The organism is Streptomyces sp. NPDC027185, from assembly GCF_055567035.1.
On record NZ_JBVHRF010000004.1, the window covers coordinates 333,394 to 564,079 of the forward strand.

At 73.0% G+C, this 230,686-nt stretch carries 187 protein-coding genes and 8 tRNA genes (2 of these 195 running past the window's edge); 61 read left to right on the forward strand and 134 right to left on the reverse strand.

Annotation, left to right across the window (positions count from 1 at the left end):
* From aroB to rpsD, 10 genes are all read right to left on the reverse strand, one after another.
* Positions 1-44, reverse strand: the 5' end (the start) of a protein-coding gene (gene aroB, locus ACZ4M8_RS15100; protein ID WP_467607138.1) for a 3-dehydroquinate synthase. Its footprint begins 1,048 nt before the window's first position; the window shows 44 of its 1,092 coding nt (coding positions 1-44); it begins with the start codon at positions 42-44; the stop codon falls past the left edge of the window.
* Positions 41-595 (reverse strand): shikimate kinase, encoded by a 555-nt coding sequence (locus tag ACZ4M8_RS15105; RefSeq protein ID WP_467607141.1) that lies wholly within the window; start codon positions 593-595, stop codon positions 41-43. The genes aroB and ACZ4M8_RS15105 overlap by 4 nt, the downstream gene beginning before the upstream one ends.
* Positions 592-1,776 (reverse strand): chorismate synthase, encoded by a 1,185-nt coding sequence (aroC, locus tag ACZ4M8_RS15110; RefSeq protein WP_467607143.1) that lies wholly within the window; start codon positions 1,774-1,776, stop codon positions 592-594. Before aroC ends, ACZ4M8_RS15105 begins: the two co-directional genes overlap by 4 nt.
* Positions 1,777-1,888: 112 nt before the next feature.
* Positions 1,889-2,734, reverse strand: a complete 846-nt coding sequence (locus ACZ4M8_RS15115; protein WP_467607145.1) for a shikimate dehydrogenase — start codon at positions 2,732-2,734, stop codon at positions 1,889-1,891.
* On the reverse strand, positions 2,727-4,589 hold the full coding sequence (mltG, locus tag ACZ4M8_RS15120) for an endolytic transglycosylase MltG (protein WP_467607146.1): 1,863 nt from the start codon (positions 4,587-4,589) through the stop codon (positions 2,727-2,729). Before mltG ends, ACZ4M8_RS15115 begins: the two co-directional genes overlap by 8 nt.
* 119 nt (positions 4,590-4,708) lie before the next feature.
* Positions 4,709-5,173, reverse strand: a complete 465-nt coding sequence (gene ruvX, locus ACZ4M8_RS15125) for a Holliday junction resolvase RuvX (protein WP_399097286.1) — start codon at positions 5,171-5,173, stop codon at positions 4,709-4,711.
* A gap of 14 nt (positions 5,174-5,187) precedes the next feature.
* Complete coding sequence (gene alaS, locus ACZ4M8_RS15130; RefSeq protein ID WP_467607148.1) at positions 5,188-7,857, reverse strand: alanine--tRNA ligase; 2,670 nt, start codon at positions 7,855-7,857, stop codon at positions 5,188-5,190.
* A complete protein-coding gene (locus ACZ4M8_RS15135) occupies positions 7,857-8,204 on the reverse strand; it encodes a DUF6167 family protein (RefSeq protein ID WP_450956239.1) in 348 nt (115 codons plus the stop codon). Before ACZ4M8_RS15135 ends, alaS begins: the two co-directional genes overlap by 1 nt.
* 8 nt (positions 8,205-8,212) lie before the next feature.
* A complete protein-coding gene (locus ACZ4M8_RS15140; RefSeq protein ID WP_399093811.1) occupies positions 8,213-8,647 on the reverse strand; it encodes a DUF948 domain-containing protein in 435 nt (144 codons plus the stop codon).
* A gap of 288 nt (positions 8,648-8,935) precedes the next feature.
* Positions 8,936-9,547, reverse strand: coding sequence for a 30S ribosomal protein S4 (gene rpsD, locus ACZ4M8_RS15145; protein ID WP_136744570.1), 612 nt, complete (start codon positions 9,545-9,547; stop codon positions 8,936-8,938).
* 182 nt (positions 9,548-9,729) lie between these two features.
* Here rpsD and ACZ4M8_RS15150 point away from each other — a divergent pair, with 182 nt between their 5' ends.
* Positions 9,730-10,485, forward strand: a complete 756-nt coding sequence (locus ACZ4M8_RS15150) for a DUF2470 domain-containing protein (protein ID WP_467608028.1) — start codon at positions 9,730-9,732, stop codon at positions 10,483-10,485.
* Positions 10,486-10,544: 59 nt separating this feature from the next.
* On the opposite strand, the gene ACZ4M8_RS15155 is transcribed toward ACZ4M8_RS15150, so the two are convergent.
* The 4 genes from ACZ4M8_RS15155 to ACZ4M8_RS15170 form a co-directional block, all read right to left on the reverse strand.
* Positions 10,545-11,957 carry a replication-associated recombination protein A gene (locus ACZ4M8_RS15155; RefSeq protein ID WP_467607151.1) on the reverse strand — a complete coding sequence of 471 codons (1,413 nt, stop codon included), beginning with the start codon at positions 11,955-11,957 and terminating at the stop codon, positions 10,545-10,547.
* Between the two features lie 91 nt (positions 11,958-12,048).
* Positions 12,049-12,690, reverse strand: a complete 642-nt coding sequence (locus ACZ4M8_RS15160) for a vitamin K epoxide reductase family protein (protein WP_467607153.1) — start codon at positions 12,688-12,690, stop codon at positions 12,049-12,051.
* Between the two features lie 396 nt (positions 12,691-13,086).
* Complete coding sequence (hisS, locus tag ACZ4M8_RS15165) at positions 13,087-14,349, reverse strand: histidine--tRNA ligase (protein ID WP_467607155.1); 1,263 nt, start codon at positions 14,347-14,349, stop codon at positions 13,087-13,089.
* Between the two features lie 11 nt (positions 14,350-14,360).
* Positions 14,361-15,074, reverse strand: coding sequence for an MBL fold metallo-hydrolase (locus ACZ4M8_RS15170; protein ID WP_467607157.1), 714 nt, complete (start codon positions 15,072-15,074; stop codon positions 14,361-14,363).
* Between the two features lie 220 nt (positions 15,075-15,294).
* On the opposite strand from ACZ4M8_RS15170, the gene ACZ4M8_RS15175 reads away from it, so the two are divergent.
* On the forward strand, positions 15,295-16,116 hold the full coding sequence (locus ACZ4M8_RS15175) for a peptidylprolyl isomerase (protein ID WP_467607160.1): 822 nt from the start codon (positions 15,295-15,297) through the stop codon (positions 16,114-16,116).
* Positions 16,117-16,364: 248 nt separating this feature from the next.
* Positions 16,365-17,594, forward strand: a complete 1,230-nt coding sequence (locus tag ACZ4M8_RS15180) for a DUF349 domain-containing protein (protein WP_467607161.1) — start codon at positions 16,365-16,367, stop codon at positions 17,592-17,594.
* A 96-nt stretch (positions 17,595-17,690) separates the two neighbouring features.
* Here ACZ4M8_RS15180 and ACZ4M8_RS15185 read toward each other — a convergent pair whose 3' ends face one another.
* The 15 genes from ACZ4M8_RS15185 to pgsA all read right to left on the reverse strand — a co-directional run bounded on the left by ACZ4M8_RS15185 (position 17,691) and on the right by pgsA (position 33,188).
* Positions 17,691-20,330 (reverse strand): RelA/SpoT family protein, encoded by a 2,640-nt coding sequence (locus ACZ4M8_RS15185; protein ID WP_467607163.1) that lies wholly within the window; start codon positions 20,328-20,330, stop codon positions 17,691-17,693.
* 185 nt (positions 20,331-20,515) lie between these two features.
* Positions 20,516-21,064 (reverse strand): adenine phosphoribosyltransferase, encoded by a 549-nt coding sequence (locus tag ACZ4M8_RS15190; RefSeq protein WP_467607164.1) that lies wholly within the window; start codon positions 21,062-21,064, stop codon positions 20,516-20,518.
* Positions 21,061-22,188, reverse strand: coding sequence for a protein translocase subunit SecF (gene secF / locus ACZ4M8_RS15195; protein WP_467607167.1), 1,128 nt, complete (start codon positions 22,186-22,188; stop codon positions 21,061-21,063). The genes ACZ4M8_RS15190 and secF overlap by 4 nt, the downstream gene beginning before the upstream one ends.
* Position 22,189: 1 nt before the next feature.
* Complete coding sequence (gene secD / locus ACZ4M8_RS15200) at positions 22,190-23,965, reverse strand: protein translocase subunit SecD (protein WP_467607169.1); 1,776 nt, start codon at positions 23,963-23,965, stop codon at positions 22,190-22,192.
* Positions 23,966-24,111: 146 nt separating this feature from the next.
* A complete protein-coding gene (gene yajC, locus ACZ4M8_RS15205) occupies positions 24,112-24,639 on the reverse strand; it encodes a preprotein translocase subunit YajC (RefSeq protein ID WP_467607171.1) in 528 nt (175 codons plus the stop codon).
* Positions 24,640-24,802: 163 nt separating this feature from the next.
* Positions 24,803-25,891 carry a Holliday junction branch migration DNA helicase RuvB gene (gene ruvB / locus ACZ4M8_RS15210; protein ID WP_467607173.1) on the reverse strand — a complete coding sequence of 363 codons (1,089 nt, stop codon included), beginning with the start codon at positions 25,889-25,891 and terminating at the stop codon, positions 24,803-24,805.
* 91 nt (positions 25,892-25,982) lie between these two features.
* Positions 25,983-26,597 (reverse strand): Holliday junction branch migration protein RuvA, encoded by a 615-nt coding sequence (gene ruvA, locus ACZ4M8_RS15215; protein WP_467607175.1) that lies wholly within the window; start codon positions 26,595-26,597, stop codon positions 25,983-25,985.
* Positions 26,594-27,169, reverse strand: a complete 576-nt coding sequence (gene ruvC, locus ACZ4M8_RS15220; RefSeq protein ID WP_467607177.1) for a crossover junction endodeoxyribonuclease RuvC — start codon at positions 27,167-27,169, stop codon at positions 26,594-26,596. Before ruvC ends, ruvA begins: the two co-directional genes overlap by 4 nt.
* A 197-nt stretch (positions 27,170-27,366) precedes the next feature.
* On the reverse strand, positions 27,367-28,119 hold the full coding sequence (locus ACZ4M8_RS15225) for a YebC/PmpR family DNA-binding transcriptional regulator (RefSeq protein ID WP_467607179.1): 753 nt from the start codon (positions 28,117-28,119) through the stop codon (positions 27,367-27,369).
* Between the two features lie 61 nt (positions 28,120-28,180).
* A complete protein-coding gene (gene pdxT, locus ACZ4M8_RS15230; protein WP_467607182.1) occupies positions 28,181-28,771 on the reverse strand; it encodes a pyridoxal 5'-phosphate synthase glutaminase subunit PdxT in 591 nt (196 codons plus the stop codon).
* 8 nt (positions 28,772-28,779) lie between these two features.
* The gene (gene pdxS / locus ACZ4M8_RS15235) at positions 28,780-29,691 is read right to left on the reverse strand and encodes a pyridoxal 5'-phosphate synthase lyase subunit PdxS (protein WP_030278507.1); all 912 of its coding nucleotides are present in this window, start codon (positions 29,689-29,691) and stop codon (positions 28,780-28,782) included.
* A 109-nt stretch (positions 29,692-29,800) separates the two neighbouring features.
* Complete coding sequence (locus tag ACZ4M8_RS15240) at positions 29,801-30,346, reverse strand: LemA family protein (RefSeq protein ID WP_467607185.1); 546 nt, start codon at positions 30,344-30,346, stop codon at positions 29,801-29,803.
* Positions 30,347-30,424: 78 nt separating this feature from the next.
* Positions 30,425-31,609, reverse strand: coding sequence for a glycosyltransferase family 4 protein (locus ACZ4M8_RS15245; protein ID WP_467607187.1), 1,185 nt, complete (start codon positions 31,607-31,609; stop codon positions 30,425-30,427).
* The gene (locus tag ACZ4M8_RS15250) at positions 31,606-32,535 is read right to left on the reverse strand and encodes a phosphatidylinositol mannoside acyltransferase (RefSeq protein ID WP_467607189.1); all 930 of its coding nucleotides are present in this window, start codon (positions 32,533-32,535) and stop codon (positions 31,606-31,608) included. The genes ACZ4M8_RS15245 and ACZ4M8_RS15250 overlap by 4 nt, the downstream gene beginning before the upstream one ends.
* A complete protein-coding gene (gene pgsA, locus ACZ4M8_RS15255) occupies positions 32,532-33,188 on the reverse strand; it encodes a phosphatidylinositol phosphate synthase (RefSeq protein WP_467607192.1) in 657 nt (218 codons plus the stop codon). Before pgsA ends, ACZ4M8_RS15250 begins: the two co-directional genes overlap by 4 nt.
* A gap of 216 nt (positions 33,189-33,404) precedes the next feature.
* Between pgsA and ACZ4M8_RS15260 the strand changes: the two genes are divergently transcribed.
* Positions 33,405-35,588: an elongation factor G-like protein EF-G2 gene (locus tag ACZ4M8_RS15260; protein ID WP_467607194.1), complete on the forward strand. Its 2,184-nt coding sequence runs from the start codon at positions 33,405-33,407 to the stop codon at positions 35,586-35,588.
* Between the two features lie 121 nt (positions 35,589-35,709).
* Entirely contained in the window at positions 35,710-37,386 is a 1,677-nt protein-coding gene (locus tag ACZ4M8_RS15265; protein ID WP_467608030.1) for a hypothetical protein, read from the forward strand.
* Between the two features lie 139 nt (positions 37,387-37,525).
* Here ACZ4M8_RS15265 and ACZ4M8_RS15270 read toward each other — a convergent pair whose 3' ends face one another.
* The 3 genes from ACZ4M8_RS15270 to ACZ4M8_RS15280 all read right to left on the reverse strand — a co-directional run bounded on the left by ACZ4M8_RS15270 (position 37,526) and on the right by ACZ4M8_RS15280 (position 40,161).
* The gene (locus tag ACZ4M8_RS15270) at positions 37,526-38,722 is read right to left on the reverse strand and encodes a YncE family protein (RefSeq protein WP_467607196.1); all 1,197 of its coding nucleotides are present in this window, start codon (positions 38,720-38,722) and stop codon (positions 37,526-37,528) included.
* A complete protein-coding gene (locus tag ACZ4M8_RS15275; RefSeq protein ID WP_467608033.1) occupies positions 38,722-39,474 on the reverse strand; it encodes a polysaccharide deacetylase family protein in 753 nt (250 codons plus the stop codon). Before ACZ4M8_RS15275 ends, ACZ4M8_RS15270 begins: the two co-directional genes overlap by 1 nt.
* A gap of 129 nt (positions 39,475-39,603) precedes the next feature.
* Positions 39,604-40,161 carry an HIT family protein gene (locus tag ACZ4M8_RS15280; protein WP_467607197.1) on the reverse strand — a complete coding sequence of 186 codons (558 nt, stop codon included), beginning with the start codon at positions 40,159-40,161 and terminating at the stop codon, positions 39,604-39,606.
* Between the two features lie 67 nt (positions 40,162-40,228).
* On the opposite strand from ACZ4M8_RS15280, the gene ACZ4M8_RS15285 reads away from it, so the two are divergent.
* The gene (locus tag ACZ4M8_RS15285) at positions 40,229-40,870 is read left to right on the forward strand and encodes a potassium channel family protein (protein ID WP_467607199.1); all 642 of its coding nucleotides are present in this window, start codon (positions 40,229-40,231) and stop codon (positions 40,868-40,870) included.
* A gap of 69 nt (positions 40,871-40,939) precedes the next feature.
* On the opposite strand, the gene thrS is transcribed toward ACZ4M8_RS15285, so the two are convergent.
* A complete protein-coding gene (thrS, locus tag ACZ4M8_RS15290) occupies positions 40,940-42,919 on the reverse strand; it encodes a threonine--tRNA ligase (protein WP_467607200.1) in 1,980 nt (659 codons plus the stop codon).
* A 263-nt stretch (positions 42,920-43,182) separates the two neighbouring features.
* Complete coding sequence (locus tag ACZ4M8_RS15295) at positions 43,183-44,325, reverse strand: hypothetical protein (RefSeq protein ID WP_467607203.1); 1,143 nt, start codon at positions 44,323-44,325, stop codon at positions 43,183-43,185.
* A gap of 432 nt (positions 44,326-44,757) precedes the next feature.
* On the opposite strand from ACZ4M8_RS15295, the gene ACZ4M8_RS15300 reads away from it, so the two are divergent.
* Positions 44,758-45,507, forward strand: a complete 750-nt coding sequence (locus tag ACZ4M8_RS15300; RefSeq protein WP_467608034.1) for a 3'-5' exonuclease family protein — start codon at positions 44,758-44,760, stop codon at positions 45,505-45,507.
* A 101-nt stretch (positions 45,508-45,608) separates the two neighbouring features.
* On the opposite strand, the gene ACZ4M8_RS15305 is transcribed toward ACZ4M8_RS15300, so the two are convergent.
* The 3 genes from ACZ4M8_RS15305 to ACZ4M8_RS15315 form a co-directional block, all read right to left on the reverse strand.
* Positions 45,609-45,680: transfer RNA gene (locus ACZ4M8_RS15305), tRNA-Val, on the reverse strand.
* Positions 45,681-45,796: 116 nt separating this feature from the next.
* Positions 45,797-46,258 (reverse strand): SRPBCC family protein, encoded by a 462-nt coding sequence (locus tag ACZ4M8_RS15310; protein ID WP_467607205.1) that lies wholly within the window; start codon positions 46,256-46,258, stop codon positions 45,797-45,799.
* An 85-nt stretch (positions 46,259-46,343) separates the two neighbouring features.
* Positions 46,344-46,415, reverse strand: a tRNA-Val gene (locus ACZ4M8_RS15315).
* Between the two features lie 633 nt (positions 46,416-47,048).
* Here ACZ4M8_RS15315 and ACZ4M8_RS15320 point away from each other — a divergent pair.
* Positions 47,049-47,462, forward strand: a complete 414-nt coding sequence (locus tag ACZ4M8_RS15320; protein ID WP_003959770.1) for an SsgA family sporulation/cell division regulator — start codon at positions 47,049-47,051, stop codon at positions 47,460-47,462.
* 226 nt (positions 47,463-47,688) lie between these two features.
* Complete coding sequence (locus ACZ4M8_RS15325; protein WP_467607207.1) at positions 47,689-48,249, forward strand: CGNR zinc finger domain-containing protein; 561 nt, start codon at positions 47,689-47,691, stop codon at positions 48,247-48,249.
* A gap of 24 nt (positions 48,250-48,273) precedes the next feature.
* On the opposite strand, the gene ACZ4M8_RS15330 is transcribed toward ACZ4M8_RS15325, so the two are convergent.
* A complete protein-coding gene (locus tag ACZ4M8_RS15330) occupies positions 48,274-48,429 on the reverse strand; it encodes a hypothetical protein (RefSeq protein ID WP_399093725.1) in 156 nt (51 codons plus the stop codon).
* Between the two features lie 68 nt (positions 48,430-48,497).
* Entirely contained in the window at positions 48,498-48,941 is a 444-nt protein-coding gene (locus ACZ4M8_RS15335; RefSeq protein WP_467607210.1) for a hypothetical protein, read from the reverse strand.
* Positions 48,942-49,114: 173 nt separating this feature from the next.
* Here ACZ4M8_RS15335 and ACZ4M8_RS15340 point away from each other — a divergent pair, with 173 nt between their 5' ends.
* On the forward strand, positions 49,115-49,636 hold the full coding sequence (locus tag ACZ4M8_RS15340) for a DsbA family protein (protein ID WP_467607213.1): 522 nt from the start codon (positions 49,115-49,117) through the stop codon (positions 49,634-49,636).
* 50 nt (positions 49,637-49,686) lie between these two features.
* Here ACZ4M8_RS15340 and ACZ4M8_RS15345 read toward each other — a convergent pair whose 3' ends face one another.
* The 3 genes from ACZ4M8_RS15345 to ACZ4M8_RS15355 are packed head-to-tail and all read right to left on the reverse strand — an operon-like array spanning position 49,687 to position 52,443.
* Complete coding sequence (locus tag ACZ4M8_RS15345) at positions 49,687-50,517, reverse strand: GNAT family N-acetyltransferase (RefSeq protein WP_467607215.1); 831 nt, start codon at positions 50,515-50,517, stop codon at positions 49,687-49,689.
* A 34-nt stretch (positions 50,518-50,551) separates the two neighbouring features.
* A complete protein-coding gene (locus ACZ4M8_RS15350) occupies positions 50,552-51,376 on the reverse strand; it encodes an aminotransferase class IV (RefSeq protein WP_467607218.1) in 825 nt (274 codons plus the stop codon).
* On the reverse strand, positions 51,373-52,443 hold the full coding sequence (locus ACZ4M8_RS15355; protein ID WP_467607219.1) for a chorismate-binding protein: 1,071 nt from the start codon (positions 52,441-52,443) through the stop codon (positions 51,373-51,375). Before ACZ4M8_RS15355 ends, ACZ4M8_RS15350 begins: the two co-directional genes overlap by 4 nt.
* Before the next feature lie 177 nt (positions 52,444-52,620).
* Between ACZ4M8_RS15355 and ACZ4M8_RS15360 the strand changes: the two genes are divergently transcribed.
* The 5 genes from ACZ4M8_RS15360 to ACZ4M8_RS15380 all read left to right on the forward strand — a co-directional run bounded on the left by ACZ4M8_RS15360 (position 52,621) and on the right by ACZ4M8_RS15380 (position 53,084).
* Positions 52,621-52,693: transfer RNA gene (locus tag ACZ4M8_RS15360), tRNA-Gly, on the forward strand.
* Positions 52,694-52,728: 35 nt separating this feature from the next.
* A tRNA-Cys gene (locus ACZ4M8_RS15365) sits at positions 52,729-52,802 on the forward strand.
* A gap of 1 nt (position 52,803) precedes the next feature.
* Positions 52,804-52,875 (forward strand) — tRNA-Val (locus tag ACZ4M8_RS15370).
* A 25-nt stretch (positions 52,876-52,900) separates the two neighbouring features.
* Positions 52,901-52,972 (forward strand) — tRNA-Val (locus tag ACZ4M8_RS15375).
* 40 nt (positions 52,973-53,012) lie between these two features.
* A tRNA-Val gene (locus ACZ4M8_RS15380) sits at positions 53,013-53,084 on the forward strand.
* 266 nt (positions 53,085-53,350) lie between these two features.
* Here ACZ4M8_RS15380 and ACZ4M8_RS15385 read toward each other — a convergent pair.
* Complete coding sequence (locus tag ACZ4M8_RS15385; protein ID WP_467607221.1) at positions 53,351-53,560, reverse strand: hypothetical protein; 210 nt, start codon at positions 53,558-53,560, stop codon at positions 53,351-53,353.
* A gap of 661 nt (positions 53,561-54,221) precedes the next feature.
* On the opposite strand from ACZ4M8_RS15385, the gene ACZ4M8_RS15390 reads away from it, so the two are divergent.
* Entirely contained in the window at positions 54,222-55,589 is a 1,368-nt protein-coding gene (locus tag ACZ4M8_RS15390; RefSeq protein ID WP_467607223.1) for a serine/threonine-protein kinase, read from the forward strand.
* Positions 55,590-55,789: 200 nt separating this feature from the next.
* Here the strand turns inward: ACZ4M8_RS15390 and ACZ4M8_RS15395 are convergent, their stop codons facing one another.
* The 8 genes from ACZ4M8_RS15395 to ACZ4M8_RS15430 form a co-directional block, all read right to left on the reverse strand.
* The gene (locus ACZ4M8_RS15395; RefSeq protein WP_467607224.1) at positions 55,790-56,617 is read right to left on the reverse strand and encodes a TrmH family RNA methyltransferase; all 828 of its coding nucleotides are present in this window, start codon (positions 56,615-56,617) and stop codon (positions 55,790-55,792) included.
* A 52-nt stretch (positions 56,618-56,669) separates the two neighbouring features.
* Positions 56,670-57,899 (reverse strand): uroporphyrinogen-III C-methyltransferase, encoded by a 1,230-nt coding sequence (gene cobA, locus ACZ4M8_RS15400; protein ID WP_467607225.1) that lies wholly within the window; start codon positions 57,897-57,899, stop codon positions 56,670-56,672.
* 306 nt (positions 57,900-58,205) lie between these two features.
* Complete coding sequence (gene cobT, locus ACZ4M8_RS15405; protein WP_467607228.1) at positions 58,206-62,537, reverse strand: nicotinate-nucleotide--dimethylbenzimidazole phosphoribosyltransferase; 4,332 nt, start codon at positions 62,535-62,537, stop codon at positions 58,206-58,208.
* Positions 62,538-62,786: 249 nt separating this feature from the next.
* On the reverse strand, positions 62,787-64,013 hold the full coding sequence (cbiE, locus tag ACZ4M8_RS15410; protein ID WP_467607230.1) for a precorrin-6y C5,15-methyltransferase (decarboxylating) subunit CbiE: 1,227 nt from the start codon (positions 64,011-64,013) through the stop codon (positions 62,787-62,789).
* Positions 64,014-64,242: 229 nt separating this feature from the next.
* Positions 64,243-64,875: a GNAT family N-acetyltransferase gene (locus tag ACZ4M8_RS15415; protein WP_467607233.1), complete on the reverse strand. Its 633-nt coding sequence runs from the start codon at positions 64,873-64,875 to the stop codon at positions 64,243-64,245.
* 176 nt (positions 64,876-65,051) lie between these two features.
* Positions 65,052-65,906, reverse strand: a complete 855-nt coding sequence (locus ACZ4M8_RS15420; protein ID WP_467607236.1) for a MetQ/NlpA family ABC transporter substrate-binding protein — start codon at positions 65,904-65,906, stop codon at positions 65,052-65,054.
* A 76-nt stretch (positions 65,907-65,982) separates the two neighbouring features.
* Entirely contained in the window at positions 65,983-66,732 is a 750-nt protein-coding gene (locus ACZ4M8_RS15425; protein WP_467607239.1) for a methionine ABC transporter permease, read from the reverse strand.
* On the reverse strand, positions 66,729-67,802 hold the full coding sequence (locus ACZ4M8_RS15430; protein WP_467607241.1) for a methionine ABC transporter ATP-binding protein: 1,074 nt from the start codon (positions 67,800-67,802) through the stop codon (positions 66,729-66,731). Before ACZ4M8_RS15430 ends, ACZ4M8_RS15425 begins: the two co-directional genes overlap by 4 nt.
* A 756-nt stretch (positions 67,803-68,558) precedes the next feature.
* Between ACZ4M8_RS15430 and ACZ4M8_RS15435 the strand changes: the two genes are divergently transcribed.
* Together ACZ4M8_RS15435 and ACZ4M8_RS15440 are read left to right on the forward strand one after the other, a co-directional pair.
* Positions 68,559-68,927 carry a hypothetical protein gene (locus tag ACZ4M8_RS15435; protein WP_467607244.1) on the forward strand — a complete coding sequence of 123 codons (369 nt, stop codon included), beginning with the start codon at positions 68,559-68,561 and terminating at the stop codon, positions 68,925-68,927.
* The gene (locus tag ACZ4M8_RS15440; protein WP_467607246.1) at positions 68,920-69,360 is read left to right on the forward strand and encodes a hypothetical protein; all 441 of its coding nucleotides are present in this window, start codon (positions 68,920-68,922) and stop codon (positions 69,358-69,360) included. The genes ACZ4M8_RS15435 and ACZ4M8_RS15440 overlap by 8 nt, the downstream gene beginning before the upstream one ends.
* 59 nt (positions 69,361-69,419) lie before the next feature.
* On the opposite strand, the gene ACZ4M8_RS15445 is transcribed toward ACZ4M8_RS15440, so the two are convergent.
* Entirely contained in the window at positions 69,420-69,911 is a 492-nt protein-coding gene (locus ACZ4M8_RS15445; RefSeq protein WP_467607249.1) for a GNAT family N-acetyltransferase, read from the reverse strand.
* Positions 69,912-70,251: 340 nt separating this feature from the next.
* Positions 70,252-71,427: a glycerophosphodiester phosphodiesterase gene (locus ACZ4M8_RS15450; protein ID WP_467607252.1), complete on the reverse strand. Its 1,176-nt coding sequence runs from the start codon at positions 71,425-71,427 to the stop codon at positions 70,252-70,254.
* Between the two features lie 265 nt (positions 71,428-71,692).
* Here ACZ4M8_RS15450 and ACZ4M8_RS15455 point away from each other — a divergent pair, with 265 nt between their 5' ends.
* The gene (locus tag ACZ4M8_RS15455) at positions 71,693-72,361 is read left to right on the forward strand and encodes a lysophospholipid acyltransferase family protein (RefSeq protein ID WP_399093666.1); all 669 of its coding nucleotides are present in this window, start codon (positions 71,693-71,695) and stop codon (positions 72,359-72,361) included.
* Between the two features lie 64 nt (positions 72,362-72,425).
* Here ACZ4M8_RS15455 and ACZ4M8_RS15460 read toward each other — a convergent pair whose 3' ends face one another.
* From ACZ4M8_RS15460 to ACZ4M8_RS15485, 6 genes are all read right to left on the reverse strand, one after another.
* The gene (locus tag ACZ4M8_RS15460; protein WP_467607254.1) at positions 72,426-74,390 is read right to left on the reverse strand and encodes a bifunctional metallophosphatase/5'-nucleotidase; all 1,965 of its coding nucleotides are present in this window, start codon (positions 74,388-74,390) and stop codon (positions 72,426-72,428) included.
* Positions 74,391-74,779: 389 nt separating this feature from the next.
* Positions 74,780-75,352, reverse strand: coding sequence for a dihydrofolate reductase family protein (locus ACZ4M8_RS15465; protein ID WP_467607257.1), 573 nt, complete (start codon positions 75,350-75,352; stop codon positions 74,780-74,782).
* A 177-nt stretch (positions 75,353-75,529) separates the two neighbouring features.
* Positions 75,530-77,116: an MFS transporter gene (locus tag ACZ4M8_RS15470; RefSeq protein WP_467607259.1), complete on the reverse strand. Its 1,587-nt coding sequence runs from the start codon at positions 77,114-77,116 to the stop codon at positions 75,530-75,532.
* Positions 77,113-77,664, reverse strand: a complete 552-nt coding sequence (locus tag ACZ4M8_RS15475; protein WP_467607262.1) for a TetR/AcrR family transcriptional regulator — start codon at positions 77,662-77,664, stop codon at positions 77,113-77,115. The genes ACZ4M8_RS15470 and ACZ4M8_RS15475 overlap by 4 nt, the downstream gene beginning before the upstream one ends.
* A gap of 138 nt (positions 77,665-77,802) precedes the next feature.
* Positions 77,803-79,230 carry an argininosuccinate lyase gene (gene argH, locus ACZ4M8_RS15480; protein WP_467607265.1) on the reverse strand — a complete coding sequence of 476 codons (1,428 nt, stop codon included), beginning with the start codon at positions 79,228-79,230 and terminating at the stop codon, positions 77,803-77,805.
* A 227-nt stretch (positions 79,231-79,457) separates the two neighbouring features.
* Positions 79,458-79,850 carry a DUF488 domain-containing protein gene (locus ACZ4M8_RS15485; RefSeq protein ID WP_467607268.1) on the reverse strand — a complete coding sequence of 131 codons (393 nt, stop codon included), beginning with the start codon at positions 79,848-79,850 and terminating at the stop codon, positions 79,458-79,460.
* Between the two features lie 166 nt (positions 79,851-80,016).
* Between ACZ4M8_RS15485 and ACZ4M8_RS15490 the strand changes: the two genes are divergently transcribed.
* A tRNA-Pro gene (locus tag ACZ4M8_RS15490) sits at positions 80,017-80,090 on the forward strand.
* A 115-nt stretch (positions 80,091-80,205) separates the two neighbouring features.
* Here the strand turns inward: ACZ4M8_RS15490 and secD (ACZ4M8_RS15495) are convergent.
* From secD (ACZ4M8_RS15495) to ACZ4M8_RS15505, 3 genes are all read right to left on the reverse strand, one after another.
* Positions 80,206-82,752, reverse strand: coding sequence for a protein translocase subunit SecD (gene secD, locus ACZ4M8_RS15495; RefSeq protein WP_467607271.1), 2,547 nt, complete (start codon positions 82,750-82,752; stop codon positions 80,206-80,208).
* A 1,043-nt stretch (positions 82,753-83,795) separates the two neighbouring features.
* Positions 83,796-84,464, reverse strand: coding sequence for a response regulator (locus ACZ4M8_RS15500; protein ID WP_467607274.1), 669 nt, complete (start codon positions 84,462-84,464; stop codon positions 83,796-83,798).
* Complete coding sequence (locus tag ACZ4M8_RS15505; protein WP_467608035.1) at positions 84,461-85,423, reverse strand: HAMP domain-containing sensor histidine kinase; 963 nt, start codon at positions 85,421-85,423, stop codon at positions 84,461-84,463. The genes ACZ4M8_RS15500 and ACZ4M8_RS15505 overlap by 4 nt, the downstream gene beginning before the upstream one ends.
* A gap of 429 nt (positions 85,424-85,852) precedes the next feature.
* On the opposite strand from ACZ4M8_RS15505, the gene ACZ4M8_RS15510 reads away from it, so the two are divergent.
* A complete protein-coding gene (locus ACZ4M8_RS15510) occupies positions 85,853-86,179 on the forward strand; it encodes a TraR/DksA family transcriptional regulator (protein ID WP_467607277.1) in 327 nt (108 codons plus the stop codon).
* Positions 86,180-86,270: 91 nt separating this feature from the next.
* On the opposite strand, the gene ACZ4M8_RS15515 is transcribed toward ACZ4M8_RS15510, so the two are convergent.
* The 5 genes from ACZ4M8_RS15515 to argC all read right to left on the reverse strand — a co-directional run bounded on the left by ACZ4M8_RS15515 (position 86,271) and on the right by argC (position 91,306).
* Positions 86,271-86,816 carry an arginine repressor gene (locus ACZ4M8_RS15515; protein WP_399093637.1) on the reverse strand — a complete coding sequence of 182 codons (546 nt, stop codon included), beginning with the start codon at positions 86,814-86,816 and terminating at the stop codon, positions 86,271-86,273.
* Positions 86,817-86,823: 7 nt separating this feature from the next.
* The gene (locus tag ACZ4M8_RS15520) at positions 86,824-88,041 is read right to left on the reverse strand and encodes an acetylornithine transaminase (protein ID WP_467607279.1); all 1,218 of its coding nucleotides are present in this window, start codon (positions 88,039-88,041) and stop codon (positions 86,824-86,826) included.
* On the reverse strand, positions 88,038-88,964 hold the full coding sequence (argB, locus tag ACZ4M8_RS15525; protein WP_467607281.1) for an acetylglutamate kinase: 927 nt from the start codon (positions 88,962-88,964) through the stop codon (positions 88,038-88,040). Before argB ends, ACZ4M8_RS15520 begins: the two co-directional genes overlap by 4 nt.
* Positions 88,965-89,022: 58 nt before the next feature.
* Positions 89,023-90,201, reverse strand: a complete 1,179-nt coding sequence (gene argJ / locus ACZ4M8_RS15530) for a bifunctional glutamate N-acetyltransferase/amino-acid acetyltransferase ArgJ (protein ID WP_467607284.1) — start codon at positions 90,199-90,201, stop codon at positions 89,023-89,025.
* A gap of 76 nt (positions 90,202-90,277) precedes the next feature.
* Entirely contained in the window at positions 90,278-91,306 is a 1,029-nt protein-coding gene (gene argC / locus ACZ4M8_RS15535) for an N-acetyl-gamma-glutamyl-phosphate reductase (RefSeq protein ID WP_467607287.1), read from the reverse strand.
* 269 nt (positions 91,307-91,575) lie between these two features.
* On the opposite strand from argC, the gene ACZ4M8_RS15540 reads away from it, so the two are divergent.
* Together ACZ4M8_RS15540 and ACZ4M8_RS15545 are read left to right on the forward strand one after the other, a co-directional pair.
* Complete coding sequence (locus ACZ4M8_RS15540; RefSeq protein WP_467607290.1) at positions 91,576-92,028, forward strand: AQJ64_40280 family protein; 453 nt, start codon at positions 91,576-91,578, stop codon at positions 92,026-92,028.
* Between the two features lie 172 nt (positions 92,029-92,200).
* Positions 92,201-92,824: a DUF7691 family protein gene (locus ACZ4M8_RS15545; protein ID WP_467607292.1), complete on the forward strand. Its 624-nt coding sequence runs from the start codon at positions 92,201-92,203 to the stop codon at positions 92,822-92,824.
* 114 nt (positions 92,825-92,938) lie between these two features.
* On the opposite strand, the gene ACZ4M8_RS15550 is transcribed toward ACZ4M8_RS15545, so the two are convergent.
* Complete coding sequence (locus ACZ4M8_RS15550; RefSeq protein WP_467607295.1) at positions 92,939-93,274, reverse strand: DUF4333 domain-containing protein; 336 nt, start codon at positions 93,272-93,274, stop codon at positions 92,939-92,941.
* 519 nt (positions 93,275-93,793) lie between these two features.
* Between ACZ4M8_RS15550 and ACZ4M8_RS15555 the strand changes: the two genes are divergently transcribed.
* Together ACZ4M8_RS15555 and ACZ4M8_RS15560 are read left to right on the forward strand one after the other, a co-directional pair.
* A complete protein-coding gene (locus ACZ4M8_RS15555) occupies positions 93,794-94,558 on the forward strand; it encodes a class I SAM-dependent methyltransferase (RefSeq protein WP_467607298.1) in 765 nt (254 codons plus the stop codon).
* A 518-nt stretch (positions 94,559-95,076) separates the two neighbouring features.
* On the forward strand, positions 95,077-96,282 hold the full coding sequence (locus ACZ4M8_RS15560; RefSeq protein ID WP_467607301.1) for a S8 family serine peptidase: 1,206 nt from the start codon (positions 95,077-95,079) through the stop codon (positions 96,280-96,282).
* 42 nt (positions 96,283-96,324) lie between these two features.
* On the opposite strand, the gene ACZ4M8_RS15565 is transcribed toward ACZ4M8_RS15560, so the two are convergent.
* Together ACZ4M8_RS15565 and eccCa are read right to left on the reverse strand one after the other, a co-directional pair.
* Positions 96,325-97,473: a glycosyltransferase gene (locus ACZ4M8_RS15565; RefSeq protein ID WP_467607304.1), complete on the reverse strand. Its 1,149-nt coding sequence runs from the start codon at positions 97,471-97,473 to the stop codon at positions 96,325-96,327.
* Between the two features lie 214 nt (positions 97,474-97,687).
* Positions 97,688-101,584, reverse strand: coding sequence for a type VII secretion protein EccCa (eccCa, locus tag ACZ4M8_RS15570; RefSeq protein ID WP_467607307.1), 3,897 nt, complete (start codon positions 101,582-101,584; stop codon positions 97,688-97,690).
* Positions 101,585-102,123: 539 nt separating this feature from the next.
* Between eccCa and eccD the strand changes: the two genes are divergently transcribed.
* From eccD to ACZ4M8_RS15625, 11 genes are all read left to right on the forward strand, one after another.
* Positions 102,124-103,518 (forward strand): type VII secretion integral membrane protein EccD, encoded by a 1,395-nt coding sequence (eccD, locus tag ACZ4M8_RS15575; protein ID WP_467607310.1) that lies wholly within the window; start codon positions 102,124-102,126, stop codon positions 103,516-103,518.
* Positions 103,519-103,669: 151 nt separating this feature from the next.
* Positions 103,670-105,190 carry a type VII secretion protein EccB gene (gene eccB, locus ACZ4M8_RS15580; protein ID WP_467607313.1) on the forward strand — a complete coding sequence of 507 codons (1,521 nt, stop codon included), beginning with the start codon at positions 103,670-103,672 and terminating at the stop codon, positions 105,188-105,190.
* A gap of 105 nt (positions 105,191-105,295) precedes the next feature.
* Positions 105,296-105,619, forward strand: coding sequence for a WXG100 family type VII secretion target (locus ACZ4M8_RS15585; RefSeq protein WP_467607316.1), 324 nt, complete (start codon positions 105,296-105,298; stop codon positions 105,617-105,619).
* Between the two features lie 81 nt (positions 105,620-105,700).
* Positions 105,701-106,027, forward strand: coding sequence for a WXG100 family type VII secretion target (locus ACZ4M8_RS15590; RefSeq protein ID WP_467607319.1), 327 nt, complete (start codon positions 105,701-105,703; stop codon positions 106,025-106,027).
* Between the two features lie 157 nt (positions 106,028-106,184).
* Positions 106,185-106,694, forward strand: a complete 510-nt coding sequence (locus ACZ4M8_RS15595) for a hypothetical protein (protein ID WP_467607321.1) — start codon at positions 106,185-106,187, stop codon at positions 106,692-106,694.
* 74 nt (positions 106,695-106,768) lie between these two features.
* Positions 106,769-108,895: a WXG100 family type VII secretion target gene (locus ACZ4M8_RS15600; protein WP_467607324.1), complete on the forward strand. Its 2,127-nt coding sequence runs from the start codon at positions 106,769-106,771 to the stop codon at positions 108,893-108,895.
* Complete coding sequence (locus ACZ4M8_RS15605) at positions 108,852-109,151, forward strand: YbaB/EbfC family nucleoid-associated protein (protein WP_467607326.1); 300 nt, start codon at positions 108,852-108,854, stop codon at positions 109,149-109,151. Before ACZ4M8_RS15600 ends, ACZ4M8_RS15605 begins: the two co-directional genes overlap by 44 nt.
* Before the next feature lie 118 nt (positions 109,152-109,269).
* Complete coding sequence (locus tag ACZ4M8_RS15610) at positions 109,270-109,602, forward strand: hypothetical protein (RefSeq protein WP_467607329.1); 333 nt, start codon at positions 109,270-109,272, stop codon at positions 109,600-109,602.
* Positions 109,599-124,226 carry a WXG100-like domain-containing protein gene (locus ACZ4M8_RS15615; protein ID WP_467607331.1) on the forward strand — a complete coding sequence of 4,876 codons (14,628 nt, stop codon included), beginning with the start codon at positions 109,599-109,601 and terminating at the stop codon, positions 124,224-124,226. The genes ACZ4M8_RS15610 and ACZ4M8_RS15615 overlap by 4 nt, the downstream gene beginning before the upstream one ends.
* 97 nt (positions 124,227-124,323) lie before the next feature.
* Positions 124,324-125,853: a hypothetical protein gene (locus ACZ4M8_RS15620; protein ID WP_467607333.1), complete on the forward strand. Its 1,530-nt coding sequence runs from the start codon at positions 124,324-124,326 to the stop codon at positions 125,851-125,853.
* 55 nt (positions 125,854-125,908) lie between these two features.
* Complete coding sequence (locus ACZ4M8_RS15625) at positions 125,909-129,406, forward strand: right-handed parallel beta-helix repeat-containing protein (RefSeq protein ID WP_467607335.1); 3,498 nt, start codon at positions 125,909-125,911, stop codon at positions 129,404-129,406.
* 91 nt (positions 129,407-129,497) lie between these two features.
* Here the strand turns inward: ACZ4M8_RS15625 and ACZ4M8_RS15630 are convergent, their stop codons facing one another.
* The 4 genes from ACZ4M8_RS15630 to ACZ4M8_RS15645 form a co-directional block, all read right to left on the reverse strand.
* Positions 129,498-129,689 carry a DUF1059 domain-containing protein gene (locus ACZ4M8_RS15630; RefSeq protein WP_467607338.1) on the reverse strand — a complete coding sequence of 64 codons (192 nt, stop codon included), beginning with the start codon at positions 129,687-129,689 and terminating at the stop codon, positions 129,498-129,500.
* A gap of 88 nt (positions 129,690-129,777) precedes the next feature.
* Positions 129,778-130,926 carry a hypothetical protein gene (locus ACZ4M8_RS15635; RefSeq protein ID WP_467607341.1) on the reverse strand — a complete coding sequence of 383 codons (1,149 nt, stop codon included), beginning with the start codon at positions 130,924-130,926 and terminating at the stop codon, positions 129,778-129,780.
* Between the two features lie 91 nt (positions 130,927-131,017).
* The gene (locus ACZ4M8_RS15640; RefSeq protein WP_467607343.1) at positions 131,018-131,524 is read right to left on the reverse strand and encodes a GNAT family N-acetyltransferase; all 507 of its coding nucleotides are present in this window, start codon (positions 131,522-131,524) and stop codon (positions 131,018-131,020) included.
* Between the two features lie 63 nt (positions 131,525-131,587).
* Positions 131,588-133,051, reverse strand: a complete 1,464-nt coding sequence (locus tag ACZ4M8_RS15645; RefSeq protein WP_467607346.1) for an aminotransferase-like domain-containing protein — start codon at positions 133,049-133,051, stop codon at positions 131,588-131,590.
* Positions 133,052-133,418: 367 nt separating this feature from the next.
* Between ACZ4M8_RS15645 and ACZ4M8_RS15650 the strand changes: the two genes are divergently transcribed.
* Together ACZ4M8_RS15650 and ACZ4M8_RS15655 are read left to right on the forward strand one after the other, a co-directional pair.
* Positions 133,419-134,408 carry a DMT family transporter gene (locus tag ACZ4M8_RS15650; RefSeq protein WP_467608037.1) on the forward strand — a complete coding sequence of 330 codons (990 nt, stop codon included), beginning with the start codon at positions 133,419-133,421 and terminating at the stop codon, positions 134,406-134,408.
* 412 nt (positions 134,409-134,820) lie between these two features.
* Complete coding sequence (locus ACZ4M8_RS15655; protein ID WP_399093549.1) at positions 134,821-135,021, forward strand: DUF1918 domain-containing protein; 201 nt, start codon at positions 134,821-134,823, stop codon at positions 135,019-135,021.
* 118 nt (positions 135,022-135,139) lie between these two features.
* Here the strand turns inward: ACZ4M8_RS15655 and ACZ4M8_RS15660 are convergent, their stop codons facing one another.
* Complete coding sequence (locus tag ACZ4M8_RS15660; protein ID WP_467607348.1) at positions 135,140-136,378, reverse strand: glycoside hydrolase family 10-like protein; 1,239 nt, start codon at positions 136,376-136,378, stop codon at positions 135,140-135,142.
* A 163-nt stretch (positions 136,379-136,541) separates the two neighbouring features.
* Between ACZ4M8_RS15660 and ACZ4M8_RS15665 the strand changes: the two genes are divergently transcribed.
* Positions 136,542-137,411 (forward strand): 3-hydroxybutyryl-CoA dehydrogenase, encoded by an 870-nt coding sequence (locus ACZ4M8_RS15665; RefSeq protein WP_399093543.1) that lies wholly within the window; start codon positions 136,542-136,544, stop codon positions 137,409-137,411.
* A 257-nt stretch (positions 137,412-137,668) separates the two neighbouring features.
* Positions 137,669-137,926 (forward strand): hypothetical protein, encoded by a 258-nt coding sequence (locus tag ACZ4M8_RS15670; protein WP_399093525.1) that lies wholly within the window; start codon positions 137,669-137,671, stop codon positions 137,924-137,926.
* A 126-nt stretch (positions 137,927-138,052) separates the two neighbouring features.
* Here ACZ4M8_RS15670 and ACZ4M8_RS15675 read toward each other — a convergent pair whose 3' ends face one another.
* The 12 genes from ACZ4M8_RS15675 to ACZ4M8_RS15730 all read right to left on the reverse strand — a co-directional run bounded on the left by ACZ4M8_RS15675 (position 138,053) and on the right by ACZ4M8_RS15730 (position 150,860).
* Positions 138,053-138,583: an NUDIX domain-containing protein gene (locus ACZ4M8_RS15675; RefSeq protein WP_467607350.1), complete on the reverse strand. Its 531-nt coding sequence runs from the start codon at positions 138,581-138,583 to the stop codon at positions 138,053-138,055.
* Between the two features lie 57 nt (positions 138,584-138,640).
* On the reverse strand, positions 138,641-139,978 hold the full coding sequence (locus ACZ4M8_RS15680; RefSeq protein ID WP_467607353.1) for a transcriptional regulator: 1,338 nt from the start codon (positions 139,976-139,978) through the stop codon (positions 138,641-138,643).
* Between the two features lie 122 nt (positions 139,979-140,100).
* Complete coding sequence (locus ACZ4M8_RS15685) at positions 140,101-141,378, reverse strand: PP2C family protein-serine/threonine phosphatase (RefSeq protein ID WP_467607354.1); 1,278 nt, start codon at positions 141,376-141,378, stop codon at positions 140,101-140,103.
* 456 nt (positions 141,379-141,834) lie between these two features.
* Entirely contained in the window at positions 141,835-144,360 is a 2,526-nt protein-coding gene (gene pheT / locus ACZ4M8_RS15690) for a phenylalanine--tRNA ligase subunit beta (RefSeq protein ID WP_467607357.1), read from the reverse strand.
* Position 144,361: 1 nt separating this feature from the next.
* Entirely contained in the window at positions 144,362-145,486 is a 1,125-nt protein-coding gene (pheS, locus tag ACZ4M8_RS15695) for a phenylalanine--tRNA ligase subunit alpha (protein ID WP_391641801.1), read from the reverse strand.
* A gap of 182 nt (positions 145,487-145,668) precedes the next feature.
* The gene (locus tag ACZ4M8_RS15700; protein WP_467607359.1) at positions 145,669-146,784 is read right to left on the reverse strand and encodes a sensor histidine kinase; all 1,116 of its coding nucleotides are present in this window, start codon (positions 146,782-146,784) and stop codon (positions 145,669-145,671) included.
* A gap of 85 nt (positions 146,785-146,869) precedes the next feature.
* On the reverse strand, positions 146,870-147,724 hold the full coding sequence (locus tag ACZ4M8_RS15705; RefSeq protein WP_467607361.1) for a TrmH family RNA methyltransferase: 855 nt from the start codon (positions 147,722-147,724) through the stop codon (positions 146,870-146,872).
* 117 nt (positions 147,725-147,841) lie between these two features.
* Positions 147,842-148,225, reverse strand: coding sequence for a 50S ribosomal protein L20 (rplT, locus tag ACZ4M8_RS15710; RefSeq protein WP_143942134.1), 384 nt, complete (start codon positions 148,223-148,225; stop codon positions 147,842-147,844).
* Positions 148,226-148,323: 98 nt separating this feature from the next.
* Complete coding sequence (rpmI, locus tag ACZ4M8_RS15715; RefSeq protein WP_040254989.1) at positions 148,324-148,518, reverse strand: 50S ribosomal protein L35; 195 nt, start codon at positions 148,516-148,518, stop codon at positions 148,324-148,326.
* A 117-nt stretch (positions 148,519-148,635) separates the two neighbouring features.
* Positions 148,636-149,337 carry a translation initiation factor IF-3 gene (gene infC / locus ACZ4M8_RS15720; protein WP_467607364.1) on the reverse strand — a complete coding sequence of 234 codons (702 nt, stop codon included), beginning with the start codon at positions 149,335-149,337 and terminating at the stop codon, positions 148,636-148,638.
* A 294-nt stretch (positions 149,338-149,631) separates the two neighbouring features.
* Complete coding sequence (locus ACZ4M8_RS15725) at positions 149,632-150,114, reverse strand: nitroreductase family deazaflavin-dependent oxidoreductase (RefSeq protein WP_467607366.1); 483 nt, start codon at positions 150,112-150,114, stop codon at positions 149,632-149,634.
* Positions 150,115-150,224: 110 nt separating this feature from the next.
* Positions 150,225-150,860, reverse strand: coding sequence for a TetR/AcrR family transcriptional regulator (locus tag ACZ4M8_RS15730; RefSeq protein ID WP_467607369.1), 636 nt, complete (start codon positions 150,858-150,860; stop codon positions 150,225-150,227).
* Between the two features lie 192 nt (positions 150,861-151,052).
* Here ACZ4M8_RS15730 and ACZ4M8_RS15735 point away from each other — a divergent pair, with 192 nt between their 5' ends.
* Positions 151,053-151,433, forward strand: coding sequence for a DUF1844 domain-containing protein (locus tag ACZ4M8_RS15735; protein WP_467607372.1), 381 nt, complete (start codon positions 151,053-151,055; stop codon positions 151,431-151,433).
* An 87-nt stretch (positions 151,434-151,520) separates the two neighbouring features.
* On the opposite strand, the gene ACZ4M8_RS15740 is transcribed toward ACZ4M8_RS15735, so the two are convergent.
* Together ACZ4M8_RS15740 and ACZ4M8_RS15745 are read right to left on the reverse strand one after the other, a co-directional pair.
* A complete protein-coding gene (locus ACZ4M8_RS15740; RefSeq protein ID WP_467607373.1) occupies positions 151,521-152,258 on the reverse strand; it encodes an MIP family channel protein in 738 nt (245 codons plus the stop codon).
* A 114-nt stretch (positions 152,259-152,372) separates the two neighbouring features.
* Positions 152,373-153,107: an SseB family protein gene (locus ACZ4M8_RS15745; RefSeq protein ID WP_467607376.1), complete on the reverse strand. Its 735-nt coding sequence runs from the start codon at positions 153,105-153,107 to the stop codon at positions 152,373-152,375.
* A 167-nt stretch (positions 153,108-153,274) separates the two neighbouring features.
* On the opposite strand from ACZ4M8_RS15745, the gene ACZ4M8_RS15750 reads away from it, so the two are divergent.
* Positions 153,275-153,715, forward strand: a complete 441-nt coding sequence (locus ACZ4M8_RS15750) for a PPOX class F420-dependent oxidoreductase (protein ID WP_467607379.1) — start codon at positions 153,275-153,277, stop codon at positions 153,713-153,715.
* A gap of 100 nt (positions 153,716-153,815) precedes the next feature.
* Here the strand turns inward: ACZ4M8_RS15750 and ACZ4M8_RS15755 are convergent, their stop codons facing one another.
* From ACZ4M8_RS15755 to ACZ4M8_RS15765, 3 genes are all read right to left on the reverse strand, one after another.
* The gene (locus ACZ4M8_RS15755; RefSeq protein ID WP_467607382.1) at positions 153,816-154,337 is read right to left on the reverse strand and encodes a cupin domain-containing protein; all 522 of its coding nucleotides are present in this window, start codon (positions 154,335-154,337) and stop codon (positions 153,816-153,818) included.
* Positions 154,338-154,483: 146 nt separating this feature from the next.
* Positions 154,484-155,668 carry a type VII secretion-associated serine protease mycosin gene (gene mycP / locus ACZ4M8_RS15760; protein ID WP_467607385.1) on the reverse strand — a complete coding sequence of 395 codons (1,185 nt, stop codon included), beginning with the start codon at positions 155,666-155,668 and terminating at the stop codon, positions 154,484-154,486.
* Positions 155,665-158,493 (reverse strand): hypothetical protein, encoded by a 2,829-nt coding sequence (locus ACZ4M8_RS15765; RefSeq protein WP_467607387.1) that lies wholly within the window; start codon positions 158,491-158,493, stop codon positions 155,665-155,667. Before ACZ4M8_RS15765 ends, mycP begins: the two co-directional genes overlap by 4 nt.
* 202 nt (positions 158,494-158,695) lie before the next feature.
* On the opposite strand from ACZ4M8_RS15765, the gene ACZ4M8_RS15770 reads away from it, so the two are divergent.
* The gene (locus ACZ4M8_RS15770; RefSeq protein WP_467607390.1) at positions 158,696-159,913 is read left to right on the forward strand and encodes an amino acid deaminase/aldolase; all 1,218 of its coding nucleotides are present in this window, start codon (positions 158,696-158,698) and stop codon (positions 159,911-159,913) included.
* 375 nt (positions 159,914-160,288) lie between these two features.
* On the opposite strand, the gene ACZ4M8_RS15775 is transcribed toward ACZ4M8_RS15770, so the two are convergent.
* From ACZ4M8_RS15775 to ACZ4M8_RS15790, 4 genes are all read right to left on the reverse strand, one after another.
* Positions 160,289-161,584 carry an HAD family hydrolase gene (locus ACZ4M8_RS15775; RefSeq protein WP_467607393.1) on the reverse strand — a complete coding sequence of 432 codons (1,296 nt, stop codon included), beginning with the start codon at positions 161,582-161,584 and terminating at the stop codon, positions 160,289-160,291.
* 94 nt (positions 161,585-161,678) lie between these two features.
* On the reverse strand, positions 161,679-162,479 hold the full coding sequence (locus tag ACZ4M8_RS15780) for a 3-oxoacyl-ACP reductase (protein ID WP_467607395.1): 801 nt from the start codon (positions 162,477-162,479) through the stop codon (positions 161,679-161,681).
* A 2-nt stretch (positions 162,480-162,481) separates the two neighbouring features.
* Positions 162,482-163,846, reverse strand: coding sequence for an aldehyde dehydrogenase family protein (locus ACZ4M8_RS15785; protein ID WP_467607397.1), 1,365 nt, complete (start codon positions 163,844-163,846; stop codon positions 162,482-162,484).
* A gap of 9 nt (positions 163,847-163,855) precedes the next feature.
* On the reverse strand, positions 163,856-165,223 hold the full coding sequence (locus tag ACZ4M8_RS15790; RefSeq protein ID WP_467607400.1) for a glutamine synthetase family protein: 1,368 nt from the start codon (positions 165,221-165,223) through the stop codon (positions 163,856-163,858).
* 95 nt (positions 165,224-165,318) lie between these two features.
* Here ACZ4M8_RS15790 and ACZ4M8_RS15795 point away from each other — a divergent pair, with 95 nt between their 5' ends.
* The 3 genes from ACZ4M8_RS15795 to ACZ4M8_RS15805 all read left to right on the forward strand — a co-directional run bounded on the left by ACZ4M8_RS15795 (position 165,319) and on the right by ACZ4M8_RS15805 (position 168,694).
* Positions 165,319-166,050, forward strand: a complete 732-nt coding sequence (locus ACZ4M8_RS15795) for a FadR/GntR family transcriptional regulator (protein ID WP_467607403.1) — start codon at positions 165,319-165,321, stop codon at positions 166,048-166,050.
* A 415-nt stretch (positions 166,051-166,465) separates the two neighbouring features.
* Positions 166,466-167,935: an ethanolamine permease gene (gene eat, locus ACZ4M8_RS15800; RefSeq protein WP_467607405.1), complete on the forward strand. Its 1,470-nt coding sequence runs from the start codon at positions 166,466-166,468 to the stop codon at positions 167,933-167,935.
* A gap of 51 nt (positions 167,936-167,986) precedes the next feature.
* The gene (locus ACZ4M8_RS15805) at positions 167,987-168,694 is read left to right on the forward strand and encodes a gamma-glutamyl-gamma-aminobutyrate hydrolase family protein (RefSeq protein WP_467607407.1); all 708 of its coding nucleotides are present in this window, start codon (positions 167,987-167,989) and stop codon (positions 168,692-168,694) included.
* Positions 168,695-168,838: 144 nt separating this feature from the next.
* Here the strand turns inward: ACZ4M8_RS15805 and ACZ4M8_RS15810 are convergent, their stop codons facing one another.
* Positions 168,839-171,448, reverse strand: coding sequence for an ABC transporter permease/substrate binding protein (locus tag ACZ4M8_RS15810; RefSeq protein WP_467607410.1), 2,610 nt, complete (start codon positions 171,446-171,448; stop codon positions 168,839-168,841).
* A complete protein-coding gene (locus ACZ4M8_RS15815) occupies positions 171,441-172,625 on the reverse strand; it encodes a quaternary amine ABC transporter ATP-binding protein (protein WP_467607411.1) in 1,185 nt (394 codons plus the stop codon). Before ACZ4M8_RS15815 ends, ACZ4M8_RS15810 begins: the two co-directional genes overlap by 8 nt.
* A 246-nt stretch (positions 172,626-172,871) precedes the next feature.
* Here ACZ4M8_RS15815 and ACZ4M8_RS15820 point away from each other — a divergent pair, with 246 nt between their 5' ends.
* Complete coding sequence (locus ACZ4M8_RS15820; RefSeq protein ID WP_467608039.1) at positions 172,872-173,786, forward strand: 5'-3' exonuclease; 915 nt, start codon at positions 172,872-172,874, stop codon at positions 173,784-173,786.
* Between the two features lie 53 nt (positions 173,787-173,839).
* Positions 173,840-174,691: a siderophore-interacting protein gene (locus ACZ4M8_RS15825; RefSeq protein ID WP_467607413.1), complete on the forward strand. Its 852-nt coding sequence runs from the start codon at positions 173,840-173,842 to the stop codon at positions 174,689-174,691.
* Positions 174,692-174,959: 268 nt separating this feature from the next.
* On the opposite strand, the gene ACZ4M8_RS15830 is transcribed toward ACZ4M8_RS15825, so the two are convergent.
* On the reverse strand, positions 174,960-175,589 hold the full coding sequence (locus ACZ4M8_RS15830) for a MerR family transcriptional regulator (protein WP_467607416.1): 630 nt from the start codon (positions 175,587-175,589) through the stop codon (positions 174,960-174,962).
* Between the two features lie 147 nt (positions 175,590-175,736).
* Between ACZ4M8_RS15830 and ACZ4M8_RS15835 the strand changes: the two genes are divergently transcribed.
* Together ACZ4M8_RS15835 and ACZ4M8_RS15840 are read left to right on the forward strand one after the other, a co-directional pair.
* Entirely contained in the window at positions 175,737-176,687 is a 951-nt protein-coding gene (locus tag ACZ4M8_RS15835; protein WP_467607418.1) for a hypothetical protein, read from the forward strand.
* Positions 176,688-176,916: 229 nt separating this feature from the next.
* Positions 176,917-177,318 carry an abscisic acid-deficient protein Aba4 family protein gene (locus ACZ4M8_RS15840; protein ID WP_467607421.1) on the forward strand — a complete coding sequence of 134 codons (402 nt, stop codon included), beginning with the start codon at positions 176,917-176,919 and terminating at the stop codon, positions 177,316-177,318.
* An 86-nt stretch (positions 177,319-177,404) separates the two neighbouring features.
* On the opposite strand, the gene ACZ4M8_RS15845 is transcribed toward ACZ4M8_RS15840, so the two are convergent.
* The 11 genes from ACZ4M8_RS15845 to ACZ4M8_RS15895 all read right to left on the reverse strand — a co-directional run bounded on the left by ACZ4M8_RS15845 (position 177,405) and on the right by ACZ4M8_RS15895 (position 188,757).
* A complete protein-coding gene (locus ACZ4M8_RS15845; protein WP_467608042.1) occupies positions 177,405-180,221 on the reverse strand; it encodes a DEAD/DEAH box helicase in 2,817 nt (938 codons plus the stop codon).
* A 181-nt stretch (positions 180,222-180,402) separates the two neighbouring features.
* Complete coding sequence (tatC, locus tag ACZ4M8_RS15850) at positions 180,403-181,317, reverse strand: twin-arginine translocase subunit TatC (RefSeq protein ID WP_467608044.1); 915 nt, start codon at positions 181,315-181,317, stop codon at positions 180,403-180,405.
* A 120-nt stretch (positions 181,318-181,437) separates the two neighbouring features.
* Positions 181,438-181,719, reverse strand: a complete 282-nt coding sequence (gene tatA, locus ACZ4M8_RS15855) for a Sec-independent protein translocase subunit TatA (protein WP_467607423.1) — start codon at positions 181,717-181,719, stop codon at positions 181,438-181,440.
* Positions 181,720-181,922: 203 nt separating this feature from the next.
* Positions 181,923-182,153 carry a hypothetical protein gene (locus ACZ4M8_RS15860; protein WP_467607426.1) on the reverse strand — a complete coding sequence of 77 codons (231 nt, stop codon included), beginning with the start codon at positions 182,151-182,153 and terminating at the stop codon, positions 181,923-181,925.
* Between the two features lie 50 nt (positions 182,154-182,203).
* Positions 182,204-182,461: a hypothetical protein gene (locus ACZ4M8_RS15865; RefSeq protein WP_467607428.1), complete on the reverse strand. Its 258-nt coding sequence runs from the start codon at positions 182,459-182,461 to the stop codon at positions 182,204-182,206.
* Positions 182,462-182,497: 36 nt separating this feature from the next.
* Positions 182,498-183,448 (reverse strand): helix-turn-helix transcriptional regulator, encoded by a 951-nt coding sequence (locus ACZ4M8_RS15870; protein ID WP_467607430.1) that lies wholly within the window; start codon positions 183,446-183,448, stop codon positions 182,498-182,500.
* A 16-nt stretch (positions 183,449-183,464) separates the two neighbouring features.
* Positions 183,465-184,448, reverse strand: a complete 984-nt coding sequence (locus tag ACZ4M8_RS15875) for a helix-turn-helix transcriptional regulator (RefSeq protein WP_467607432.1) — start codon at positions 184,446-184,448, stop codon at positions 183,465-183,467.
* A 112-nt stretch (positions 184,449-184,560) separates the two neighbouring features.
* A complete protein-coding gene (locus ACZ4M8_RS15880; RefSeq protein WP_467607435.1) occupies positions 184,561-184,935 on the reverse strand; it encodes an FKBP-type peptidyl-prolyl cis-trans isomerase in 375 nt (124 codons plus the stop codon).
* A gap of 57 nt (positions 184,936-184,992) precedes the next feature.
* On the reverse strand, positions 184,993-185,994 hold the full coding sequence (locus ACZ4M8_RS15885; RefSeq protein ID WP_467607436.1) for an FKBP-type peptidyl-prolyl cis-trans isomerase: 1,002 nt from the start codon (positions 185,992-185,994) through the stop codon (positions 184,993-184,995).
* Between the two features lie 132 nt (positions 185,995-186,126).
* The gene (pafA, locus tag ACZ4M8_RS15890; protein WP_467607438.1) at positions 186,127-187,488 is read right to left on the reverse strand and encodes a Pup--protein ligase; all 1,362 of its coding nucleotides are present in this window, start codon (positions 187,486-187,488) and stop codon (positions 186,127-186,129) included.
* A gap of 9 nt (positions 187,489-187,497) precedes the next feature.
* Complete coding sequence (locus ACZ4M8_RS15895; protein WP_467607441.1) at positions 187,498-188,757, reverse strand: MFS transporter; 1,260 nt, start codon at positions 188,755-188,757, stop codon at positions 187,498-187,500.
* Positions 188,758-188,876: 119 nt separating this feature from the next.
* Between ACZ4M8_RS15895 and ACZ4M8_RS15900 the strand changes: the two genes are divergently transcribed.
* Positions 188,877-189,935, forward strand: a complete 1,059-nt coding sequence (locus ACZ4M8_RS15900) for a LacI family DNA-binding transcriptional regulator (RefSeq protein ID WP_467607444.1) — start codon at positions 188,877-188,879, stop codon at positions 189,933-189,935.
* A gap of 162 nt (positions 189,936-190,097) precedes the next feature.
* Here the strand turns inward: ACZ4M8_RS15900 and prcA are convergent, their stop codons facing one another.
* From prcA to arc, 5 genes are all read right to left on the reverse strand, one after another.
* Positions 190,098-190,922, reverse strand: coding sequence for a proteasome subunit alpha (gene prcA, locus ACZ4M8_RS15905; protein WP_467607446.1), 825 nt, complete (start codon positions 190,920-190,922; stop codon positions 190,098-190,100).
* 66 nt (positions 190,923-190,988) lie between these two features.
* Positions 190,989-191,834 carry a proteasome subunit beta gene (gene prcB / locus ACZ4M8_RS15910; RefSeq protein WP_467607449.1) on the reverse strand — a complete coding sequence of 282 codons (846 nt, stop codon included), beginning with the start codon at positions 191,832-191,834 and terminating at the stop codon, positions 190,989-190,991.
* Positions 191,835-192,125: 291 nt separating this feature from the next.
* Positions 192,126-192,344 (reverse strand): ubiquitin-like protein Pup, encoded by a 219-nt coding sequence (locus ACZ4M8_RS15915; protein ID WP_345093104.1) that lies wholly within the window; start codon positions 192,342-192,344, stop codon positions 192,126-192,128.
* Between the two features lie 169 nt (positions 192,345-192,513).
* Complete coding sequence (dop, locus tag ACZ4M8_RS15920) at positions 192,514-194,025, reverse strand: depupylase/deamidase Dop (RefSeq protein ID WP_467607452.1); 1,512 nt, start codon at positions 194,023-194,025, stop codon at positions 192,514-192,516.
* A 265-nt stretch (positions 194,026-194,290) separates the two neighbouring features.
* The gene (gene arc, locus ACZ4M8_RS15925; protein ID WP_467607454.1) at positions 194,291-196,057 is read right to left on the reverse strand and encodes a proteasome ATPase; all 1,767 of its coding nucleotides are present in this window, start codon (positions 196,055-196,057) and stop codon (positions 194,291-194,293) included.
* Between the two features lie 252 nt (positions 196,058-196,309).
* Between arc and ACZ4M8_RS15930 the strand changes: the two genes are divergently transcribed.
* Positions 196,310-196,606 carry a ferredoxin gene (locus ACZ4M8_RS15930; protein ID WP_399093397.1) on the forward strand — a complete coding sequence of 99 codons (297 nt, stop codon included), beginning with the start codon at positions 196,310-196,312 and terminating at the stop codon, positions 196,604-196,606.
* Positions 196,607-196,751: 145 nt separating this feature from the next.
* On the opposite strand, the gene ACZ4M8_RS15935 is transcribed toward ACZ4M8_RS15930, so the two are convergent.
* From ACZ4M8_RS15935 to ACZ4M8_RS15945, 3 genes are all read right to left on the reverse strand, one after another.
* Positions 196,752-197,327 (reverse strand): hypothetical protein, encoded by a 576-nt coding sequence (locus ACZ4M8_RS15935; protein WP_467607457.1) that lies wholly within the window; start codon positions 197,325-197,327, stop codon positions 196,752-196,754.
* A 192-nt stretch (positions 197,328-197,519) separates the two neighbouring features.
* A complete protein-coding gene (locus ACZ4M8_RS15940) occupies positions 197,520-198,455 on the reverse strand; it encodes a tRNA (adenine-N1)-methyltransferase (protein ID WP_467607460.1) in 936 nt (311 codons plus the stop codon).
* Positions 198,456-198,545: 90 nt separating this feature from the next.
* Entirely contained in the window at positions 198,546-199,844 is a 1,299-nt protein-coding gene (locus tag ACZ4M8_RS15945) for a site-2 protease family protein (protein WP_467607463.1), read from the reverse strand.
* Between the two features lie 191 nt (positions 199,845-200,035).
* On the opposite strand from ACZ4M8_RS15945, the gene ACZ4M8_RS15950 reads away from it, so the two are divergent.
* Positions 200,036-201,076 (forward strand): RecB family exonuclease, encoded by a 1,041-nt coding sequence (locus ACZ4M8_RS15950; RefSeq protein WP_467607465.1) that lies wholly within the window; start codon positions 200,036-200,038, stop codon positions 201,074-201,076.
* A gap of 43 nt (positions 201,077-201,119) precedes the next feature.
* Entirely contained in the window at positions 201,120-201,791 is a 672-nt protein-coding gene (locus tag ACZ4M8_RS15955; protein ID WP_399093382.1) for a response regulator, read from the forward strand.
* Positions 201,792-201,882: 91 nt separating this feature from the next.
* Here the strand turns inward: ACZ4M8_RS15955 and ACZ4M8_RS15960 are convergent, their stop codons facing one another.
* The 3 genes from ACZ4M8_RS15960 to metH form a co-directional block, all read right to left on the reverse strand.
* Positions 201,883-203,487, reverse strand: a complete 1,605-nt coding sequence (locus tag ACZ4M8_RS15960) for an ABC transporter substrate-binding protein (protein WP_467607468.1) — start codon at positions 203,485-203,487, stop codon at positions 201,883-201,885.
* 374 nt (positions 203,488-203,861) lie between these two features.
* Entirely contained in the window at positions 203,862-204,563 is a 702-nt protein-coding gene (locus ACZ4M8_RS15965) for an HAD family hydrolase (protein WP_467607470.1), read from the reverse strand.
* A gap of 171 nt (positions 204,564-204,734) precedes the next feature.
* Positions 204,735-208,253 carry a methionine synthase gene (gene metH / locus ACZ4M8_RS15970; protein ID WP_467607472.1) on the reverse strand — a complete coding sequence of 1,173 codons (3,519 nt, stop codon included), beginning with the start codon at positions 208,251-208,253 and terminating at the stop codon, positions 204,735-204,737.
* Between the two features lie 239 nt (positions 208,254-208,492).
* Between metH and ACZ4M8_RS15975 the strand changes: the two genes are divergently transcribed.
* The 5 genes from ACZ4M8_RS15975 (at position 208,493) to ACZ4M8_RS15995 (ending at position 214,357) form a co-directional block, all read left to right on the forward strand.
* On the forward strand, positions 208,493-209,257 hold the full coding sequence (locus tag ACZ4M8_RS15975) for an IclR family transcriptional regulator (RefSeq protein WP_467607474.1): 765 nt from the start codon (positions 208,493-208,495) through the stop codon (positions 209,255-209,257).
* A gap of 226 nt (positions 209,258-209,483) precedes the next feature.
* Entirely contained in the window at positions 209,484-210,272 is a 789-nt protein-coding gene (locus ACZ4M8_RS15980; RefSeq protein WP_467607476.1) for an MIP/aquaporin family protein, read from the forward strand.
* A gap of 49 nt (positions 210,273-210,321) precedes the next feature.
* Positions 210,322-211,872 (forward strand): glycerol kinase GlpK, encoded by a 1,551-nt coding sequence (gene glpK, locus ACZ4M8_RS15985; protein WP_467607479.1) that lies wholly within the window; start codon positions 210,322-210,324, stop codon positions 211,870-211,872.
* Between the two features lie 4 nt (positions 211,873-211,876).
* Positions 211,877-213,481, forward strand: a complete 1,605-nt coding sequence (locus ACZ4M8_RS15990; RefSeq protein ID WP_467607481.1) for a glycerol-3-phosphate dehydrogenase/oxidase — start codon at positions 211,877-211,879, stop codon at positions 213,479-213,481.
* Positions 213,482-213,685: 204 nt separating this feature from the next.
* Entirely contained in the window at positions 213,686-214,357 is a 672-nt protein-coding gene (locus ACZ4M8_RS15995; protein ID WP_467607484.1) for a FadR/GntR family transcriptional regulator, read from the forward strand.
* A gap of 174 nt (positions 214,358-214,531) precedes the next feature.
* Here ACZ4M8_RS15995 and ACZ4M8_RS16000 read toward each other — a convergent pair whose 3' ends face one another.
* The 7 genes from ACZ4M8_RS16000 to ACZ4M8_RS16030 all read right to left on the reverse strand — a co-directional run bounded on the left by ACZ4M8_RS16000 (position 214,532) and on the right by ACZ4M8_RS16030 (position 222,628).
* Positions 214,532-215,380, reverse strand: coding sequence for an amidohydrolase family protein (locus tag ACZ4M8_RS16000; protein ID WP_467607487.1), 849 nt, complete (start codon positions 215,378-215,380; stop codon positions 214,532-214,534).
* Between the two features lie 108 nt (positions 215,381-215,488).
* On the reverse strand, positions 215,489-216,493 hold the full coding sequence (locus ACZ4M8_RS16005) for an aldo/keto reductase (RefSeq protein WP_467607490.1): 1,005 nt from the start codon (positions 216,491-216,493) through the stop codon (positions 215,489-215,491).
* Positions 216,494-216,509: 16 nt separating this feature from the next.
* Positions 216,510-217,544, reverse strand: coding sequence for an ABC transporter permease (locus tag ACZ4M8_RS16010; protein WP_467607493.1), 1,035 nt, complete (start codon positions 217,542-217,544; stop codon positions 216,510-216,512).
* Complete coding sequence (locus tag ACZ4M8_RS16015) at positions 217,541-219,448, reverse strand: sugar ABC transporter ATP-binding protein (protein WP_467607495.1); 1,908 nt, start codon at positions 219,446-219,448, stop codon at positions 217,541-217,543. Before ACZ4M8_RS16015 ends, ACZ4M8_RS16010 begins: the two co-directional genes overlap by 4 nt.
* Positions 219,445-220,470: a sugar ABC transporter substrate-binding protein gene (locus ACZ4M8_RS16020; RefSeq protein WP_467607497.1), complete on the reverse strand. Its 1,026-nt coding sequence runs from the start codon at positions 220,468-220,470 to the stop codon at positions 219,445-219,447. The genes ACZ4M8_RS16015 and ACZ4M8_RS16020 overlap by 4 nt, the downstream gene beginning before the upstream one ends.
* A gap of 38 nt (positions 220,471-220,508) precedes the next feature.
* Positions 220,509-221,291: an SDR family NAD(P)-dependent oxidoreductase gene (locus tag ACZ4M8_RS16025; protein WP_467607499.1), complete on the reverse strand. Its 783-nt coding sequence runs from the start codon at positions 221,289-221,291 to the stop codon at positions 220,509-220,511.
* On the reverse strand, positions 221,288-222,628 hold the full coding sequence (locus tag ACZ4M8_RS16030; protein WP_467607501.1) for an enolase C-terminal domain-like protein: 1,341 nt from the start codon (positions 222,626-222,628) through the stop codon (positions 221,288-221,290). The genes ACZ4M8_RS16025 and ACZ4M8_RS16030 overlap by 4 nt, the downstream gene beginning before the upstream one ends.
* Positions 222,629-222,913: 285 nt before the next feature.
* On the opposite strand from ACZ4M8_RS16030, the gene ACZ4M8_RS16035 reads away from it, so the two are divergent.
* On the forward strand, positions 222,914-223,870 hold the full coding sequence (locus ACZ4M8_RS16035) for a PAC2 family protein (RefSeq protein ID WP_467607504.1): 957 nt from the start codon (positions 222,914-222,916) through the stop codon (positions 223,868-223,870).
* Positions 223,871-224,082: 212 nt separating this feature from the next.
* Here ACZ4M8_RS16035 and mshC read toward each other — a convergent pair whose 3' ends face one another.
* The 4 genes from mshC to ACZ4M8_RS16055 all read right to left on the reverse strand — a co-directional run bounded on the left by mshC (position 224,083) and on the right by ACZ4M8_RS16055 (position 227,806).
* A complete protein-coding gene (gene mshC, locus ACZ4M8_RS16040; protein WP_467607507.1) occupies positions 224,083-225,312 on the reverse strand; it encodes a cysteine--1-D-myo-inosityl 2-amino-2-deoxy-alpha-D-glucopyranoside ligase in 1,230 nt (409 codons plus the stop codon).
* Between the two features lie 149 nt (positions 225,313-225,461).
* On the reverse strand, positions 225,462-226,373 hold the full coding sequence (locus ACZ4M8_RS16045; protein WP_467607510.1) for an SCO1664 family protein: 912 nt from the start codon (positions 226,371-226,373) through the stop codon (positions 225,462-225,464).
* A gap of 5 nt (positions 226,374-226,378) precedes the next feature.
* Positions 226,379-226,969, reverse strand: a complete 591-nt coding sequence (locus ACZ4M8_RS16050; RefSeq protein ID WP_399093331.1) for a DUF3090 domain-containing protein — start codon at positions 226,967-226,969, stop codon at positions 226,379-226,381.
* Between the two features lie 138 nt (positions 226,970-227,107).
* Positions 227,108-227,806, reverse strand: coding sequence for a histidine phosphatase family protein (locus ACZ4M8_RS16055; protein WP_467607512.1), 699 nt, complete (start codon positions 227,804-227,806; stop codon positions 227,108-227,110).
* A gap of 47 nt (positions 227,807-227,853) precedes the next feature.
* On the opposite strand from ACZ4M8_RS16055, the gene corA reads away from it, so the two are divergent.
* Positions 227,854-228,849, forward strand: coding sequence for a magnesium/cobalt transporter CorA (corA, locus tag ACZ4M8_RS16060; RefSeq protein WP_467607515.1), 996 nt, complete (start codon positions 227,854-227,856; stop codon positions 228,847-228,849).
* 32 nt (positions 228,850-228,881) lie between these two features.
* Here the strand turns inward: corA and ACZ4M8_RS16065 are convergent, their stop codons facing one another.
* On the reverse strand, positions 228,882-229,661 hold the full coding sequence (locus ACZ4M8_RS16065; RefSeq protein ID WP_467607517.1) for a ferritin-like domain-containing protein: 780 nt from the start codon (positions 229,659-229,661) through the stop codon (positions 228,882-228,884).
* Positions 229,662-229,889: 228 nt separating this feature from the next.
* A protein-coding gene (locus tag ACZ4M8_RS16070; RefSeq protein ID WP_467607520.1) for an LLM class F420-dependent oxidoreductase crosses the window boundary here: on the reverse strand, positions 229,890-230,686 show its 3' portion. Its footprint extends 253 nt past the window's final position; only the last 797 of its 1,050 coding nucleotides appear in the window; the start codon falls outside the window, past its right edge; it ends in the stop codon at positions 229,890-229,892.

A 230,686-nucleotide genomic window follows, 5' to 3' on the forward strand; every position in this document is an offset into this window, starting at 1 on the left:
CCCGCCGTACCGCCGACGTGGATACGGGTGGCCTGCTCCGTCATTCCTCTTCCTTCCTGCGGGCGGCGCGCGGGTCCTCGCCCGCGGCCGGCCCGGACTCCAGTGCGTCGAGGACCGCCGCGGCGACGTCCTCGGGGGTACGGCCGCCGGTGGTGACCACGGCGGACGCGACCTCGGTGTACAGGGGGCGGCGGGCCTCCATCAGCTCGCGCCAGCGCCGGCGCGGGTTGACCGCGAGCAGCGGCCGCGGCGCGTCCAGCCCGACCCGCTTGACCGCGTCGGCCAGCTCGACGTCCAGGAAGACGACCGGCAGCCCGCGCAGCAGCGCCCGCGTCGCGTCGTCCATGACCGCGCCGCCTCCGAGGGAGAGCACCCCGGGGTGCTCGGCGACGGCGGTACGGACCGCCTGCCGCTCCAGCTCGCGGAAGTGCGGCTCGCCCTCGTCGACGAAGATGTCCGCGATCGGCTTCCCGGCCGCCGCGACGATGTCGGCGTCGGTGTCGCGGTAGCCGACCCCGAGCCGCTCGGCGAGGAGCGCGCCCACGGTCGACTTGCCCGCGCCGGGCGGGCCGACGAGGACGGCGCGCGGCGTCACTTGATCGCCAGGTTGTCGAGGTAGCCCTGGACGTTGCGGCGGGTCTCCGGCACGCTGTCGCCGCCGAACTTCTCGACCACCGCGTCCGCCAGGACCAGCGCCACCATCGCCTCGGCGACGATGCCGGCGGCCGGTACGGCGCAGACGTCCGAGCGCTGGTGGTGCGCCTTGGTGGCCTCGCCGGTGGTGACGTCGACCGTCGCCAGCGCCCGCGGCACCGTCGCGATCGGCTTCATCGCGGCGCGCACCCGCAGCAGCTCGCCGGTGGTCAGACCGCCCTCGGTGCCGCCGGAGCGGCCGCTGGAGCGGCGGATGCCGTCCTCGGTGGCGACGATCTCGTCGTGCGCCTTGGAGCCGGGGACCCGCGCCAGGTCGAAGCCGTCGCCGACCTCGACGCCCTTGATCGCCTGGATGCCCATGAGCGCACCGGCGAGCCGGGCGTCCAGCCGCCGGTCCCAGTGGACGTGCGAGCCGAGGCCGACGGGCACGCCGTACGCCAGGACCTCGACGACGCCGCCGAGGGTGTCGCCGTCCTTGTGGGCCTGATCGATCTCGGCGACCATCGCCTTGCTCGCGTCCGCGTCCAGGCAGCGCACCGGGTCCGCGTCCAGCTTCCCGACATCGGCGGGGGTGGGGACGACGCCGTACGGGGCCTTCGCGGCGGCCAGCTCGACGACGTGGCTGACGATCTCGATGCCGGCGGCCTCCTTGAGGAAGGAGCGGGCCACCGCGCCGAGCGCGACGCGGGCCGCGGTCTCCCGGGCCGAGGCACGCTCCAGGACCGGGCGGGCCTCGTCGAAGCCGTACTTCTGCATACCGGCGAGGTCGGCGTGGCCGGGGCGGGGCCGGGTCAGCGGGGCGTTACGGGCCAGTTCGGCCAGCTCCGCCTCGTCCACCGGGTCGGCCGCCATGACCTGCTCCCACTTGGGCCACTCGGTGTTGCCGACCATCACGGCGACGGGCGAGCCGAGCGACCGGCCGTGGCGGACGCCGCCGAGGAAGGTGACCTCGTCCCGCTCGAACTTCATCCGGGCACCACGGCCGTAGCCGAGCCGACGCCTGGCCAGCGCGTCCGCCACCAGATCGGTGGTGATCGGGACGCCGGCCGGGAGGCCCTCCAGTGTCGCCACAAGTGCGGGGCCGTGCGACTCCCCCGCCGTCAGCCAACGCAACCTGCTCAACGGTCCTCCTCTGAAATGCTTACCGCGCCTACGGTCTCCCCCGATCTTCCCACGCCACGGCGGACGAACCGTTCCGCGTCCAGGGAACGGACCAGGTGGACGGAAGCGGCCGTCAGCGGGCGGCGAGGGCCCGCTCACCCGCCGCGCGCATCGCGGCCAGCGGCGCCGGGGCCCGCCCGGTCATCAACTCGACCTGGAGGACGGCCTGGTGCACCAGCAGGTCGAGACCGCCGACGACCGCACCGCCACGGGCCGACCAGGCGGCCGCCAGCGCGGTGGGCCAGGGCTCGTACAGCACGTCGAAGAGGGTGCCGGGCGCCTCCGGGACGGCGGTGGCGAGCGCGTCCGTGGTGCCCGCCGGGGTGGTGGCGACGACCAGCGGCGCGTGGAGCGCCTCGGCCGCCTCCTCCCAGGGCGCGGTGGTGACCGCGACGCCCAGGCGCTCGCCCCAGCCGCGCATCTCGGCGGCGCGCGGCGCGCTGCGGACGTACGCGGTGACCTCGCCGTCGCAGAGCTGGGCGAGCGCGGCGAGCGCCGAGGAGGCGGTGGCACCGGCGCCGAGGACGGCGGCGCGCTCGACCCGGGTCACCCCGCGCTCGCGCAGCGCCGCGATCATGCCGGGGATGTCGGTGTTGTCGCCGGTGCGGCGCCCGTCGTCGGTGAGGACGACGGTGTTGACGGCTTCCACGGAGGCGGCGGTGGCGCTGATCCCGTCCAGCAGCGGGATGATCGCGCGCTTGAGCGGCATGGTCAGCGAGAGCCCGGCCCAGCTCGCATCGAGCTTCTCCACGAAGGCGGGCAGCGCCGTCTCGTCGACGTCGAAGCGGCCGTACTCCCAGCCGTCCAGGCCCAGTTCGCGGTAGGCGGCGCGGTGCAGGACCGGCGAGAGGGAGTGGGCGATCGGCGATCCCAGGACCGCTGCCTGCTTGGTGTCCGTCACTGCCTTGTCCTCAGCCATTCTGCTTCCGCGCCCGCTGCCGTTCGTTGAACTGCTGCACGAGCTTGTTGTGGTCGGTGAGATTCGTGGTGAAGTCGGTCTTCTTGCCGTCGACGGAGATGAAGAAGAGCCACTTCGCGGAATTGTCCGGGTCGATCGCCGCCTTCAGCGCGTCGGCACCAGGATTTCCGATCGGACCGGGCGGCAGACCCCGGTAGAAATAGGTGTTGTAGGGATCGTTGTAATTCCTGATCTCGCCGATCCCGATATTGATCTTGCTCTGGTTCTTCAGATAGTTGTACGTCGAGTCGAATTCGAGCTTCTGGTTGGTGGCGTAGTTGTCCGGTTCGAGCCGGTTGTAGATGACGGCGGCCATCTTGCGGAAGTCCTCGTGGGTGATGCCTTCCGCCTGCGTCAGGCTGGCCACGGTCAGCAACTGGAGCGGCGAGTCGAGGTGGTACTTCTCCGCCTTCGCCGCCAGGTCGTAGCGCTTGTACTCCTGGTCGGCCCGCGCCACCATCTGTTTCAGCACGTCGGTGGGGGTGGCCTGACCGCTCACGTTGTACGTCGAGGGGTAGAGGAACCCTTCCAGCGGGTCCTTGATCTTCTCGGAGTCATCGGCCCAGGAAGGCAGTCCGAGGCTCTTGAGATTCTTCTCGGCGGCGGCCTTCGTGGTGCCGGACCTCACTCGGAGCTTCTTGTCTATGAGGTCGTACACCGCACCGGCCCGCAGCCCCTCCTGGACGGTCAGGCCGTTACGGCTCTTCGGGTCCAGCATCAGCTCGACGGCGGCCGCCGCCGACATGTGGCGGCGCATCGAATAACTGCCGGGCTGGAGCGCGGAACCCTTCGGATTCTCCTTCGCCGCGGCGGTGAAGGCATCGACGCTCTTGACGACACCTTCCTTTTTGAGAATCTGGCCCATTTGCTGGAGGGGGGCGCCGTCCGGGATCTCCACCTGGAGTGCGCCGGCGCCCTCGCCCTCGAAGTCCGGAGGGCTGGCGATACGGCTCTCGTAGAACTGGTAGCCGAAATAGCCGACCGTGCCGACGCCGGTGGCTATCACCGCGGCGATGAGGAACCGGGCGCAGCCGCCCCGGCGCTTCGTCTCCTTTCCGCGGCCCTCGTGGCCGGAGCGGTCGGTGGCCGGGCGCGCGTCCTCGTCGTCCGCCTCCGGCCCGTCGCCCGCCGGGTCGTCGGCGAAGAACGCGTGGCCGTCGCCGGGCTCACGCCCGCCGCCGGTTTGCCAGTCGTCCTCCGGCCCGTCCACGGGCGCCGCCTGCGGCGCCGGAGCCCGGTCCTGGTCGTGGGGCGGGTACGGCTGCGGGTCCTGCTGGTGGTGCGGGTCGCCGTAGGCCGGATCCTGCGGGTACTGCGGCTCGTACGGGTACCGCTCGTCCTGCGGATACCGCTGGTCGTGCGGGTACTGCCCGTCGTGCGGGTACTGCGGCTCCTGGGGGTGGTGGCCCGGCTGCCCGGCGTACCCCTGGTCCTGCGGGTACGGGGTTTCCTGGGGATACCGCTGGTCGTGCGGGTACGGGGGCCCGTACGGTCCCGGGTCGTACGGCTGGTGGCCCGGGTTCTGCGCGTACCCCTGCGGCTCCGGTGCGGACGGGTAGCCGGCGGGGGCGGCGTACGGGTCGGGGTAGGGATCCGTGAGCGGATCGTGCGGCGCCCGGGTGCCGTACGGGTCGTACGGCACCCCGCCGTGCGGGGTGCCGTACCGGCCGTCGTCGTACTGCGGAGCGGCCGTAGCGGTGTCCCGGCCGCCCCACGGGGAGCCCTGCGCGTGCCCTCCGTAGGACCCCTGGTCTCCGTAGAGCGGGTCCTCGGGGTGCCACGGTTCGGAGCGGTGGCCCCGGCCATACTCGGTCATCGATCCCCTTGAGCCGAGAGGCGGGCGCGCTCCTGTCCGGCGCTGAGTGGTACCGACCCGCCTCTACCTGCGCGGCTCGTCTACGCCGCGTCGCATCGCGGAACGTTACCGTACTGGCATCAGATGACCACTCGGATGCATTCTCCCGGAGCCCGGCCCGAGGTCCGTTCCGTCTCCAGCGCGCTCTGCAGGATCACCACCGCGGCCGCCTGATCAACGACCGAGCGGCCCTTCTTGCTGCGCACCCCGGAGGCCCGCAGCCCTTGTGCGGCGGTCACCGTGGACATACGTTCGTCCACCAACCGCACCTCGATCGGGGCGATGTTTTCGGCCAGCACCTGGGCGAACGCCCGGACCTTGGCCGCGGCGGGCCCCTCTGAGCCATTCAGGGAACGCGGGAGCCCGACGACGACCTCCAGCGGCTCGTACTCCTCGACGATCGCCTTGAGACGACGGTGCGCCGCCGGGACGTCCCGTCCGGGGACCGTCTCGACAGGTGTGGCGAGCACCCCATCGGGGTCGCACGAAGCGACCCCGATGCGGGCGTCCCCGACGTCCACGGCGATCCGCCGACCGCGTCGAATCTCACTCACTGCGCTCAGGCCACCTCGGCGACGAGCCGCTCGACGGCTTCCAGCGCCTCGGGCACGGCCGCGGCGTTCTGGCCGCCGCCCTGGGCGACGTCCGGCTTGCCGCCACCACCGCCGCCGAGCGTCTTGGCCGCCGTACGGACCAGGTCACCGGCCTTGATGCCGCGCTCACGGGCGGCCTCGTTGGTGGCGATGACCGTGACCGGGCGGCCGCCCGCGACCGAGAACAGCGCCACGACGGCGGGGCGGTCACCGGGGATCCGGCCGCGGACGTCCAGGACGAGCTTGCGCAGGTCGTCGGCGGAGGTGCCCTCGGGGACCTGGGCGGCGGCCAGGGCCACCCCGCGGACGTCCTTGGCGCCGGAGGCGAGACCAGCGGCGGCCTGGAGGACCTTCTCCGCGCGGTACTTCTCGATCTCCTTCTCGGCGTCCTTCAGCTTGGCCAGCACCCCGGAGATCTTCTCGGGCAGCTCGTCCGGACGGCCCTTGACCAGCTCCGTCAGCTGCGAGACGACCGTGTGCTCCCGGGCGAGGAACTTGTACGCGTCGACACCGACGAGGGCCTCGACCCGGCGGACACCGGAGCCGATCGACGACTCGCCCAGCAGCTTCACCAGTCCCAGCTGGGCGGTGTTGTGGACGTGGGTGCCGCCGCACAGCTCCTTGGAGAAGTCACCGATCGTCACGACGCGCACCCGGTCACCGTACTTCTCGCCGAACTCCGCGATGGCGCCCTGCTTCTTGGCGTCCTCCATGCTCATGACCTCGGCGTGCACGTCCAGCTCGCGCGAGAGCACCTCGTTGATCTTCTGCTCGACGTCGGTGAGGACGGCGCCGGGCACGGCCGCCGGGGAGCCGAAGTCGAAGCGGAAGCGGCCCGGGGAGTTCTCCGAACCGGCCTGGGCGGCGGTCGGCCCGAGGGCGTCGCGCAGCGCCTGGTGGGTGAGGTGGGTGGCGCTGTGGGCGCGGGCGATGGCCCGGCGGCGGGTCACGTCGATCGCGGCGTACGCGCCGGAGCCGACCACGACCTCACCGACCTGGACGACGCCCTTGTGGACGACGACGCCGGGGACCGGCTTCTGGACGTCGCGGACCTCGACGACGGCGCCGGAGTCCAGCTTGATCCGGCCGGTGTCGGCGAGCTGACCGCCGCCCTCGGCGTAGAAGGGGGTGCGGTCCAGGACGATCTCGACCTCGTCACCCTCGTGGGCGGCGGGCGCCGAGACGCCATTGACCAGCAGGCCGACGACGGTGGACTCACCCTCGGTGGCGCGGTAGCCGGTGAACTCGGTGGCGCCGGAGGCGTCGGCGACGGCGCGGTAGGCGGAGAGGTCGGCGTGGCCGTGCTTCTTGGCCTGGGCGTCGGCCTTGGCGCGCTCCCGCTGCTCCTTCATCAGGCGGCGGAAGCCGTCCTCGTCCACGGACAGGCCCTGCTCGGCGGCCATCTCCAGGGTGAGGTCGATCGGGAAGCCCCAGGTGTCGTGGAGCAGGAACGCCTTGTCGCCGGGGAGGACCGTACCGCCTGCGGCCTTGGTGTCGGTGACGGCGGTGTCGAGGATGTTGGTGCCGGCCTTCAGCGTCTTGAGGAAGGCGGCCTCCTCGGCGAGGGCGACGGTCTCGATGCGGCGGCGGTCCTCCAGCAGCTCCGGGTACTGCTGGCCCATCGTCTTGATGACGGTGTCCAGCAGCTCGGCGACGACCGGGCCGGTGGCGCCGAGCAGCCGCATGTTGCGGATGGCGCGGCGCATGATGCGGCGCAGGACGTAGCCGCGGCCCTCGTTGCCCGGGGTGACGCCGTCACCGATGAGCATCGTGGAGGTACGCATGTGGTCGGCGACGACGCGGAGCGAGACGTCGGTGTCGTCGGCGGCGCCGTAGCGCACGCCGGTCAGCTCGGTGGCCTTGTCGATGACGACGCGCAGGGTGTCGGTCTCGTACATGTTGCGGACGCCCTGGAGGATCATCGCCAGGCGTTCCAGGCCGAGGCCGGTGTCGATGTTCTTGCTGGGCAGCTCGCCGAGGATCTCGAAGTCCTCCTTGCCGATGCCCGCGCCCCGCTCGTACTGCATGAAGACGAGGTTCCAGATCTCGACGTACCGCTCGTCGTTGACGGCCGGGCCGCCCTCGACGCCGAACTCCGGGCCGCGGTCGTAGTTGATCTCGGAGCACGGTCCGCACGGGCCGGGGACACCCATGGACCAGTAGTTCTCCTTCTTGCCCAGGCGCTGGATGCGCTCCTTGGGCACGCCGACGACCTCGTGCCAGATGCGCTCGGCCTCGTCGTCGTCGAGGTAGACGGTGATCCAGAGCTTCTCGGGCTCCAGGCCGTAGCCGCCGTCCTCCTGGGAGCTGGTCAGCAGCTCCCAGGCGTTCTTGATGGCGCCTTCCTTGAAGTAGTCGCCGAAGGAGAAGTTGCCGCACATCTGGAAGAACGTGCCGTGCCGGGTGGTCTTGCCGACCTCTTCGATGTCGGGCGTGCGCACGCACTTCTGCACGCTGGTGGCGCGCGGCCACGGCGGCTTGACCTCACCGAGGAAGTACGGCTTGAAGGGCACCATGCCCGCGGGGACCAGCAGCAGCGTCGGGTCGTCCGCGATGAGCGACGCCGACGGCACGACGGTGTGCCCGCGCTCCTCGAAGAAGCGCAGCCAGCGGCGGCGGATTTCTGCCGACTCCATCAGTGGTCCTCATTTCCAGTCGGTCCGGCGATCCCGGACGGTCCGGTCGCTCTCGTGGTGGGGTGGGGCGTTTCGAGCACCGCGCGGGGGCGCGATACGGGCAGTTCCCGGACGTCACCGGGTGCGGTCAGGCCCAGCGCTTCGTGCAACTGTTCCTCACGGTCCGCCATTCCCGTACGGACGTCCAGCGCGAAGCGGCGCAGCCGGTGGCCGGTCTCGACGGCCTTGTCCGCGGCCTGCGCGGCGAGACTGTCGGGCTGCAGGCTGCGCAGCTTGCGGTTGACCTTGGTGGTGGCCCAGACGCCGGCGGCGGCGCCGGTGGTGAACCAGAATGCGCGGCGGAACATCGCGGTGATCAGTCCTTGGAGCGGCGGTTGCGGCGCCCGCCGCGGCGGGCGCCGGGGAGGGTACGGCCAACGACGACGGTGGGCTCGGGCCGCGGTGCGCCCTTCTTCCCGATCGCGCGGCGTACGCCGTAGCCGAAGGCGGCGACCTTGACCAGCGGTCCGCCGAAGGCGGAGGAGACGGTCGAGGAGAGCGCGGAGGCGTTGGCGGTGACCTCCTGGACGTCGGAGGCGATGGCGTCGACGCGGGCGAGCTGGGTGTGGGCCGAGCGGACCGTCGCGGACGCGTCGGCGAGCAGCGGAACGGCCTGGTCCGAGACCTCGGCCACCATCTTCGTCGTCGCCTTGAGCGTCTGTGCGAGCCTCACCAGCACGAGGGCGAGGAACGACACGAGGATCGCCCAGAAGACGGCGACCAGGATCCCCGCCACCTCTCCACCGGTCACGCTGGCACCACTCTCCGACACTCTCCGAACTGGCCATTCCGTCTGATCCGCCCCGGCCCCGTGCGGTGCGAACGGCACCTCGACCTTATCGCGCCGTGACGGCCCGTCCGACCGGATTACGGGGCGGCCGGCGGGGCCCGGAGGCAGGCGAGTGGCCGATTGTACGGGCCGGGCGACGGGCCCCCCGCGAGCGGCCCGTACGCCGCGCGGCCCGGGGAACGGCAGCGGCCCGCCGCCCCGCGCGAGCGGGGAACGGCGGGCCGGGTGATGCCGGTGGCTACGCCTGGATCAGCGGGCGTAGTACTCGACGACGAGCTGCTCGTCGCAGATCACCGGGATCTCCTTGCGGTTGGGGTCCCGGTCGAGGCGGAACGCCAGCGCCTGGAGGTTGACCTCCAGGTAGCGGGGGGTCTCGCCGTCGGGGGCGTAGCCGCCCTCGCGCGCCACCTGGAAGGGGTGCTTCTCGCGGCTGCGCTCGCGGACCATCACGACGTCGCCGGGGCGGACGCGGAAGGAGGGCTTGTCGACCTTGCGGTCGTTCACGGCGATGTGGCCGTGGACGACCATCTGGCGCGCCTGGTAGATCGTGCGGGCGATGCCCGAACGCAGGACGAGCGCGTCCAGACGGCGCTCAAGCTCGACGATGAGGGCCTCGCCCGTCTTGCCTTCGACCTTCCGAGCGCGGTCGTAGGCACGCGCCATCTGGCGCTCGCTGATGTCGTACTGCGCACGCAGGCGCTGCTTCTCCAGCAGACGGACCTTGTAGTCACTGCTCTGCTTGCGGCCACGGCCGTGCTCGCCGGGCGGGTAGGGACGGGCCTCGAAGTACTTGACGGCCTTCGGCGTCAGGGCGATGCCGAGCGCGCGGGACTTCTTGACCTTGGGACGCGACTGGTTCACGTGGAACGGACCTCCGTGTAAGTTAGGTGAGGCTTACCTTAGCGCGAGGAGAACGCATGTTTCGACCTGGGATCCCCCTGCCCGGCGCCGCTCAGGGCACCGAGGCGGGTCAGCCGCGTCCCGTGGAAGACGCCCGGCCATCGGCGGCCGAGCGCGTACGCACCCTCGTCGAATCCAATGGTATGGGGTCGCTGAGCATTCCCGGAGTCGAGGACCCCGACCCCAGCGGGCTCTCGGCACCGGTCTGCCGGACCGTGACCCCCGAGGGAGACGTGCTGTTGCTGGCTCCTGGCGACTCCGCGGCCGCCCGCGCCGCCGCGTACGCCCAGGACGACGACCTGGCAGCCGTGATGGAGATCACCGATGTCGCCCCCGTTTCGGTACCCCACCGCGTCCGCGGCCGCGCCTGGGTGGCGGGCTGGCTCACCCCCGTACGCAACGACGACCGGGCCCGCTGCGCGAAGCTGCTCGCCGAACGGCATCCCGTCGGTGAGCTGCTCGGCATCGGCGAGGCGCTCCAGCCGCAGGCGGCGCCCGGGATCCCCGGACGGGCCGCCTGGATGATGCTGCGCCTGGAGGTCGGCGAGTGCGTGGTGGACGACCTGTGGGGCGCGGAGAGCGCCGAGCCCGACGAGTTCGCGGCCGCCGCGCCCGATCCGCTCGTCGCCCACGAGGCCGAACTGCTCCAGCATCTGCACACCGCGCACGGCTCACAGGTCCGCGGGTTGTGCGGGCTGCTCGGGGCGCGGAGCGCCGGGATGTGCGGCGCCCGGGAGGAGGCCACGCCGGTGGCCCTGGACCGCTTCGGGCTGCGGGTCCGCTTCGTCGGCGAGGGGCGGCCGCCGTTCGACGCCCGCTTCGACTTCCCCGAACCCGTCCGCGACGTCGCCGAGCTGCGGCGCGCGATGCACACACTCTTCGAAGCCGCGCAGGAGTGACGGCGGGCCGCGCCTCGGGGTGATCGCGGCCCGCGTGCGTCCCGGGCGGCCTTTCGGCCTCAGCTCTCCGTCGCGCCGCCGTGCAGCCGGGCCCGGACCCGGTCGGCCACCTCGGCGTAGCGGGCCTCGGCGCCGTGCCGGGTCGGGGTGTAGTACCGCTTGCCGTGCACCGCGTCGGGGGCGTACTGCTGGGCCGCGATACCGCCGGGCAGGTCGTGCGGGTACTGGTACCCCTTGCCGTGGCCCAGCTTCTCGGCGCCCTTGTAGTGGCTGTCGCGCAGATGCGGCGGGACGGGACCGGCCTGACCTGCGCGGACGTCGGCCAGCGCGGCGTCTATCGCCATGTACGCGGCATTGGACTTGGGGGCCAGGGCGAGCGCGATGGTGGCCTGGCTCAGCGTGATCCGGGCCTCGGGGAAGCCGATCATGGCGACCGCCTGCGCCGCGGCCACCGCCGTCTGCAGCGCGGAGGGATCGGCCAGCCCGATGTCCTCGCTCGCCGAGATCATCAGCCGCCGGGCGATGAACCGCGGGTCCTCCCCCGCCTCGATCATGCGCGCCAGATAGTGCAGCGCGGCATCGACGTCGGAGCCCCGGATGGACTTGATCAACGCGCTGGCGACGTCGTAGTGCTGATCGCCGTCCCGGTCGTACTTGACCGCGGCGCGGTCGACGGACTCCTCCAGGGTCCGGAGGGTGATCTCCGGCTCGCCCTTGGCCAGCGCCGCGCCCGCGCCCGCCTCCAGCGCCGTCAGCGCGCGCCGGGCGTCCCCGCCGGCGATCCGCAGCAGATGGGCCTCGGTGTCCTCGGGCAGCGTCACCGCGCCGCCCAGCCCGCGCTCCGCGGTGAGCGCCCTGCGCAGCAGCCCCCGCAGGTCATCGTCGGTCAGCGGCTCCAGGGTGAGCAGCAGCGAACGGGAGAGCAGCGGGGAGATCACCGAGAAGTACGGATTCTCGGTGGTGGCGGCGATCAGGGTGACCCAGCGGTTCTCCACCGCGGGGAGCAGGGAGTCCTGCTGGGCCTTGCTGAAGCGGTGGATCTCGTCGAGGAAGAGGACGGTCTCCTTGCTGAAGCCGCCCGAGGCGCGGCGCGCGCCGTCGATGACCGCCCGCACCTCCTTGACGCCCGCGGTGATCGCCGACAGCTCCACGAACCGCTTGTTGGTCGCCTGGCTGACGACGTAGGCGAGGGTGGTCTTGCCGATCCCGGGCGGTCCCCAGAGAAAAACCGAGGACGGACCGGCAGGCCCGCCCGCCCGTCGCCCGCCACCGCCCTTGCCGGAGGGCCCTTCGGGCCCGCCCCCTTCGTCGTCCCCCACCAGCCGCCGCAGCGGCGAGCCGGGCTTGAGCAGATGCTGCTGGCCCACGACCTCGTCGAGGGTGCGCGGACGCATCCGTACGGCGAGGGGGGACCCGGCCGGGTCCTTCTCCTGACGGTCTTCGGCTGCGGCGGTGAACAGGTCGGGCTCCACGCTCACGAGCCTATGCCACCCCACTGACAACGCCGCCCGGCCGCCGGTCCACACAAGGACCGGCGGCCGGGCGGAAGGGGACGCGGGGGCGTCAGAGCAGCGACGACCAGTACGACCACCAGCGGGTCAGGATCAGCAGCGCGATCACGCCGTACCACAGGACCGGGACGACCCAGTGGAACTCCAACACCGCGCCGCGGAGCCCGGCGGGGAGCGGGATGATGCCGTGCTTGATGTTGTGGACGGTGGTGTACCAGAACATCAGGATCGTGACGCACCAGGTGAGCGTGCACCACAGGCAGAGGGCGTTGATCTCGTAGAGCGTCTGCGTCATCAGCCACATGCAGAAGACGGCGCCCAGCAGGGAGCCGACGTTGAGGCCGATCCAGTAGAAGCGGCGGTAGCGGGCGCCCGCCAGGAGGCCCACGCCGATCGCGACGACCACGGGGAAGGCGATCAGCCCGGCCATCGGGTTCGGGAAGCCGAAGACGCTCGCCTGGGCGCTCTGCATCACGCTGCCGCACGAGATGATCGGGTTGAAGCTGCAGGCAGGCTTGAAGTTCGGGTCCTTCAGCAGCTCGATCTCGTCGCTCATGATGACCCACGACGCCAGGACGCCGAGCGCGCCGGTGATCATCAGGAGCCAGGCGAGCCCGCGGCCCGAGCCGATGGTGCCGCGATCACTTCCGCGGTCGTCGTCGGTGGACACGTCGTCAAGCGCTGTCGTCGTCATATCGCGAGTTCCGTCGATCCCTTGTGGGGTGGGGTGGAAGAGCGGGCCCGCGGGCAGCGGCCGCCTGAACATTCTGCCCCAACCGCGGCCCGTGCCACCGTTCGACGGACATAAAGACGAACGCCTCCGGGGGCACGCCGGACCGTCCTCGCGGGCCGCCGCACCGCCCCGCCACCGCCGCGAACAGCGCCGTCGCCGTCTCCCGGGCCCGCTTCCCGCCACGGGTGCCGGGCCGGACCAGCCGGGAGGATGAACGGCCGGGCGCCGCCTTGACGCGGGCCCCGGGTCCGGGGAGCAGGGCCGCGTCCCCCGGCACGGAAACGGCCGGCGGGGCCGGGCCCGAGCCACCCGAAGGTGTCCGCCCCGGCCCCGCCGGCCCCGTACCGCTTCGGGATATCAGCCCAGCGTGCGCCGGACCTCGGTGACCACCGCGTCCAGCGGGACGGCGGTCTGCTCGCCGCTCTCCAGGTTCTTCAACTGGACGACGCCCTCGGCCAGATCGCGCTCACCGGCGACCAGCGCCAGCCGGGCGCCGGAGCGGTTGGCCGACTTCATGGCGTTCTTCAGGCCCTTGCCGCCGAAGGCGAAGTCCGTCGCGATCCCGGCCCTGCGCAACTCGGTGACCCGCGCGAACAGCACCCGGCGGGCCTCCTCGCCCAACGGGACCGCGTAGACGGCGGTGGCCGCCGGGATGTCGAGCGTGACGCCCTCCGCCTCCAGCGCCAGCACCGTACGGTCGACGCCCAGCGCCCAGCCGACGGACGGCAGCGCCGGGCCGCCGATCATCTCGGACAGGCCGTCGTACCGGCCGCCGCCGCCCACCGCGGACTGCGAGCCGAGGCCGTCGTGGACGAACTCGAAGGTGGTGCGGGTGTAGTAGTCGAGCCCGCGCACCAGGTTGGCGTCGTCCTCGAAGGTGACGCCCGCCGCGGTCAGCAGCTCCCGGACCTGCTCGTGGTACGCCTTGCACGCCTCGCAGAGGTAGTCACGGAGCGCGGGGGCGCCGGTGAGCTGCTTGCGGACGGACTCCCGCTTGTCGTCGAGGACCCGCAGCGGGTTGATGTCGACGCGGCGGCGGGTGTCGTCGTCCAGGTCGAGGCCGCGCAGGAAGTCCTGGAGGGCGGCGCGGTAGACCGGGCGGCACTCCTTGTCGCCGAGCGAGTTGAGCAGGATGCGGAAGTTCCGCAGGCCCAGCGAGCGGTACGCCTGGTCGGCGAGGATGATCAGCTCCGCGTCGAGCGCCGGGTCCTCCGCGCCGATGGCCTCCGCGCCGACCTGCGAGAAGTGGCGGTAGCGGCCCTTCTGCGGACGCTCGTAGCGGTAGTACGAACCGGAGTACCAGAGCTTGACGGGGAGGTTGCCGCCCTTGTGGAGATTGGCCTCCAGGGCCGCGCGCAGCACGGACGCGGTGCCCTCGGGGCGCAGGGCGAGCCTGTCGCCGCCCTTGGTCTCGAAGGCGTACATCTCCTTGGTCACGATGTCGGTGGACTCACCGACACCGCGGGCGAACAGCTCGACGTTCTCGAAGCCGGGCGTCTCGATGTAGCCGTAGCCGGAGTTGCGCAGCGGCGCGGAGATCGCCTCGCGGACCGCGAGGTAGGTCGCGGAATTGGGGGGAAGCAGGTCGTACGTGCCCTTGGGGGCCTGAAAGGTGCTCACGGAAGCTCTCGTCACATTCCTCGTCGCGGAGGGGCGGTGGTGCCCGCTCCGAGGCCGTCGGCCAGCTCCCGCAGGAAGGGGTTGCCGGCGCGCTCGCGGCCGATGGTGGTCTGGGGGCCGTGGCCGGACAGGACGACGGTCGAGTCCTCCAGCGGCAGGCACACGCGTGCCAGCGACCGCAGGATCTCGGCGTGGTCGCCGCCCGGCAGGTCGGTGCGTCCGATGGAGCCGGCGAACAGCAGGTCGCCCGAGAAGAGGACCGGCGGGATGTCGGCCTGCTCGGGCATCCGGAAGGTCACCGACCCCTTGGTATGGCCCGGCGCGTGCGCGACGGAGAACTCCATCCCGGCCAGCTGAAGGGTGCTGCCGTCCGCCAGCTCCTTGACGTCGTCCGGCTCGCCGACCGTCAGCTCGCCCATGAGCGGGGCGCCGATGGCGCGGCCGAGACCCTTCTCCGGGTCGCTCATCATGAAGCGGTCCTCGGGGTGGATCCAGGCGGGCACGTCGTGCGCGCCGCACACCGGGACGACCGAGGCGACGTGGTCGATGTGGCCGTGGGTGAGGACGACGGCGACGGGCTTGAGCCGGTGCTTGGCGACCGCCTCCTCGACGCCCTGTGCGGCGCGGTGGCCCGGGTCGATGATCACGCACTCCTCGCCGGCGGCGGGGGCGACCAGATAGCAGTTGGTCCCCCAGGCCCCGGCGGGGAACCCGGCAATCAGCACGTTCGTCCTTAAAGGTCGTGGGGTCGGGCGCCTCGCGCAGGCGGCCGCTCCCGGAACAACTCGGCAGCTCCAGAGCCTACCGGCGCACCTGTGGCGGCGGCGAACCCGTATACGGTACGGCCACGGCCGGTGGCCCGGGGCGCCGCGACACCCAGGGGCATCGCCCGGCCGTGGCCCGAGCGACCGAGCGCGGCACGCAGTGCAGGACAGGAGACGACCGGTGGTCAGCAGCGATCAGCGACGGCGGCAGCTCGCCAGGGAGAAGTACGCGCGCCAGCAGCAGCGCCGGGCCGAGGCCCGGCAGAAGGCGAAGCGCCGCAACGTCATCATCGCGGGCGTCCTGGCCGTGGTCGTCGCCGCGGGCGGTGCCGCGTACGCCACCGCCGGGCTGGCCGGCGGGGACCGCGACGACGCCGCGGCGGCCGGACCGACGCAGCCGGCCGATCCGTGCGCCCGCCCCGAGAAGGGCGCGCCGTCGAAGAAGACGTGGAAGAAGGAGCCGGAGATGTCCGTGGACACCTCCGCGACGTACACCGCGAAGCTGCGGACCACCTGCGGGGAGATCGATCTCCAGCTGGACGCCGCGAAGGCGCCGCACACGGTGAACTCCTTCGCCTTCCTCGCGAAGCAGGGCTACTTCGACCACAGCCGCTGCCACCGGCTCGTGGACTCCGGGATCTACGTCCTGCAGTGCGGCGACCCGACGGCCACCGGCAGCGGCACCCCCGGCTACACGCTCCCGGACGAGAACCTGAAGGACCCCCGGCTGAAGGGTGACGTCTACCCGGCGGGCACGGTCGCGATGGCCAACCGCTACGACGGCAAGGACGAGAAGACCCGGAACACCGGCGGCAGCCAGTTCTTCCTCGTCTACCAGGACAGCAAACTGCCGCCGAACTACACGCCGTTCGGGCGGATCACCGGCGGCACCGACGTTCTGAAGAAGATCGCCGCCGCCGGTTCCTCGCCCGATCAGGAGACCGGCAACACCGTGCCGAACGCCACCGTGGTCATCAACCGCGCGACGGTCACCGCCTCCTGAGCGGGGATCCGGGACGTCCGCCGAGGTCGGCGGAGGTCCGGGCCGGTGGAATTCGGTCGTGCTGGATGCGGACAGCCGACCGCCGGGTCGCCTAGATTGGCGTATGTGGAGGGTGCCTGCTCCGACGGCCGGCCCCTCTCCCGCAAGACAGCCCGTCGGACCGGCCGGGGCACAGCCTCGGCGGACAGAAACTGTGGACGACGCCGGGGGGGCCGCACGCCCCGTCGGTGTCATGTGGAGGAGGCGCTGTGAGCAGCGACCCATGGGGCCGCGTCGATGAGACGGGGACCGTGTACGTGCGTACCGCCGACGGCGAGCAGGTCGTCGGATCGTGGCAGGCGGGAACCCCCGAGGAGGCTCTCGCCTACTTCGAGCGCAAGTACGAGGGCCTGGTCGTCGAGATCGGCCTCCTGGAGCGCCGGGTCAAGACCACCGACCTGTCGTCGAAGGACGCGACGGCCGCGATCGACCATCTGCGCCAGCAGGTCGACGAGCACCACGCGGTGGGTGATCTGGACGCGCTGAGGAAGCGGCTCGACGCGCTGGTCGCCACCGTCGACTCGCGGCGCGAGGAGCGCAAGGCGCAGAAGGCGAAGCAGAGCGACGAGGCCCGCCAGGCCAAGGAGAAGCTGGTCGCCGAGGCCGAGGAGCTGGCCGCCAGCGAGCAGTGGCGGGCGGCGGGTGAGCGGCTGCGCGCCCTGGTCGACACCTGGAAGGGCCTGCCGCGCCTGGACCGCAGGACGGACGACGAGCTGTGGCACCGCTTCTCGCACGCCCGCTCGGCGTTCTCCAAGCGGCGCAAGGCGCACTTCGCGTCGCTGGACGCGCAGCGCGAGGAGTCCCGCAAGGTCAAGGAGAAGCTGGTCGCCGAGGCGCAGGCGCTGTCGAACTCGACGGACTGGGGGGCGACCGCCGCCCGGTACCGCGAGCTGATGGCGGAGTGGAAGGCCGCGGGCCGCGCCCAGCGCGAGCACGAGGACGACCTGTGGAACCGCTTCCGCGGTGCGCAGGACGTCTTCTTCCAGGCGCGCGGTGAGGTCTTCGCGGAGCGGGACGCCGAGCAGCGGGAGAACCTGACCCGCAAGGAGGAGCTGGCCGCCGAGGCGGAGAAGCTGCTGCCGGTCACCGACCTCAAGGCGGCGCGGGCCGCGTTCCGTTCGGTCAACGAGCGGTGGGAGGCCATCGGGCACGTCCCGCGCGACGCCCGCCCGAAGATCGAGGGCCGGATGCACGCCGTCGAGCGGGCCATCCAGGAGGCCGAGGAGGCCGAGTGGCGGCGGACGAACCCGGAGGCACGGGCCCGTGCCGCGGGTCTGACCGGTCAGCTCCAGGACGCCGTCGACAAGCTGGAGAAGCAGATCGAGACGGCGCGCGCGGCCGGTAACACCGCCAAGGCCGACAAGCTCGGCCGGGAGCTGGCGGGCCGCAAGGCGCTGCTCGACCAGGCGCTGAAGGGCCTGGAGGAGTTCGGCGGCTGAGCCCCGGAACACGCGAGAACCCCCGCTCGGACCTTCGGGTCCGGGCGGGGGTTCTCCCGTATCGGGGGTTCTCCCGTATCGGGGCCGGTACCGCCCTCAGGGCCGCCGTGCCGACGTCACCCGGTAGACGTCGTAGACGCCCTCCACGCCGCGGACCGCCTTCAGGACGTGGCCCAGGTGCTTGGGGTCGCCCATCTCGAAGGTGAAACGGGAGGTCGCGACGCGGTCGCGGGAGGTCTGGACGGCCGCGGAGAGGATGTTGACGTGCTGGTCGGACAGGACGCGGGTGACGTCCGACAGCAGCCGGGAGCGGTCCAGCGCCTCGACCTGGATGGCGACGAGGAAGACGGAGGACTGGGTGGGCGCCCACTCGACCTCCAGGATCCGCTCGGGCTGCCGGGAGAGGGAGTCGACGTTGACGCAGTCGGCGCGGTGAACCGATACGCCACTGCCGCGGGTGACGAACCCGATGATCGGGTCCCCCGGCACCGGGGTGCAGCAGCGCGCCAGCTTCACCCAGACGTCGTCGACGCCCTTGACCACCACGCCCGGGTCGGCGCTGGAGCGCCGCTTGGAGCGGCGGATCGGGGTGGACTCGGCGATGTCCTCGGTCGCCTCGTCCTGGCCGCCGAGCGCCTGCACCAGCTTCTGCACGACGCTCTGCGCGGTGACATGGCCCTCGCCGATCGCCGCGTACAGCGACGAGATGTCCGGGTAGCGCATCTCGTGCGCCAGGGTGACCAGCGAGTCGCCGGTCAGGATGCGCTGGATCGGGAGGTTCTGCTTGCGCATCGCGCGGGCGATGGCGTCCTTGCCCTGCTCGATCGCCTCGTCGCGGCGCTCCTTGGAGAACCACGCGCGGATCTTGTTGCGGGCGCGCGGGGACTTGACGAAGCCCAGCCAGTCCCGCGAGGGCCCGGCGCCGGGCGCCTTGGAGGTGAAGACCTCCACCAGATCGCCGTTGTCCAGCGTCGATTCGAGCGGGACGAGCCGCCCGTTGACACGGGCTCCTATCGTGCGGTGGCCGACCTCGGTGTGGACGGCGTACGCGAAGTCGACGGGGGTGGCGCCGGCGGGCAGCGCTATCACGTCGCCCTTCGGGGTGAAGACGAAGACCTCGTTGCGGGAGAGGTCGAAGCGGAGCGATTCCAGGAACTCGCCCGGGTCCTCGGTCTCCTTCTGCCAGTCGAGCAGCTGCCGCAGCCAGGCCATGTCGTTGACGGTGTCGCCCTTGCCGCCCGCGCCCTTGGGGACGTCGGTGCGGACCTTGGAGGCACCGGCGACGGCCTCCTGCTTGTACTTCCAGTGCGCGGCGATGCCGTACTCGGCGCGGCGGTGCATGTCGAAGGTGCGGATCTGCAGTTCGACGGGCTTGCCCGCCGGGCCGATGACCGTCGTGTGCAGCGACTGGTACATGTTGAACTTCGGCATCGCGATGTAGTCCTTGAACCGGCCGGGGACCGGGTTCCATCGCGCGTGGACGGTGCCGAGCGCCGCGTAGCAGTCGCGGACGGTGTCCACGAGGACGCGGATGCCGACCAGGTCGTAGATCTCCGCGAAGTCCCGGCCGCGGACGATCATCTTCTGGTAGACGCTGTAGTAGTGCTTGGGGCGGCCGGTGACGGTGGCCTTGATGCGGGCGGCGCGCAGATCGGCCTGGACCTCGTCGGTCACTATGGCCAGGTACTCGTCGCGCTTGGGGGCCCGCTCGGCGACGAGGCGGACGATCTCGTCGTACATCTTGGGGTAGAGGATCGCGAAGGCGAGGTCCTCCAGCTCCCACTTGATGGTGTTCATGCCCAGCCGGTGCGCCAGCGGGGCGTAGATCTCCAGCGTCTCGCGGGCCTTCTTCTCCTGCTTCTCCCGCTTGAGGTAGCGCATGGTGCGCATGTTGTGCAGGCGGTCGGCGAGCTTGATGACGAGGACGCGCGGATCCTTGGCCATCGCGACGACCATCTTGCGGACCGTCTCGGCCTGCGCCGCCTCACCGAACTTCACGCGGTCGAGCTTGGTGACGCCGTCGACGAGCAGCGCGACCTGGTCGCCGAAGTCCCGGCGCAGGGTGTCGAGGCCGTACTCGGTGTCCTCGACGGTGTCGTGCAGCAGCCCGGCCATCAGCGTGGCCGGGTCCATGCCCAACTCGGCGAGGATCGTCGTCACCGCGAGCGGATGCGTGATGTACGGATCGCCGCTCTTGCGCTTCTGGCCGCGGTGCCAGCGCTCGGCGACCTGGTAGGCCCGCTCGATCTGCCGGAGCGTGGCCGCCTCGATCTTGGGATCGTTGCTCCGCACGACGCGCAGCAGCGGCTCCAGGACCGGGTTGTACGGGCTGGAGCGCTGTACGCCGAGGCGGGCGAGGCGGGCGCGGACCCGGCTGGAGGAGCCGGAGCGTCCGGCGGGCGCGGGCGGCGCCGGCTTGGCGACCGGGGCCGGCCGGTCGGCCTTGGCGGGCGGGCCCGGCTTCGGCTCGGGGGCCGGCGGCCGGGGCGTGGCCGGTTCGGGGTCTTGCGGACGGGCGGCGGAGCCGGCGGACGGCTCCGGACCGGTGGCGTCCGGCCGTCCCGCACCGCCGGCGGTCGGGCCGGGCCGGGGCGCGGCTGCGTCGCGGGGAGCCTCCCGGGGTTCGGGCTGCGCGCCCGCGGGGCCTGCGGCCCGCGGCTTCGGCTCGGCCCCCGGCGCGTCGGGGGATCCCGCCGGACGCGGCCGGGGGGAGAGCGGCTGGGCCTCGTCTGGCAAGAGCACTCCTCAAGTGGTTCCGGACCACAAGGCCACGATCGCGCCACGACCGGGCCGGGGTGCCATCGTATCGGCCTGGCCGCCGGTCCACTCCTGCGGCCGTGACGGCGGACACAACGACGGCGCCGGGGCGCCCGGGGAGGTGTCCCCCGAGTGCCCCGGCGCCGTGCTGCGGGCGGCCGGAATCAGACCGTGACCAGGGCCTCCAGCGGAGCGCCCTGCAGTGTGGGCGCCAGCCGCTCGCGCCCCGCCAGGAAACCCAGCTCCAGCAGGACCGCCAGGCCCGCGACCTCGGCGCCCGCGCGCCGCACCAGCTGGAGGGAGGCGTCGGCGGTACCGCCGGTGGCCAGGACGTCGTCGATGACCAGGACCCGGTCGCCCGGCTCCAGCGCGTCGGCGTGGATCTCGATCTCGGCCGTGCCGTACTCCAGGTCGTACGTCTGGCCGAGGGTGGCGCCGGGCAGCTTGCCGGCCTTGCGGACCGGGACGAAACCGACGCCGGCGCGGACGGCGGCGGGGGCGGCCAGTATGAAGCCGCGCGCCTCCAGCCCGGCGATCTTGTCCGCGCGGTGGCGTACGCACAGCTCGGCGAGGGCGTCGGTGAGCGCCCCGAACGCGGACGCGTCCGCCAGCAGCGGGGTGATGTCCTTGAACATCACGCCCGGCTGCGGATAGTCGGGCACGTCGGTGATCCGGCTGAGCAGCAGCTCGCGCAGGGCGGCGGGGTCGCTCATCGGCGCTTGCCCGACGGGCGGCCGCGTCCGCGGTTGCGGGCGGCGGGCTGCGTACGGGGAGCGACCAGACCGGCGGCCGCCTCGTCACCCTCCGGCGCGGGTCCGTCCAGCCCCTCGCCGTCCTCGGGCCGCGGGCGCTCGGCCTCCTTGGCGGCGGCCGCGGCGCGCTTGGCCTTGACCCGCTTGGCCAGCGCCTTCATCTCCGGCTCGGTGTTCTTCAGGTCGGCGACCAGCGGGGTCGCGATGAAGATCGAGGAGTACGCACCGGCGGCGAGACCGACGAAGAGGGCGAGCGAGATGTCGTTGAGCATCCCCGCGCCCAGCACACCGCCGCCGACGAACAGCAGACCGGCGACCGGCAGCAGCGCGACGACCGTGGTGTTGATGGAGCGGACCAGTGTGCCGTTGATGGAGCGGTTGGCGACCTCGCTGTAGGTGAAGCGGGTCTGCTTGGTGATGTCCTTGGACGCTTCCTTGAGGCTGTCGAAGACGACGACCGTGTCGTAGAGGGAGTATCCGAGGATGGTGAGCAGACCGATCACCGTGCCCGGGGTGACCTCGAAGCCGATCAGGGCGTAGACGCCGACCGTGATCGTCAGGTCGTGGATCAGCGCGATCAGGGCGGCCAGCGCCATCCGCCACTCGAAGGCGATGGCGAGGTAGATGACCACCAGCACCATGAAGATGCCCAGGCCCAGCCACGCCTTGTTGGCGATCTCCTCGCCCCAGCTCGGGCCGACGAGCTGGGTGTTGATGTCCTTGACCGGGACCTTCAGGTCCTCGGCCAGCTTCTCCTGGACCGGGACCGCCTGCTTGGTGTCCAGACCGCTGATCTGGATACGCAGGGAGCCACCGCCGAGCTTCTGCACCACGGCCTGCTGACCGCCGGAGGCGGACTCGGCCAGGTGCTGGGCCTCGGAGGAGGAGACGGAGGTCTTCGGGGTGGTGAGAACCGCACCACCGGAGAACTCGATGCCCATGTTCAGTCCGCGCACCACCAGGCCGGCGAGGGCGACGACGGTGATGAGGACCGAGATGCCGTACCAGATCTTCCGCTTGCCGATGAAGTCGTAGCCGACCTCACCGCGGTAGAGCCGGGCGCCGAGGTTGCCGAGCTTGGACATCTCACGCCTCCTTCGTCTGGGTGGGGGCGGCGGGACGACGGCGGCGCAGCGGGGGCCGGGCGCCCAGACGCTGGGGGTCGAGGCCGGACCAGGGATGGCCGTCGGCGAAGAACTTGCGGCGGGCCAGCAGCGTCATCAGCGGCTTGGTGAAGAAGAACACCACGACGACGTCGAGGAGCGTGGTCAGACCGAGGGTGAACGCGAAGCCCTGGACCTTGCCGACGGTGACGATGAAGAGCACCGCGGCGGCCAGGAACGACACGAAGTCGGAGACCAGGATCGTGCGGCGGGCGCGCGGCCAGCCCCGCTCGACGGCCGGTCGCAGGGAGCGGCCCTCGCGGATCTCGTCCCGGATGCGTTCGAAGTAGACGATGAACGAGTCGGCGGTGATACCGATGGCGACGATGGCGCCGCAGACCGCCGGGAGGTTCAGCGCGAAGCCGATGGTCGGGCCGAGCAGCGTCATGATCGTGTACGTCAGGACCGCTGAGACCCCGAGGCTGGCCAGCGCGACCAGCGCCAAGCCCCGGTAGTAGGCGACGAGGTAGACGACGACGAGGGCGAGGCCGATCGCACCGGCGATCAGACCGGCGTGCAGCTGCTCACCGCCGAGCGCCGCGGTGACCGTCGTCTCGTCGGCGATCTTGAAGGAGAGCGGCAGGGCGCCGTACGACAGCATGTTGCCGAGGTCCTCGGCGGTCTGCTGGGTGAAGCCGCCGGAGATGGTGGCGCTGCCGCCGTTGAGCCGCTGGCTGACGCGCGGGTCGGAGACGACCGCGCCGTCCAGGACGATCGCGAACTGGTTCTGCGGCTGGACCTTGGTGGCCAGCTGGCCGGTGATGTCCGCGAACTTCTTGCCGCCGTCGGAGGTGAAGTCCATCTGGACGATCCAGCCCTGGCCGGTCTGGCCGTCGAAGACCGCCTTGGCGTCCTTGACGTCGGTGCCCTCGACGCCGACGGGACCCAGCACGTACTTCTGCGTGCCGTCGTCCTTGCAGGCCACGACGGGGTCGCTGGGCTTGGTGCCGGCCGCCCGCTCGCCGGCCAGCGCGCGGTTCTGCTTGGTGGAGCAGTCCAGGGCGGCGAGCTGCTTCTGGAGCGCCGCCGGGATACCGGTCTCACCCGGGACGGGCGGCGTCGCGGGCGTCTGGGGCTTCTGCGAGGGGGAGCCGCCCGGCGTGGGGTCCTTCTTCAGGGCGTCCGTGACGGCGCGGCCCTGCGTGGTGGCGCTCGCGGTGGGCGTCGGTGCGCCGCCCTTGCCGTCCGTGGCCTTGCCGTCCTTGGCGTCGCCGCCGGACTTGCCGTCCTTGCCGCCCGGCTTGGTCCCCGCCGAGGGGGTGCCGGCGGGCTGCTCGGGGGTCTTGCCGCCGGCGGTGGTGGTGAGCACCGGGCGGAAGCCGAGCTGGGCGGTGGTGCCGACCTGCTGGCGGGACTGCTTCGCGTCCGTCCCCTTGGGGATGTTCACGATGATGTGGTTGGTGCCCTGGGTCTGGACCTCGGACTCGGTCACACCCAGTCCGTTGACGCGCCGCTCCATGATGTCCGCGGCGGTCTTCATGTTGGTCTCGTTGATCGCGTTGGGCTTGCCCGGCTGGTTCTGGGCCTGGAGCGTGAAGCTGGTGCCGCCCGCCAGGTCGATTCCCAGCCGGGGCGTCAGCGTGCCGGAGGCGAACATGCCTCCGACCAGCGCCACCATGGCGATCAGGATGAGGACCAGGGTGCGCCCCGGCTTGCCCTGGCCGGCCGGCGCCCTGCGGCCCTTCTTCGGTGCTGCCACCTTCTCGTTTCTCCCTGTCCAACCGCCCGGCGGGGAGTCTCTGCCGAGCGGCCACGAAGTGTTGTGGGGACGTGCCCCCGCCGGAGCCTAGACGGTCACGGAACCGCGGCGCCCGCAGCGGACGCGTCGCGGTTCCGTGGGGCGGGCTACTTCGCGTCGGCGTCGCCGGACTTCTTCTCCGCGGCGGACGCGTCCTTCTCGGACGTGGCGGCCGGGGCCTCGTCGGCGGACTTCTCGTCGGACTTCTCACCGGCCGCGGGCTCGGCGTCGGCCGCGGCGGCGTCCTTGCCGGGGCCGGTCCCCTTGCCGAGGTCGATCTTGTCGGACTTCTCACCCGAAACGGTGGCGTCGTCGCCGGTCAGCGAGGAGATGTCGTCGGGCACGACCGGGTCGGCACCGTCGATGATGCGGTTGTACTCCTCGTCGGCGAGGACCGCGCCGATGGCGTTCTTGGCGTAGACGGCGTGCACGCCGGGCGCGACCTCCAGGAGAACCGTCTCGTCGTGAATCTCCTTGACGGTCGCGTACATGCCCCCGATCGTCCGGACACCGGTGCCCGGCTGCATCTCGTTACGCATCTGCGCGGCCGCCTGCTGCTTCTTCTTGGCCGAGCGGGTCATCAGGAACATGGCCCCGATGAGGATGATGAAGGGGAAGAAAGTCATGAAACTCACGGGACGGAAATCCTTCGCACGACCGCTGAGCCGCGGTCTCATATAGCGGGGGTGGAAAGCCGGCCCCTACGGGACGGCATCGGCGGAGTCTAAGTCAGTCCGCACCAGTGGAACAACGCACAACATCGCACCGCAGTTCCTGGCCCGGCCACGTCCCGCGCCGTCACGCCCCGAACAGTCCCTGCTGGCCCGGCGCCCCCGATTGCTGCTGGGGCGGGACCAGACCGAGGTGGGCCCAGGCCGCGGGTGTGGCGATCCGGCCCCGGGGGGTGCGTGCCAGCAGCCCCTCGCGGACCAGGAACGGTTCGGCGACCTCCTCGACGGTCTCGCGCTCCTCCCCCACCGCCACCGCGAGGGTGGACAGGCCGACGGGGCCGCCGCCGAACAGTTTCAGCAGGGCGGTGAGGACGCCGCGGTCGAGGCGGTCCAGACCGCGGGCGTCGACCTCGTAGACATCGAGGGCGCGTGCGGCGGTGGCGCGGGTGATCACGCCGTCCGCCTTGACCTGGGCGTAGTCGCGGACGCGGCGCAGCAGGCGGTTGGCGATACGGGGGGTGCCGCGCGAGCGGCCGGCGATCTCGGCGGCGCCCTCGGTGTCGATCTCGACGTCGAGGAGCCCGGCGGAGCGGTGCAGGACGCGCTCCAGCTCCGGCGGGGCGTAGAACTCCATGTGGCCGGTGAAGCCGAAGCGGTCGCGGAGCGGGGGCGGCAGCAGACCGGCCCGGGTGGTGGCGCCGACCAGGGTGAACGGCGGGAGGTCGAGGGGGATGGCGGTGGCGCCGGGGCCCTTGCCGACGACGACGTCGACGCGGAAGTCCTCCATCGCCATGTAGAGCATCTCCTCGGCGGGGCGGGACATCCGGTGGATCTCGTCGAGGAAGAGGACCTCGCCCTCCTGGAGGGAGGAGAGGATCGCCGCGAGGTCACCGGCGTGCTGGATGGCGGGACCGGAGGTGATGCGGATCGGGGCGCCCATCTCGGCGGCGATGATCATCGAGAGGGTGGTCTTGCCGAGGCCGGGGGCGCCGGAGAGCAGGACGTGGTCGGCGGTGGCGCCACGGGCGCGGGCGGCGCGCAGCACCAGGTCGAGCTGTTCGCGCACCCGCTCCTGGCCGACGAACTCCCCGAGGTCCTTGGGGCGCAGCGCGGCCTCGACCGCGGTGTCCTCGCCGTCGGCGGCGGCGCCGACCAGCCGGTCGGCGGCCGGGGCCGGGTCGGTTGCGGCGGACGGTGCGGTGTCGTCCCAGTTCACTGCGGAATGCCTCGCGGGGTCGGGGCGGCGGGGCCGCCGGGGGTGGTGCGTTGCGGTTCAGGGCGCCGGGCGGGCGCGGGGCCCGCGGCGCTCAGCGGGTGCGGTTGAGGGTCTGCAGCGCCGCCTTGAGGAGCTGCGGGATCTGCGGGGTGCCGCCCTCGGCGACGGCGGCGTCGGCCTGCGGGGTGACGGCGGCGACCGCCTCGTCGGCCTCGCGGGTGGCGTAGCCGAGGCCGATCAGCGCGGCGTGCAGCTGATCGCTCCAGCCGGCGGTGACGGGCGCGGGGGCGCCGCCGGTGCCGAGCGGCGCGCCGAGGCGGTCCTTCAGCTCCAGCAGCAGTTTCTGGGCGCCCTTCTTGCCGATGCCGGGGACGGCGGTGAGGGCCTTCTCGTCGGCGGTGGCCACCGCGCGGCGCAGGGCGTCGGGGGAGTGCACGGCGAGCATGGCCTGGGCCAGGCGGGGGCCGACGCCGCTGGCGGTCTGGAGCAGTTCGAAGGTGGCCCGCTCGTCGTCGTCGGCGAAGCCGTAGAGGGTCAGGGAGTCCTCGCGGACGACGAGGGAGGTGGCGAGCCGGGCGGGCTTGCCGATGCGCAGGCCGGAGAGGGTGTCGGGGGTGCACTGGACGGCCATGCCGACGCCGCCGACCTCGACGACGGCGGTGTCCGGTCCGAGGGCCGCGACCGGCCCGGAGACGAAGGCGATCATCGGATGCCCTTCTGAGGTGCGGCCCGGCGGACGCCGGGGGTACGGGCGGAGGGTGCGGCGCGGCGGGCCGCGGCGTGGGCCTGCTGGAGGCGGCCGGCGGCGGGGGCGCGCCAGATGTGGCATATGGCCAGCGCGAGGGCGTCGGCGGCGTCGGCCGGCTTCGGCGGGGCGTCGAGCCGCAGCAGCCGCGTCACCATCGCGCCGACCTGCTCCTTCCCGGCCCGGCCCGAGCCGGTGACCGCGGCCTTGACCTCGCTGGGGGTGTGCAGGGCGACCGGCAGGCCGCGGCGGGCGGCGCAGAGCATGGCGACCGCGCTGGCCTGGGCGGTGCCCATGACCGTACGGACGTTGTGCTGGCTGAACACCCGCTCCACGGCGACGTACTGGGGGCGGTGCTCATCCAGCCACTGCTCGATGCCGCGCTCGACGAGGACGAGGCGGTCGGCGATGTCGGCGTCGGCCGGGGTGCGGATCACGCCGACGCCGGCCATGGTCAGCGGGCGGCCGACGGCGCCGTCCACGACGCCGACGCCGCAGCGGGTGAGCCCGGGGTCCACGCCCAGTACGCGCACGATGGCCTCTCCTCGGTCGTCCGGCGGGCCGGACGCGGGGAGCGCCGGCCTGTTCGTGCAGGCTATCGGCTGCCACTGACAACGCGTCGGGTCAGGGCCGGGCGCCGCGGACGGGCCGTGCGCGGCGGCGGTCAGCCGAAGCGGCCCGCCGGTTCGCACCGGCGGGCCGCTGTCGGTCGTACGGGAGGAACGCCCCGTCAGGCGTCGATCTTGGCCATCGTCTCGTCGGAGACGTCGAAGTTGGCGAAGACGTTCTGCACGTCGTCGCTGTCCTCCAGCGCGTCGACCAGCTTGAAGATCTTGCGCGCGCCCTCCTCGTCCAGCTCGACCTGCATGGTCGGGACGAAGTTGGCGTCGGCCGAGTCGTAGTCGATGCCGGCCTCCTGGAGGGCGGTGCGGACCGCCACCAGGTCGGTCGCCTCGCTGAGGACCTCGAAGCTCTCGCCGAGGTCGTTGACCTCCTCGGCGCCCGCGTCCAGGACCGCGCCGAGGACGTCGTCCTCGGTCAGCTCGCCCTTGGGGACGATGACGACGCCCTTGCGGTTGAAGAGGTAGGAGACCGAACCCGGGTCGGCCATCGAGCCGCCGTTACGGGTCATCGCGACGCGGACGTCCGAGGCGGCGCGGTTGCGGTTGTCGGTGAGGCACTCGATGAGCACCGCGACACCGTTGGGGCCGTAACCCTCGTACATGATCGTCTCGTAGTCGGCGCCACCGGCTTCGAGACCCGCGCCGCGCTTGAGGGCGGAGTCGATGTTCTTGTTGGGAACCGACTGCTTCTTGGCCTTCTGGATGGCGTCGAAGAGGGTCGGGTTGCCGTCCGGGTCGGCGCCGCCGGTCCGGGCCGCGACCTCGATGTTCTTGATCAGCTTCGCGAAGAGCTTGCCGCGCTTGGCATCGATCACGGCCTTCTTGTGCTTCGTCGTAGCCCATTTAGAGTGGCCGGACATCCGCCTGTCTCCTTCGCGTAACCCATTGAGAAACCAACGCACCGATCCTACCGGGAGCGTGTCAGGCCGCCGTACGCACCATGTCCACGAAGAAGGCGTGCACGCGGTGGTCGCCGGTCAGCTCCGGGTGGAACGACGTGGCGAGGACGTTACCCTGCCGGACGGCCACCGTGTGTCCGTCGTACCTCGCGAGGACGTCGGCGGCGGCGCCGGTGGACTCGACCCAGGGCGCGCGGATGAAGACGCCGTGGACCGGTCCGCCGGGGATGCCCGTCATGTCGATGTCCGCCTCGAAGGACTCGTTCTGCCGCCCGAAGGCGTTACGGCGGACGATCATGTCGATCCCGCCGAACGTCTCCTGGTCCGCGCGGGCGTCCAGGAGCTTGTCGGCGACCATGATCATGCCGGCGCAGGTGCCGTAGACCGGGCGGCCGGAGCGGACGAAGTCGCGCAGCGGCTCCAGCATGCCGAAGACGACGGCGAGCTTGGACATCGTGGTGGACTCGCCGCCGGGGATGACGAGTCCGTCGAGACCGTCCAGTTCCTCGGGGCGGCGTACCGGCCGGGCCAGGGCGTCCGCCGCGGCGAGCGCCACCAGGTGCTCGCGGACGTCGCCCTGGAGGGCCAGGACTCCGATGGTGGGGGTGGTCATCTCCGTACTCACCAGCCGCGGTTGGCGTACCGCTCGGCCTCGGGCAGGGTGTCGCAGTTGATGCCGACCATGGCCTCGCCGAGGTTGCGGGAGACGTCCGCGACGACCTTCGGGTCGTCGTAGAAGGTGGTGGCCTTCACGATGGCGGCGGCGCGCTTGGCCGGGTCGCCGGACTTGAAGATGCCGGAACCGACGAAGACGCCCTCGGCGCCGAGCTGGCGCATCAGCGCGGCGTCGGCGGGGGTGGCCACGCCACCGGCGGAGAAGAGGACGACGGGCAGCTTGCCCAGCTCCGCGACCTCCTTGACCAGCTCGAACGGGGCGCGCAGCTCCTTGGCGGCGGCGTACAGCTCGTTGTTGTCGCAGCCGCGCAGCTTGGCGATCTCGCCCTTGATCTGGCGGAGGTGGCGGACTGCCTCGACGACGTTGCCGGTGCCGGCCTCGCCCTTGGAGCGGATCATGGCCGCGCCCTCGGCGATCCGGCGCAGGGCCTCGCCGAGGTTGGTGGCGCCGCAGACGAAGGGGGTGGTGAAGGCCCACTTGTCGGAGTGGTTGACCTCGTCGGCGGGGGTGAGGACCTCGGACTCGTCGATGTAGTCGACGCCGAGGGACTGCAGGACCTGCGCCTCGACGAAGTGGCCGATGCGGGACTTGGCCATGACGGGGATGGAGACGGCGTCGATGATGCCGTCGATCATGTCCGGGTCGGACATCCGGGCGACGCCGCCGTCCTTGCGGATGTCGGCGGGCACCCGCTCCAGGGCCATGACGGCGACGGCACCGGCGTCCTCGGCGATCTTCGCCTCTTCCGGGGTGACGACGTCCATGATCACGCCGCCCTTGAGCTGCTCGGCCATGCCGCGCTTGACGCGGGCGGTTCCGGTCTCGGGGGTCTGGGGCGTGGTGGGCGTGCTGGACACGGGGGACCTCACTCTGTGCGGGTGGATTCGCTGCTTCACCCACACAACCGCTGGTGAGGGGGGTGCGGAAAGGGCCAATTGGCAGCCGGTGGCTCGTGGCGGCCGGATGTCAGGCGGTGGTGTGCGGATCCCCGAGGACGGCGGGCGGCTCGTCGTCCATCTCGAAGGCGAGGGGGAACGGCGCGTGCCCGGCGAGACGGAGGTAGCGCACGAGGCGGTGGCGGCGGACCGCGCGGGCGGCCCGTACCGCGTCGTTGTGGAAGCGGCGGGCCATGGGGACGCGGCGGACGGCGGCGGTCAGCTCGGCGAGGGTCTGCTCACCGCCGGGCGCCTCGCGGACCGCGTCGGCCTGCTCCCGCTCGCCGAGGGTGGCGCGCAGCGCCTGGGACAGTTCGCTCTCGGCGACCTCCCGGCCGTCCTCCGGCGCCTGCCGGGCGGTGTGCGCCGCCTGGTAGAGGACGATCGAGGCGGCGGGGTCGAGGACGCCGGAGGTGCCGATCTCCTGGGCGACCGAGGCGCGCCGCAGCAGTTGCGCGTCGAGGGCGGCGCGCGCCGCGTCGATGCGGGCGTGCAGCCGGTCGAGGCGGCCGGCGGTCCAGCTCAGGTAGATGCCGATGAGGACGGCGGCGGCCGCGATCCAGATGAAGGTGGTCACGCGGCGTCACCCTACCGGCCCGGACGGCGGGCCCCCGGGGCGCGGGCGGCCCCGGGGATCACGGGCCGTAGCGGCCGGTCAGTCCCGGGCTGCCCGTCCGGCGCGCTCGTCGGCGGCGACGGAGCGGCCCGGCTCCGCGCCCTCGGTGACCGTCTCGTACACCGCGAGGATGTCGGCGCCGACGGTGGACCAGTCGAAGCGCCGGACGTGCCGGGAGCCGCGGTCGCGCAGTTCGGCGCGGCGGGCGGGGTCGCGCAGCAGGCGGACGGCGGCGGCGGCGAGGGCGTCGGCGTCCTCGTTGGCGAAGAGTTCCCCGGCCTCGCCCTGGTCGAGGACCTGGGCGAACGCGTCGAGGTCGCTGGCGAGGACGGGCGCGCCGGCGGACAGCGCCTCGACGAGGATGATGCCGAAGGACTCGCCGCCGGTGTTCGGTGCCACGTACAGATCGACGCTGCGCAGCAGGCGGGCCTTGTCCTCGTCGCTGACCATGCCGAGGAACTCGACGTGCGGGCGGAGCTCGGGCGCCAGCGCGGCGACCGCCTCCTCCTCGTCGCCGCGTCCGGCGACCAGCAGCCGGGCGTCGGGGACGGCGTCGAGGATCGCGGGCAGTGCGCGCATCAGGACGGGCAGGCCCTTGCGGGGTTCGTCGATCCGGCCGATGAAGCCGAGGGTGGCGCCGGGCCGCCCGCCGTCTCCGCCGGGCCCGGACCGCCAGGCGTCCTTCGGTTCGGCGCGGGCGAAGAAGTCGACGTCCACGCCGTTGGGGATGACCACCGCGTCGCCGCCGAGGTGCTCGACGAGGGTGCGGCGGGCGTACTCGCTGACCGCGATGCGCGCGCTGATCTTCTCCAGCGCGGGCTGGAGGATCGGGTACGCGGCGATCATCGCCCGGGAGCGCGGGTTGGAGGTGTGGAACGTCGCGACGATCGGGCCGCGCGCCGCCCAGCAGGAGAGCAGGCCGAGGGAGGGCGAGGCCGGTTCGTGGATGTGGATGACGTCGAAGGCGCCGTGCTGGAGCCAGCGGCGGACCCGGGCGGCGGAGAGGAAGCCGAAGTTCAGCCGGGCGACGGAGCCGTTGTAGGGCACCGGCACCGCGCGGCCCGCGGAGACGACGTACGGCGGCAGCGGCGTGCCGTCGTCGGCGGGGGCGAGGACGGAGACGTGGTGGCCGCGGGAGAGGAGGTGTTCGGCGAGGTCGCGGATGTGGAACTGGACGCCGCCGGGGACGTCCCAGGCGTAGGGGCAGACGATGCCGATTCTCACGGCTTCTCCGTTCCGCGGGCCGCGTCGCGCGGCTCCAGGTCGTCGAGCCAGAGGCGTTGCAGCATGTGCCAGTCCTCGGGGTGGGCGGCGATGCCGGAGGCGAAGGCGTCGGCGAGCGCCTGGGTCATGGCCGCGGCCTTCTCGGCGCGGGTGCCCTCCGCCGGGACCTCGATCTCGGGGTGGATACGGCCGCGCATGACCGGCGTGCGGTCGTACCAGAGGGTGACGGGCAGCAGCACCGCGCCGGTGCGCGCGGCGAGCATCGCGGGGCCCGCGGGCATCTTGGCGGGGTGGCCGAAGAAGTCGACCTCGACGCCGGAGCTGGAGAGGTCGCGGTCGGCGACGAGGCAGACCAGACCGCCGTCGCGCAGCCGCCGGGCGAGCGTGCCGAAGGCGGCGGCGCCGGTGTGCGGCAGCACCTCCATGCCCAGGCCCTCGCGGTAGGCGACGAACCGGTCGTAGAGCGACTCCGGCTTGAGGCGTTCGGCGACGGTGGTGAAGGGGACGCCGAGCGCGGTGGTGACCCAGACGCCCGCCAGGTCGTAGTTGCCCATGTGCGGCAGGGCGAGGATGACGCCGCGCTCGCCCGCCAGCGCGTCCTTGAGGCGGTCGACGTCCTGCGCGGTGAAGCCCGTCGTTATGCGCTCGGGGCTCCAGGCGGGCAGCCGGAAGGACTCCATCCAGTACCGCATGTACGAGCGCATCCCGGCGCGGGACAGCTCGGTCAGCCGCTGCGGGGAGGCGTCCGGGACGACGCGGGCGAGGTTGGCCTCCAGGCGCAGTACGCCCTTGCCGCGGCGGCGCCAGGCGGCGTCGGCGAGGGTCCGGCCCAGACGGACCGCCACGCCTTCGGGCAGCTTCTTGACCGTGCTCCAGCCGAGGCCGTAGAGGGCGTCGGTGAGACGGTCGGTGTCGAGGCGGCTCATACGCCGTTCCCCGCGCGGGAGGCGGCGTCCGCCTCGGCCGATTCCCGGCGGACCGTCACCACGCGCTGGGCGAGGGTGACGGCGCTGCCGACGGCGACGACCCACAGGGCGATCGGCAGCAGGATCTCCACACCGGGCACCCCGAAGGCGTGCAGTCCGGACAGCCCGCAGGCGACGAGCGAGATGACCAGCCGCTCGGCCCGCTCGACCAGCCCGTTGACGTTCACCGGCAGCCCGATGGCCTCACCGCGCGCCTTGGTGTACGACACGACCTGGCCGCTGGCGAGGCAGAAGATCGCCATCGCGCAGAGCAGCATGCTGTCGCCGCCGCCCGCGTACCAGAGGGCGAGCCCGCCGAAGATCGCGGAGTCGGCGACCCGGTCGAGGGTGGAGTCCAGGAAGGCGCCCCAGCGGCTGGAGCGCCCCAGCTGGCGGGCCATGTTGCCGTCGACCAGGTCGGAGAAGACGAACAGGGTGATGACGACGGTGCCCCAGAAGAACTCACCGCGCGGATAGAAGACCAGGGCGCCGGCCACCACGCCCCCCGTGCCGACGAGGGTGACCGCGTCCGGGCTGACGCCGAGGCGGATGAGCAGGGCGGCGAACGGCGTGAGAACACGCGTGAAGAACGCACGCGCGTACTTGTTCAGCATGGCCTTCCCGGAGGTCGATACGGGCCGTGCGGTCAAGGGGCCACCGGCTGGCCCATCGTAGCCAGGCGCTCCCCGGGCACCGCGCACCCACCACGGCGCCCGGGAACAACCGGTGACCGGCGCGGACGGCCACTCCCCCGCCGCTCCCTGTGGACGGGCCCCCACCGCGGTGGAAAGCTCGAATCACCGCAAAGGTGACGACCTGGAGGCGAGGGCATGAACGAGAAGCCGGGCACGGACCCCGGGGCCGCCGCCGGCCCCGCCGCCGTCCGCAACGTGGTGCTGGCCGGCCCCGGCGGCGCGGGCAAGACCACCCTCGTGGAGGCGCTGGCCGTCACCGCCGGCGCCACCGGACGCGCCGGGCGGGTGGAGGACGGCGACACCCTCTCCGACCAGGACCCGATCGAGCAGCGGCACCAGCGCTCGGTCCAGCTGTCGCTGATCCCCCTGGAGTGGCGCGGCTGCCGGATCAACCTGCTGGACACCCCCGGATACGCCGACTTCGTCGGGGAGCTGCGGGCCGGGCTGCGGGCGGCGGACGCGGCCCTCTTCACCCTCTCCGCCGCGGAGGACGTGACCGGGCCGGTCCGCGCGCTCTGGGCGGAGTGCGCGGCGGTCGGCATGCCGCGGGCGCTGGTCCTCACCCACCTCGACGCCGCCCGCGCCGATGTCGCCACCGTCCTGCGCGGCTGCGGTGAGGCCCTGGGCGACGGCGATCCGGACGCGGTGCTCCCGCTGTACCTGCCGCTGTACGGCGCGGCGGGCGCGGACGGCCGGGCGCCGGTGACCGGGCTGCTCGGTCTGCTGACGCGCCGGGTCGCGGAGTACGGGCCGGACGGCCGCACCGAGCGGGAGCCGGCCGGCGCGGAGCCGGCACTGCTGGACGAGGCGCGCGGCCGGCTCATCGAGGGGATCATCGCCGAGAGCGAGGACGAGACGCTGATGGACCGCTATCTGGGCGGCGCGGAGCTGGACCTGGCCTCGCTCACCGCCGACCTGGAGACGGCGGTCGCCCGCGGCACCTTCCACCCGGTACTCATCGCGGCACCGGCCACCGCCACCGCCCGCCAGGGTCTGGGCACCGTGGAGCTGCTGGACCTGATCGTGCGGGGCTTCCCCGCGCCAGGCGAGCGGCCGGCCCCGGAGGTCACCACGCCGGACGGCGCACCGCGCCCGGCACCACCCTGCGATCCGTCCGCCCCGCTGGCCGCCGAGGTCGTGCGGACCACCTCCGATCCGTACGTCGGGCGGCTGTCGCTGGTGCGCGTCTTCTCCGGCACACTGCGGCCGGACGAGCCGGTGCACGTCTCGGGGCACGGCCTGACCGACCGCGGCCACGCCGACCACGACGTGCAGGAACGGGTGGGCGCGCTGTCCGTACCGTCCGGGAAGCAGCAGCGGCCGCTGGCGCAGGCGGTCGCCGGGGAGTTGGCGTACGTCGCGAAGCTCACCCGCGCGGAGACCGGCGACACCCTGTCGTCGTGCCGGGAGCCGCTGCTGATGGCGCCGTGGGCGATGCCCGATCCGCAGCTGCCGGTCGCCGTCGAGGCACACGGCAAGGCGGACGAGGACAAGCTCTCGCACGGTCTGGCGCGGCTGGTCGCGGAGGATCCGACGATGCGCCTGGAGCAGCATCCGCACACCGGCCAGGTGGTGTTGTGGTGCATGGGCGAGGCGCACGCGGAGGTCGCGCTGGAGCGGCTGCGGACCCGGTACGGCGTCCGGGTCGACACCGTCGCGTACCGCGTACCGCTGCGGGAGACGTTCGGCGGCGCGGCGTCCGGGCGGGGACGGCAGGTCAAACAGTCCGGCGGGCACGGGCAGTTCGCGATCTGCGAGATCGACGTGGAGCCGCTGCCCGCGGGCTCCGGCGTCGAGTTCACGGACCGGGTGGTCGGCGGCGCGGTGCCGCGGCAGTTCATCGCGTCGGTGGAGAAAGGGGTACGCGCCCAGGCGGCACAGGGGGTGGCCGCCGGGTACCCGCTCGTCGACGTCCGCGTCACGCTGCGGGACGGCAAGGCGCACTCGGTGGACTCCTCGGACGCCGCGTTCCAGGCAGCCGGCGCGCTGGCGCTGCGCGACGCGGCCGGTCAGACACGGATCGAGCTGCTCGAACCGGTCGCGGAGGTCGCGGTGTTGATTCCGGACGAGTTCGTCGGGGCGGTGATGAGCGATCTGTCCGGGCGGCGCGGCCGGGTGGTCGGCACCGAGCAGGAGGAGACGGGCGACCGCACCTGGGTACGGGCCGAGGTGCCGGAGGCGGAGATCGCCCGCTACGCCGTCGATCTGCGTTCGCTCACCCACGGCACCGGCCGCTTCACCCGGACCCCTCTGCGCCACGAACCGATGCCCCCGCACCTGGCGGCGGCCGTACGGGACGGGCGGGAAAACGGCGCATAGTCAACGATTGACGGGCCGTTGGAGCGGTCAACTCCCTTGGGCCCGGCCCCGCCTGTACGCTGAGCGGACGGGCTCGGCAGGTGTGCCAGGAGCGGTGGACGGGTAAAGAGCCGCGGCAGTGATGGTGCGGCGTTGGGGGCGGGCAGTGGCAGCAGACGGCTTCGACTTCAGTCCTGGGGCGCAGGTGCCGCTCCTGGGAGGCGCGGGGCAGACCGCGGCGACCCAGGCGTTGGCCTCGGCGGCGTACCGGGACAGTCCGCTGGCCGACATCTCCAAGGCCGATTCGGAATCCGGCGCCTCCGAGATCAAGAAACCCAAGCTCTCGCTCTTCGAGCCGAACCTCGGCGAGGCGTTCTCCCGGGCCATCCAGACACGGATGCTCGGCGGCGGCCGCAAGGCGCTCATCCAGTCCTTCGGCACCGAGCCGCAGGTCGTCGTCGAGCACTGTCTGGCGGCCACCCGCATCCGCAAGCAGCGCGACGCCAAGCTGACGGTGCTCATGCTGCTGTGCGGGCTGGCGTTCCTGCCCGGTGTGCTGGTGTGGCTGGGCGGCTTCCAGCTCAAGAAGTACCTCGCCAAGGACGGCAAGACCTCCGTCGGCGGTTCGGCGCTGCTCGGCGTCCTCGCGCTGGCGTCGGTGCTGTTGCTGATCAAGCTGCCCACGACGGGCTTCTGGCCGCTGTACGCCCGCGCCATGGTCGTCGTCCCGGTGATCGGCTGGTGGTTCGCCAAGCAGATCTGCGAGCGGACGGCGGTGCTGCTGCGTGAGGCGTGGCAGGGGCTGCTGGACGGCGGCGGGGTCGGCGCGAAGATCCCCGAGGCGGTGCCGGGCGATCCGGGCGAGATCGCGGCCGAGACGCTGCGGCACAACCTCGCCAAGCTCACCGCCGAGCAGCGCAGCAACGTCGTCTTCTACGCCGGTCCGCGCGGCATCCTCGGGATGGGGACGCGGTGGGGCAGCTGGCATCTGGCCGAGGAGCTGAAGCCGGCGAAGGAGGGCACGGAGATCCACCCGTTCCGCAGTTGGGACGTGGTCCGGGCGATCCACGACAAGCTGCGGATGCTGGAGCGCAGCCCGCTGCACACCGGCGGGTTCCAGCAGGCGCCGCAGGTCAACCACTGGATCGTCGCGCCGGTCGGCGAGAAGGCCAAGGAGGTCAGCCGCCCGGACGGCACCGACACCGACGCCTTCCAGATCCGTGGCCACGAGGTCGAGCGGATCTGCAACGAGCAGCAGTTCGGCAGCGGCAACCGCCACTACCTGGGCGTCCAGTTCGTCCTGTGGGACGGTCAGTTGGTGCTGACGCTGCTGATCACCGTCACGGTGCTGCACGAGACGCTGCGGATCGAGGTCACCGGTCACGCCCTGGGCCCGGTCAACTCCCTGTTCACCAGCAAGCCGTCGCCCAAGACCAAAGAGGTCGCGAAGGTCATCAAGTTCTGGGAGACCCGCAAGCAGACGCTGCCGCTGATCGATCCGGCCGAGGTCGTACGGCTCGCCGCCCGCGCGCCGCTGACGTGGTTCCCGCCGGTGCTGGACTTCCTCGGCGGGAAGCTGTCGCTGCCCGAGCCGTTCGGGCTGCGGCACGTCTGGGCGGACAAGCCGTGGCGGCACCGCTTCATGGCCGATGACGCGCTGCGCGCCGCCACCCCCGTCCTGCGCGCGGTCCACACCGCCGCGCTGGGGGTGCTGAAGGAGAACGGCGTGGACACCGAGCGCTTCGAGGGCCGTTCGCTCTTCCTCAGCGGCGCGGTCCAGGGCGTCGAGCCGCGGAAGGCCGACGAGTACACCGCGTAGCGCCTCCCCGCTCCCCCGCCTCTCCGACTCCCGTACGGGCCCGCCCCGTACGGGAGTCGGCCGTTCTGCGGGGCAGTGGTACGGGCCCGCCGTACGGCGTCAGTGGTACGGGGTACGCCGTACGGGCCCGCCGTGAGGGTCAGCGGAAGATGCCGGTGTGGCCGAGGGAGTAGCGGCCGGGCTGCGGGTAGACCGCGAGACCGTGCGGGCCGTTGCCGACGGGGATCTTCGCCAGGGTCTTCCCCGTACGGGTGTCGAGGGCGTAGACCTCCGAGTTGTAGCGGCCGGAGAGCCAGAGGGTCTTGCCGTCGGCGGAGACGCCGCCCATGTCGGGGCTGCCGCCGCCGCGGATGTGCCACTTCCCGGTGAGGCGGCCGGTGGCGAAGTCCAGCAGCGAGATGGTGCCCTCGCCGCGGTTGGAGATGTACATCCGCTTCGAGTCGCGGCTGACGTAGAGACCGTGGGCGCCCTTGCCGGTGGGCAGCAGTTCCGGCCGGGTGAAGCGGTCGCCGTCGAGGACCCACACCCCGTCGGACGTCATATCGGCGATGTACCAGGTCTTCCCGTCCGGGGAGATTTTGACGTCCTGCGGCATCGCGCCGTGCCGCGGCAGTTTCTGCCGGCCGGTCACCGCCATCTTCGCGGTGTCGACCTTGAGCAGTTCGCCGGAGAACTCGCAGGAGACGATGAAGTACCGGCCGTCGGCGGAGAAGTCGGCGTGGTTGACCCCGGCGCAGGTCACCGGCACGGTCTTGCGGACCTTCATGGTGTGCGGATCACGGAAGACCAGCTGTTTGTCCATGGACGCCATGACGATCGCGTACTTGCCGTCGGGCGTGAAGTAGAGGTTGTACGGATCGTGCACCGCGACGGTCTTCCCCGCCTTGCCGGTGCGCGGGTCGATCGGGGTGAGGCTGTTGCCGCGGTCGTTGTTGACCCAGAGCGTCTTGAGGTCCCAGGACGGTACGACGTGCTGCGGTTGTACGCCCACCGGCATGGTCCGCACGACCTTGTAGGTCCGCGGGTCGATGACGCTGACCGTGTTGGAGATCGTGTTGGGCACGTACACCATCGACGGGAAGTCCTTGACCTGCGGGGCGAGCTTGCCGGGCCGGTCCGCGGCGTAGAGGTCGCGCGGGTCGAGCGGCGGCGGCATGCCGGGCAGTCCGGGGCGGGCGGCCGACGCCGGGGACGGGCTCGCGGGGCGCGGGGTGTGCGGGGCGCGGGCGGTGGTGTCGCCGCCGGTGCCGCAGCCGGCGGCGAGCAGCGCGCAGGCGGCGGCCAGCAGTGCGGCCTTCCCCGGGGCGCGGCGGCGGGCGGGGGTCCGGTCAGCCATCAGGTCACCAGCTCCGTAGTCGTCACCGCGCGCAGACCGCGCCGGTGCAGGCCGTCGAGGATCGGGGGCAGCGCGCCGACGGTGCCGGGGTGCCCGAGGTGGAGGCTGACGACCGAGCCGGGCCGGACCCCGTCCAGCACCGTGCGCTGGACGGCGGAGGCGCCGGGGTCGTCGGCGTCGAGGGAGTCGAGGTCGTACGAGAGGACGTGCGGGTAGCCGGCGCGGCGGGCCAGGCGGATGACCCGGTCGGTGGCGTACTGCGTCCGCGAGGGGCGGAACCAGCTGCCGATGGTGCCGGTCAGCGCCCGCAACCGGTCGGCGCAGCCGGTGATCTCGGCGTACGCCTCGTCCTCCGGCATCGCGCAGATGGTGCGGTGGTGGAGGGTGTGGTTGCCCAGTTCGTGGCCGCCGTCGAGGATGCGGCGGGCCATCGCGGGCTGTTCGTCGAGCCAGACGCCGACGGCCAGCACGGTGAGGCGGGCGCCGGCCCGTTCGGCCTCGCGGAGCAGTGCGGTGGCGGTCCCCGGATCGCCCTGGCCGTGGAAGGTGAGCGCGACCGCGTCGCCCCGCCGGGGGCCGTGGGCGATCTGTGCGGGCAGGCCCGGTGCGCGGGTGGGCGGCCGGGCGGCGTGCGCCGGGTGGGGCGAGGCCGGGCGCGCGGTGGCCGGGACGGTGGCGCGGGGTGCCGCGGCGCCGCGCGTGCAGGCGGTGGCGGTCGCCCCGGCGGCGACCGCGGCGGCCACGCATAGCACGGAACGGCGGTCCGGTGAAGTCACCACTCCATTACAGAGCGGAACGGTCCGGAAGGAGGCGTTTTGTTCGGCTCTTCGGAGGAGCGGCGCGCCCCGGGACGGCGTACGGGCCCCGGGGCGGCGGCGCCGTTACGCGGGCCAGGCGTCCGCGAGCATCCGCCGGGTGTCGGCGAGGAGCTGCGGCAGGACCTTGGTGTGGCCGACCACCGGCATGAAGTTGGTGTCGCCTCCCCAGCGCGGGACGACGTGCTGGTGGAGGTGGGCGGCGATGCCCGCACCGGCCACCGCGCCCTGGTTCATCCCGATGTTGAAGCCGTGCGCGCCGGACGCGGTGCGCAGTGCGGTCATCGCGTGCTTGGTCAGCTCCGCCAGCTCCGCGGTCTCCGCGCCGTCCAGCTCGGTGTAGTCCGCGACGTGCCGGAACGGCACCACCATCAGATGCCCGCCGTTGTACGGGTAGAGGTTCAGCACCGCGTAAACGTGCCGGCCTCGGGCGACGACCAGGCCGTCCTCGTCGGACTTGGCGGGGATCGCGCAGAACGGACAGCCGTCGTCGGCCCCCGGACCGCTCGGCTTGTTCTCCCCCTGGATGTACGCCATCCGGTGGGGCGTCCACAGGCGCTGGAAGGCGTCCTGCGTCCCGACTCCGATCTGCTGCTCCGGCTCGCTCGTCATACCGGCCAGCATATGGCGTCGGCCGTCCGCGGCGTGTCGCCGGGGCGCACCGCATCGCGCGCTCCCCGATGCTGGGCCGATGGACCGGAACGACCGTCTGGCGGCGTGGGAGAAGCGCGCCGATCCCTGGCTCCTCGCCGCCTCCCTGCTCTTCCTGCTCGCGTACGCGGTGCGGGTCCTGACGCCCGGCCTGTCGCCCGGCGCGCGGGACGTCTGGTCCGCGGTGACCGCGGTGACCTGGGGCTGTTTCGTGGCGGAGTATCTGACGCGGCTGGCCCTCAGCCCCGACCGGCGGCGCTTCGCGCGGACCCGGTGGCTCGATCTGCTGGTGGTGTTCCTGCCGCTGCTGCGCCCGCTGCGGCTGGTCGAGGCGCACGACCGGCAGCGGCTGCGCCACCGGCGGCCGCGGTTGCCGCTGGAGGTCCGGGTGATGGCGTACGCCGGGCTGTCCGCGCTGCTGCTGGGGTTCGCCGCGGCGCTGGCCGTGCTGCACGACGAGCGGACGGCGCCCGGGAGCAGCATCCGCTCCCTCGGGGACGCGACGTGGTGGGCGGTGGCGGCGCTGACGACGACGGGGTACGGCGATGTGACACCGGTCACCACGCGCGGGCGCTTCGTCGCCGCCGGGCTGATGTGCTCCGGGGTGGCGCTGGTCGGCGCGGTGGTCGGTGCGTTCTCCTCCTGGCTGGTACGGCGCTTCCGGCAGGACGGTGAGGAATAGGCGCGGGGGACGCGCCGGGCCCCGGCGAGCGGCTGCTCACCGGGGCCCGGACGGCCGGTCCGTGCGGACTCACACCTGGATACGGCGCTCCACCGCGTCCACGATCTCGGCGATCGCCTCGGCGCGCGGGATGCCGTTCTTCTGCGAGCCGTCGCGGTAGCGGAAGGAGACCGCGCCATTGGCGACGTCCTCGTCACCGGCGATGACCATGAAGGGCACCTTGCTCTTCTGGGCGTTGCGGATCTTCTTCTGCATCCGGTCCGACGACGCGTCGACGTCGATCCGCAGCCCCCGCTCGCGCGCCTCGGCGGCGAACTCCTGGAGATACGGGACGTGGGTGTCGCCGATCGGGATGCCGGTGGCCTGGACGGGGGCCAGCCACACCGGGAAGGCGCCCGCGTAGTGCTCCAGGAGCACGCCGAAGAACCGCTCGATGGAGCCGAACAGCGCGCGGTGGATCATGACGGGCTGCTGCTTGGAGCCGTCCGCCGCGGTGTACTCCAGGTTGAACCGCTTGGGCTGGTTGAAGTCCACCTGGATCGTCGACATCTGCCAGGACCGGCCGATGGCGTCCTTCGCCTGCACGGAGATCTTCGGGCCGTAGTACGCGGCGCCGCCCGGGTCGGGGACGAGCGGCAGGCCCTGCTTCTCGGCCGCCAGCCGCAGCGCCTCGGTGGCCTCGGCCCAGTCCTCGTCGGTGCCGATGAACTTGTCGGAGTCGTCACGGGTGGACAGCTCCAGCTCGAACTCGGTCAGGCCGTAGTCGCGCAGCAGGTCCAGTACGAAGGTGAGGAGCGTGTCCAGCTCCTCGGGCATCTGGTCCTTGGTGCAGTAGATGTGCGAGTCGTCCTGGGTGAAGCCGCGCGAGCGGGTCAGGCCGTGCACGACGCCGGACTTCTCGTAGCGGTAGACCGTGCCGAACTCGAAGAGGCGCAGGGGCAGTTCGCGGTAGGAGCGGCCGCGCGACTTGAAGATGAGGTTGTGCATCGGGCAGTTCATCGCCTTGAGGCGGTAGTTCTGCTCGTCGAACTCGATGGCCGGGAACATGCCCTCCGCGTAGTGCGGGAGGTGCCCCGAGATCTCGAAGAGCTTCTCCTTCGAGAGGTGCGGGGTGTTCACGAACTCGTAGCCGGAGACCTCGTGGCGCTTGCGGGAGTAGGTCTCCATCTCCTTGCGGATGACACCGCCCTTGGGGTGGAACACCGCGAGGCCCGGCCCCAGCTCCTCCGGGAAGGAGAAGAGGTCCAGCTCCGCGCCGAGCTTGCGGTGGTCGCGCTTCTCGGCCTCGGCGAGGAACTCCAGGTGGGCCTTGAGCTCGTCCTTGGTCGGCCAGGCGGTGCCGTAGATCCGCTGGAGCTGCTTGTTCTTCTCGCTGCCGCGCCAGTAGGCGGCGGCCGAGCGCATCAGCTTGAAGGCCGGGATGACGCGGGTGCTGGGCAGGTGCGGACCGCGGCAGAGGTCCTTCCAGCACAGCTCGCCGGTCTTGGCGTCGAGGTTGTCGTAGATGGTCAGCTCGCCGCCGCCCACCTCGGCGTCGGCGCCCTCGGCGGCCTCGGCGGCGTTGCCCTTGAGGCCGATCAGCTCCAGCTTGTACGGCTCGTCGGCCAGCTCGGCGCGGGCGTCCTCGTCGGTGGTGACCCGGCGCGCGAACTTCTGGCCGCGCTTCTGGATCTCCTGCATCTTCTTCTCGATGCGCTTGAGGTCGTCCGGCTGGAACGGGGTCTCGACGTCGAAGTCGTAGTAGAAGCCGTCCTTGATGGGCGGGCCGATGCCGAGCTTGGCCTCGGGGAACAGCTCCTGCACGGCCTGCGCCATCACGTGCGCGGTGGAGTGCCGCAGGATGTTCAGGCCGTCCTCGGAGGTGATCTCGACGGGCTCGACACTCTCGCCGTCGGCCACCTCGTACGCCAGGTCCTTCAGCTCCCCGGCCACCCGCGCGGCGACGACGGCGCGCTCGCCCTGGAAGAGGTCGGCGGCCGTAGTGCCCGTGGTCACCACGCGTTCTTCCCGCTCGGAATCGCGTTGGACGGTCACACGGACGTCTGACACCGGTCTCTCCTGTCATGTCTGCTGCGCGTCAGCGATTGCTGCGCAGCCAAATCGTACCGACCCCCCAGCCCGGACCGCGAAACGGTTTGCCGGGGCCCGTGCGCTCCGCCGGGGACGGGGCCGCGGGCGCCTTCGGGAGCGGCGGCCGCCGGGGGGCTCGGCCCGGGGTACGCCGGTACGCCACGAGGCTCACGGGCCGGGGAGTCGGCCCGTGGGCGAAGACACCCGGGGCGCGCCGGTGGCCGGGCCGGGCACCGGCGGTCTCACGGGGCCTCCGTTTCCCTCTCCACCACCGGTACCGGCACCACACCGCGCGCCCCCGTGATCCGCCGGAACCCCCCGCGGCTCTCCAGCCGCCCGCTGATCCGGACCGGTACGTCCATCAGATGGGCCTGGCCCGCGACCCGGTAGTCATCGTCGCCGAGCGCGGCACGCACCTGCTCCACGTCCGCCCCGGAGAACACCCGCAACCGCACCACGCCCCCGCCGGGCCGCTCCCGGTGGAGCCGCACCACCACGCCGGTCACCCGGACCGGCAGCGACGGCTCACCCCGTACGTACCGCTGGGCGGCGTCCGCCAGCGCCGGAAGGTCGCCGGGGGTGAACTCCACCGGGCCGGGGCGGACCGGGCAGCCGGGCGGCGGGCCCGCGCCGGGCGACCAGTCCACCGTGATCCGGATGCCGCCGCCCTCGTGGACCAGCGCGATCAGCGCCTGCACCAGCTCATGGCAGACACCGGACACCACCGCCGCGTCGAACGCCTCGTCGCCCCCGGTGGCGTGCCGGTGGTCGGTGGCCTCGCGGGCGGCGCGCAGCGCCCGGTACAGGGTGATCACCGGCTCCCGGCCGGCCGACACCGGCAGGAACGCGGCGACCCGGCGGCCCTCCGGCGCCGGTCCGATCAGCGCCTTGGCCAGGAAACGTTCGGCGTGAGCGCGGTAGCGGGAGCCGTAGTACCCGGCGCGGGCGCAGCCGGCCAGCGCCGCGGCGGTCAGCGTGGCGCGCGCCGCGCCGCGCAACTGCTCCTGCGCCACCCACCGCGCCACCACCGACCCCTCCCCCGGCGTCAGCCGCTCCCAGCGCACCTCGTCGCTGAGCGCCGCCATCCCCAGCAGCACCTCGCGTGCGTACGGCGCCGGGCTGACGCTCAAGGTGGCCAGCGCCTCGGCGAGCAACTCGGCGCACTCGGGGAAGCGCCGGTCCTGCGGCACCAGCAGTCCGGCGCCACCCCCCGGCGGGGACCAGCGCGCGTACCGCCCGCCGGGGCCACCCGTACGGTGCCAGCCGTGCCGGGCCAGCAGCGCGCCGAGGATCGCGGGGTCGAGGGCCGCCGGATCGGGCAGCGGGATACCGGCGCCCGGCAGCTGCGGGCCCGGCGCGGCGGATTCGTCGGTCGGCCGGTGCATCACGGTCTCCCTCCCGGACCGGACCGGGGCCCGGCCCTCGAAGAGCCGCGGCCGGTCACCGGGGCCGGCCGGTCGTCCGGTGGAGCGGCAGGGGCAGCCGGGCCCGCCCGGGGTAGGCGGCGGGGCGGAGGCGGTGCGCGGGGACGGCGGCCGCCCGAGCCGCCGGTGTACGGCCGTGCCGGGTACGGGCGGACCTCGCGGGAGAGTTCCGCTCCGGCGTCGCCGGTCCCGTGCCCCATCCTCTTGGTTTGTCTCCCCGCCAAGTGACCCGCAAACAAAAGCGGTTCGGTAACACCATGAGGCGGGTATCACCTGCTCGGGCCGAGGGCCGTAGCGCCGCCCCCGGTGGCTCGGCGCACGGGCGCGGGCCGGGAGCGACCGGGCGCCGGCGTGCGCCCGCGCCGTGATGTCGGAGTGCGAGGAGGGGCGATGGTGCCGAGTTGGTACGACGGTCCGCTGGCGGCGTTCGGCGTCGGGACGAGCGGGGAGGATCCCGAGAACGACCGGCTCATCGCGGCGGCGCTGGCCGTCCAGGAGACCCCGGGCGCCTCCCCCGCGCTCACCCGCTGGCTGATCAGCCCCGGTGTGGAGGTCTCCGGCGCAGCGGCGGCGGCACACGGCCTGACCGCCGGGCACCTCGCGCGCCGCGGCCGCTGGCCGGCTCCCGCCGTGGACGAGATCGCCCGCGCCCTGACCTCGCAGGCGGCGTCCGGCCGTCCGGTGGCCGTACTGAACGCCCCGTTCACCCTCACGCTCCTGGACCGCGAGGCGACACGCCACCGCGCCACCTCCCTGACCGCCTACCTGGGCACGCACCCGCTGCACGTCCTCGACCCGCTGGTCCTCGACACCCACCTGGACCGCTACCGCAAGGGCCCGAGCACCCTGACCGACCTCCGCGCGCACTACGACATCAAGGCGTCCGACAGCGACCGCAACGGCTTCGGGCGCACCGCCGAGGACACCCTCGCCGTCCTGGAGCTCACCCGCACCCTGGGCCGCCGCTTCGCCGGCCGCCTCGCCCGCCTGCGCCCGGACGAACTCCACGCGCTCCAGGCGACGTGGTACGAGGCCCAGGTGCGCGAACGGCAGACGTGGTTCCCGGGCGGCACAGGCACCCGGACCGACGCGCGGTGGCCGATGCGGACACCGGCACCGGCCACCGCGCCCCCGGAAGGCTGAGGTCACGCGCCACCGTCCGGGACGGCACGGGCAGTTCGGGAATCACCGGCGCAACGCAAAGATCCGGGCCGTCTGTTGACGGCCCGGATCTTCTGTTCCGGTGGGCGATACTGGGTTCGAACCAGTGACCTCTTCGGTGTGAACGAAGCGCTCTCCCACTGAGCTAATCGCCCGGATGTCGGCGGGGTTTCCCTCGCGAACGACGTGAACAATACAGGCCGCCGCGGGTTTCCAACAAATTCCCTCCCGCGCCCCGCCCCTTTTCTCCGGGCGCCGCCACCTCACACGGTCAGCGGGCCAGCCAGGCCATCAGCCCCCGCCGCCCGGAGCGCATCATCAAGGCGTGGTTGAGCACGAACAGCGGCCGTCCGGGCAGCGCCAGCCGCCGCAGCAGCGGTTTGCGCACCTCGACCTCCTGCTCGAAGACGACACGTGTCCCGCTGCCGCGCGCCGTGACCGTCCAGCGCACCCACCCCTCCAGATCCCCGTGGAGCGTCACCTCCAGCATCCCGGCACGCGGATCCCGCGCCCCCTCACCGGCGACGACATCCAGGTCGTACGGGAGGAACGAGCGGAAGCGCGCGGTACCACCCTGCTCACCGGGGCGGTCGACGGCGCGCACCTCGGGCCACCACAGCGGATAGCTCTCGACGCGTTCGAGGACGGCGTAGACCACGGCGGGCGGGGCGGCGGGCAGCTGCCACACGCTGCGGAAGCGGTAGCGGTGGAGGGCGCGCGGCCAGGAGAGCATGGGTTCAGTGTGCCGTCCCGGGGAGGGCGGAACCCAACAACCGCGAAGGTCCGGAGGCTTGAAGCCTCCGGACCTTCGGCCGGGGTGGGCGATACTGGGTTCGAACCAGTGACCTCTTCGGTGTGAACGAAGCGCTCTCCCACTGAGCTAATCGCCCGGCGCACGGCACACATTACCCCACGTCGACGGGCCCCTGTGACCACACAGGCCCCTGCCGCCACAGGTCACCACCGCTCGCGCCGCTCCGCGAGCCCACGGCGTCGCGAGCGGGACACCGGCCCGTACGGCCCATACGTCCCGAACGCCCCGCAGGCCCGGCGGTGACCGTTCGCCGGCCGGAGCCAGGACCGGGGCCGGGCGGCTGTGCGATCACGCCGCCGATGATCACCGCGAGGTGGCCGGCGACGACCACGTCGGTGCCGCGTCGACGCTCGCGGCGTGCCAGGCACGCGAGGTACGACGACGAGGCCGCCGCCGACGACTCACGGCCGGAGCCGGGGACGGCGGCGGGAGCGAGGGCGGTGCGGCGGCGGTCCGCGGGGCGCCGCACCGGAGACAGCAGCGGCGCCCTCGCCGGACACTTCCTCACTCTCCGTATCCGCATCGGCGACGTGCCGGAGCGTCCCGTCCCTCCGGATGACCACGGGGGACGATCTTTCAATCCGCCATCAGAGCTACCCGAAGCCACCCAAAACGCTCAGAGGGGTTTACAACGGCACCGTAGGTGGCATGTCGATTTCGCCGACGTGCGAATCCCCGAGCGCACACTGAGCGAAAGGCCCTGGCGCTTATGAACACCACGGTCAGCTGCGAGCTGCACCTGCGCCTCGTTGTGTCGAGCGAGTCCTCACTGCCTGTACCGGCGGGCCTGCGGTATGACACGGCCGATCCTTATGCCGTGCATGCCACCTTCCACACCGGAGCCGAGGAGACCGTCGAGTGGGTTTTCGCCCGCGATCTCCTCGCCGAGGGCCTGCACCGGCCCACCGGCACCGGCGACGTCCGCGTCTGGCCGTCCCGGAGCCACGGACAGGGCGTGGTCTGCATCGCCCTGAGTTCCCCGGAAGGCGAGGCCCTCCTGGAGGCCCCCGCACGGGCCCTCGAATCGTTCCTCAAAAGAACCGACGCCGCGGTACCTCCCGGTACCGAGCATCGGCACTTCGACCTCGACACGGAGCTCTCCCACATCCTCGCGGAGAGCTGAGACGCACCACAGCCACCCACCGCAACCAACCCGCACCCGTCCGCGGCGTCCGACTCGGGGAGACGCCGCGGGACCGACAAGTTCATACGGCACACTCCGGCGCCGGCGCCGCGGACCCACCGCGGCGACGGCGCCGGCGCGTGGGTGACACGCTAGAGTCGGCGACCATTCCGCAAGGACCCGGGAGCGGTGAACGGGCCGCTCCACCCTGCCTGGGAGCGAAACCGTGATGATCACCCACGACACCCGGTGCGCCCTGGACGCGGTCGTCGACCTGCTGAACACCGCCCCGGCGGGACCGGGCAGCCCGGACACCCTGGCCGATCCGGCCGCCCTGCGGGAGTTCACCGCACGGCACGCCATCAGCGGCGTCGACACCCTCGGCGACGCCGATCTGACCGCCGTACGCACCCTGCGCGCCCGCTTCGCGGAGGTGTTCGCCGCTCCCGACGACCGCAACGCCGCCGAACTGCTGAACGCGCTGATCGCCTCGGCGGGCACCACCCCGCAGCTGACGGACCACGACGGCTACGACTGGCACGTCCACTACTTCGCGCCCGGCGCCTCCGTCGCCCACCATCTGGCGGCCGACTGCGGTATGGCGCTGGCGTTCCTGGTGGTGGCGGGTGAGCGGGAGCGGCTGCGGCGCTGCGAGGCGCCGGACTGCCGCCACGCCTTCGTCGATCTCTCCCGGAACCGCTCCCGGCGCTACTGCTCCAGCCGGACCTGCGGCAACCGGCTGCACGTCGCCGCCTACCGGGCGCGGCAGCGGGAGGCGGCGGACTGAGGCACACCGGCCACGTCCCCGCCCTCACTGGAGGAACAGGTCGTGGACGGCGCCCATCAGCAGCAGCAGGCCGATGAAGGCGAGGAAGAGCATCAGGGGCGGCTGGGACAGCGCGAAAAGACATCCGCGCGGTTCGGGGGCCGGGGCTTCGTCCCGGGCCAGGGCGCACTCATCGTTCATTTCGCGACGATCATGGCGCAGCCGATCGGTCGCGAATGCCCAATTAACCCCTCAGGGGCGGGAGTTCATCAAATCCCGTGTTTTTTGAGGATCGCTTCGATGTCCGAGAAGTCATCCTCAGGGGCGGCCGTCCTCCCCTTGCCCGCGCCTGTGGGCCCGGAGCCCGTACGGCCGGAGCCGAGGGAGGGTGCGGTGGCTCCCGGGGCGACCGCGGACCGGCGGGCGGCACGGCGCTCCTTGCGGCTGCCGGCGCCGCCCCGGCGGCGCTCCACGGCGCGGCCGATCACGAACAGCACGGCCGAGACCGCCAGCAGGCCGAACCCGGCCCAGACCATCGGCTTGAGGACCAGCCCGGTGAGCCAGTCGATGATGCCGGTCATCGCCAGGCCGACCGGGATGAGGGCGAACGCCGCGATGCGCGTCGCGGCGAGGAAACGCTTGCGGTAGGCCGTCAGCGCGGCGACGGCCAGACCCGCCGCCGACACCGCGGCGCATACGGTCGATGTCAGCATCGGGTCCTCCTGCCCTGGGTGGGAGGGAGCGCGCCCTGCGTCCCCTTCTCCATCCTGCCCTGCCCGGCGGCCCGGGGGCCATGCCCGGCGGCGATGATCAGGGAGACCTCCGGGTCGGTCTCCTCCCGAGGTCCCTGTGCCCCTGCCGCCCGGCGGGCTGGAAGACTGGCCCCATGAACGACTCCCCCGCCACCGGCACCCCGTCCGCCACCCCCGTCGTGCTGGACGTCTGGTGCGAGCTGCAGTGCCCGGACTGTCACGCCGCCCAGGAGGACCTGCGGGCCCTGCGCGAGCGCTACGGCGACCGGCTGGAGATCCGGCTGCGGCACTTCCCGCTGGAGAAGCACAAGTACGCCTACGCCGCGGCGCAGGCGGCCGAGGAAGCCGCCGAGCAGGGCAAGGGCCGCGAGTTCGCCGAGGCGGTGCTGGCCCGTACCGAGGAGCTGGGCCGCTCCGGCGAACGGCTGCTGCTGGAGGTCGCGGACGCCCTGGGGCTGGACTCCGACGAGGTGGACACCGCGCTGATCGACGGCCGCCATCTGCTGATCGTCGACGCCGACCACGCCGAGGGCAAGGCGATCGGTGTGCGGGGCACCCCGACGTACGTCATCGGCGGGGAGCTGCTGGACGGCAGTGCGAGCCAGGAAGGGCTGCGCGCCCGGATCGAGGAGATCGCGGACCGGCTGCTCGGCTAGGGGCTCCGGGGCCCCTCGCGGTCCGTGCCAGCAGAACCCCGGGGCGCGGCTCAGAGCAGCGGTTTGGCCAGCAGGAACCCGGTGGGGCGGTAGCCGCAGGCCGTGGCGAGGCCGCGGGCGGCGGTGTCGTCCGTGCGGACGGTCAGGCCGATGAGGGGCGCCCCGGCGGCCAGGCACTCCCGCTCCGCGACCCCCAGCAGGACCCGGCCGTGGCCGTGGCCGCGGTGTTCCGGGACCACGAAGACGTCGAGGACGCGGCCACCCGGCAGGTCCGGCGGCCGCAGGTCGGTCCAGACGTGGCCGACGCCGGTGCCGCCCGCCACGAGGGTCCGTAGCGCGTGGTGCGGGGTGGCGGCGCCCTCCACCAGGAAGGCATGGTGCTCGGCCTCCGCCGCCTGCGTAGCTTCTTGCGAGGTCAGGCCCGGTGCGGCGAGCAGCCGGGCGCGGTCCGCGACGGCGGTGGCGCGCCAGTCCGGGTAGGCGGCGGCCGTCAGCGGACGGTCCTCGGCCCCGGGCGGCAGCGGCGGCGCCCCGACGATCACCTTGGCGAGGTGCCGGGCGCGTTCGGTGTACCCCAGGGCCGCCGCGAGGCGCAGTGCGGCCTGCGCGCCCGCGGGGACGGTCAGCGCGATACGGCGGCAGCCCCAGCCGCGCAGCACCTCCTCGGCGGCGAGCGCGGCGACGGTGGCCCGGCCGCGGCGGCGGTCGGCGGCGTCCACCTCCAACGCCTCGATGAGACCGGTGGCGGGCCCAGTGAGCGGGTCGGTGGTGAGGCGGACGCCGCCCACCCGCCGGCTGTTGTCGCAGATGTCGTAGCGGCGGGCGCGGTGGCCCGCGCCGCTTCGGTCCTCCGGTCCCGCGGGACGCAGCGTGGTGGTCACACGGGGCTTCTACCCGCCGCCGCGGCCCCTCATCTCACCGCGGGTCGAAGTCGGCGGCGGCGCCCGCGTCGAAGGCGCGCATCGCGGCGCGCGTCACCGGGCCCGGCGCGTCGCCGAGTTGCCGGCCGTCGATCCGCGTCACCGCCTGGACGTCGCGGAGCGTGGAGGTCAGAAAGATCTCCTCGGCGCTCTCCAGGACGTCCAGCGGCAGATCGGTCTCCTTGGCGCCCGCCCAGGCGATGGTGAGGGCGCGGGTGATGCCCGCCAGGCAGCCGGAGGCCAGGGTCGGGGTGTGCAGTTCGCCGTCGAGGACGACGAAGACGTTGGAGCCGGTGCCCTCGCAGAGCGCGCCGACGGTGTTGGCGAACAGCGCCTCGGAGGCGCCGCGCTCCCGGGCGCGGGCGAGCGCGACGACGTTCTCGCCGTACGAGGTGGTCTTCAGCCCGGTGAGCGCACCGCGTTCGTTCCGTACCCAGGGGACGGTGACGGCGGCGGTGGTGTCGGGGCGGCGGGTCGCCTCGCCGAGGGCGACGACCAAGGTGGCGGGGGCGTCGCCGCGGTCGGAGCCGAGGGGGGATTCGCCGCCGGTGTAGGTGATCCGCAGGCGGCCGAGCGGCACCGGGTGGGCGTCGAGGACGGCGGCGCAGCCGCGGCGTACCTCGTCGAGGTCCGGTTCGGGCAGCCCCAGGCCGCGGGCGGAGTACGCCAGCCGCTCCAGGTGGCGGGTGAGGGCGAAGGCCCGGCCGCCCTCGGCCTTGACGGTCTCGAAGACACCGTCGCCGACCGTCAGACCGTGGTCGAAGACGGACACCCGGGCGCCGCCGGCCTCCCGCAGTTCGCCGTCCAGCCAGATCTTCATCGCCCTGTCCTTCCGTTCACTCCGTGCTCGCCCGACGCTACCGCGAGCAGCCGGCGCGCCTTCAGCTCGGTCTCCGCCCACTCCCGCTCGGGGTCGGAGTCCCAGATGATCCCGGCGCCCGCGCCGAACCGCAGCTCGGGCCCGCCCCTCCCGGCACGGTCGATCCAGAAGGTACGGATGCCGACGGCCAGCTCCCCGGTGCCGCGGTCGGCGTCGACCCAGCCGACGCCGCCGCAGTACGGGCCGCGGGGCGCCGTCTCCAGCTCGCCGATGATCCGCAGCGCGCTCTCCTTGGGCGCGCCGGTGACCGAGCCGGGCGGGAAGGTGGCGGTGAGCAGGTCGGCCCAGGCGCCCTTGAGGCGGTGCTCCGCGATCTCACCGCGGACGGTGGAGACGAGGTGGACGAGGCCGGGGTGCTCCTCGACGGCGCAGAGCGCGGGGACGGTGACACTGCCGGTGGCGCAGACCCGGCCGAGATCGTTGCGGACCAGGTCGACGATCATCACGTTCTCCGCGCGGTCCTTGCCCGTCAGATCGGCGGCGATGCGTCCGGTCCCCTTGATGGGGCCGGAGTCGACGGTGCGCCCGTCGCGGCGCAGGTACAGCTCGGGCGAGGCGGTGGCGACCTCGACGCCGTACGCCGGGAGCCGGACCGTGCCCGCGTACGGCGCGGGGTTGCCGAGGGCCAGGACGGCGGTGAGCGCGTCGATGTCGCTGCGGTCCGGATCGGGCAGCGGTGCGCTCAGCACGCGGCAGAGGTTCACCTGATAGACGTCCCCCGTCCCTATGTACGCACGTATGCGGCGCACCCCGTCCATGTAGGCGGCGCGGTCCAGGGAGGTGCGCCAGGCCCCGGGGGCGGGCCCGTGCCAGGCGCGGGGGTCGGGGGCGTCGGCCGGGGTCGCGGGCCGGACGTCGGCGAAGCGGGCGCAGATCACCTCCCCCTCGAACCCGGCCACCACCGCCCACCAGCCCGTGGAATCCAGGGCTGCGGGGTCGGTGGTGACGTCGCGGAGATCGGTGGCGATGAGGCCGCCGAAGCGGGCCACGGGAGGGAGGTCGTGCACGTCAGCGAGTCTAGGTCGCGGGCCCGTCCGGCGCCGTGGGCGAGCCGGACGCGTGGCACCTGCGCAAACGCGTTTTTGTGCTGGCCCGGGAATCCGCTAGAGTTCAACACGTCGCCGGGAAGCGCAAGCGCCCCGGAGGCCCGGTAGCTTCCCGGACACGGTCCGGGAGAGTCACCTGCGGACGTAGCTCAGTTGGTAGAGCACCACCTTGCCAAGGTGGATGTCGCGAGTTCGAGTCTCGTCGTCCGCTCGAAGTGGGGGATCTTCCCGAACCCCTACGCTCCAGGTGGAGTGGCCGAGAGGCGAGGCAACGGCCTGCAAAGCCGTCTACACGGGTTCAAATCCCGTCTCCACCTCCAAGGACGATTAGCTCAGCGGGAGAGCGCTTCCCTGACACGGAAGAGGTCACTGGTTCAATCCCAGTATCGTCCACTGCCCGGTAAGATCGACGGGCCCCGCGCGATTAGCTCAGCGGGAGAGCGCTTCCCTGACACGGAAGAGGTCACTGGTTCAATCCCAGTATCGCGCACGCAGTATCCATGGGGGATTTCGGTTCACCATGATCCCGAGGACGATTAGCTCAGCGGGAGAGCGCTTCCCTGACACGGAAGAGGTCACTGGTTCAATCCCAGTATCGTCCACAGAGAAGAACGAAGGGCCGAAGCGGCGTCAGCTGCTCCGGCCCTTCGGCGTTGCCGGAGTTTTTCGGTGCCGCTCATCCGCCGTACGGGAGCGGGGAGTTGGCGTACCGAGGCGGCGTCACGGAGATTTCCCCGGCCGGAGAACCCGGTGGCCGGGCATCTCCCCAGATGCCCGGCCACTCGTGCCGTCCGCGCCACCCCCGTCCCCACGGGGCTGGGCCGCGCTTCCCCCGTCCCGGGCCGCTCTCCCGGGACCGGGGCGCCGTTCAGCGCCCCAGCGTCACGGCCACGGACGACGCCTGCGTCATGACGGCTTCCCAGCCGCCGAAGACCACACCGAGCAGGAGCGCGAGCGGCAGCGCCATGGCGACCGCGAGCAACGGATGACGGGTGCCCGAAGCGCGGCGGGCGGTGGGCGGGACGACGCGTTCACGCCACCGTGCCCACGATGCCGTGCGCCCCTGGGGGTCCGTCATCCCGGCTCCTGTCGTGTGGTGGTGGCGGCGGGCGTGGAATCTCGGGGGACGAGCTACGGCGCCCGCCGCTCGGGCTCCACACTAGGCACCCTGGCCGGTTCCGTGCGTCAGCCCCTCGTACCGGTGAACGGCCTACGGGAGGAGGAGGGCGGGGCGGGGGACGTACTCCGCTGGTTGCAGAACGGGCTCAGGGTGTCCCTGAGGCGGGCGGGGCTCCGGGGCTGCGGGGAGGGCGAGTTGTCCGGGCTCGGGGTGGCGGGCGCATCCCGGTCGCGGGCGGACGGATACCCCAACGGGTGACTTCTCTCACTCCCGGGGCGGCGAGGGCCGCCCGGCGGCGGCCGGGGCGGCGCGGATTCCGCCCGGTCCGCCGCAACTTGGGCGCGGTGGCGTCGTTCCCCGGCGTACGCCACGGCCGCCGCGCGGAGGGGTCACGGCGGGTCAATGTCCCTGCTGGAGGCGGAGGTTGAGGAGCGAGGCGGGCAAGGGTGGGTGGGCGGCCGGAAATCGCCCTGTGGTGCGGGGGTGCCGGCGGTGACGGTGGTGCCCTCAAGGGGCTCGTGCGCGGCCTCTCAGCGCGCCGGGCCGTCAATCCGTAAGCTGTGCCACGTCAGACGGTTGGCACGGAGTGGGTCTTGCCCACCGCAGGTAGGGGACGGACATGGCGATGATGCGGCTCCGGCGCGAGGACCCGCGTGTCGTCGGGACGTTCCGGCTGCACCGGCGGCTCGGTGCGGGCGGGATGGGCGTCGTCTACCTCGGTTCGGACAAACGCGGGCAGCGGGTGGCGCTGAAGGTGATCCGCCCGGATCTCGCGGAGGACCAGGAGTTCCGTTCGCGGTTCGCGCGGGAGGTGTCGGCCGCCCGGCGGATCCGGGGCGGCTGCACGGCGCGGCTGGTCGCCGCCGATCTGGACGCGGACCGCCCGTGGTTCGCCACCCAGTACGTACCCGGCCCGTCGCTGCACGACAAGGTGAACGAGGAGGGGCCGCTCGATCCCGCGCAGGTCGCGTCGATCGGGGCGGCGCTGTCCGAGGGGCTGCTCGCCGTCCATGACGCGGGCGTGGTCCACCGTGATCTGAAACCGTCCAACATCCTGCTGTCCCCCAAGGGGCCGCGGATCATCGACTTCGGGATCGCCTGGGCGACCGGTGCCAGCACGCTGACACACGTCGGGACGGCTGTCGGTTCGCCCGGTTTCCTCGCGCCCGAGCAGGTGCGGGGCGCCGCGGTGGCCCCGGCGACGGACATCTTCGCGCTGGGCGCCACCCTCGCGTACGCCTGTACCGCCGACTCCCCCTTCGGGCAGGGCAGTTCGGAGGTGATGCTCTACCGCGTGGTGCACGAGGAGGCGCAGCTCGCCGGGGTGCCGGACGCGTTGGCGCCGCTGCTGGCGGCCTGTCTGGCGAAGGATCCGGCGGACCGGCCCAGCACGTTGTCACTGTCGTTGCGGCTGAAGGAGATCGCCGCCCGTGAGGCGCACGGGCTGTCGGGAGTGCCGCGGGACGGTGCCCTCGGGGGCGCGGCGGCCGGTCCCGCCCGGGATGCCCGGCGTCCCGGTGAGCGGCCCACCGGGCGGCGCGCCGATGCCTACGCGCGTCAACGCACCGAGCGGGGTGCGCCCAGGACGCCCGCGCCGCGTCCGGCGACCGGGGGGACGCCCCGGCCGCCGCAGCGGGACGCGGGGGCGCGGGGCGCCGGGCCCGTCCCGTCCCCGGGGCGCCGGCAGAGTGGTGCACGGCCGGCGGGGAAGGTGCCCGCGGCGCGGCCCGGCGGGGGCCGCAGGACGCCGTCGCGGCCGACCGCGGGCGGGCGTCGGCCGGGGCCCGACCGGCGGTTGATGCGGCAGCGGATTCTGGTGTTCGTGACGGTGACGCTGCTGGTCGCGCTGGGTATCGCGGCGGCGCAGGGCTGCCAGGGGCCGACCCGTGGGCTGGGCGAGCGGCCCGTACCCGCCGGGTCGGGCGTCGTGGCGGCGCCAGGGTCGTCCGGCGGGGGCGGCGGTTCTGCCGGAGGCGCGGGGAGCTGAGCGCGGTGCGCGTCGGCATGCGGCCGGCGGAACGCGGCCGTACGTCCGGGGCCGGGCTCCGGGGCGCGGCTGACGTGTTTCCGGGGCCGGCTCCAAGAGGTCGGCTGACGTGTTCCGGTGTCACCCGGCCCGCGGTGGTGCGGGATGCCCCTCCGGGCCGGGTGGCTCCGCCGTCCCGGCGGCCGGGGGCCGTCCCGCGGTCAGGGGCGGGTCGCGTAGAAGGCCACCGCTGATGCCGCGGCGACGTTGAGGGAGTCCACGCCTGCGGCCATCGGGATGCGGACCCATTCGTCGGCCGCGCGCAGCGCCTCGACCGAGAGGCCGTCGCCTTCGGTGCCGAGCATGAGCGCCAGCTTCTCGTGGCCGCGGGCGGCCAGTTCGTCGATGGTGATCGACTTCTCGGCGAGGCAGAGGGCGGCCGTCACGAACCCTTCCCGGCGGAAGAGTTCGATCTCCGCCGGCCAGGAGGACAGCCGGGTCCAGGGGACGTGGAAGACCGCACCCATCGACACCTTCACCGACCGCCGGTAGAAGGGGTCGGCGCAGCGGGGCGTGAGGAAGACGGCGTCGACGCCGAGGGCCGCCGCGTTGCGGAAGGCGGCACCCAGGTTGGCGTGGTCGACGATGTCCTCGAAGAGGGCGATGCGCCGTACGGGCGCCACGCCGTCGCGGCCGGCCGTGGCGAGCAGCGTCGCTGTGTCCGGGAGCGGTTCGCGCTGCATGGAGGCGAGTGCGCCGCGGTGGACGTGGTAGCCGGTGACCTGCTCGGCCAGCTCGGGGCTGACCGCGTAGACCGGTGCCGGGACCTCGTCGATGACGTCGCGCATGACGTCGATCCACTTGGCGGAGAGCAGCATCGAGCGCATCTGGTAGCCGGCGTGCCGGGCGCGGCGGATGACCTTCTCGCCCTCGGCGATGAACAGGCCCTCGGCGGGCTCCCGGCGGCGGCGCAGTGCGACGTCGGTCAGGCCGGTGTAGTCGTGCAGCCGGGGGTCGTCGGGGTCGTCGACGGTGATGATTTCTGCCACGGGGAGATAGTGCCTTGTCGGTGTCGAGGAGCCAATGCCGGATGCGCGAAGGCTACTCGGGGGTACCGCCGACGGCGACGACGTCCCCGATGACGAGGACCGCCGGGGGCCGCACCCCCTCGGCGGTGACCCGCTCGCCGAGGGTGGCGAGGGTGGCGTCGACACGGCGCTGCGCGGCGGTGGTGCCCTCCTGGACGACGGCGGCGGGGGTGTCGCCGGAGCGGCCGTGGGCGATGAGGGTGGCGGCGATGGCGGCGCTGTTGGCGACGCCCATCAGGACGACGAGGGTGCCGCGCAGCCGGGCGAGGGCGGGCCAGTCGACGAGGGAGCGCGGGTCGTCGGGGGCGACGTGGCCGCTGACGACGGTGAACTCGTGGGCGACGCCGCGGTGGGTGACGGGGATACCGGCGGCGCCGGGCACCGAGATGGTGCTGGAGATGCCGGGCACGACGGTGCAGGGGATGCCCGCCTCGGCGAGCGCCTGGGCCTCCTCCATGCCGCGGCCGAAGACGAAGGGGTCGCCGCCCTTGAGCCGGACGACGGCCTTGCCCGCCCTGGCGTGGTCGATGAGGGCCTGGTTGATGGCCTCCTGCGCCATGAACCGGCCGTAGGGGATCTTCGCCGCGTCGATGATCTCGACGTGCGGCGGGAGTTCGGCGAGGAGGTCGCGGGGGCCGAGGCGGTCGGCGATGACGACGTCCGCCTCGGCGAGGAGCCGGCGGCCGCGCACGGTGATCAGGTCCGGGTCGCCGGGTCCGCCGCCGACGAGGGCGACGCCCTTGGTGCGGGCCCGGTGGTGCGGGGCGGCGAGGGAGCCGTCACGCAGTCCCTCGACGACGGCGTCGCGGACGGCGGCGGAGCGGCGCGGGTCGCGGCCGGTGAGGACGGCGACGGTGACGCCTTCGCTGTGGCCGGTGGCCGGGGTCCAGGCGGTGGCGGCCTCGGCGTCGTCGGAGCGTACGGCCCAGACGCGGCGTTCCTCGGCCTCGCGGGAGGCGGCGGCGTTGGCCTCGGGGTCGTCGGTGGAGATCAGCGCGTACCAGGCGCCGTCGAGGTCGCCGGGGCGGTAGCGGCGGCGCTCCCAGCGCAGCTCGCCGGTGTCGGCCATCGCCTCGACGGAGGGGGTGGCGGACGGCGAGACGAGCAGGACGTCGGCGCCGGCGGCGAGGAGGGCGGGCAGCCGGCGCTGGGCGACCTGGCCGGCGCCGAGGACGACGACGCGGCGGCCCGACAGGCGCAGGCCGACGGGGTAGGCGGCGTGTTCGGCGGCGTGCTCGGCCATGGGTACGGCTCCTTGTGCGGATGGGCGGCTGCGGCGGGGACGGGCCGCTGCGGCGGTGGAACGGCGGGGAGGCGTCCGGGGCGCCGCCGGGACCGGCCCCGGTGACGGGTGACGGCCCGGCTCCCAGCCTATAGGGGCGAGGTGGCCTGCTCCGGGGGCCGGGAGGGGCGGGGGCGCGGCCGGCGGGGAGGTCCGGCCGCGGGCGTCACCGGCGGCCGGTGCCCGGGGACGCGGACCGGTGCCTCGAAGGGCGGGCCCGGCGTCCCGTGGTGGGCGAGGCGCCGGACCCGTGAGCGGGTGCCCGGGTCACTCCTTCTCGGTCACGCCCGCGGTGTCGAAGGTGGCGACCTCGTGCATGGCGCGGGCGGCGCTCTGCACCAGCGGCAGGGCGAGCAGGGCTCCGGTGCCCTCGCCGAGCCGCAGATCGAGGTCGACCAGCGGGCGCAGGCCGAGCTTGGTGAGCGCGGCGACATGGCCCGGTTCGGCGCTGCGGTGCCCGGCGATGCAGGCGGCCAGCGCCTCGGGGGCGATGGCGTGCGCGACGAGGGCGGCGGCGCCGGCGCTGACACCGTCGAGGATCACCGGTGTCCGCAGGGACGCGCCGCCGAGGATCAGTCCGACGAGGGCGGCGTGCTCCAGTCCGCCGACCGCGGCGAGGACGCCGATCGGGTCGGCCGGGTCGGGTCGGTGCAGCTCCAGCGCACGGCGGACGACATCGACCTTGCGGGCGTGCGTCTCGTCGTTGATGCCGGTGCCCCGGCCGGTGATCTCAGCGGGGTCGGTGCCGGTGTAGACACTGATCAAGGCGGCCGACGCGGTGGTGTTGGCGATGCCCATCTCGCCGGTGAGCAGCGCCTTGTTGCCGGCCGCGACGAGGTCCCTGGCGGTCTCGATTCCGGCTTCGACGGCCTTGAGCACGTCCTCCTGGGACATCGCGGGCCCGGCGGTGAAGTCGTCGGTACCGGCACGGACCTTACGGGGCAGCAGCCCGGGGGCGGCGGGCAGTTCGGCGGCGACGCCGACGTCCACGACGCACACCTCGGCGCCGACCTGGGTGGCGAAGGCGTTGCAGACCGCGCCGCCGCCCAGGAAGTTGGCGACCATCTGGCCGGTGACCTCCTGGGGCCAGGGGGTCACGCCCTGGGCGTGCACACCGTGGTCGCCCGCGAAGATCGCGACGGCGGCGGGCTCCGGGATCGGCGGCGGGCACTTGCGGGAGAGCCCGCACAGCTGCGCGGAGATGATCTCCAGCATGCCCAGCGCCCCGGCGGGCTTGGTCATCCGCTTCTGCCGCTCCCACGCCTCGCCGAGCGCCTTGGCGTCGAGCGGACGGATGCCGTGCAGCGTCTCGCGGAGCAGGTCGTGCGGGTCCTCACCGGGCAGGGCGCGGCGGCCGTAGGTCTCCTCGTGGACGACCCAGGACAGCGGGCGGCGCTCGGCCCAGCCCGCCTGCATCAGCTCCGGCTCCTCGGGGAACTCGTCGACGTAGCCGACGCAGAGGTACGCGACGACCTCCAGGTGCTCGGGCAGACCCAGTTCGGTGACCATCTGCCGCTCGTCGAAGAAGCTGACCCAGCCGACGCCGAGGCCCTCGGCGCGGGCGGCGAGCCAGAGGTTCTCGACGGCGAGCGCGGAGGAGTACGGCGCCATCTGCGGCTGGGTGTGGCGGCCGAGGGTATGACGCCCACCGCGGGTCGGGTCGGCGGTGACGACGATGTTGACCGGGGTGTCGAGGATGGCCTCGATCTTCAGCTCACGGAACTGCTTGGCCCGGCCCTTCGGCAGCGACTCGGCGTACGCCTTGCGCTGGTCGGTGGCGAGCTGATGCATCCGCTCGCGGGTCTCCGGAGAGCGGATCACGACGAAGTCCCACGGCTGGGAGTGCCCGACGCTGGGCGCGGTGTGCGCCGCCTCCAGGACGCGCAGCAGCACGTCGTTGGGGATCGGGTCCGGGCGGAAGCCGTTGCGGATGTCGCGGCGCTCGCGCATGACGCGGTGGACGGCGGCCCGTTCGGAGTCGTCGTAACCGGGCGCCGGGGGCTGCGCGGGTGCGGTGGCCTCCGGCCCGGGGGCGTCGGTGGCCGCCGCGGCGTCCTGGGGGGAGGCGGGCGCCGGGTGCTCCGGGCCGTTCGCCTCGCCGTCGGCCGGCGCCTCGCCGGGCGCGGCGGTCGCCTCGGCGGCGGGCTGCTCCGGAGCTGCGGGCGTCGGCGCGGGGACCGCCTCCGGGTGGGCCGCGGCCTCCGGGGCGCCCTGGGGCGCGGTGTCCTGGGCCGCCCCGGGCCCGTCCTGGGAGTGCGGTACGGCTTCGGGGGCGGCCGGGGGGACGGTCTGCGGCCAGCCCGCGATGGGGGTGCCGGCGGCCGGCGTCGCGGTGGCGGGCAGCGGCGCGGGCACGGGCCCGCCGGGCACGGCCGACACGGACGCGTACGGGCCCGGGGCGGGCTCCACCGGGGCCGCCTGCGGGTGGGCGGGGGCTTCGGCGGACTCGGGGACGGTGGCGTCGGCTGCGGGTCCGGCCTCGGCGGGGCCGGCCTCGGCGGGGCCGACCTCGGCGGGGCCGACCTCGGCGGGCGTCCCGGCATCGGTGGCGGGCGAGGCGTCGGCGGCGGCCTCGGCGTCGGTCGCGGGACGCGCCTCGGCGGCGGACTCCGGTCCGGTCGGTGTCTCCGGCTGCGGGGCGGCGCCCACGGGCTGCTCCTGGGCGGGCTGCTCCTGCGGGGCGTCCTGGAGCACGTCGGGGCCGGGCTGCGGACCGGCACCGTCGGCGGGCTCCGGGACGACGGCACCGGACGTGGCCGGGTCCGCCACCGCGTCCACCACGGGACCGGCGGCGGACGTGTCGGCCGGGGCCTCGGTCGCGGCGCCCTGGGCCTCGGTCGCGGCTTCGGGCTGCCCCTCGGCGCCGGGCGCCTCGGGCCGGGCGCCGGCCTCGGCCGCCCGAGCGGCCTCCTCCTGGGCAACGTCCTGCGCACCGGCCGCGGGAACGGCGGCCTCGGCGACGACGGTCCCGACGGCCTGCTCCCGGTCACCGGAGTCGGCCTGGTCATCGGAGTCGGCCTGCTCACCGGGCTCGGAGGCGACGGCCCCGGCCGCGGCGTCCGCACCCTCCGCTCCGGCCTCCGCGCCCTCGGCGCTCTCCGCGCCATCAGCGGTCTCCGCACCCTCGGCGGGCACGGCCTCCGAAGGCGCCTCACCCTCGACGGCCTCGGCTCCCCCGGCGGCGGGTACCTGCCCCGCACCGGGCTCCGGCTCGGACGGGGCGGCCTCGGCCTCTCCCGCGCCCTGCGGCTCCGGGGGCACCTGCCCCGGCCGGGCCCCGGCGTCCTCCGCCACGGCCTCCTCGGTCACGGCGGCGCCCGCCTCACCGGACGCGTCCCCCGGCGTCCCCTCGGACGCCTCGGGGGCCGTCGCCGCGGCCCCGTCCGCGCCCTCCGGCGCGGCGGACTCCGGCCCGGCGGCGACCGGAACGGTCCCGTCCACGGCCTCGGCCACCGGTACGGAAGCTCCGGCACCGTCCTGGGCACCCGGCGCACCGGCCTCCGCGGCGCCCTCGGCCGGCACATCGGCGCCCGCCTCGGCGGGCTGCGGCTCCACGCCGGGAACCGGCTGCTCCGCCTCCGCGGCGGCGGGCTGCACGAGACCGTCGGCGTTCGGCGGGACGGAAACCGGGGCGGCGCCCTCCGGCTGGGAGGTCTGCTCCTGAACCGGCTGCTCCTGCGGGACGTTCTGCGACACGGCGGCCGGGACGGCGTCCTCGGGGCCCTGCTGCGGTGCCCGGCCGCCCTCGGCGGCGGGCCCGTGCTGCGCGGACGGCTCCGCCTGGGCCGGTACGTCGCCCTGAGCCTGTGCCTCCGGGGTGCCGGGCGCCACGGCTTCGGCGGCCGACGGATCGGTCGCGGGCTGCGGGACCTGGGCGGCGCCGGGCTGCTGCGGAGCGGCCACCGGGTGGGCACCGGGCTGCGCGCCGTCCGGCGCGACCGGGACCGCGACCGCCTGGGCCGACGCCTCGCCCCACGGTGCGACCTGCGGCGGGATCTCGCCGAGCTGCGGGCCGGGCAGCGGCGCGGCGCCGGACGCGTCGTACGCGGCGGGCTGCGCCGGGGCCTGGAGCTGCGGGCCGGACTCCGCGGCGGGCGGTTCACCGGGCACCTGGCCGGGCGCCGCGGCGTACGCCTGGGGATCCTGCTGCGGAGCGGTCTCGGACTGCGGGGCGCCCGCGGTGGGGACGTCGAGGTATTCGGGGCCGACGGTGGGCGGACCGGACTGCCGGACCGGCATCGGCTGCGGCGGAGCCGCCGGGCCACGGTCGGCGAGGGAGCGGACGACGCCACCGGTGGCGTCCGGCACCGGCGGGCCCATGTGCAGCGGGCGCCGCGCGGGCTGCGGCTGCGGGGCGGCGGGACGGGGCTGACGGTCCGCCTGCTCGGTCCAGGCGCCCTGGGCGGCCGGCATCAGCAGCAGATCGTCGTCGTCGACCACCACACCGGGTCCGCCGGGGTAGCCGTACGCGTCGGTCCGCGCCGCGCCGGACTGTTCGGGAGCACCGGGGCCGGCAGGGGAGGCGGGCGCCGGCTGCCCGGCCTGCTCGCCCGCGTGCTCCGGCTGTCCCTCGCCCAGGACCTGGCCGGTGTCGGTCATGCGTACCCCTCGCCCATCGGTAAGTGCTTCTTCCACCGCTCGTGCGGCGCGCGGCCGGGGCACGCCCTCCGCCCGGTGGCGGATATGAGCGGGCACGCCTCACGGCACCTCCGCCCTCCGAGCGTCGTAGCCGGTAATCCGGATATCCAGCCAAAACCGTGGCATTTACCGGATATTGACGTACGAAGCCGAACGCGGAACGGCGGCGCAACGATCCGCCAGCCTACCCCGCGCCGGTGACGGGCCAGGTCACGGGTGAGGAACGCGATATCCACCGAGGAGGAAGACGACGGAGCGTTCGCGTTCGACCCAGGCGGAGGTGTCCAGATCGACCGATTGGAGCAGTGCGCACTCGACGTCGTAGCCGCCGTCGGCGAGGACGCGGCCGAGCGCCTCGGCCTCGTCGCGGGTCGAGGCGTGGGTGACGATCCGCTCCGGGCGGCGGGCCGCGCAGGCCGCGACGACCGGCACTCCCCCGCCGCCGATCCGGATCACGTCCGGCTCCGGCAGGTCCTCCAGCGCCTGCGGGGCGCGGCCGTGGACGACCTGGAGCTGGACGCCGTAGCGGCGGGCGACCGCGGTGGTGCGGCCGCAGGCGTCCGGGTCGGCGTCGACGGCGATGACGGCGGCACCGAACCGCGCCGCCTCCACCGCCGCGGCACCGCTGCCGCAGCCGATGTCCCACACCAGGTCGCCCAGCCGGGGGCCGAGCCGGGCGAGTTGGGCGGTGCGCAGCTGCACCGCCTCGCCCTCGCCCAGCACCCCGCCGTACGCGCCCGGCGGCAGCCCCCAGCCGCGCGGGCCGACCGGATGGCCCACGTCCTGGCCGGCGATCCAGCCGCTGGGGCGGTCCCCGGCGTCGTCGGCGCGCGCGGGGGAGCCGATGACGATGACGACGTTGGGGTCACGCCAGTCGTGGTCGGCGGCCCGGTCGGAGGTGAGGACGGTGACGCGTTCGCGGTCGGTGCCGAGCGCCTCGCAGATGACGAACGTCCGGTGCACGTCGCCCAGGAGCAGGGCGAGTTCGGCGGGGCCCGCGCCGGGGGCGGTGAGGACCGCGACCTTGGGGTGGGCACGGCAGACGTTGACGGCGCGGCGCAGGTCACGGCCGTGGGCGACGACGATCTGGGCGTCGTCCCAGGGCATCCCGGCGCGGGCGAAGGCGGCGGCGACGGCGGAGACCGCCGGGACGACCTCGACCTCCAGGCCGTACTGGGGAGCGCGCAGGGTGCGGACGACGCCGAAGAAGCCGGGGTCGCCGTCGGCGAGGACGACGGCGGTGCCGCGGTGCCGGGCGATGCGGCGGGCGGCGAGCGGGACGCTGCCGAGGCGGACGCGTTCGGCGGCGGGCGGGACCTCGGGGAGGGCGAGATGGTGCGCCGCGCCGGCCACCAGGGTCGCGGCGCCCAGCGCGGAGCGGGCGGCGGCGGTGAGCGGCGAGCCGTCCCATCCGATGACCGTGACCCGGTCGGCCATGCTTCGTCAGTCTCCTGTCGCGGGTGGTGGGGGCGGGATACGGAGCCGCCGCGTCGCAGGTGGGCGCGGGAGTGGCACCGCGAGACTACCTCCGGCGGGGCCGGGCCGCGGACCGGGACGGCGGGGCACGCCACCCGGCCGCGCCCCGCGCCGTGGCCCGCGCGCACCGGGCGCGGCCGTCCGTGGCCGGATCCGGCGGCGGTCCGGGGAGCGGGGCCGTGGCGTCCGGTCAGTTCCATCCCGGATAGGCGAAGCCGTTGGCGTCGACCTTCCGGGTGGGCACGTCGAGGTCCTCGGGGAGGAGGCTCCAGAGGATGAGGTCGGTGCGGATGTCGGCCCAGCCGCCGTCCTCGGTGCGGGTGCGGGCGATGAAGGCGTTGCGCAGCACGCCCTCGCTGATGCAGCCGATCTTCTGGGCGACCTGCTGGGAGGCGGTGTTGCCGGCCGCGGTACGCAGCTCCAGCCGCTCGAACCGCTGGTCGCCGAAGAGCCACCGGGCGACCGCGAGGGCGGCCTCGCAGGCGTAGCCCTCGCCGCGGGCCCAGGGGGCGATGACGTAGGAGAGTTCGCTGGAGCGGATCCGCCAGCTGGTGTTGCCGAGTTGGACGATGCCGACGAGGCGCTGGGTGAGGAATTCGGTGACGGCGAGGTCGATGCCGCGGCCGGAGGTGCGTTCGCCGGGTGCGCGGCGGGTGACCCAGTGGCGGGCGCGGTCCTCGGTGTAGGGCTGCGGTATTCCGGTCCAGGCGGTGACGAGTTCGTCGTTCATCATCTCGGCGAGGGCGGGGATGTCGTCCTCGTCCAAGGGGCGCAGCACCAACCGGTCCGTGCTGATGGAGATATCCGGAAAGGTGGGGTTCATGCCGCTGCTCCAACGCTGTCGACCGTAGGGCTCCGGGGAGTTACGGGTCGTTTTCGATCACTTGTCGACCTTCGTGAGTGCACCAGCATGCAGCATTCCGGCGCGGATGCGCCAAGCACGGCGGCCCGTGCGCAGCGCGGGGCTGGGCACGGGCCGCCGGCGGCGTCCGGGCGGGGTCAGCTCTTGGGCTTGCCGAAGGAGGGCAGCGCGGAGCCGTCGGTGTAGGTCTTCTCGATGTACTTCTTCACCGCGTCGGTGTTGAGGAGCTTGGCGAGCTTCTTCACGCGCGGGTCGTCCTCGTTGCCCTTCTTGACGGCGAGGAAGTTGGCGTACGGGTTGCCCTGGACCGGCTCGATGGCGAGCGCGTCCTTGGACGGCTTGAGCTTGGCGGGGATGGCGTAGTTGCCGTTGATCGCCGCGGCGTCGTAGTCCGGGAGGGAGGAGGGCAGCGTCTCGGCCTTGGCCTCCTGGAACTTCAGGCCCTTGGCGTCCTTGACGTCGTTGAGACCGGGGTTGTCGGCGTTGTCGTCCTTGAGGGTGATCAGGCCCTTGGACGCGAGGAGCTTGAGGGCGCGGCCCTGGTTGCTGGGGTCGTTGGGCAGGCCGATGACGCTGCCGGAGCCCAGCTCGGAGAGCTTGGTGTGCTTCTTGGAGTACAGGCCCATCGGCTCCAGGTGGACGTTGACCACCGGGACGATGTGGCCGCCCTCCTTCTTGTTGTACTCGTCGAGGTACTCCTTGTGCTGGAAGTAGTTGGCGTCCAGCTCCCCGTTCTCGGTGGCGGGGTTGACGAGCGTGTAGTCCTCGAAGGTGCGGACGTTGAGCTTCAGTCCCTCCTTCGCGGCCAGGTTCTTCTTGACGAAGTCGAGGATCTGGCCCTGCGGGACGGAGGTGGCGCCGACCGTGAGGGGCGCGTTGACGTCGCCCTTCTTGGTGGTCTCCGGGTCGGAGGGGGCGCTGCACGCGCCGAGCCCGAGGGTGAGGGCGGCGGCGGCCGCGACCGCCCCGGTGAGCTTGATGACGTTACGCACGAAGAGTGCCTTTCTCATGGGTCCCGCACGACGCGCGGGGCTTCGGCCGTCCGGCAAAGGGTCCGGACCGGGGGAATCACAGAAGGTGGGCGTTGTTCCGGTCGATCCGCTCGCTCGCCTTGCGCGGGCGGGGCAGGCGCAGCCCCCGGCGGGGGGCGTCGGCGCGCGAGGAGCGGCGGGACAGGGCGCGTACCGCGAGGTCGCCGATGAGCTGGACGGCGGTGACGATCACGATGATCAGGACCACCGTGACGATCATGAAGCGGGTGTCGAAGCGCTGCTGGCCGTAGGTGATGGCCACGCTGCCCAGACCGCCCGCGCCGAGGGCGCCGGCCATCGCGGAGTAGCTGATGACGGTGATGACGGTGTTGGTCAGACCGGCCACGAGCGAGGGCATCGCCTGCGGCAGCAGGACCTTGAAGACGATGGTCCAGGTGCCACCGCCCATCGACTGGACGGCCTCGATCAGTCCGCCGTCCACCTCGCGTACCGCGGTCTCCACCAGGCGGGCGAAGAACGGGATGGCGCCGATGGCGAGCGGGACGACCGCGGCGCTGGGGCCGATGGAGGTGCCGATCACGAAGCGGGTGAACGGGATCAGGGCGATCATCAGGATGATGAAGGGCAGCGACCGCCCGATGTTCACCACGATGCTGATGACCTTGTTGACGGCGGCGTTGCTGAGCTGGCCGCCGCGTTCGGTGAGGACCAGCAGGACGCCGAGCGGCAGTCCGCCGACGACCGCCCAGACGGTCGCCCACCACACCATGAAGAAGGTGTCGAGGCACGCGTTGTACAGCAGCGGCTGCATGTCGTTCCAGCTCACTTGGCGGCGTCCTTCCGGAGCGTGGTGGCGGGCGCGGTGGCTGCGGCGGGGGCGTCGGCGATGTCCGCGATGTCCGCGACATCGACCTGGAGTCCTTGTTCGCGGAGGAAGCCGATGGGGACGACGTTCTCCTCGAAGGGGCCGGGCAGTTCGATCCGCATCCGGCCGATCTGCTTGCCGCCGACGGTGTCCATCGCGGCGCCGAGGATCGAGATGTCGACGTTGTAGGTGCGCGACAGCTCGGAGATGACCGGGCGGGTGGCGGCGGAGCCGTGGAAGGTGACGTCGACGACGGTGCGGCCCGCCCCGGAGGGTTCGCCGCCCACGGGGAAGAGTTCACGGGCGAGTTCGGAGCCGGGGGTGGCGAGGAGCCCTGCGACGGTGCCGGACTCGATGACGCGGCCGCCCTTCATCAGCGCGGCGGAGTCGCAGATCGTCTTGACGACGTCCATCTCGTGGGTGATGAGGACGATGGTCAGGCCGAGCTGCCGGTTGAGGTCGCGCAGCAGCTGGAGGATGGAGCGGGTGGTCTCCGGGTCCAGGGCGCTGGTCGCCTCGTCGGAGAGGAGGACCTTGGGGTCGCCGGCCAGGGCGCGGGCGATACCGACGCGCTGCTTCTGGCCGCCGGAGAGCTGCGCCGGGTACGCCTTGGCCTTGTCGGCGAGGCCCACCAGGTCGAGGAGTTCGAGCGCCTTGCGGGAGCGTTCGCGGCGGTCGGCCTTGAGGATTTCCAGCGGCAGTTCGACGTTGTCCTGGACGGTGCGCGAGGACAGCAGGTTGAAGTGCTGGAAGACCATGCCGATGTGGCTGCGGGCGGCGCGCAGGGCGGCGCCCGCCCGTTCCTTGCGTCCGGCGAGTGCGGTCAGGTCGGTCCCGGCGACGGTGACCGTGCCGGAGGTGGGCCGCTCCAGGAGGTTGAGGCAGCGGATCAGGGTGGACTTGCCGGCGCCGCTCTGGCCGAGGACGCCGTAGACCTCACCCTCGCGGACGTGCAGGTCGACGCCGTCCAGCGCGGTGACTTCGCGGTCTCCTGAGCGGTAGACCTTGGTCAGGCCCGTTGTGGTGATCACAGGGAATTCCGTCACTGTCGAGTGCCCGGCGGCTGACCGCCGGACACGGGGCATTCTTTCGCGGCATGGGAAACCGGGGACCTGAAAGACGCCGAAGAGCGGGCTTCGGGCTCCGGTGACGCGGGGTGGCCGGTTCCGTGGGGACGGACACTTTCGGCTCATGGCAGCAGGTCTCGCTTCGGGGCGCGAGGCTCAGGCGGGGGCCCTCAGCGGTCACACATTCGACACATGCAACGAGCACCGGGCGTCGTCATCGCCTCGGTCGCAGGGGTGCGGCTGCTCGTCGTGGTCATGGCGGCAAGTAAACCAGACAAGCGTCTTAGCCGAGCCACTGTGTCCGAATAGCGGACATCGGATGTCGGAGCGTGGACGGCCCCCGAGCGGGCGCGCCCGCCCCGCCGCTCCGCTCCCCGCCCGCGCGGCCTGCGCGAACGCGCGCGCACGGGCCCGCGTGGGCGATTCGTCCGCACGGTACGGATCGGACGCGTGTGGCCAACGCCACGGCGGGTCCCGCGGACGTACGGCGGGAGGGCCGGTCCCGGCCGTCCGGGAGCCGGGAGCGGCGGCCCCGGAACGGGCCATGTCCGGCCCGCGCCCCGCTCCCCCGCCACCGGACCGCACGCCGCCGCGCCCGCCCGGCGCCGCCCCTCCCCGTCGCCGCGCCGGGCCCGGGGGCGATCGTCCGGTACGGGCCGATTAGCATCGCCTCATGCCCCACAACCCCACGGTGCGCCGCCGTGCCGCGCGGAGGTCCCGGTGATCGACGCCCTGACGATCGCGGTCGGTGTGACCGCTCTCGCCCTGGCCGCCTGGTGCGGTTTCGCCGCGTACCGCGACGAGCCGACGAAGGACTGGCACTTCATCGGTATGGCCGTCGTCTCCCTCCTCGGGATCGTGCAACTCGTCGTCGGCCTCGTGCAGTTGGCGGGCGGGCACTCCCCCGCCAAGGGCACCGCGCTCTTCCTCGCCTATCTGATCGGCGCGGCGGCGTGTGTACCGGGCACCGGCTTCATGTCGCTGTCGGAGCGCACCCGCTGGGGCTCGGCCACCGTCGCGGCGGGCGCCGTGGTGCTGGCCGTGCTGGAGGTCCGGCTTTTCGACATCTGGGGAGGCAGCCATGGCTGAGTCCGCGAAGACCGCCGCGCAGGACACCGCCGCGGTGGACGGCCGCCGCTCGCTGGGCACCGGCCCCGGGCGGCTGCTGGTCGCGCTCTACGGCATCTTCACCGTGGCCGCCGCGTCCCGTTCGCTGTACCAGCTGATCGCGCAGTTCCACGTGGCGCCGCTGGCCTACTCGCTCTCCGCCGTCTCCGCGGTGGTCTACGGCTTCATCACCTTCTCGCTGGTGCGCGGCGGTGAGGGCGCCCGCCGGGCGGCGCTGGTCTGCTGTGCGCTGGAGCTGCTGGGCGTCCTCGGCGTCGGCACCTGGACGCTGGCCGATCCGGCCGCCTTCCCCGACGCCACGGTCTGGTCGGACTACGGCATGGGCTACCTCTTCATCCCGATCATCCTGCCGGTGACCGGTCTGCTCTGGCTGCGGCGGTCGCGTACGGCCTGACCTGCGGGTACGGCCGTGCCGCGGGGCCTTGAGGGGTGCGGCCCCGCGGCGCGTGGCCGCTAGGCGCCGGTGGCGTACGCCGGCTTCTCCAGCGTGACGCGGCCCAGCCGGCGGCCGGTCTCCTCGGTGGCGACGGGGGCGTAGCCGTGGCTGCGGTAGAGGCGCAGCCCGCCGTCGCCGCGGTGGCCAGCGAGGAGGCGGTAGCGGGTGGCGGCGCGTTCGGCGCTCAGGCGCGCCTCGACGGCGGCGAGCAACCGGCCGCCGAGCCCGTGCCGTTGCAGCCGCGGATGGACGATGAGCTTGCCGATACGGGCGGTGCCGTCGGCGTCGACGGTGCCGCGGGCCGAGCCGACCACCTCGTCCCCGAGGCGGGCGACGACCACACAGCCGGTGGCGAGTTCCTCCCGGAGCCCGGCCAGGGTCTGGGTGAGCGGTTCGATGCCGTAGTCGTCGTACAGCGCCGCTTCGGGCTGGTAGCAGAGGTACTGGAGTTTGAGGATCTGCTCGGCGTCCTGGTCGGTCGCCGCAGAGATGGTCACGCTCGTGCCCATGCGCGTCTGCCTCCCCTTCTCGGTTCGCGGTGTCCGGACGCCATGAGGGTGACGGCGGCGCCCGGAACGGTGGCCCTGACCGGCGGCGCCCGGCAGACGCCACCGCTCCGGCGTGGCCGCCGCCGGTGCTCTCCGGGACTCCCCGGAAAGTACCGGCGGCAATCGCGCCGTGAGGGCCTGTCACCTCACACTCCCGCCACCGCGCGGAGGCGGGGCGGACGGGTGGGGCGACAGGCCCTGGCATTCTGCGGGCCCGGCACCGCCACCGGAACGGAACCGCCCACCGCTGTGACATTCCCGACGCCGCCCGCCCCGGGGAGCGGGGCGGGCGGCGGCCGGATCAGGCCCGGCGGAACTCCTCGGCCACCAGCAGCGCGGTGTCCGGGTTGTCGGAGAACATCCCGTCGAGACCGGCCGCCAGGCAGGCCCGGAAGTAGCCGCGGGCGTCGCCGTAGGCGTCCGGGTCGGTGCCGCGGCGGAAGTCGGTCGGCAGGAAGGTGTTCTCGTTACGGCCGGTGTAGGGGTGCAGGACCAGACCGGCGGCGTGCGCGTCCTTGACGAGCGGGGTGGGCGGGCCGGACCGCCCGTCCGCGTCCCGGGGGATGATCTGGTCCAGCGCCGGGCCGATGCCCTGGGCGAAGCCGGCGATCCAGCGCAGCCCCTCGGGCTTGATCAGGTCGGCGACGGTGCGCGGGTCACCGGACTCGACGAAGTCCCACGGCCGGGTGTCGGGCGCGTCCAGCAGGACGACCTTGGGGCAGTCCACCAGCTTGCCCAGCCGCTGGATGCTGTCCGGCTCGAACGACTGGAGGAAGTTCGCCGAGGTGCGGCGGTGGCGTCCGTACGCGCGCAGCGCCTTGGCGAGCCGCTCCTCCAGACCGAGGCCCAGCTTGCGGAAGTAGGTGGGGTGCTTGGTCTCGATGTGGAGCCAGACACGGCGGCCCCGGCGGCGGCCCTCGCGGTCGGCCCAGCGCAGCACCTCGTCGAAGGTGGGCACCTCCCACACGCCGTCGTAGAGCGTGTTGTGCTGGCGGGTCTGCGGGATGCGCTCCTTGGCGCGGAGGGTCTTCAGTTCGGCGAGGGTGAAGTCCTCGGTGAACCAGCCGGTGAGCTTGACCCCGTCGACGGTCTTGGTGGTCTTGCGGTCGGCGAACTCGGGGTGCGCGGAGACGTCGGTGGTCGCCGTGATGTCGTTCTCGTGGCGGCAGACGAGGTGGCCGTCCTTGGTGGGGACGAGGTCCTGCTCGATGACGTCGGCGCCCATGTCCAGGGCGAGTTGGTAGGAGCCGAGGGTGTGCTCCGGGCGGTAGCCGCTGGCGCCGCGGTGGCCGACGATCAGCGGGACGGGCAGTTCACCGCCGTGGCCCCGGCGGCCGGTCGCCGCCGCGGTCGTCGTGGCCCCGGCGCGGTCCGCCGCCCCGGCCGGCCCTGCGGCGCCGAGCACCGCCGCGCTCGCGCCGAGGGCCGCGGCGGCCCCCAGAATCCTGCGCCGTCCCGGCTGCTGCCCCTGGTGCATCCCCGCTCCTTGCTCTCGTTCGTGTGATCAGCCGCCCCGGCGCCGTGGGGTGATCGCCGGGCGGCCGGTCGATCGTATGCACGACCGGGGGTGTTCGGGGAGACGTGCGGAGGATTCCGGGAGAACATGGCGCAGACGGGGGCCAACTGCGCATGGCGACCGGATGAACCCGGTGTGCGACCGTAGGTGACTCGCGAGTATCGTCCTGTAGCCGCAGCTCCGTCGTTCCCCTGTCACCGCCGACCCGTCACGCCCGGAGGGCCCGTTGTCCCGCATTCTGCTGAAGGCGATTCTCGGATTCGTCATGCGTGTCCTGTACCGCCCCACGGTCGAGGGCGTGGAGCGCATCCCGGAGACCGGCCCGGTGATCCTGGCCGGCAATCACGTCACGTTCATCGACTCGCTGTTCCTGAGCCTGGTCGTGAAGCGGCCGGTGTACTTCATCGGCAAGGACGCGTACGTCACCGGCAAGGGGCTCAAGGGCCGGGCGATGGCGTGGTTCTTCCGCAGCTCCGGGATGATCCCGGTGGACCGCGACGGCGGGCGCGGCGGGGTCGCCGCGCTGATGACCGGCCGCCGGGTCCTGGAGCAGGGCCACGCGTTCGGCATCTACCCGGAGGGCACCCGCTCCCCCGACGGCCGTCTCTACCGCGGCCGTACCGGCATCGCCCGGCTGACGCTGATGACCGGCGCGCCCGTCGTCCCGTTCGCGATGATCGGCACGGACAAGGTGCAGCCCGGCGGCAAGGGCGTGCCGCGCATCGCCAAGGTGACGGTCCGCTTCGGTGAGCCGCTGGACTTCTCCCGCTACGACGGTATGGACCGCGACCGCTACGTCCTGCGGGCCGTCACCGACGAGGTGATGAGCGACGTGATGGAGCTGTCCGGCCAGGAGTACGTGGACGTGTACGCGACGAAGGCGCGCGCCGCCTGACCCACGGACCGCACGACGGGCCGCATCCCCGGTGGGGGGTGCGGCCCGTCGCCGTGTGCGCGGGTCAGCAGGGGACGCGGTAGCCGCCGCGCTGTCCCTCCGGGCCGCCGGTGCGGGCGGTGCGCAGGGCCGCCTCGGGGCGCGGTACCTCGGTGCCGTCGGCCAGGAGCGGCCGGGGGCTTTCGGTGACGGTGCCGGTGCGGGCGCCGGGCGCGGTGGCGTTCTTCACCCGGACCCGGTCGGTGGCGGCGGGGGTGAGCCGCTCGCGCTGCCGGACGAAGGCGACGAAGCTCTCGAAGTCGCGGGTGTGGCGCACCGGTTCGGTGAAGCCGAGGAAGGCGCTGAAGCCGTCCTGGTTGATGAGGGTGTACGAGGGCGCGGCGAGCCGGTAGGTGCGCTTCTCGTCGAGGGGCCTGCCGTCGATGAGGACCTCGGCCGGGTCGACGCGTTTGCCGACCGGGCCGGTGGCGTCGAAGGTGTAGCGGACGTTGCCGGAGACGGCGAGCGGCGCGAAGCCGAGGGTGCCGCCGGAGGCCGGGGCCCACTGTTCCTCCAGGGCGTCGTGGAGCTGACGCCCGGTGACGGTGACGGTCATGATCGGGTCGCCGAAGCCGACGGCGTTCCAGGCGTCGCCGAAGGTGACGGTGCCGTCGCCTTCGGCGTCGCGGATCAGGTCGGCGGCGATGATCGCCTGGCCCTGGCGGGGCGCGACGGCGATGAGGGCGAGGTCGGCGGGGGTGTTGGCGGGGCCGCCCGGGTCGGCCATCGGGTCCAGGGGCTGCTGTCCGGCCCACAGCGCCCAGTCGGCGACGAGGTTGCCCATGGTGGACTCCCCGGTGCTCTTGCGGGTGCGGGTGAAGGACGCGGTCTGGGTGGCGAGCGGGGTGGCGGCGCGGCGGGTGCCGTATCCGGCCCAGTAGTCGGCGATCTCCCGGAGGACGGGGTCGGGGGTGATGTCGCGGGTGTTGGGGTGGTTGGTCGTGGTGGTCAGTTCGCGGACGACCTCGCCGGTGGTGCGGTCGAGCCGGAGGGTGATCTCGTTGATCAGCTGGCCGTAGCAGCCCGCCTCGACGAACGGGCGGGGGCGGCCCGACGGGTCGGGCAGCATCATCGAGAAGGCGCAGTGCCAGTGTCCGGTGACGATGGCGTCGATGTCCGGCGAGACGCGCAGGGCGAGTTCGTAGGCGGGCCCCGAGGGGTTGGTGCCGCTGTTGAAGTCGGAGCCGGCGACGGCGCCGTCGTGCATGCTCAGGACGAGGGCGTGGACACCTTTGGCCTTGAGTTCGGCGGCGCAGCGGTTGGCGGTCTCCAGCTCGTCGAGGGTGCGCAGTCCGGGCTGGTAGGAGCCGGGGAACGACTCGGTGCCGACGGCGGTGAGGTGGATGAAGCCGATCGGCAGCGTACGGCCGCCGCCCGCGTCGACGTGCACGATGTTGTACGGCGGCAGGACGGTCTTCCCGGTGTCGGCGTGGGTGACGTTGGCGCTGTAGTAGGGGAAGTCGGCGCCCTTGAAGCGGGTGCCGGTGGAGTCCTTGAAGGCGTCGTCGCGGCCCACGACCGGGTAGGGCTGGCCACCGGCCATGTGGGTGGTGAGGTACCGGGCCGATTTGTCGAACTCGTGGTTCCCGGCGGACGCGAAGTCCAGGCCCATGGCGTTGAGCGCCTCGATGGTGGGCTCGTCGGCAAGGGAGGCGGTGTCGAACTCCCAGCCGGAGAAGAGGTCCCCGGGGGCGAAGAAGACGGAGTTGGTGTGCCCGGCGCGCAGCGCGGCGAGGTGGGCGGCCATGTAGGGGACGCCGCCGACGGTGTATCTGCGGCCGCCCGCGCCGGTGATGACGGAGTATCCGCCGGGCGCGGCCTGGAGGTAGCCGTGCAGGTCGGTGATGTTGAGGAGCTGGACGTCGACGTACTCGGTGGCGGTGGCCGCGTCGCGGGCGTGGCCGGTGGCGTAGGTGGGCGTGGCGAGGGCGCCGGTGGTGGCCAGCGCTCCGGCCGCGGTGAGGAAGGAACGTCGTCCGATCTCGCGCACTGCGTCACTCTCCTGGGAGTCCCGGGCGGATGGGAACGGACGGAGAGTCAAGCGGGCGGGGCGGGCGCGCCGATCTCCGCGACGCGACGCGGACGTGAACGGGCGGCGGACATCGGCTTGCCGGCCACCGGTACGCCCGGCGCGCCGTGGCGATCATGGGGGCGGCCCGCCCGCGCCCCGCCCCCGACACGCCCCGCCGCCCCCCGCCACGTCCCCCGTCCGCACCCAAACCGGACGGCCGGGAAAGTACGGGGCGGGACGCGGGGCAGCGGACCGTACGGGCGTGAGCTCAGGGCGTACGGGGTTCGGCCCCCGGCGGGCCTACGGGAGCGGGAGCGCGGCCTTTTTCCGAGCGGTGCGGCGGGGGGCCGGGCGGTGCGGGAGCCGGGTCAGCGGACGACGTCGAACACGTTCTTCTGCACGCCGTTGGCGTACGCCTCGTGCTCGACCAGCTTCAGCTTCTGGGCGTCCTTGTCCGTGGCGCTGAACAGGCGCTTGCCCGCGCCGAGCAGCAGCGGGAAGACGAGCAGGTGGTACCGGTCGATCAGGCCGGCGTCCGAGAGGCTCCGGTTCAAGGAGGCGCTGCCGTGGACGATGACCGGGCCGCCCTCGGTCTCCTTCAGGGCGGCGACATCGTCGAGTGAGCGCAGGATCGTCGTCTCGCCCCAGTTCGTCACCAGGTCGTCCTCGGTGAGGGTGGTGGAGACGACGTACTTCGGCATCACCTTGTAGTCGGCGAAGTCCGCCATGTCCGGCCACACCGGGCTGAACGCCTGGTAGCTGACCCGGCCCAGCAGAATCGCCGCGGCTTCCTTCTGCTCGCGGCCCTTGATGCCGAACGCCTCGGGGAGGAACTCGATGTCGTTGACGGTCCAGCCGGAGTTCCGGTAGCCGGGCTCGCCGCCCGGGGCCTCCACGACGCCGTCGAGCGAGATGAAGGCCGTGCTGATCAAGGTGCGCATCCAGGGTTCCTCGGTGTCTCATGTCCGGTTGCCGCCGGGTCGGATCGGGAGACGCCTCGGCCCCCGCCTTCACGTGCGGCGATTCAACCACGGCCCGTGAGTGGTGATCGTGGAGGTGTTCATCGGTCCGTGCCCGGCCGGCGAGCCCCGCGCACCCGCGCCGTCAGGAGAGGCGTCCTAGGCCGCCGCCCCCGTCCCCCGCTGTTCCTCGGCGGACGGCTTCTCCGGGCTGTCGCCGAGCTTCTGACCGCGCAGCAGGAACCACGCGACGACCGAGGCGGTCAGCAGCAGCGCGGCGCCGACGCCCGCCGCGACGTCCAGGCCCTCGACGAAGGCGTCCTGCGCGGAGCGCAGCAGCGCGGCGGACTGATCCGCCGGCAGGGTCCGCGCCGCCTCGACCGCGCCGCCCAGCGACTCATGGGCCGCGGCGGACGCGTCACCCGCCACGCCCGCCGGTGCGGGGAAGCCGCGGTAGATGCCGGTGACGATGGAGCCGAGCAGGGCGATGCCGAGGGCCGCGCCCAGTTCGTACGCCGTCTCGGAGACCGCGGAGGCGGCGCCCGCCTCCTCCTTGGGGACGCTGGAGAGGATGACGTCGGCGGTGACGGTGAAGGCGAAGCCGGCGCCGATGCCGACGACGAAGAGGATCGTGGTCAGCGCGAAGGTGCTGGTGTCGGCGTGCAGGGAGACGCAGCCGGCCAGTGCGAGGCCGACGACGGCGAGCCCGCCCGCCACCACGACGCGGACGGAGAGCCGCCGGGCGATGTACCCCGCGGCCAGGCCCGCGCCCACCGCGCCGACCGCCGCGGGCAGTTCGACCAGTCCGGCGTTGAGCGGCGGCCGCAACTGCACCATCTGGAGGAACTGCGACAGGAAGAAGACCAGTCCGGACAGGCCGAGGATGGTCAGCAGGTCGGCGAGGACCGCGCCGGAGAAGCCCCGGTGGTGGAAGAGCTTCATGTTCAGCAGCGGCGAGTCGAGGGTGTACTGGCGGCGGACGAACACCACCAGCGCGGCGACGCCGACGACCGCGGCCACCGCGATGTCCCAGCGGAAGCCGTGCGCCGCCGCCTCCTTGATCGCGTAGACCACGGCGACGATGCCGACGAGCGAGAGCCCGACGCTCGGCAGGTCCCAGGGGCCCGGTTCGGGGTTGCGCGACTCGGGGATGACCCGGGCGCCGACGATCACGAGGAGGGCCATCACCGGCAGGTTGATCAGGAAGACCGAACCCCACCAGAAGTGGCCCAGCAGGAAGCCGCCGAGGACCGGGCCGACGGCGGTGCCCGCCGAGGCCATCGCGCCCCAGATGCCGACCGCGAGGCTGCGCTCGCGGGGGTCGTGGAAGAGGTTGCGGATCAGCGCGAGGGTGGACGGCATCAGCGTCGCCCCGGCCACACCCAGCAGCGCCCGCGCCCCGATCATCATCTCCGGGCTGGTCGCGTACGCGCAGAGCGCCGACATCGCGCCGAACACCACGGAGCCGATGAGCAGCAGTTTCTTCCGCCCGATGCGGTCGCCGAGGCTGCCCATGGAGACCAGCAGACCGGCGATGACGAACGAGTAGATGTCGCCGATCCACAGCAGTTGGGTGCCGGACGGCCGCAGGTCCTCGCTGAGATAGGGGGTGGCCAGGCCGAGCACCGTGGCGTCGACGCCGACCAGCAGCACCGCGAGCACGAGGACGGCGAGCGCCAGCCAGCGTCCCGGGCGGGGATGGTCCTCGTGGGCGGAGCCGGGGCCCGCCGCTGTGCTCTCGGTCATTTCTCCATGCTCCGTCGTGCGCCGCCGAGCAGCAGCTCGGCGATCGAGCGGTTGAGGTCGTTCCGGGCCACCCGCCCGTCGTGGACGGCCCAGGCACCGGCGCCGATCAGGCCGTAGAGCGCCTCGGTCAGCCACGCCGGGCTGAGGTCGATACGGAAGTCGCCCTCCTCCTGGCCGCGGCGGAACAGCGCGTGGATCCGGGCGTCGAGGCGGGCCCAGCCCTCGTTGATCTCCCCGTCCTCGAAGAGCTGGTTCTCGGTGAAGAGGAAGGCGAGGACGCCGGCGACCGGTTCGGCCTCGGCGATGAGGCGCCGGAGCGCTTCGGGGGCGGCGTCCTCGTCGAGCCGGGCGGCGTCCAGGGCGCGGGCGAGCTGGTCGATGCCCTGCGCCTCCAGTGCGCGGATCAGGGCGTCGCGCCCGGCGAAGTGCCGGTGCAAGGTGGCGCGGCCGATGCCGGCGGCGCGGGCGATCTCGTCCATGGAGGACGTCGGCCGCCGGGCGAGCAGCGCCGCGGCGGCGGTGAGTACATGGGAACGGTCCACAGCCATGAGACACAGCCTAGTCGAATGAGACATGAACGTCTCATTCAAGCGTCCGGGGTCCCGTACGGCTCATCGGGTCACCGGTACGCCGACGGCGGCCCTCCCCCCGCGGGAAGGGCCGCCGTCGGTACGTACGGGGGCGGGTCAGCGCTCGGCCGCGGCCCACTTCTGCTGGAGCGCGAGGTCGGACTTGACCTCGGCGAGCTGGACGGCGACGGCGGACGGCGCGGTGCCGCCGCGACCGCTGCGCGAGGCGAGCGCGCCGGGGACGTTGAGGACGGTGCGGACCTCGGGGGTCAGCTCGGGGGAGATCTTCGCGAACTGCTCGTCCGTCAGCTCGTCCAGCTCCTTGCCCTCGGCCTCGGCGACCTTCACGCACTCACCGGCGACCTCGTGCGCCACCCGGAACGGCACACCCTGCTTGACCAGCCACTCCGCGATGTCGGTGGCGAGCGAGAACCCGGCCGGGGCCAGCTCCTCCATCCGCTCGCGGTTGACGGTGAGCGTCGCCATCATGCCGGTGAACGCCGGGAGCAGCACCTCCAGTTGGTCGCAGGAGTCGAAGACCGGCTCCTTGTCCTCCTGGAGGTCACGGTTGTACGCCAGCGGCAGCGCCTTGAGCGTGGCCAGCAGGCCCGTGAGGTTGCCGATGAGGCGGCCGGACTTGCCGCGCGCCAGCTCCGCGATGTCCGGGTTCTTCTTCTGCGGCATGATCGACGAGCCGGTGGAGAAGGCGTCGTGGAGGGTGACGAAGGAGAACTCCTTCGTGTTCCACACGATGATCTCCTCGGCGATCCGGGAGAGGTTCACGCCGATCATCGCGGTGATGAAGGCGAACTCCGCGACGAAGTCCCGCGAGGCGGTGCCGTCGATGGAGTTCCCGGCGCTGCCGCGCTCGAAGCCGAGGTCGGCGGCGACCGCCTCCGGGTCGAGCCCGAGCGAGGAGCCCGCCAGCGCGCCCGATCCGTACGGCGAGACGGCGGTCCGGGTGTCCCACTGCCGCAGCCGCTCGGCGTCCCGCGAGAGCGACTGGACGTGGGCCAGGACGTGGTGGGCGAAGAGCACCGGCTGGGCGTGCTGGAGGTGGGTGCGGCCCGGCATGGCGACGTCCGGGTGCGCCTCGGCGAGGCCGATCAGCGCGCCCTGGAGGTCGGCGATCAGCCCGCCGATGATCCGGGCGTGGTCGCGCAGGTACATCCGGAAGAGCGTGGCGACCTGGTCGTTGCGGGAGCGTCCGGCCCGCAGCTTGCCGCCGAGGTCGGCGCCGAGCCGCTCCAGCAGCCCGCGCTCCAGGGCGGTGTGCACGTCCTCGTCGGCGACGGTGCCGGTGAACGAGCCGTCGGCGACGTCCGCCTCCAGCTGGTCGAGCCCGGCGAGCATGCGCTCCAGCTCGTCGGCGGTGAGCAGTCCCGCCGTGTGCAGCACGCGGGCGTGGGCACGGGAGCCGGCGATGTCGTAGGGGGCCAGCCGCCAGTCGAAGTGGACGGACGCGGAAAGCTGGGCCAGCGCCTCGGCGGGACCGTCGGCGAACCGTCCGCCCCAGAGCCGGACGTCACCGCTGTTGCTGCTCACTGCTGCTCCTCGGAGGTGGTGAGGTACCACCGCCCGCCCGCGCGGGGCGGTCGGGCGGCCGTCGTACGAAGGTCAGGAAGGTAACGAGCCGGAGTGGGCGGACGACCCGGCCTTGCGACCCCTACGCTCGTGAGCATAAGTATGCAGTCGACTGCATGGTTCGTCAATGTGGTGGGGGCGGGCGCGCCGGCGGCGGTACGGGCGCCGGCTCCGGGACGGCCCGGGTGTCAGTCGGCGTCGCGCAGCTCCTCCAGCAGGACCTGCACATGGCAGTGCGGTAGGTCTTTCGTGGCGGTCAGCAGCGTCACGGGGCCCTCGCCGACGAGTTCCCGCAGGTGATCCAGTGCCTCGCCCGCCGCCGCGTCCCGCGCCAGCTCCTCGCGGTAGCGGTCGGCGAACTCCGCGAACCGCTCGGGATCGTGCCCGTACCAGTGGCGCAGGTCCGTCGAGGGGGCGACGTCCTTGCACCATTCGGTCAGGTCGGCGTGCTCCTTGGACAGGCCCCGCGGCCAGAGCCGGTCGACCAGCACCCGTGCGCCGTCGGACGGCTCCGGCTCCTCGTAGACCCGGCGGACACGCAGGCCGTCGGCGGACGCCCGGCCGGAAGAATTTGTGGCCATACCTCATCGAAACACGCCTGGCGCCGCGCCGCCGGTGCAGCCGCCCGCCCCCGCTCCGGCACCGCCGGGGGAGCGCTCCGGGACCCCGCTTTTGGTCTCCGGGCACCGGACAGGGTATTTTTCTTCTGCACGCCCCGACCGGGACTCTTCCGGTCGGTTCATGCACCGGGACGTGGCGCAGCTTGGTAGCGCACTTGACTGGGGGTCAAGGGGTCGCAGGTTCAAATCCTGTCGTCCCGACGGTGCGAAGGCCCGTCGGCCGGAGAGAAATCTCCAGGTCGGCGGGTTTTCCCGTATGCGGACGCGCCCGGCCGGGCGGTGTCCCGGCCGGGCGGTCCGGGACACCGCCTCCGGGTCAGACCCGGGCGCCCGTGTCGTGGCGTGGCCGCTCGCCCGCCGGGCGGCGGGAGCGGGCGGTGCGCGGGCGGGCGGGGTGCGGCGGCGGGGCGCCGTTCACCTTCTCCAGCGCGAGGGCCAGCGGCAGCGCCGTGAACATCGACGAGTACGTGCCGACGCCGATGCCGATGAGCAGGGCCACCGCGAAGTCGGTCAGGGAGTCGCCTGCGAGGGCGGCGAGCGCGGCGAGGATGAAGACCGCGCCGATGCCGGTGTTGACCGTCCGCGGCACGGTCTGGAGCAGCGCCCGGCCCGCGACCGTCCGCAGCGGCGCCGCGCGGTCGGCGGCCCACAGTTCCCGGACCCGGTCGAAGACCACGACGGAGTCGTTGACGGAGTAGCCGATGACGGTCAGCAGTGCGGCGAGGAAGACGCCGTCGACCGGCCGGCCGAGCCAGGCGAAGGCGCCGACCAGCACCACCACGTCGTGGGCGAGGGCGGCGACCGCGGCGAGTGCGAAGGTCCAGCGGAAGCGGAGGGCGAGGTAGAGCAGCTGCCCGGCCAGCGCCACGCCGAGGGCGACCAGCGCGCCGCGGCGCAGTTCGGCGCCGAGGCTCGGACCGATCTGCTCGTCCCGTACCTTCTCCGCGCCGCCGCCGAGACCGGCGACGACGTCGGTGATCCGCTTGCCGTCGGTGGCGGAGAGCGGCTCGGTGCGGACGGTCAGCTCCTCGGTGCCCGAGGTGTGGACCACCGCGCGCGGGAAGCCCGCGTCGCTCAGGGCGTCCCGGGCGCGTTCGGCGTCCACGGGGGCGCCGGTCGTGTACTCGATCATCCGGCCGCCGGTGAACTCCACGCCGAGGTCGACGCCGCGTACGACGATGCCGGTGGCGGCCAGGGCGAGTGCGAGGGCGGTCAGCAGCGGCCGGCGGCGGCGGTGGCGCAGCGGGTCGGGGGCGCGCCGTTCGAGCCAGGTGCGGACGCGGCCGGGGCGGGCCAGACCGGTCAGGTGCGGGCGGCGGGCCACCGGCCGCCGGGAGAGGGTGAGTTCGGCCAGGACGCGGGTGATCAGCAGCGCGCTCACCATGGAGGCGAGGACGCCGATGCACAGGGTCACGGCGAAGCCGCGGACCGGGCCGGAGGCGAAGGCGAAGAGCAGGCCCGCGGCGAGCAGGGTGGTGAGGTTGGAGTCGGCGATGGCGCTGAAGGCGTGCCGGAAGCCGGCGGTGAGCGCGGCGCGGGGGCTGCGGCGGGGCGCGCCGCCCCGGGGCCGGCCGCCCGCCGCGTACTCCTCGCGGGCCCGTTCGAAGACCAGCACGTTGGCGTCGACGGCCATGCCGATGGCGAGGACGAAACCGGCGAGCCCGGGGAGGGTGAGTGTCGCGCCGACGGCGAGCAGCGCGGCGTACGAGAGCAGCGCGTAGCAGGCGAGGGCGGTGGCGGCGAGGGCGCCGAGGAGGCGGTAGACGACGGCGAGGAAGACCGCGGTCAGAGCCGTGCCGAGGAGCGCGGCGCGGGCGCTTGCACCGAGGGCTTCGGCGCCGAGGGTCGGACCGACGGTGCGTTGTTCGACGGTCTCGACGGGGACGGGGAGGGCGCCGCCGTTGAGCAGGAGGGCGAGTTCCTTGGCGGATTCCTGGTCGAAGCCGCCGGTGATCCGGGTGGCGCCGCCGGTGATCCCGGCCTTACAGGCGACGGACGGATCGACCTGCGGCGACGAGATGATTTTGTCGTCGAGGACGATGGCGGCGCGGCGGGCCGGATCACCCGGGGGCGCGCACGCCGCCTCGGCGGTGAGCGCCGCCCAGCCGCGCTCCCCCGATCCGCGCAGGTCGAGGGCGATGTGCCAGCCCGCCCCCTGCTCCGCGTCGAACCGGGCCGCGGCGCTCTCCACCCCGGCACCGGTCAGCGCGGGCGGACCGAGCCGCAACCGGGTGCCGGACTCGTCGGGCAGGACCACGGGGGCGGAGTCCTGCCCGGAGCCCTTCGCGGGCCCGGTGTCCTTCGCGGGCCCGGTGTCCGTCGCGGGCGCCTTGTCGGGGTTCTTGCCGGCGTCCTTTCCCGGAGTCTTCGGCTGCGTGCCGGGACCGGCAGGGGCGCTGTCCGTTCCTGCCGGGGTCGTGCCGGGCAGCGAGGCGGTCCGGCCGGGGCCGGTGGCCGAGGTGGCTTCGTCCGGTCCGTTCCTGCCGGGGGCCGGGGAGTCGGCGGGGGCGGCGGTGCCGAGGACGGGGTGGACGGTGAGTTGGGCGGTGCGTCCGAGGACGCCGGCCGCGTGGGCGGGGTCCTGGACGCCGGGGAGTTCGACGACGATGCGGTGATCGCCGGAGCGGGCGAGGGTCGGTTCGGCGACGCCGAGGGCGTCCACCCGGCGGCGCAGTACCTCCAGTGTGCGGTCGGTGGCGTCCCGGTCGGCCGTGGCCGACGGGGAGTCACGGGTCTCCAGCACGAGCTGCGTACCGCCCCGCAGATCGAGACCGAGCCGGACGGGTTGCGTCACGGCGAGAAAGGCGGACAGGGCGAGCAGGGCGCACGCGAGCAGCGCGCGCACCCTGGTGGCGCGGGTCATGATGCCTCCAACAGGCATACCGCGTCCGGGCGTTGCCGGACGCGGCGGAATGCGACAGGACGTCGGTCAACCGCCGGAGGAGGGCGGGGCGCGGGCCGGAGGCCGCGCGGCGGACCCGGGCGCGCCGTCAGCGGCGGCCCGGATCCGTGGCGGACGCGGCCCCGTGTACGGCGGTACGGAAAGGAAGCCGGCGGGCGGCGTGCCCGCGGGCGGGTGGTACGTCTGCTCGGGCCCGGCCCCCGGCCCCGGACGCAGCACGGGGGCCGGCTGCCGGAGCGCGGGACCAGGCCGGTGGCCCCGAACGGAGGCGGCCCCGGAACGCGGGGGCACAGGGACGGCCGCCGGGGGCGCGGAGGCGTACGGGACGGCATGGGCGCGCGGCCCCGAGGCGGCACCCGGGGGCGGGGGAACGGAAGGGGCAGCGGGAATGCGCGGCTGTGGGACGGCACCGGCCCCGCGCACCGCGCCCGGCCCGGAGGCGGCTCCCCCGGCGGACGCGGGACCCGGCGCGGGCCCGCCACCCGGCGCGTACGCGGCATGCGCCGGGCGGGCGGCTTCCGCCGCGGAGGACGGCGGCGACGTCCCCCGCTCCCCCGCGGGCGGCGGGAGCACGCCCAGGAGCAGGGCGGTGAGCAGCACAAGGACGCGGAGGGCGGGGCCGGGCAGCATCCGGAGGGCGGGGGTGCGCGGGGTGCGGGATGCGGAGGTGCGCGGGGCACGGAGGGCAGGCGTACGCGCGACGCGGGCGCCCGCCGCTGCCCGTCCGGCGCCCCCTGCCCCTGCGGCAGGCGTACGCGCGACGCGGGCGCCCGGGTGCCCCGGTCGCCGTTCGTCGTGCCGCGCCATGCCGTCCCTCCCCCGCCGTTCGTCCCGGCCGGTCCGTTCGTTCCCGCTGCTCCGGGCGTTCCAGCCAGCCTGTTCGTTCCAGCCGTTCCACTTGTTCCAGCCGGTCCGTTCGTTCCAGCCGTTCCAGCCGTTCCACTCGTCCCGCTCGTTCCAGCCGTTCGTTCCGGCCGCCGGCCGTTCCGGGCCCGGCGCTGTCCCTACGGTTCGATCAGGCCCGTGCGGATGGCGTAGCGGGTGAGTTCGAGGCGGTCGCGCATGCCGAGTTTGTGGAGCATGTTGGCGCGGTGGCGGTCGACGGTCTTGACGCTGATGACGAGGGTGGCGGCGATCTCCTTGGAGGAGTGGCCCTCGGCGACGAGTTTGAGGACCTCCTCCTCGCGGGCGGTGAGGATGCGCTCCGGCACGCCGTCGCCCTGGCGGACGCGGTCGAGGTAGTGGCGGATCAGGGCGGTGACCGCGCCGGGGTAGAGGAAGGGCTCACCGCGCATCGCGGCGCGGCACGCCTCGACGAGGTCCCGGTCGGCGACGGATTTCAGCACGTAGCCGGAGGCGCCCGCCTTCAGCGCCTCGAAGAAGTACTGCTCGTTGTCGTACATCGTCAGCATCAGCAGCCGGGTGCCGGGGAGTGCGGCGGAGAGTTCGCGGGCCGCCTGGAGGCCGGTCATCCGGGGCATCGCGACGTCCAGGACGACCAGGTCGGGGCGGTGTTCGCGGGCCAGCGCGAGGGCTTCGGCGCCGTCCCCCGCCTCGGCGACGACCTCCAGGTCCGTCTCGCCGTCCAGGATCAGCCGGACGCCGCGCCGTACGAGGGCGTGGTCGTCGGCGAGCAGGATGCGGACGGGGCCGGGCGCGGTGCGGGCGGTCATGCGGCTTCTTTCCCTCCGCCGGGCAGCGGAACGGTCAGCCGGACGGTGAGGCCCCCGGTGGGCGCGGGTCCGATGTCGAGGCCCGCCTCGATGAACAGGGCGCGCTCGCGCATCCCGCGCAGCCCGGCGCCCTCACGCGCCCGGCCCATGCCGCGGCCGTCGTCGCGGACCTCCAGCACCACCGCCCCGGGTTCCTGACGCAAGGTCAGGTCGACGGTGCGGGCGTCGGCGTGCCGGGCGGTGTTGGTCAGCGCCTCCTGGGCGACGCGGTAGACCACCAGCTCGGCGGCGGCGCCCAGATGCGGCGCGGCGCTGTCGCAGCGGCAGCGCACGGTGAGCCCGGTGTGGGTGGCGTAGTCGGTGGCGAGGGCGGTGAGCGCGCTGGTCAGGCCCAGGTCGTCGAGGACGCCGGGGCGCAGCCGGCGGGCGATGCGGCGGACCTCGTCCAGGGACTGACGGGTGGTCTCCTGGGCGTGGTGCAGTTCGCCGCGCAGCTGTTCCGGGGCGCGGTCGGCGGCGCGTTTCAGCTCCAGGAGCACCGCGGTCATGCTCTGGCCCACCTCGTCGTGGAGCTCCCGGGCGATACGGCGGCGCTCGGACTCCTGGGCGGAGAGGGCGCGGGCGGTACTGGCGGCACGTTCGGACTCCAGCCGGTCCAGCATCTCGTTGAAGGTGCGCAGCAGGACGGCGACCGGGCCGCGGCCGTCGACGGGCAGCCGGTGGCCGGGGCGCAGCAGGTCAACGGTGACCATCCGCTGGGTGAGCCGGTCGAGCGGAGCCAGACCGATGCGGAGCAGCGCCGCGTTGGCGACCAGCATGACGACGAGACCGCCGACGAGCACCACCGCCTCGGTCAGCCCCACCGGTACCGAAACGGTCACCGGCGCCCACAGCAGCAACGCGGTGGCCGCTCCCAGCACCACCGCGTTGAGCCCGAAGATCCGCCAGAACAGCGACACCGCGCACCACACCTCCTTGATCCGGCTCACTCTCCCATCCGCCGTGACCACGGGGGCGCCCGGGTCGGCGCCCAGCCTGCCGCCCCCGGGCGGCGCCGTCGATCGGGTGCGCGGCCCATCCGGAGGTGCGGATACAGCCCCGGCGCACCCGGAGATGGGTGGTGTCACCCATGTACGGGGCGGGCGGCGGCGGTCAGGGTGGTACCGGGAGCAACGGCGCCATGCCCGCCGGGCGGTGCGTCGCCGCGGCGGGCGGCGCGGGCGCTCCCGGCCGGGCGGTGACCGCCGCCCGCCGTCCCGTCACCCGCCCGCCCCGGTACGCAGCCGGTGGCGTACCGGAGGCGGCGGTGGCCACGTCCCGGCCCGGTCCCGTGTCCGGGCCGGGGCACGTCCGCCGTCCCCGTGGCGCAGCGAAAGGAACCGTCCACGATGTCGCCTGATGCGGCCCGCGCCGAGACCCCCGCCGACCGGAACGGTGCCGACGACACCCGCCGGCGCCTGGCGCACGAGCGTGACGCCCGGCTGGCGCAGCTCACGGCCATCGAGGGCGGGGCGCCGCCCGGCACCGACGCGCTGCTGACCTCGCAGACCGCCGCGATCCGCCAGGTCCTCGCGGAGATCGAGCAGGCCGAGGCGCGGCTGGACGCGGGTACGTACGGCGTCTGTGTGCGGTGCGCCGAGCCGGTGCCCGCCGAGCGGCTGGAGATCCTGCCGTACGCCCGGTGCTGCGTGGGCTGTCAGGAGCACGCGGGCTGAGGCGCCGGACGCGGCGACGGCCCGGACACCCTCGGGGGATGTCCGGGCCGTCGGCGCGTCCGGCGCGGCGGGGCCGGGCCCGGTCGGTGGGTCAGTGCGCCTTCTGGGCCAGCCGCAGCAGGTGGTCGGCGAGCGCCTGACCGCCCGCCGGGTCGCGGCTGATCAGCATCAGCGTGTCGTCGCCGGCGATCGTGCCCAGGATGTCGTGCAGTTCGGCCTGGTCGATCGCGGAGGCGAGGAACTGCGCGGCGCCCGGCGGGGTGCGCAGCACGACGAGGTTGGCGGACGCCTCGGCCGAGATCAGCAGCTCCCCGGAGAGGCGGCGCATCCGCTCCTCCTTGGCCGACTCCCCCAGCGGCGCCCGCGGGGTGCGGTCGCCGCCCTCGCTGGGCACCGCGTAGATCAGCTCACCGCCGGTGTTGCGGATCTTCACCGCGCCCAGTTCGTCCAGATCGCGGGAGAGCGTCGCCTGGGTGACGGAGAGACCGTCGTCGGCGAGGAGCTTCGCGAGCTGGCTCTGCGAGCGGACCGCCTGCCGGTTGAGGATGTCCACGATCCGGCGGTGGCGGGCGGTACGGGTCTGCGGTACGGCCTGACCTCCGCCGAGGGTCTCGTTGTCGTCCTGCGCATCGATCATCGCTTCGTCAGTCTCCGGATCGTTGTTCCCCGTCGGCCGCTTCGCGGGCCGTGTCGAGGACGCCGGGCAGCTTGCGGAGGAACGTGTCCACGTCGTCGTCGGAGACGATCAGCGGCGGGGCGAGCCGGATGACGTCCGGCGCGACCGCGTTCACCAGCAGGCCCGCGTCCTGAGCCGCCTGTTGCACCTGGGGCGCGAGGGGCTCGGTCAAGACGATACCCAGGAGCAGGCCGGCACCGCGGACCGAGGCGACGGCGGGGTGCGCCAGCGCCTCGATCCCGGAGCGCAGCCGCTCCCCGGCCCGCTTGACGTGGGCGAGCAGACCATCGCGCTCGATGGTGTCCAGGACGGCGAGGGCCGCCGCGCAGACGACCGGGTTGCCGCTGAACGTCGAGCCGTGCGAGCCGGGCGTCAGCAGCTCCGCGGCCGGTCCGAACGCCAGCGTCGCGCCGATCGGCAGCCCGCCGCCGAGCCCCTTCGCCAGCGTGACGACGTCCGCCTCGACGCCCTCCTCCTGGGCGGCGAACCAGTGGCCGGTGCGGCCGATGCCGGTCTGGATCTCGTCGAGGACGAGGAGGGTGCCGGTGGCGGCGGTGATCTCCCGGGCGGCCCGGAGGTAGCCGGGCGGCGGGACGACGACGCCGTTCTCGCCCTGCACCGGCTCCAGGATCACCAGCGCGGTGTCGGTGGTGACCGCTGCGCGCAGCGCCTCGGTGTCGCCGTACGGGACGTGGGTGACGTCACCGGGCAGCGGGGCGAAGGGCGCCTGCTTGGCGGGCTGGCCGGTGAGGGCCAGGGCGCCCATGGTGCGGCCGTGGAAGCCGCCGGTGGTGGAGACCATGTGGGTGCGGCCGGTGCGGCGGCCGATCTTGAAGGCCGCCTCGTTGGCCTCGGCGCCGGAGTTGGAGAAGTAGACGCGTCCGGGGCGTCCGGCGAGGGCGAGCAGCCGCTCGGCGAGCGCGACGGTCGGCCCGGAGACGAAGAAGTTGGAGACGTGGCCGAGCGTGCGGACCTGGTCGGTGACGGCGCGGACCACCGCGGGGTGGGCGTGACCGAGGGCGTTGACCGCGATACCGCCGAGGAAGTCGAGGTAGGCGGCGCCGTCGGCGTCCCAGACGGTGGTGCCCTCACCGCGGACCAGCGCCAGGCGCGGGGTGCCGAAGTTGTCCATCAGGGCGCCCTGCCAGCGCCGTTGGAAGTCCGTGTTGCCGGTGGTGTCGCTCATACCGCCCCCTCGTCCGTACCGCTGTCGGTGTCGTCGTCCGGCACGACCATCGTGCCGATGCCCTCATCGGTGAAGATCTCCAGCAGGATCGAGTGCTGGACCCGCCCGTCGATGACCCGGGCGGTGTGCACGCCGTTGCGGACCGCGTGCAGGCAGCCGCGCATCTTGGGCACCATGCCGCTGGCCAGGTCCGGCAGCAGCGCCTCCAGTTCGGTGGCGGTCAGCCGGGAGATGACCTCGTCGCTGTCGGGCCAGTCCTCGTACAGCCCCTCGACGTCGGTGAGGACCATGAGGGTCTCGGCGCCCAGCGCGGCGGCGAGGGCGGCGGCGGCGGTGTCGGCGTTGACGTTGAAGACGCCGTGGTCGCCGTCGTCGCCGCTGGCCGCGACGGAGGAGATGACGGGGATCCGGCCGTCGTCGAGGAGGGCCTGGACGGCGCCGGTGTCGATGGCGGTGACCTCGCCGACCCGGCCGATGTCCACCCGCTCACCATCGATCGACGCGTAGTGCTTGGTGGCGGTCATCAGCTGGGCGTCCTCGCCGGTCATGCCGACGGCGAGCGGGCCGTGGCGGTTGAGGAGGCCGACCAGTTCGCGCTGGACCTGCCCGGCGAGGACCATCCGGACGACGTTCATCGCCTCGGGGGTGGTGACCCGCAGGCCCGCCTTGAACTCCGACTCCAGTCCGAGGAGGTCGAGTTGGGCGCTGATCTGCGGGCCGCCGCCGTGCACGACGACCGGGCGGAGCCCGGCGTGGCGCAGGAAGACGACATCCTGGGCGAAGGCGTTCTTCAGGTCCTCGTCGATCATGGCGTTGCCGCCGAACTTGATGACGACGGTCTTGCCGTGGTGCCGGGTCAGCCAGGGCAGCGCCTCGATGAGGGTGCGGGCCTTCGGCAACGCGGTGTGTTTACGGGTACTCATGCGACGGCCTCGCTGGCTGGGCTCGGTGCGGATACGCGGGCGGCGAACGGGCGGTGCGTCACGACGAGTACGCGCTGTTCTCGTGGACGTAGTCGGCGGTGAGGTCGTTGGCCCAGATGACCGCGGACTCGGTGCCGGCGGCGAGGTCGGCGGTGATGCGCACCTCGCGGTAGCGCATGTCGACGAGGGTGCGGTCCTCACCGACGGCGCCGTTGCGGCAGACCCAGACGCCGTTGATGGCGACGTTCAGCCGGTCGGGCTCGAAGGCGGCGGAGGTGGTGCCGATGGCGGAGAGCACCCGGCCCCAGTTGGGGTCCTCGCCGTGGATGGCGCACTTGAGGAGGTTGTTCCGGGCGATGGAGCGGCCGACCTCGACGGCGTCGTCCTCGCTCGCGGCGCCCACCACCTCGATGCGGATGTCCTTGCTGGCGCCCTCGGCGTCACCGATGAGCTGCCGGGCCAGGTCGTCGCAGACGGCGCGGACGGCCTCGGCGAACGCGGCGGCTTCCGGGACGGTCCCGGAGGCGCCGGAAGCCAGCAGCAGCACCGTGTCGTTGGTGGACATGCAGCCGTCGGAGTCGACGCGGTCGAAGGTGGTGCGGGTCGCGGCGCGCAGCGCGGTGTCCAGCTCGGCGGCGGGCACGTCGGCGTCGGTGGTGAGGACGACGAGCATGGTGGCCAGGCCCGGTGCGAGCATTCCGGCGCCCTTGGCCATCCCGCCGACGGTCCAGCCGTCGCCGGCGACGACGGCGGTCTTGTGGACGCTGTCGGTGGTCTTGATGGCGATGGCGGCCTTCTCACCGCCGTGCGCGGTGAGCTGGGCGACGGCCGTGTCGACGCCGCTGAGCAGCTTGTCCATCGGCAGCAGCTCACCGATCAGGCCGGTGGAGCAGACGGCGACGGTGCCGGGGGCGTGGCCGCCGTCCCGGTCGTGGCCCGCGGCGTTGAGCGCGGCGGCGACCTTCTCGGCGGTGGCGTGGGTGTCCTGGAAGCCCTGCGGGCCGGTGCAGGCGTTGGCGCCGCCGGAGTTGAGGACGACGGCGGAGACCTCGCCGCCCTTGAGGACCTGCTCGGACCAGAGGACCGGCGCGGCCTTGACGCGGTTGGAGGTGAAGACGCCCGCGGCGGCCAGGCGCGGCCCGTGGTTCACCACGAGGGCGAGGTCCGGGTTGCCGTTCTCCTTGATCCCGGCGGCGATGCCCGCCGCCGTGAATCCCTGTGCTGCCGTGACGCTCACTGCTTCTCCTCGGTGTTCTCTCCGGCCGGGTCCGTCGTGGACCCGGCGCCCGCCCCGTACTGCCCGCCCGTACGGGTCACGGGGCCACCCCGACGCGCGGCAGCCCGGTGGTCTCCGGGAGGCCGAGGGCGAGGTTCATGCTCTGCACCGCGCCGCCGGCGGTGCCCTTGGCGAGGTTGTCGATCGCGCAGATCGCGATGATCCGCCCGGCCGCCGGGTCCAGGGTGACCTGGAGCTGGGCGGTGTTGGCGCCGCAGACCGCGGCGGTCGCCGGCCACTGTCCCTCGGGCAGCAGCGTCACGAACGGCTCGTCCGCGAACGCCTTGACGTACGCGTCGCGGACCGCCGCCGCGTCCACACCGGGCAGCGCCTTGGCGGTGCAGGTGGCGAGGATGCCGCGGGGCATCGGCGCGAGCGTCGGGGTGAACGAGACACCGATCCGCTCGCCCGCCACCGCGCTGAGGTTCTGGATGATCTCCGGGGTGTGCCGGTGGCCGCCGCCGACACCGTACGGGCTCATCGAGCCCATGACCTCGGAGCCCAGCAGGTGCGGCTTGGCGGACTTGCCGGCGCCTGAGGTGCCGGACGCCGCGACGATCACCGCCTCGGGCCCGGCGAGCCGTGCGGCGTAGGCGGGGAAGAGCGCCAGCGAGACGGCGGTCGGGTAGCAGCCCGGCACCGCGATCCGCTTCGTGCTCTGGAGCGCCGCCCGTGCGCCGGGCAGCTCGGGCAGCCCGTACGGCCAGGAGCCGGCGTGCGGCGAGCCGTAGAACGTCTCCCAGTCCGCGGCGTCGCGCAGCCGGAAGTCGGCGCCGCAGTCGATGACCAGCACGTCCGGGCCCAGCTCCTCGGCGACGGCCGCGGACTGTCCGTGCGGCAGCGCGAGGAAGACGACGTCGTGCCCGGCGAGCACCTCGGCGGAGGTCGGCTGCACCTCGCGGTCGGCCAGCGGGAGCAGGTGCGGCTGGAGGGAGCCCAGCCGCTGACCGGCGTTGGAGTGCCCGGTCACCGCGCCGATCTCGACCTCCGGGTGCCCCAGAAGCAGACGCAGGACCTCACCTCCCGCGTATCCGCTCGCTCCGGCCACTGCTGCACGTACCGCCATGGAACCCTCCTCCTTGATGGCATGACTATACGGCCGATGGCAGTTTTATGCAATCCATTCGGTGGAAGGGCGGCCGGGGCGCGACCCTCTGATCGTCGCAGAGCGGGCGGGGCCCTCCGGTGCGGCGGCCGCTCCGGAGGTACCGCGCTCTTCACAGCCGCCCCCGCCGGAAGCTCCCCGGCAACCTCGGCCGCCCCCCAGGGGTCCTTATGGTCCGGAGCGGGGCAGGGGAAGCAGCCCCGCCGGCACCGGTACGGAGGAGCGACGAAATGACCCGGTTCGACACCACGGTGACCTGGATCGACGCACGCGAGCGCCTGCCGCAGCGGGACGGGTGGCCCGTGGCCGTGGCCGTCACCGGCCATTACCCGCCCAAGACCCGCGCCGAGGCGAAACGGGGCGTGGGGCAGGCGTACTGGCTGGTCAGGCCGATGGTCTTCGCCACCAGCCACACCTGCGGAGCCGGCGTGGTCCACCACGACTGCTTCTTCGACTCCGACGGATACACCTACGGCCCCACGCCCGAGGACGGCACCGAGCCCCACGACTGCGCCACCTACCCCGGCGAACCCGGCGTGGAGGGGAACGTCCTCCCCGACGACGAGCACGTGACGCACTGGGCGGAGCTGCCCGTACTGCCCGGCGGCACGACCCACGGACTCGTGGGCAAAGCCGTACCACCCGCCCTCCGCAAGGCGCGGGACACGGGGCCGGCCAGCTGATTCCGGCAGCCCGGTCGGCTTTCTCCAGGGGTGTCCGGGGGGCGGTCCGGGGGCGGCCCCGGGGGCCCGTGCCGGACGGCCGTGCGGGGGCCGGGCCCCCTCTCCCCGCGGGCGCGGGCCCGGAGGCGCCCGGCCGGCCGGGATTGTCAGTGGGGTCGCCTATGTTCGTGCCATGAGTTCTTCTCTGCACGTCTATCTGGTCGACGTGGCCGCCGTCCACGCCATGATCGGCTCCCGCGACGACGATGTCCTGGGCGACATCCGCATCAACTTCGGCTACGACATGAAGGCGGACGACGAGTACTTCGACCACGAGATCGAGAACGGCGCCCCCACCGCCGACGAGGCGCTCCAGGCGGTGGTCAACGGCGGCCCGTTCAGCGAGCGGACGTCCCACTCCTTCGCCTACGCCAACGCCTACCAGCGGCTGTGCTCCTCGACCGGCTCCTTCCTCCCGAACGACCACTTCACCCCGCGCCGCGGCGCCTGGCTCTCCGCCGTCGACCAGGGGCTGAAGGGCCTGGGCGTCACCGCGGTCGCCCTCACGGACTTCTTCGGCCCGATGCCCGCCCCCCTGCCCCGGGCCGACACCGTGAGCGCCGGTGTCTGGACGCACGAGCGGGCCCGCCAGGCCCTGGAGCAGCTCGCCGACGCCCGGCAAGCCGCCGACGAGGGGCGGATACCCCGCCCGGAGCCGGTCGCTGACGACGTGGCCGAAGCGGTGCAGCAGAGCCTCGGCTGGATACGCCTCGCCGCCAAGCACCCCGGCCACGGCGTCATCGGCTTCCACGCCTGACGGGGAGGGCCTGACGGAGAGGCCGGGAAGACGGGAGGGAAGCGGGGCGAGGGGACGCGCCGGTACGGGGCCCGCTCAGCGGTGAAGTGGCCGGGCCGGTGGTCCGGCGGGTGCTCAGCCCCGGTTCAGCAGGCCGAAGCCCAGGGTGACCTCGTCGCCCTCGACCTGATCGGCGGAGACCTCCATGGTCTTGCTCTTCTTCCCGAAGACAGCGGTGCACCGCACGACCGCCCCCTTCTCGGCGGCCAGGTCTCCGGGGCACGTCACCGCGTCGGGATCGTCGCCGGGGTAGGAGAAGTCGCTCGCCGCGCGCTCCTCCACCTCTGCCCGCGGCACCACCGACCCCTTGGCGGTGGCGACCGAACCGTCCCCCGTCATGTTCCACACGGTCACCGCCGCGCCCACTGCCAGTACGGCGACCACACCCAGGGCGATGATGATGCGCTTCATTTCTTCTGCTCCTCACGTCCCGCGACCGATTCCGGCCCGGCGGTACGTCCCGCGGCGCGCCGCCGCCGCTGCCACGGCGGCCCGCGCCTGCCCGGCGGGCCTGCGGAACACCCGGCGAGACGGCGGGAGCGGCAGCCGCGTTCGGTGCGGCGGGGCTCTGTTACAGAGCTGTTCCGGCACGCGGGCGGCGAAAGGGGACATCGCCGTTCTTGTCGTACGCGAGGCGGGCCGTGCGCGGGGCGGTGGGACTGCGGGCAGCGGGCCTGCCCGGCGGTGATGAGCCCCCGGGGACGTCCGCGCTCCGCCAGCAGCCCGCCGGCACGGCCGATCCGGTCGCGGGGCCGCTCCCCCGCCGCCTCCCGGCCGGCGGACGTCGGCGGACGTCGGCCGGGAGACGGCGGGCAGAAGGACCGTACGTACAAGGCACGACTGTCAGGCACGGCGTCCGGTGGGGGCCGGGGCGGCCGGCGGGTGGAGATCGAGTGGCTCGTAAGGGGCGGTGCTGGAAGCATCGGAGCCGTGGCACGGACGTTCGAGGATCTGGTGGCGGAGGCCGAGCGGGCTCCGATGGACGGCTGGGACTTCTCCTGGCTCGCGGGGCGGGCGACGGAGGAGCGCCCGTCGTGGGGGTACCAGCGGCTGATGGGGGCGCGGATGGCGCGTGCGTCGGCGGCGCTGGACGTACAGACCGGCGGCGGGGAGGTGCTGGCCGGGGTCGACCGGCTGCCGCCGCTGGTGGCCGCGACGGAGGCGTGGCCGCCGAACGTCGCCGCGGCGACGCGGCTGCTGCGGCCGCGCGGCGTGGTGGTGGTCGCGGACACGGACGAGCCACCGCTGCCGTTCGCCGACGACGCCTTCGACCTGGTCGTCAGCCGGCATCCGGTGACGGTGTGGTGGCAGGAGATCGCCCGGGTGCTGGAGCCGGGCGGGACGTATCTGTCACAGCAGGTCGGACCGGCGAGCGTCTTCGAACTGGTGGAGTTCTTCCTCGGGCCGCAGCCGGCAGAGGTACGGCGCCGCCGCCACCCGGACGACGCCCGGCGGGAGGCCGAGGCGGCCGGTCTGGACGTCGTCGACCTGCGGTCGGAGTCGTTGCGGACGGAGTTCAGGGACATCGGCGCGGTGGTGTACTTCCTGCGGAAGGTGATCTGGATGGTGCCCGGCTTCACCGTGGCCGCCCACCACGACCGGCTGCGCGAGCTGGACGCGAAGATCCGCGCCGAGGGCCCCTTCCAGGCCCGGACCACCCGCTTCCTGATCGAGGCCCGGAAGCCGGTGGGGTGAGCGGGCAGGGCGGATGCCTTCCCGCAGGGACGAGCGGCGCGGGCGGGGCTGTTGGCCGGAGTGGGCCGTTGGCCGGGGCGGGCCGCCGGTCAGGGCGAGGCGGGCCTTTGGCCGGGGCGGGCCGCCGGTCGGGGCGGGCCGTTGGTCGGGGCGAGCCGTTGGTCGGGGCGGGCCGCCGGCCGAGGCGAGGAGGGCCGTTGGTCGGGGCGGGCCGCCGGGCGAGGCGGGCCGCCGGTCGGTCGGGGACCGAGCCGCGCCCAGGACCCGCGCCCCGGCCCCCGGCCCTCGGGCCCGGCTCCCCCCGGGCCCGGCCACCGCACCCGCCAACTCCCCCCGTCCCCCCTCCCGTTGCCGCCCCGGCGTGTCCCGCCGGGGCGGCCCGGATTCCGGGTGGGGGGACAAAGTGGCGTACGCCGGCTGCGCGTTCGTACGGCGGGGGGTTCTGCGTATGATCCCGGTCAAGCACAGGACGGCCGCTGCGGGCGGCCGCTGTCCGACCTGCTCCAGGAGGCATTTTCGTGTCCGACCGCCGGCGGAAATTCTCCCTGCGGGCCACCGCGGTGGGCTGCGTCCTGCTCGCCGGGGCGGCGCCGGTCCCGGCCGTCGCGGCTCCGCTCGCCGACTCCGCCGTACTGCCGCAGATCTCCACATCGCTCGACACCACGAAGTGTGTCAAGCACAGCTCCGCCACGGCCCGAGCGACGCCGTGGCCGCAGAAGCTGCTCGGTATCGAGAAGGCGCATCCGCTCAGCGAGGGCCGCGGGGTGACGGTCGGGGTGGTCGACGGCGGGCTCGACGCCTCCGTACCGGCGCTGTCCGGGCGGACGTCCGGCACCGGCAAGGACTGCTCCGGGCACGGCACCTTCCTCGCCGGGGTGGTCGCGGCCGCCCCCGCCGCGGGCATCGGCTTCGAGGGCGTCGCCCCGCAGGCCCGGATCGTCGGGGCGTCCGTCGAGGCGGAAGGGTACGGCGACGACGCCGACCCCGACACGGTGGCCGCGGGCATCCGCGCGACCATCGACGACGGCGCGCGGGTGGTCCTGGTCGGCGTGGGTGCCGCGCGCTCCAGCGCGGCGTTGAAGTCGGCGCTGGCGTACGCGCAGAAGAAGGACGTCGTCGTCGTGGCGGGCGCCGGTACGGAGAGCCACAGCCGTGCGGTCTCCTACCCCGCCGCCTATCCGCGGGTGATCAGCGTCGCCGCCGTCAACGTGGCGGGCGACCCGCTCGGCGGGGACCCTCAGCAGGCGGCTCAGGCGGGCGGGGCGACGGTCCGCGTCGATCTGACGGCCCCCGGCGACCGGGTGCTCAGTGTGGGCCCCGGCGGCGGGCACTTCACGGGGAGCGGCGACCCGGTGGCGGCGGCGTTCGTCGCCGGAACCGCCGCGCTGGTCCGGGCCCGCGATCCGCAACTGCCGGCCGACGCGGTACGGGAGCGGCTGCGGGCCACGGCGGTGCGCGGCGCCGGGGCGGTCCCGGACCCGGCGACCGGCTACGGCATGGTCGACCCGGAAGGCGCGGTGGCCGCGCTGCGACCGGGCGACGGCACCGCCCCGCCGGGCAAGGGCACGGTCGCCGCCGCCTACCAGGCCGATCAGCCGCCGCCCGAGGTCGCTTCCGGGCCGGTGTGGGCGATGGCGGGCGGGGTCGCCGCGGTGGCGGCGGTCGCGGCGCTGCTGGCGGTGGTGATCCCCCGGGGCCGGGCGCGCGGCTGGCGCGCGCCGTAGCGGCGGGGCGGAGCGGACCCGGCGCGCCCCGCCGTCGTGCGGTCAGCCGGGCTCCGGCAGCCGGGTGAGGTCGAGCGGGGGCAGCCGGGACAGGGTGGTGCGGGCACCGGCCATGGCGTCGGCGTACCGGGCGTCGCCGAGGAGGTCCGTCAGGGCGGTGGCGATCTCCTCGCGCGGTGCGGTGTAGGGCAGGGCCCGGCCCAGTCCGTGCCGGGCGAACGCGGCGGTGTTGGCGGGCTGGTCGGCGAGGACGCCCAGGCCCAGGACGGGTGTCGCGCCCTGGACCGCGTCGAGCAGGGACGCCCGGCCGCCGTGGGTGACGAAGAGGTCGGCGCGGTGCAGCAGCGCCGGCTGCGGTACGTGCTCCACCACCGTGATGCGCGGGTCGTCGCAGGTCAGCCGAGGTGCGAGGGCGCCGGCGGAGACGATCGCGGCGCAGCCGAGCGCGGTGAGCGCGGCCAGGATCTCCCGGTAGGCGCCCTCGATCGTGGGCCGCAGTCCCGGCATCGCGGTGGTCAGGGTGCCCAGGCTCGCGTAGACGAGGGGGCGGGTGGAGGGGGCACGGTCGAGCCACTCGGGCAGTACGGTCCGGTGGCCGGCGACGGTGCGCCGGACCGGGTACGCGGCGGCCGGCGGCTCCTGGTGGAACCACGGGAGCGGGGCGGGCGTGAGCATCGGGGGCAGGGCCGGGGCGTCCTGTTCGTACTGCTTGTGCAGAGGGTGCAGGGCGGGGGCGATGTCGGTGTCCCAGAGGTCCCGCAGCAGTGGGCCGAGGCCGTTGTCCGCGGCGAGCAGGGGCAGCCGCAGGATCCGGGCCGCGAGGTGGGCGCCCGGGTCGCTGCATTCGGCGATCACGAGGTCGGGCCGGTCCCGGCGCCAGCCGGTGAGCAGATCGCGGGCCTTGGCGCCGGCCCGTTCGGGCCAGAGCTGACCGAAGACGTGGCGGTTGAAGGCGGCGTTCCCGTGCCGCAGCCGGATCGCGCTCGCCGTCTCCTGCACCCCGGGCTCGCAGGTCCAGTCGGTGCCCGCCCGCCGGTAGGCGATGCCCCGGCGGCGGGCCTCGCTGCGGAACATGGCCGGGGCGTGCAGGGTGATCTCGTGGCCCTGTTCCCGGGCCGGTCCGATGACGTAGTCGAGCGCGGTGACGTGCGACGGCACCGGTTCGGCGGTCAGGGCTATCCGTAAGGTCATGGCGTTTTCGGGTTCCTCGTCGTGGGGCGGTCCGGCCATGGTGCGCCGGGGCGGGGGCGCCGGGGGCGCGGATGCGGCGTGCGGGCACAGGTGGCGCGCGGCGCGGACGCCCGGGGCGGCCCGTCCCACGGGAAAGCGGAAAGCGCCGGCCCCCCGCGGTGTACGGGGTGACCGGCGCTTTCCGCTCCGTGGAAGAGGGTCGCGGGCGGTGTTCCTAGTGTTCCTTCTCCGCCAGCAGGGCCGTCTGGACCTGGATGTTGCGGCGGCGGGCGATCCACTGCGCGCGGCCCGGCGGGTACGTCCGGGGGCGGACGTCGCCGAAGAGGACGCCTTCGGCGGGCGGGCAGGAGAGCAGCAGGCGGTTGGTGTTCGCCTCGACGAGGCGGCGCAGCAGCGGGTCGTTCATCCCGCGGCTGACCCCGCCGGCGGCGCGGGCGAGGATCAGGTGGAAGCCGATCTCCGAGCCCTGGGTGAGGATGTCGAGCAGCGGCTCGAACGGGCTCTGCGCGCCGATACCGCCGCCGCCGATCAGGTCGTAGTCGTCCGCGACGAGGAAGACCTGCGGGCCCTTCCACCAGTCGCGTTTGCGCAGCCGGTCGGGGGTGATGTCCGGGCCGGGGATGCGGGGCCGCATCGAGGCGGCGCAGTTGCGGACCATCTCGCGGGCCGCGTCGAGGGAGACCGCGTAGTCGAGGCGGTACTCCTCGGGCACCGCGTCGTACAGCTCGCGCCGCAGGTCGACGAAGGCGAACTTGGCCTCGCTCGCGGTGTGGGTGCGGACGATCGAGTCGGCGACGAGGCGCAGCAGGTTGGTCTTGCCGCTCTCGGTGTCGCCGATGACGAGGAGGTGCGGGTCGGCGTCGAAGTCCTGGCGGAAGGCGGCGAGTTCGTTCTCCTCCAGGCCGAGCGGGACGGTGCGGCCGGCCGGTTCGGGCAGTTCGGTGGCGTGGACGGTGTTCGGCAGCATCCGTACGGCGGGGGCGCCGGGGCGGTCGCCCCAGGCGGCGCGGATGGCGGCGACCGTCTCCTGGGTGCCCTCGGTGAGGGTGGCGGCGTTGCCGTCTCCGTCGGTGCGGGGCAGTCCGGTGAGGAAGTGGTAGGTGTCCTCGGTCAGACCGCGGCCGGGTATCCGGGGGACCTCCTTGGCCTTGCGCATGTTCACGACGGAGTCGACCGGGTCGCCGAGGCGCAGTTCGAAGCGGCTGCCGATCTGATCGCGCAGGGCGGGCTGGATGTCGGCCCAGCGGGGTGAGGAGATCAGCAGGTGGATGCCGTAGTTGAGGCCGCGGGAGCCGAGTTGGGCGATGTCCTGGCTCAGGTCGAAGAAGTCGTTGCGCAGCGTCGACCAGCCGTCGACGACGAGGAAGACGTCGCCCCAGGGGTCGTCGGCGAACTCCCCGGCGGCGCGGCGCCTGCGGTAGTCGGCGATGCCGTCGATGTCGGCGTCGGCGAACTGCTCCTCACGGCGGGTCAGCAGGTTCTCCAGTTCGCTCACGGTGCGCTGGATGCGTTCGGTGTGGACGCGGCTGCTGATGGTGCCCATGTGCGGCAGCCCGGACAGCACACCGAAGTTGCCGCCGCCGAAGTCGAGGCAGTGGAACTGCACCTCACGCGGGGTGTGGGTGAGGGCGAGCGCGGTGATGACGGTGCGCAGCAGAGTGCTCTTGCCGGTCTGCGGGCCGCCGGCCACGCCGAGGTGGCCACCGGTGGTGGAGAGGTCGGCGAGGAGCGGGTCGCGCCGCTGGTCGAAGGGGCGGTCGATGACGCCGACGGGTACCCGCAGCGAGCCGGGCTCGGTGTTCGCCGGGTCGTAGCGGCGCGCGAGGTCCTCGGGGGTGGCGGGCACCATCTCGTCGAGGGTGGGCGGGGTGTCCAGCGGGGGCAGCCAGATGCGGTGGGCGGGCGGGCCGCCGGCGTCCAGCAGGCGCCGGTTGGCGGTCTCCAGCAGCGTGAGCTGCTCGCGGTCCCCGTCCGGTTCGGGCTCGGCGGGGACGACGGGCCGGGTGGGCGCGACGTAGCCGGAGCGGTAGGGGACGGCCGAGCCGCCGCCCTGGGCGCTCGGCGTGTTGCGGCGCCGGGCCTCGTAGGGGCCGGAGACGTAGGCGGCCTTGAAGCGGGTGAGGGTGGCGGTGTCGCTCTTGAGGTAGCCGTTGCCGGGGGCGGGCGGCAGCTGGTGGGCGTCGGGGACGCCGAGGACGCCGCGGCTCTCCATGGCGGAGAAGGTGCGCAGGCCGATGCGGTACGAGAGGTGGGATTCGAGCTGGTGGACGCGGCCCTCGTCGAGGCGCTGGGAGGCGAGGAGCAGATGGACGCCGAGGCTGCGGCCGAGCCGTCCGATCATGACGAAGAGGTCCATGAACGAGGGGTGAGCGGCGAGCAGTTCACTGAACTCGTCGACGATGATGACGAGCGACGGCATGGGCGCCAGCGGCGTCCCGGCGAGGCGGGCCTTCTCGTACTCCAGGTTGTTGGTGTAGTTGCCGGCCGCGCGCAGCAGTTCCTGACGACGGATCAGTTCGCCGTGGACCGCGTCGTGCATACGGGTCACCAGCGCCGCCTCGTCGGCGAGGTTGGTGATGACGGCGGAGGTGTGCGGCAGGTTCTCCAGGCCGAGGAAGGTGGCGCCGCCCTTGAAGTCCACGAGGACGAGATTGAGGATCTCGGAGGAGTGGGTGAGGGCGAGCGAGGTGACGAGGGTGCGCAGCAGCTCGCTCTTGCCGGAGCCGGTGGCGCCGATGAGCATGCCGTGCGGGCCCATGCCGTTGTGCGCGGACTCCTTGAGGTCGATCTCGACGGGTGAGCCGTCGGCGGCGACACCGACCGGGACACGCAGCCGGTCGCGCTCCCCCGGGCCGCGGAACTCGTGGAACCGCTCCAGCTCGTGGGTGTGCAGATCGGAGATGCCCAGCAGCGTGGTGAGCTGGAAGTCCGACTCCAGCGGCTCGGCGACCTCGGTGGTCACGCTCATCCGGTACGGGGCGATCATGCGGGCCAGGGCGCGGGCGCGGACGAGGGTGAGGGCGTCGGGGCGGCCGAGCCGGGAGACGGTCTCGCGGCCGTTGCGGTCCCGCCCGACGGCGCGCAGATGGCCGGGTTCGACCTCCAGGCCGAGGGTGTGCGGACCGCCCCAGGCGAGACCGGCGCCCAGGTCGATGACGACGCAGTTGCGGTAGCCGCCGCCGGCCAGCCGGTCATCGCCCGGGAGACCGGCGCCGTCGAGGATGACGACGGTGAACGGCTCCTCCTTACCCGGTACGGCCTGCGGGTCGAACCGCGGGCGGTCGGAGAGCAGACCTCCGAGGAGTTCAGCGAATTCGGTGGTGTCCTCGGTGACCAGACGGCGCTGTCCGGCCCCGTCGTGCTCGGTCGGATGCAGAGCGTGCGGAAGCCACTTCAGCCACTCCCAGTGCTCCAGGGCGTCCTTGGAGGTGCAGGCGGCGAGGCGCAGTTCCTCGGGGGCGTGGAAGACGGCGAGCTGTCCGACGAGGGCGCGGACCATGGCGCGCGCGGTCTCGTCGTCGCCGCGCAACTGGACACGGGCATAGCCGCGGAGGTAAAGCGCGATGGGCTGGTCGGCGACGGAGGTGTAGGCGCGGATGAAGCGGCGCAGCGCGTGGGCGGCGAGCGGCTCCAGGTCCTCGACGGGCTTGGTCTCCATGGGGGCGACGCGCATGCCGAGCCGCTGGTCGCCGACGGCGAGACGGACCTCGGCGAAGTCGTCGTGGGAGGTGCGCCGTTCCCACAGCCGGGACGTTCGCACCAGTGAACGCAGCGCCTCCGGGTCGGGGTTGCGCCAGGCGTGGGCGTCGCGCTGGCCGACGACCGCCTCGCGCACCCGGCGCCGGTTCTGCGACAGATAGCGCAAGTAGTCCCGGCGGTCGCCGCTCAGCCGCTGCTTGCGTTCCCCGGCGCTGCGGACGAGTTGGCCGATGAGCATGGCCAACGTGGAGACCAGCATCATGCCGCCGACCATGTAGGTGAAGACACCGCTGCCGCCGCCGGGCCGCAGGAAGATCAGCACCATGCCGGTGGAGGCGACGGCCATCGGCAGGTAGGTGAAGAGCGCGGAGAGGTTGCTGGTCCGTTCGGGGAGGACGGGTGGCTCCTGCAATTCCAGTTCGCCACCGGGAACTTCAGGGCCCGGCCTGCGTGGTGGACGGCGGAAGAGGATGAGGCTCACACGGGTCCTTCCGGTACGTACGGAAAACCGGCCGCCCCCGGAGCCGGCGGACCCTGGCGGAGGGGGTGTCCGGGCAGGGGTCCGCGGTGTCAACAGCGGGCGATCGGCGGCGCGTCGGGCTGGTGGCCAGATGATGCCATGGCCGCTTCCGGGCCCCTTCCGCCCGGCCCGATGAAGATCGCTCAAGATTTCGTCAGGACCGGTCACCCGTAAAGAGACTTGTGTTAACTTCCTCTCCACCAGGACGCCCTCCACGCAGGCAGAGCGATGCTGTCGCGCCGGGAGCGTGACGTTCCGCGGCCCGTGCAACGGCCCACTCCACCAAGGAACAGGCGTCGGCACAGCCATCGGATGTCTATCCGCTTTGTACCGGTCGGTCACTGACCAGTCCGACCGGAGCGGGAGCCGCCACCTCGGCGGGACGTCCTGGCTGAAGACCCTCGACGTTGGGGTGGAAGGCGAGAACTGACGTGAGCAGCACCATCGTTGCCGACATATGCAAGATCGTCGTCAAGGCGCCTGAGCGCTCCTTCGAGATCGGTCTGCCGGCCGACATGCCCCTGGTCGAGGTGATGCCGTCACTGCTGGAGCACGGCTCCGTCCCCGGTGGCGACCTCGACGAAACGGGTGTGGAGCACGGCGGCTGGGTCCTCCAGCGGCTCGGCCGCCCCGCCCTCGACGAGGAGTCGACCCCCGCCGACCTGGGGCTCCGGGACGGCGAAACGCTCCATCTGCGGCCCCGGCGCGAGCAGTTGCCGCCCGTGCACTTCGACGACCTCGTCGACGGCGTCGCCACCGGGATGCGGGAGCGCGCCGACCAGTGGGGACCACAGGGCACCCGGCGTCTCGCCCTCGGCTTCGGCTCCGCCGTCCTGCTGGCCGGGCTGGTCCCGCTGGCCACCAGCGGCCTGCCGCTGCTGCACTCCGTGGCCACCGCCGGGGTCGGTCTCCTGCTGCTGCTCGGCGCGGTCGGCGCCTCCCGCGCCGTGGGGGACGCGGTCGCCGGGACCACCCTCGGCCTGCTGGCCATCCCCTATCTCTTCGTGGCGGGCTGGTTCGTGCCCGCCGGACCGGCCGGTGACCCGCTGCTCGGGGCGCGGCTGCTGGCCGGCGCCGCGGCAGGCAGCGGCGCCGCGATCCTGGCGCTGGCCGCGGCGGCGTCCGCGGCGCCGCTGTTCACCGCGGTCCTGCTGGGCTTCCTCCTCACCGCGGTCGGCGGCGCCCTCGGGCTGACCGCCGGGCTCGCGCCGTCCGAGGCAGCCGGTCCGGTCGCCGCGGTCACCGTCATCCTCGGCACCTTCGTACCGCTGCTGTCGTTCCGGCTGGCCGGACTGCGGCTGCCGCCGCTGCCCACCAACGCCCAGGAGCTCCAGGAGGGCATCGACCCGGTGCCCGCCACCGATGTCCTGGAGCGCACCCGCGTCGCCGACCGCTACATGACCGCGCTCTACGCGGCCTGCGGTCTGCTGTGCGCGGTGTGTCTGGTGGCGCTCGCCACCGGGCGGGGCTGGGAGCCGCTGACGCTCGGCGCGGTGCTCAGCGTGCTGCTGGTGCTGCACGCCCGCGCGATGGCCGGGGCCCGCCAGCGGCTGTCGGTGGTGCTCCCCGGCTGCCTCGGACTGCTGCTGCCCGCCCTCGGCTTCGCCTGGCACGGCTCCACCGGTACCCGCGCCCTCGTCCTGCTGGTGCTGCTCCTCGTCGGCGCCGGGCTGACCATCGCCTCCTGGGCGCTGCCGGGCCGCCGGCTGGTGCCGTACTGGGGACGCGCCGCCGATCTGCTCCACTCGGCCTGCGCCATCGCGCTCTTCCCTCTCGTCCTCATCGATCTGGGGGCGCTCGGCGCCCTGCGGGCCTGGCTGAGCTGACCTCCGGGGTGCGCGGCGGACGACCGGGCCCGCGCACCGCCGTACGCCTTCCCGGTGGGTGCGCGTCCGGCGCGCGCCCGCCGTCCGGTCCCGAGACACCTCGACAAGACAGCCCGGCAGCAGTGGGCGCAGCACGGTGGCAGGAGAGCAGATGCAGTCACGGCGGGACCAGGTCCAGGCGTACTCCTTCGTGGTGGGACGCCTGACCTCCAGCATGCTCTCCGCCGATCCGGACGCCATCGACACCCATATGGGCCGTACCAAGCGCGGGACCGTCATCGGGCTCGTCATCGGGCTGCTGCTCTGTGTGGGGTTCGCGGTGTCGGGTCTGCTCTTCCCGGGGCGGTCGACGGCCTGGCAGCAGGCGGGCGCGATCATCGTGGAGAAGGAGACCGGCGCCCGGTACCTCTACGGCGGCGGGGAGCTGCGCCCGGTCCTCAACTACACCTCGGCGAAGCTCGCCGTCGGCGCGAAGGGCCTGGTGCAGGAGGTCTCGCAGGAGTCGCTTGCGGGTGTGCCGCGCGGTACGGCGATCGGTATCCCGGACGCGCCGGACTCGCTGCCGTCGGGTGACGCGCTCTCCCGGGGCGCCTGGCAGGTGTGCGCCACCAGCCGTACCGGTGACGACGGGCGGCAGCTGGCGACCACCTCGGTGGGGATCGGGGTGAGCGCCGGCAGCCCGCCGCTGCCGGACTCCCGGGCGGTGCTCGTCCAGGACGCCAAGGAGAACGTCTTCCTGCTCTGGCACGGTCAGCGGCTGCGGCTGGACGACAAGGGCGGCGCGGTGCAGGCCCTCGGCTACGGCACCGTCGACCCGGTCGCGGTGGACGAGTCGTTCCTCGCCGCGATCCCCGCCGGGCCCGATCTGGCGGCGCCGGACGTCCCCGGGCGCGGTACGGCGGGCCCGGAGATCGGCGGGGCGAAGCGGACCGTCGGGCAGTTCTTCGTCGTACGCACGCCCAGCTCCGCCGACCAGTACTACCTGCTCACCAAGGACGGGCTGGTCCCGTTCACGCTCACCGGCTCGCAGCTGCTGACCGGTGACGCCGACACCCGGAAGAAGGCGTACGGCGGGGCCGCGCCCACCGCCGTCGCCCTCACCCCGGACCAGGTCAGGCCGGCGCTGGCCAAGGGCGAGCCGGCGCAGTTCCTGGCCGGACTGCCCACGGCGCCGCCCCGCGCCGTCACCCCGGGCGGTGCCGTGCCCTGTCTGTCCGTCACCCCGCACGGCGACGCGCCGGTGCAGCGGATCACGCTGACCGACCGCCGGCTGGCCGGTGGCCGTCCGGTCGTCCCGCGGCAGAGCACCGCGCCGGGCTGTCCGCAGCCGGGCCTGGTGACCTCGCGGCCCGGTACCGCGGTGCTGGCGCGTCCGCTGCCGGGCCGCGGCGGGGCGGGCAGCGGCCGGACCACCGGCGCGCCGTACCTCGTGTCCGGGGACGGGACGAAGTACCCGCTGGCCTCCGACGCGGTGCTGAAGACCCTGTCGTTCACCGAGGCGGAGACCGTGCGGCTGCCGTCCGCGCTGCTGCGGCTGCTGCCGACGGGCCCCGTGCTCGATCCGGTGGCGGCGGCGCAGCCCGCGCTGTCGGCTCCGCAGGCGCCGGAGGATCCCGAGTGCCGCGCCGCCGCGAGCGCCACCGAAGACTCCGGGAAGGGAGCGGCCGGATGACGCACCGTCCTTCGCCCGCACCGTCCCGGGCGCCGTTCACCGCACGTTCCCGCCGGGACACGGACATCGGGTCCGCGTCCGGCGCCGATCTCCGAGGAGTTCCGCATGGTCGCCGGAAACCAGTTCACCAGTACTGAGCACGCGCTCCAGGTCGCGGCGAAGGCCATCGACAACACACACGTCAGCTGCCAGAACATCCACTCCAGCGTGGAGAACAGCAAGATCGCGCTGGCCGGTACCTGGACGGGTAACGCGTCGGGCGGCTTCGGCGACGCCCTGGCGACCTGGCAGACGCAGCTCAAGGGCCTCATGGACTCCCTCCAGGCGATGGGGGACCAGCTGGGCGGCACCCGCAACAACTTCACCACCAACGAGTCGGACAACCTCGGTCTGACCAAGCACTGGGTGTCGCAGACCAACCCCCACTGAGCGGCGCGCGGACGGACCTGCCTCGGCCGTCCGTGACCGGGCCGCCTCCGGGCGGCCACTCCCCTGTCATCCCATCGATTCGTGAGGACGTCCCAGATGCCCGGCTTCTCCGATTTCAGCACCAACCACGCGGCCATGGACCAGGGCCACCAGGAGCTGATCAACTACACCCAGACCATCGAGAACTACCTGGAAGAGCTGAACGCCCAGGTCAACACCGTCCGCAGCGAGATGAGCGGTCAGACCATCGAGGCGTACGACGCCGCGCACCGCGTCTGGATCCAGAAGGTCGACGAGATGCGCGCGACGCTGGGCATGGGCGGCAAGACGCTGGGCCAGGTCCGGATGAACTACCAGCACGTCGACGGTTCCGAGCAGAACAAGTGGAACGCGCTCACCGCCGGTTGACGCTCCCCACGGGCGGTGCGCGGAGCCGGCTGACCGCGCACCGCCCGTGTCCGGGCCCGCTCCGCGGCGGGCCCCTCCCCCGTATCACCGCGTACTTCCGCACCGGACACCGTTGGCCCGCGCCGGGTGCGCGGCCCTCACCCAGCAGGAGCGAGACATGGCGGACGACAAAGGAACCCTGACGTTCACGAAGGCGACCCTGGAGGGTTTCCGGGAGAACGAGCTGACCAATCTGCGGGACGCGGCCGACCGGGCCCGTCTGACGCTCGGGCATTTCCAGGGGCCCGACAAGCTGCTTCCGGGCGGCCCCAACTACCAGCCGGCCGTCGACCTGCAGAATCGCTTCAAGGAGGCGGCGCAGGCGCTGCTCAAGGAGTTGGACACCGCGTACAACCTCTCCGAGCAGATGATCGTCCAGCTTCTCGGGACCAGCACCGCCATGAGCAACATCGAGGAGGAGAACACCCAGCTGACGTCCCAGCAGCTCCAGAGCATCATCGGCGGCGCGCTGTCGGCGGGCGGCAAGGGCTCCGGCGGCAGCGGTGGCAGCGGAGGCTCCGGCGGCACCCAGCCGACGGGCTCGACCACCGACAACCAGAACGGCGGCGGCAACCAGAACGGCGGCGGATCCCAGAACACCGAGGGCGACCAGAACACCACCGCCTGATCCGGGTGGCGGCGGCTCCACGAGGGGCCCGGCCGCCTTTGCCCCCGACCGCACCCCCACGCAGGAGCAGACCCATGGCCGACCTCACCACCTGGCCCCAACTGCTGAACTCCTTCTTCCAGAAGGGGACGGCGGGCGGCGCCACGCTGACCCTGATCCCCTCTCTCGAATCGGTCACGGCGGTCCCCTGGACCCATGCGTACTGGAACTACGCCCTCGGGCAGGACCCGTGGAAGGGCCAGTGGGTCACCCGGTACGACGACGGGCGCGGGCTGTCGCGGACCGCCGGTATCGCCATGCTCGACGGCCAGGACAGCCTGGACGGCGAGAAGTCCCCCTGGTACCAGCTGAGCGCGGGCTCCACCAAGGTGGTCGACGCGCTGGGCGGTGCCGGCACGGATGTCACGTCGGTGCCGAGCTTCACGGCCGCCCAGGAACAGCTCACGGGCGCCATCCAGTACTTCAACAACTTCCACATCGGTCTCGATCAGTGGCGGGCCAAGATGGACTCGCCCGAGAGCGGCTGGAAGGGGTCGGCCTCCGCCTCGTTCGCGGATGTGCTGCTGCGGCTGTCCCGGGCGTTCGAGGAGATCGACCAGCTGACCGGCGGGCCCGGCGGATCCGGCGGCTATCTGGGTGCGGTCAATCAGGCCGGGCAGGCGCTGCGGACCGCGGTGGACGAGATGCGGCAGGCCCTGACCACCTGGCGGCAGCAGCCGACGTGGACACCGGCCGGGGCGCTGCAGCAGGTGCTGTCGGGTCTGGACGTGAACCACAAGGACAACCCGGGGGGCGGTCTGGGCACCACCCAGCTCGTCCTCAACGGGCAGACGATCGGGTACATCGACCAGGAGACCACCTGGCAGCAGATCGAGGGGAAGGCCAAGGAGCTCTGGCTGCAGACCGCCCAGCAGCACCTCAACGGCAAGGTCCACGACATCCACGTCAAGCTGTCGGGGGCGTACACCACCTCGGCGCTGGCGCTCAAGCCGGTACCGCCGAGCATCGAGAACGCGATCAACGGCGGTGGCTACGGCGGCAATGCGACGCCCCCGCCGGGCACGAGCGACAAGGACCCGGACAAGGACCTCGACAAGAACCTGCCCGACACCGACAAGGACACGGACACCGACAAGGACCTGCCGCCGGGTACCGGGGACGGTGACGGCGGCACCGGGGACCTCGGTCCGGGCGACACCGGCGACGGCAACGGTCTCGGCAGCGACCTCAACGGCGACAAGAACGGCCTCGGCGGCGACCTCGACCCGGGCAACACCGGGGACGGCAACGGCCTGGGCAGCGACCTCAACCCCGGCAACACCGGCGACGGCAACGGCCTCGGCAGCGACCTCGACCCGGGCAACACCGGGGACAAGAACGGGCTCGGCAGCGATCTCAACCCCGGCAACACCGGGGACGGCAACGGCCTGGGCAGCGACCTCGACCCCGGCAACACCGGCAACGGCAAGGGTGACGGGAACATCCCGCCGTACCTGCGCCACCCGGGCAGCGTGCCGCCGCCGGGCACCACCGGGAACCGCCGGAACCCGTACCAGAACCCGGGCGGCAGCCGGGATCTGACGGGTGGTAAGAACATCACCTACAAGCCGCCGCGCCCGGGACAGTCCGATCTGCGGCACTGGTCGCCGGACGATGCGAAGAAGTACACACCGCCGCCGACCTCCTCGACCCGTTTCCGTCCCGGTACGAGCACCGGCTCCGGCAACATCCCCATCTCGTCCAACGGGACGGGCGGGACGTCCGGCACCTCCGGCACTTCCCCGGCCAACGGCACCGGGGGCACCGGCGGGGTGCGCGGCCCGATCGCCACCTCGTCGTCCGGCGGCAAGAACGGCTCGGGGGTGCCGCTGTTCCCGCCGATGGCCAACGGGATGGGCGGTGGCAAGGGGCAGGAGAATCAGGAGCGTGAGCGCACCACCTGGCTGGCCGAGGACGCCGCCGTGTGGGGCACCGATCCGGAGCTGGCACCCACCGTGCTGGGCCGTCCGGGCACCGCACTCTTCGCCGACACCGCATACCTGGGAGAGACCGATGAATGGCAACCCGCTGATGGGCCGTATGGAGGACGCCCTGGAACGTCTGGAGGAGGCTCACGCGCAGGCCAGGGCGGCGCGGGAGAGTCTCGACAGGGTCAGCGTGACGGCTACGGCCAAGGATCATCTGCTCAGCGTCACGGCTGACGCCCAGGGCCGGGTGACCGGCATCAAACTGCACAGCACCCGCTACCGCTCGATGGCCGCGGCGGAGCTGGCGAAGGCGCTGCTGGAGACGGTGCAGCGGGCGCAGGAGGACGCCGCCGAGGCGAAGGAGCGGACGATGGCGCCGCACCTGCCCGAGGGGTTCGACAGGAAGGCGATGTCCGAGGGGCGTTCGACGCTGGACGACCTCCTGAGCGCCTTCACCCGGGGCACCCTCCCCGGTCAGCAACAGGGCTAGCAGGGCGAACGGGATGAACGCGCCGTGCCGTACGGGAACCCGTACGGCACGGCGGTACGGCGGCACCGACCGGGCCGCCGGTGTGCAACGGATGTGATGGGGACGAAGGGAGACGGCCGTGGCCGAGAATCTGGCTGCCGATCTGAGCGGGATAAACCACGGTGCGTCCCAGACGGACGAGTTGTCCGCCATCGCCCTGGAGATCTTCGCGCAGGCCGTGACCGTCTCCAGCATGGCGGAGGAGGCGTGCGGTCACGGCGATGAGACGTCCGAGCAGCTGCGGAGCACGATCCTGCCCGCGACCGACGTCTGCAGTGAACTGCTGAGGAACCTCGCGAAAGCCTTCGAGGACGCGGCCGAGCGCACTCTCGGCACCCTGAAGTCCTTCGCCGACACCGAGGACCTCAACGCCTCCCTCACCCACCACCTGAAGCAGCGGATGACCCGGTGAGCCGCGGCAGTATCCAGGTCCCCCCGGCGGTCAACGGCATCTTCATCGTCCTGACCGGCCAGTCCATCAGCAACGCCAACGAGGGCACGCTGTGGGAGATGGGCGAGGGGTACGAGAGGGTCAGCATGCAGCTCCAGCAGCTGCCCGACCGGATCGCCCACATCGTCGGCACGGTGCGCAACAGCATCGACGGGGGCACCGCCTCCGCGTACGCGAAGTCGCTCTCGGAGTTCACCGAGGGCGACCGGAACTACGTCCGGGCCGGTCAGGACGTCACCGGCGGTCTGGCGAAGATGTCCAAGACCTCCTCGCTCAACATCGAGTACATGAAGATCCTGGCGATCCTCCAGATCACCGAGATGCTGATCGAGATCGCCATCGCCATCGCGACGTTCCGGTACGAGCAGATCCCCGAGATCAAGATCAAGACCGCGTCGTTCCTCCAGCGTCTGCTCCGCTCGCTCCTGGACCATCTCGCCCTGCACGTCATCATCAACGAGTCCATCGGCACCGCGCTGGACGGGCTGGCGCAGCGCATCCAGATGGCGAAGGGCCACCGCGACGACTGGGACATGAGCCTGACCAAGGACGCGGCGCTGGGCGGGCTGCTCGACGGACTGCTGGAGGGGCCGCTGTCGCTGCTCGGCGGGAAGGCGGGGCAGAAGCTGTCCGACCTGTTCGCCGGGCCGGTGGCCAAGAACGTCGCGAAGGAGATCGCCAACGAGCTGTCGCTCGCCACCGACACGGTCGCCGACGTCACCGTCAAGAACCTGGCCGACGGCGTCCAGCACATCATCACCAAGAACGCCGACGACCTGCTCCGTCCCCTAGGCGGCTCCGCCGCGGGCAAGGGCATGAGCGAGACCGCGACGAAGAAGATCAGCGACGACTTCGGCGACCTCTTCGGCCACACCTTCAAGGACACGCTGGGCGAACAGGGCGCCCGCGACCTCGGCAAGCAGTTCGGTAACACCTTCGCCGAGAACTGGGGCAACGAGAGCCGGCCCGCGCTCAAGGAGATGCTCGACAACGGCGGCGGCCAGCACCTCGCCCCCGCCGTGCAGCAGACGCTGACCCACCTGCCCGACACCATGCTCAAGACGATCGCGGACCGGAACAACCACATCGCCACCAAGAGCAGCGCGTTCGCCGGGATGACCGGCGCGGTGGCCGGTCAGGCGTATCTGTCCGAGGGCTTCTACAACCTGCTCTTCTCCGACGACAAGAGCTTCAACGTCACCGCGATGTCCGGCGCCTCGGCGGCGGCGGGCCAGGCGGCCACCCACCTCGGCACCGTCGGCGGTATCGCCGGCGCCGCCGCGCTGACCGACGCCCTCAGGCACACCCCGGCGCCGCTGCCCACCACCGGCGGGGACGACCGGGGGCTGCCGCCCACCGAACCGAACACGTACACCCCGCCGGTGACGTCCGGCGACGGACAGCAGAACCCGGCGACACAGACCACGTCCACGGGCGGGACCACGTCCACGGACAGCGGGCAGCAGACCGCCACCGACCGGCCCTCCGGCAGCGGTCCGGGCTCCTCCACGACGGCTTCCGCGTCCTCCTCGTCCCCGCAGAACACCGCGAGCGGCGGCAGCGGCGGCGACGGGGGCGACCGCCACCTCCCGCCGTCCGGGCACTACCAGGACGCGCCCACCGTCACGGAGCAGGAATCCGCCTCCGACCAGGAGTCGGTCACGGAGACGGACCAGGTCACCGGAGAGGACCACACCGCGGCGACCGTCCAGGACGACGTCACGGACCCGGCACACACCGCGCCGACCGACGGCAACACGCAGACGACGGACGACGCTCCGTCGCGGAGCACGCACGAGAACGCTCTGCGGAACACGGCGGCGGTCCACGCGGGCGCCCTGGCCGGCCAGCAGCAGTCCGCCCACACCTCGCAGAGCAGCACCGCCCCGCCCGCCACCTCGCAGACGCCGAAGCCGGAGACCCCGAAGGACAGCGCCACCCCGCCGCCCGGCGGCCACCCCACGGACGGCACGCAGCACACCGCGCCCACGGAGCACGGCCAGCGGCAGACGGCCCCGGAGACGGGCACCTCGTCCGAGAACGCCCAGGTCCACCAGGACACCGGCACGCAGAAGATCGCGACGTCCTCGGACGACTCCGGCGCCACGCCCACCGAGCACTCCACCGCCACCCCCGGGAACGGGACCGACGGCGTCCAGCAGCAGCCCACTTCGACCTCGTCCGAGCAGCTCACCGACGAGCACCCGGTACCGGAGCAGGAACAGGAGCAGCAGGATCAGCAGCCGGCCCCGGAACCGTCCGGCGGCAAGTGGGGCGAGCTGACCACGCTGACCTCCACGGACCACCCTCACCCCGATCAGACCCAAGACAAGACGGATCAGAACCGCTCGGACCGGAGCGGGACGGACCGGACCCACCCGGACGAGAACCCGTCGGACCAGCCCCACACCGGTCGGAACGACCAGCCCTACACCGATCAGAACCCCACCGCTCCGGGCGTCCCGGAGAACGACGAGGCGGTCACGGTGACGCCGCCGGAGTTCGTCACCCGGCACCGCTCCACCGTCGCCACGTATCCCCTGGCCGACAGCAGCGCCACGTACCAGGTGCTGAACGTCGCGGGGGACGGCGACTGCCTGTTCACCTCCGTGCTGGTCGGCGCCCACCAGCAGAACGTGCTGCCGCAGCTTCGCGGGATGAACGTGCAGCAGCTGCGCGGCCACCTGACCGAGCACATCAAGGCGAACACGGAGACGCTGGCGGAGCACGATGCCGTCGGCCCCGTCGAGATCGTGCGGAACGATGTCTTCGACACCCTGACCCACTCCCCCGGCCACCGCACGCCGGACGAGATCCAGCGGTGGAAGCAACGCATCGACCAGGGGCTGGAAGGAGGCACCGAGGAGGACCGGAACCGGGCCTGGCGGACGCTGATCGAGGAGAGCCACTACCCGGATCTGCTGACCGTCGCACCGACCCCCGAGGCGGCCCGGAAGCTCGGGACCACGGGCCTGATCCTCGCGGCGGCCGGGGGCGGGAACAATCTGTGGAACTCGCCGTTCGCCGACTACCTGCCGGAGCTCCTCGCCACCGCCCCCGTGATGCGGGGCGCCGCCCTCACCGTGCTCACCACGGGGCCGCGCTCGGAGACCGACAAGACCCCGGTGCTCCATCCTCGGCCGCTCGTCACCACCTCCGGCAGCACTCCCCTCCACGTCTTCCACGAACCCGGCAACGCGCACTACCAGGCCGTGACCAAGACCGCGTCCGACCTGCCGCACGAGGCCACCGAGCCCCACTCCGGCCCGTCCCGCCCGGAGACCGCGCAGCAGGACCCGGCACACGAGCGGGATCAGCACACCGAACACGAGCAGCAGCGCCACGACCAGCACGACGAGCAGCACCACGACCGTCAGGACGACGACCCGCGGCACGACGGGGACGAGAGCCGGGACGAGCACGGCGACGAGCAGGAGAACGACCACGGGAACGAGCACCCGACCGACGATCAGCCGGACACCCACCGCCCCGCTCCGGAGGAGTCCCCGGCCCGGCCCACCGCGGTCGAGGTCCCGCAGGGCTTCGGGAAGGACGGGCGGTACGGGCTGGGGCAGTTCGGGCGGGTCCAGCGGTTCGGGGACACCTCCTTCGGGGCGGGCGGGGAGCGGCCCACCGGGCTCCGCACGCTGATCCGGTCGGCCCTCGACAACCCCCGCGGCTCCCACGGTTTCCTGCACGGCGGCCCGCTGAAGCCCGCCAACCGCGACCGGCTGGCGGACAAGCTCACCGACCATCTGTGGCAGGAACTCTCCGGCGCCAACGGGCAGCACCTGGCCCGGAAACTGTTCGACGAGGACGGCCTCCAACTGCGCGTCCCCGTAGGCCGGTTCCAGAACACGTACACCGTCACGCTCAAGCTGACCGGTGTGGACCGCGACACGGCGCAGCACCTCAACGCGCCGCCGCCCGGCCCCGTCCCGGCGCCCGGCACCACGCCCGCGCCCGGTGCCGCCCCGGCCAACGGCGGCGCGCACGGCGCCGGGGCGACCGGGCAGCTCCTCTACGGCGAGAAGGACACCGGGCAGCGGGAAGCGGCGGTCAACTACAACGTCAGCGACAGCTCGACGGTGAGCAACAGCCGCAGCCTGTCGGCCACCACCTCCCACGCCACGACCGTGAACGAGGTGGGCGTCAAGCCGAAGGTGACGCTGACCGGCTCCTCCAGCGCGTCGAAGGGGCACAGCAACCTCACCAACACCTATGTCCGCCCGGAGCTGAAGATCTCCGGTACGCGGGAGCACTTCGGTTTCGAGGGCGTCACGCTCTCCGCGGACATCCGCCGCGACGGTGGTGGCCTGCACTGGGAATCCACCGCGCGGGACACCCTGGAGGTGACCTTCCCGACCGAGCTGACCGACCCGAAGGCCAACCACACCGAGCACCCGTGGGAGGTGCGCAGCGCCGACTCGGACGGGGCGCGGCAAAGGCTCGCGCGGGCGGTGCAGGGCATGTTCTTCATCGCCCAGGAAAGCCACGGCCAGTCCTCGCTCGCCTCCGCCCTGACCAGCCCGTTCGCGTCGATGGGGCGGGACTCGGCGCCGCGCCGGATGCTGGACAACTGGTTCAGCGAACACGGCACGCTGTGGAGCGTCCACCGGATGCTCAGCTCCACGCTGCTGCCGTCCACCGTCCACAAGGGGACCCACTACGCCGCCGAGGTACGCGCCGGCGTCAGCTCCGTGCGCCGGGTCGGTGACGCGACGCAGGTGGGGCTGGCCGGCAACACCCGCGACTGGAACTCGGTGTTCCACACCGCGTCCAAGGGCGGCGGTAAATCCGTCGACGGGACCGTCGTCATCGGCCCGGAGGCGCTGCCGATGCTCTCCTTCCCGATCGGCTTCAGCCTCGGCACCAGCAACGGGGCGTCCCTGACCGAGGGGTACACCGGCGGCACGTCCGACACCACCCGCTTCAACGGGCCCAGCGTCCCGTACGAGATGACGCTGCGCGTCGAGGCGGGGCTGAACCCGGTGGGCAGCGCGGACTTCTCCACCGCCCAGGACGTGACCGTGATCATCCGCATCCCCGAGCACCTCACCGGCCGCTTCGAGGAGCAGCTCGCGCACCTCGCCGTCCAGGACGGCGGCCACCACTCCCCGCGGGAACAGCACACCGGCCCCACCCCGTCCGACGCCGGTACCCGCACCCCGCGCGACCACGACGGCACCACCCGCACCGACGACGAGCACACCGAGGACCGCCCCGAGGACCGCCCCGGCGAGCACACCGAAGAACACACCGAGGAGAACCCCGACGAGATCACCGAGGTGGAGCGGGACGACACCACGGACGACCGGAACGGGCCCGGGGAGCGGCTCAGACCGCCGGAGCGGCCCCCGACCCGCGGGTTCTTCTCCATCTTCGGGCTCCAGGGGCTCGCCGATCTGCCGAAGACCTTCCTGCACGACGCGCGCCGCGTCGAGACGCGCACGGATTTCCGGCACAAGAACACCGCCCGGGAGAAGGAGTACCGGCACGCCCTCAACGAGTTCCTGACCACGCACTTCCACGCCGACCAGCTCTCCCACATGGCGTCCGACGTGCTGAACGGCGGTGTGCAGCGGACGTTCCGCAGCCCGAAGGGCGACAACGGCCAGCTCCTGCTGCACTTCGGTGTCTCCGCCCGCCCCGCCCGGCCCGGCGAGGAGGCGGACGCCTGGTGGCTGCCGGTGAACGACGTCACCGCGCAGAAGTGGCCGACGAACTGGTCCTGGCTCCAGGACTCCCAGTCCCACACCACCAGCCAGGCGTTCAGCGTCGGCGGCACCCTCTCCGGCGCGGTCACCGACGAGTTCTCGCTGACCCCCGCCGACGCGTTGTTCTCCCGGGGCCGCGACCACTCCGAGTCCGACGGCATCACCACGTACGGCTTCTCGCACATGGGCGCCAACCTCACCGGTGACATGTGGCACGTCTCGTATCCGGTCGTCTTCGAGGTGTCCGTGGAGGCCGAGCACGTCTCCGGGACGAAGGTGCTGAACGAGGGGGAGGCGCCGGTGGTGCGGAAGACCGTCAACGGCCGCGCCGACTACCTGCTGCCGAAGTCGCTGCCGGCCGAGGAGCACCCGGACACCGGCGAGACGCCCACCGGGGAGGATCCCCCCGCGCACCCGGTCACCGTCACCGACGTCGAGCCGGACGCCGTCGGCAAGAAGAAGAGTTACCCGCCGCTGACGACACCGGAGGGGATGACCGGGAACCGGATCGGCAACCAGGACCGCATCGACCACGTACACGGCGCCCGGGACCTCCAGCGCGCGGCCGCGAAACTCTTCGAGGACGCGGGCATCCCCCGGCAGGACGCCATCCCCTACGTCGAGAAGCTGCTCACCACCGACCAGCTCAAGGGCATCCTCAACCGCGACGCGCAGTCGTCGGCCGGGCGGCTGGTGCGGGAGAAGACGTTCACCGACAACAACGTGCAGTTCGTCGTCGAGGCCATCACCGTCAACGACCGGAGCTTCGACCGGACGCAGGAGCTGGCGAACTTCACGCTCGACGAGGCGATGAGCCGCTTCACCAGCACCGACAAGACGGTGATCACCAACTCCCACGGGCTGGGCCCGGCCCTCAGCGGCTCCCGGGAGAACGGCGACGTGACCGGCGGCGCGTCGGGTGACGCGTCCGCCACCAAGGCCGTCTCGACCGGCAACTCCACCGTCAAGGTCACCAGCATCCACCCCGGCCAGTTCGTCGAGCAGACGCTGCCGCACCGCCAGCACGAGGCCGACGTCATCTGGCGGCTGAGCGTCGTCCAGCGCGACACCAACCTGCTCGGTACGTGGGGAACGCCGCAGGTCCTCGTCAAGGACGTGCACGTCGCGGGCGGTGTGTCGTATCTGCGCCCGGAGCACACCACGGTGACGGCGGCCGAGGCGAAGATCCCCGAGCACCTGGCGAAGCTGCCGCTGACGGCGATGACCGTGGACCTGGCGCCCCGCACCACCGACCCGACGGCGACCGGCCGCGACGGGGCCGGCGACGATGCCGGAGCGCCGCCCCCGGTGTCGTCCTCGATCCTGAAGACGGTCGAGGAACTGCTCCAGAAGCACGCGCCGGATGCTCTGGGCAAGAACCACGATTACCGCAAACCGGGCACCCTGACGGAGTCCGGGGGCGACAGCATCCTCGACGCCCGCTCCCTCCAGAGCGCCGGCAGTGTGCTGCGCGGTACGGGCCTGCACATCCGGATGCGGACGGACGGTGTCGGCCACCACACCTACACCAACATCGTCGCCCAGCTGACCCGGGGCACCGACGGCGCGCACTTCACCGGCAAGGTCTCCAAGGGTGTGCTCTCCCGGTACACGCAGTCCCACCTGCGGACCGAGGAGGCCACCTCGCACACCGTCAAACACTCCGGCTCGCTCGGCGCCGGCCCCTCCGCCGGTAAGGGCGGCAACGGTCTCGCGCCGGGGCTCTCCCTCGGCTTCGGCCGGAGCACCACGCACTCCGGCAGCGACGCGATCATGATCCGCCGCCACGACGCGTACGCGACCGCCGAGGAGGAGCTGTACGTCTACGAGGTCGACGGCACGATCGATCTGACCGTCGAGAGCGTCAGCCATGCGTCCCAGCTGGTCAACGCCCTGCTCCTCGGCCAGGCCGGCGCGATCAAGGGCGGCGCCGATGCGCTGTGGCAGCACATCACCCGGCACGAGGACGGCACCCACACCCTCTCCGTCCCCGTCCGGGAAGAGGTCATCGTCGCCCGCTCCGAACTCTCCCCGGAGCAGCTCGCCCAGGCCGAGCGGCAGACCGGGCAGGAGACCGGGGACGGGGCCGGGCAGCTCCAGCCGCAGGCGCACCCGTCGCAGCAGCCTCCGCCGCAGACGCCCCCGCGGCCGATCGGCAAGGACGAGTTCCGCAACCACACCGTCCTGCTGGACATGGACGAGTCGTCGTCGCGGAAGCTCTTCGACGATCTGATGACGGAGCTGGGCGCGCACTCCGGCGCCCCGAAGAAGTTCGCGCAGAAGGGCCAGGCGGGCCGCGAACAGCTCCGTCAGCTCCTCAACTCCCGTGAGCTGGGCTGGCATCTGCACCGCACGGGCCTGGGCGTGGCCACCACCGAGGACAGCGTCTTCGGCGCGCGCCTGACCAGCGAGGCCGGTGTCACGACGCTCACCTACGGGCAGCTGAAACTCACCTTCAGCCAGATGGAGTTCGGTACGCCGGAGGGCTGGGTCAAGGGCACGTCCGAGCGCTCCGACTACCAGTACCAGTACAACACCCGGTCGCACGGGCTCGGCAAGGACAGCAGCCTCGGCACCTCCGCCACCGCCAACTTCGCCGCCGCCACCGGCAAGATGACGCAGAGCCTCGCCGCCAAGTTCAAGCAGGGCCGTACCGAGACGCACGACAGCGGCGCGTTCACCTCGATGCCCACCGAGTCGGTCGACCGCACCGTGCACTGGCTGCGCCACAGCCCCGCCAAGCTCAAGGTCACGGTCGAACTGGCCGCGGACAGCTCCGCCGACACCGTCGGCCTCGGCGCCGTCACCCGCGACGACGTCTACCGGGGCAGCTTCGAACTCGACGACATGCTGCAACTGCGCTACTCGCCGGAGGCGGTCGTCCGCGAGGTGGGCGGCGTCACCGAGGCGGCGGTCCGGGTCGAGTCCGGCTGGTACCTCGCCCCGCACCACGCCGGGAGCGAGCAGCGGACCGCCACCATGCTCGACGCACTGCGCACCGCGCAGGACACCGGCCCCACCGAGGGCCGCACCACCTGGCACGTCACCGCGGGCGACGACGGCACCGTCCTCGTCCGCGACGAGCACCTGAGCGAGCAGGACTTCCTCGACCGGTACGTCCGCCCGCACCTCACCCCCGAGCAGAACGCCGACCTGCACCGCCTCATGCACTGGGACGGCCCCGGCACCCCCGGCGCCGCCCGCCGCCTCCACATCGACACCCCCGCCCAACCGCCCACCGACGCCCCACACACCCCGCGGAACCAGAACTCCACGGACCGGGACCCGGCCCACCACCACCCGACGAACCCGAACTCCACGAACGGCACGGACGACACGGACCGCTCTGACCGCTCGGACCGCTCTGACCGTTCGATGCACTCTGACCGCTCTGACCATACGGAGCACACGGAGCAGTCAGAACAGTCGGAGCACACGGACCGTACGGACGAGGGCCGCAGCAGGAACGAGTCCCGGGACGAGGAGCAGGACAAGGACCGGGAGGAGGACCGGACCGAGATCCAGGACGAGCCCCGGGAGAACGACCAGGGCGAGGACCGGCAAGCGAACCAGAACGAGGCACCGGAGAACGACCCGGCGGCCACCCCCGCCGAGCCGCAGCCGCCCGTCCGGCAGCCGGAGCCGCCGCGGGGGTTCGGGGAGGACGGGCAGCATCGGCTCGGGCAGTTCGGGTCGGTCGTGCGGATCGGAGACATCCCCGTCGGCGTTCCTGGGGAGCGTCCCGCGTCGCTCACCTCGCTCATCCGGTCCGCCGTCGAGCAGACCGGGACGACACTGTCACCCGGGCACAAGAACGCCCTGGTCAACAAGGTCGCCCACGATGTGTGGCAGAAGCTCTCCAGCCCCGACGGCCCCGTGCTCGTACGGCAGGCGCTGGGGAAGAACGGACTCACGCTCCACCTGTACGACGACCGGCAGTCGAAGTACCGGCTGACGCTGAAGCTCGACGGGATGTCCCGGCACGGGGCGCGCCATCTGCCCGGCCGGGAGGCCACCGGCCGGCTGCCGCACGGTGCGAAGGTCGCCGGGCAGCGCGAGGCGATCGTCAACCGGCAGGGCGGCGGCACCCACACCGTGAGCAACGCGCGGTCGCTGACGAGCACCACCTCGTTCGCGCCCAGTGATGAGCACGCGGTGGTCAGCCTCGGCTTCAACCTCACCGGCTCATCCAGCGCCTCCGCCGGGCAGAGCTTCCTGCACAACTCCTACGACCGCCCGGAGCTGGTGTTCAGCGGCGAGCAGGAGCACTTCGCCTTCCACCACGCCGCCGTGCACGTCACGCTGCACGGCGTGCCCAAGGCCGCGCCGGATCCGGCGCCGCTCCGGCACCACCTGCCGGTCGAGGTGGCCTTCCCCCGCGAACTGACCGGTCACGAGGCCAACCACACCAGCCACGACTGGGAGGTCACCCCGCAAACCGCCGAGGAGCAGGGCCGCGTCACCCGCGCGCTCCAGGACTCGTTCTTCCTGGTCCGGGAGAGCAGCGGGCAAGAAGAGCTCGTCACGCTGCTGACCGCCCCGTATCCGCACATGGAGCCGGGGTCGCGGGCGCACGGGTTCCTCAGCAGCTGGTTCGGCGAGATGGGCATCCTCGCCAACTTCTCCCGGATGCTGAGCACCACCCGGCTGCCCTCCGTCCACAGCGGCGGGCACCACTACGTCTCGGACGTCCGGACGACGGTCCGGTCCGTCAAGCGGGTCGGTGACGCGTTCGACGCCGGGCTGGCGAACAACGTGCGCGCCTGGGACTCGCTGTTCCACACCACGTCCCAGGGCGGCGGCAAGAGCCTGGGGGTGGACCTCACCGTCGGACCGAAGCTCTCCGAGCACGACCCGTCGCTGTCGTTCCCGTTCTCCTTCGGGCTGAGCAGCAACGACTCCTCGTCCCTGATGGAGGGCAACACCGGCGGCACGCTGAGCACCGTCCGCTTCAACGGCAAGAGCGTCCCGTACGAGGTGAACCTGACGATGGAGGCGTCGCTCACCGAGGCGGGCGCGTTCCCGCCGATGCCGTCGCGGTCCGTCCCGGTGCGGCTGGTCGTGCACGTCCCGGAGCATCTGACGGAGGTGTTCGAGTACCGGCTGGCGCACGCCGCGGGCGAGGAGGCGCACCCGCCGCCGGGGCTGATGACGCCGCCGCCGAGCCCGCCGAAGTTCGGTCTGTACGAAGGATTCGGCGTCTCCGGTCTCTCGCACCTGGTCGGCCACTTCCGGGAGCAGGCCGTCCGGGCGGAGAAGGACATCGGCTTCTCCCATCTGACGCCGGAGCACCGCGCCCGCCACCTCGACCAGCTCAACCGCTTCCTGGAGCTCCGGCTCCACGTGAACGAGATATCCCGCCATACCGTGGAGGTGTTCGGCGACGGGCTGCACCTGACGTTCCCCGGTCCGCGCGGCGACGACGGGTCGCAGCTGCTGCTGCACTTCGAGGTGAAGGGCGAACACCACGAGGGCGAGGGCACCGACCGCCCCTGGCGGCAACTGGTCGAGCACGGCGTCACCCAGAACTGGCACACCCTCTGGAACTGGCTGGCCACCACGGACACCGTCGGCAACGGCCAGTCCCTCTCGGCGGGCTTCTCCCTGGCCGAGAGCGGCGGCGGGCTGACGTTCACCCCGCCCGGCCTGACCTTCGGGCGCTCCCGTGACGTCTCGCTGACCAACGGCGTCACGACGTACGCCTTCGGCCACCACGGCACCAACGCGTCCGGGGAGATGTGGCACGACTACTACCCGGCGCGCTATCAGGTGTCGGTCCGCGCCGAGAAGATCACCGGCGCCGTGTCCGAGACCTCCGGTCCGCACGTGACCACCTCGCCCGGCGGGGTGCAGTACCTGGTGCCGAAGTCGCTCACCGAGCTGCCGGTCACCGAGCACGGCGACGGCGGGGACGGCGGTCCGCCGCCGGTCGTGCGGCGGGCGCCGAAGCCGGTGTGGAACGGAAAGACGGTGACCTTCGCCGACGTTCCGCTGCCCGACGGATTCACGCCGGAGCGGCTGCACCCCGACGACCGTATCGACCACGTCCGGCACGCCCGCGCGCTGCGGGAGGCCGCCGCGGAGATGCTGGCCGAGCTGCACGTGCCGCCGTACGTCGTCTCGTACCTCCAGCACATGATCACCACCGATCAGCTGAAGGGGACGCTGAGCAGGGACGCGCAGTCGCTGCCGGGGCGGTTCGTGGTGGGCAAGCAGTTCGCCGACTCGCATGTGTATCTGCTGGTGCGGGCGGTCACCGGCAACAGGCGGGCGCTCAGCGAGCAGACGCAGGACCTGTCCGCGTTCAGCCTCAGCGAGTACATGCTCCGCCACACCCGGAAGACGCAGGTCTCCGGCGCCAACGCCTGGACGTCGGGCGGCAGCATGGCGTACGAGGGCAAGCAGGGCGAGAACAGCGGCAACGGGTCCGTCGGCTACTCGGAGACGTGGACGGGTTCCAAGGCGCGGACCGCCATCGAGATCGACGACACCCACCCCGGCGAGTTCTCCTCCCTCGACGTGCCGCACGAGCACCACGAGCTGGACATCGTCTTCGAGCTGGACATCGCCGTCACCCGGAACAACATGCTGGGCACCTGGAAGGGGGACGGGCTCAGCGCCACCCTGTACGTACCGGGCGGCGTGACCATGCAGCGTCCGGTGCTGACCGAGAAGTCGGCTCAGGAGGCCCAGGTGCCGCCGACGCTGGACAAGCTGCCGATCATGTCGATGACCACCGTGCTGGCCCCCGCCCCCGCCCCGCACCAGGAACAGGAGCACGGCCGGACGTCGCGGGAACAGCAGGACACCGGCCGGCGGGAGAACCACGAGGAGCACCACGAGCACGACGAGCACGACGAGGACGGCTCCGGCACCTTGACGCAGGTGCCGGACGTCCCGGACCGGACCCTTACGCAACGGGTGCTCGGCGCGCTCACCCAGCTGCTGACCACGGCGGCGCCGCAGGTCCTCGGCCCGCTGCACACCCTCGACGAACCGGCCGGCGTCATGAAGAACATGGCCGACAGCATCCTCGACGGCGCGTCGCTGCGGCGTCTGTCGAGCCTGCTGCGGGACACCGGGCTGACCCTGCGGGTGCGCACCGACGGCGTCGGCCACCACACCTACGTCGATGTCCACCTGCGGCTGGACCGGGACGCGGCGTACGCCCGCTTCACGGGGAAGACGGCGCACGGCGTCCTGTCCCGCTACATCCAGTCCAACACCCGCGTCGAGGAGCAGTTCAGCACCACCAAGAAGCACAGCCGGGCCCTCACGCTCGGCGCCGGGGGGAAGAACCCCGGGGGCGGCGCCTCGGTGTCGGTGTCCGGGACCCGCTCCACCGCGAACGGCGTCGCGAACAACGGCAGCGTCATGATCCGCCGCCACGACGCCTACACGACCGTCCCGGAGGAGCTGTTCGTCTACGAGACGGACGCGACCTTGACCCTGTCGGTGGCGTCCTCCTCGCACGCCTCACAACTGGTCGACGCCCTGCTGCTCGGCAAGGCGCACGTCGTCAAGGCGGGCATCGACAAGGCCGTCGGCTGGTTCTCGCCCGACCGGAACACACCGCACGAGATCACCCTCCCGGTCCGGGAGGAGGTCCTCGTCCCCCGGTCCGAACTCCCCGGCCCGGTGACCGGCACGCACACCCCGATGTCCCCCATCACGGCCCAGGAGTTCTTGCACCACGACGTCCTGGTCGACATGGACGAGAAGGCCGGGAGGACACTCTTCACCCAGCTGATGACGGAACTGGCCACCCACTCCGGCACGGCCAAGGTCTTCGCCGATCCCCTCAACGGCGGCCATGTGCAGCTCAAGCAGCTGATCGGCGCCCGGGAGCTGGCCCGTCACATGGCGCGGGCCGGACTGGGCACGCCGCCGACGCAGACCGCGACGTTCCCGGTGCGCCTCACCGCGGAGGGCGGCGTCGCCACGTACACCCACGCCAGGGTCACCGTCGAGTTCCGGCCCGGCATCCTGGGCCTGTCGCAGGGCTGGCACCAGGGCACCGGTGAGCGGTCCGACTACGACTTCCAGAACGACATCGACGCGCACACCGACTCCGTCGGCACGAAGCTGGGCGCCTCCGTCACCGGCAGCTTCGCCGGCGTCAAGCAGGGATTCGCCGGCTCCTCGACGGTGACGAACACCCTGGAGCACGACTCCGGCGGCCAGCTGTCGGTGCAGAAGAACTCCGTCGACCGCACCGTGCACTGGCAGCGGCACACCCCGACCTCCGTCAACGTGGTGGTGAAGATCGCGACGTACGACACGTTCGACGCGTTCGGGCTGCCGGAGATCTCCGACAAGAACGTCTTCGAGCGGACCTTCACCCTGGACGACGCGCTGCAACTGCGGTTCAGCCCCGAGGCGGTGCTGCGCGGCACCGGCGGGGTGCAGCAGAGCGCGATCCGGGTGGAATCCGGCTGGCACCTGCCCGCCCGCCCCTACGGGGACGCCGACGACGCGCAGCGCGAGGCGCTGCTGGACGCGTTGCTGACGGCCCAGCAGACCCCGCCCGGCGACCGGCAGACGGTGCATCTGACGGCCGTGGACGGTACGGATGTGCTGGTCGGCGGCGAGCGGATGAGCCGCGAGCATTTCCTCGATCGTTATGTGAAACCCCACCTCACACCCGAACAGGCGGCGAGACTGGAAGAGTTGGCCCGGTGGGAGGGCGGAGCGGGCGCACCGCTCCTGCTCCACCTCGACCTGCCGGGCGACGCCCTCGGCGTCCACGGACCGCGCCCGGTACCGGAGAGTTCCGGCCCGCTGTCGCTGTCCGAGCCGACGGACGGCCTCGCGGCCTGGGCCGCCGCGCTCAACACCTCACTGGAAGAAGCGGTGAAGCACTACTGACCGGCACCCGGGCCACCGCCGCACGGAACGCCCCTCCGCGTCCCGCACGGCGGCACCCCACACCCCCCAACACCCGACGAGTGAAGCGGAACTCACCATGACCGACGAGACGGCGAACTCCCGCAGCGCGCAAGAGGCCGGTGCCGCCGGGGCCACCGGCGACACGTCCACCGACGCGCCGCGGCCCCGGCCGGAGCGGAACGGACCGGCCGGCGCCACGCCCACCCCGTCCACGGACACCCCCACCACGTCGGCGGGTACCACGAAGGCACCGGCCGACGGGGCGGCCCTCCGCCCCGGCCGGGAACAGCGGCCCGACGCTCCGGCGGACGCCGCCGACACGCCCCCGGCCGCCACCGGCGCGACCGTGCTGCGGCCCGGCGCGCCCCTGCCCGGGACGGCGGAGGCGGAGGAGGCGGACGGCGACGGACCGGGTGCGGACGGCTCCGGGGACGGCGCCGCGGACGGCTCCGGCGCGGCGGCGGACGGTACGGCCGGTCCGGAGACCGAGGAGCCGGCCGACGCCACCGCCGCGACGGCCACCGCCGCCACCACCGAGGCGGCGGGCGCGGCCGACGGGAAGAAGGCGTCCGCCAGGCGGCGCGGCCTCGGCCTCTTCCGCCGCACCGACGCGGCGGCGGGCGCGGCGGCCGGTGCGGCGGGCGCGGGCGCCAGGACGGAGAGCGGCGGCCGGGTCTCCCCCGGCGTGGTGGCGGGCGCGGCGCTGGCCGGTGTGGTGCTGCTGGGCGCGCCGTTCGCGATCTCCGCGCTGAGCAAGACCTTCGCCGCGTCCCCCACGAACGCCGCCGGTGATCTGACGCAGCCGCTGCCGGACGCCGGGAGCGACGGCGGCAAGGGCTTCGTACCGGTCCCGGGCGGCGTCCGCAACGACGGCGGTACGGCCCCCCGGTCGGACGGCCGGGCGCCCGCCGGCGACGGCGCCGCCCCCGGCGACGGCAGCACCGGCACCACCGGCTCCGGCCCGCACACCGACGGCGACACCGGCAACCGCACCGACCCCACCGCCGGCACCGCCGACCACGGCGGCAAGGCGGGCGCGGACGACAAGGGCTCCGACACGCACGCCCGGACGCTGGCGACCCGTACCTTCACCGCGGTCGCCGGTCCGACCTGCGCGAACACCGCGAGCGCCGGGTACCACGAGATCGGCGCGTACGGCGACGGCAAGGAGGGGTGGCTGACGCGGACCGGCGGGTCGCGGACCGCGGGCTGCGGGGGCGGCTCCCGCGCGATACCGATGTCCGGCGACGCGGACTCGCCGGACTCGGACGTGACGGCGTACTGGGCATTCAATTCCGGGATGAAGTCGGCAAGTTGCCGCATCTCGGTCTACATCCCCCAGGGGCGGAGCCCGGTGGAGGTGGGCGGGGCCCCCGCGCGATACTCGGTGCACAAGGGCACCAAGTGGTACGGCGGGGACCTGGGCGGCTTCCACATCGATCAGCCCCGCAACAAGGGAAGCTGGGTACTCGGCACCACGGTCCATGTGGAGGGCGGTCGGTTCACCCTGCGGGTGAACAACGCCGGGCAGGACTGGGAGGGCGACACCTCGACGCTGGCGCACGTCGCCGCCGCCCAGGTGAAGGCCGAATGCCGCGCAGAGTGAGCACGTTCGGGCCCGGCGCCGTCACGGCGCCGGGCCCTGGAGGGAGTTAGCGGCGATGAGCCGTCAGGTGCTGGCCGTGGGGCCAGACGGGTCCGGGGAGTTCGCGACGCTCGCGGAGGCGGTGCAGGCGGCGCCGAGCGGTGCGCTGATCACCGTGGCCCCGGGCCGGTACGCCGAGGCGCTGGTCTTCACCCGCATCGTGACCGTCATCGCGGCGGAGGGCCGCGGCACGGTACGGATCACGCCGCGCACCGGCTCCGCCGTCACGGTGGCCGCCGAGGCGGTGAAACTGACCGGCCTGGTGGTGCACGGCAGCGACCCGGAGCGCCCCGCCGTGGACGTGGCCGACGGCCAGCTGGAGCTGGACGGCTGCGAGGTCGCCGGCGCGGCGTGGGCCACCGTCCTCGCCCGCGACACCGGCACCCTCGCCATGCGCGACTGCGACGTCACCAACCCCAAGGGCGCCGGCATCGTCGTCACCAGCGAGGCGGAGAGCGTCATCGAGGACTGCCGGCTCGCCGACCTCGGCGCGTCCGGCATCGTCATCGGCGCCCACGGCGACCCGCTGGTGCGCCGCTGCACGGTCCGCGACGCGCGCGGCAACGGCCTGTACGTCAGCGGCCACGGCCAGGGCACCGTCGAGGACTGCGACTTCTCCGGCACGGCGCAGCCCGGCGTCGCGCTGGAGGACGACAGCTCCACCCGCATGCTGCGCTGCCGCATCCACCGGACCAAGGGCGTCGGCCTGCACCTGGCCAGCCGTAACCAGGTCCTGATCGAGGACTGCCGCGTCGAGGAGACCGGCAAGGAGGGCGTGACGGTCGCCGAGCACGCCGATCCGCTGGTGCGGCGGCTACGGGTGACCCGGACCGCCGGGCAGGGCCTGCGGATGTACGACTCGGCGCGCGGCCGGTTCGAGGACTGCGCCGTCGAGGCGAGCGAGGACACCGGCCTGTGGGTGGGCGGCGCGGCCCGGCCGGTCCTGGTCGATCTGCGGGTGGCGGACGTCCGGGGCACCGGCGTGGAGCTGACGCAGGACTGCGTACCGGAGCTGGACCGGCTGACGGTGACGGAGCCGGAGGGCATCGGGGTGCGGGTGGCCGAGGACGCCCGGCCGACGCTGCGGCGCACGGTGCTGACCGGCGGCGGAGCGCACGGTCTGGAGGTGTGCGACACCAGCCAGGGCCGGTTCGAGGACCTGGAGATCACCGGCGTCCGGCGCACCGGCGTGCAGATCGGCGGTGAGTCCCGCGCCCGGCTGACCATGCTGGTCGTCCGGCAGAGCGGCGCGGCCGGGATAGCCGTGTCCGGCACCGCGTCGGCGCGGCTGCGGGACTGCGATGTGGCCGGGACCGCCGGCGACGGACTGTCGGTCGGCGCGGGCGCCAACGTCGTGGCGACGCAGTCGCGCTTCCACGACGGGGAGCGCAACGGCATCCTCGTCGCGGCCGGCGGTTCCGGCACCTTCACCGGCTGCGAGGTCTTCGGCAACCGCGGCGACGGCGTCCTGACCCACACCGACGGGCAGTTCGCCCTGCGCTCCGTCTCCACCTGGGAGAACGGCGGCGCCGGGGTGCACCGCACGGTCGTCAGCGAGAACGCCCTGCTGGAGGAGGTCATGTCGCGCGGCAACGGCACGGCCGACATCCACGGCGACGCGGCGGCCACCGCCCCGGCGGCGGAGCGCGGCAGGCCCGCGGGCGGCGCCCCGGACGTCCCGGCCGCCGGCAGCGCCGCCTGGAACGCGGCGACCGGCGCGGCGGACAACGCCGCCGGGGACGCCGGCGGCACACCGGACGGTGCCGCGCCCGCCCCCGGGGACGCGGCGCCGGCCCCGGAGAAGGGCGCCGGGAACACCAGGGCCGCCGGGCCCGCGAAGAAGAAGGCCCCCGCCTCACCGCTGGAGGAGCTGGAGCAGCTGGTCGGGCTGGCGTCCGTCAAGCACGAGGTGACCACGCTGGTCAGCCTCAACCGCATGGCGCGGCGCCGGGAGGAGATGGGCATGACGGTGCCGCCGATGAGCCGGCACCTGGTCTTCGCCGGGCCGCCGGGCACCGGCAAGACCACCGTGGCCCGCCTCTACGGCACGATCCTCGCCGAGCTGGAGGTGCTGCGGTACGGGCATCTGGTGGAGGTGGCGCGCCAGGATCTGGTGGCGCAGGTCGTCGGCGGTACGGCGATCAAGACGACGGAGGCGTTCAACAAGGCGCTCGGCGGGGTGCTCTTCATCGACGAGGCGTACACCCTCACCGCCCAGGGCGGCTCCGGCGGGCCCGACTTCGGGCAGGAGGCGGTGGACACCCTCGTCAAGCTGATGGAGGACCACCGCGACGACGTCGTCGTCATCGCCGCCGGCTACTCCTCGCAGATGCGCAGCTTCCTGTCGTCGAACCCGGGCATGGCCTCGCGGTTCAACCGCACCGTGGAGTTCCCCAACTACACGGTGGAGGAGCTGGTGACCATCGTCGAGAGCATCTGCGAGCGGCACGAGTACGCCCTCGACCCGGCCGCCCGGGACGGTCTGGACAAGCTCTTCCGGCAGATGAAGCGGGACGAGACGTTCGGCAACGGGCGGGCCGCCCGCGGGGTGTTCGAGGAGATGGTGGACCGGCAGGCGTTCCGCCTGGCGAACGAGGTGAACGCCACCCCCGCCGACATGGTCCGGCTGCTGCCGCAGGACCTCGGCGAGGTGGCCGGATCCGGTGTCGGCGCGGGCGCGGCCGGCGGCGACGAGGGCCAACTGGAGTCGCTGCTGGGCGAGCTGGAGCAGATGGTGGGGCTGGCGGAGGCCAAGCGGCAGGTCGCGGACCTGGTGCATCTGCTGGCCAACGCCAAGCAGCGGGAGGCGGCCGGGCTGCCGTCACCGTCGCTCAGCCGGCATCTGGTCTTCGTCGGCCCGCCCGGCACCGGCAAGACCACCGTGGCCCGCCTCTACGCCAAACTGCTCAAGGCGCTGGGCGTGCTCGCGGGCGGCCAGGTGGTGGAGGTGGCGCGGGCCGATCTCGTCGGCCGGTACGTCGGCCACACGGCGCAGATGACCACCGAGGCGTTCAACAAGGCGCGCGGCGGTGTGCTCTTCATCGACGAGGCGTACACCCTCACCCCGTCCGAGCGGGGCGGCACCGACTTCGGGCAGGAGGCGGTGGACACCCTCGTCAAGCTGATGGAGGACCACCGCGACGACGTCGTCGTCATCGCCGCCGGCTACGAGGAGGAGATGGGCGCGTTCCTCGCCTCCAACCCCGGTCTGACCTCGCGTTTCTCGCAGCGGGTGGAGTTCGGCAACTACGACGCCGACGAGCTGGTGATCATCGTGAACCGGCAGGCCGAGGCGGGCGGCTACACCTGCTCCCCGGAGCTGGAGGCGCTGCTGCGCGCCCACTTCGCGACGGTCCCGAGGGACCGCAACTTCGGCAACGCCCGCTACGCCCGGAAGGTCTTCGAATCCCTGGTCACCCGCCAGGCGGGCCGCCTCAGCCGCCAGACCTCCCCCAGCCGCGAGGAGTTGCTGCAACTCGCCCCCGAGGATTTCCAGGAGACGTCGCTGACCTGACGGCGGGGCCGTTTCCCGGTGAGGGGGCTGTTCCGCGGGGGCGGCACGGGGTGCACGCCGCCCCCGCGACGGGCGTCGCGGGGGCGCGGACTCAGGCGTGCTGCGGTATCTCGTTCTTGAGCGCGGCCCGGATCTGCTCCCGCAGTTCGGGGCCGGGCGTGTGCCCGTGGACGGATACGGCGTGTTCACTCGCGGCGCGTACCACTTCCTCCTCCTCGCCGGAGATGGTGAGCGTGCAGCGCGTTTCGCTCGGGTAGTCCCGGCAGTCGATCACCTTGCGCATGGCGCACCTCCTCACCTCTCCAGTGTCCGCCCCCTCCCCCGCCGGGCGCCTGCGCGGCCGTCACCGCCGCACCGTCTCCCGGCCCTGCTCAGTCCTCGCTCTGCTCCCGGGCGCGGCGCCGGTGATCGACGATGCCCCAGCCGACCGCCCCGGCCAGCAGGGCGCCGCCGAGCGCCGTGGTGCCCAGTCCGGTGCCCGCGGCGCCGCCGAGACCGGTGTCGGAGCCGCCCTTGGGCAGCCGGCCGTGGTCGGCGGCGACGACCGTCAAGGTGCCGGTCAGCGTGGTCTTCCCCGATCCGTGCCCGCGCCCGCCACCGCCCCCGCCGCTGCTCCCGGAGGCCGGTACGGCGCCGTGGCCCGCCCGCACGGCGGCCACCGTCCGGGCACCGGCCGCCGCACCCGCCGGGCCACCGCCCGCAGGTCCCGCGGCCGCCCCGGCACCGGCACCGGCACCGGCCGAACCGTCCGCGCCAGCCCCGGCCGAGCCGCCCGCCGCCCCGTCCCCGGGCGGCTCAGCACCGCCGGACGCATCCGGATCACCGGCCCCGGGCGCGGGAAGCCCACCGTCACCGGCTGCGCCCGAACCACCGTCACCAGGCACGGGCGCCGCACCCTCCCCGCCGCCGGGTACCCCGCCCTCTCCCGGCACGGGCGCCGCGCCCTCCCCGGGCAGCGGAGCACCGGGCGAAGCGCCGCTGCCGGGGAACGTCCCCTCCGGCAGCCCCCCGTCCGCCGCCGGGGCACCGCCGTCCGTACCGCCGTCCGCCCCGGGAGCGCTCTGCTGCGCCGGCCCGCCGTCCGGCGGCGCCCCACCCGAGCCGTGTCCCAGCCCTTCCCCCGGTCCTTCCCCTTGTTCCTGTCCCGCGCCGGGCCGGTGCCCGCCTCCCCCACCCTCGTGGCCGCCACCCTTGTCCCCCTCCCCGCAGACGACGGTCACCTTGTACGTACCGGGCTCGGTGGACTCCGGGACCCGCCCGGTGCCGCCCACCTGATCGCGCAGGGCCGAGAGTTTCAGTGCCGGGATGCCCGCGCCGTCGAAGGTCGCCTCGCCGCTCTTCCCGGGGCAGCCGCCGCCGTCGGAGACCGAGAACTCCTCACCGGGGGCGACCGGATCGGGCTGGACGACCGCCCGGTGCGCCCCGCCCGCGGCGAGGACCGGCCCGGCGCCGGTCAGGGCCAGCGAGGCGGCGAGGACGCCGGTGGCCGGTGCGTGTCGCAGGACGTGCCGTAGAACCATGCACCGAGCAGACCCCGGCGGCCCGCCGCCCGCACCTCGATACCGGGCCCACCGGCCCCGCCACACCCCCGCAAACCGTCATCCCCGCAGGTCACCGGCGGCGCTCCGCCGACCGGGTGGCGGCTGGGCCGGACGGGTCCGACAGCCGGCGACCGGGTGCGTCCGGTGCGGTGAGCGGCCGGGCCAGCCACTCCCCGGGCACCGGCAGCGGCCGGAACCCGGCCTTCTCGTAGACGCCGTGCGCGTCCCGGGTGGCGAGGACGAGCCGCGGCAGCCCGCGCGCCGTGAGATCGGCGGCGACCGCCTCGACGAGCGCGGTGCCCAGGCCCTTGCCGCGATGGCCGGGGTCGACGTAGACGTCGCAGAGCCAGGCGAAGGTGGCGTGATCGGTGACCACCCGGGCGTACGCCACCTGACGGGCCGGATCCCGGACGTACAGGCCGAAGTTGAGGGAGCCGGCCATCGCGCGCTCGTGCCGCTCCCGGGAGCGGCCGGACGCCCAGTAGGTGTCCTCGGACAGCCAGCGGTGCACCCGTGCGCGCTCCAGCCGCTCGGGGTCGGTGGACAGCTCGTAGCCCGTGGGCAGCGGTGTGGTCATGGCCGGAGCGTCGCAGACCGGCGCGGCGCGCGTCGAGACCTCCCGGCCCTGCCGTACGGGGTCTCAGCGGGCGGCCTCGTGCCAGGCGGCGGCCAGGCGGCGGACGCCCTCGGCGAGTTCGGCGGCGGAGGAGGCGGAGGCGAAGCCGAGGCGCAGATGGGCCGCGGACGGTTCGGCGGGGAAGTACGGGCGGCCCCGGGCGACGGAGACCCCGGCACGCAGCGCCGCACCGGCCAGCGCCTCCTCCGAGGTGCCGTCCGGCAGCCGCAGCCAGAGGTAGCAGCCGCCGCGGGGCGCCGTCAGCGCCGCCCCGCCGTCCGCCGCCGCGAGGCCGGGCAGCCGGGTGTGCAGCGCGGCCAGCAGCGCGTCCCGCCGCGCCCCCAACTCCCGTGAGACCAGCCGGAGATGGCGCGGCCAGGACGGTGACCCCACCAGCTCCAGCGCGGTCTCCTGGAGCGGCCCCGGGACGAAGAAGCTGTCGACGACCTGGATGGCGCGCAGCCGGTCGAGGACGGGCCCGCGGGCGGCGAGCGCCCCCACCCGCAGGCTCGGGGAGGTCACCTTCGTCAGCGAGCCGACGTGGACGACGGTGCCGTGCTCGTCGTCGGCGATCAGCGTCGGCGGCAGCGCGGGCGCGGACCCGTGGGCCAGCCGGCGGGCGAAATCGTCCTCGATCACGAACGCACCGGCCGTCCGCGCCACCCGCAGCACCTCGCGCCGCCGCCGCTCCGCGAGGACCGCACCCGTCGGGTTCTGGAACAGCGGCTGGCAGACGAAGAGCCGGGCGCCGCTGGCCCGGAACGCGTCGGCGAGCAGATCGGTACGGACCCCGTCCGCGTCGACCGGCACCGGTACCGGCCGCAGTCCGGACGCACGGGCCACGGCCAGTACACCGGGGTAGGTCGGCGACTCGACGAGCACCGGCGCGCCGGGCGGGGCGAGCGCCCGCACCGCGGCGGTCAGGGCGCTCTGCCCGCCCGCCGTGATCAGTACGTCGTTCGGGGCCAGCGCGCCGCCCGGCCCGCCGATCTCCCGCGCGAACCACGCCCGCAGCTCGTGCACCCCCTCCAGCGGCGGTCGCCGCCAGGCCCCCGGACGGCGTCCGGCGCGGGCCAGCGCGGCGGCCATGGCGCGCTCGGGCTGGAGGTCGGGGTGGAGATAGCCGCCGCTCAGCTCGACGACGCCGGGCGCCGGCCCCGCGAGGGTGGCGAGCACCCCGGAGGCGTCGACACTGCGCGGCACCTGATCGGCGGCGCCCTCCGCGCTCAGCGCGATCTCCTGCCAGGAGGTGTCGGCCGGGCGCGCCGCGCGGGCGGGCGGCGCGGCACGGAAGACCCCGGCCCCGGGCCGGGTGACGACCAGCCCCTCGGCGGCCAGTTCGGCGAGCGCCCGGGAGACCGTCACCGGGCTGACCCGGAACCGCTCCCGCAGCACCCGGCTCGACGGCAGTTTCTCCCCCGGCGAGTAGCGATCGACCTCTTCCCGCAGGGCTACGGCCAGTTCGGCAACGCTGCTACGCTCATGCATGAGAGCAGACGATAGCGCTATCGCCTCGACGGGGATAACGGTCGAGACCGTTCCGCCCGCTTCCCGCACCGCTCCCGGGCCGGCGGCAGGACCCCGCGCGGAGCCCGCCCGCGGCGGGTCCGCCGACGCCGCGCCCGGCACCGGAGCATCCGCCGCCCGGCCCGGTCCGGCCGTCACCGCCGATGCCCCCGCCGACGCCGCGCCCGGTGCCACCACGTACAGCGCCGGACCCGATGCCACCGGTGCTACGCCCGCCACCCCCGCACGGCCGGCGCCGTCCGCCGGGCCCGACGCCCGTACGCCCGAAGCCGGTCCCGGAGCAGCCCGAGCCGCGCGGGGGACCGCACCCGGCGGCTCGTCCGGTGCCATGCCGTCCGGCGGCACCCCGTCCCGCGGCGGCACCCCGCCCGACACCCTCACTCCCGGAACCGGGCCCGGAGCGACCGGCACCGCACCCGTATCGGCACGTGGCGCCCGGCCCGGCGCAGCGCCCTCCGACCCCCGCCGCCGCGGGGTGATCCTCGCCGTGCTCGGTGTCGCCGCCTTCTCGCTCACCTTTCCGGCGACCGCCTGGGCGCTGGAGGGGATGGGGCCGTGGACGGTGGTCATGCTGCGCAGCGTGCTGGCCGCCGCCGTCGCCGGTGGTTGCTTCGCGGCGCGCCGCACCCCACTGCCCGCGCGGCGCCACCGGCCGGGTATCGCCGTCGTCGCCGGCGGTATCGTCCTCGGCTTCCCGCTGCTGACCACACTCGCGCTGGAGACGACGACCACCTCGCACGCGGCGGTGGTCGTCGGTCTGCTGCCGCTGACCACCGCCGTGTTCGCCGCGCTGCGCACCGGGACACGGCCGTCGCGGACGTTCTGGGCCGCGGCGCTGACCGGCGCGGTCGTGGTCATCGCGTTCGCCCTGCACCAGAGCGGCGGCCGCCCGAGCGCCGGTGACCTCTACCTCTTCGGGGCGCTGCTGGTCTGCGCCGCCGGCTACGCCGAGGGCGGACGGCTGGCCCGCTCGATGCCGGGGTGGGAGGTGATCGGCTGGGCGCTGGTCCTGGCGCTGCCGGTGACGGTGACGGGCTCGGCGCTCGCCCTGGCCGCCGAACCCCTGCACCCCACCCCGCACGCGGTGGCCGGGCTGCTGTGGCTGGCGGCCGGTTCGACCTTCGCCGGGATGGTCGTCTGGTACCGCGGGATGGCCGCCATCGGCGTCGCCCGCGCCAGCCAGCTCCAACTGGCGCAGCCGCTGCTGACCCTGTTCTGGTCGGTCACCCTGCTCGGCGAACACCTCCCGCCCGCCGCGCCCCTCGCGGCGCTCGCGGTCCTCGCCTGCATCGTGGTCACCCAGCGCAGCCGGAGCTGAGCACCCCGGGCGGGCGGCGTGACGAGCCCCGGGCGAGGCGGAGACCGAGGGCGGGAACCGGGGACGGGCCGGGCCCGGCGTGCTGCCGCGCCGCCCCTCCCCTCCCCAGGCGGACCGGCCGCCCGCCGGGCCGCGGAAGGGCGACGCGGCAGCACACGGGAAGCGTCCTCGACCTGCGGAAAGCCGAGCCCGCGGCTCTGCCGGAGGACACCCGGCCCGGCACCACGACCGGCGCACCCCCTCTCCCTCCGCAGCCGGCCGCCCTCTCCCCGCGCACCGGATGCGCCGCCCACCCCCCGACGTAAACTGGCCGCAACGGCATGTACCGCCGTCCGGGCCGTCCCGGCCCGTGATCCGTTGGCCAGGCCGCCCGGCCGAGCAGCCGTACGGCCTCCAGGCGGGAGGACCCCTGATGCATGCGACCAAGGGCGACCGGCTGCTGGTGCACGGCAGGACCGTCGGGCACGGCGACCACGTCGTCGAGATCATCGAAGTGCTGGGCGACCACGGCGATCCGCCGTTCCGCGTCCGTGACGAGGACGGGCACGAGGCGATCCTGTCGCCCGGACCCGACGCCGTCGTCCGCCACGAACCGACCCCCCACCCCCGCTGAACCGCACCGGCCCCGGGGCCGGTCCCGCGGCGCCGCCCCGCCCCGGGCGGCGCCGCACACGTATGCCGGGCGCCGTGCCGTCACCGGCGCCGACCGGGGGCAGCGGCCTTCCGTACCGCTACCGGTAGTGGTCGGCGACCACCCGGGCCATCGCCCCGGACGGATCGGTGGCGACCTCCTTCGCGGAGAAGAAGATATGGCCGCCCACCTGCGGATACCGGTGCGCGAAGGTCAGATGGCGGGAGAGTTCGGCCGGATCCTGCCAGGGCGCGGGCTGCGCCGGGTCACCCGCCTTGTACAGCGCCTCCCCGAGATAGAGATCCACCCCGGTACCGGCCGCCGTCCGCGCCCACCACGGCACGATCCGCGCGTAGTCCGCCGCCTCGAAACCGAGGTTCCAGTACGCCTGCGGGGCGAGGTAGTCGAGCAGCCCCCGCCGCACCCAGCCGCGGGTGTCGGCGTACAGGTCGTCGTACGCCTGCACCCCGGCGCGGGTGTCCGAGCCCGCCGGGTCGGTGGCGCGGTTGCGCCAGACCGCGAAGGGGCTGACGCCGAACCGCACCCGCCGCCCGGTCGCCCCGCGCACCGCCGCGACCCGCGCCGCCGTCTCCCGCACCAGCAGTTCGGTGTTGTGCCGCCGCCACGCCGCCCGGTCGGGGAAGCCCGCCCCGTACGCGGCGTAGGAGGCGTCGTCGCCGAACGTCTCCCCCGCGACCGGATACGGATAGAAGTAGTCGTCGAAGTGGAGCCCGTCGACGCGGTAGCGGCGCACCGCGTCCAGACAGGCGTCCTGGACGAAGCGCCGGACCTCCGGCAGCCCGGGGTCGTAGTAGAGCTGCCCGCCGTAGGGCACCACCCAGTGCGGATGGCGGCGCGCCGGATGGGAGGGCACCAGCCGCCCGGGGTCGCCGTGCCGGGCGACGCGGTACGGGTTGCACCAGACGTGCAGCTCCAGCCCCCGGCGGTGCGCCTCGTGGACCGCGCAGCCCAGCGGGTCCCAGCCGGGATCGCGGCCCTGGTGCCCGGTGAGGTACTCCGACCACGGTTCGTACGGGGACGGCCACAGCGCGTCGGCGGTGGGCCGGACCTGGAAGAAGACCGCGGTCAGGCGGCGGTCCGCGGCGGCGTCGAGCAGGGCGAGGAGTGCGCGGCGCGCCTCGGCGGGCGGCAGCCCCGGGCGGGACGGCCAGTCGCGGCCCGCGACGGTCGCCAGCCACATGCCGCGCAGCGCACGGTGCGGATGCCGCGGTCCGGCGGCCGACCGGGATGTCGCGGCGGCCGTGCCGGGTCCGCCCGCGCACCACGCGGCGGTCCCGAGTGCCGCCACGGCGAAGCCCCGGCGTGTGATCCGTCTCATCAAATACCCCCAACTTGTCCATTTTTGGTCGCATTCTTGGAGGTCAGAATGCCCGCCCCGGCGCCCGGAGCCCGGTACCCGTACGAGTAACTTGGGGGGCCGAGGCGGGTCCGGCACCCCTACGGAGCCCCGCCCGGTCCCGTAGATCAGCGAAAGGCACGAGGTGACGGACACTTTCACCGACATCGCACGCGTCGGCGTGGTCGGCTGCGGTCAGATGGGCGCCGGAATCGCCGAGGTGTGCGCACGCTCCGGGCTGGAGGTCATGGTCGCCGAGACCACCGGCGAAGCCCTGGAGCTGGGACGCACCCGCCTGACCAACTCCCTCGGCAAGGCCGCCGACCGCGGCAAGATCACGCCCGCCGAACGGGACGCCGCGCTCGCCCGCCTGAGCTTCACCACGGACCTCGGGGAGTTCGCCGACCGCGATCTCGTCATAGAGGCGGTCGTGGAGAACGAGCAGGTCAAGACCGAGATCTTCCAGGTTCTCGACCAGGTCGTGACCCGCCCGGACGCGATCCTCGCGTCCAACACCTCCTCCATCCCGCTGGTGAAGCTGGCCGTCGCCACCTCCCGCCCCGACCAGGTCATCGGGATCCACTTCTTCAACCCGGCGCCGGTGCAGAAGCTCGTCGAGCTGATCCCCGCGCTGACCACCGGCGACGAGACGATCGCGCGCGCCGAGGCGCTGGTCCAGAACGTCCTGGGCAAGCACGCCATCCGCGCCCAGGACCGCTCCGGCTTCGTGGTGAACGCCCTGCTCATCCCGTACCTCCTCTCCGCGATCCGGATGTTCGAGTCGGGTATGGCCAGCCGTGAGGACATCGACAACGGCATGGAACTGGGCTGCGCCCACCCCATGGGCCCCCTCAAGCTCTCCGACCTCATCGGCCTCGACACCGTCGCCTCGGTGGCCGCCTCGATGTACGAGGAGTACAAGGAGCCCCTCTACGCCGCTCCCCCGCTCCTCGCCCGCATGGTCGACGCAGGGCGGCTGGGCCGCAAGAGCGGTTCCGGCTTCTACGCGTACTGAGCGCGCCCCGGCCCGCGCACGGCTGACGGCCCGCCTCCCGCGCCGGGAGGCGGGCCGTCGGCGCATCCCCGGCCCCACGCACCCCGGCAGCCTCCCCCACCTCCCCGCTTCCTCACTCTCCGTCACTTCACACGGGGTGTGCGCGGCTGACCCACAGAAGTGCGGCGCACACGCTCCCGCCTTCGGCTTCGTGGCAGTTGACTGGTTCCCGTACCCAGGACGACGGATGTCGCGACAGCGGAAAAGAGGAACGGAACGTGACCGCCCACCCTGAACGCAAGCTGGTAGCCACCGATGTGGCGGAGCTGAGGCGGTGTCTGGATGTGCGCAGTGCCCGCGTGGACGGCGAGCTGGCGCTGCTCGCCCAGCGGAACGCGCAGTACGAGCGGGACGCGGACGAGCTGAACGCCCGCATCGCGCAGTTGGAACAGGGACGCTGGCCACTGCCTTCGGTGGCCGCGCTCGCCTCCGTGGCAGCGGTGGTGGTGAGCGTCTGGCAGGTGCTGGCCCGGTGAACGGTCCCGGCGCCGCCGCCCGGAGGTGGCGGCGCCGGACCTCGACCGGCCACAGCCGGTCCCTCATGCCTCGACGGGCCTCAGCCGCGACTCGCCCGGACCGGCCCCTCGCGCACACAAGGTGCGTCAGCCGAGGCGGAGTTGGTGGAGCATCAGCAGCGCGGCGGCCATGTTCGCCGCCGGCACCTCACCCCTGGCCACCATGTCGGGCACCAGCTTCAGCGGCACCCACTCCCGGCGGTCGGACTCGAAGCCGTCCTCCGGCGGGCCCGTGTAGGTGGCCTCGTCGGACCAGTAGATGTGGTGCCGGGCGTCGGTCAGGCCGTTGGACGGCTCGACCGACATCAGATGGGTGAGCGGGCCGGGCCGCCATCCGGTCTCCTCCTCCATCTCCCGGGCGGCGGCCGCCGCGATGTCCTCGCCGTCCTCGACGACGCCCGCGGCCAGCTCCCAGCCCCAGGAGTCGGTGATGAAGCGGTGCCGCCAGAGCAGCAGCACCTCATTGGCCTCGTTGACCACCGTGGCCACGGCCACCGGCCGCATCCTGATGAGGTAGTGGTCGAGGTGCCGGCCGTCGGGGATCCGCACATCGGCGAGATTCACCCGGAACCAGCGGTTCTCGTACACGGTCTCTTCCGCGAGATTGTTCCAACGCACTGTCTGCCACCTTCCGCGTAGTCCGGCAAGGTGACACGGGCCCGGTGCGGGATCGCCCTACAGCGGTATGCGCAGCACCTCGTCGATGAGATCGGCCGCCGCGTCGGTCGCGGAGCTACCGGTCTCAGCCAGATGTTCGCGCACCGCCCGCAGCCGGTCGCGTAAGCGCTGGGACTCCACGCCCCGGGCCCGTTCGGTCATCTGCGCCGCGTTCGCCGCCGCCCGGTCCGCGTCGCCCTGGCGCAGTTCGATGTGGGTGAGCATCGCCAGCCGGTGGACCCGGCCCCGGTCGTGCGCGGGAGTGTCCACGGCGGCATCCGCCTGCTCCCGTGCGGCCCGCAGATCACCGAGGCTCAGCAGCGCCTCCGCGACCTGCACATTCACCAGACCCGGCTGGACGTATCCGGTCTCGGCCGGCTCCAGCCCCGGCCGGATGCGTTCCGCCGCCGCCTCCGCCCGCCGGATGCAGGCGAGCGCACCCGCGCCGTCGCCGAGCCGGGCGTAGGACTTGGCCTGCATCGCGTAGAGATCGGCGGCGAGCGCCGGGGTGATCTGCGGGCCCGCGGTCCGCAGCGCCGCCTCCGCGAACGCCACCGCCTGGCGGTACTCCCGCACGAACAGCGACTGGTTGACCAGCAAGGCGATGATGTACGCGCCGAGCCCCCGGTCGCCGCTCGCCTTGGCCAGGCGTAACGCCTGGTGGAAGTAGCGCTGCGCGAGGCCCAGGGCGTCGGAGTCGTAGGCGCAGATGCCCGCGACGGCGACCAGACCGCCGGTCGCACGGTGCAGCTGACGGCCCGTCGCGTCGCTGTAGCTGCCGCGCAGCAGCGGTGCCGCCTCGGTGTTGAGGAACCCCACGATCCGCGCCCGCGTCGCCACCCCTCCCGCCTTGCGGTACAGATGCTCGTAGTGGGTACGGGCCGCGCGCAGCATCTCGATGTCGTCCATACCGACCCGCGCCTGCCCGTCCCGCGAGACGTCGGAGTCCTCGGGCGGGTTCTCCCACTCCCATACGGGCATGACCGCGGACGTGCCGGTGAGGGCGGGGGCGTCCACGACGTGGGCGCGCTGCTGTTCGTCGGAGCGCCACAGGGCGGTGGCCCGGTCGACGAAACCGGACAGCGGGGTGGTGGCGGAGCGGCGGGCGCCCGGACGGCCGAGACCGATGTCGTCGAGGCCGATCTGGCGGTGCAGCCGCGCCGTGAGGATGTCGCAGATCAGGTCGGGCACCTGGCCGCGCGGGCGCTGGCCCTTGAGCCAGCGGGCCACGGCGGTGTGCTCGTAGCGCAGCGCCAGACCGCGGTGGCGGCCGAGTTGGTTGATACGTGCCGCGAGACCGGCGTGCGAGATGCCCGCCTCGTCGAGGATCGCGTCGAGCAGGGTGTTGGGCTCCATGAAACCGGCCTCCCGGTGCGCCGGGCCCGCCCACGGGCCGCTGGCTCCTACCTCGTCGCCGTAAAGGCTCCGTACGTCGACGGTAGTGAACCGCGCTTCACACGGGGTGTGAAGACACCGCGTCAGCAGCCGCGCGCGGGGCGGCCCTCGGGGACGCGGGCCGGGTCGGGCGCCGCGGTCACCGGGGCCGGGAGCCGGCGGGCGGGCGGCTGGGTACGCGGGCGCGGCTCCCCGCCGGGGGCCGGAGGGCGGCCGGGAGCCGCCGGCGCCGGGCCGTCCGGGCGCGGCGGCGCCGCGCTCAGCATCACCAGCGCCACATCGTCGGTGAGCCGCCCCCGGGCGTGCCGCAGCAGGGCGTCGTGCACCCCGCCGACCACCGCGTCCGCCCGCGCCCCGGAGAACCGCCGCACCGTCTCGACCAGCGGAAAGAACCCGCCGTCCGCGCCCCGCGCGTCATGCGCGCCGTCGGTGTGGAGCAGCAGCCCCTGACCGGGCGTCAGCCGCCCGCACGCCACCGTCCGCAGCATGCGCGGCAGCGGGAACAGGCCCAGCGGCGGCAACGGCTCACCGCAGGCGGCGGGCTCCACCACCCCGGGCGCGACACGGTACGGCCACGGGTGCCCGCAGTTGAGCGCCCGGACCGCCCCGTCCGGCGCGATCTCCAGCAGCAGGACGGTCACGAACTCCTCGGCGTCCGGGGCGAGCGGACCGGCCGCCGTCTCCGGGGCGCGGCCCGCCAGATGCCGGGCGTGGGCGCGCTCCAACCGCCGCAGCACCTCGCCGAGTTCGGGCTCGTCATGGGCGGCCTCGCGGAAGCAGCCGAGCATCGCGGCGACCGTCGCGAGGGCCGCCAGACCGTGGCCGCGCACATCGCCGATCACCGCTCGGACGCCGTGCCTGGTGGCCACCACGTCGTAGAGGTCGCCGCCCATGGAGGCGCCCTCGTCGGCGGAGAGGTGGACGGCGGCGGGGACGACGGTGCCGACGCGCGGCGGCAGCGGGGGCAGCAGCGCCCGCTGTGCGGTGGCCGCCACCTCCCGGGCGCACTCCAGCTCCCGCAGCAGCCGCAGCCGCCGCCCGGCCATCAGATAGCTGGCGCCCACCACCGCCAGGATCGCGGCGCAGTTGACGGCGCGGGCGGGCAGCCCGGGACCGACCGGCGGCGCGCCGTCGAACGGGACGAGTGCGAGGAGGGCGCAGCCGCCGCCCATCACCACGCACACCCGGCGGCCGGTGGCGGCGCAGGCGATGGCCGGGGCGGCGGCGAGCAGTTGGAGCAGCTGTCCGCTGCTGGGCCAGGACAGCTCCCAGGCCAGCACCGCGAACACCCACAGACCGGGCAGGGCGAGGACGAAGGTCCACCGGACGCGTGTGGCACCCGCGCGCGCTCCGTCATTCACCCGACTACGGATCATGCCGTTGGTCCCCCTTGCCTGTGGATCCCACAGCGGGCAGCGCGGCGACCGAACCCTCCCGTCGCACGGGCGGCGGGCCGGGTCGGCCGCAACGATTGTGTCGACGTTACGTGCTCGGGCCCCCACGGTGCGCATCTGTATCACTCCATCGGGTGAGGTGGTACAGGGCGCGCGCACGGGCGCGTCCGGACCTGCGCGGATGCGCCCCGCGACGGTGCGCGGGGCGCCCGGAGCGGGGTGGCGCGGGGTGGCTGAAGAACCGGTACACCACCTGCCGCGCGGGAGGTGTCACCGCCCGGTGCGGGCCTTTCCCGGCGCTCCGGTCAGGCCCGCGGGAGGGCGTCGCGCACCCCGGGAAAAGGCGAGGGCGCGACCGGCGATGCAGCCGGTCGCGCCCTCACTCCTTCGTGTGCCCCGTGCCGTCAACGGCACGGTCCACCGTCAGCCCCGCAGCACCGCCCCGGTGTGCTCGGCGGCGGCCGCGACCGCCGCGTCACGGGCGGCCGACGCCTCCTCGGCGGTCAGCGTGCGGTCGGCGGCGCGGAAGCGCAGCGCGTACGCCAGCGACTTCTTCCCGGCGCCCACCTGCTCACCGCTGAAGACGTCGAACAGCCGCAGCGACTCCAGGAGTTCGCCGGCGCCGGAGCGCAGCGCGGCCTCGACGGCGGCGGACGGCACCGACGCGTCGACGATCAGCGCGACGTCCTGCGTGGCCACCGGGAACGACGAGATCCGCGGGGCCCGCAGCGGACCGTCGGCGGCGGCCTCGACGCGGTCCAGGTCGATCTCCATCGCGCAGGTGCGCTCCGGCAGGCCCAGCGCCTTGATGACGCGCGGGTGCAGCTCACCGGCGTGGCCGACGGTCTCCTCCGTACCGCCGACGCTCACCACGAGCGCGGCGCAGCGGCCGGGGTGCCACGGCGCCAGCTGGTCCTGTCGGACGGTCAGCTCGACACCGGCCTCCCGGGCGACGGTCCGGCCCGCCTCGACGGCGTCCGCCCACGTCGCCGGGTGGCCCTTGCCCCACCAGCCGGCCTGCTCGCGGGCGCCGGCCAGCACCACGGCGGCGCGGCGCGGCTGCGCCGGGAGCGCGGCGTTGAGCTCCGCGATCTCCGCGTCGGTCGGCCGGCGGTCCACGGGCAGCCGGACCGCGGGCTTCTCCGCACCGGTCGGCAGGAACACCTGGCCGGTCTCGAAGAGCGCGAGGTCGTGCGTGCCCCGGCCGTCGTTGCGCCGCAGCGCGCCGAGGAGACCCGGGAGCAGCGTCGTGCGCAGGTCGGGCTCCTCGTCGGAGAGCGGGTTGACGAGGGTGACGGTGCGGCGGCGGGCGTCGCCCGGCTCGATGCCGAGCTGGTCGAGGACGGCCGCGCCCATGAACGGGTAGTTCAGCGCCTCGGTGTACCCGGCGCCTGCCAGCGCCCGGCCGACGCGGCGGTGCAGCCGCTGCCGCTCGGTCAGCCCGCGGCCGGCGGGCGGCAGCGGGAGCGTGGCGGGCAGGTTCTCGTAGCCCTCCAGGCGGATGACCTCTTCGGCGAGGTCGTTCGGGTCGGTGAGGTCCGGCCGCCAGGACGGCACGGTGACGACCAGCTCGTCCTGCCCGTAGACGTCGCAGCCGACCTGCTGGAGGCGGCGGACGACGGTCTCCCGGCCGTAGGCGACACCGGCGACCTCGTCCGGGTGCGAGGCGGGGATGGTGAGGGTGCGCGGGGCGCTGGGCGAGACGATCTCGGTGACGCCCGGGTCGGCGGTGCCGCCAGCCAGCAGCACCAGCAGATCGACGGTGCGCTGCGCCGCGGCGGAGGCCGCCTGCGGGTCCACCCCGCGCTCGAAGCGCCGCGACGCCTCCGACGACAGCTTGTGCCGCCGGGCCGTACGGGCGATGGAGAGCGCGTCGAAGTGCGCCGCCTCGATCACGACGTCGGTGGTGCCGCGCACCTCACCGGTCTCCGGGTCGCTGACGCCCCGGGCGATCTCGGTGTTGGCGCCGCCCATGACGCCGGCCAGGCCGATCGGGCCGCGGTCGTCGGTGATGACGAGGTCCTCGGTGTCCAGCACGCGCTTGACGCCGTCGAGGGTGGTGATCTCCTCGCCGCCGGTGGCGCGGCGGACGCCGATCGGGCCCCGGACCGTGGCGCGGTCGTAGGCGTGCAGCGGCTGGCCCAGCTCCAGCATCACGTAGTTGGTGATGTCGACGGCGAGCGAGACCGGGCGCATCCCGGCCTTCTGCAGCCGGCGCTGGAGCCAGATCGGCGAGCGCGCCTCGGGGCTCAGACCGCTGACCGTACGGGCGGTGAAGCGGCCGCAGCCGATCGGGTCGGAGACCTTCACGGCGTACCCGCCGGAGTTCGGCGGCGGGACGTCCAGCAGCGCCGGGTCGCGCAGCGGCAGGCCGTACGCGATGGCGGTCTCGCGGGCCACGCCGCGCAGCGACAGGCAGTAGCCGCGGTCGGGGGTGACGGCGATGTCCAGCACCTCGTCGACCAGCTCCAGCAGCGCGATCGCGTCGCTGCCGACCTCGGTCTCCGGGGGCAGCACGATGATGCCACCGCTGCCGTCGTCCCCCATGCCCAGCTCGTCGCCGGAGCAGATCATGCCGTGGGACTTCTTGCCGTACGTCTTGCGCGCGGAGATCTTGAAGTCGCCGGGGAGGACGGCGCCGGGCAGGACCACGACGACCTTGTCGCCGACGGCGAAGTTACGGGCGCCGCAGACGATCTCCTGCGGCTCGCCGGTGCCGTTGGCGTCGCCGACGTCGACGGTGCAGAAGCGGATCGGCTTCTTGAAGCCCTCCAGCTCCTCGATGGTCAGCACCTGGCCGACCACCAGCGGGCCGGTCAGCCCCGCGCCGAGCTTCTCGACCGTCTCGACCTCCAGGCCGACGGCGATCAGCTTCTTCTGTACGTCACGGCCGGTCTCGGACGCCGGCAGGTCGACGTACTCCCGCAGCCAGGAAAGCGGGACACGCATCTCAGATCTCCATCCCGAACGGCCGGGTGAACCGGACGTCGCCCTCGAACATGTCGCGCATGTCTTCCACGTTGTGCCGGAACATCAGCATCCGGTCGATGCCGAAGCCGAACGCGAACCCGCTGTACTTCTCCGGGTCCACACCGCAGGCGGTCAGCACCCGGGGGTTGACCATGCCGCAGCCGCCCAGCTCGATCCAGCCCTCGCTGGAGCAGGTGCGGCAGGGGCGGTCCGGGTTGCCGACGGAGGCGCCGCGGCAGACGTAGCAGACCATGTCCATCTCGGCGGACGGCTCGGTGAACGGGAAGTAGTTCGGCCGCAGGCGGGTGGTCATGTCCGGGCCGAAGAGCGCCTGGACCATGTGGTCGAGGGTGCCCTTGAGGTCCGCCATGGTCAGGCCCTCGTCGACGGCGAGCAGCTCGATCTGGTGGAAGACCGGGGAGTGCGTGGCGTCCAGCTCGTCGGTGCGGTAGACCCGCCCGGGGCAGACGACGTAGACCGGCGGCTCGCGGTCGACCAGCGTACGGGCCTGGACCGGCGAGGTGTGGGTGCGCAGCACGACCCCGGACTCATCGCCCTTGGTGCCCTCGCCCTGGACGAAGAAGGTGTCCTGCATCTGGCGCGCGGGGTGGTCCGGCACGAAGTTGAGCGCGTCGAAGTTGAACCACTCCGCCTCGACCTCGGGGCCCTCGGCGACCTCGTAGCCCATCGCGACGAAGACGTCGGCGACCCGCTCCATGAAGGTGGTCAGCGGGTGGCGGGCGCCGGCGGGCGTGCGGTCGTACGGCAGGGTGACGTCCACCGCCTCCTCGACCAGCACGCGGGCGTCACGCTCCGCCTCCAGCTCCTCCTGGCGGGCCTTGAGCGCCTGGTTCACCCGGCCGCGGGCCTGGCCGACGCGCTTGCCGGCCTCCGCCTTGGCCTGCGGGGGCAGCGCGCCGATCTCGCGGTTGGCGAGGGCGAGCGGCGAGGTGCCACCGGTGTGCGCGATCTTCGCCTGGGCGAGCGCTTCGAGGTCGCCGGCGGCGGCGATGGCGGCCAGCGCCTCGTCCAGCCGGGCGGCGATCTCTTCCGGTTTCAGGGCTTCGACCTCGACAGGGTCGTACGACTTATTGGGTGCGGACATCTCTTCCCGTGCTTCCGGTGGTCTGGCTTGGCTTCACTTCGCCTCTTCGATCACAAACTTCGGATGCCGAGCCCGCGCTGTGCCCGCGATGCTTGTGCGCCAAAGGTGCCAAAGGGCAAGTCTAAGGGGACGGGCCGACAGCGCCGGTCCGTGCCCCGGGCGGGGCGCCCGCCGCCGGGCGGTCAGGCCATGAAGGCCGGAGTGGCGGCGGGCAGGACGAATCGGAACTCGGCACCGCCCGCGGGGGCCCGCCCGACGGTGATGGTGCCGCCGTGCGCCTCGACGATGCCCTTGACGATGTAGAGGCCGAGGCCGGTGCCGCCGCGTTTGCTGCCGCGCCAGAAGCGGGTGAAGACCCGGTCCATGGAGTCCTCCGGGATCCCGGTGCCCTCGTCGCTCACCGTCACCGCCGTCCCCTCCCCGCTGGTCACCGTGGCCGCCGCCACGTCGATGATGACGGTTCCCGCACCGTGCCGCACCGCGTTTTCCAGCAGGTTGCTCAGCACCTGGTCGACCTTGTCCGGATCGGCCCACAGGTCGGGCAGCGCCCCGCGGACCCGCATCATGAAACGGCCGGGCGCGCGCCCCGCGGTGATCTGCGCCTGGACGTGCCGCCGCACCGCCGCGACCATGTCGATCCGCTGGCGGCGCACCTCCAGGCGTCCGGAGTCGATCCGGGAGATGTCCAGCAGCTCGGCGATGAGCCGCGTCACCCGGTGCGCGTCGGCGTCGACGGTCTCCAGCATCAGCCGCTTCTGGTCGTCGGTGAACCGCTCCCACTTCCGCAGCAGGGTGGCGGTGAACCCCTTCACGGAGGTCAGCGGCGAGCGCAGCTCATGGGCGACGGTCGCGATCAGCTCGGCATGGCTGACCTCCGTACGCCGCCGGGCCTCGGTACCGCGCAGCGAGACGACCAGCCGCCGGACCGGCCCGGTCCGGCCGTCGCGGAGGTAGCGGGCCGAGACCAGCACCTCACGCCCGCCGAGCAGCAGATTGCGCTCCGGCTGCCCGCGCCGGATGGCGAGCCCGCCGTACGGATCGGTCAGCCGCCACCAGCGGCGGCCCTCCAGGTCCTGGAGCGGCAGCGCCTCGTCCAGGGGGCGGCCGAGGGCATCGGCCGCGGAAATGCCGGTGAGCTTCGCGGCGGCGGCGTTGAAGCAGATGACGGTGGCCCCGGCGTCGGCGACGACCAGCCCGTCCGGCAATTCGTCCGGCGCCACCACCGGCCCGTCGGCCGCCCCGTACGGCCCCTGTTCCGGCGGTCCGCCGCCCGTCCCGCCCGCTGTCCTCGTGTCCATCTCCACCAGCCCCCTCCGGCCCCGGCCCGTCACCCTACTGACAACACCGGCGGACGGCCGGTGGTTGCGCCGGGCCCGGACGGGATCAGGCGGACGGGACGGCGCGGCAGCCGCCCGCGGTGCGCTGGGCGCGGGCCGACGCGTAGAGGCAGACGGCGGCGGCGGTGGCGAGGTTGAGGCTCTCGGCCTTGCCGTGGATGGGCACCCGTACGACCGCGTCGGCCAGGGCGCGGGTCTCCTCCGGCAGGCCCCACGCCTCGTTGCCGAAGATCCAGGCGGTGGGGCCGCCCATGGCGCCGGCGTCCAGCTCGGCGTCGAGGTCGCGGTCGCCCGCGCCGTCGGCGGCCAACAACCGCGCCCCGGCGCCGCGCAGCCCGGCCATCACCTGCTCGACGGGGACGCCGACGGCGACCGGCAGGTGGAAGAGCGAGCCGACCGACGCGCGGACCGACTTGGGGTTGTAGAGGTCGACGGAGGCGTCCGTGAGGACCACCGCGTCGGCTCCCGCGGCGTCGGCGCAGCGCAGCACCGTACCGGCGTTGCCGGGGTCGCGGACGTGCGCGAGGACGGCGATCAGCTTCGGACGGGCGGCGAGGACCGCCTCGAACGGCGAGTCGAGGAACCGGCAGACGCCGACCAGGCCCTGCGGGGTGACCGTCTGGGAGATGTCGGCGACGGTGCGGTCGTCGGCGTGGTGGACGCGGACGCCCGCGGCGTGCGCGGCGGCGATGATCTCGGCGTGCCGCTCGGCCGCCTCGACGGTCGCGAACAGTTCGACGAGGGTGGGCTCACCGCCGGTGCGGTGCGCGATGGCCTCGCGTACGGCCTGCGGGCCCTCGGCGATGAACCGGCGCTCCCGGGCCCGGAAGGCGCGGCGCGCCAACCGCCGGGCGGCGGAGACGCGCGGGGAGCGCGGGGAGATCAGCTCGGGGGTGCCCATGGGCGGCGGCTCGCTTCTGTGGTTCGGTGCGGTGACGGGCGGAGGCGTCCGGTGAAAAGGCGGCGGACCCGCAGGCCGGTGCCTGCGGGTCCGCTCGTCACGTCGTCAGGCCGGTGTTCAGGCGGCCTTCGGGGCGTTGACGTCGCTCGGGAGCGCCTTCTGGGCGACCTCGACGAGCGCGGCGAACGCGTTCGCGTCGTTGACGGCCAGGTCCGCGAGGATCTTGCGGTCGACCTCGATGCTGGCGGCCTTCAGACCCTGGATGAAGCGGTTGTAGGTCATGCCGTTGGCGCGGGCAGCGGCGTTGATGCGCTGGATCCACAGCTGACGGAAGTCGCCCTTGCGCTTCTTGCGGTCGTTGTAGTTGTAGACGAAGGAGTGGGTCACCTGCTCCTTGGCCTTGCGGTACAGGCGCGAGCGCTGACCGCGGTAGCCGCTGGCCTGCTCCAGGATCGCCCGGCGCTTCTTGTGGGCGTTGACCGCCCGCTTGACGCGTGCCACTTCTTAACTCCTTGTAGCGGGGCCGTGGGGATCGTCACACGGCCCGGTTCGATGTAGTCCCGGTCCTGGTCGCGCGCCCCCGGCGGGGGCGCGGCGACTCACTTGCCGAGAAGCTTCTTGATCTTCGCGGCGTCGCCCGGGGCCATCTCGGCGTTGCCGGTGAGGCGACGCGTCACGCGGGACGACTTGTGCTCGAGCAGGTGGCGCTTGCCGGCGCGCTCGCGGAGCACCTTGCCGGAGCCGGTGATCTTGAAGCGCTTCTTGGAACCGCTGTGGGTCTTGTTCTTCGGCATGCGCCGTTCTCTCCTCGTCAGTGGCGCTCCCGCTGGCCGGGCCGGCACGGGAGCGTCAGATGTATCGGTTGGTGTCCGGGACGGGTGCCCGGCGCGACGTCCGGGACTCGCCCGGGATCACGCCTCGGCGGGCTCCTCGTGGGACTCCTCGGCGGGAGTTCCACCCTGGCGCTCCGCCTTGCGGGCGGCCTGCGCCTCACGGGCCTCGGCCATCGCCTCGGTCTTCTTCTTGTGCGGACCGAGGACCATGATCATGTTTCGGCCGTCCTGCTTCGGATTCGACTCGATGAAGCCGAGGTCCTCCACATCGGCCGCGAGCCGCTGCAGCAGCCGGAAGCCCAGCTCGGGGCGGGACTGCTCGCGACCACGGAACATGATCGTGATCTTGACCTTGTCACCCTGCTTGAGGAACCGAACGACGTGACCCTTCTTGGTGTCGTAGTCGTGCGGGTCGATCTTCGGCCGGAGCTTCATCTCCTTGATGACCGTGTGCGCCTGGTTCTTGCGCGCCTCACGGGCCTTCATGGCCGACTCGTACTTGAACTTTCCGTAGTCCATGAGCTTGCAGACCGGCGGACGTGCGTTCGCGGCCACCTCGACCAGGTCGAGGTCGTACTCCTGCGCAAGCTCCAGGGCCTTGGCAAGCGGCACGATGCCGACCTGCTCGCCGCTGGGACCGACGAGTCGCACCTCGGGGACGCGAATCCGGTCGTTGATGCGGGGCTCGGCGCTGATGGATCCTCCTCGGTAGCACCACGCGACGGCCTGGCGGACTGCCGCGTCAGTTCTGTTTCGGTGTGACCAACCGCGCCGGTACATCAAAAAACGCCCCGGACGGGACACAAGGCGGGGCTCCGTGAAAGGTTCAGGAACACCGCCGCGAAGGTCTCCGCGGGGCGCAGCCGGACCGTTGACCCGCCAACCGTGAGGTCGGCCGGGTGGGAGATCGGAGCCTCCACTTGTGGGCCGGTCACCTGGGTGTCCGGCCGGTCGGAACACCAGAATACACGAGTCAAGAGGTGACCCCCAGGCGGATGCGGACATCCGTGCGGAAGGCGGCGTACCCGGAGAGGGCCCGGCGGCCGTTCCGGCACGCCGGGCCCTCGGAGGCTTTCACGGCCGGCGCGGGCTGAGGCGCACGAAGGGCAGGTGGCGTCCGACCTCGCGGTAGTCCTCCGGTGTGCCGTCGACGGAGAAGCCCATGAAGCGCACGAGCCTGCGTGCGGCCCGGGGGTGGCGGGGCGCGTAGCGGGCCATGAGGTCGGCGCCCTCGTCCGCGCCGAGCGGGTGGGCGGTGACGGGGACGGTGCGCAGGCCGAGCTGGACGCCGGCCCGGGGCGTGGCGAGGAGGTTGCGGTACCAGGCGGCTTCGGGGCCGAAGCCGGAGCAGACCACGTAGCTGCCGTCGGTCCGGTCGCGTTCGACGACCTCGATGACGACCTGGCGGCGCTTTCCCGAGACGCGTCCGGTGTGGTGCAGCAGGAGCAGCCGACCGCCGAAGAGCCGGCCCAGGCGCAACCGGAAGAGGTGGACGGGGGCCCGGAACAGCATGCGGCGGATGCCGGCGGGCGGTGCGGGACGCTCGGTGATCTCCATGGGCGGCTGCCTTTCGGAGGCGGGTGGGACGGCGGTGGGCGCGTACGCCGGGTGTGTGCCGTGCGGTGCGGGATCGGCCGCCGCGGTGTCCGGGACGGCGTTCCCGGCGGTCACGGAGTCCGGTCCGCCCCGGGCGTGGCGGTGAGCCCGTCGGAATAGATCGCGAGGAGTTCGGCTCCCCAGCGGGCCGCGCCGTCGGGCGAGAGCGGGTCGGTGCCCAGAACGGCGGTGAGGTGGTCGCGCAGCAGCAGTACGGCCAGGTCGTTGGCCATCAGGACCGCCGCGCGCACCGCCGGGTCCCGGCCCGGTCCGGCGAGCCCGGCCTCGGTCATCGCGTCGAGCGTCGTCCGGCTCAGTTCGTGGAGCCGGGTCAGGAGCTGACGCCCGGCGCCGCTGCCGGACAGGAGGAGGCGGGAGAGGTAGGAGGGGATCGGGGAGCCGGCCGGGAGGTGCCGGAGCATCGCTTCGGTCAGCGAGCCGCGGGCCGCCGGATCGGTGAAGTCCGGCGCGCCGTCGGCGGTGACGGCGCCCAGGATCCGGTCGAACGTGTCGAGGACGTACCGGTCCACCTCTTCCCGGAGTCCGTCCTTCGAGCCGAAGTGGTGCAGCACCAGGCCCGGGGAGACCCCGGCGGCGGCGGCGATCTGCCGTACGGAGACGTGATCCGGGCCGTGCTCGGCGAAGAGCCGGAGTGATTCGTCGCGGAGGACCGCGCGGGCGGTTCTGTCCTCGGAGGCTGAACGCATGTTCAAAACACTAAACGAGCGTTCAGTGCCGTGTCACCCCGGACGCACCTCTTCTCCGCGTTCCCTCTCCGGGGTCCCGCTGCGGCCGACCGGGCCGGGACGCTCCGGCCGGGCCGACCCCCGGAAGGTGTCCGGGGCGGACCACTTAGGCTGGTCCCGATCCCGTACCGGCAGGAAGCGAAGCGCCCCGACATGAGTGACCAGACCCCGCAGCAGCCCGACGTCCCGCAGGCGTCGGAACCGGACTTCGACGCGATGACCCGCGACATCGCGGACGTCCCGGCGGTCGAGGTGATCACCACCGTCGCCGTGCACCTGATGAGCTCCGCCGCGGTCAACCTCGGGCTCGCCGAGGAGGGCGACGCGCACAAGGACCTCGACGAGGCGCGCAAGCTCATCCACGCGCTGGCGGGTCTGGTGACGGCCAGCGCCACCGAGATCGGCTCGTACCACGCGGCGCCGCTGCGGGACGGGCTGAAGTCGCTGCAGCTGGCCTTCCGTGAGGCGTCGGTCGTCCCGGACGAGCCGGGGCAGGGGCCGGGCGAGAAGTTCACCGGGCCGGTCCACGGCTGACCGGGCCGCCCCGCCGTACGCCGGGAGCCCCGGACCGCGGTGTGCGGTCCGGGGCTCCCGGCGTACGGCCTCTTCGTACGTGGGCCGTCAGTCCTTGTCCGGGGTCGCGGCGACCTCGTCGGCGACGAGCGCCGGGGCGTAGGGCGGGTGGGTGCAGCGGTGCACCGCTGCGGCGAGGGCGCCGCCGATCAGCGGGGCGACGATGAACAGCCACAGCTGGGTGATGGCGGCGCCGCCGGCGAAGAGGGCCGGGCCGATGCTGCGCGCCGGGTTGACCGATGTCCCGGTGAGCGGGATGCCGACGAGGTGGACCATGGCCAGCGCCAGGCCGATGGGCAGACCGGCGAAGCCGACGACCGCGACCTTGTGCGTGACGGCCAGCACCACGAAGACGAAGGCGAAGGTCAGCACGATCTCGGCGACGAAGGCACCGCCGGTGTTGAGGTGGACGGCGGAGCGGTCGCCCCAGCCGTTGGAGCCGAAGGACTCGCTCGTCTTCAGGCCCGGGATCTGCTTCGCGACGAGGAAGAGCACCGCCGCGCCGACGATGGCGCCCAGCACCTGCGCGATCCAGTACTCGACGGCCGTCCGCAGGTCGATGCGGCGGGAGAGCAGCATGCCCAGGGTCACCGCCGGGTTGATGTGGCTGCCGGAGATCGGGCCGATCGCGTAGGCCATGGCCAGCATGACGAAGCCGAAGCTCAGCGCGATGCCGAAGGTCCCGATGTACTCACCGGCCAGGACCACGGCGCCCACTCCGAAGAACACCAGGAGCAGTGTGCCGAGGAATTCGGACAGGATCGTGCGGGTCTGCGTGGTCTCCATGGAGGCTCTCCTCGCGTGACTCCCGAGCTGTCCTCGCATTGTGCGACCGGGGCGCGCGGCGCGCCCGTCGGGCGGGCGCGGCCCGGGGCCGGGCGGGAGGGCCGGGCGCCGGGGTCAGCGGCGGTAGAAGGGCTCCTCGGGCGCGTCCTTGCCGGGCGGCAGCAGGGCCAGGTCGAGGCCGCGGACGAGCCGGGCGCGCAGTTCCTCGTCGGCGGCGAGCAACTGGGCCAGTCGGTGGGCGACGTCGGGGGCGGAGGCGTCCGGGTCGAGGCTCAGGGCGAGGGTCGCGTCGGTCTCGGCGGAGGGTGCGAGGTGGGCGAGGCGGACGGCGGGCTCGGCCGCGAGGAGGGCGCGCAGCGCGTCGAGGACGGCGGGGTCGGTGCGCGGGTCGGCGTCCTGGCGGCCCTCGGCGAGGGCCCGCAGCGCGGGGCCGGTGAGCTGGTAGGTGACCGGTCCGGCGAGGTCGACGACGACGGTGTCGGCCTGTTCGTGGGAGGCGGCCAGCAGCGCCTGGCGGAGCGGGACGGCCACCGGGCGGGCGTCGGCGCGCCAGCGCTGAAGGGCCTCCATGGAGGTGAAGGCGGGCAGCGCGCGGCGGCCGTCGGGGGCCTGGAGGGTGGGGACGGCCATGTCGCTGGTCTTCTCGCGGCGCAGCCCGTCGGGGCCGGTCTCGCTCTCCCCGAGGACGGCGACGACGGGCACCAGGACGCGGGCGCCGGAGAGGGCCGCGAGGAGCTGCGGTTCGGCGCTCCGGTCGCGGTCGTAGGCGGCCAGCGCGGCCGCGAGGGCCGGGTCGGCGGAGCCGTCGTCGTCGGAGAAACCGGGGTCCGGGATGTTCTTCTGCGCCACGGGGCGAGCCTAGCGGCACGGGGGCGGGCGGCCCGGGGCGGGTGCGGGGCCGCGCTCCCCCGGTGGGCGGGCCCCGGTCCGCGCGGGACGGGGCACACCAATTCGGGAGGTATCGATCGTGTCGCTCACTTCCCGTATACCGGATGTGTACGGGCAGGATGGGCGGCATGATCGAGCTTTCGCAGGACATCCGCCGACGGGTCGAGGCGGCGCACATCTGGTACGTCGGGACGGTCGGCCGCGACGGGGCGCCGCATGTGAGCCCCATGTGGGTGGGGCTGGACGGGGACCTGCTGCTGATCAACACCTCCGTCGGCCGGGTCAAGGAGCGCAACCTCCGCCGCGATCCCCGGATCTGTCTGTCCCACGCGGACCCGGCCGATCTCTACGACCGGGTGCAGATCCGCGGCCGTGCCGTCCGCTTCGTCGAGGGCCCGGAGGCGGACCGGAACATGGACCGGCTGGCGCGCGTGTACCGGGGCACCGAGCGGTACGAGTGGCTGGTGCCCGGCGAGCGGCGGGTGATGGTGCTGATCGAGCCGGACCGGGCGCGTCGTGTCGCGGGCGTCGAGCCGCTGCCCGCGGGGGCGCCGGGGGCGCGGAGGTAGGGAGTTCTCCGGGGCGTCCCGCAGGGGGCCGGGCCCGTCGTTCCGTACGGGTCCGGCCCCGTTTCCGGCCCCGGCGGAGGGTCCGGGCCGGGGACGGAAGCTACCGGGTGCGGTCGGTCTCGAAGTCCTCCGTGAAGTAGCTGTCGTGCCGCAGGCGGAACTCCTTGAGCTGTTCGGGGCTGCGTCGCGACATCTCCGCGACCTGTTCGAAGTACTCCTCGCGCGGGGCGCCCGGGGCGAAGAGCATGAGCAGGGAGACGGGTTCGTCGGTGACGTTCTTGAAGGCGTGCAGGCCGCCGGCGGGGACGTACAGGAAGTCACCCTCGCGGCCCGTGACCCATGTGTCGCCGTTGAACAGCTCCAGTTCGCCGGAGAGGACGTAGAAGGACTCCGACATCGCCCGGTGGAAGTGGGTCTTGGCTCCGGCGGAGCGCGGGCCCAGCACCCCCTTGTAGAGGCCGAATTCGCCGCCGGTGGACTCCTGGGTGGCGAGGTAGCTGGTGGATCCGCCGGGCGAGGAGACCTCGGGCGGAGTGGTGGCCGGGCGGAAGGAGGCGCTCACCTCGCCCTCGGCGCCGTGGTAGCGGGGCTCCGGGTACCGCATGTTCTCGCTGTACGACATCGTGCGCTCCTTATCGGCAGGTACACCACAAGGGTGACCGGCGCGGCGGGGCGCGGCATCGGGCCCGCGGACGATCACCGCGGGCCACCGGAGGAGGTCCGGAGACCTAGGCGGCGGGCGGGTACCGGGACGGGCAGGGGTGGCGGCTAGCGGAAGAGGCGGGTGGGGTGGCGGTCGCGCCAGAGGGCCGCGGCGGCGGCGAGGAGGGCGGTACCGGCGGCGGCCGCGGTCCAGGGGAACCAGCCCGCGGGGGCGCTGCCGTGGCTCTCGGAGGTGGGGCCGGGGCCGAAGTGGCGCGCCGTGTGGGCGGCGGGGACCGGTTTCTGGGCGGTGGGCTCCAGGTCGGCGGCGGCCTTGAGGGCGGCGGCCGGGTCGACGGTGCCGGCGCCGCGGTCGTCGTCGCGGCCGCCGTCGGGGCGGTCCTGCGCGGTGTCCATGAGGAGCTGTCTGATCTGCGCGGGGCTCAGGCGGGGGTGGGCGGCGCGGATGAGGGCGACGGAGCCGGAGACGAAGGCGGCGGCGGGGCTGGTGCCCCATCCCTCGTAGTAGGTGCGGTCCGGGTTGGCGGTGGCGACCTCGTCGCCCGGGGCGGCGACGGTGGCGTACCAGTGGCGGGTGGAGAAGTCGGCGCGGTTGCCGTAGCGGTCGACGGCGGTGACGGCGATGACGCCCGGGTAGGCGGCGGGGTACGAGGCGCGGTTGCCCTCCTCGCCGCCGTTGCCCGCGGAGGCGATGACGGGTATGCCCTTGCCGAGCGCGTACTGGACGGCGGCGTCCTCGCGGGGTTCGGGGTGGGCGGAGGCGCTGTCGTCGCCCAGGGAGAGGTTGATGACGTCGGCGCCGTGGTCGGCGGCGTAGCGGATGCCGTCGGCGAGGGCCCCGGCGCGTTCGGCGCGGGCGCGTTTACGGGCCGGGTCGTCGTCCTCCAGGATCACCCGGACCGGGAGTATCCGGGATTCCGGGGCGATGCCGAGCACACCGTCGCTCTTCCCGGGGCCATGGCCGTGACCTGCGATGATCCCGGCCATTCCGGTGCCGTGGACGGCCCACTGGGGGTCCCCGGGACCGGCGCCGAAGCCGATGAGGTCCTTCTCGGGGGCGACCGAGCCGCGCAGGTCGGGGTGGTCGGTGTCGACGCCGGTGTCGAGGACGGCGACGGTGACGCCGTCGCCCTTGGTGGTCTTCCACGCCTCCTGGGCGTGGATGGCCTCCAGGGCCCACTCCTGGGCGCGGATGCCGTCGGCGCGGGCCGGGGCGGCGGTCAGCAGCGGGGCCAGGGCGGCGGTCAGGACGATCAGCGCGGCGGTGGCGCGCAGCGGGGCTCGGGTCACGGGGACGCCTCCGTGGTGCGGGTGGTGCTGCCGGCCGCGGCGCGGAAGGTGGCCTCGACGCGGTCGGCGAGGCCCTCGGCGTCGTGGCCGAGTCCGGCCTCGGCGGCCACGGTGGTGGCGCCGGGGCGGACGGCGTCCGCGGCGGGCTGCGGCGTCGGGACGGTACGGCCGTCGGCGAACCCGGCGACGGCGGTGACGACGACGGGGATGTCGGTGAGCACCCGCACGGTCCAGGTGGCGCGCTGGTCGGCGCCGAAGAGGGCGGCCGGGGTGCCTTCGGGGGCGTAGGTGCGGGGCATGAGGTCGGTATCGCCGGTGCGGCTCCTGGCGGCGAAGCGGTGGCGCAGCGCCTTCATGGTGTCCTGGTCGGCCTTGGCGGTCCGCACGCCCACGGTGATGAGGTCGGTGCGGGTCGCGTCGAGGTAGGTGGCGCGCAGCTGGCGGACGCATCCGGCCGGGGCGAGCGCCTTGGTGAGTTGCGGGTTCTCGGCTCCCCGGCAGGAGCTGTCCGGGGCGACGGCGACACGGGTCCAGCGCCGGTCGGAGCCGCCCGGCCCGGCGCCGAGACCGTCGACGACCGGCGGGAAGAGGGCGTCGACGGGGGCGTTGTGCCAGGCGTCGCGGCCGTTGTCGTACGCGATCTGGGCGGCGGTACGGGTGTCGGCGCCCTCGGTGAGCCAGCTTCCGGCCACGGCGCCGCAGATGAGCCCGGTGCCCAGGACGAGGCAGGCCGCGGCGGCGAACGCCCGGGAGACGGGGCGGCGCGGCGCGGACAGCGGGCGGACGGGGCGCAGCGGCGCGGCGGCCTGCGGGGGCAGCGGGGTACGCGGGCGGAACGGCCCGCCGGAGCGCCCCGGGGGCGGGGCGGCGCCCGGGGCCGGTGCCGGGGTGGCGGCGCGGGCCCGGTGCGCGGCGCCGTCGCGGGGTGCCCACAGGCCCTGGCTGCGGGCCAGGTGGTAGGCGGCGGTGTCCCGGAAACCCGGTGCGGCGGCGGGCGCGGCCGCGGGGCGCGGGGGCACGGTGGGGGCGGGCGGCGCGGTGGGGTGCGCCGGTGCGGCGGGCGTGGTGGCGGGGCGCGCGGTGGCGTCCGGGCGCCCCGGGCGCGGGACGGTGTCCGCCGGGGGCACGACGGGCGGCGCCTTCGGCCGCGGCGGCACCGGAAGGGCACCGTCCGGCCCGCGCACCGGGATGGCCGGGTCCGGCGGCGGGGTCGCCGAGGCCGAGGTCCGTACGGGTGCGGGCGACCGCGGCGGGGCGGGCGCCGGCTCCGTCTCCGCCGGGGCCGCGAAGGCCGAGGCGGACGTCGCCACGGGCGCGGACACCGGGGCGGCGTCCGGCTCCGCTCCGTCCGCGCCCGGCCCGGCCCCGGGTCCGGCGGGCACCCGGCGCAGCACCGCCGTCGCCTCGTCCTCCCCGCCAGGCACGGGGCCGGGCGCGGACGGCTGCGGCGGGATCGGGATACGGACGCCGGAGGGGCGGGAGTCGTCGGACGGGCCGTCGGAGGGGGGCGGGGAGGCGGGCGCCGGGGGCGGGGTGGCCGGGGCGGACGGCTGGTCGGGGGCGGCGGCCGGGCCGGGGGCGGACACCGAGCCCGACGGGCCGGTGGGGCCGGACGCCGCGGCCGGGCCGGTGCCCGTACCGGAGCCGGAGGGCGCGGAGGGGCCGGAGGGAGCGGCGTCCGCACCGGGCGGCGCGGCCTTGACCGGGTCGGACGGCGTACCGGATCGCTGGTCCGGAGCGGAGGCGGAGGCGGGCGGCACCGCCGGGCCCGCATCGGACGGGCCGGACCGATCGGACGGGTCGGACGGCCCTGCGGGGCCCGCGGCCGGACCGGAAGACGACACGGAGCCCGTACCGGAGCCCGTCGGCACGGCGGAGCCCGTCCCCGAATTGGGACCATGCCGCCCGGTGGGGCCGGTGCCCGTACCGGACGGCTCGGCCGCACCGGAGGAGGGCGGCGTACCGGAGCCCCGTTCCTCTGTGGGGCCGGAAGCGGGCGGTGGTGGCGGGGGGTCGTCGGGGGCGTTCCCGGGGGCGGGGTGGTCTGCGGTGGATGGCCGCGTCACGGGTGTCTCCGGGAGGGATCGTGCGGACGCGGACGGGGCCGGGCCGTCCAGTTCGGCGGCGGGACGGGGCGGTACGGCCCGGGGCGGGGCGGTGGCCGGGTCCGGCAGCGGGGCGGGCGGGACGGTGGAGGCCGGGCCGTCCAGGGCGGCGGCGGGCGGCGGGACGGGGGCGCGGCGGGCCGCGGCCGGGGCCGGCGAGGTGCCCGCCGGTACCCGGGAGACGCCTGCCAGGCCGCCCTTCGGCGCGTCCCCGCCGGGGCGGCGCGCGCCGGACGGACGCACCTGCCCCTCCGGGGACGTCTCACCACCGGGGCGGCGCGGGCCCGAGGGGCGTCCCTGCCCGTCCGGGGACGTCTCGCCGCCGCGGCGGCGCAGGCCCGGGGCGCGGCCCTTCAGCAGGCGCCCCTTCGCCGCCCGGACCTTGCCGCCGAGCGCCTTGGGCTTCGGCGGCCGGCCGTTCGCGGTCGGGGCGGACGGCGCGTCCTCCGTGACCGCCGCCACCGGGTCCGCCGACAGGTCCGCCGACGGACGGGGCGGCGCCGGGTCCGTCAGCGGGCGGGGCGGTACCGGGGAGGCGCTCTTCGCGGGGGACGGCGCGGCGGGCGGAGGCGGGTCCGCGGCGTCGAGGCGGATGACGGGGAGGCTCGCCGTGTCGCGTTCCAGGTTGGCCGGGGGGTAGGCCGGGGGCGGAGGTATCGCCGGGGGCGGAGGTATCGGGGGGAGTTGCTGCTTTCCGGCACACTCGGCCTCGGTGCTCACCCGCGCCCCCCTCGCGCCACGCACCCGCCCCCGCACGGCAATCGGGGCAAGGTGGTCCGTATCCCAGTAAAACGCCGCTGACCTGCTGGTTACGGCGTCCGGACACTCTACGGTCTCCCGTGGTCCGGCCCGAACCCCCGTGGTCCGCCGGTGGCGTTCCCCGCCCCTACCCAGGGGTAGCGGTCTCTGGCAGGCTGCCGCCATGTCCCAGGATCCCGCCACCCCGTATGACGACAAAGCACGTTACGACCGGGCGACCGCCGGGCTCGACGCACCGCTGGCCCTCGTCGATCTGACCGCTTTCGACGCGAACGCCGGCGATCTGGTGCGGCGGGCCGGGGGCAAACCGGTCCGGGTCGCGAGCAAGTCCGTGCGCTGCCGGGCGCTGCTGGAGCGGGTGCTGGCCCGGGACGGCTTCGCGGGGATCATGAGTTTCACGCTCGACGAGTCCCTGTGGCTGGCGCGTTCGGGCTTCGACGACGTGCTGCTGGCGTACCCGACGGCGGACCGCGCCGCCCTCACCGAGCTGACCGGGGACGAGCGGGCGGCCGCCGCGGTGACGGTGATGGCCGACGACCGGGCGCAGCTGGACCTGATCGACGCATGCCGGCCCGCCGGCGGCGGCGCGGAGATACGTATCTGCCTGGAGCTGGACACCTCGTACCGCCTCACGGGCGGTGCGCTGCGGATCGGCGCCCGCCGGTCGCCGCTGCGCCGCCCCGCCCAACTGGCGGAGCTGGCCCAGGAGGTGGTGCGCCGCCCCGGCTTCCGGCTGGTCGGGCTGATGGCGTACGAGGGGCATGTGGCGGGGGTGGGCGACGAGGTCGCGGGGCGGCCGGTGTTCTCGCGGACGGTGCGGACGGTGCAGGCGGTGGCGCGCAAGGAGCTGGCGGCGCGGCGCTGGGAGGCGGTGCGGGCGGTGCGGGCGGTGGCGCCGCGGCTGGAGTTCGTCAACGGCGGCGGTACCGGCAGTGTGCAGCACACGGCGGCGGAGGCGGCGATCACCGAGATCGCGGCCGGGTCCGGGCTGTTCGTCCCGCGGCTGTTCGACAACTTCCGGTCGTTCCGGGGGCGTCCGGCGGCGCTGTTCGCGCAGCCGGTGGTGCGCCGTCCCGGCCCCGGGGTGGTGACGGTCCTCGGCGGCGGCTATCCGGCGTCGGGGGTGGCGGGCACCGACCGGCTGCCGGAGCCGTACCTTCCGGCCGGGCTGCGGTACGACCCGCAGGAGGGTCCGGGCGAGGTGCAGACGCCGCTGCTGGGCACGGCGGCGGACCGGCTGGAGATCGGCGACAAGGTCTGGTTCCGCCACGCCAAGGCCGGTGAGCTGTGCGAACGGTTCGACTCGCTGCATCTGGTGGACGGCGACCGGGTGGTGGCGACGGTGCCGACGTACCGGGGCGAGGGCCGGACGTATCTGTAGCGGAGCGGGCGCACCGGGGGCCGCCGCGGACGGCGGGCCGGGCGGGTCCGGGTGCTTGAAGAGCGGGCGGGGCCGGCTGCTCCGAGCGGCGCCTGCCGGAGGCTCGGGCGACCGGTCCGGCCGGCGGGCCTGCCGGGGGGCTTTGGTGAGGTCCGACCGGCGGGCCTGCCGAGCGCCGCTTTCCCGGGAGCGGGCGGGCCCGGGAAAGCGCGCTCCGGGGGCGGGCCCGGCAGGAACCCCCTGGAGCCGCGCCCGTGGGCGGACCCGGGCAGGCCTGGGCCGGACCCCGGATCTGGTGGGAGCCCAGGACTCCCGGCGCTCCCCGGGCCGGGAGTCCTGGGCCGCGCGCACGCCGCCGCGCGGCCCGGTGGTGGTTCAGCCGTGGACGCGGTCGCGCTGGTCGGGGACGACGGTGGCGTCGGGGCGGCGCAGGGGGCCGAGGACGCCGTCGGTGTTGATGTGGCCCTGGGTGGCACAGGGGTAGGTGCCGGACTTGCGGGGCAGCGGGTCGATGAACATCGGGTTGATCACCCAGCGGCCGTCGGCGTTGTCGTAACCGCGGCACATGACCTCGGTCTTGTTGCGGTTGATCACCAGGTGGGCGCCGGTGGCGTCGGCGACGAAGGTGGAGTCGGTGTCGGCGTCGCCGCCGCCGAGGGCGATGCGGTGCGCGGCGTCCTGCTTGCGCCACGCCTCGGCGCCCTTGAGGTGGAAGATCTCCTGGTTGATCCAGCAGCGCTTGCCGTCGATGTACGGGATGGCCTCGCCCTGGGAGTCGGGCATGTCGCCGCAGCCCTGCGTCCGGTACGTCAGCTTGTTCTCGTCGTCGAGGATGCTGCGGATGGCGATGGTGTGGGCGCGGTCGAAGCCGATGGCGCGGGACCACACCTCGGTGACCGGCTTCGAGCCCGCCGAGACGATGTAGACGTCGAACCCGGCCTTGCGCAACGTGCGGACCAGGTCCTTCTGCTGGGCGTAGTAGCGCACGTACGCCGGGAGCGTGTGGGTGCCGACCTTGACGGTGGCGCCGACGGGAGCGGCGAGGGCGGCCTTGCGGCCGGCGGCGGCGTACGTGCGGACCTCGTCCTCGGTGTGGCCGGCGAAGAGCTGCGGCACCCAGGCGTACTCGGGGACGGTGCGGCGGTGGTTCCAGGTGCCGGCGAAAGCTTCCTGCCCGCTCATCGTCTTCGCCTCGGCGCGGATTTCGAGGATCTCGTCGGCGCAGGCGGCGTTGGTGGAGGTGGGCAGCGGGGCTCCGACGGGGACGGAGGTGCCGCAGGCGGCGGTCAGCGCGCGGTCGGCGGCGGGCGTCATCCACTTGCTGGTGTCGCGCCAGTGGGCGGGCCGCAGGATCTTGTCGTTGAGCAGGGACCAGTTGAGCGTCGCATCGGTGACGTCGTTCTTGGTCATGGTGTTGTCCCAGTCGAACGCGGCGACGGGGGCGCGGCCGTGTCCGTGGGCGAGTCCCGGGTTCTCGCAGGTGCCGCGGGTGTCGATGGTGCGCTGGAGCTTGGCGCGGTTGTGGCCGTACCACGGCAGGTCGCGGGAGAGCTGCGGGCAGCGGGTGGGGTGGGCGGACTCGGCGCGGGCGGGGGCCGCGGCGGTCGCCGGGACGCTGCCGGCGACGAGAGCGGCGGCGGCCAGGCCCAGGGCGAGGGCGGGTCTGCGCATGGGGGACTCCGGTGTCCGTGCGGATGGGAAACGGCGCCGGGGCCGGCCCGTGGTGGCGTCGGCCCCGGCTGTGACGTGCGACTTTACCCAGCCTTCACACCGGAGTGACGTAGGCCCCCGCGATGCCTCCGTCGACGAGGAATTCGGCGGCGTTGACGAACGAGGAGTCGTCGCTGGCGAGGAAGGCGACGGCGGCGGCGATCTCCTCCGGCTCGGCGAAACGGCCGACGGGGACGTGCACCAGCCGGCGTGCGGCGCGCTCGGGGTCCTTGGCGAACAGCTCCTTCAGCAGCGGGGTGTTGACCGGCCCGGGGCACAGCGCGTTGACCCGGATGCCCTCGCGGGCGAACTGCACGCCCAGTTCGCGGGACATCGCCAGCACGCCGCCCTTGGACGCGGTGTAGCTGATCTGGGAGGTGGCGGCGCCGAGGACGGCGACGAAGGAGGCGGTGTTGATGATGGAGCCGCCGCGCCCGGTCCGCTCGAACTGCTCGCGCATGTAGGGCAGGGCGTGTTTGCAGCAGAGGTAGACGGAGGTGAGGTTGACCTCCTGGACGCGCTTCCAGGCGTCGAGGCCGGTGGTGAGGATGGAGTCGTCCTCGGGCGGCGAGATCCCGGCGTTGTTGAAGGCGATGTCGACGGAGCCGTACGTCTCGAAGGCGGTGCGGTAGACCGCCTCGACCTGGTCGGAGTCGGTGACGTCGACCTGGACGAAGAGACCGCCGGTCTCGTCGGCCGCGGCCTTTCCGGCCGCCTCGTCGATGTCGGCGCAGACGACGCGGGCGCCCTCGGAGGCCAGCCGGCGGGCGGTGGCCAGGCCGATGCCGCTGCCGGCGCCGGTGACGACGGCGGTGCGGTCCACCAGGCGGCGGCAGACGGGGGTCTGGTCGGTCATGGTCACTCCTCGGCGTGGATGAAGACGTTCTTGGTCTCGGTGAAGGCGGTGAGGGCGTCGGGGCCCAGCTCGCGGCCGATGCCGGACTGTTTGAAGCCGCCGAACGGGGTCTGGTAGCGGACGCTGGCGTGGGAGTTGACGGAGAGGTTCCCGGCGGCGACGGCGCGCGAGACCCGCAGGGCCCGGCCGATGTCACGGGTCCACAGGGAGCCGGACAGGCCGTAGTCGGTGGCGTTGGCGAGGCGGATGGCGTCCGCCTCGTCGTCGAAGGGGAGGACGACGGCGACCGGGCCGAAGATCTCCTCGACGGCGGCGCGGTCGTCGGGGTGGCCGGTGAGGACCGTCGCCGGGTACCAGAAGCCCTTGCCCTCGGGGGCCTCGCCGCGGATGGCGACGGGGGCGCCCTCGGGGACGTAGGACCGTACGCGGTCGCGTTGGGCCGCGGAGATGAGCGGGCCCATACGGGTGGCGGGGTCGGCCGGGTCGCCGGCGGTGAACGCCTGGACGGCGGGCTCCAGCAGTTCCAGGAAGCGGTCGTGGACGGAGCGCTGGACGAGGATGCGGCTGCGGGCGCAGCAGTCCTGGCCGGTGTTGTCGAGGAAGGAGCCGGGGGCGGCCGCGGCGGCGGCCTCGATGTCGGCGTCGGCGAAGACGATGTTGGGGCTCTTGCCGCCGAGTTCGAGGGTGAGGCGTTTGGTCCGCTCGGCGCAGCGGGCGGCGATGTGGCGGCCGGTGGCGGTGGAGCCGGTGAAGACGACCTTGGCGACGCCGGGGTGGTCGACGAGGGCGGCGCCGGTGACCTTGCCCTCGCCGGGCAGGACCTGGAAGAGCCCTTCGGGCAGCCCGGCGTCGAGGGCATGGCGGGCCAGGCGGAGGGCGGTGAGCGGGGTGGTCTCGGCGGGTTTGAGGAGGACGGCGTTGCCGGCGGCGAGCGCGGGGGCCGTGCCCCAGGCGGCGATCGGCATCGGGAAGTTCCAGGGGGCGATGACGGCGACGACGCCGAGCGGTTCGCGGAAGGTCACGTCGAGGCCGCCGGCCACCGGGATCTGACTTCCGGTCAGCCGCTCCGCTCCCCCGGCCGCGTAGTGCAGCAGATCGCGGACGTTGCCCGCCTCCCAGGTGGCGTTGGCCAGGGGGTGGCCGGCCTCCAGGAGTTCGAGGCGGGCGAGGGAGTCGATGTGGGCGTCGACGGTGTCGGCGAAGCGGCGCAGCAGCCGGGCGCGGTCGGCGGGGGCGAGAGCGGCCCATTTCTCCTGGGCGGCGGCGGCCCGCCGGACCGCCGCGTCGACCTCCTCGGGGGTGGTCACGGGGACGGTCGCCACCGTCTCCTCGGTCGCCGGGTTGATGATGTCCAGCTCGTGCGGCACGGGCAGTCCTTACATGCGCTCGAAGGAGCGGAAGCGCTCCCAGTCCGTGACGGCCGCGTCGTAGGCGTCCTGTTCGACGCGGGCCATGTGGCGGTAGTGGTCGACGACGTCGTCGCCGAAGGCGTCGCGGGCGAGGGCGCTGCGCTCCCACAGGTCGGCGGCCTCGCGGAGGGTGGCGGGAACGTGGGCGGCGTCGCCGTCGTAGGCGTTGCCGGTGCAGGCGTCCGGCAGCTCCAGCTTCCGGTCGATGCCGTGGAGTCCGGCGGCGATCATGCCGGCGACGGCGAGGTAGGGGTTGACGTCGCCGCCGGGCAGCCGGTTCTCCAGCCGGAGGGCGGCGCCGTGGCCGACGACGCGCAGCGCGCAGGTGCGGTTGTCGGGGCCCCAGGCGACGGCGGTGGGGGCGAAGGAGCCGGGGCGGTAGCGCTTGTAGGAGTTGATGTTGGGGGCGTACAGGAGGGTGAAGTCGCGCAGCGCGGCGAGCTGTCCGGCGAGGAAGTGGCGCATCAGCGCGGACATGCCGTGCGGGGCGTCGGGGTCGGCGAGGACGGTCTCGCCGTCGTCGTCGCGGAGCGAGAGGTGGATGTGGCAGGAGTTGCCCTCGCGCTCGTCGTACTTGGCCATGAAGGTGAGCGCCATGCCCTCCTGAGCCGCGATCTCCTTGGCGCCGGTCTTGTAGACGGCGTGCTGGTCGCAGGTGGTGAGCGCATCGTCGTAGACGAAGACGATCTCGTGCTGGCCGAGATTGCACTCGCCCTTGGCGGACTCGACGGTCATCCCGGCGGCGGCCATCTCGTTGCGGATACGGCGCAGGACGGGCTCGACGCGGCCGGTGCCGAGGACGGAGTAGTCGCCGTTGTACTGGTTGGCGGGGGTCATGTCGCGGTAGCCGCGGGACCAGGCGTCCTCGTAGGTGTCCTTGAAGAGCTGGAACTCCAGCTCGGTGCCGGCGAAGGCGTGGAGTCCGCGGGCGGCGAGGCGGTCGAGCTGGCGGCGGAGTATCTGCCGGGGCGAGGCGGCGACGGGGCTGCCGTCGTGCCAGGCGAGGTCGGCGGTGATCAGGGCGGTGCCCGGGTTCCAGGGAGTGCGGCGCAAGGTGGCCGGGTCACCGTGCATGGCGAAGTCGCCGTAGCCGCGCTCCCAGGAGGACATGGCGTAGCCGTCGACGGTGTTGAGGTCGACGTCGACGGCGAGGAGGTAGTTGCAGCCCTCGGTGCCGTGGTCGAGGACGGTGTCGAGGAAGTGGCGGGCGGCGAACCGCTTGCCCTGGAGCCGTCCCTGCATGTCGGTGAAGGCGAGAACGACGGTGTCGATCTCCCCTGCGGCGACGAGTGCGCTCAGCTCCGCCACGGGGAGCGGGGGCGTGCGGTGGGCCACGGTGTTGCCTCCTGTCACTGCGGTCGCGAGGGCGCTCGGACGCCCCGGCCGGAATAAGGTATGCATACGAACCATTGGTTGGGAAGGGGTCGGGGATGGACGGTGCGGCGGATGGACTGGCACCCGTACTGCGGCCGGTGCGGGCGGGGAACGGCTTCGAGGAGGCGCTGGAGCAGATACTCCAGATCGTCCGGCTCGGCCTGGTGGCGCCGGGCGAACGGCTGCCCGCGGAGCGGGAATTGGCCGAGCGGCTGCACATCAGCCGGGTGACGCTGCGCGAGGTGCTGAAGGTCCTGGCGGACGAGGGGCTGGTGGAGAGCCGGCGCGGGCGGTACGGCGGCACGTTCGTCCGCGTACGTCAGGCGCGTCCGGGCGAGGCGGAGCTGCGCCGCCGGACCGACCGGATCGATCTGGAGGACACGCTGCGCTTCCGTGAGGTGCTGGAGACCGGCGCCGCCGGGCTGTGCGCGGCGCACGGACTGCCGGAGGCGGACGCCGCGCGGCTGCGCGGCTGCCTGACCGCCACCCGGGACGCGCCGCTGACCGACTACCGCCGCTGCGACACCCTCCTCCATCTCACCCTCGCGGAGCTGTCCGGCTCCCCCTCGCTCGCGGCGCAGTACGCGGCGGTGCGCGCCCGCGTCAACGATCTGCTGGACGGCATCCCGCTGCTGGTCCGCAACCTGGAGCACTCCCAGGCCCAGCACGACGCGCTGGTGGAGGCGGTCCTGGAGGGCGACGCGGACGGTGCCCGCGAGGTGGCCCGCGAACACTGCGGCGGCACGGCGGCGCTGCTGCGGGGGTTCCTGACCCGGCCCGCCGGCTGAGGCTCGGCGGACACGGTCCGCACCGGGGGCGGACGCGGCGGTGCGGCGCCGGGCCGGGCGCCGCACCCCATGTCCCGTGTCCCGTACGGGAACGCCGGGCTCCGGTCCGTACGGTGGCGGCGAGCGCGGCGGAACGCACACGGGGCAACGGCGCCCGCACCGGGCCGGGCGCCGTGCCCCGTACGGAAACGCCGGGTCCCGGCCCCGCCCCCGTACGGAGCTCCGGCCGTGGCCTCCCGGCGGAGCGGTATCGGCCCCCGCGTCCGGCACGTCCCTCTTGCCCGGCCCGGTAACCGTGCTTTTCCCGCAGAGGTCTTGCGCACCGCCCCGGAATCCGGCAAAGGTATGCCGCTGAACCTTTATTCGGGCCGTCCGTCCCGGGCGCCCCGGCCCACCGGCGAGGCAGGAGCGGCTGATGGCCGACCGTACGGAACCGCAGAGCGCACCGCCCCGGACCGGCACCGGGAGCGCCTCCCCCAAGGACACCTACCTGGAGCGGCGGTCGCTGCGGCGCGGCAGCGCGGGGCCGCTGCTGCTGACCGGGCTGGGCGTCGCCTACGTCGTCTCCGGCGACTTCTCCGGCTGGAACAACGGCCTGGCGCACGGCGGTTTCGGCGGACTGGCCATCGCCGCCGTGCTGATGGGCCTGATGTACACCTGCCTGGTCTTCGCGCTGGCGGAGCTGGCGTCGGTGCTGCCCACCGCGGGCGGCGGCTACGGCTTCGCCCGCCGCGCGCTGGGCACCTGGGGCGGCTTCCTGACCGGCACCGCCATCCTCATCGAGTACGTCCTCGCGCCCGCCGCCATCTCGATCTTCATCGGCGACTACGTCGAATCGCTCGGCCTGTTCGGCCTGCACTCGGGCTGGCCCGTGTATCTCGCCTGTTTCGTCCTCTTCATCGGTATCCACCTGTGGGGGGTGGGCGAGGCGCTCCGCTTCAGCCTGGTCGTCACCGCCGTCGCGGTGGCCGCGCTGCTGGTCTTCGCGCTCGCCGCGTTCAGCGACTTCCACGTGGACGCGCTCGACGACATCCCGGTACGGGCGGACGCGTTCGGCGCCTCGTCCTGGCTGCCGTTCGGGCTGCTCGGCATCTGGGCGGCGTTCCCGTTCGGGATGTGGTTCTTCCTCGGGGTGGAGGGCGTGCCGCTGGCGGCGGAGGAGACCCGGGACCCGGCGCGGGTGCTGCCGCGGGCGATGGCCGCCGCGATGGGGGTCCTGCTGCTGCTCGCGCTGGTCACCTTCACCGCGGCGACCGGCGCCCGGGGCAGCGCGGCGATCCAGTCGGCCGGCGACCCCCTGGTGCAGGCGCTCCAGCCGCACGGCACACCGACGGTGGTGAGCCGGATCGTCAACTACGCGGGGCTCGCCGGTCTGGTGGCGTCGTTCTTCTCGCTGATCTTCGCCGGCTCCCGGCAGCTCTTCGCCCTCTCCCGCGCCGGATACCTGCCCCGCTTCCTCTCCCTGACGAGCCGTCGCAAGGCCCCCTACCTGGGCCTGCTGGTGCCCGGCGCCCTCGGCTTCGCCCTCGCGGCGGCCACCGGCGACGGCGCCCGGATGCTGAACGTCGCGGTCTTCGGCGCGACCATCTCGTACGCCCTGATGGCGCTCTCGCACCTGGTGCTGCGGCGCCGGGAGCCGGGGCTGCACCGGCCGTACCGCACGCCCGGCGGGATGGTGACGTCGTCGGTCGCCCTCGTCCTGGCCTGTGCGGCGCTGGTGGCGACGTTCCTGGTGGACAAGGACGCGGCGCTGATCGCGCTCGGCGTGTACGCGGTGGCGCTGCTGTACTTCGCGTGCTACTCCCGCCACCGGCTGGTGGCCGCGGCGCCCGAGGAGGAGTTCGCGGCGCTGGCCGCCGCCGAGGCGGAACTGGACCGCGGCTGACCGGCCGCGCCCCGAGCCCGCTCACCGACCCGCAACCGTACGGAGGCCCCGATGCACCGGCCGCTCATCGGCATCAGCACCTATCTGGAGGACGCGGCGCGGTGGGGCGTGTGGACCCAGCCCGCCGCCGTGCTGCCCGCCGGGTACCACCGGCACGTCCAGCGGGCGGGCGGAATCGCCGCGCTGCTGCCGCCGGACGCGCCGGAGCGCGCCGCCGCCACCGTCGCCCGGCTGGACGGCCTGATCATCGCGGGCGGCGCCGACGTCGCCCCGGGCCGCTACGGCGCCGAGCCGGACCCGCGGACCGGGCCGCCCGCGCTCGCCCGGGACGCCTGGGAGCTCGCCCTGATCGAGGCGGCGTCGGCCGCGGCCGTCCCGCTGCTCGGCATCTGCCGGGGGCTGCAACTGCTGAACGTCGCGCGCGGCGGCACCCTCGTCCAGCACCTCGACGGACACAACGGCCCGCCCGGCGTCTTCGCCCGGCACACCGTCACCCCGGTCCCGGGCACCGCCCTCGCCACCGTCCTGCCCGAGGAGGTCGCCGTCCCCACCTACCACCACCAGGCCGTCGACCGCCTCGGCCGGAACCTGCGGATCTCCGCGCACGCGGCGGACGGCACCGTCGAGGGGCTGGAGGACCCGGACGCCCCCGCGTTCACCCTGGCCGTCCAGTGGCACCCCGAGGCCGGCGAGGACGTCCGGGTGGTGGCGGCACTGGTGGCCGCGGCGGGCGGGGCGGCCACGACGGCGACGGGCTGAGCGGGCCGGGGCCAAAGGCGCGAGCACGGGCCCACCGGGCCCGGGACCGCCCCCGCTCCCCGGCCCTCGTACACGGAACGGGCCCCGCCCCGGCGTCGTGCCGGAGGCGGGGCCCGTACCCGTGCGACGGGTGTGCCGTGCGCGTTACTTCACGGGAGCCATCTTGTCGACGATGCCCGGGTGGGCGTCGATCCACTTCTGGACACCCTTGTCCTCGTTGCCCTTGCCGGCGTCCTGGATGTCCTTCTCCAGGCTGCCCAGCTCATCGGGGGTCATCTTCCAGTTCTTCAGCCAGCCGTGGAACTCCGGGAACTCCTTCGGGAAGCTCTTGTTCCCGATGGAGGTGATGTGGTTCTCGGCGCCCCAGGTGCCCTTGGGGTCGGCCAGCTTGGTCAGGTCGTACTTGCTGTACGCCCAGTGCGGCGACCACAGGACGACCGCGATGGGCTCCTTCTTGGCGTACGCCCGCTGGAGTTCGGCGAGCATCGCGCTGGTACCGGCGGAGGTGACCTGGAAACCGTCCAGACCGTACGCCGGGGCGACGGTGCTCTTGAGCCGCTTCATCTCACCGGTGCCCGGCTCGATGCCGATGATCTTGCCGCCGAACTCGTCCTTGTGCTTGCGCAGGTCGTCGAGGGTCTTGACGTCCTTGACGTAGGACGGCACCGCGATCTCCAGCGACGTCTTGTCGTACCAGGGGCCGATATCGACGAGATCCTTCTTGTACTTGTCCCAGTACTGCTTCTGCGCGACCGGCAGCCAGCCGTCGGTCTCCACGTCGATCTGGCCGGTCGACAGACCGGTCCACATCGGGCCGACGTCGAGGTTGTGCAGCTTCGGCTTGTAGCCGCGCTTCTCCAGGACGTTCTTCCACAGGTACGTGGTGGCGATGCCCTCGTCCCACGCCGGGTAGCCGATGTCGGGCGCCTTGCCGGCGTCCTTGCCCTTGGCGTACGAGACGTGGCTGGACGGCGCGATCTTGTCGACCAGGCCGGGGTTCTTCTTCAGCCAGGCGCGGACGCCGTCCTGCTCATGGCCGTTCCCGGCCTCCGTGACCTCGTTCTCCAGGCTGGTGAGCTGGTCCTCGTCCAGGTGGAAGTTCTTCATCCACCCGGCGACCAGCGGCTCGTCCTTCGAGAAGCCCTTACGGCCCAGCATGTGCAGGCTGTCACCGGAGCCGAAGGCGCCCTTGGGGTCCTTCAGCTTGGTGAGGTCGTACTTGTTGTACGCCCAGTGCGGCGACCACAGCGTGACGGCGATCGGCTTCTTCGCCCGGATCGAACGGTCCAGCTCGGCCAGCATCGAGGAGGTCGAGGAATCCTGGACCTTGTACTCGCCGGACAGTCCGTAGTCCCCCAGGACCTTGTCCTTGAGGATCTTCATCTCGCCGGCGCCCGGCTCGATACCGGTGATCTTGCCGCCGAACGTCGCGCCCTTGCCCTTGAGGTCGTCGAGGGACTTGATGTCCTTCATGTACGACGGGACGGCGATCTCCAGCGACGTCTTGTCGTACCAGGCGCCGAGGTCCTCCAGCTTGTCCTGGTACTGCTTCCAGTACGCCTCGTGCGTCGTCGGCAGCCAGGCGTTGGACTGGACGTCGATGTCACCGCGGGCCTGACCGGCGAAGAGCGGACCGGCGTCGAGGGCCTGGAGCTTCGGCTTGAAGCCGCGCTGCTCCAGGATCTCCTTCCACAGGAAGGTGGTGGCGCGGCCCTCGTCCCAGTTGACGTAGCCGAGGGTGATCGGACGGCCGTTGCCGTCGGTGCCGCCCGCACCGCCGCCGGAGTTCTTGCCGAAGTAGCTCATCCCGCCCGCGACCAGCGCGAGGACGACGACACCGACGGTCGCCAGCGAGGTGGCCGGCTTCCAGCGCAGGAACTTCACCCCGCCGAGCGCGGCCTGCGCCTTGGCGAGGGCACGACGGCCCAGCGGCGAGACCCGCTGGTTGAGGGCGCCGGTCATCCGGTCGAGGTAGACGGCGAGGATGACGACGGAGAGACCCGCCTCGGCGCCCAGCTTCACATCGACGGAGCTGAGCGAGTTGTAGACCGAACCGCCCAGACCGCCGCCACCGGCGGTACCGGCGATGACGACCATGGACAGCGCCAGCATGATGACCTGGTTGATACCGGCCATGATCGTCGGCAGCGCCAGCGGCAGCTGCACCCGGAAGAGGGTGCGCCGCGGATGGGTACCGAACGCCTCGGCCGCCTCGACCAGTTCCTCGTCGACCTGCCGGATGCCCAGCTCCGTCATACGGACGGCGGGCGGCATGGAGAAGACGATGGTGGAGACGATGCCGGGGACGACACCGAGACCGAAGAAGAGGATGCCCGGGATCAGGTAGACCATCGCGGGCATCGTCTGCATCAGGTCGAGGACCGGACGCAGCGCACCGCCGACGGCACGGCTGCGGGCGGCCCAGATGCCGAGCGGTACGGCGATCAGGATCGTGATGATGCAGGCGACCAGCACCAGCGAGAGCGACGAGATCGTCTCGTCCCACTGCTCGATCGAGTCGATCAGCGCGAAGCCGAGGAAGGTGAGGACCGCGGCCGGCAGACCGCGCAGCCACCAGGCGATGATCGCGAAGATACCGGCGAGCAGCAGCGGCTCGGGGCCGGACAGCACCGCGTGGATGGCGGTGTAGAGGCCGTTGAGGATCTGCGTGACGAAGTCGAAGAGCCAGGCCGCGTGCTTGGTCAGCCAGTCGACGGCGTCGCTGGCCCAGCTGCCTATCGGAATTCTAGGCACCGGTGCTCACCTTGCCCTCGGGGTCGTTGTCCTCGTCCGCGTCCTTGTCCGCGGCGGCGGCGGGCTTCGCGGGCTTCTCCGCCGGCGCCGGTACGGCGGCCGCGGGCTCCTCCTCGCCCTCGCCGAGCGCGGCGAGCAGCCGGTCGGCACGGACCGCGCCGATGGCCTTGCCCGCCTTGTCCGCGACGGCGACCGGCACGGTGCTGAGCGAGCAGGGCGTGAACAGCTCGGCGATCGGGGTGTCCGCGACGACCACGGCGGGCGCGGCGGCGAGGAAGTCGTCGGGAGTGGCGATCTTCCTGCCGTCCGGGGCGGTGGTGCCCAGCACGTCGTCGGCGGCGGTCATGATCGCGCCGGCGGTCAGCACCCGGGTGCGGTCGACGTCCTGGGTGAAGGAGGCGACGTAGTCGTTGGCCGGGCGGACGAGGATGTCCTCGGCGCTGCCGATCTGCACGATACGGCCGTCGCGCATGACGGCGATCTTGTCGCCGAGACGCATCGCCTCGTTGAGGTCGTGGGTGATGAAGACGATGGTCTTCTTCAGCGTCTTCTGCAGCTCCAGCAGCTGATCCTGCATATCGCGGCGGATCAGCGGGTCCAGCGCGCTGAAGGACTCGTCCATCAGCAGCAGGTCGGCGTCGGTGGCGAGCGCGCGGGCCAGCCCGACGCGCTGCTGCATACCGCCGGACAGCTCGTCGGGCCAGGACTTCTCCCAGCCCTTGAGCCCGGTCAGCTCCAGCGCTTCGTAGGCGCGCTTCTCCCGCTCCTCGCGCGCGACGCCCTGGACCTCCAGGCCGTAGGCGGCGTTCTCCAGCACACTGCGGTGCGGGAAGAGGGCGAAGTGCTGGAAGACCATGGAGATCTTCTCGGAACGGACCTTGCGCAGTTCCTTGGGGCTGAGCGAGGTGAGGTCCTGACCGTCGAACCGGACGGTTCCGGCGGTCGGCTCCAGCAGCCCGTTCAGCGTCCGCAGCAGCGTGGACTTACCGGACCCGGACAGACCCATGACGACGAAGATCTGGCCCTCGTCCACCTCGATCGACGCGTCGATCACCGCGGCGGTGGTGCCCTCGGCGCGCAGTTCTCCGCGGTCGGCTCCCTCCTGGAGCCTGCGCACCGCGTCCTTCGGTCGTCTGCCGAACACCATGTACAGGTGCTCGGCTTGAAGCCTGGACACATACACCTCTCTTGTCGCACGAGAACGACCTGCCACCCCCGCAGACAGGTCGTGGAGAGGGACGAGATCCGCTCGCCTTCACCGATAAAAATGTTGAAACGCTTATCGGGTCCTCTCCGGCTGCGCGCCTGCCCCCCTTTATCTGGCTCAAACCGTCCGGTGGCCCACCTCACATCCGGGCCACGTTTGAGCCGTACACCTGGGAGGTTTCGCGTGCGGCATCATGCGGGGGTGACTCGACGCCTGATGCTCCTCGACACCGCCTCCCTCTACTTCCGCGCGTACTTCGGCGTCCCGGAGTCGGTCCGGGCCCCGGACGGCACCCCGGTGAACGCCGTGCGCGGCCTGCTGGACTTCATCGCCCGGCTCGTCCAGGACCACCAACCCGACTCCCTCGTGGCCTGCATGGACGCCGACTGGCGCCCGCAGTGGCGGGTCGATCTGATCCCCTCCTACAAGGCGCACCGCGTCGCCGCCGAGGCCCCCGCGGGCTCCGCCGCACCGGACGAGGAGGAGATTCCGGACACCCTCTCCCCGCAGGTCCCGGTGATCGAGGAGGTCCTGGACGCGCTGGGCATCGCCCGTGCCGGCGCTGCGGGATACGAGGCGGACGACGTCATCGGCACACTCACCGCCCGCGCGACCGGCCCGGTCGACGTCGTCACCGGCGACCGCGACCTCTACCAGCTGGTCGACGACGCACGCGGCGTCCGCATCCTCTATCCCGTCAAGGGCGTCGGCACCCTCCAGCTCACCGACGAGGCGCTGCTGCGCGAGAAGTACGGGGTCGACGGGCGCGGGTACGCGGATCTGGCACTGCTGCGCGGCGACCCGAGCGACGGCCTGCCGGGTGTGCCGGGCATCGGTGAGAAGACCGCGGCCAAACTGCTCGACGCCTACGGCGACCTGGCCGGGATCATCGCGGCGGCCGCCGATCCGGCCTCGAAGCTCACCCCGACCCAGCGCCGGCGGCTGACCGAGGCGGCCCCGTACCTGGCGGTCGCCCCGAAGGTGGTACGGGTGGCCACCGACGTACCGGTGCCGGAGGGCGACTTCGCACTCCCCCGCGAGCCCGCCGACCCCGGACGGCTGGAATCGCTCGCCACCCGGTGGGGTCTGGGCGGCTCACTGCACCGCTTGCTCGACACACTCCAGGGTTGAGCTGCTAGGTTAGGTAAACCTAACCAATTATCGCGTCCTCAGGGGAGACCGCCGTGGCAGCAGAGCGACCCGCCCGCAAGAAGCAGACGCTGCACCGCGCCGAGGTCCGGCGCACCGAGCAGCTCACCCCCCACATGGTGCGGGTGGTCCTCGGCGGCGAGGGCCTCGCGGCCTTCACCGCGGGCGCCTACAGCGACCACTACATCAAGCTGGTGTTCCCGCTGGAGGGCGTCGCCTACCCCGAACCGTTCGACATCGCGCAGATCCGCGCCGAGCTGCCGCGCGACCAGTGGCCCCGGACGCGTACGTACACGGTGCGCGCCTGGGACCCGGAGCGGCGCGAGCTGACCGTCGACTTCGTGGTCCACGGCGACGAGGGCATCGCGGGCCCGTGGGCGGCCGCGGCGAAGCCGGGCGAGGAGGTCCTCTTCCTCGGCCCCGGCGGCGCGTACGTCCCCGAGACCACGGCGGACTGGCATCTGCTCGCCGGCGACGAGAGCGCGCTGCCCGCCATCGCGGCGTCGCTGGCCCGGATGCCGGAGGGGGCGCCGGTGCGCGCCTTCATCGAGGTGGCCGGGCCCGAGGAGGAGCAGGAGCTGCCGGCTCCGGCGGGCGCCGAGATCACCTGGCTGCACCGCGGCACCGCACCGGTCGGCCGCCGGCTCGTCGCCGCCGTCGCCGCGCTGGACTTCCCCGCCGGGCAGGTCCAGGCGTTCGTCCACGGCGAGGCGGGCTTCGTCAAGGAGCTGCGCCGGGTGCTGCGGGTCGAGCGCGGCATCCCGCGCGAGGCCCTGTCGATCTCGGGCTACTGGCGCAGCGGCCACGACGAGGACGGCTGGCAGGCGTCCAAGCGCGACTGGAACCAGCGGATCGAGGCCGAACAGGAACCCGCCGCGGCGGCCTGACCAGCACAGACACCGCACGGCGCCGCCCGGCGTGGGCGCCTGCCCCACGCCGGGCGGCGCCGTCATGACGTACGGGCCGACGCGGCAGCGGGACGAGCCGATCCCGGCGGAGCGCTCTCCGCCGGGCTTCCGGGACCCCACCGACCGGGACCCACACCCCGTCAGGGGCCCGCCTCCGAGGAAGCGTCACGGACCGGAAGGCGCCCCCTTCACACCTCGGACGCGCCCACGCGAGACCCCACGGCGGCACCCTCGGCCTGATGCATCGTCAGCTCAGCCCCGTCCCGAAGCGGCGGGCCGACGCGTCCACCTGGGCGAGCCGGCGCATGGCCGCGAGGACCGCATCGCCCAGCACGGTGCCGACCACCACGCTCTCCACGAGGCGGTCCACCTCCGCGCCGCGCCCGGCGAACTCCAGATCGGCGCCGGCGATCCGCTCACACGCCTCCGCGTAGTCGTCCAGCACCTCCTCGAACGCGCCGTGGCCGATGTCGCGGAAGGTGGCCAGCGTCACCGCCATCGCCTCCACGGACGGATGGGCGAGATCGACCCGCCACCCGCGGCGGCGCACCAGCTCCGCGACGGCGTGCCGCGCCTCCTCCAGCCCCTCCGGGGCACCGCTGACCGGCGGGGTGACGGCGTGCTGCGCCGCGCCCAGCACCTTGTGCACCGGCTCCGGCGAATCGACCGCCGCCAGCACCTCCCGGACCGCCGCGACCGAGAGCCCGCCGACCTCCATCAGGCCCCGGATCAGCCGCAGCCTGTGTGCGTGCGATTCCTCGTAGACCGCCTGATTCGGGCTGGTCAGCCGCCCTGCGGGGAGCAGCCCCTCCCGGACGTAGTACTTGATCGTCGGCACCGCCACGCCGGTCTCGCGGCTCAGTTCCCCGATGCGCATCCGTCGCCCTTCTCCCGCGCGGCCCCCTCTCCGGGCGCCGCACCACCGGGCCCCCGCGCCGCCCGGCCTTGCCATGTCGCTCCCCATCATAGATAGTCCAGCTATCAGATAGCGGTAAGCACCGCTATCCATTCTTGGAGGACCCGTATGCCCAGATTCCGTTCCTTGCTCGTCTTCTCCTGGACCATGGCCGCGCTGGCCGTCGTCGCGGCGGTCGGCCTGCTGACCGACGACCGCGTCCTCGTCGGCGCACCGATCTGGCTGAAGCCCTTCAAGTTCGCCGTGTCGTTCGCCGCCTACGGCCTGACTCTCGCCTGGATGCTCGGCCGCCGCGGGCCGACCCGGACCGGCCGCTGGGCGGCGCGCACCGTCGTCGCCGCCGGCATCACCGAGATGGCGATCATCGTCGGCCAGACACTCCGCGGCCACAGCAGCCACTTCAACGTCGCGACCCCGCTGGACCGGGCGCTCTTCCAGGTCATGGGCATCACCATCGCCGTGCTGTGGACGGGCACACTCGTGATCGCCGTCCTCCTCTTCCGCGCCCGGCTCGGCGATCCCGCGGCGACCTGGGCGATCCGGCTCGGCATGCTGCTCGGACTGGCCGGTCTGCTGCTCGGCGCGCTGATGCTGCTGCCGACGCCGGAGCAGCAGGCCGCGGGCGCGCTGCGGACCGCCATCGGTGCGCACAGCGTCGGCGTCCCCGACGGCGGCCCGGCCATGCCGGTCACCGGTTGGAACGCCACCGGCGGCGATCTGCGCATACCGCACTTCTTCGGCATGCACGCGCTCCAGGCGCTCCCGCTCCTCCTCCACGGGATCGACGCGCTCAGCTCCCGCCTCCCCCGGCTGCGCGCGGAACGGGTGCGGCTCCGTCTCGTCCTGGTGGCCGCCGGATCCGCCGCCGCGCTGCTCGCCCTCCTCACCTGGCAGGCGCTGCGCGGCCAGGCCCTGACCCGCCCGGACACCGTCACCCTCACCGCGCTGGCCTGCCTCGCCCTCCTCACCGCCCTCGCCACGGCCGTGGCGCTACGCCACACCGGCATCACCCGCGCTCCGCACCCGCCCCTGAACGCGCCGCACCGGTCATCGGCCTGACGTATCGCCACACACCGGCCACGGCGCGGCGGCACGGCGCGCCGGCACCCCGGAAGCCGCGCCGCCCGCACCACGCCCCGAGACCACCAACACCCCACCCACTGCCCGGAGTTGACCGTATGACCGACAGCACCCTCTTCGACCTGGCCTTCCTCTGCGCGGCGCCGTTCTGGGCGCTGCTGATCCTCGCCCCCGGCCGCCGGCTGACCGACGCGTCGCCGCGTCGCCGTTGCCGCTGCTCCCCGTGGTCGCCGTCCACCTCGCGCTGGCCGTCCCGGTGCTCCCCCAGCTGTGGGCCGCCGTGCGCCACCCGGATCTGGCCGGTTTCCAGCAGCTGATGACGCTCGGCGGCGGCGCCGGGGCGATCTGGGCACAGGTGATCGCCTGGGATCTCTTCCTCGGTCAGTGGATGTACCGCGAGGCCCGGACCCTGCGCGTCCACCCGCTGGTCATGGGGCCGCTCCTGGCCTTCACCATCCTGCTCTCGCCGTTCGGACTGCTGCTCTTCCTCCCCCTGCGCGCCGCCCTCCGCCACCGGCGCCCCACGGCGTCCCCGTACGGCGACACCGCCGCCGAGCGGCCCGGCGCCCGGAACCGCCCCGCCCCCGGGAGCGGCACGACCGCCCCGTGACCCGCCCTCAACCGCTGCGGCGCCCGCCTCCTCCCCGGAGACGGGCGCCGCAGCGCGCTCCCGGGCCGCGGCCCGGGGCTCGGTCCTCACCCCACCGACGAGTACGCCACCACACCGCGCAGCACACCGTCGACGGCCTTGCGGGCCGTGCGGGCGACGGTGCCGCCGGGCGGGGCGGCGACCGCGATCTGACCGAGGACGTCGATCAACTGCTTGCACCAGCGGACGAAGTCACCGGCCGGCATCTCCGCCTCCGCCAGCACCTCGTCGAGGCCGAAGCCGGACGCCCAGCGGTAGGCCGCCCAGGCGAAGCCGAGGTCGGGCTCGCGCTGACCGACGCCCTCCGCCTGATTGATCTTGTGGTCCTCCTCCAGGGCGTCCAGCCGGCCCCAGATCCGCACCATCTCCGCGAGCGCGTCCCGCGCCTTGCCGGACGGCAGCTTCGGCGCCACCGCGTCGTCCGCCTGCCGCGCCTCGAAGACCAGCGCGGACGCACAGGCCGCCAGCTCCGCGGGGCCGAGCCCCTCCCAGACGCCCTCGCGCAGACACTCACTGGCCAGCAGGTCCAACTCGCCGTAGAGCCGGGCCAGTCGGCGCCCCTCGTCCGTGACGGTGTCGGCCTCCAGGTAGTCCAGCTCGGTCAGCAGCGCGCAGATCCGGTCGAAGGTGCGGGCGATGGTGTTCGTCCGGCCCTCGATACGGCGCTCCAGCTGCCGGGTGTCCCGCAGCAGCCGGTGGTAACGCTCCGCCCAGCGGGCGTGGTCCTCCCGCTCGTCACAGCCGTGACAGGGGTGCGCCCGGATCTCCTTGCGCAGCCGCGCGATCTCGCGGTCGTCAGCCGCCTCCGAACGCTTCTTGCGGTGGCGGTACGGCACGTGATGCCCGGCCTTGGTGCGCAGCGCGGACGCCAGATCGCGACGGGACTGCGGGCTGCGGGCGTTGAAGGACTTCGGGATCCGCATCCGGTCCAGCGCCTCGACCGGCACCGGGAAGTCCATCGCCGCCAGCCGCTTGACCTGCCGCTCGGCGGTCAGCACCAGCGGCCGCGGTCCGTCGGCCACCTCGTAACCGCGCTGCCGGTCGGTGCGGCCCGAGGACATCCCCGGGTCCAGCACCAGCGCGAGCCCCGCGTACTTGCCCGCCGGAACGTGGATGATGTCACCCGGCCGCAGCTTCTCCAGCGCCGCGGCCGCCGCCACCCGGCGGTGCGCCGCGCCCTGCTTGGCCAGCTCCGTCTCCCGCTCCTTCAGCTGCCGCCGCAGCCGGGAGTACTCCTCGAAATCGCCGAGATGGCAGGTCATCGAGGCGCGGTAGCCCTCAAGCCCCTCCTCGTTCTTGTGCACCTGACGGGAGATCCCGACGACCGACCGGTCCGCCTGGAACTGCGCGAACGACATCTCCAGCAGCTCCCGCGACCGGTGCCGCCCGAACTGCGAGACGAGATTGACCGCCATGTTGTACGACGGCTTGAATGACGAGCGCAGCGGATACGTCCGCGTACCGGCGAGACCGGCCAGCGCGCCCGGATTCATCCCGCGCTGCCAGAGCACCACCGCATGGCCCTCGACGTCGATCCCACGGCGCCCGGCCCGCCCGGTGAGCTGCGTGAACTCACCCGGCGTGATGTCGGCGTGCTGCTCGCCGTTCCACTTGACGAGCTTCTCCAGCACCACCGAACGGGCCGGCATGTTGATGCCCAGCGCCAGCGTCTCGGTCGCGAAGACGGCCTTGACCAGCCCCTTCACGAACAGCTCCTCGACGACCTCCTTGAACGTCGGCAGCATCCCGGCGTGGTGGGCGGCGATCCCGCGCTCCAGCCCCTCCAGCCACTCGAAGTACCCCAGCACATGGAGGTCGTCGTCGGGGATACCCGCCGTCCGCGCCTCGACTATGCGCCGGACCTTCTCCCGGCCCTCCTGATCGTTGAGACGCAGCCCCGCGTGCAGACACTGCTGGACGGCCGCCTCGCAGCCCGCGCGGCTGAAGATGAAGGTGATGGCGGGCAGCAGGCCCTCGTTGTCCAGCCGGTCGATCACCTCGGGACGGCTCGGCGTCCAGATGCGGCTGCGCTGGCGCCGCTCACGCTCGCGGTCCGCCTCGCGCAGATTCCGGCCGCGGCGCTTGTCCCGGCCGAAGGTGGGCCGGCTGTTCTCCAACCGGGCCAGCCGCTCCAGATCGGGGTTGACCTCCCGCCGGCCACCGCCGCGGCCCTCCCGCTCCTCGAACAGGTCGTACATCCGGCGGCCCGCGAGGACGTGCTGCCACAGCGGCACCGGGCGGTGCTCGGAGACGATCACCTCGGTGTCACCGCGGACGGTGTCCAGCCAGTCGCCGAACTCCTCGGCGTTGGAGACCGTCGCCGACAGCGAGACCAGCGTCACCGACTCGGGGAGATGGATGATCACCTCTTCCCAGACGGCGCCCCGGAAGCGGTCGGAGAGGTAGTGCACCTCGTCCATCACCACGTAGCTGAGCCCTATCAACGACTGCGAGCCCGCGTAGAGCATGTTCCGCAGCACCTCGGTGGTCATCACGATCACCGGCGCCTCGGAATTGACGCTGTTGTCCCCGGTCAGCAGGCCGACCTTCTCCGGGCCGTACCGCCGCACCAGGTCCTGGTACTTCTGGTTGGACAGCGCCTTGATGGGGGTGGTGTAGAAGCATTTGCGGCCCTGGGTCAGAGCCAGGTGGACGGCGAATTCGCCGACGATCGTCTTGCCGGAGCCCGTCGGCGCCGCGACCAGCACACCCTTGCCGGCCTCCAGGGCACGGCAGGCGTCGAGCTGGAACGGGTCCAGGGGGAAGTCGTACATCTCACGGAAAGGGGCGAGTGCGGTGGCCTGCTCGGCCGCACGGAGCTTGGCGGCGGCATAGCGCTCAGCAGGAGACATGTCCTCGGTCATCGTGCTCACGAGCCTACCGGCCACCTCTGACAGTCGGCCCGGCTTTATCCGGCACCGTTCCCTCCGGTACGCCCCGGCCCCCGGCCCCGTACGGCGGGGCGGGCGCCCCCGAGAACGGCGGAGGCGGGGAGCCACCGGCCCCCCGCCTCCGCCGTCATCTCGGCACGTGTCAGGTCACATCTCAGGTCACATCGTCCAGCTCACCGCGGTGGCGCCGGTCGCCGTCGGATCCGCTCGCCTGCTCGGGCAGCTCCGGCGGGGCGCCCACCGGCTCCATCTCACCGATCGGCTGCGGCGTCAGGTCCAGATCGGATGCCTCGTCGTCGGACGGCCCGGACTCCTCCCGGCGCCGCCGCCGCGCGTCACGGGAGAGCGCGATGAGTACGGCGCCGAAGTACAGCAGCCAGATCGGGCCGGCCAGCAGCAGCATGGTGACCGGGTCCGTGCTGGGCGTCGCGATGGCGGCGAAGACCGTGATGCCCATGATCATGCCGCGCCACCAGCCGAGCATCCGCTTGCCCGAAAGGATCCCGGCGAAGTTCAGCATGATCAGCAGCAGCGGCAGCTCGAAGGAGAGGCCGAAAACGATCACCATGCGGGTGATCAGATCGAGGAGTTTGTCCAGCGTCAGCAGGTTGTCCACGCCCGCCGGGGTGAACTCGATCAGCACCCGCGCCGTGGTCGGCATCACCTCGTACGCGAAGTACGCGCCGGCGACGAAGAGCGGGAAGCCCGCGCCGACGAAGCTCAGCGCGTACTTCTTCTCCTTGCTGTGCAGCCCGGGGGCGAGGAAGGCCCAGAGCTGGTACAGCCAGACCGGCGCGGCGAGGATGACACCCGAGACCAGCGAAACCTTCAGCGCGAGGGTGAAGGGACCGAGCAGGTCCATCATCACGATGTTCGCGCAGCGGCCCTTGCTCTGCTTGGCCAGGTCGGTGAAGAGGGCGTCGCAGCCGATCGTCTGCAGAATCGGTTTGGTGAAGAAGTTGATGATCGACTCGTAGAAGAACGCAGCGACGATCATCATGACGACGATCGCCAGCACGCCCTTCGCAAGGCGATTACGCAGCTCCCGCAGGTGCTCCACGAGCGGCATACGCCCCTCGGGATCCTTCTCCCGCTTCTGCTTCTTGGGGACGGACTTGCGCACCCCTCGTCCTCATCTCATCCGGTGGGGGCGGCCGGATCCGCCACCCGGTCAGGGCCCTCGGTTCTGCTACGCGGTGCGGTCGGTCTCGGTGACCGGACGCGCGCTGTTCACATCACCGGGTGCGGCCTTGATCGTCCGGGGCGCGGCCTGTGCGTCGTCCTTCGGCGGGTCGGCGGGAGCGGCTTCCTTCTGAGCGCTCTCCGACTTCATCGCCTTCGCCTCGCTCTTGAGGATGCGGGCGGACTTGCCGAGTGAGCGGGCCATGTCGGGAAGCTTCTTGGCGCCGAACAGCACGACCACGATGACCAGGAGCAGTACGAGCTCGGGCCAACCGATCTTTCCAAACATAAGCGAATACCTTCTCACCGAGGCGGCTGAGGATGGGACTACCTGACCAGGCCGGACATCCGTCCGCCCACCGTGCTTGAGCGATCGTAACGCTCACCGGTGAACGCCGGGCAACCCCCGTGCGCACTCCCGGACACGTACGCGCCACGCCCGCCGGACCCGCGACCCAGCGTACCGCCCTTAAACGTGCAGGCGGCGCCCCGTCAACCCCTGAATTCCCCGGATCCCGGCTCTCCGGAGGCGGCCCCTCCGGCCCGCGCCGCCAGCGGCGTGGCCGCCCGCTCCAGGTCCCGGGCGGCCCGCTGGATCCGCTCCGACGCCGCCCCCACCTGCCCGGCCAGCCGCCGCACCTCGACGAAGACACGGATGGCGAGCACCCCGAGCACGGCGATGCCGAGGAAGCCGAGGACAACAGCGAGCATGGGCCAGAACATGGGACGAGCCTAACGGGGGCCCGTGACACCGCCGCCCACGGGCGGCACGGTCAGCCGGTGTGCAGCCGCAGGGTGCGCACCCCGCCGCCGGTCAGCAGCTCGACGATGCGCTCCCCGGCCGGGCGGCGCACCGCACGGCCGCAGTCGGGGCAGGTGAAGGAGTAGAACGTGGTCTTCCGGCTGCCCCCTATGGCCAGCCGGAAGGCGTCCGACGCCAGCTCGAACCGGCCCCGGCAGTCGGGGCACGCCGCCTTGAAGAGCACCGGTGCGGGCCCGTCCGCCAGCGTGCCGGTCGCCGTCGTCGTCATCCTTCGCTGCCTCTCCTCACGGTGACAGGGGCACGCTCACTCGCCGTACGCGGCGAGCGCCTCGGTGGCGGCGCGGCGCGCGCTGTCGGCCAGCTCCGGCGGCGCGGTGATCCGGCCGTCACGGCCCAGCCGCAGCGCCAGCCGCCGCAGCGACGCCGGGTCGGGCGTGCGCAGGGTGACCCGCAGCCCGCCGTCCGGCAGCTCCTCGGCGCTGTCGTGCGGGTAGTACTCGGCGACCCAGCGGCCGCCGGGCCCGACCTCGATGCACACCTCGGGGTCCTCGGCGGCCGGCTGGACGAGGCCCTCCGAGAGGTCGCGCAGTTCGACGGGGGGCGGGTCGGCGGGCGCGTCCAGCAGCTTGATCTCCGCGACCCGGTCGAGGCGGAAGGTCCGCCGGGCCTCGGAGAGCCGGCACCACGCCTCCATGTAGGTGTGGCCGACGGCGAACAGGCGGATCGGGTCCACCTCACGCTCGGTCAGCTCGTCGCGCGCCGGGGAGTAGTAACGCAGCCACAGGCGGCGGCGCTCGGCGATCGCCCGGTCCACGTCGGCGAAGACGCCGCCCTCGGACTCGAAGGTCACCGACACCCGGGAGCTGGCCCCGGCCGCCTCGCCCGCCGCGGCCTCCAGCTTCGCGGTGGCCCGCAGCAACGCCTGCCGGTCGCCCTCGCGCAGCCCCGGCAGGGTCGCCACGGCGCGCGCCGCGACCAGCAGCGCGGTGGCCTCGTCGGCGGCCAGCCGCAGCGGGGCGGCGACGTCGTCGGGGTTGTGCCACCAGATGCGGTCACCGTCGGTGTCGATGTCGAGGAGGTCGCCGCCGCGGAAACTCGTCCCGCACATGGGCAGCACGTCCAGGTCGGCGATCAGCTCGTCCTCGGTGATGCCGAAGGCGCGGGCCACATCGCTGACGCGGGCGCCGGGGCGCTCGCGCAGATACGTCACCAGGGACAGCATCCGGCGGGTCTGGTCGATCGCGTTGGTCGCCACGGGTGTCGTCTCTCCCTCAGCCCTTGGCCACGGCACGCAGCCGGTCGATGACATCGGCGCGCAGTTCGGCCGGTTCCAGCACCACCACGTCGGGCCCGAACTCCACGAGCCAGGCGTCGAGCCCTCGTCCGTTCGGGATCTCCAACTCGTCCCAGCCGTCGCCCAGCTCACGGACGTTCAGCGCGCGGGCGCGCAGCGGGTAGCCGTGCCCGGCGCGCAGCCTGATGCGGGCGGTGCCGGTCGCGGTCTCCCCCGCCCAGACCTCGACGGTCTCGCGGACGGTGACGTGGTCGGGCACCGGCGCGGTGAACGCACCCTGCCGGGAGCGGACCTTGCCGGTGATCCGGGAGAGCCGGAAGACGCGTTCGGCGCGGCGGTCGCGGTCCCAGCCGGCGAGGTACCAGTGGCCGCGCCAGCATTCCAGGATCCACGGCTCGACCTGACGGCGCTCGGGGTGCGCGGCGTTGGACTTGCGGTAGTCGAAGACGACCGGGCGGCGGTCGCGGCAGGCCAGCATCAGCGGTTCGAAGGCGGCCTCGTGGGCGGGGATGCGCGGCTCCAGCGCGCTGTGCGGGGCGTCGGCGACATCGTCACCGGAGGCCAGCGGCATCCCGGCGGCGCGCAGCTTCTGCAAGGCGCCGCTGGCCGCGCCCGCCAGCCGGGCCTGCTGCCAGATCTTGGCGGCGAGCCCGAGGGCCGCGGCCTCCTCGGCGTCCAGGGTGATGGGCGGGAGGCGGTTGCTGTCGCGGCGGGCGAGATAGCCGACGTCGCCCTCCAGCCCCTCGACGGTCTCGATCACCAGGCCCAGCTCGCGCAGATCGTCCTTGTCCCGCTCGAACATGCGGTTGAACGAGTCGTCGGAGCCGCCGTCGTCACCCGTACCGAACGATTCGACGTACGCCTCGATCGACGACCGCAGTTCGCGCTTGGTCAGCGGGCGACGGGTACCCAGCAGGCACAGCGCCAGGTTCATCAGCCGCTCGGCCTTGGCAATCGCCATCGGCGCCCTTTCTCGTGGAACTCCCGATCCGTGACCGTACCGCCACGGGCGCCCGGGGCAAAAGCCGAGGGCCCGTGCGCTCCGGCACGGGCCCTCGGGGTGCGGCGTGATCTCAGACGGAGACCAGGTCGCAGACGAAGATCAGCGTCTCGCCGGGGGCGATCCGGCCGCCGCCGGCGCCGGCGTCGCCGTACGCGAGGTGCGCGGGGATGGTCAGCCGGCGGCGACCGCCGACCTTCATGCCCTGCACGCCCTTGTCCCAGCCGGCGATGACCTGGCCGGCGCCGAGCTGGAACTGCAGCGGCTTGCCGCGGTTCCAGCTGGCGTCGAACTCCTCGCCGGTGCTGAAGGAGACACCGACGTAGTGGACGCTCACGTTGTCCCCGGCCTTGGCGACCGGCCCGTCACCCTCCCACAGGTCCACGATCTCCAGATCGGTGGGAACCGGGCCCTCGGGGAAGTCGATCTCGGGCTTGTCGATGCTCACGGGTGTGCTCCTACGTATGTTTCCGTGCGATGGCCGCGTCAGTCTCGCAGACCCCGGTCAGAACGCGTCGACGATGTCGACGGAGAAGACCAGGGTGTTCTTGGCGAGATCGGACTGCGGGGAGGAACCGTAGCCCAGCTTCGGCGGAATCACGATTTCGACGCGGTCGCCGACGTGCTTGCCGACCAGCGCGTCGTCCCAGCCCTTGATGACCGAGCCGGTGCCGATCTGGAAGGTCGTGGCGCCGCCGTGGTCCCAGGAGGAGTCGAACTTCTTGCCGTCCTCCCACTTCACGCCGGTGTACTGGGCGACGAGCGCGTCCCCCTTCTTGACCTCCTTGCCCTTACCCTTGATCAGCACCTGCTGCTTGAGGTCGGCGGGCGCTTTCTCCCCCTTGGGCACGGTGATCGCGGCGGCCTTCTCGCCCTCCGCCTTCACCTCGGGCATACCGTCCTCGGGCTCGGCCTGCGCGCCCTCGGCCCTGGCCTTCTTGTCGACCTTCTCGGCACCGGCGATGTCGACGACGTACACCATGCCGTCGTCCGGCTTGACGCTCGCCTCCGGCGGCAGCTCACCGAGGAACGCCTTGGCGGTGCCCTCCAGCTGGACGCGGCTGCCCGCCTTCTGGCCCTTGAGCGCCTCCAGCACCTTGACCGGGAGCGGCAGCTGCTGCTGCATCTGCGCCAGCTGGTCGTTCAGCTCGACGACGACCTGACGCCGCGGCTCACCCTTGGCGGCCTTGCCGGAGCCGGGCGGGACGTCCCAGCTGCTGCCGAGGCTCTGCCCCTTCGTTAGCTTGCCGTCGTAGTCGACGCGGACGGTGGAGCCGTCCTCGACCTTCGTGCCCGAGCCCTGCTTCAGGGTCTTGGTGACGATGTCCGGTGCGACCTTGGCGCCCTTGGAGACCTTGATCTCCGGCTGGTCGCCCACCTTGCCCTGGACATCGGCGACCGTCTTGCCCGCGTCCTTGTCGTCGGACCCGCAGGCGGCGGTGAACAGCAGAAGGGGCACGGTCAGCGCGGCGGCGGCAGCGCGACGGGTGTTTTTCGTGAGGTTCATCAGTCCCACTCGGGATCGGGGGGTGGTGGCCAGTGCCCGCCACTCTACGACCTGAGGTCCGGAGCCCTTCCCGTTCGAACACGGCGAAGTGCCGGGAGCCCGCGGCTCCCGGCACTTCGCCGCCGGACACCCTCACATTCCGGCGATCAGCTTCTCCACCCGGTCGTCCACGCTGCGGAACGGGTCCTTGCACAGCACCGTCCGCTGCGCCTGGTCGTTCAGCTTGAGGTGCACCCAGTCCACCGTGAAATCGCGGCGCTGTTCCTGCGCGCGGCGGATGAAATCGCCGCGCAACCGCGCCCGGGTGGTCTGCGGCGGCACCGATTTTCCTTCGAAGATCTTCAGATCGTTGCAGATCCGCGCCGCCTGTCCCTTCCGCTCCAGAAGGTAGTAGAGCCCCCTGCGGCGGTGGATGTCGTGGTACGCGAGATCTATCTGCGCCACCCGCGGATGCGACATGGTGATGTTGTTCTTGGTGCGGTACCGCTCGATGAGCTGATGTTTCATCACCCAGTCGATCTCGGTGGCGACGCGGCCGAGTTCCTGGTCCCGGATTGCGCCGAGAGTACGGCCCCACAACTCCAGTACGCGTTCGACGGTGCCGGTACGGATTCCGCGGCGATCGCAGAAATCCACCGCCTTTTCGTAATACTCCTGCTGGACTTCGAGCGCCGATGCCTCGCGCCCGCTGGCGAGCCGGACCTTGCGCTGACCGGTGATGTCGTGGCTGACCTCACGGATCGCCCGGATCGGGTTCTCCAGCGTCAGATCCCGCATGACGGTGCCCGCCTCGATCATGCGCAGCACCAGATCGGTGGCGCCGACCTTCAGCAGCATCGTCGTCTCGGACATGTTGGAGTCGCCGACGATGACGTGCAGCCGGCGGTACCGCTCGGCGTCGGCGTGCGGTTCGTCGCGGGTGTTGATGATCGGGCGCGAGCGGGTCGTCGCGGACGAGACGCCCTCCCAGATGTGCTCGGCGCGCTGGCTGACGCAGTAGACCGCGCCGCGCGGGGTCTGCAGCACCTTGCCCGCGCCGCACAGCAACTGCCGGGTGACGAGGAAGGGAATGAGAATGTCCGCGAGCCGGGAGAACTCCCCGTGGCGGGCGACGAGATAGTTCTCGTGGCAGCCGTAGGAGTTACCCGCCGAATCGGTGTTGTTCTTGAAGAGATAGACGTCGCCCGCGATTCCCTCCTCGTGCAGGCGGCGTTCGGCGTCGACGAGAAGACCTTCGAGAATGCGCTCGCCTGCTTTGTCGTGGGTGACGAGTTCCGTCACGTTGTCGCACTCGGGGGTTGCGTATTCCGGGTGCGATCCCACATCGAGGTACAGGCGGGCGCCGTTCCGCAGGAAGACATTGCTGCTGCGGCCCCATGACACGACACGGCGGAAGAGGTACCGCGCCACTTCGTCAGGCGACAGTCGGCGCTGTCCCCTGAACGTGCACGTGACGCCGTACTCGTTCTCCAGCCCGAAAATGCGGCGGTCCATGACTGAACATTACGCCTGACGGCGTGCTCTGAAACCGGGTTCGACGGCCCCGTTGCGATCAATTTCCGCCGGGAGTACGAGCTGCTTCGGCCGTACGGGATCTCCCAGGAAGCGCTTCGTCGCCATCAGGACCAGCAGCGCGGCGACGCCCCCGGCTGCCGCGACGGCGAAGCCGGCGGCCGCTCCCCCGCGCTCCACCGCGGGCCCCACCACCGACGCGCCGACCGCCGAACCGACCCCGAAGGTCGTCACCAGCCACGAGAACGCCTCCGTGACCGTGCCCTTGGGCGCATGCCGGTCCACGACGACGAACGCGCAGGCCAGCGCGGGTGCCAGGGACACCCCGGCAAGCCCCGTCAACGCCGTCATCCCGGCCACCGGCGGGACGAGCACCAGCGGCAGGTACCCCAGCGCCAGCATCGCCACGAGCAGCCGCAGCCGCCCCTCGGGCCGTCCGGGCCACTCCCGCGCCCCGTAGACGACACCGCCCGCCAGCGCCCCGACACCGAGCGCCGAGAGGAGGCAACTGGAGACCATGCCGCCGCCGTGCTCGTCGGCGTACGCCACCGCGGCGACCGCGATGGAGCCGAGCGCCAGCCCGACGAAGAAGAACGCGCCGATCAGCACCAGCATCCCGGACGAGCGCAGCGCACCCAGCCAGTGCGCCTCCCGCGGCTCGCTGCGCCAGCGCCGCGACGGCGGCGACACCACGACCCAGAGCGCGCCGAGCACCCCGATGACGTTGATGACCAGCAGCGCCGCCCGCTCCGACCAGGCGGCCACGCAGAGCGTCACCAGCAGCGGCCCGACCGCGAACATCACCTCCTGCGCCACCGCGTCCAGCGCGTACGCGGCGTGCACCCGCTCCGGCCGCCCCAGCACCGTGGGCCACAGCGCCCGCAGTCCGCCCTCCAGCGGCGGCGTGAAGAGCCCGGCGACCGCCATCGCGGTGTAGGTGAGCGCCAGCGGATGCAGCCCGACGACGGCCGGCAGCGCCATGCCGAGCGCGGAGACCACCGCGGCGGGCAGCATCACCCGCGGCTGTCCGTGGAGGTCGACGGCGCGGCCCAGCAACGGCTGGCCGACGGCCGTGCAGACGCCGTAGACCGCGGAGAGCGCACCGGCCAGGGCGTAGCTGCCGCCCTCGGCGCGGACGAAGAGCACCACGGCGAGGGCCGCGGTGGCGTTCGGCAGCCGTCCGATCAGCGTGCCTGCCAGCAGCCGCGCCGCGTGCCTGGTCCGCAGCAGTTCCGCATATCCCGCGGCCATGCCGCCCCTTCCCCGTCCGGTAACGCCGGACATGATACGTATAACTTCCGGCGTCATACGTATCATGTCGGCACTCGCGGGTCCAGGCCGCCCGCCCGCCCCTCAGGAGGAAACCGCCGGTGAGCAGCGACGACGCGACACGGCACGGGACCGGCGACACCGGGCGGGCCACCGGCGCCGCCCACGTCACCAGCCGGGACGTGGCCCGTGCCGCCGGGGTCTCCCAGGCGGCGGTCTCGCTCGTCCTGGGCGGCAAATGGCGCGGCCGGGTCTCGGCCGTCAAGGCCGAATCGGTGCGCGCCGCCGCCCGCGACCTGGGCTACCGCCCCAATCTCGCCGCCCGCAGCCTGCGCACCGGCCGCACCCGCACCGCGCTCCTCGTCGTTCCCGCACTCACCACCGAGTTCTTCGCGCGGGTGCACACGGGCGCCACCCGCGCGGCCGCCGACGCGGGCTTCGGCGTCGTGCTCTACCCCTCGCCCGAGGGCATCGGCCCGGCCCCCGACCCGTTCGGCTCGGCGCGTACCAGCCTCGACGGGGTGATCGCCTCCTCGATGGCCGTGGACGCCCTCGCCGCCCTGCACGACGCCGGGCTCCCGCTGGTCATGCTGGACAACGATCCGGCCGACGACCGCGCCGCCGCGACCGTCAACCTCGACATCGCCGACGGCGCCCGCCAGGTGGCCGCACACCTCCTCGCCCTCGGCCACCGCCGCGTCGGCCACCTCGCCGCCGATATCGCCTCCTGGACCTTCGAGGTCCGCGGCCGCGCCCTGGCCGACGCCTTCGCCGCGCCGCCCGGCGTCTCGCTGCACCGGGTGCCGACCGCCCTCTCCGTCACGGGCGGCCTGGCCGCCGCGCACACCGCGCTGACCGCCCCCGGCCCCCGGCCGACCGCTCTGATCTGCGACGACGACATCGTGGCCGCGGGCGCCTGCAAAGCGGTCCGGCGACTGGGCCTGCGCGTCCCGGAGGACGTCTCGGTCACCGGCTTCGACGACCTGGCACTGGCCGTGGCCGTCGAGCCGGAGCTGACGACCGTACGGCTACCGGCCGAGGAGTTCGGCGCCGCCGGCATGCGCGCCCTGCTGGCCGCCCTGGACGGCCACCGCCTGGCGCCCCGCCCCCTCCCGGTAGCCCTCGTCCCCCGAGGCTCGACGGGACCGGCACCCGCGTAGCGCCCGCCGTACGGAACGAAACGGGCGGGCGGAGGGCCGACGCGGCGGGCCAGGGGCGCGGCGGGGCCCCGGGCCGACCGCCGGCGCGAACGCGGTGCGCCCCGGCGGGAACTCCCGCCGGGGCGCACCGACCGGGCCGAGCCCGGATGCCGGGACGCGCCGCTAGGCGTCGTCCTCCGGCTTCTGCTTCTTCTCCGCGGTACCGCTGCCGGTCGCCTCGGTGTCCTCGGTGGCATCCGGCGCCGCGGAATCCGCCGTACCGTCCCCGTCCCCGGGCGCCTCCGGGGCGGACTCGTCCAGCAGGCGGGAGAGGTGGCTGCCGAGGATCCGCTTGAACTTGCGCTGCTGGGGGCGGGTGCGGTCGAGCGTGGCGACCTCCAGCTGCTCGGCGGTGAGGGTGCGCTCCCCGCCGTTGTTGTCCCGCGACAGCGAGTCCACGGCGAGCTTCAGCGCCTCGCTCAGCGTCATACCGTCGCGGTGGTGCTGATCGAGGTAGCTGCTGATCTGGTCGGCGTTACCGCCCACCGCGACCGAACCGTGCTCGTCGACGATCGAGCCGTCGTGCGGAAGCCGGTAGATCTGGTCGTCCTCGGGGGCTTCCCCGACCTCGGCGACGATCAGCTCGACCTCGTACGGCTTCTCGGCGGCGCTGGAGAAGATCGTGCCCAGCGTCTGGGCGTAGACGTTCGCCAGCCCGCGCGCGGTCACATCGGCGCGGTCGTAGGTGTAGCCCCGCAGATCGGCGTAGCGCACCCCGCCGATCCGCAGATTCTCGAACTCGTTGTACTTACCGACCGCCGCGAACGCGATGCGGTCATAGATCTCGCTGACCTTGTGCAGGGCCCGGGAGGGATTCTCGGCGACGAAGACCACGCCGTCGGTGTACTGCAGCACCACGACGCTGCGGCCGCGGGCGATGCCCTTGCGGGCGTACTCGGCGCGGTCGGCCATGGCCTGCTGGGGTGAGACATAAAACGGCGTCGACACCGGTTATCCGTCCCTTTCTGTCAATGGCTCTCTCACTGGCACGCGCATCCGCCCGCCGTCCTTCCCTCAGAGCAGCGCGGCACGGGGACCGTCGGGCTCCTGGAGCCGGCGCTCGTAGACGGCGCGGGCGACCTCCGCGACCTCGGCGTCGGTGAACCTCTTGAAGCCCTCGTCGGTGATCACCGTGACGATGGGGTAGATCCGCCGGCCCATGTCGGGGCCGCCGGTCGCCGAGTCGTCGTCCGCCGCGTCGTAGAGCGACTGGACGACGGCGGTGACGGCCTGATGCTCCGTGAAGTCGTCGCGGTACAGCTTCTTGAGGGCACCGCGGGCGAAGACGGAGCCGGAGCCCGTGGACGCGTAGCCGTGCTCCTCGGAGCGTCCGCCGGTCACGTCGTAGGAGAAGATGCGGCCCTTGGCGCGGTCGACGTCCCACCCGGCGAACAGCGGCACCACGGCGAGGCCCTGCATGGCCATGCCGAGGTTGCCCCGGATCATCGTGGAGAGGCGGTTCGCCTTGCCTTCCAGGGAGAGCTGCGCGCCCTCCACCTTCTCGAAGTGCTCCAGCTCCAGCTGGAACAGCTTCACCATCTCGACGGCCAGCCCCGCGGTACCGGCGATGCCGACCGCGGAGTACTCATCGGCCGGGAAGACCTTCTCGATGTCGCGCTGGGCGATGACGTTGCCCATCGTGGCCCGCCGGTCACCGGCGAGCACCACACCGCCCGGGAACGACGCGGCGACGATGGTCGTGCCGTGCGGCGCCTCGATGGCGCCCTGGACCTGTGGCAACGGGCGGCTGCCCGGCAGCAGGCCGGGGGCGTGTTCCCCGAGGAAGTCCATGAACGACGAGGATCCAGGCGTCAGGAAGGCAGCTGGTAGACGCCCGGTGTTACGGGTGTTGGCTTCCACACGTTTCCTTCCGGATACTCGGCCGGCCGCCTCGGGGCGACGGGCCGCTGCTTGACTGTCCCAGGCTGCGGTGCAGCTGAAGCACTGTACGACCGGGACCCTACCCGCCCCGCGGGCGTGATCCACATGGGTGGTGGAACCGGGCTCCGGCCGCACGCCCCGCGACCCCGCGGGAGGCTGACGGGCCGCCATCCGCCGACGGCGACCGACCCGACCGGAGCCGGAGCGCGGCGGACGCCGCCGGTGGTGCCGCGCGGGCACCACCGGCGCCGTGCCCGGACCGCGCTGCGGTTACTCCCCGCCCTTCTGGACGAAGCTCCGCACGAAGTCCTCGGCGTTCTCCTCGAGCACGTCGTCGATCTCGTCCAGCACCGAATCGACGTCGTCCGACAGCTTTTCCTGGCGCTCCTTGAGGTCGTCGGACGCCTCCGCGTTCTGCGTCTGCTCCTCGACCTCTTCGGTGGAACGCGTCGCCTTCTGCTGACCGCCGCCGCTGTCCTTGGTCGCCATTACCCTCACCCCGCTCGGTTCGGCCCCGCTCGATGTGACTTTCAAGATCCGACCCTACAAGGCCCCTCTGACATCGGCCCTGCACTTGGTGCAACGTCCGGGGGACACCCCGATCATTCCCGCCACACGGCCCTTTCAGCCGCGATCGGACGGGGAATCCCTGACGGGTTCAGCGGCCGGAAAGCGCCCTCACCAGCTCCTCCGCCGTACGGCAGCGGTCCAGCAGGCCCTTGACGTGCTCCCGGGTGCCGCGCAGCGGCTCCAGCGTCGGCACCCGCTGGAGGGAGTCCCGCCCCGGCAGATCGAAGATCACCGAATCCCACGAGGCGGCCGCCACGTCGTCGGCGTACTGCTCCAGGCAGCGGCCGCGGAAGTACGCCCGGGTGTCCTCGGGCGGCTCCAGACCGGCCCGTACGACCTCCGCCTCGTCCAGCAGCCGCGTCATCTTCCCCCGGGCGGCGAGACGGTTGTAGAGCCCCTTCTCCGGGCGGACGTCGGCGTACTGGAGGTCGACGAGGTGGAGCCGGGCGGCGTCCCAGTCCAGGCCGTCACGGCGGCGGTAGCCCTCCATCAGCTCACGTTTGGCGATCCAGTCCAGCTCGCCGGCCAGGCTCATCGGGTCGTTCTCCAGCCGCCCCAGGACGTCCTCCCAGCGCCCGAGCACGTCCTTGGTCTGGTCGTCCGCGTCCGCGCCGTAGCGGTCCTCGACGTATTTGCGGGCCAGCTCGCAGTACTCCATCTGGAGCTGTACGGCGGTGAGCGTGCGGCCGCTGCGGAGGGTGATGAGGTGTTGCAGACCGGGGTCGTGGGACACCTGGTGGAGGGTGCGGACCGGTTGATCGACGGCGAGATCGACGGCGATGAAACCGTCCTCGATCATGGAGAGGACCAGTGCCGTGGTGCCCAGCTTGAGGTAGGTGGAGATCTCGGAGAGGTTGGCGTCGCCGATGATGACGTGCAGGCGGCGGTACTTCTCCGCGTCCGAGTGGGGTTCGTCGCGGGTGTTGATGATCGGGCGCTTGAGCGTCGTCTCCAGGCCGACCTCGACCTCGAAGTAGTCGGCGCGCTGACTGATCTGGAAGCCGTGGTCCCGGCCGTCCTGCCCGATGCCGACCCGGCCCGCGCCGGTGACGACCTGCCGCGAGACGAAGAACGGCGTCAGGTGCCGCACGATGTCCGAGAACGGCGTCTCCCGCTTCATCAGGTAGTTCTCGTGCGTGCCGTAGGAGGCGCCCTTGTTGTCGGTGTTGTTCTTGTACAGGTGGATCGGCTGGGCGCCGGGGACCTGCGCGGCCCGCTCCGCCGCCTCGGCCATGATCCGCTCACCGGCCTTGTCCCAGAGCACCGCGTCCCGCGGGTTGGTGATCTCGGGCGAGCTGTACTCGGGGTGCGCGTGGTCGACGTAGAGGCGCGCGCCGTTGGTGAGGATCACGTTGGCCAGGCCGATGTCCTCGTCGGTGAGCTGACTGGAATCGGCGGCCTCACGGGCGAGGTCGAAGCCGCGGGCGTCCCGCAGCGGATTCTCCTCCTCGAAATCCCAGCGGGCACGGCGTGCCCGGTGCATCGCCGCCGCATAAGCATTGACGACCTGGGACGAGGTGAGCATGGCATTGGCATTGGGGTGACCAGGAACGGAAATTCCGTACTCGGTCTCGATTCCCATTACTCGCCGTACGGTCATGCGGCCCTCCTTGCCCGGCGGCGCCCCCGGATGAGGTCGGCGCTCACGTACCGCTGCGCTTCCGGTCCGTATGCGTTCCCCGTTTCCGTACCGTGTGACGCGGCGGTACCCACGAGCCTAGAGCGCCTTTGCGGTACTGGGGAGATCATGGCAGTCATTGCTCCAGTACGGTTTTGGCCGTACGGCTTTCCGGGATCGGTTTCCGGCCCGGAAAAGCGTCCGGCTGCGGACGCCCCGTGCAGGACATCCGCAGCCGGAGCGCGGTTTACAGGTATTGGCCGGTATTCGCGACCGTGTCGATGGAGCGGCCGGTGTCCGCGCCCTGCTTTCCGGTGACCAGCGTGCGGATGTAGACGATCCGCTCGCCCTTCTTGCCGGAGATACGGGCCCAGTCGTCCGGGTTGGTGGTGTTGGGCAGGTCCTCGTTCTCCTTGAACTCGTCCACGCACGCCTGGAGGAGGTGGGAGACCCGCAGGCCCTTCTGGTCGTGTTCGAGGAACGCCTTGATGGCCATCTTCTTGGCCCGGCCGACGATGTTCTCGATCATCGCGCCCGAGTTGAAGTCCTTGAAGTAGAGGACTTCCTTGTCACCGTTGGCGTAGGTGACCTCCAGGAAGCGGTTCTCCTCGGATTCCGCGTACATCTGCTCGACGACCGACTGGATCATGCCGCTGACCGCGGCCTTCCGCGAGCCGCCGTGCTCGGCGAGATCGTCGGTGTGCAGCGGCAGGCGCTCGGTGAGGTACTTGGAGAAGATGTCCTTGGCCGCCTCGGCGTCCGGACGCTCGATCTTGATCTTCACGTCGAGCCGGCCCGGACGGAGGATCGCCGGGTCGATCATGTCCTCGCGGTTGGAGGCGCCGATGACGATGACGTTCTCCAGGCCCTCCACACCGTCGATCTCGGAGAGCAGCTGCGGGACGATGGTGTTCTCCACGTCCGAGCTGACACCGGAGCCACGGGTGCGGAAGAGGGAGTCCATCTCGTCGAAGAAGACGATGACAGGTGTGCCCTCGCCGGCCTTCTCGCGGGCCCGCTGGAAGACCAGGCGGATGTGCCGCTCCGTCTCGCCGACGTACTTGTTGAGCAGCTCGGGGCCCTTGATGTTGAGGAAGAAGCTCTTCCCCGCGGGCTGCCCGGTCACCTCGGCGACCTTCTTGGCGAGGGAGTTGGCGACCGCCTTGGCGATGAGCGTCTTGCCGCAGCCGGGCGGACCGTAGAGCAAGACGCCCTTGGGCGGGCGGAGTTCGTGCTCCTTGAAGAGGTCGGGGTAGAGGTACGGCAGCTCGACCGCGTCCCGGATCAGCTCGATCTGGCCGCCCAGACCGCCGATCTTGTTGTAGTCGATGTCCGGGACCTCTTCGAGGACCAGCTCCTCGACCTCGCTCTTGGGAATGACTTCGTAGACGTAGCCGGAGCGCGGTTCGAGGAGCAGGGCGTCGCCGGGACGGATGGTCGTCTCCAGCAGCGGCTCGGCGAGCCGCACCACCCGCTCCTCGTCGGTGTGCCCGACCACCAGGGCGCGCTCGCCGTCCTCCAGGATCTCCTTGAGCGTGACGATGTCGCCGGCGCTCTCGAACTCCATGGCGTCGACCACGTTGAGCGCTTCGTTGAGCATGACCTCCTGGCCACGGCGGAGATCGGCCTTCTCCACGCTCGGGCTGACATTCACCCGGAGCTTGCGGCCGCCGGTGAAGATATCGACCGTGTCGTCGTCATTGGCCTGCAGGAAGACGCCGAAGCCGGCCGGCGGCTGCGCGAGCCGGTCGACCTCTTCCTTGAGGGCGACGATCTGGTCGCGCGCCTCGCGCAGCGTATTCGCGAGGCGCTCGTTCTGCGCGGAAACGCCGGCCAGATTGGTCTGCAGCTCGACGATCCGCTCTTCGAGAATCCTCGTATGCCGCGGAGAGTCGGCGAGCTTACGTCGCAGGACGGCGATCTCCTGCTCAAGATAGGCAACCTGACCGGCGGGATCCTCGGACCCCCGCCCCGGCCGGATGCCGTGGTTGATGTCGTCGTCGTGGGCTGCCACGGTCCTCACCTCCTCCAAGGGGAGCTGGACGCTTCCTGACCCTACCTGGGCGGGTGCGGGTTGAAACCCCTAGATCGAAAAGACGGTCGGGGCGTGTCCGATCTTCACCCTTGCGCACGTCCGCTCACCAAGGGAATACCCACCGAACAACATCGGAAAGCGACCGGTTGTATCGTCGGGACGGTCAACACCCGTCAGTGCTGGCGCCACTTAGACAAAATTGCTTCACGTACGCAGGAAACGGCAGGCGAGATGACCGTGCAGGAAGAAGCCCGTCCAGAGCTTGAAGTCTGGATCGACCAGGACCTGTGCACGGGGGACGGTATCTGTGCGCAGTACGCCCCGGAGGTCTTCGAGCTGGACATCGACGGGCTGGCGTACGTCAAGAGCGCGGACGACGAGCTGCTCCAGGACAAGGGCGCGACCACGCCGGTCCCGCTGCCGCTCCTCAATGACGTACGGGACTCCGCCAAGGAGTGCCCCGGGGACTGCATCCATGTGCGGCGGGTCGCCGATCAGGTGGAGGTCTACGGTCCCGACGCGGAGTAGGCGGGGGCGGACCGGGAGTGGCGGCGGCGCGGATCGCGACCGCCGCCTTCGGCTTTTCCGGAGGGGTGCCGGGCGGGCTCCCGTACGGTCCGGTGCGTCGTCGGAGCGTACGGAGCGGCCCGTGGTCCCGGCGGGCGGGGACGGGTCAGACCCCGGTGGGGCCCGGTGCCGCCCGGTTGTCGGTGCGGAGGAACCTGCCGTCCTGCCAGTGCCACTCGGTGTCGGTGCGGAGGTCCGGGCAGCAGCGCGGGACGTCGAGCGTGGAGTAGCCCAGGAGCGTCGCGGCGATGGTGCCGTCGTGCAGGGCGAGGTCCTGGACGCTCATCTTCCGGGAAGGGTCCAGGAGGGTCGCCACGATGCGGGGCGTGGCCTTGGCGTCGGAGGTGCGGGCGAGGACGTAGACGCCGCTGGGCGGGGTGCCGGTGTCGCTGTGGCAGCGGACCGAGGCGACGGTTTCGGTGGTGCCGTCGCCGTCGAGGTCACCGGAGACCTGTTTCACCACATCGAGGCGGTGGGGACCGCATTCGACGGGGAAGCTCACGGTGCGCGCGTCGGGGGCGGGCGCCGTGTGGCCGGGTTTCGCGGCGGTGGTGGCGGTCGCATCAGGAGGCTGGACGAAGGACCCGGCGGCGATGACCGCGGCGATCGCGGTGGCCGTGGTGAGCCAGTGCATGGGGCGGGGCTGGGTGTGCGAAAGGTCCTGGCCTGCCAAGGGCTGCACGCGGGGTAACTCCTGTGAAGTGCTGTGGCGGTGGGAGTGCCCAGCATCGTTCCACAGGACGAGGCACCGAGGAACCAGTGGGGCCCGAGTTTCACGCCGGGAACACCCCGGAAACGAAAGAGCGCCGCCGACGGTTCCCCGGAGGGAACTCATCGGCGGCGCCCGGTTGTTCGGTGGCCGGAACGCCTGCCGTCAGCCGCGCTCGGCGGTGTCCTTGGCGGAGGCGTCCTTGGCGCCGCCCGAGGCGGAACCGGGGCCGGTGTAGTCGTCGCCGTACGCGCCCTTGGCGGGGCGGCGGCGGCGCAGCGGGGGCTCGACGCCGTCGGCGAGGCGGCGGGCGGTGAGCAGGAAGCCGGTGTGGCCGATCATGCGGTGGTCCGGGCGGACGGCGAGGCCCTCGACGTGCCAGGTGCGGACCATGGTCTCCCAGGCCGACGGCTCGTTGAAGGTGCCGTGCTCGCGGATCGCCTCGACGGTGCGGGCCAGCTGCGTGGTCGTGGCGACGTACGCGCAGAGGATGCCGCCGGGGACGAGCGCCTTGGAGACGGCCTCCAGGCACTCCCAGGGGGCGAGCATGTCCAGGATGACGCGGTCGACCTCGGTGTCGGAGAGGTTGTCCTGGAGGTCGCCGACGGTGAGCGTCCACGCGGGGTGCGGACCGCCGAAGTACCGCTCGACGTTCTGTGTGGCGATCTCGGCGAAGTCGGCGCGGCGCTCGTAGGAGTGCAGCATTCCCTGGTCGCCGATGGCGCGGAGCAGGAAGCTGCTCAGCGAGCCGGATCCCACCCCCGCCTCGACGACGCGGGCGCCGGGGAAGATGTCGGCCATCGCCAGGATCTGCCCCGCGTCCTTGGGGTAGACCACGGCGGCGCCGCGGGGCATGGACAGGACGTAGTCGGGGAGCAGCGGGCGCAGCGCGAGGTAGGCGACGTTCCCGGTGGTACGGACAACACTGCCCTCGGGAGCACCGATCAGCTCGTCGTGGGGGAAGGCTCCCTTGTGGGTGTGGAAGCTCTTGCCCTCTTCGAGCGTGAAGGTGTAGTGGCGTCCCTTGGGGTCGGTGAGCTGGACCTGGTCCCCGACCTTGAAGGGCCCGCGACGGCGGGCGGCACCGGTCGGTTCGGACATGTGACCAGCCTACCGGCCCCGGGGGCGTGCCCCGGACCAGCGGGCGTCCGGGCGTCCGGCGGCGGTCCCGGGCGCGGCCCCCGCCGGCGGTCAGGAGTGGCGGGCCATGGCGGTGACGAAGGCGCGCTCGACGTCGGCGGCGGAGAGCACGCCGTAGATCTCGCCCGTCTCCTCGACGACGAGGTATTCGCTGGCCGGGGTGGTGCGCAGGTGTTCCAGCAACTCCTCGCCGGAGAGGTCGGCCGGGACGCGCATACCGTCCTTGAGGTCCTGGGCGAGCGTGCCGACCGCCACCCAGGGGCGGCGGTGTTCCGGTACGCCCACGATGGCGGCCTCGCGGACGATGCCGGTGGGCTCGCCGCCGGGGTCGACGACGACGAGGGCGCGGGCCCCCGCGTCGTTGGCGCGGCGCAGCGCCTCGGCGAGGGAGGTGTCGGGGCCGGTGGGCGCCGCGCGGCGGGTGAGGGCGCGGGCGCCCAGGTCGGGGAGGCGTTCGCGCAGGCGGGCCATGCGCAGGCTGTTGCCCGCGCCGGTCCAGATGATGGCGGCGAGGACGGCGGCGAGCAGCGCGTCGGTGAGGGAGTCGGTGCCGGTGATGTCGGCGGGCGGGCGGCCGAGCGCGCCGGAGTGGGTCAGCAGCGGCAGGCCGATGAGGACGGTGACGGCGAGGGCGCGGCCCACCCAGGCGGCGGCGACGGTGCCGGCCATGGGGCGGCCGGTGAGCTTCCACACGACGGCGCGCAGCATCCGGCCGCCGTCGAGGGGCAGGCCGGGCAGGAGGTTGAAGACCGCGACGATGAGGTTGGAGATCATCAGGCCGGCCATCAGGACGCCCGGCACCGTACGCGGTTCGACCAGCCGCATGCCTCCGTAGAAGACGCCGGCCAGGACGAGGGAGAGCAGCGGGCCCACGAAGGCGAGGACGAATTCCCGGCCGGGGGTCTCGGTCTCCTTCTCGATCTCCGAGACGCCGCCGAAGAACTGCAGCTGGATGCGGCGTACGGGGAGTTTGAAGCGGAGGGCGGCGACGGTGTGGGCCAGTTCGTGGACGAGGACCGAGGCGTAGAAGGCGACCGCGAAGAAGAGGGAGACGAGGTAGCGCAGGCCGCCCAGCTCCGGCAGGACCTGTTCGAGCTGGCCGCCGAAGACCCAGGTGATCAGCGCGGCGACGAGGAACCAGCTGGGGGCGACGTAGACCGGCACGCCGAAGGGGCGGCCCATCAGGATGCCGCCGCCGGTGCCCTTGGGGCGGCGGGGCCGCGGCGCTCCGCCGCCCGTGCGGCGCGGACCGGCCCCGGGGCCCGGGGGCGGCTCGGCCGACTGGGGCGGCCGGTGCTCCTCGGGGCCCTGCGGCTCCTTGGGGTCCTGCGGCTTCCCGCTGTCGTCCACGGCGTCCCCTCGTCGGATACGGCCTTCGCGCCTGCTCGGCGTGATCGTTCCCGATCGTGCAGGGCAAAGGGGTTCTGGCCTCGATGGTATGCCGAGCCGCCGTCACGGCTCCGTCGCGGGGGCGCGGCCGGGGCCGTGGCGGCGGTCCGCGGCGCGGGCGTTGTCAGTGGCGGGCCGTAGGGTCGGGTGTCATGGGAACGAGCACCGAGAATGCCGGGGCGGACACGGCGCGGGAGCCGGGGCCGGCGGGCACCCCGCCGGCGGACGGAGCGGTCGCGGCCGGGAACGCCCCGGCGCCGGACGGGCCGCGGGCGGCCACGATCGGGCCGCAGGCCACAGCCGTGGATCCGCGGGCGGCGGCAGGCGGTCCGCGGGCGGAGGCGGCGGGGCCCGTCGCGCGGTCGGGGAAGCCCGGTCCGCCGGTGGCGCTGTCGCCGTCGCGGGCGAGCGACTTCATGCAGTGTCCGCTGCTCTACCGCTTCCGGGTGATCGACAAGCTGCCGGAGCAGCCCAGTGCGGCGGCGACGCGGGGCACGGTGGTGCACGCGGTGCTGGAGCGGCTGTTCGACGCGCCGGCGGCGGAGCGTACGGCGGGCGGCGCGCGGGCGATGGTGGCCGGTGAGTGGGAGAAGCTGCTGGCCAAGCGTCCGGAGCTGGCGGGGCTGTTCGCCGACGACCCGGCGGGTGAGCGGCTGGCCGGCTGGCTCGCGGACGCCGAGGCGCTGGTGGAGCGGTGGTTCACGCTGGAGGACCCGACCCGGCTGGAGCCGGCCGACCGGGAGCTGTACGTCGAGACGGCGTTGGACTCGGGCCTCACGCTGCGCGGTTTCATCGACCGGGTGGACGTCGCGCCGACCGGTGAGGTCCGGATCGTCGACTACAAGACGGGGAAGGCGCCGCGCCCGCAGTTCGCCGAGGGCGCGCTGTTCCAGATGAAGTTCTACGCGCTGGTGATGTGGCGGCTGCGCGGGGTGGTGCCGCGGCGGCTCCAGCTCGTCTACCTGGGCAGCGGCGATGTCATCACGTACGACCCGGGTGAGAGTGAACTGCTCGCGGTGGAGCGGAAGTTGCTGGCGTTGTGGGAGGCGATCCAGACGGCCACGGCGACGGGCGACTGGCGGCCGCGGCCGACGAAGCTGTGCGGCTGGTGCGATCACCAGGCGCACTGTCCGGAGTTCGGCGGCACTCCCCCGGTGTACCCGCTGGAGATCCGCCCGGCGGACGGCGCGTAGCCGGAGCAGGGCAGAATGGAGCCGGTCCAACAAAGGAGAAGTGGTGGCAATCCGCGTCCTGCTGGTCGATGACCAGCCGCTGCTGCGTACGGGTTTCCGGATGATCCTGGAGGCCGAGCAGGATCTGGCGGTCGTCGGTGAGGCCGGTGACGGTCTGCAGGCGCTTGAGCAGGTCCGGGCGCTCCAGCCCGATGTCGTGCTGATGGACATCCGCATGCCGCGGATGGACGGTGTGGAGGCGACGCGCCAGATCACCGGCCCGGCGAAGGACGGCCCGGCCAAGGTGCTGGTGCTGACCACCTTCGATCTGGACGAGTACGTCGTCGAGGCGCTGCGCGCGGGGGCCAGCGGTTTTCTGCTCAAGGACGCCCCGGCGCACGAGCTGGTGCAGGCGATCCGGGTGGTCGCCGCGGGCGAGGCGATGCTCGCGCCGAGCATCACGCGCCGGCTGCTCGACAAGTACGCCGGGCATCTGCCGTCCGGCGAGGAGCCGGTGCCGGACACGCTGAACACCCTCACCGACCGCGAGGTGGAGGTGCTGAAGCTGGTCGCCCGCGGGCTGTCGAACGCCGAGATCGCCGCGGATCTTTTCGTCAGCGAGACGACGGTCAAGACCCATGTGGGCCATGTGCTGACGAAGCTGGGGCTGCGTGACCGGGTGCAGGCCGCGGTGTACGCGTACGAGAGCGGGCTGGTGCGCCCCGGCGCCCAGTAGCGGCGCGGGCCCCGGTCCGGGGCGGCGGTGAACGGCCGGAGGGGCCGGTCCGGGATGGTTTCCCGGACCGGCCCCTCCTGTGTCGTGCGGGTTATTCGGAGACGCCGCGGCCCAGCTCCCAGATCTGCAGCGCCGAGGAGGAGTTGAGCGCCCACTCCACACCGGTGATGTCGTCCCGGGCGGCGACGTACTGCTTGCCCTGCCACAGCGGGAGGATCGGGACGTCGTCGGCGAGGATGTTCTGGATCTCCTTGAAGCCGGCGCCCGCGGCGTTGCGGTCGGTCTGCTGGCGGGTGCCGGGGATCAGCTGCGTCTCGATCTTGGCGTTGCGGTAGGGCGAGTTGAGGAAGTTGCCCTTGCCGAGGAACGGACCGACGTAGTTGTCGGCGTCCGGGATGTCGGGGAACCAGCCCATGCCGTAGACGGCGTACTTGCCGTTCGAGGAGTCGGTGCGGAACCGCTGCCAGTTGTCGATGCCCTTGATGTCGACGTCGAACAGCTTGCTGGCGTTGAGCTGCTGCTTGAGGGCCTCGAACTCCTTGGCGGTGCTCGCGCCGTAGTGGTTCTCGGTGTACGTCAGGGTCAGCTTCACCGGGGTGTGGACGTTGGCCTGCTCCAGGATCTGGCGGGCGGCGGAGGCGCTGGGGTTGCCGTACTTGGTGAAGAAGGAGTTGATATGGCCGGTGAGGCCGGTGGGCACCAGGGAGTACAGCGGGTCGCCGACGTAGGAGTAGACGTCGCGCAGGATCTGCGAGCGGTTGACGATCTGCGCCATCGCCTGACGGACGGCCGGGTTGGAGACCGACGGGTCCTTGGTGTTGAAGGCGAGGTAGCGGATCTCCTGGCCGGGCATCTCCTGGAGGGTGATGTGCTCGTCGCGGGAGTTCTGCAGGCCCTTGACCTGCGCGGGTGACAGACCGCGGTTCATCAGGTCGATCTGGCCCTTGCGCAGCGCCTTCTCCATCGCGGAGGAGCTGGGGAAGAACCGCATCTCGACCTTGTCGTTCAGCGGCTTCACCGCGCCCTTGTAACCGGGGTTCCGGCTGAAGGCGATCTTGGTGACGCGCTCGCCGCTGTGCTCGGCCTTGAGCGTGTACGGGCCGGAGCCGACGAGGTCGAAGCCGCTGTAGAGGCGGTCCTCGGGGTACACCTGGTGGTCGACGATGCCCGCGGCGGGCGTGGTGAGCTTCTGCGGGAAGGTGGCGTCCGGCTTCTTGAGGTGGAAGACCACCTCGGTGTCGCTGGGCGTCTCGATCTTGTCGATGTCGTTGACGAGCGTGCCCGGACCGTTGGCGTAGTTGATCTTCTGCACGCGGTCGATGGAGAACTTCACGTCCTGCGCGGTGAGCGCGTGGCCGTTGGAGAACTTCAGGTCGCTGCGGAGGGTGCACCGGTACTGCTCGTTGCGCGTGTCGCGGAAGCCGCAGGTCTTGGCCGCCTCGGGTACCGGTGTGGTGCCGGTTCTGGGGAGCCGCAGCAGCGTCTGGAGGGTGCCGCGCAGCACGTTCATCGCGTCGACGTCGTACGCCTGCGCCGGATCGAACGGTGCGGGGGCATCCTTGGTGGCCTCGATCTGCGTGGCGACCCCGACGACGATGGGATCGCTCCCGCCCGCACCGTCCGGGCCGCCACAGGCCGCGAGTACGGGGGCGAGCAGACCGGCCAGAGCCGGCAGCACCAAGGTCTTGCGATTCATCGTCGGCAGGTTCCTTATCAGCGCAGAGGTGTTGCTCGCGTCGACATTAGTAGGAACAGCCATCGGGTCCGGGCCGCAACGGAGTTGCCGTTATAGGGGCACCGGATAACAGAACACGGATCTCCGATTATCGGACGCCGGAACGAAGCGGGCGTTGATCAATGAATCCGGACACTTACCCCCGCACATCGACCTCGCAGACCCACCTGGAACACCCGTGATGACACCTGTCGACGCCGGGGCGCGTGAGAAACGTCACGCGCCCCGGCGGGAGCGGCAATGCGGGAATTCGGCCAGGGTATACGTCACGGAAAATGAGCGGACCGCTGCCCTGAGTTCTCTCCGCTTTCCCGGAGGAACGCTCAGTGCATGCGTCAATTGCTTTCCGTGATGAGCGCCTGAAGAAAAGAAAGATCAACTTCTTCGAGTGACCGGACGACGGTCCGGCCCGCCGCGGGCGGCACCGGCACCACCGACGGCACGGCGACCACCCGGCACCCGGCCGCCTCCCCCGCGCGCACCCCCGTCAGGGTGTCCTCCACCACCGCGCACCGCGCCGGATCGACGCCCAGCCGAGCGGCGGCGGTGAGGTACGGATCCGGATGCGGTTTGGTGCGCTCCAGCTCGTCACCGGCGAGCGTCAGATGGAAGTTGGCCGGGCCCAGGGAGTGCAGCATGCGGTCGATGATGGCGCGGTGCGAGGCGGAGACCAGCGCCGTGGGCACCCCGTGGGCGGACAGCTCGGCCAGCAGCCGGCGGGCGCCGGGCATCAGCGGCACCCCGCGGCCGATCCGGGCGGCGAAGCGGGCGTTGAGCAGTCCGCTCAGCTCCGCCAGGCCGATCCGGGCGCCGGTGGCCTGAATCAGATATCCGGCGCTGCGGGTCATGGGACCGCCGACGACGACCTCGCGGTGGGTGTCGTCCAGGACATGGCCCAGTTCGGCGAAGACCTCGGACTCGGCCTCCCACCAGAAGCCCTCGGTGTCGACGAGGGTGCCGTCCAGATCGAGGAAGACCGCCTGGAGTGCCGTGTCCTCGACCGCCCGGGAGTCGGCCGCGGGGATGCTGCTGGTCATCCGTCCACCTCCGTGAGGACGTCCCCTGAGGGACAAAAGGGCCGGCCACCGCCCCGGAGTGGGGTGATGACCGGCCGCTACCGGACCGACCAGTGTACGACTGTGCGCGGGTCCGTGGGGTGACGCGGAAGGAGGCCGTCCGCCGTTCGGGCGGCGGGCGGCCTCCGCTGCTCACCTGGCGTTGAAGTACTTCGCCTCGGGGTGGTGGATCACGATCGCGTCGGTGGACTGCTCGGGGTGGAGCTGGAACTCCTCGGAGAGCTGGACGCCGATGCGCTCCGGCCGGAGCAGATCGGCGATCTTCGCGCGGTCCTCCAGGTCGGGGCAGGCGCCGTAGCCCAGGGAGAAGCGGGCACCGCGGTACTTGAGCGCGAACATGTCCTCGACGTCGGACGGGTCCTCGCCGCCGAAGCCCAGCTCGGCGCGGACCCGGGCGTGCCAGTACTCGGCCAGCGCCTCGGCGAGCTGGACGGAGAGGCCGTGGAGTTCGAGGTAGTCGCGGTAGGAGTTGGCGGCGAAGAGCTTGGCGGTCTCCTCGCCGATGCGGGAGCCGACGGTGACGACCTGGAGGCCGACGACGTCCCTCTCGCCGGACTCCTCCGGGCGGAAGAAGTCCGCCAGGCACAGGCGGCGGCCGCGGCGCTGGCGCGGGAAGGTGAAGCGGGTGCGCTCGGTGCCGTCCTCGTGGAGCAGGATCAGGTCGTCGCCCTTGGAGACGCACGGGAAGTAGCCGTGGACGACGGCGGCTTCCAGCAGGTTCTCCGTCTGGAGCCGGTCGAGCCAGCCGCGCAGCCGCGGCCGTCCCTCGGTCCCCACCAGCTCCTCGTAGGTGGGGCCGTCGCCGGTGCGGTTCTGCTTGAGGCCCCACTGGCCCTTGAAGAGGGCGCCCTCGTCCAGCCAGGAGGCGTAGTCGGCGAGCTGGATGCCCTTGACGACGCGGGTGCCCCAGAACGGCGGGGCGGGGACGGGGTTGTCGGTCGCGACGTCGGAGCGGACCGAGCCCTCGGGCTCCTCGGCCGCCGGCTCGGCCGCCTCGCGCTTGGGGACGCGGCGCTGCTTCAGCTCGGGCAGGGCGGCGCCGGGCACACCGCGCTTGACGGCGATCAGCGCGTCCATCAGGCGCAGGCCCTCGAACGCGTCGCGGGCGTAGCGGACCTCGCCGTCGTAGATCTCGTGGAGGTCCTGTTCGACGTAGGCGCGGGTGAGGGCGGCGCCGCCGAGGATGACCGGGTAGTCGGCGGCCATCTTGCGCTGGTTCAGCTCCTCCAGGTTCTCCTTCATGATCACCGTGGACTTGACCAGCAGTCCTGACATGCCGATGACGTCGGCGCGGTGCTCCTCGGCGGCGTCCAGGATCGCGGAGACCGGCTGCTTGATGCCGAGGTTGACGACGTTGTAGCCGTTGTTGGAGAGGATGATGTCGACGAGGTTCTTGCCGATGTCGTGGACGTCGCCGCGGACGGTCGCCAGGACGATGGTGCCCTTGCCCGCGCCCTCGCCGTCGTCGATCTTCTCCATGTGGGGTTCGAGGTGGGCGACCGCGGTCTTCATCACCTCGGCGGACTGCAGGACGAACGGCAGCTGCATCTGGCCGGAGCCGAAGAGTTCGCCGACGACCTTCATGCCCTCCAGGAGGGTGTTGTTGACGATGTCGAGGGCGGGGGTGGAGCGCAGCGCCTCGTCGAGGTCGGCCTCCAGACCGTTCTTCTCGCCGTCGATGATGCGGCGCGCCAGCCGCTCCTCCAGCGGCAGGGCGGCCAGCTCCTCGGCCTTGCCCGCCTTGAGGGACTTGGTGTCGACACCCTCGAACAGCTCCATGAGCTTCTGGAGCGGGTCGTAGCCCTCGGCGCGGCGGTCGTAGATCAGGTCGAGGGCGCAGGTGACCTGCTCCTCGTCGAAGCGGGCGATCGGCAGGATCTTGCTGGCGTGCACGATCGCCGAGTCCAGCCCCGCCTTGACGCACTCGTCGAGGAAGACGGAGTTGAGCAGGATGCGGGCGGCCGGGTTGAGGCCGAAGGAGATGTTGGACAGGCCCAGAGTGGTCTGGACGTCCGGGTGGCGGCGCTTCAGCTCCCGGATGGCCTCGATGGTGGCGATGCCGTCCTTGCGGGACTCCTCCTGACCGGTGCAGATGGTGAAGGTCAGCGTGTCGATGAGGATGTCCGGCTCGCGGATGCCGTAGTTGCCGGTCAGGTCCGCGATCAGGCGCTCGGCGATGGCGACCTTGTGCTCGGCGGTGCGGGCCTGGCCCTCCTCGTCGATGGTCAGCGCGATGAGCGCCGCGCCGTGCTCGGCGGCGAGGGCGGTGACCTTGGCGAAGCGGGACTCGGGGCCGTCGCCGTCCTCGTAGTTGACGGAGTTGATGACGGCGCGACCGCCCAGCTTCTCCAGTCCGGCGCGGAGCACCGGCAGTTCGGTGGAGTCCAGGACGATGGGGAGGGTGGAGGCGGTGGCGAAGCGGCCGGCCAGCTCCTCCATGTCGGCGACGCCGTCGCGTCCGACGTAGTCGACGCAGAGGTCGAGCATGTGGGCGCCCTCGCGGATCTGGTCGCGGGCCATCTCCACGCAGTCGTCCCAGCGGCCCGCGAGCATCGCCTCGCGGAACTTCTTCGAACCGTTGGCGTTGGTGCGCTCACCGATCGCGAGGTACGAGGTGTCCTGGCGGAACGGGACGGTCTGGTAGAGGGAGGCGGCGCCGGGCTCGGGGCGCGGGTCGCGCTTGGGCGGGGTCAGTCCGCGGACCCGCTCGACGACCTGGCGCAGGTGCTCGGGGGTGGTGCCGCAGCAGCCGCCGACGAGGGAGAGGCCGTACTCGCCGACGAAGGTCTCCTGGGCGTCGGCGAGCTCACCGGCGGTGAGCGGGTAGTGGGCACCGTCCTTGCCCAGGACCGGCAGGCCCGCGTTGGGCATGCAGGAGATCGGCACGCGGGAGTGGCGGGCGAGGTAGCGCAGGTGCTCGCTCATCTCGGCGGGGCCGGTGGCGCAGTTGAGGCCGATCATGTCGATGCCGAGCGGCTCCAGAGCGGTGAGCGCCGCGCCGATCTCGGAGCCGAGCAGCATGGTGCCGGTGGTCTCGACGGTGACGGAGCAGATGACCGGGAGGTTCGTGCCGGTGGCGGCCAGGGCGCGGCGGGCGCCGAGGATGGCCGCCTTGGTCTGGAGCAGGTCCTGGGTGGTCTCGACCAGCAGCGCGTCGGCGCCGCCGGCGATCATGCCCTCGGCGTTGCGCTGGTAGGCGTCGCGGAGGGTGGTGTACGGGGCGTGGCCGAGGGTGGGCAGCTTGGTGCCGGGGCCCATCGAGCCGAGGACCCAGCGCTGCTGTCCGGTCGAGGCGGTGAACTCGTCGGCGACCTCGCGGGCGATGCGGGCGCCCGCCTCGGAGAGTTCGAAGACCCGCTCGGGGATGTCGTACTCGGCCAGGGCGGCGAAGTTGGCACCGAAGGTGTTGGTCTCCACGCAGTCGACGCCGACCGCGAAGTACTCCTCGTGGACCGATCGGACGATGTCCGGACGGGTGATGTTGAGGACCTCGTTGCAGCCCTCCAGCTGCTGGAAGTCCTCCATCGAGGGGTCCTGCGCCTGGAGCATCGTGCCCATCGCCCCGTCGGCGACCACCACCCGTGAGGCCAGCGCCTCGCGGAAGGAGTCGACGCGGGACGCGCTGGAGGACGTGGACGTGTACGAGGCCATGGAGGTGCTCCCCTGGTTGCGACGGCTGTCGGCTTTGCGCCCTCCGGTGGACGGCGCACGCGGCCAGCCTAGCCGGAGGTCCGGGACAGGTGTTCCGGTGTTCCACCGCCTGGACGGTGCGCCGTCCCCGGGCGGGTCGCACCTCGGCCATGATCGGGAACGGAGGCTGGCCCTCCCACGGTTCGGCATGGACCTATATCGTTCCGCATTGTCGAACCGCGCATCTTGGAGGTTGTCCGATGGCACGCACCATCCAGTCGCTGGAGCGAGCCGCCGCGGTGCTGCGGCTGCTCGCGGGCGGGGAACGGCGGCTGGGACTGTCCGACATCTCCTCGGCGATCGGCCTGGCCAAGGGCACCACCCACGGCATCCTGCGCACCCTCCAGCAGGAGGGCTTCGTCGAGCAGGACCCGGCGTCCGGCCGCTACCAGCTCGGCGCCGAACTGCTGCGCCTGGGCAACAGCTATCTGGACGTCCACGAGCTGCGGGCCCGCGCCCTGGTGTGGACCGACGACCTCGCGCGCTCCAGCGGCGAGAGCGTCTATCTCGGCGTCCTGCACCAGCAGGGCGTACTGATCGTGCACCACGTCTTCCGGCCGGACGACAGCCGTCAGGTGCTGGAGGTGGGCGCGATGCATCCGCTGTACAGCACGGCGCTGGGCAAGGTGCTGTGCGCGTACGACCCGGTGGCGCACAGCGAGGTCGCGGAGGTGGAGCGGGAGGCGCTCACCGCGCACACGGTGACCGGGGCGGACGCGTTCGAGACGGCGCTGGAGCTGACCCGGGCGCGGGGGTGGGCCGCGGACGTCGAGGAGACGTGGGAGGGCGTGGCGTCGGTGGCCGCGCCGGTGCACGACCGGCGGCGGATGCCGGTGGGCGCGGTGGGCATCACCGGTGCCGTGGAGCGGGTGTGCCGGGAGGGCACGGTGCGGCCGGAAATCGTCGCCGCTGTCAGGGATTGCGCACGGGCTGTGTCCAGGGACCTGGGAGCAGGCCGGTTCTGACCGTATTGCGGCTGATTGTTCACGCGACTTTTTCGCCACAGAACCCTTGACGCCACCAAACGGGTGAACAAAACTGCCGTTCGTCGGTCGGCATTGTCGAACACCACACGACAATATTCGTTATGGTGGACAGTGCCGCGGGGCCGACCACAGCCCTCTCGGAGGGCGCGGACCACCGGAGACCCGGGGTTCGCCTTCCCCTGGACGAAGGACAAAGGAGTCGCGGGTGTCCAGCTCCGACATCTTCCTCAGCGAGACCATCGGTACCGCTGTTCTGATACTGCTCGGCGGTGGCGTCTGCGCCGCCGTCACCTTCAAGCGCTCCAAGGCGTTCGACGCCGGTTGGGTCGCCATCGCCCTCGGTTGGGGCTTCGCCGTCCTCACCGGCGCGTACATCGCCGCGAAGTCCGGCGCGCACCTCAACCCCGCGGTCACCATCGGTATCGCGATCAAGGGCGGCATCGAGTGGAGCCAGGTGCCGGTGTACTTCGCCGGTGAGCTGCTCGGCGCCATGATCGGCGCGGTGCTGGTCTGGCTGTCGTACCACGGGCAGTTCCGGGCGCATCTGACCGACCCGGAGGTGCTGGCCGCGCACAACGGCCAGGAGGGCATGGTGGACAAGGCGGCCGCCCCGAAGGCGGGCCCGGTCCTCGGCATCTTCTCCACCGGTCCGGAGATCCGGAACGCAGTTCAGAACCTCATGACCGAGATCATCGCCACCATCGTGCTCGTGCTGGCGATCCTCAACCTCGGCCTGAGCGACGACGGCAAGGGCGTCGGCCCGATCGGCTCCCTGCTGGTGGCGTTCGTCGTCGTCGGTATCGGTCTGTCGCTCGGTGGTCCGACCGGCTACGCGATCAACCCGGTCCGCGACCTCGGTCCGCGTATCGTGCACGCGCTGCTGCCGCTGCCGAACAAGGGCGGCTCCGACTGGGGCTACGCGTGGATCCCGGTCGTCGGCCCGCTGATTGGCGGAGCCATCGCCGGTGGCATCTATCAGGTGGCGTTCGCCTGAGCCGCGTCCCCGTAACGCCCCCGCCCGCACAGAATCACTGGAGCACACCATGAGCGACACCCCCTCCACCTCCTCCCACGGTCACGGTCCGTTCATCGCGGCCATCGACCAGGGCACGACCTCCAGCCGCTGCATCGTGTTCGACAAGGACGGCCGCATCGTGTCGGTCGACCAGAAGGAGCACGAACAGATCTTCCCCAAGCCCGGCTGGGTCGAACACGATGCCGCCGAGATCTGGGCCAACGTCCAGCAGGTCGTGGCCGGCGCCGTCGCCAAGGCCGGCGTCACCGCCGCCGATGTCAAGGCGATCGGTATCACCAACCAGCGTGAGACCACCCTGCTGTGGGACAAGCACACCGGTGAGCCGGTCCACAACGCCATCGTCTGGCAGGACACCCGGACCGACGCGCTCTGCAAGGAGCTGGGCCGCAACGTCGGCCAGGACCGCTTCCGTCGCGAGACCGGCCTGCCGCTGGCCTCGTACTTCGCGGGACCGAAGATCCGCTGGCTGCTGGACAACGTCGAGGGGCTGCGCGAGCGCGCCGAGCGCGGCGACATCCTCTTCGGCACCATGGACTCGTGGGTCATCTGGAACCTCACCGGCGGCGTGAACGGCGGTGTGCACGTCACGGACGTCACCAACGCCTCGCGCACCCTGCTGATGAACCTCCACACGCTGGAGTGGGACGACAAGATCCTCCAGTCGATCGGCATCCCCGCCGCCGTCCTCCCGGAGATCAAGTCCTCCGCCGAGGTCTACGGCACCACCGCGGACGGCATCCTGGCGGGCGTGCCCGTCGCCTCCGCCCTCGGTGACCAGCAGGCCGCGCTGTTCGGCCAGACCTGCTTCTCGCAGGGCGAGGCCAAGTCCACGTACGGCACCGGCACCTTCATGCTGATGAACACCGGCAACCAGCCGGTGAACTCGTACAACGGTCTGCTGACCACCGTCGGCTACCGCATCGGCGACCAGGACGCGGTCTACGCGCTGGAAGGCTCCATCGCGGTCACCGGTTCGCTGGTGCAGTGGATGCGCGACCAGATGGGCCTGATCAACTCCGCCGCGGAGATCGAGACGCTGGCCTCCACCGTCGAGGACAACGGCGGCGCGTACTTCGTCCCGGCCTTCTCCGGCCTGTTCGCCCCCTACTGGCGCTCCGACGCGCGCGGTGTGATCGCGGGTCTGACCCGTTACGTCACCAAGGCGCACATCGCCCGCGCCGTTCTTGAGGCCACCGCCTGGCAGACCCGCGAGATCACCGACGCCATGACGAAGGACTCCGGCGTCGAGCTGACCGCGCTCAAGGTCGACGGCGGTATGACCTCCAACAACCTGCTGATGCAGACCATCTCGGACTTCCTGGACGCACCCGTGGTGCGCCCGATGGTGGCCGAGACGACCTGCCTCGGCGCTGCCTACGCGGCCGGTCTGGCCGTCGGCTTCTGGTCCAGCACCGACGAGCTGCGCGCCAACTGGCGCCGGGCCGCCGAATGGACCCCCCGGATGGATGCGGCCACCCGTGACCGCGAGTACAAGAGCTGGCTCAAGGCAGTGGAACGCTCCATGGGCTGGCTCGACGACGACACTGTCGAGGAGTAATCAAATGAGCACCCTGCAGAGCGTCCCGGCACTAGGGACGCACCCGGCCGACGGTTCGACCCCGAGCCGCGCCGAGACCCGGGAACAGCTGTCCAAGGCGACGTACGACCTCCTGGTGATCGGTGGCGGCATCCTGGGCATCTCCACTGCCTGGCACGCCGCGCAGGCCGGACTGCGGGTGGCCCTGGTGGACGCCGGCGACTTCGCCGGCGCCACCTCCTCCGCCTCCTCCAAGCTGCTGCACGGCGGTCTGCGCTACCTGCAGACCGGTGCGGTGAAGCTGGTGGCGGAGAACCACTTCGAGCGGCGTGCGGTCTCCCGTGAGGTGGCGCCGCACCTCGCCAACCCCCTCACCTTCTACCTGCCCGTCTACAAGGGCGGCCCGCACGGCGCGGCCAAGCTCGGCGCCGGCGTCTTCGCCTACTCCGCGCTCTCCGCGTTCGGGGACGGCGTCGGCCACGTCATATCGCCGGCCAAGGCCCAGCGCGACGTGCCGGAGCTGCGGACCGACAACCTCAAGGCCGTCGCGGTCTACGGCGACGACCAGATGAACGACGCCCGGATGGCGCTGATGACCGTCCGCGCCGCCGTCGCGGCAGGCGCCACGGTCCTCAACCACTCCGAGGTCACCGGGCTGCGCTTCACCCAGGGCCGGGTCACCGGTGCCGAACTGAAGGACCGCACCGACGGCGAGGAGTTCGGCGTCAACGCCCGCCTGGTCCTCAACGCGACCGGCCCGTGGGTGGACCACCTGCGCAAGATGGAGGACCCCAACGCGGCCCCCTCCATCCGCCTCTCCAAGGGCGCGCACCTGGTCCTCAAGCGCACCTCCCCCTGGAAGGCGGCGCTGGCCACCCCGATCGACAAGTACCGCATCACCTTCGCCCTCCCCTGGGAGGACATGCTGCTGCTCGGTACCACCGACGAGGAGTACGAGGGCGACCCGGCGGACGTCGCGGTCACCGAGAAGGACACCGCGCAGATCCTGGACGAGGCGGCCTTCTCCGTCCGTGACCAGCAGCTCTCCCGTGACCTGATCACCTACTCGTTCGCCGGTCTGCGGGTGCTGCCCGGCGGCCCCGGCGACACCTCCAAGGCCAAGCGCGAGACGGTCGTGACCGAGGGCAGCGGCGGCATGCTGTCCGTCGCGGGCGGCAAGTGGACGACCTTCCGCCACATCGGCCGTACGGTCATGAACAAGCTCGCCGCGCTCCCCGGCCACCCGCTGGCCGGCGACATGGAGCCGATCGCGCGCCTGCCGAAGAAGCTCCCGCTGCCCGGTATCGCCAACCCGAACGCGGTGGCGCACCGCCTGCTGGTCGACGGCACCGCCGACGGCCCGCAGATGGCGCCGGAGACCGCGCGGCACCTCGCCACGCACTACGGCTCGCTCTCGTTCGACATCGCGCGCCTGGCCAACGAGAACCCGGAGCTCGCCGAGCGCATCGACCCGGACGCGCCGGAGATCTGGGCGCAGGTCGCCTACGCCCGTGACCACGAGTGGGCCGAGACCGTGGACGACGTGCTGCGCCGCCGGACCACGCTGACCATCCGCGGTCTGGACACGGAGGACGTCCGCGCCAAGGTGAAGGGCATGCTCGACAGCTGAGCCGAGGGCGTACGCCGGGTGCGTACGGCCTTTCGGAGGGGCGGTTCCCGTACGGGAGCCGCCCCTTCGGCGTGGGCGGGCGCGGGGGCGTACGGCCGTCCGTTACCACCGGGCTGGGGACGGTTCGGCTGGCCGGTACATAATGGCCCCAGACATCGGATGTCTGGGAGGGCGTCCGGCGGATCGGAACGGGGGAGGCCGGTCGTGGCGGTCACTGACGAGGCCATCGAGAAGATCAAGGCGATGATCGTCTCCGGGGCGTTGCGGCCGGGCGACCGGCTGCCCAAGGAGAGCGAACTCGCCGCCGAGCTGGGCCTGTCGCGCAATTCGCTGCGCGAGGCGGTGCGGGCACTGTCGCTGATCCGCATCCTCGACGTACGGCAGGGCGACGGTACGTACGTGACCAGCCTCGATCCGCAACTGCTGCTGGAGGCGCTGAGCTTCGTGGTGGATTTCCACCGCGACGACACGGTGCTGGAGTTCCTCGCCGTCCGCCGGATCCTGGAGCCCGCGGCCACCGCGATGGCCGCGGGGCGGATCGCGGCGGCCGAACTCGACGCGCTGGAAGCCGGGTTGGCGGCGCTGGGGCCCGATCCTTCGGTGGAGGAGCTGGTCGCCGGGGATCTGGAGTTCCACCGGCGGATCGTCGCGGCGTCCGGGAACTCCGTGCTCTGCTCCCTGCTGGAGGGCCTGTCGGGGCCGACCACCCGGGCGCGGGTCTGGCGCGGACTGACGCAGAAGGACGCGGTGGCCCGCACGCTCACCGAGCACCGCGCGATCCTCACCGCCCTGCGCACCGGCGACGCGGAGGCGGCGCGGGCGTGGGCGACGGTCCACATCGCGAGCGTGGAGCAGTGGCTGCGGTCGACGCTGTGAGGGGCGCGGACCGGGGGCGGTGAAGGCGGGGCCTTCGCGGTCCGCCCGGGGCCCGGCGGCGGGCGGCATCCCCGGCCAGGGCGTACGTTTTCGCAGGTCAGGCCCTTCGCGGCGGTCTCGTCGGGGCCCGGCGGCGGGCGCTGCGGACGGCCGGTCCCCGGCCCTGTACCGCCCTCAGCCCGTCCGGGCGTCCGGTCCCCCGAGTCCGTAGACGCGGGCCGCCGTGGTGCCGAAGACGGCGGTGCGTTCGGCGGGGGTGAGGTGGACGGTGGCGGTCTCGGCGAGGGCGTGGACGGTGGCGTAGTCGGCGGCGAGGGTGCAGACCGGCCAGTCGGAGCCGAAGAGGACCCGGTGGGGGCCGAAGGTGTCGAGGACGTACCGGGCGTACGGCAGGAGGTGCTCGGGCCGCCGGTGCGTGGGGGCGGCCTCGGTGACCAGGCCGGAGAGTTTGCAGCTGACGTGCGGCAGGGCGGCGAGGGCGGTCAGGGCGGCGGCCCAGCCCGCGTCGTCGCCGCCGCCGATCGCCGGTTTGCCCGCGTGGTCCAGGACGAACGCCAGCTCGGGCACGGCGCGGGCGGCGGCGAGCGCGGCGGGCAGTTCACGCGGGGTGACCAGCAGGTCGTAGACGAGTCCGGCGGCGGCCACGGCCCGCAGCCCCCGCAGGACGTCGGGGCGGACCAGCCAGTCCGGGTCCGGTTCGTCCTGGACCTGGTGGCGCAGGCCCACCAGCGCGGGCGGGTGCCCGGCCAGCGTCGCGGGCAGCTCCGGGTCGGTGAGATCGGCCCAGCCGACGACGCCCCGCACCGGTCCCGGTCCGGCCGCGACCGCCAGCAGGTCGGCGGTCTCCGCCGGGGACGACGAGGACTGGACGAGGACGGTGGCGTCGATGCGGTGGGCGGTGAGCTGCGGGATCAGTTCGGCGAGGGTGTGGTCGCGGCGCAGCGGATCGGCCCAGGGGCCGGTCATCCAGGGCTGCGGGTGGCGGGCGAGGTCCCACAGGTGGTGGTGGGCGTCGATGCGCATCGGATCTCCGGGGTGGGGGGTGTCGTGGCGGCCTTCGGGGGGGGCGGGGCGTCCGGCCGGCTCCCCGGCGGCGCCCGGCCGGCCTCGGGGCGCGCCCGGCCGGGCGGGTCAGGGCGCGCCCGGCGGCAGCGGTACGTCGGGGTCGAGCAGTCCGCGGTCGGCGAGGGCGGGCCAGAGGGCGTCGGGGATGTCGTGGCCGAGGAGAGCGGCGTTCTCGGTGGCCTCCCGGGCGTCCGCCGCGCCGGCGACCACCCCGGCCACCGACGGGTGGGCGAACGGGAAGCGGAGCGCCGCCGCCTTGAGCGGGACGCCGAACGCCGCGCAGACCGCGGCGAGTTCGCGGGCGCGGGCCAGCAGGCGCGGCGGGGCGGGCGTGTAGTCGTACGGGGCGCCGGGCGACGGGTCGGCGAGCAGGCCGGAGTTGTAGACACCGCCGGCGATGACGGAGGTGCCGCGGCGGGCGCAGACCGGCAGCAGGTCGTCGAGGGCGGTGCGCTCCAGGAGCGTCCAGCGGCCGGCGCAGAGCACCACGTCGACGTCGAGGTCGGCGACGAGGCGGGCCAGGACGTCGCTGCGGTTCATGCCGAAGCCGATGGCGCCGACGCGTCCCTCGGCGCGGAGTTCGGCGAGGGCCGGGTAGCCGGTGGCGTACACCTCGGGCAGATGGTTCTCGACGTCGTGCAGGTAGACGATGTCGGCGGTGTCCGTGCCGAGGCGGGCCAGGGAGGCGTCGAGGGTGGCGCGGATGCCGTCGCGGGTGAAGTCCCACACCCGGGCGCGGGCGGGGGTGGCGACGAACCCCTCCCCCGCGGGCGTCTCCCCCGGTGCGAGCGGCCGCAGGCGGCGGCCGACCTTGGTGGCGAGGGTGTAGCCGGCGCGGTCGTGGCCGCGCAGCGCCCGGCCGAGACGTTCCTCGGCGAGGCCGACGCCGTAGTGGGGCGCGGTGTCGAAGTGGGTGGCGCCCGCGGCGAGGGCGGCGCGGACGGTGGCGCGGGCGTCGTCCTCGTCCACCGCGCGGTAGAGGTTGCCGAGCGGGGCGCAGCCGAGGCCGAGGGGCGGGACGGTGACGGCGGTGCGGCCGAGGCGGCGCGGGCCGCGGGGCGGTGGGGTCATGGCGTCCGGCTCCTCGTCAGTCCTGTTTCCCGCCGCCGGCGAACCGGGAGATGACCAGCGCGACGATGATGATCGCGCCGTTGAGGAACTGCGTCCACAGCGGCGGCACCCCGGCCAGCGTCATGACGTTGATGACGAGTTGGAGGGTGAGGACGCCGGTCAGCGCGCCGAAGAGGGTGCCGCGGCCGCCCTTGAGGCTGATGCCGCCGATCACCGCGGCGGCGAAGACCTGGAAGATCCAGCCGTTGCCCTGGCTCGCCGAGACCGCGCCGTAGTGGCCGGTGTAGAGGATCCCGGCGAACGCGGCGAGGAGTCCGCCGAGGGTGAGGACGGTCCAGGTGAGCCGGTCGGTACGGATACCGGCGGCGCGGGCCGCCTCCGGGTTGCCGCCGACCGCGTACAGCGCCCGGCCGTGCCGCAGATAGCCGAGGGCGGCGCCGCCGGCGGCGAAGAGGGCGAGGCAGATCCAGACGGCGGCGGGGACGCCGAGCCAGACGGCGCCGCCGAGGTAGGCGAAGGAGGGCGGGACGTCGCCGATGGAGCGGCCCTCGGCGATCCCGACCTGGAGGCCGCGGAGCGCGGTGAGCATGCCGAGGGTGGCGATGAAGCCGTTGACGTGGAGTTTGAGCATGAGGAAGCCGTTGACGGCACCGATCGCGGCGCCGACGGCGAGGCAGAGCGGCACCGCGGTCCAGGTGGGGAGGGCCCCCAGACCGGTGAAGCGGTCGCCGTGCGCGGGCATCACCAGCCAGAGCGCGACGACCGGCGCCAGCCCGATGGTCGACTCCAGCGAGAGGTCCATCCGGCCGCTGATCAGGATGAGCGCCTCGCCGAGGACGAGCAGCCCCAGTTCGGTGGACTGCTGGACGACGCCGACGAGGTTGTCGCGGGTGAGGAAGGCGGGCGAGACGACGAAGCCGATGACGCCCAGCACGAGGATCACCGGGACGAGCGAGAAGTCCCGCCAGCGGCCCGGCTCCGCCGTCCGGGCACGCCGCCCGGACGACGGGACCACCGCCGGTGCGTCGGGCGGCGCTGCGGTCTCGGTCATGGCGCGGTTCCTTCCGGTGCGTGGGGGGAGGGGTGCGCGGAGCTTCCCGGGGCGGACGGGGACGGAGCCGCGGGGTCGTCGCCACCGGGGCCGTCGGGGAGGCCGGGCGGGACCGGGGTGCCGGGCGCCGCCGGACCACCGGAGGCTGCCGGACCACCGGAGGCTGCCGGGCCACCCGGCTCCGGCGGCTCACCGGCCCCGGCCGGACCGCCGGCTGCCGGGCCACCGGCTTCCGTACCGCCAGCTTCCGCGCCCCCGGCCACGGAAGGTCCGCCACCGCCCGTGGAAGCTCCGCCGCCCGGCGAAGATCCGTCGCCCGGCTCTCCCATCCCCTCCATCGCCGCGACCAGTTCCCCGTCGTGCCAGCCGGCGGCGAACTCGGCGGTCACGCGACCGCGGAAGAGCGTCAGGACCCGGTCGCAGATCCGCAGGTCGTCCAGCTCGTCGGAGACGACCAGCGCGCAGGCGCCCGCGTCCGCGACTTTGCGTACGGCGGAGAGCAGCGCCTCCTTGGACTTGATGTCGACGCCGTTGGCGGGCCGGACGGCGACGAGCACCCGGGGGCCGCGGGCCAGGGCACGGGCGATGACGACCTTCTGCTGGTTGCCGCCGGAGAGCCCGGTCACCGGCGCCGCGGGCCCGGCCGCCTTGATGTCCAGCGCGGTGATCATCCGGCGGGCGAACTCCCGGGCCCGGGACGGCAGTACGGTGCCGGCCGGGCCCAGCCGGTCGCCGACGGTCAGGGTGACGTTCTCGGCGACGCTGCGGGTGGCGACCAGCCCCTCACGGTGGCGGTCCTCCGGTACGTAGCCGATCCCGGCGGCCAGCGCGTGCGGGACGGAGCCGGTGCGGACCGGGCGGCCGCCGACCGTGATCCGGCCGCCGCCGGGGGCCCGCAGCCCGGCCAGCGTCTCGGCGAGGGCGGTGGCCCCGCTCCCGGCGGCGCCCGCCAGCCCGACCACCTCCCCGGCCCGTACGGTCAGGCCGACGGGGGCGAAGTGGCCGTCCAGGGTGAGGCGTTCGGTACGCAGCAGCTCGGCGCCGGGCGGGCCGGAAGCGGGGCGGCGGGCGGCGGCGGGCGGCCGCTCCCCCGTCATCGCCTCGACGAGGGCGTCCCGGGAGAGCCCGGCGACGGGCGCGGTCAGGACGTGCCGGGCGTCCCGGAGCACGGTGACCGTGTCGCACAGCTCGTGGACCTCCGCCAGGTGGTGCGAGATGAAGAGGAAGGCGACGCCCCGTGCGCGCAGGGCCCGCAGTTCGGTGAAGAGCCGGTCGATACCGGCGGCGTCGAGGCGGGCGGTCGGCTCGTCGAGGACGATCAGCCGGGCGCCGTGCGTCAGGGCGCGGGCGATCTCCACGAACTGCCGCTGTGCCACGCCGAGTTCCCGGATCCGGGCGGCCGGGTCGACGTCGACGCCGTACTCCGCCAGTACCTCGCGGGCGCGGGCGCGCAGGGCACGCCAGCGCAGCCGGCCGCGCGGCAGCTGCCCCAGGTGGAGGTTTTCCGCGACGGTCAGGTCCGGGACGGTCATGGAGCGCTGGTGGACGCAGGCCACCCGGCGCTGCCAGGCGGCGGTGTCGCCGGGGCGGGGCGCCGGCCGTCCGGCGAAGGTGACGGTGCCGGTGTCCGGCCGCACCAGTCCGGTGAGGACCGACACCAGCGTGGACTTCCCGGCGCCGTTCCGTCCGACGAGGGCGTGGGCCTCGCCGGGCCGGACGGTCAGCCCGACGCCGTCGAGGGCGACGGTCGGGCCGAAGCGTTTGCCGATGTGCTCGGCGCGTACGGCGGGCGGGGCGGCGGAAGCGGGGCGTCCGCCGGGCGGCACGGGCCCGGCGGACGGCGGGGCGCCGGGGCCGCCGGAAGCGTTGCCGCCGTCCCCGGGCGGCCCGCCCCGCGCGCTCATTTCTTCTCCAGCTGATTGGCCCAGAGCGCGGGGTCGTCGGCGTTCTCCTTGGTGACGAGGGGCGCCGGGAGCTGGTCCTCCAGACCGTTGGGGATCTTCACGATGGTGGAGCCGTGGTCGGTCGGGCCGGGCCGGAACGTCTTCTTCGCCAGGGCGGCGCGCGCGTAGAAGAGGGCGTACTGCGCGTAGAGGTCGGCGGGCTGGGAGAGGGTCGCGTCGATCCGACCCGCGCGGATGGCGGTGAGTTCGTCGGGGATGCCGTCGTTGGAGATGACGGTGAGGTGGCCGGGGCTGCCCGCGGGCCGCAGGCGTTTCTCCTGTTCGAGGAGGGCCAGGACGGGCTGGAGGAAGGCGCCGCCGGCCTGGAGGTAGAGCCCGTCGAGGTCCGGGTGCTGGGCCAGCAGGCTCTGGAGTTTGGCGGAGGCGACCTCGCCCTTCCAGTCGGTGGCCAGCTCGTGCACCGTGATCTTCGGGTACTTCTTCCTCATACAGGCGGCGAACGCCTCCGAGCGGTCCCGCCCGTTGACGGAGCTGAGGTCGCCCTGGAGTTCGGCGACCCGCCCGTGCCCGCCGAGCTTGCGGCCCAGGTAGTCGCAGGACTTCTCGCCGTACGCGCGGTTGTCGGCCCGTACGACCATGTAGACGGCGCCCTTGTCGGGGCGGGTGTCGACGCTGATGACGGGGATCTTCCGGGCCGCCAGGCGGGTCAGGGCGGTGGTGAGAGCGCCGGTGTCCTGCGGGGCCATGACGATGGCCTTCGCGCCCTGGTCGGTGAGGGCCTGGACGTTGGAGACGACCTTGGCGACATCGTTCTGGGAGGTGGACAGCGGCAGCGCGGGGACCTTGTCCTCGTCGATGCCGCGTTCCAGATAGCGCTGGTAGGAGCTCCAGAAGTCGGTGTCGGTGCGCGGGACGTCGATACCGATCCGCCCGGCGGCGTCGCCGCCCCGGTTGCAGCCGGCGAGCGCGGCGACGGCCAGCAGCACGGCACAGGCCGAGGCGGTGGGGGTACGCGGTCTCATGCTGATCCTCCGTCGTGGTGGGGCGGGCCGGGCGGCGGTCAGGGGGCGGGGCGCGGGCGCAGTCCCTGCATGCCGCCGTCGACGGCGAGTTGGGTGCCGGTGACGGCGGAGGCGCCCGGGGAGGCGAGGTGGACGAGGGCGGCGGCGACCTCCTCGGCGGTGACCAGCCGGCCCATCGGCTGCCGGGCGCACAGCGCGGCCCGCTCCGCCGCCGGGTCGTCCGCCCGCTCCAGGAGCCGGCCGACCCAGGGCGTGTCGGCGGTGCCGGGGTTGACACAGTTGACCCGGATCCCGTCGGGCAGCAGATCGGCGGCCATCGCCAGCGTCAGCGAGAGGACCGCGCCCTTGCTGGCGCTGTAGAGGGCGCGCTGCGGCAGTCCGGCGGTGGCGGCGATGGAGCAGGTGTGGACGAGGGAGACCCGGCCGGGCGCGGTGGCGGCGGCGCGGCGCAGGTACGGCAGTGCGGCGCGGGCGGTGCGCACCAGCCCGAGGACGTTGACGTCCAGCACCCGCGCCCACTCGGCGTCGTCGTTGTCCTCGACGGTGCCGACGGCGCCGGTCCCGGCGTTGCCGACGACGGTGTGCAGGGCGCCGCCCACGGCGTGGACCGCCGCCCCGACGGCGGCGCGGACCTCGGTGCCGGAGGTGACGTCGGCGGTGAGACGGACCGCGCCGTCCGGGGCGCCGGACGGGTCGCGGTCCAGGACGGCGACGCGGGCGCCGCGGGCCAGCAGCAGGGCGGCGGTGGCCGCGCCGATGCCGGAGCCGCCGCCGGTGACGAGGGCGCCCTGTCCGGCGAAGTCGGCCGGTAACCGGTTCATGCGGTGACCTCCTGGGGGCCGTGGGGCCCGGGGGCGCCGAGGGCGCGCCAGACCGGGCCGTCGGGGAAGCGGTGGGCGGTGAGCGAGGCGGGTTTCATCCGGGCGGAGAAGCCGGGCGCGGCCGGGGCACGGTAGCGGCCGCGTTCGACGACGGCGGGGTCGGTGAAGTGCTCGTGGAGGTGGTCGACGTACTCGATGACCCGGTCCTCCCAGCTCCCGGACACCGCCACGTAGTCGAACATCGCCAGGTGCTGGACCAGCTCGCACAGGCCGACGCCGCCTGCGTGCGGGCAGACCGGCACCCCGTACTTGGCGGCGAGCAGGAGGATCGCGAGGTTGTCGTTGACCCCGGCGACCCGCGCCGCGTCGATCTGCACGAAGTCGACGGCGCCCGCCTGGAGCAGTTGCTTGAACACCACGCGGTTGGCGGCGTGTTCACCGGTGGCGACCTTCACCGGCTGCCCGGCGCGCACGGCGGCGTGGCCGAGGACGTCGTCGGGGCTGGTGGGCTCCTCGATCCAGTACGGCGCGTACGGCGCGAGCGCGGTCATCCAGCGGACCGCCTCGGGCACGTCCCAGCGCTGGTTGGCGTCGACGGCGATGCGTACCGCGGGTCCGACGGCGGCGCGGGCCAGCCGCATCCGGCGCAGATCGTCGCCGAGGTCCGCGCCGACCTTCAGCTTGATCTGCCGGAAGCCGTCGGCGACCGCCTCCTCGGCGAGCCGCACCAGCTTCCCGTCGTCGTAGCCGAGCCACCCCGGTGACGTGGTGTACGCGGGGTAGCCCTCGGCCCGCAGCCGGGCGGTACGGGCCGCCCGGCCGGGCTCCGCGGCGCGCAGGATGGCCAGCGCCTCGCCGGGGGTGAGGGCGTCGGTGAGGTAGCGGAAGTCGACGAGCGTGACCAGTTCCGCGGGGGTCATGGTGGCCAGGAACTCCCAGACCGGCAGCCCGGCGCGGGTCGCCGCCAGATCCCAGGCGGCGTTGATCACCGCCCCCGCCGCCATGTGCGTCACGCCCTTCTCCGGGCCGAGCCAGCGCAGCGGCGAATCGTGGGTGAGGGTGCGGTACAGCGCGCCGAGCGCGTCCGCGGTGAGCGGCGCGGGGGCGCCGACGACGTACGGCGCGAGGGCGCGGATCGCCTCGGCCACCACGTCGTTGCCGCGGCCGATGGTGAAGCAGAAGCCGTGTCCGGGCGGGCCGCCGGAGGTCCGCAGGACGACGTAGGCGGCGGAGTAGTCGGGGTCGGGGTTCATGGCGTCCGAGCCGTCGAGCTGCTGCGAGGTGGGGAAGCGGACGTCGTGGACCTCCAGCTCGGTGACGGTGTCGGTGACGGCCATGCGCACGCCCCTCGGGTCGTCGTGGCGGGAAGACACAAGTACGCGGACGAAGGAGATCGGACCTTTCCCGGTCATCCGATGTATAGCGTCGCCCGCGCGGGACCGTCCAGACCCCGTACGGAAGTGGCTCGAAGGCCCTTCCGAACACCTCGGATGAATGCGCACCCATTCGTGCACAGGGGCTGCGGCCGGGCGCCACGGACCCCGTAGGCTGGGGGGCGCACGCAAGGAAACGGGGTGCCGGCGCCGCTCAGCGGCGGACGACCGGCCGGAAGGAGGCGCTGGGTGATCGAGCTGGAGGGTGTTCCCGAGCTGATCGACCCGGTGATGGTGGCCGCGTTCGAAGGCTGGAACGACGCCGGCGACGCCGCCTCCGCCGCCGTGGCTCATCTGCACCGGGAGTGGCAGGGCAAGGTCTTCGCGGCGCTCGACGCCGAGGACTACTACGACTTCCAGGTCAACCGCCCGACCGTCTTCCTGGAGGACGGTGTCCGCAAGGTCACCTGGCCCACCACACGGCTGTCGGTCGTCCGCGTCGAGGACTCCGACGGCAAGGGCCGCCGCCGCGACCTGGTGCTGGTCCGCGGGATCGAGCCGAGCATGCGCTGGCGCTCGTTCTGCAACGAGATCCTCGGCTTCGCCCACGAGCTGGGCGTGGAGATGCTGGTGGTGCTCGGCGCGCTGCTCGGCGACACGCCGCACACCCGGCCGGTGCCGGTCAGCGGCGTCACCTCCGACACCGACCTGGCCACCCGCATGGATCTGGAGGAGTCCCGCTACGAGGGCCCCACCGGCATCGTCGGCATCCTCCAGGAGGCGTGCACCCACGCCGGGGTGCCCGCCGTCAGCCTCTGGGCCGCGGTGCCGCACTACGTCTCGCAGCCGCCCAACCCCAAGGCCAGCCTGGCGCTCCTGAACCGCCTGGAGGACCTGCTCGGCATCCGCATCCCGCAGGGCGAGCTGACCGAGGACGCCCGCGCCTGGCAGCTGGGCGTGGACCAGCTCGCGGCCGAGGACAGCGAGGTCGCCGAGTACGTCCAGACGCTGGAGGAGGCGCGGGACACCGCGGACCTGCCGGAGGCGTCCGGCGAGGCCATCGCCCGCGAATTCGAGCGCTATCTGCGCCGCCGGGACCCGCAGACCGGCTCCGGCCGCTCCTTCCCCCGCCTCCCCCGGGAGCCGCGGGACCCGAAGGACGCCGGGGCCGACCCGCCGGACGGTCCGGAGTCCGACGGACGGTGAGCGGGAGGCCGTACACGGACGGGCGGGGCAGGGCCACGGCGGCCCGGCCCCGCCCGTCGGCGTTCCCCGGCCCGGCGCACCCCTGAGCCGCCGCGGGCCCGGCGGGCCGGGGCGTACACGGGCGGGCCGGGAGACCCCCGCCATCGGGCCGCCGGGTACGGAAAGGGGCGCCCCCGCCGGTGCGGAGGCGCCCCTTCGGGGTCGGTGGGCGGCTACAGGGCGACGCCCAGCAGTGCGTCCACCGTCCGCGAGACCAGGCCCGGCGCGCCCTCGTCGCTGCCGCCGCCGGACTCCTGGGCGGCGGCCCAGCGGTCGACGGCGGCCAGCGCCGCGGGAGCGTCCAGGTCGTCGGCGAGGGCCGTACGGACCTCTTCCAGGAGCGCCTCGGCGGGCGGGCCGTCGGGGCGGGAGACGGCGGCGCGCCAGCGGGCCAGCCGCTCCACGGCCTCCGTCAGGACCGCGTCGGTCCACTCCCAGTCGCTGCGGTAGTGGTGCGACAGGAGCGCCAGCCGGATCGCGGCCGGGTCGACACCGTCGCGGCGCAGCTTCGAGACGAAGACCAGGTTGCCCTTGGACTTCGACATCTTCTCGCCGTTCAGACCCACCATCCCGGCGTGCACGTACGCCTTGGCGAACGGGTGCTCGCCGGTGAGCGCCTGGGCGTGCGAGGCACCCATCTCGTGGTGCGGGAACGCCAGGTCGGAGCCGCCGCCCTGGACGTCGAAGCCCATGCCGAGGTGTTCCAGGGCGATGGCCACGCACTCGATGTGCCAGCCGGGGCGGCCACGGCCCAGCGAGCCGCCGTCCCAACTCGGCTCGCCGTCACGGGCGGCCATCCACAGCATCGGGTCGAGCGGGTTCTTCTTGCCCTCGCGCTCCGGGTCGCCGCCGCGCTCGGCGGAGAGCAGCCGCATCGCCGCGGCGTCGAGCCCGGAGACCTCACCGAAATGGGTGTCGGACTCGACGGAGAAGTAGATGTCACCGTCCAGTTCGTAGGCGGCGCCGTTGTCGCGGAGCCGTTCGACGAGCGGGACGATGCCGGGTATCGCCTCGACGGCTCCGATGTAGTGGCGGGGCGGGAGCATCCGCAGGGCCGTCATGTCCTCGCGGAACAGCGCGGTCTCGCGCTCGGCGAGCGCCGTCCAGTCGTCCCCGGTGGCGACGGCCCGCTCCAGCAGCGGGTCGTCGACATCCGTGACGTTCTGCACGTAGTGAACCTGGCGCTTCGTGTCGAGCCACACGCGCTGCACGAGGTCGAACGCGTTGTAGGTCGCCGCGTGCCCCATGTGGGTGGCGTCGTACGGCGTGATGCCGCAGACGTAGATACGGGCGACGGGACCGGGGTCGAGGGTCACCCGTCCGCCGGTCGCAGTGGAGTGGATCCTCAGGTCGCGGCCCTGACCGGGCAGGGCGGGGACCTCAGAAGCGGGCCATGCATGCATGCCTTGAGCCTAACCGGATGCTGGTTCCGCATACGAACCGGAGGGCCGGTATTGGCCTGATAGGCGTTCTTGCGTTCGATACCGGAACGTGCTTCGCGCGCCGGTCCGCGCGCCCCGCGGCCGCCCGCGCGCCGGGCGCCGGGGCCGTGTCAGACCGGCGGCCAGGGGATCGGCGGCCAGTCGCCACCGGGCTCGGGGTGCCGGCCGGAGGCGAGCAGCGCCGCCACACGGGCGCGCAGGGCGGCGGTTTCGGCGGCGGTGAGGAGTGCGGCCAACCGGGTGGCGAGCGGGCGGCCCGCCGCCAACTCGGCGCGGAGCCCCTCCAGCACCGTGACCGCCTCGGCGGGCAGCGGCTCCCCGGCCCAGCCCCACAGCAGGGTGCGGAGTTTGTCGTCGGTGTGGAAGGTCACACCGTGGTCGATGGCGAAGAGCCGCCCGCCGGGCCCCGGGAGCAGATGACCGCCCTTGCGGTCTCCGTTGTTGAGCACCGCGTCGAGCACCGCCAGCCGCCGCAGCCGCGTGTCGTCGGCGTGGACCAGCAGCGCCGGACGCCCCTGCCCGGTCTCCGCGAACCCGACCGCCTTCCAGCCCGGTCCGGGCTCGTCGCCCTCGACCAGCGCCAGCAGCGGCGGTATCTCCTCCTCGCCCGGCACCTCGATCCACCGCTGCACCATGCCGGTCCCGTACGGCCCCTCGCGCAGCACGGTGACGGGGACCAGGCCCCAGCCCGTCGCCCGGGAGATCTCGTACGCGGCGACCTCGCGCTGGGCGAGGTTGCCGTCGGGGAAGTCCCACAGCGGCCGTTCGCCGGCGACGGGCTTGTAGACGCAGTCCGCGGTGCGGCCGTCGTGGGTGACGGTGCAGAAGAGGACCGCGTTGGAGGCTTCCTCGATCCGGCCGCGGACGGTCAGCTCCCCTTCGCTCAGGAAGGCTGCCTGAAGGTCCTCGTCGTCCGGGAGCGCCGCCGGGACGGTCTCGCGGCCGGCGTCCCGGTCCTCGCCGGCCGGACCGGCGGACGGTGCGGCGGGGCCGGGGAGCGCCGGTTCTGCGGTGGGTTCCATGGCGATCAGGCGTCCCGCCGGTAGCCGTTCTGGCGCGGGCAGACGTGGCCCTCGGGATCGAGGGGCAGGCTGCACAGCGGGCACGGCGGACGCCCGGCGTTGACCACCTCCAGGGCGCGCTTGGCGAAGGCGCGCGCCATGGTGCCGGTCATCCGCACCCGCAGCATCGGGGGGCCGTTCTCGTCGTCCTGGAGCAGCCGCTCCTCGGCCTCGGCGAGGTCCTCCTCGCTGTCGGCGTCCAGCTCGACCAGCGCCTGCGCCTCGATGATCATGCGCTCGTCCTCGCCGTCCCAGGCGAGCGCCATCGTGCCGACGCGGAACTCCTCCTCCACCGGCGTCTCCAGCGGCGCGGTGTCGGCCAGCTCCGAGGGCGCGACGGCGGGCACCGGGGCGTTGCCGCCGCTGCGCCGCACCACTTCGTCCAGCAACTCGTCGATCCGCTCGGCGAGCGCGGCGACCTGCGTCTTCTCCAGGGCGACGCTGGTGGTCCGGCCTGCCGCGGTGGCCTGGAGGAAGAAGCTCCGGCGGCCAGGCAGCCCGACCGTACCGGCCACGAAGCGGTCCGGCGCGTCGTAGAAGAACACCTGACGGGACAAGGTCCTGCTCCGATTGCTCGACTGCGGGGGCTGAGCGGTCGCTGCGGCCCCTGGGTTCCGTGCGGTCAGTGCGCTCACGGCACGGTTCGCAGAGGTGTCACGGACAGCGCCGTCGCACCACCCTACTGCGCCCGCTGATCACGGTGCTCCCGCACCACCGCCCACGGCCGCCTCTCCGCCGTCCCCGGCGCCCGCCGCGTCCGGCGCGGGCACCAGCCCGCCGAAGTCCCCGGTGTCACCGAGGCGTACGAGGAAGGGCCGCAGCCGGGTGTAGCGGATCGCGGTGACCGAACAGGGCTCGACGGAGATGCGCTGGAAGAGGTCGAGGTGGAGGCCGAGCGCCTCGGCGACCAGCGCCTTGATGATGTCGCCGTGCGAGCACATCAGATACGTCGCGTCCGGGCCGTGCGCCGTCTCGATCCGGGCGTTCCAGTCGTGCACGGCGTCCACCGCGCGCGCCTGCATGGCCCGCATCGACTCGCCCCCGGGGAAGGCGGCGGCCGACGGGTGCCGCTGGACGACCTCCATCAGCGGCTCGCCGCTCAGCTCGGCGAGCTTGCGGCCCGACCAGTCGCCGTAGTCGCACTCGTTGATGCGGTCCTCGGCGTGCAGCACCAGCTCGGGGCGGGCCTGGAGCAGCGGGCGGAGCGTCTGGCGGCAGCGCTGGAGCGGACTGGTGACGGCGGCGGCCAGCGGCACCTCCGCGAGCCGGGCGGGGAGCGCCGCGGCCTGCGCCGTACCGCGCTCGTCCAGGGCGATTCCGGCTGTCCGGCCCGCGAGGACGCCGGAGGTGTTGGCGGTGGAGCGGCCGTGCCGCACCAGGATCAGCGTGGGCATGGCGGCCACCCTACGTTCCCTGGCAGGAGTCCGGGACCGGGGCGAGAATGCCAGGTGTGATCGTGGACTGCGCCATCTACCGGGACGGGCGCCGCACGGAGCTGCCCGACGACTTCCCGACCGCGCTCCGGGAGGCCCGCCGCGAGCGCGGCCACGCCTTCCTGTGGCTGGGCGTCCATGAGCCGACGCCGGCGGAGTTCGAGCGGATCAGCGGCGAGTTCGGACTGCACCCGCTGGCCGTCGAGGACGCCCTCAAGGCGCACCAGCGGCCGAAGCTGGAGGTCTACGACGACTCGCTGTTCCTGGTGCTCAAACCGGTCGCCTACGACGACGCCGCGGCCACCGTGACCGCCACGGAGCTGATGGTCTTCGTCGGCGACGCCTTCGTGGTCACCGTCCGGCACGGCGAGACCGGCCCGCTGGCGGCCGTCCGGCGGCGTCTGGAGCACCAGCCGGACATCCTGCGGCACGGCCCGACCTCGGTCCTCTACGCGGTCAGCGACGCGGTGGTCGACCACTACATGGAGGTGGCCGGCGAACTCCAGACGGATCTGGAGGACCTGGAGGCAGAGGTCTTCTCCCCGGACCGCTCGGAGAGCCGGAACACCGCCGCCGAGATCTACGCGTTCAAACGCCAGGTGATGGAATTCCGCCGCGCCACGGGCCCGTTGACCGAGCCGATGGCCCGTCTCCAGGGGAACGGCGTGCCGTTCGTGCACGACGGCTCGCGGCCCTTCTTCCGCGACGTCAGCGACCATCTGGCGCGCGCCAACGACTCGGTGGACGCCCTGGACCGGCTGTTGTCCGACATCCTCTCCGCGCATCTGGCGCAGATGGGGGTACGGCAGAACGACGACATGCGCAAGATCTCCGCATGGGCGGCGCTGGCCGCCGTACCCACCCTGATCGCCGGGGTGTACGGCATGAACTTCCACAGCATGCCGGAGCTGGGCTGGCGCTACGGCTACGCCGGGGTGCTGCTGGCGATGGCGGTCGTCGAGTTCTCGCTGTACCGGCTGTTCAAGCGGCGCGGCTGGCTCTGAACCGGGGGGCGCGGGCCCGCGGCCCCCCGGGCTCAGGCGTACTCGGTGACCGGCCCGCCCAGGGCGTCGCGCCGCTCGGGCATCGTGAGGCTGACCATCCGCCGCCAGCCGACGAGGCGTTCGTAGCCGTAGAGCAGGTGGATACCGGCGGCGAGCAGGGCCGCCTTGGGGGCGGGCCAGCCGAGGATGCGGCCCATGCGGTCCATGACGGCGAGGCTGACGTCGCGGTGGACGGCGATCTCGGCGAGCGCGCAGTCACGCAGGATCCGCTGGATGGTGCGGCCGTGGCCGTCGCGGGCGAGGCGGAGCAGTTCCTCATGGCAGTAGGCGAGGTGGTTGTCCTCGTCGTGGGAGATCATCCGGACCGCGCGGCCCAGCTCGGGATGGTCGGCGAAGTGCTTGCACAGCAGCCGCATCTGCTCGGACGCGCGCTGCTCGGTGACCCGGCTGTGCGCGAGGTAGGTGATGACGTCCTCCTCGGTGAGCGCTTCGGCGGCGCGCAGCCGGTCGTGGGCGAGGCCGATTCCGCGGCGTTCCAGGAGCATGGTGTAGTCGGCCGCGGCGGGCACGGTGGCCGCCTCCAGACCGCGTTTGCGCAGCAGGGCGCGGAAGATCCGGCCGTGTTTGTCCTCGTCGGCGCCGTGCCGGGCGGCCTTCGGTGCCAGGTCGCGCCGGGTGTCGGGCATGAGGGCGGCGATCCGCCCGTTCTCCCAGCCGCCCTGGGACTCCCCGCCCGCGGCGATGGAGCAGAAGAGTCGGTACGCCTCGTCGTTGCCGACGATTTCCCTGAACAGGCTCCGGGCCGAGAGCATCAGCGCCACCTCCGAAGGACATGCCTGGAGGAAAAGTCAAGGGCGGGGCGGCGCGCCCGGCAACCGGAGGCGAAGGATCGTTCCTCCGTGCGAAGGAGCCGGGACGTAACCGGGCGGACGGCATGGCGTTGTCCCCGGTGACGGCCGTGGCGGGGAGGCCCCCCGAGCCCCCACCACGGCCGCGGTCCGCAAGCCGCCCGGTGCCCGCGCACCGGGCGGCTTCCCGTCTCAGGCGAGGCCGGCCTTCTCCAGTGCCTCGGTGCCCGCGCGCAGGGCGGCGATCCGCTCGTCCAGGGTGAACCCGGCGGGCGCCAGCGTCAGCGTGGTGACGCCCGCGGCGGCGTACGCCTGCATCCGCTCCGCGATCCGCTCGACGGGCCCGAGCAGCGACGTCTGGTCGATCAGCTGCCGTGGCACGGCGGCGGCGGCGCCGTCCTTGTCGCCGCTCAGGTACCTGTCCTGGATCTCGGCGGCCTCCGCGCCGTATCCCATACGGGTGGCGAGCTTGTTGTAGAAGTTCTGCTTGCGGCTGCCCATCCCGCCGACGTACAGCGCGGTGTACGGGCGGAACATGTCGGCCAGCGCGTCGACGTCGTCGCCGACGGCGAGCGGCAGCGTCGGGCAGACGTCGAACCCGTCCATCGTCAGCCCGGCCTTGGCGCGGCCCGCCCGCAGGGGCGCGAGCGCGGTCTCCTCCAGGTGCTCGGCGGAGGGGAAGATCAGCAGGGCGCCGTCGGCGATCTCGCCGGTCTGCTCCAGGTTCTTCGGGCCGATCGCCGCGATGTAGAGCGGGATGCGCTCACGGGTCGGGTGGACGGTGAGCTTGAGCGGCTTGCCCGGACCGCCGGGCAGCGGCAGCGTCCAGTGCGCGCCTTCGTACGACAGGCGCTCGCGGGAGAGCGCCTTGCGGACGATGTCGACGTACTCGCGGGTGCGGGCCAGCGGCTTGTCGAACTTCACGCCGTACCAGCCCTCGGAGACCTGCGGCCCGGAGACGCCGAGGCCCAGCCGGAAACGGCCGCCGG

Bases quoted from the DNA above. Each gene is read 5' to 3' on its own strand.
- ACZ4M8_RS15115 (WP_467607145.1), bottom strand. From the start codon at position 2,734: ATGGCTGAGGACAAGGCAGTGACGGACACCAAGCAGGCAGCGGTCCTG.
- mltG (WP_467607146.1), bottom strand. From the start codon at position 4,589: ATGACCGAGTATGGCCGGGGCCACCGCTCCGAACCGTGGCACCCCGAG.
- alaS (WP_467607148.1), bottom strand. From the start codon at position 7,857: ATGGAGTCGGCAGAAATCCGCCGCCGCTGGCTGCGCTTCTTCGAGGAG.
- ACZ4M8_RS15135 (WP_450956239.1), bottom strand. From the start codon at position 8,204: ATGTTCCGCCGCGCATTCTGGTTCACCACCGGCGCCGCCGCCGGCGTC.
- ACZ4M8_RS15150 (WP_467608028.1), top strand. From the start codon at position 9,730: ATGGGGTCGCTGAGCATTCCCGGAGTCGAGGACCCCGACCCCAGCGGG.
- ACZ4M8_RS15160 (WP_467607153.1), bottom strand. From the start codon at position 12,690: ATGACGACGACAGCGCTTGACGACGTGTCCACCGACGACGACCGCGGA.
- ACZ4M8_RS15190 (WP_467607164.1), bottom strand. From the start codon at position 21,064: ATGAGCGACCCCGCCGCCCTGCGCGAGCTGCTGCTCAGCCGGATCACC.
- secF (WP_467607167.1), bottom strand. From the start codon at position 22,188: ATGTCCAAGCTCGGCAACCTCGGCGCCCGGCTCTACCGCGGTGAGGTC.
- ruvA (WP_467607175.1), bottom strand. From the start codon at position 26,597: ATGATCGCCTTCGTCTCCGGGCCGGTCGCGGCCCTCGGACCGGACACC.
- ACZ4M8_RS15225 (WP_467607179.1), bottom strand. From the start codon at position 28,119: ATGTCCGGCCACTCTAAATGGGCTACGACGAAGCACAAGAAGGCCGTG.
- pdxT (WP_467607182.1), bottom strand. From the start codon at position 28,771: ATGACCACCCCCACCATCGGAGTCCTGGCCCTCCAGGGCGACGTCCGC.
- ACZ4M8_RS15250 (WP_467607189.1), bottom strand. From the start codon at position 32,535: ATGAGCCGCCTCGACACCGACCGTCTCACCGACGCCCTCTACGGCCTC.
- pgsA (WP_467607192.1), bottom strand. From the start codon at position 33,188: ATGCTGAACAAGTACGCGCGTGCGTTCTTCACGCGTGTTCTCACGCCG.
- ACZ4M8_RS15260 (WP_467607194.1), top strand. From the start codon at position 33,405: ATGAACGAGAAGCCGGGCACGGACCCCGGGGCCGCCGCCGGCCCCGCC.
- ACZ4M8_RS15265 (WP_467608030.1), top strand. From the start codon at position 35,710: ATGGTGCGGCGTTGGGGGCGGGCAGTGGCAGCAGACGGCTTCGACTTC.
- ACZ4M8_RS15270 (WP_467607196.1), bottom strand. From the start codon at position 38,722: ATGGCTGACCGGACCCCCGCCCGCCGCCGCGCCCCGGGGAAGGCCGCA.
- ACZ4M8_RS15280 (WP_467607197.1), bottom strand. From the start codon at position 40,161: ATGCTGGCCGGTATGACGAGCGAGCCGGAGCAGCAGATCGGAGTCGGG.
- ACZ4M8_RS15285 (WP_467607199.1), top strand. From the start codon at position 40,229: ATGGACCGGAACGACCGTCTGGCGGCGTGGGAGAAGCGCGCCGATCCC.
- ACZ4M8_RS15295 (WP_467607203.1), bottom strand. From the start codon at position 44,325: ATGCACCGGCCGACCGACGAATCCGCCGCGCCGGGCCCGCAGCTGCCG.
- ACZ4M8_RS15310 (WP_467607205.1), bottom strand. From the start codon at position 46,258: ATGCTCTCCTGGCCGCGCGCCCTCCACCGCTACCGCTTCCGCAGCGTG.
- ACZ4M8_RS15320 (WP_003959770.1), top strand. From the start codon at position 47,049: ATGAACACCACGGTCAGCTGCGAGCTGCACCTGCGCCTCGTTGTGTCG.
- ACZ4M8_RS15330 (WP_399093725.1), bottom strand. From the start codon at position 48,429: ATGAACGATGAGTGCGCCCTGGCCCGGGACGAAGCCCCGGCCCCCGAA.
- ACZ4M8_RS15335 (WP_467607210.1), bottom strand. From the start codon at position 48,941: ATGCTGACATCGACCGTATGCGCCGCGGTGTCGGCGGCGGGTCTGGCC.
- ACZ4M8_RS15340 (WP_467607213.1), top strand. From the start codon at position 49,115: ATGAACGACTCCCCCGCCACCGGCACCCCGTCCGCCACCCCCGTCGTG.
- ACZ4M8_RS15350 (WP_467607218.1), bottom strand. From the start codon at position 51,376: ATGAAGATCTGGCTGGACGGCGAACTGCGGGAGGCCGGCGGCGCCCGG.
- ACZ4M8_RS15385 (WP_467607221.1), bottom strand. From the start codon at position 53,560: ATGACGGACCCCCAGGGGCGCACGGCATCGTGGGCACGGTGGCGTGAA.
- ACZ4M8_RS15390 (WP_467607223.1), top strand. From the start codon at position 54,222: ATGGCGATGATGCGGCTCCGGCGCGAGGACCCGCGTGTCGTCGGGACG.
- cobA (WP_467607225.1), bottom strand. From the start codon at position 57,899: ATGGCCGAGCACGCCGCCGAACACGCCGCCTACCCCGTCGGCCTGCGC.
- cobT (WP_467607228.1), bottom strand. From the start codon at position 62,537: ATGACCGACACCGGCCAGGTCCTGGGCGAGGGACAGCCGGAGCACGCG.
- cbiE (WP_467607230.1), bottom strand. From the start codon at position 64,013: ATGGCCGACCGGGTCACGGTCATCGGATGGGACGGCTCGCCGCTCACC.
- ACZ4M8_RS15415 (WP_467607233.1), bottom strand. From the start codon at position 64,875: ATGAACCCCACCTTTCCGGATATCTCCATCAGCACGGACCGGTTGGTG.
- ACZ4M8_RS15440 (WP_467607246.1), top strand. From the start codon at position 68,920: ATGGCTGAGTCCGCGAAGACCGCCGCGCAGGACACCGCCGCGGTGGAC.
- ACZ4M8_RS15445 (WP_467607249.1), bottom strand. From the start codon at position 69,911: ATGGGCACGAGCGTGACCATCTCTGCGGCGACCGACCAGGACGCCGAG.
- ACZ4M8_RS15450 (WP_467607252.1), bottom strand. From the start codon at position 71,427: ATGCACCAGGGGCAGCAGCCGGGACGGCGCAGGATTCTGGGGGCCGCC.
- ACZ4M8_RS15465 (WP_467607257.1), bottom strand. From the start codon at position 75,352: ATGCGCACCTTGATCAGCACGGCCTTCATCTCGCTCGACGGCGTCGTG.
- ACZ4M8_RS15470 (WP_467607259.1), bottom strand. From the start codon at position 77,116: ATGACCGAGAGCACAGCGGCGGGCCCCGGCTCCGCCCACGAGGACCAT.
- ACZ4M8_RS15475 (WP_467607262.1), bottom strand. From the start codon at position 77,664: ATGGCTGTGGACCGTTCCCATGTACTCACCGCCGCCGCGGCGCTGCTC.
- ACZ4M8_RS15485 (WP_467607268.1), bottom strand. From the start codon at position 79,850: ATGGCCACAAATTCTTCCGGCCGGGCGTCCGCCGACGGCCTGCGTGTC.
- secD (WP_467607271.1), bottom strand. From the start codon at position 82,752: ATGACCCGCGCCACCAGGGTGCGCGCGCTGCTCGCGTGCGCCCTGCTC.
- ACZ4M8_RS15500 (WP_467607274.1), bottom strand. From the start codon at position 84,464: ATGACCGCCCGCACCGCGCCCGGCCCCGTCCGCATCCTGCTCGCCGAC.
- ACZ4M8_RS15510 (WP_467607277.1), top strand. From the start codon at position 85,853: ATGTCGCCTGATGCGGCCCGCGCCGAGACCCCCGCCGACCGGAACGGT.
- ACZ4M8_RS15515 (WP_399093637.1), bottom strand. From the start codon at position 86,816: ATGATCGATGCGCAGGACGACAACGAGACCCTCGGCGGAGGTCAGGCC.
- ACZ4M8_RS15520 (WP_467607279.1), bottom strand. From the start codon at position 88,041: ATGAGCGACACCACCGGCAACACGGACTTCCAACGGCGCTGGCAGGGC.
- argB (WP_467607281.1), bottom strand. From the start codon at position 88,964: ATGAGTACCCGTAAACACACCGCGTTGCCGAAGGCCCGCACCCTCATC.
- argC (WP_467607287.1), bottom strand. From the start codon at position 91,306: ATGGCGGTACGTGCAGCAGTGGCCGGAGCGAGCGGATACGCGGGAGGT.
- ACZ4M8_RS15540 (WP_467607290.1), top strand. From the start codon at position 91,576: ATGACCCGGTTCGACACCACGGTGACCTGGATCGACGCACGCGAGCGC.
- ACZ4M8_RS15545 (WP_467607292.1), top strand. From the start codon at position 92,201: ATGAGTTCTTCTCTGCACGTCTATCTGGTCGACGTGGCCGCCGTCCAC.
- ACZ4M8_RS15550 (WP_467607295.1), bottom strand. From the start codon at position 93,274: ATGAAGCGCATCATCATCGCCCTGGGTGTGGTCGCCGTACTGGCAGTG.
- ACZ4M8_RS15565 (WP_467607304.1), bottom strand. From the start codon at position 97,473: ATGACCTTACGGATAGCCCTGACCGCCGAACCGGTGCCGTCGCACGTC.
- eccB (WP_467607313.1), top strand. From the start codon at position 103,670: ATGCAGTCACGGCGGGACCAGGTCCAGGCGTACTCCTTCGTGGTGGGA.
- ACZ4M8_RS15585 (WP_467607316.1), top strand. From the start codon at position 105,296: ATGGTCGCCGGAAACCAGTTCACCAGTACTGAGCACGCGCTCCAGGTC.
- ACZ4M8_RS15595 (WP_467607321.1), top strand. From the start codon at position 106,185: ATGGCGGACGACAAAGGAACCCTGACGTTCACGAAGGCGACCCTGGAG.
- ACZ4M8_RS15600 (WP_467607324.1), top strand. From the start codon at position 106,769: ATGGCCGACCTCACCACCTGGCCCCAACTGCTGAACTCCTTCTTCCAG.
- ACZ4M8_RS15620 (WP_467607333.1), top strand. From the start codon at position 124,324: ATGACCGACGAGACGGCGAACTCCCGCAGCGCGCAAGAGGCCGGTGCC.
- ACZ4M8_RS15625 (WP_467607335.1), top strand. From the start codon at position 125,909: ATGAGCCGTCAGGTGCTGGCCGTGGGGCCAGACGGGTCCGGGGAGTTC.
- ACZ4M8_RS15630 (WP_467607338.1), bottom strand. From the start codon at position 129,689: ATGCGCAAGGTGATCGACTGCCGGGACTACCCGAGCGAAACGCGCTGC.
- ACZ4M8_RS15635 (WP_467607341.1), bottom strand. From the start codon at position 130,926: ATGGTTCTACGGCACGTCCTGCGACACGCACCGGCCACCGGCGTCCTC.
- ACZ4M8_RS15640 (WP_467607343.1), bottom strand. From the start codon at position 131,524: ATGACCACACCGCTGCCCACGGGCTACGAGCTGTCCACCGACCCCGAG.
- ACZ4M8_RS15645 (WP_467607346.1), bottom strand. From the start codon at position 133,051: ATGCATGAGCGTAGCAGCGTTGCCGAACTGGCCGTAGCCCTGCGGGAA.
- ACZ4M8_RS15650 (WP_467608037.1), top strand. From the start codon at position 133,419: ATGCCGTCCGGCGGCACCCCGTCCCGCGGCGGCACCCCGCCCGACACC.
- ACZ4M8_RS15655 (WP_399093549.1), top strand. From the start codon at position 134,821: ATGCATGCGACCAAGGGCGACCGGCTGCTGGTGCACGGCAGGACCGTC.
- ACZ4M8_RS15660 (WP_467607348.1), bottom strand. From the start codon at position 136,378: ATGAGACGGATCACACGCCGGGGCTTCGCCGTGGCGGCACTCGGGACC.
- ACZ4M8_RS15680 (WP_467607353.1), bottom strand. From the start codon at position 139,978: ATGGAGCCCAACACCCTGCTCGACGCGATCCTCGACGAGGCGGGCATC.
- pheT (WP_467607357.1), bottom strand. From the start codon at position 144,360: ATGCGTGTCCCGCTTTCCTGGCTGCGGGAGTACGTCGACCTGCCGGCG.
- pheS (WP_391641801.1), bottom strand. From the start codon at position 145,486: ATGTCCGCACCCAATAAGTCGTACGACCCTGTCGAGGTCGAAGCCCTG.
- ACZ4M8_RS15700 (WP_467607359.1), bottom strand. From the start codon at position 146,784: ATGGACACGAGGACAGCGGGCGGGACGGGCGGCGGACCGCCGGAACAG.
- ACZ4M8_RS15705 (WP_467607361.1), bottom strand. From the start codon at position 147,724: ATGGGCACCCCCGAGCTGATCTCCCCGCGCTCCCCGCGCGTCTCCGCC.
- rpmI (WP_040254989.1), bottom strand. From the start codon at position 148,518: ATGCCGAAGAACAAGACCCACAGCGGTTCCAAGAAGCGCTTCAAGATC.
- infC (WP_467607364.1), bottom strand. From the start codon at position 149,337: ATGTACCGGCGCGGTTGGTCACACCGAAACAGAACTGACGCGGCAGTC.
- ACZ4M8_RS15725 (WP_467607366.1), bottom strand. From the start codon at position 150,114: ATGGAGATCACCGAGCGTCCCGCACCGCCCGCCGGCATCCGCCGCATG.
- ACZ4M8_RS15730 (WP_467607369.1), bottom strand. From the start codon at position 150,860: ATGCGTTCAGCCTCCGAGGACAGAACCGCCCGCGCGGTCCTCCGCGAC.
- ACZ4M8_RS15735 (WP_467607372.1), top strand. From the start codon at position 151,053: ATGAGTGACCAGACCCCGCAGCAGCCCGACGTCCCGCAGGCGTCGGAA.
- ACZ4M8_RS15740 (WP_467607373.1), bottom strand. From the start codon at position 152,258: ATGGAGACCACGCAGACCCGCACGATCCTGTCCGAATTCCTCGGCACA.
- ACZ4M8_RS15750 (WP_467607379.1), top strand. From the start codon at position 153,275: ATGATCGAGCTTTCGCAGGACATCCGCCGACGGGTCGAGGCGGCGCAC.
- ACZ4M8_RS15755 (WP_467607382.1), bottom strand. From the start codon at position 154,337: ATGTCGTACAGCGAGAACATGCGGTACCCGGAGCCCCGCTACCACGGC.
- ACZ4M8_RS15770 (WP_467607390.1), top strand. From the start codon at position 158,696: ATGTCCCAGGATCCCGCCACCCCGTATGACGACAAAGCACGTTACGAC.
- ACZ4M8_RS15775 (WP_467607393.1), bottom strand. From the start codon at position 161,584: ATGCGCAGACCCGCCCTCGCCCTGGGCCTGGCCGCCGCCGCTCTCGTC.
- ACZ4M8_RS15780 (WP_467607395.1), bottom strand. From the start codon at position 162,479: ATGACCGACCAGACCCCCGTCTGCCGCCGCCTGGTGGACCGCACCGCC.
- ACZ4M8_RS15795 (WP_467607403.1), top strand. From the start codon at position 165,319: ATGGACGGTGCGGCGGATGGACTGGCACCCGTACTGCGGCCGGTGCGG.
- eat (WP_467607405.1), top strand. From the start codon at position 166,466: ATGGCCGACCGTACGGAACCGCAGAGCGCACCGCCCCGGACCGGCACC.
- ACZ4M8_RS15805 (WP_467607407.1), top strand. From the start codon at position 167,987: ATGCACCGGCCGCTCATCGGCATCAGCACCTATCTGGAGGACGCGGCG.
- ACZ4M8_RS15820 (WP_467608039.1), top strand. From the start codon at position 172,872: ATGCTCCTCGACACCGCCTCCCTCTACTTCCGCGCGTACTTCGGCGTC.
- ACZ4M8_RS15830 (WP_467607416.1), bottom strand. From the start codon at position 175,589: ATGCGCATCGGGGAACTGAGCCGCGAGACCGGCGTGGCGGTGCCGACG.
- ACZ4M8_RS15835 (WP_467607418.1), top strand. From the start codon at position 175,737: ATGCCCAGATTCCGTTCCTTGCTCGTCTTCTCCTGGACCATGGCCGCG.
- ACZ4M8_RS15845 (WP_467608042.1), bottom strand. From the start codon at position 180,221: ATGACCGAGGACATGTCTCCTGCTGAGCGCTATGCCGCCGCCAAGCTC.
- tatC (WP_467608044.1), bottom strand. From the start codon at position 181,317: ATGCCGCTCGTGGAGCACCTGCGGGAGCTGCGTAATCGCCTTGCGAAG.
- tatA (WP_467607423.1), bottom strand. From the start codon at position 181,719: ATGTTTGGAAAGATCGGTTGGCCCGAGCTCGTACTGCTCCTGGTCATC.
- ACZ4M8_RS15860 (WP_467607426.1), bottom strand. From the start codon at position 182,153: ATGTTCTGGCCCATGCTCGCTGTTGTCCTCGGCTTCCTCGGCATCGCC.
- ACZ4M8_RS15865 (WP_467607428.1), bottom strand. From the start codon at position 182,461: ATGACGACGACGGCGACCGGCACGCTGGCGGACGGGCCCGCACCGGTG.
- ACZ4M8_RS15875 (WP_467607432.1), bottom strand. From the start codon at position 184,448: ATGGCGATTGCCAAGGCCGAGCGGCTGATGAACCTGGCGCTGTGCCTG.
- ACZ4M8_RS15885 (WP_467607436.1), bottom strand. From the start codon at position 185,994: ATGAACCTCACGAAAAACACCCGTCGCGCTGCCGCCGCCGCGCTGACC.
- pafA (WP_467607438.1), bottom strand. From the start codon at position 187,488: ATGGACCGCCGCATTTTCGGGCTGGAGAACGAGTACGGCGTCACGTGC.
- ACZ4M8_RS15895 (WP_467607441.1), bottom strand. From the start codon at position 188,757: ATGGCCGCGGGATATGCGGAACTGCTGCGGACCAGGCACGCGGCGCGG.
- ACZ4M8_RS15915 (WP_345093104.1), bottom strand. From the start codon at position 192,344: ATGGCGACCAAGGACAGCGGCGGCGGTCAGCAGAAGGCGACGCGTTCC.
- dop (WP_467607452.1), bottom strand. From the start codon at position 194,025: ATGACCGTACGGCGAGTAATGGGAATCGAGACCGAGTACGGAATTTCC.
- ACZ4M8_RS15930 (WP_399093397.1), top strand. From the start codon at position 196,310: ATGACCGTGCAGGAAGAAGCCCGTCCAGAGCTTGAAGTCTGGATCGAC.
- ACZ4M8_RS15940 (WP_467607460.1), bottom strand. From the start codon at position 198,455: ATGTCCGAACCGACCGGTGCCGCCCGCCGTCGCGGGCCCTTCAAGGTC.
- ACZ4M8_RS15950 (WP_467607465.1), top strand. From the start codon at position 200,036: ATGGGAACGAGCACCGAGAATGCCGGGGCGGACACGGCGCGGGAGCCG.
- ACZ4M8_RS15960 (WP_467607468.1), bottom strand. From the start codon at position 203,487: ATGAATCGCAAGACCTTGGTGCTGCCGGCTCTGGCCGGTCTGCTCGCC.
- ACZ4M8_RS15965 (WP_467607470.1), bottom strand. From the start codon at position 204,563: ATGACCAGCAGCATCCCCGCGGCCGACTCCCGGGCGGTCGAGGACACG.
- metH (WP_467607472.1), bottom strand. From the start codon at position 208,253: ATGGCCTCGTACACGTCCACGTCCTCCAGCGCGTCCCGCGTCGACTCC.
- ACZ4M8_RS15975 (WP_467607474.1), top strand. From the start codon at position 208,493: ATGGCACGCACCATCCAGTCGCTGGAGCGAGCCGCCGCGGTGCTGCGG.
- glpK (WP_467607479.1), top strand. From the start codon at position 210,322: ATGAGCGACACCCCCTCCACCTCCTCCCACGGTCACGGTCCGTTCATC.
- ACZ4M8_RS15990 (WP_467607481.1), top strand. From the start codon at position 211,877: ATGAGCACCCTGCAGAGCGTCCCGGCACTAGGGACGCACCCGGCCGAC.
- ACZ4M8_RS16000 (WP_467607487.1), bottom strand. From the start codon at position 215,380: ATGCGCATCGACGCCCACCACCACCTGTGGGACCTCGCCCGCCACCCG.
- ACZ4M8_RS16005 (WP_467607490.1), bottom strand. From the start codon at position 216,493: ATGACCCCACCGCCCCGCGGCCCGCGCCGCCTCGGCCGCACCGCCGTC.
- ACZ4M8_RS16010 (WP_467607493.1), bottom strand. From the start codon at position 217,544: ATGACCGAGACCGCAGCGCCGCCCGACGCACCGGCGGTGGTCCCGTCG.
- ACZ4M8_RS16015 (WP_467607495.1), bottom strand. From the start codon at position 219,448: ATGAGCGCGCGGGGCGGGCCGCCCGGGGACGGCGGCAACGCTTCCGGC.
- ACZ4M8_RS16020 (WP_467607497.1), bottom strand. From the start codon at position 220,470: ATGAGACCGCGTACCCCCACCGCCTCGGCCTGTGCCGTGCTGCTGGCC.
- ACZ4M8_RS16025 (WP_467607499.1), bottom strand. From the start codon at position 221,291: ATGAACCGGTTACCGGCCGACTTCGCCGGACAGGGCGCCCTCGTCACC.
- ACZ4M8_RS16030 (WP_467607501.1), bottom strand. From the start codon at position 222,628: ATGGCCGTCACCGACACCGTCACCGAGCTGGAGGTCCACGACGTCCGC.
- mshC (WP_467607507.1), bottom strand. From the start codon at position 225,312: ATGCATGCATGGCCCGCTTCTGAGGTCCCCGCCCTGCCCGGTCAGGGC.
- ACZ4M8_RS16045 (WP_467607510.1), bottom strand. From the start codon at position 226,373: ATGGAACCCACCGCAGAACCGGCGCTCCCCGGCCCCGCCGCACCGTCC.
- ACZ4M8_RS16055 (WP_467607512.1), bottom strand. From the start codon at position 227,806: ATGCCCACGCTGATCCTGGTGCGGCACGGCCGCTCCACCGCCAACACC.
- corA (WP_467607515.1), top strand. From the start codon at position 227,854: ATGCCAGGTGTGATCGTGGACTGCGCCATCTACCGGGACGGGCGCCGC.
- ACZ4M8_RS16065 (WP_467607517.1), bottom strand. From the start codon at position 229,661: ATGCTCTCGGCCCGGAGCCTGTTCAGGGAAATCGTCGGCAACGACGAG.